Annotated in this window: 212 protein-coding genes and 1 pseudogene (2 of these 213 only partly in view); 116 read left to right on the forward strand and 97 right to left on the reverse strand. The window is 63.1% G+C overall.

Annotated elements, in window-relative coordinates; genetic code table 11:
• The 3 genes in view from BTO02_RS26380 to BTO02_RS26390 are tightly spaced (each overlapping or abutting the next) and all read left to right on the forward strand, a layout consistent with a single transcriptional unit that may run on beyond the window.
• Positions 1–133 carry the 3' end of an amino acid ABC transporter permease gene (locus BTO02_RS26380; protein WP_075160084.1) on the forward strand. It extends 518 nt beyond the left edge of the window, so 133 of the gene's 651 nt are visible here — the last part of the coding sequence; the start codon falls outside the window, past its left edge; the stop codon is at positions 131–133.
• Positions 130–882 carry an amino acid ABC transporter ATP-binding protein gene (locus BTO02_RS26385; protein ID WP_075160085.1) on the forward strand — a complete coding sequence of 251 codons (753 nt, stop codon included), beginning with the start codon at positions 130–132 and terminating at the stop codon, positions 880–882. The genes BTO02_RS26380 and BTO02_RS26385 overlap by 4 nt, the downstream gene beginning before the upstream one ends.
• Positions 879–1,721: an IclR family transcriptional regulator gene (locus BTO02_RS26390; protein WP_232243683.1), complete on the forward strand. Its 843-nt coding sequence runs from the start codon at positions 879–881 to the stop codon at positions 1,719–1,721. The genes BTO02_RS26385 and BTO02_RS26390 overlap by 4 nt, the downstream gene beginning before the upstream one ends.
• Before the next feature lie 89 nt (positions 1,722–1,810).
• Here BTO02_RS26390 and BTO02_RS26395 read toward each other — a convergent pair whose 3' ends face one another.
• Positions 1,811–2,878 (reverse strand): lysylphosphatidylglycerol synthase domain-containing protein, encoded by a 1,068-nt coding sequence (locus BTO02_RS26395; RefSeq protein ID WP_083615524.1) that lies wholly within the window; start codon positions 2,876–2,878, stop codon positions 1,811–1,813.
• A gap of 151 nt (positions 2,879–3,029) precedes the next feature.
• Complete coding sequence (locus BTO02_RS26400; protein ID WP_198039324.1) at positions 3,030–4,034, reverse strand: ferritin-like domain-containing protein; 1,005 nt, start codon at positions 4,032–4,034, stop codon at positions 3,030–3,032.
• A 293-nt stretch (positions 4,035–4,327) separates the two neighbouring features.
• On the opposite strand from BTO02_RS26400, the gene BTO02_RS26405 reads away from it, so the two are divergent.
• From BTO02_RS26405 to BTO02_RS34870, 3 genes are all read left to right on the forward strand, one after another.
• Positions 4,328–5,515 carry an MFS transporter gene (locus BTO02_RS26405; protein ID WP_075160087.1) on the forward strand — a complete coding sequence of 396 codons (1,188 nt, stop codon included), beginning with the start codon at positions 4,328–4,330 and terminating at the stop codon, positions 5,513–5,515.
• Between the two features lie 155 nt (positions 5,516–5,670).
• A complete protein-coding gene (locus tag BTO02_RS26410; RefSeq protein WP_442953508.1) occupies positions 5,671–6,045 on the forward strand; it encodes a DUF427 domain-containing protein in 375 nt (124 codons plus the stop codon).
• Between the two features lie 179 nt (positions 6,046–6,224).
• Positions 6,225–6,392, forward strand: a complete 168-nt coding sequence (locus BTO02_RS34870; protein WP_198039325.1) for a hypothetical protein — start codon at positions 6,225–6,227, stop codon at positions 6,390–6,392.
• 40 nt (positions 6,393–6,432) lie between these two features.
• Here BTO02_RS34870 and BTO02_RS26415 read toward each other — a convergent pair whose 3' ends face one another.
• A complete protein-coding gene (locus tag BTO02_RS26415) occupies positions 6,433–6,696 on the reverse strand; it encodes a hypothetical protein (protein ID WP_075160088.1) in 264 nt (87 codons plus the stop codon).
• A gap of 246 nt (positions 6,697–6,942) precedes the next feature.
• Between BTO02_RS26415 and BTO02_RS26420 the strand changes: the two genes are divergently transcribed.
• Complete coding sequence (locus BTO02_RS26420) at positions 6,943–8,181, forward strand: MFS transporter (RefSeq protein ID WP_075160089.1); 1,239 nt, start codon at positions 6,943–6,945, stop codon at positions 8,179–8,181.
• A 48-nt stretch (positions 8,182–8,229) separates the two neighbouring features.
• On the opposite strand, the gene BTO02_RS26425 is transcribed toward BTO02_RS26420, so the two are convergent.
• The 3 genes from BTO02_RS26425 to BTO02_RS26435 form a co-directional block, all read right to left on the reverse strand.
• Positions 8,230–8,820 carry a TetR/AcrR family transcriptional regulator gene (locus tag BTO02_RS26425; RefSeq protein WP_075160090.1) on the reverse strand — a complete coding sequence of 197 codons (591 nt, stop codon included), beginning with the start codon at positions 8,818–8,820 and terminating at the stop codon, positions 8,230–8,232.
• Between the two features lie 63 nt (positions 8,821–8,883).
• A complete protein-coding gene (locus tag BTO02_RS26430; RefSeq protein ID WP_075160091.1) occupies positions 8,884–9,264 on the reverse strand; it encodes a tautomerase family protein in 381 nt (126 codons plus the stop codon).
• Between the two features lie 104 nt (positions 9,265–9,368).
• A complete protein-coding gene (locus BTO02_RS26435) occupies positions 9,369–10,391 on the reverse strand; it encodes an LLM class flavin-dependent oxidoreductase (RefSeq protein WP_075160092.1) in 1,023 nt (340 codons plus the stop codon).
• A gap of 252 nt (positions 10,392–10,643) precedes the next feature.
• On the opposite strand from BTO02_RS26435, the gene BTO02_RS35250 reads away from it, so the two are divergent.
• Entirely contained in the window at positions 10,644–10,793 is a 150-nt protein-coding gene (locus tag BTO02_RS35250) for a hypothetical protein (protein ID WP_232243684.1), read from the forward strand.
• Positions 10,794–10,805: 12 nt separating this feature from the next.
• Positions 10,806–11,057, forward strand: coding sequence for an ATP-binding protein (locus BTO02_RS35255; RefSeq protein ID WP_075160093.1), 252 nt, complete (start codon positions 10,806–10,808; stop codon positions 11,055–11,057).
• A 64-nt stretch (positions 11,058–11,121) separates the two neighbouring features.
• Here the strand turns inward: BTO02_RS35255 and BTO02_RS26445 are convergent, their stop codons facing one another.
• The 3 genes from BTO02_RS26445 to BTO02_RS26455 all read right to left on the reverse strand — a co-directional run bounded on the left by BTO02_RS26445 (position 11,122) and on the right by BTO02_RS26455 (position 13,723).
• Entirely contained in the window at positions 11,122–11,505 is a 384-nt protein-coding gene (locus BTO02_RS26445) for a DUF4148 domain-containing protein (protein ID WP_075160094.1), read from the reverse strand.
• Between the two features lie 83 nt (positions 11,506–11,588).
• On the reverse strand, positions 11,589–11,924 hold the full coding sequence (locus BTO02_RS26450; protein WP_075160095.1) for a DUF4148 domain-containing protein: 336 nt from the start codon (positions 11,922–11,924) through the stop codon (positions 11,589–11,591).
• Between the two features lie 437 nt (positions 11,925–12,361).
• Positions 12,362–13,723, reverse strand: coding sequence for an NAD(P)/FAD-dependent oxidoreductase (locus BTO02_RS26455; RefSeq protein ID WP_075160096.1), 1,362 nt, complete (start codon positions 13,721–13,723; stop codon positions 12,362–12,364).
• A 252-nt stretch (positions 13,724–13,975) separates the two neighbouring features.
• On the opposite strand from BTO02_RS26455, the gene BTO02_RS26460 reads away from it, so the two are divergent.
• Positions 13,976–14,401 (forward strand): hypothetical protein, encoded by a 426-nt coding sequence (locus tag BTO02_RS26460; protein WP_075160097.1) that lies wholly within the window; start codon positions 13,976–13,978, stop codon positions 14,399–14,401.
• A gap of 119 nt (positions 14,402–14,520) precedes the next feature.
• A complete protein-coding gene (locus BTO02_RS26465; RefSeq protein WP_075160098.1) occupies positions 14,521–15,543 on the forward strand; it encodes a zinc-binding alcohol dehydrogenase family protein in 1,023 nt (340 codons plus the stop codon).
• A 67-nt stretch (positions 15,544–15,610) separates the two neighbouring features.
• On the opposite strand, the gene BTO02_RS26470 is transcribed toward BTO02_RS26465, so the two are convergent.
• Positions 15,611–16,096, reverse strand: coding sequence for a VirK family protein (locus BTO02_RS26470; protein WP_198039326.1), 486 nt, complete (start codon positions 16,094–16,096; stop codon positions 15,611–15,613).
• A gap of 316 nt (positions 16,097–16,412) precedes the next feature.
• Between BTO02_RS26470 and BTO02_RS35450 the strand changes: the two genes are divergently transcribed.
• Complete coding sequence (locus tag BTO02_RS35450) at positions 16,413–16,538, forward strand: hypothetical protein (RefSeq protein WP_269668047.1); 126 nt, start codon at positions 16,413–16,415, stop codon at positions 16,536–16,538.
• A 261-nt stretch (positions 16,539–16,799) separates the two neighbouring features.
• Positions 16,800–17,561, forward strand: coding sequence for a hypothetical protein (locus tag BTO02_RS26475; RefSeq protein ID WP_083615391.1), 762 nt, complete (start codon positions 16,800–16,802; stop codon positions 17,559–17,561).
• 7 nt (positions 17,562–17,568) lie between these two features.
• Here BTO02_RS26475 and BTO02_RS26480 read toward each other — a convergent pair whose 3' ends face one another.
• Positions 17,569–18,483, reverse strand: coding sequence for a LysR family transcriptional regulator (locus tag BTO02_RS26480; protein WP_075160099.1), 915 nt, complete (start codon positions 18,481–18,483; stop codon positions 17,569–17,571).
• Positions 18,484–18,685: 202 nt separating this feature from the next.
• Complete coding sequence (locus tag BTO02_RS26485; protein WP_075160100.1) at positions 18,686–19,846, reverse strand: winged helix-turn-helix domain-containing protein; 1,161 nt, start codon at positions 19,844–19,846, stop codon at positions 18,686–18,688.
• 315 nt (positions 19,847–20,161) lie between these two features.
• Here BTO02_RS26485 and BTO02_RS26490 point away from each other — a divergent pair, with 315 nt between their 5' ends.
• The 6 genes from BTO02_RS26490 (at position 20,162) to BTO02_RS26515 (ending at position 27,340) form a co-directional block, all read left to right on the forward strand.
• A complete protein-coding gene (locus tag BTO02_RS26490) occupies positions 20,162–21,004 on the forward strand; it encodes an FAS1-like dehydratase domain-containing protein (protein ID WP_075160101.1) in 843 nt (280 codons plus the stop codon).
• Between the two features lie 75 nt (positions 21,005–21,079).
• Complete coding sequence (locus BTO02_RS26495; RefSeq protein WP_075160102.1) at positions 21,080–22,243, forward strand: acyl-CoA dehydrogenase family protein; 1,164 nt, start codon at positions 21,080–21,082, stop codon at positions 22,241–22,243.
• A 10-nt stretch (positions 22,244–22,253) separates the two neighbouring features.
• A complete protein-coding gene (locus tag BTO02_RS26500) occupies positions 22,254–23,432 on the forward strand; it encodes a CaiB/BaiF CoA transferase family protein (protein ID WP_075160103.1) in 1,179 nt (392 codons plus the stop codon).
• 69 nt (positions 23,433–23,501) lie between these two features.
• Positions 23,502–24,944 carry an MmgE/PrpD family protein gene (locus tag BTO02_RS26505; protein WP_075160104.1) on the forward strand — a complete coding sequence of 481 codons (1,443 nt, stop codon included), beginning with the start codon at positions 23,502–23,504 and terminating at the stop codon, positions 24,942–24,944.
• On the forward strand, positions 24,941–25,765 hold the full coding sequence (locus BTO02_RS26510) for an HpcH/HpaI aldolase/citrate lyase family protein (protein ID WP_075160105.1): 825 nt from the start codon (positions 24,941–24,943) through the stop codon (positions 25,763–25,765). The genes BTO02_RS26505 and BTO02_RS26510 overlap by 4 nt, the downstream gene beginning before the upstream one ends.
• A 171-nt stretch (positions 25,766–25,936) precedes the next feature.
• The gene (locus BTO02_RS26515) at positions 25,937–27,340 is read left to right on the forward strand and encodes an MFS transporter (protein WP_075160106.1); all 1,404 of its coding nucleotides are present in this window, start codon (positions 25,937–25,939) and stop codon (positions 27,338–27,340) included.
• 106 nt (positions 27,341–27,446) lie between these two features.
• Here BTO02_RS26515 and BTO02_RS26520 read toward each other — a convergent pair whose 3' ends face one another.
• From BTO02_RS26520 to BTO02_RS26535, 4 genes are all read right to left on the reverse strand, one after another.
• Positions 27,447–30,020, reverse strand: a complete 2,574-nt coding sequence (locus tag BTO02_RS26520; RefSeq protein WP_075160107.1) for a hypothetical protein — start codon at positions 30,018–30,020, stop codon at positions 27,447–27,449.
• 303 nt (positions 30,021–30,323) lie between these two features.
• Positions 30,324–31,271, reverse strand: coding sequence for an electron transfer flavoprotein subunit alpha/FixB family protein (locus tag BTO02_RS26525; RefSeq protein WP_075160108.1), 948 nt, complete (start codon positions 31,269–31,271; stop codon positions 30,324–30,326).
• A 21-nt stretch (positions 31,272–31,292) separates the two neighbouring features.
• Positions 31,293–32,042 (reverse strand): electron transfer flavoprotein subunit beta/FixA family protein, encoded by a 750-nt coding sequence (locus BTO02_RS26530; protein WP_075160109.1) that lies wholly within the window; start codon positions 32,040–32,042, stop codon positions 31,293–31,295.
• Positions 32,043–32,156: 114 nt separating this feature from the next.
• Complete coding sequence (locus tag BTO02_RS26535; protein WP_156883992.1) at positions 32,157–32,519, reverse strand: hypothetical protein; 363 nt, start codon at positions 32,517–32,519, stop codon at positions 32,157–32,159.
• 171 nt (positions 32,520–32,690) lie between these two features.
• On the opposite strand from BTO02_RS26535, the gene BTO02_RS26540 reads away from it, so the two are divergent.
• The 4 genes from BTO02_RS26540 (at position 32,691) to glcF (ending at position 37,733) form a co-directional block, all read left to right on the forward strand.
• Positions 32,691–33,581, forward strand: coding sequence for a LysR substrate-binding domain-containing protein (locus BTO02_RS26540; protein ID WP_075160111.1), 891 nt, complete (start codon positions 32,691–32,693; stop codon positions 33,579–33,581).
• A 276-nt stretch (positions 33,582–33,857) separates the two neighbouring features.
• Positions 33,858–35,357 (forward strand): glycolate oxidase subunit GlcD, encoded by a 1,500-nt coding sequence (glcD, locus tag BTO02_RS26545; RefSeq protein ID WP_075160112.1) that lies wholly within the window; start codon positions 33,858–33,860, stop codon positions 35,355–35,357.
• Positions 35,357–36,424, forward strand: a complete 1,068-nt coding sequence (gene glcE / locus BTO02_RS26550) for a glycolate oxidase subunit GlcE (RefSeq protein ID WP_075160113.1) — start codon at positions 35,357–35,359, stop codon at positions 36,422–36,424. Before glcD ends, glcE begins: the two co-directional genes overlap by 1 nt.
• 79 nt (positions 36,425–36,503) lie before the next feature.
• Positions 36,504–37,733 carry a glycolate oxidase subunit GlcF gene (glcF, locus tag BTO02_RS26555; protein WP_075160114.1) on the forward strand — a complete coding sequence of 410 codons (1,230 nt, stop codon included), beginning with the start codon at positions 36,504–36,506 and terminating at the stop codon, positions 37,731–37,733.
• A 54-nt stretch (positions 37,734–37,787) separates the two neighbouring features.
• Here glcF and BTO02_RS26560 read toward each other — a convergent pair whose 3' ends face one another.
• A complete protein-coding gene (locus BTO02_RS26560) occupies positions 37,788–38,522 on the reverse strand; it encodes a FadR/GntR family transcriptional regulator (RefSeq protein WP_075160115.1) in 735 nt (244 codons plus the stop codon).
• A gap of 533 nt (positions 38,523–39,055) precedes the next feature.
• On the opposite strand from BTO02_RS26560, the gene BTO02_RS26565 reads away from it, so the two are divergent.
• Entirely contained in the window at positions 39,056–39,346 is a 291-nt protein-coding gene (locus tag BTO02_RS26565; protein WP_332262279.1) for a DUF4148 domain-containing protein, read from the forward strand.
• A gap of 153 nt (positions 39,347–39,499) precedes the next feature.
• Here the strand turns inward: BTO02_RS26565 and BTO02_RS26570 are convergent, their stop codons facing one another.
• The 4 genes from BTO02_RS26570 to BTO02_RS26585 form a co-directional block, all read right to left on the reverse strand.
• The gene (locus tag BTO02_RS26570; protein ID WP_075160116.1) at positions 39,500–39,895 is read right to left on the reverse strand and encodes a hypothetical protein; all 396 of its coding nucleotides are present in this window, start codon (positions 39,893–39,895) and stop codon (positions 39,500–39,502) included.
• A gap of 226 nt (positions 39,896–40,121) precedes the next feature.
• The gene (locus BTO02_RS26575; RefSeq protein WP_075160117.1) at positions 40,122–41,438 is read right to left on the reverse strand and encodes an MFS transporter; all 1,317 of its coding nucleotides are present in this window, start codon (positions 41,436–41,438) and stop codon (positions 40,122–40,124) included.
• Positions 41,439–41,567: 129 nt separating this feature from the next.
• Positions 41,568–42,554, reverse strand: coding sequence for a D-2-hydroxyacid dehydrogenase family protein (locus BTO02_RS26580; RefSeq protein WP_075160118.1), 987 nt, complete (start codon positions 42,552–42,554; stop codon positions 41,568–41,570).
• Positions 42,555–42,576: 22 nt separating this feature from the next.
• Positions 42,577–42,891, reverse strand: coding sequence for an NIPSNAP family protein (locus tag BTO02_RS26585; RefSeq protein WP_075160119.1), 315 nt, complete (start codon positions 42,889–42,891; stop codon positions 42,577–42,579).
• Positions 42,892–43,002: 111 nt separating this feature from the next.
• Here BTO02_RS26585 and BTO02_RS26590 point away from each other — a divergent pair, with 111 nt between their 5' ends.
• Complete coding sequence (locus BTO02_RS26590) at positions 43,003–44,013, forward strand: LysR family transcriptional regulator (RefSeq protein WP_075160120.1); 1,011 nt, start codon at positions 43,003–43,005, stop codon at positions 44,011–44,013.
• 34 nt (positions 44,014–44,047) lie between these two features.
• Here the strand turns inward: BTO02_RS26590 and BTO02_RS26595 are convergent, their stop codons facing one another.
• A complete protein-coding gene (locus BTO02_RS26595) occupies positions 44,048–44,290 on the reverse strand; it encodes a hypothetical protein (RefSeq protein ID WP_156883993.1) in 243 nt (80 codons plus the stop codon).
• A 274-nt stretch (positions 44,291–44,564) separates the two neighbouring features.
• Here BTO02_RS26595 and BTO02_RS26605 point away from each other — a divergent pair, with 274 nt between their 5' ends.
• The 3 genes from BTO02_RS26605 to BTO02_RS26620 all read left to right on the forward strand — a co-directional run bounded on the left by BTO02_RS26605 (position 44,565) and on the right by BTO02_RS26620 (position 48,257).
• On the forward strand, positions 44,565–45,959 hold the full coding sequence (locus BTO02_RS26605) for an FAD-dependent oxidoreductase (protein ID WP_075160123.1): 1,395 nt from the start codon (positions 44,565–44,567) through the stop codon (positions 45,957–45,959).
• A 102-nt stretch (positions 45,960–46,061) separates the two neighbouring features.
• Complete coding sequence (locus BTO02_RS26610; RefSeq protein ID WP_075160124.1) at positions 46,062–46,472, forward strand: FKBP-type peptidyl-prolyl cis-trans isomerase; 411 nt, start codon at positions 46,062–46,064, stop codon at positions 46,470–46,472.
• A 324-nt stretch (positions 46,473–46,796) separates the two neighbouring features.
• A complete protein-coding gene (locus tag BTO02_RS26620) occupies positions 46,797–48,257 on the forward strand; it encodes a mechanosensitive ion channel family protein (RefSeq protein WP_075160126.1) in 1,461 nt (486 codons plus the stop codon).
• A gap of 27 nt (positions 48,258–48,284) precedes the next feature.
• Here the strand turns inward: BTO02_RS26620 and BTO02_RS26625 are convergent, their stop codons facing one another.
• Together BTO02_RS26625 and BTO02_RS26630 are read right to left on the reverse strand one after the other, a co-directional pair.
• Positions 48,285–50,495 carry a 2Fe-2S iron-sulfur cluster-binding protein gene (locus BTO02_RS26625; RefSeq protein ID WP_075161411.1) on the reverse strand — a complete coding sequence of 737 codons (2,211 nt, stop codon included), beginning with the start codon at positions 50,493–50,495 and terminating at the stop codon, positions 48,285–48,287.
• Between the two features lie 32 nt (positions 50,496–50,527).
• On the reverse strand, positions 50,528–51,145 hold the full coding sequence (locus BTO02_RS26630; protein WP_075160127.1) for a glutathione S-transferase family protein: 618 nt from the start codon (positions 51,143–51,145) through the stop codon (positions 50,528–50,530).
• A 195-nt stretch (positions 51,146–51,340) separates the two neighbouring features.
• Here BTO02_RS26630 and BTO02_RS26635 point away from each other — a divergent pair, with 195 nt between their 5' ends.
• The gene (locus tag BTO02_RS26635) at positions 51,341–52,324 is read left to right on the forward strand and encodes a TlpA family protein disulfide reductase (RefSeq protein ID WP_232243685.1); all 984 of its coding nucleotides are present in this window, start codon (positions 51,341–51,343) and stop codon (positions 52,322–52,324) included.
• Positions 52,321–52,854 carry a DUF302 domain-containing protein gene (locus tag BTO02_RS26640; RefSeq protein WP_232243686.1) on the forward strand — a complete coding sequence of 178 codons (534 nt, stop codon included), beginning with the start codon at positions 52,321–52,323 and terminating at the stop codon, positions 52,852–52,854. The genes BTO02_RS26635 and BTO02_RS26640 overlap by 4 nt, the downstream gene beginning before the upstream one ends.
• A gap of 146 nt (positions 52,855–53,000) precedes the next feature.
• On the opposite strand, the gene BTO02_RS26645 is transcribed toward BTO02_RS26640, so the two are convergent.
• Both BTO02_RS26645 and BTO02_RS26655 read right to left on the reverse strand, forming a co-directional pair.
• Complete coding sequence (locus tag BTO02_RS26645; RefSeq protein ID WP_156883994.1) at positions 53,001–53,972, reverse strand: hypothetical protein; 972 nt, start codon at positions 53,970–53,972, stop codon at positions 53,001–53,003.
• A gap of 187 nt (positions 53,973–54,159) precedes the next feature.
• Positions 54,160–54,879, reverse strand: a complete 720-nt coding sequence (locus BTO02_RS26655; RefSeq protein WP_075160130.1) for a GntR family transcriptional regulator — start codon at positions 54,877–54,879, stop codon at positions 54,160–54,162.
• A 237-nt stretch (positions 54,880–55,116) separates the two neighbouring features.
• Between BTO02_RS26655 and BTO02_RS26660 the strand changes: the two genes are divergently transcribed.
• From BTO02_RS26660 to BTO02_RS26670, 3 genes are read left to right on the forward strand one after another with little or no spacing between them, the layout of a single operon-like run.
• Positions 55,117–56,547 carry an MFS transporter gene (locus tag BTO02_RS26660; protein WP_075160131.1) on the forward strand — a complete coding sequence of 477 codons (1,431 nt, stop codon included), beginning with the start codon at positions 55,117–55,119 and terminating at the stop codon, positions 56,545–56,547.
• Positions 56,544–57,899 (forward strand): MmgE/PrpD family protein, encoded by a 1,356-nt coding sequence (locus BTO02_RS26665; protein ID WP_075160132.1) that lies wholly within the window; start codon positions 56,544–56,546, stop codon positions 57,897–57,899. The genes BTO02_RS26660 and BTO02_RS26665 overlap by 4 nt, the downstream gene beginning before the upstream one ends.
• Positions 57,892–58,629, forward strand: a complete 738-nt coding sequence (locus BTO02_RS26670; protein ID WP_075160133.1) for an MmgE/PrpD family protein — start codon at positions 57,892–57,894, stop codon at positions 58,627–58,629. Before BTO02_RS26665 ends, BTO02_RS26670 begins: the two co-directional genes overlap by 8 nt.
• A 65-nt stretch (positions 58,630–58,694) precedes the next feature.
• Here the strand turns inward: BTO02_RS26670 and BTO02_RS26675 are convergent, their stop codons facing one another.
• The gene (locus tag BTO02_RS26675) at positions 58,695–59,210 is read right to left on the reverse strand and encodes a BspC domain-containing protein (protein WP_075160134.1); all 516 of its coding nucleotides are present in this window, start codon (positions 59,208–59,210) and stop codon (positions 58,695–58,697) included.
• 178 nt (positions 59,211–59,388) lie between these two features.
• Here BTO02_RS26675 and BTO02_RS26680 point away from each other — a divergent pair, with 178 nt between their 5' ends.
• The 7 genes from BTO02_RS26680 (at position 59,389) to BTO02_RS26710 (ending at position 67,181) form a co-directional block, all read left to right on the forward strand.
• On the forward strand, positions 59,389–59,790 hold the full coding sequence (locus BTO02_RS26680) for a hypothetical protein (RefSeq protein WP_075160135.1): 402 nt from the start codon (positions 59,389–59,391) through the stop codon (positions 59,788–59,790).
• A gap of 96 nt (positions 59,791–59,886) precedes the next feature.
• Positions 59,887–61,626, forward strand: a complete 1,740-nt coding sequence (locus BTO02_RS26685) for a peptidoglycan D,D-transpeptidase FtsI family protein (RefSeq protein ID WP_083615393.1) — start codon at positions 59,887–59,889, stop codon at positions 61,624–61,626.
• A 397-nt stretch (positions 61,627–62,023) separates the two neighbouring features.
• Complete coding sequence (locus tag BTO02_RS26690) at positions 62,024–63,061, forward strand: M23 family metallopeptidase (protein ID WP_075160136.1); 1,038 nt, start codon at positions 62,024–62,026, stop codon at positions 63,059–63,061.
• 65 nt (positions 63,062–63,126) lie between these two features.
• The gene (locus tag BTO02_RS26695; RefSeq protein WP_075161415.1) at positions 63,127–63,981 is read left to right on the forward strand and encodes a D-alanyl-D-alanine carboxypeptidase family protein; all 855 of its coding nucleotides are present in this window, start codon (positions 63,127–63,129) and stop codon (positions 63,979–63,981) included.
• 207 nt (positions 63,982–64,188) lie between these two features.
• Entirely contained in the window at positions 64,189–64,725 is a 537-nt protein-coding gene (locus tag BTO02_RS26700) for a cupin domain-containing protein (RefSeq protein ID WP_083615394.1), read from the forward strand.
• 135 nt (positions 64,726–64,860) lie between these two features.
• Positions 64,861–65,904, forward strand: coding sequence for a sulfate ABC transporter substrate-binding protein (locus BTO02_RS26705; protein ID WP_075160137.1), 1,044 nt, complete (start codon positions 64,861–64,863; stop codon positions 65,902–65,904).
• Between the two features lie 311 nt (positions 65,905–66,215).
• Complete coding sequence (locus tag BTO02_RS26710) at positions 66,216–67,181, forward strand: glycosyltransferase family 2 protein (protein WP_075161417.1); 966 nt, start codon at positions 66,216–66,218, stop codon at positions 67,179–67,181.
• A 2-nt stretch (positions 67,182–67,183) separates the two neighbouring features.
• Here BTO02_RS26710 and BTO02_RS26715 read toward each other — a convergent pair whose 3' ends face one another.
• The 4 genes from BTO02_RS26715 to BTO02_RS26730 form a co-directional block, all read right to left on the reverse strand.
• The gene (locus tag BTO02_RS26715) at positions 67,184–67,930 is read right to left on the reverse strand and encodes an amino acid ABC transporter ATP-binding protein (RefSeq protein ID WP_083615526.1); all 747 of its coding nucleotides are present in this window, start codon (positions 67,928–67,930) and stop codon (positions 67,184–67,186) included.
• A 104-nt stretch (positions 67,931–68,034) separates the two neighbouring features.
• On the reverse strand, positions 68,035–68,694 hold the full coding sequence (locus BTO02_RS26720) for an amino acid ABC transporter permease (RefSeq protein ID WP_075160139.1): 660 nt from the start codon (positions 68,692–68,694) through the stop codon (positions 68,035–68,037).
• Positions 68,691–69,335: an amino acid ABC transporter permease gene (locus BTO02_RS26725; protein ID WP_075160140.1), complete on the reverse strand. Its 645-nt coding sequence runs from the start codon at positions 69,333–69,335 to the stop codon at positions 68,691–68,693. Before BTO02_RS26725 ends, BTO02_RS26720 begins: the two co-directional genes overlap by 4 nt.
• Positions 69,336–69,356: 21 nt before the next feature.
• Positions 69,357–70,253 (reverse strand): transporter substrate-binding domain-containing protein, encoded by an 897-nt coding sequence (locus BTO02_RS26730; protein WP_083615527.1) that lies wholly within the window; start codon positions 70,251–70,253, stop codon positions 69,357–69,359.
• Positions 70,254–70,696: 443 nt separating this feature from the next.
• Here BTO02_RS26730 and BTO02_RS26735 point away from each other — a divergent pair, with 443 nt between their 5' ends.
• Positions 70,697–71,254: a MarR family winged helix-turn-helix transcriptional regulator gene (locus BTO02_RS26735; RefSeq protein ID WP_075160141.1), complete on the forward strand. Its 558-nt coding sequence runs from the start codon at positions 70,697–70,699 to the stop codon at positions 71,252–71,254.
• A 6-nt stretch (positions 71,255–71,260) separates the two neighbouring features.
• On the opposite strand, the gene BTO02_RS26740 is transcribed toward BTO02_RS26735, so the two are convergent.
• From BTO02_RS26740 to BTO02_RS26775, 8 genes are all read right to left on the reverse strand, one after another.
• Positions 71,261–72,526 (reverse strand): amidase, encoded by a 1,266-nt coding sequence (locus BTO02_RS26740; protein ID WP_075160142.1) that lies wholly within the window; start codon positions 72,524–72,526, stop codon positions 71,261–71,263.
• Positions 72,523–72,900 (reverse strand): oxalurate catabolism protein HpxZ, encoded by a 378-nt coding sequence (gene hpxZ, locus BTO02_RS26745; RefSeq protein ID WP_075160143.1) that lies wholly within the window; start codon positions 72,898–72,900, stop codon positions 72,523–72,525. Before hpxZ ends, BTO02_RS26740 begins: the two co-directional genes overlap by 4 nt.
• A gap of 89 nt (positions 72,901–72,989) precedes the next feature.
• Positions 72,990–74,264 (reverse strand): oxamate carbamoyltransferase subunit AllG family protein, encoded by a 1,275-nt coding sequence (locus BTO02_RS26750; RefSeq protein WP_075161419.1) that lies wholly within the window; start codon positions 74,262–74,264, stop codon positions 72,990–72,992.
• A 5-nt stretch (positions 74,265–74,269) separates the two neighbouring features.
• Complete coding sequence (locus BTO02_RS26755) at positions 74,270–75,055, reverse strand: SRPBCC family protein (RefSeq protein ID WP_075160144.1); 786 nt, start codon at positions 75,053–75,055, stop codon at positions 74,270–74,272.
• 54 nt (positions 75,056–75,109) lie between these two features.
• The gene (locus tag BTO02_RS26760; protein ID WP_075160145.1) at positions 75,110–75,646 is read right to left on the reverse strand and encodes a (2Fe-2S)-binding protein; all 537 of its coding nucleotides are present in this window, start codon (positions 75,644–75,646) and stop codon (positions 75,110–75,112) included.
• Complete coding sequence (locus tag BTO02_RS26765) at positions 75,643–76,473, reverse strand: FAD binding domain-containing protein (protein WP_075160146.1); 831 nt, start codon at positions 76,471–76,473, stop codon at positions 75,643–75,645. The genes BTO02_RS26760 and BTO02_RS26765 overlap by 4 nt, the downstream gene beginning before the upstream one ends.
• Entirely contained in the window at positions 76,470–78,878 is a 2,409-nt protein-coding gene (locus tag BTO02_RS26770) for a xanthine dehydrogenase family protein molybdopterin-binding subunit (RefSeq protein ID WP_075160147.1), read from the reverse strand. Before BTO02_RS26770 ends, BTO02_RS26765 begins: the two co-directional genes overlap by 4 nt.
• A 62-nt stretch (positions 78,879–78,940) precedes the next feature.
• Positions 78,941–80,203: an amidohydrolase/deacetylase family metallohydrolase gene (locus BTO02_RS26775; protein ID WP_075160148.1), complete on the reverse strand. Its 1,263-nt coding sequence runs from the start codon at positions 80,201–80,203 to the stop codon at positions 78,941–78,943.
• 437 nt (positions 80,204–80,640) lie between these two features.
• Here BTO02_RS26775 and BTO02_RS26780 point away from each other — a divergent pair, with 437 nt between their 5' ends.
• The gene (locus BTO02_RS26780; RefSeq protein WP_075160149.1) at positions 80,641–81,168 is read left to right on the forward strand and encodes a MarR family winged helix-turn-helix transcriptional regulator; all 528 of its coding nucleotides are present in this window, start codon (positions 80,641–80,643) and stop codon (positions 81,166–81,168) included.
• Positions 81,169–81,225: 57 nt separating this feature from the next.
• Here the strand turns inward: BTO02_RS26780 and BTO02_RS26785 are convergent, their stop codons facing one another.
• Together BTO02_RS26785 and BTO02_RS26790 are read right to left on the reverse strand one after the other, a co-directional pair.
• Positions 81,226–81,939: a DUF1989 domain-containing protein gene (locus BTO02_RS26785; RefSeq protein ID WP_075160150.1), complete on the reverse strand. Its 714-nt coding sequence runs from the start codon at positions 81,937–81,939 to the stop codon at positions 81,226–81,228.
• 90 nt (positions 81,940–82,029) lie between these two features.
• On the reverse strand, positions 82,030–83,298 hold the full coding sequence (locus BTO02_RS26790) for a M20 family metallo-hydrolase (protein ID WP_075160151.1): 1,269 nt from the start codon (positions 83,296–83,298) through the stop codon (positions 82,030–82,032).
• Positions 83,299–83,482: 184 nt separating this feature from the next.
• On the opposite strand from BTO02_RS26790, the gene BTO02_RS26795 reads away from it, so the two are divergent.
• On the forward strand, positions 83,483–84,166 hold the full coding sequence (locus BTO02_RS26795) for a cupin domain-containing protein (RefSeq protein WP_232243557.1): 684 nt from the start codon (positions 83,483–83,485) through the stop codon (positions 84,164–84,166).
• 17 nt (positions 84,167–84,183) lie between these two features.
• Here the strand turns inward: BTO02_RS26795 and BTO02_RS26800 are convergent, their stop codons facing one another.
• The 4 genes from BTO02_RS26800 to BTO02_RS26815 all read right to left on the reverse strand — a co-directional run bounded on the left by BTO02_RS26800 (position 84,184) and on the right by BTO02_RS26815 (position 87,564).
• Positions 84,184–85,185, reverse strand: a complete 1,002-nt coding sequence (locus BTO02_RS26800) for a TIGR03571 family LLM class oxidoreductase (protein ID WP_075160152.1) — start codon at positions 85,183–85,185, stop codon at positions 84,184–84,186.
• A gap of 106 nt (positions 85,186–85,291) precedes the next feature.
• Positions 85,292–85,981: an epimerase gene (locus tag BTO02_RS26805; protein WP_075160153.1), complete on the reverse strand. Its 690-nt coding sequence runs from the start codon at positions 85,979–85,981 to the stop codon at positions 85,292–85,294.
• A gap of 75 nt (positions 85,982–86,056) precedes the next feature.
• A complete protein-coding gene (locus BTO02_RS26810; protein WP_075160154.1) occupies positions 86,057–86,938 on the reverse strand; it encodes an SDR family NAD(P)-dependent oxidoreductase in 882 nt (293 codons plus the stop codon).
• A gap of 56 nt (positions 86,939–86,994) precedes the next feature.
• A complete protein-coding gene (locus tag BTO02_RS26815; RefSeq protein ID WP_075160155.1) occupies positions 86,995–87,564 on the reverse strand; it encodes a TetR/AcrR family transcriptional regulator in 570 nt (189 codons plus the stop codon).
• 76 nt (positions 87,565–87,640) lie between these two features.
• Between BTO02_RS26815 and BTO02_RS26820 the strand changes: the two genes are divergently transcribed.
• Positions 87,641–87,973 (forward strand): hypothetical protein, encoded by a 333-nt coding sequence (locus BTO02_RS26820; RefSeq protein WP_075160156.1) that lies wholly within the window; start codon positions 87,641–87,643, stop codon positions 87,971–87,973.
• 143 nt (positions 87,974–88,116) lie between these two features.
• Here the strand turns inward: BTO02_RS26820 and BTO02_RS26825 are convergent, their stop codons facing one another.
• Together BTO02_RS26825 and BTO02_RS26830 are read right to left on the reverse strand one after the other, a co-directional pair.
• Complete coding sequence (locus BTO02_RS26825; RefSeq protein ID WP_075160157.1) at positions 88,117–88,512, reverse strand: response regulator transcription factor; 396 nt, start codon at positions 88,510–88,512, stop codon at positions 88,117–88,119.
• 129 nt (positions 88,513–88,641) lie between these two features.
• Positions 88,642–89,328: a response regulator transcription factor gene (locus BTO02_RS26830; RefSeq protein WP_083615395.1), complete on the reverse strand. Its 687-nt coding sequence runs from the start codon at positions 89,326–89,328 to the stop codon at positions 88,642–88,644.
• A 236-nt stretch (positions 89,329–89,564) separates the two neighbouring features.
• Between BTO02_RS26830 and BTO02_RS26835 the strand changes: the two genes are divergently transcribed.
• The 3 genes from BTO02_RS26835 to BTO02_RS26845 all read left to right on the forward strand — a co-directional run bounded on the left by BTO02_RS26835 (position 89,565) and on the right by BTO02_RS26845 (position 93,685).
• On the forward strand, positions 89,565–91,895 hold the full coding sequence (locus BTO02_RS26835) for a sensor histidine kinase (RefSeq protein ID WP_232243558.1): 2,331 nt from the start codon (positions 89,565–89,567) through the stop codon (positions 91,893–91,895).
• Positions 91,896–92,041: 146 nt separating this feature from the next.
• Positions 92,042–93,013: a helix-turn-helix transcriptional regulator gene (locus BTO02_RS26840; protein WP_075160158.1), complete on the forward strand. Its 972-nt coding sequence runs from the start codon at positions 92,042–92,044 to the stop codon at positions 93,011–93,013.
• 258 nt (positions 93,014–93,271) lie between these two features.
• The gene (locus tag BTO02_RS26845) at positions 93,272–93,685 is read left to right on the forward strand and encodes a DUF3331 domain-containing protein (RefSeq protein WP_075160159.1); all 414 of its coding nucleotides are present in this window, start codon (positions 93,272–93,274) and stop codon (positions 93,683–93,685) included.
• A 92-nt stretch (positions 93,686–93,777) separates the two neighbouring features.
• Here BTO02_RS26845 and BTO02_RS26850 read toward each other — a convergent pair whose 3' ends face one another.
• The 3 genes from BTO02_RS26850 to BTO02_RS26860 form a co-directional block, all read right to left on the reverse strand.
• Entirely contained in the window at positions 93,778–94,227 is a 450-nt protein-coding gene (locus tag BTO02_RS26850; RefSeq protein WP_156883995.1) for a hypothetical protein, read from the reverse strand.
• A gap of 307 nt (positions 94,228–94,534) precedes the next feature.
• Positions 94,535–94,783 (reverse strand): hypothetical protein, encoded by a 249-nt coding sequence (locus BTO02_RS26855; protein WP_075160161.1) that lies wholly within the window; start codon positions 94,781–94,783, stop codon positions 94,535–94,537.
• Positions 94,784–94,998: 215 nt separating this feature from the next.
• On the reverse strand, positions 94,999–95,217 hold the full coding sequence (locus BTO02_RS26860; RefSeq protein WP_075160162.1) for a hypothetical protein: 219 nt from the start codon (positions 95,215–95,217) through the stop codon (positions 94,999–95,001).
• A 454-nt stretch (positions 95,218–95,671) separates the two neighbouring features.
• Between BTO02_RS26860 and BTO02_RS26870 the strand changes: the two genes are divergently transcribed.
• Complete coding sequence (locus BTO02_RS26870) at positions 95,672–96,079, forward strand: hypothetical protein (protein ID WP_075160164.1); 408 nt, start codon at positions 95,672–95,674, stop codon at positions 96,077–96,079.
• Between the two features lie 30 nt (positions 96,080–96,109).
• Here BTO02_RS26870 and BTO02_RS35455 read toward each other — a convergent pair whose 3' ends face one another.
• Complete coding sequence (locus BTO02_RS35455; RefSeq protein WP_075160165.1) at positions 96,110–97,165, reverse strand: cache domain-containing protein; 1,056 nt, start codon at positions 97,163–97,165, stop codon at positions 96,110–96,112.
• A gap of 435 nt (positions 97,166–97,600) precedes the next feature.
• Between BTO02_RS35455 and BTO02_RS26880 the strand changes: the two genes are divergently transcribed.
• Complete coding sequence (locus BTO02_RS26880) at positions 97,601–98,524, forward strand: LysR family transcriptional regulator (RefSeq protein ID WP_075160166.1); 924 nt, start codon at positions 97,601–97,603, stop codon at positions 98,522–98,524.
• A 125-nt stretch (positions 98,525–98,649) separates the two neighbouring features.
• Here BTO02_RS26880 and BTO02_RS26885 read toward each other — a convergent pair whose 3' ends face one another.
• The 4 genes from BTO02_RS26885 to BTO02_RS26900 all read right to left on the reverse strand — a co-directional run bounded on the left by BTO02_RS26885 (position 98,650) and on the right by BTO02_RS26900 (position 102,459).
• Positions 98,650–99,429, reverse strand: a complete 780-nt coding sequence (locus BTO02_RS26885) for a DUF4410 domain-containing protein (RefSeq protein WP_075160167.1) — start codon at positions 99,427–99,429, stop codon at positions 98,650–98,652.
• 242 nt (positions 99,430–99,671) lie between these two features.
• Positions 99,672–99,836: an FmdB family zinc ribbon protein gene (locus tag BTO02_RS26890; RefSeq protein WP_075160168.1), complete on the reverse strand. Its 165-nt coding sequence runs from the start codon at positions 99,834–99,836 to the stop codon at positions 99,672–99,674.
• A gap of 216 nt (positions 99,837–100,052) precedes the next feature.
• On the reverse strand, positions 100,053–101,027 hold the full coding sequence (locus BTO02_RS26895) for an amidohydrolase family protein (protein ID WP_083615396.1): 975 nt from the start codon (positions 101,025–101,027) through the stop codon (positions 100,053–100,055).
• 34 nt (positions 101,028–101,061) lie between these two features.
• Positions 101,062–102,459 (reverse strand): MFS transporter, encoded by a 1,398-nt coding sequence (locus BTO02_RS26900; protein ID WP_083615397.1) that lies wholly within the window; start codon positions 102,457–102,459, stop codon positions 101,062–101,064.
• A 158-nt stretch (positions 102,460–102,617) separates the two neighbouring features.
• On the opposite strand from BTO02_RS26900, the gene BTO02_RS26905 reads away from it, so the two are divergent.
• Positions 102,618–103,511 carry a LysR family transcriptional regulator gene (locus BTO02_RS26905; protein WP_075160169.1) on the forward strand — a complete coding sequence of 298 codons (894 nt, stop codon included), beginning with the start codon at positions 102,618–102,620 and terminating at the stop codon, positions 103,509–103,511.
• Positions 103,512–103,797: 286 nt separating this feature from the next.
• Here the strand turns inward: BTO02_RS26905 and BTO02_RS26910 are convergent, their stop codons facing one another.
• On the reverse strand, positions 103,798–104,373 hold the full coding sequence (locus tag BTO02_RS26910; RefSeq protein WP_075160170.1) for a DUF1349 domain-containing protein: 576 nt from the start codon (positions 104,371–104,373) through the stop codon (positions 103,798–103,800).
• Between the two features lie 198 nt (positions 104,374–104,571).
• Here BTO02_RS26910 and BTO02_RS34875 point away from each other — a divergent pair, with 198 nt between their 5' ends.
• The gene (locus tag BTO02_RS34875; protein WP_198039267.1) at positions 104,572–104,724 is read left to right on the forward strand and encodes a DUF6496 domain-containing protein; all 153 of its coding nucleotides are present in this window, start codon (positions 104,572–104,574) and stop codon (positions 104,722–104,724) included.
• 82 nt (positions 104,725–104,806) lie between these two features.
• On the opposite strand, the gene BTO02_RS26915 is transcribed toward BTO02_RS34875, so the two are convergent.
• A complete protein-coding gene (locus BTO02_RS26915) occupies positions 104,807–105,271 on the reverse strand; it encodes a GFA family protein (RefSeq protein WP_083615398.1) in 465 nt (154 codons plus the stop codon).
• Between the two features lie 335 nt (positions 105,272–105,606).
• On the opposite strand from BTO02_RS26915, the gene BTO02_RS26920 reads away from it, so the two are divergent.
• Together BTO02_RS26920 and phaP are read left to right on the forward strand one after the other, a co-directional pair.
• Positions 105,607–105,807 carry a hypothetical protein gene (locus BTO02_RS26920; RefSeq protein ID WP_075160171.1) on the forward strand — a complete coding sequence of 67 codons (201 nt, stop codon included), beginning with the start codon at positions 105,607–105,609 and terminating at the stop codon, positions 105,805–105,807.
• 57 nt (positions 105,808–105,864) lie between these two features.
• Positions 105,865–106,422, forward strand: a complete 558-nt coding sequence (gene phaP / locus BTO02_RS26925) for a TIGR01841 family phasin (RefSeq protein ID WP_075160172.1) — start codon at positions 105,865–105,867, stop codon at positions 106,420–106,422.
• 165 nt (positions 106,423–106,587) lie between these two features.
• Here phaP and BTO02_RS26930 read toward each other — a convergent pair whose 3' ends face one another.
• From BTO02_RS26930 to BTO02_RS26945, 4 genes are all read right to left on the reverse strand, one after another.
• The gene (locus BTO02_RS26930; RefSeq protein ID WP_075160173.1) at positions 106,588–107,169 is read right to left on the reverse strand and encodes a TetR/AcrR family transcriptional regulator; all 582 of its coding nucleotides are present in this window, start codon (positions 107,167–107,169) and stop codon (positions 106,588–106,590) included.
• Between the two features lie 188 nt (positions 107,170–107,357).
• Positions 107,358–109,070, reverse strand: coding sequence for an ATP-dependent DNA ligase (locus BTO02_RS26935; RefSeq protein WP_075160174.1), 1,713 nt, complete (start codon positions 109,068–109,070; stop codon positions 107,358–107,360).
• The gene (locus BTO02_RS26940) at positions 109,067–110,185 is read right to left on the reverse strand and encodes a ligase-associated DNA damage response exonuclease (RefSeq protein ID WP_075160175.1); all 1,119 of its coding nucleotides are present in this window, start codon (positions 110,183–110,185) and stop codon (positions 109,067–109,069) included. The genes BTO02_RS26935 and BTO02_RS26940 overlap by 4 nt, the downstream gene beginning before the upstream one ends.
• Positions 110,186–110,404: 219 nt before the next feature.
• Positions 110,405–110,809, reverse strand: a complete 405-nt coding sequence (locus tag BTO02_RS26945) for a hypothetical protein (protein ID WP_075160176.1) — start codon at positions 110,807–110,809, stop codon at positions 110,405–110,407.
• Between the two features lie 163 nt (positions 110,810–110,972).
• On the opposite strand from BTO02_RS26945, the gene BTO02_RS26950 reads away from it, so the two are divergent.
• Together BTO02_RS26950 and katE are read left to right on the forward strand one after the other, a co-directional pair.
• Positions 110,973–111,350, forward strand: a complete 378-nt coding sequence (locus BTO02_RS26950) for a DUF3022 domain-containing protein (protein ID WP_075161425.1) — start codon at positions 110,973–110,975, stop codon at positions 111,348–111,350.
• A gap of 193 nt (positions 111,351–111,543) precedes the next feature.
• Entirely contained in the window at positions 111,544–113,661 is a 2,118-nt protein-coding gene (katE, locus tag BTO02_RS26955; RefSeq protein ID WP_075160177.1) for a catalase HPII, read from the forward strand.
• Between the two features lie 60 nt (positions 113,662–113,721).
• On the opposite strand, the gene BTO02_RS26960 is transcribed toward katE, so the two are convergent.
• Complete coding sequence (locus tag BTO02_RS26960) at positions 113,722–114,129, reverse strand: DUF3564 family protein (RefSeq protein ID WP_075160178.1); 408 nt, start codon at positions 114,127–114,129, stop codon at positions 113,722–113,724.
• 478 nt (positions 114,130–114,607) lie between these two features.
• Between BTO02_RS26960 and BTO02_RS26965 the strand changes: the two genes are divergently transcribed.
• The 4 genes from BTO02_RS26965 to BTO02_RS26980 all read left to right on the forward strand — a co-directional run bounded on the left by BTO02_RS26965 (position 114,608) and on the right by BTO02_RS26980 (position 119,220).
• Positions 114,608–116,164: an alkaline phosphatase family protein gene (locus BTO02_RS26965; protein WP_232243560.1), complete on the forward strand. Its 1,557-nt coding sequence runs from the start codon at positions 114,608–114,610 to the stop codon at positions 116,162–116,164.
• Positions 116,165–116,233: 69 nt separating this feature from the next.
• Positions 116,234–117,163, forward strand: a complete 930-nt coding sequence (locus BTO02_RS26970) for an ABC transporter ATP-binding protein (RefSeq protein WP_075160179.1) — start codon at positions 116,234–116,236, stop codon at positions 117,161–117,163.
• Positions 117,160–117,921: an ABC transporter permease gene (locus BTO02_RS26975; protein ID WP_075160180.1), complete on the forward strand. Its 762-nt coding sequence runs from the start codon at positions 117,160–117,162 to the stop codon at positions 117,919–117,921. Before BTO02_RS26970 ends, BTO02_RS26975 begins: the two co-directional genes overlap by 4 nt.
• 81 nt (positions 117,922–118,002) lie before the next feature.
• Positions 118,003–119,220, forward strand: coding sequence for a sensor histidine kinase (locus BTO02_RS26980; RefSeq protein ID WP_075160181.1), 1,218 nt, complete (start codon positions 118,003–118,005; stop codon positions 119,218–119,220).
• A 114-nt stretch (positions 119,221–119,334) separates the two neighbouring features.
• Here the strand turns inward: BTO02_RS26980 and BTO02_RS26985 are convergent, their stop codons facing one another.
• Together BTO02_RS26985 and BTO02_RS26990 are read right to left on the reverse strand one after the other, a co-directional pair.
• Complete coding sequence (locus BTO02_RS26985) at positions 119,335–119,463, reverse strand: MFS transporter small subunit (protein WP_075160182.1); 129 nt, start codon at positions 119,461–119,463, stop codon at positions 119,335–119,337.
• A gap of 10 nt (positions 119,464–119,473) precedes the next feature.
• Positions 119,474–120,877, reverse strand: coding sequence for an L-lactate MFS transporter (locus BTO02_RS26990; RefSeq protein WP_075160183.1), 1,404 nt, complete (start codon positions 120,875–120,877; stop codon positions 119,474–119,476).
• A 540-nt stretch (positions 120,878–121,417) separates the two neighbouring features.
• Between BTO02_RS26990 and BTO02_RS26995 the strand changes: the two genes are divergently transcribed.
• Both BTO02_RS26995 and BTO02_RS27000 read left to right on the forward strand, forming a co-directional pair.
• On the forward strand, positions 121,418–121,642 hold the full coding sequence (locus BTO02_RS26995) for a hypothetical protein (protein WP_075160184.1): 225 nt from the start codon (positions 121,418–121,420) through the stop codon (positions 121,640–121,642).
• The gene (locus tag BTO02_RS27000) at positions 121,620–122,342 is read left to right on the forward strand and encodes a GntR family transcriptional regulator (RefSeq protein WP_075160185.1); all 723 of its coding nucleotides are present in this window, start codon (positions 121,620–121,622) and stop codon (positions 122,340–122,342) included. The genes BTO02_RS26995 and BTO02_RS27000 overlap by 23 nt, the downstream gene beginning before the upstream one ends.
• A 176-nt stretch (positions 122,343–122,518) precedes the next feature.
• Here the strand turns inward: BTO02_RS27000 and sucD are convergent, their stop codons facing one another.
• Both sucD and sucC read right to left on the reverse strand, forming a co-directional pair.
• On the reverse strand, positions 122,519–123,397 hold the full coding sequence (gene sucD, locus BTO02_RS27005) for a succinate--CoA ligase subunit alpha (RefSeq protein ID WP_075160186.1): 879 nt from the start codon (positions 123,395–123,397) through the stop codon (positions 122,519–122,521).
• Between the two features lies 1 nt (position 123,398).
• The gene (gene sucC, locus BTO02_RS27010; protein WP_075160187.1) at positions 123,399–124,658 is read right to left on the reverse strand and encodes an ADP-forming succinate--CoA ligase subunit beta; all 1,260 of its coding nucleotides are present in this window, start codon (positions 124,656–124,658) and stop codon (positions 123,399–123,401) included.
• 457 nt (positions 124,659–125,115) lie between these two features.
• Between sucC and frc the strand changes: the two genes are divergently transcribed.
• From frc to BTO02_RS27030, 4 genes are all read left to right on the forward strand, one after another.
• Complete coding sequence (gene frc / locus BTO02_RS27015; RefSeq protein ID WP_075160188.1) at positions 125,116–126,363, forward strand: formyl-CoA transferase; 1,248 nt, start codon at positions 125,116–125,118, stop codon at positions 126,361–126,363.
• A gap of 147 nt (positions 126,364–126,510) precedes the next feature.
• A complete protein-coding gene (locus BTO02_RS27020) occupies positions 126,511–128,703 on the forward strand; it encodes an acetate--CoA ligase family protein (RefSeq protein ID WP_083615401.1) in 2,193 nt (730 codons plus the stop codon).
• Positions 128,704–128,792: 89 nt separating this feature from the next.
• The gene (locus BTO02_RS27025) at positions 128,793–129,608 is read left to right on the forward strand and encodes a fumarylacetoacetate hydrolase family protein (protein ID WP_075160189.1); all 816 of its coding nucleotides are present in this window, start codon (positions 128,793–128,795) and stop codon (positions 129,606–129,608) included.
• A gap of 110 nt (positions 129,609–129,718) precedes the next feature.
• Entirely contained in the window at positions 129,719–130,426 is a 708-nt protein-coding gene (locus tag BTO02_RS27030) for an NAD(P)(+) transhydrogenase (Re/Si-specific) subunit beta (protein WP_075160190.1), read from the forward strand.
• Positions 130,427–130,512: 86 nt separating this feature from the next.
• On the opposite strand, the gene BTO02_RS27035 is transcribed toward BTO02_RS27030, so the two are convergent.
• Together BTO02_RS27035 and BTO02_RS27040 are read right to left on the reverse strand one after the other, a co-directional pair.
• Positions 130,513–130,815: a hypothetical protein gene (locus tag BTO02_RS27035; RefSeq protein ID WP_075160191.1), complete on the reverse strand. Its 303-nt coding sequence runs from the start codon at positions 130,813–130,815 to the stop codon at positions 130,513–130,515.
• A gap of 99 nt (positions 130,816–130,914) precedes the next feature.
• Positions 130,915–131,859 carry a LysR family transcriptional regulator gene (locus BTO02_RS27040; RefSeq protein WP_075160192.1) on the reverse strand — a complete coding sequence of 315 codons (945 nt, stop codon included), beginning with the start codon at positions 131,857–131,859 and terminating at the stop codon, positions 130,915–130,917.
• Between the two features lie 374 nt (positions 131,860–132,233).
• Here BTO02_RS27040 and oxlT point away from each other — a divergent pair, with 374 nt between their 5' ends.
• The 3 genes from oxlT (at position 132,234) to BTO02_RS27055 (ending at position 136,209) form a co-directional block, all read left to right on the forward strand.
• The gene (gene oxlT / locus BTO02_RS27045) at positions 132,234–133,571 is read left to right on the forward strand and encodes an oxalate/formate MFS antiporter (protein WP_075160193.1); all 1,338 of its coding nucleotides are present in this window, start codon (positions 132,234–132,236) and stop codon (positions 133,569–133,571) included.
• Between the two features lie 102 nt (positions 133,572–133,673).
• Positions 133,674–134,702 carry a LysR family transcriptional regulator gene (locus BTO02_RS27050; RefSeq protein WP_075160194.1) on the forward strand — a complete coding sequence of 343 codons (1,029 nt, stop codon included), beginning with the start codon at positions 133,674–133,676 and terminating at the stop codon, positions 134,700–134,702.
• A 55-nt stretch (positions 134,703–134,757) separates the two neighbouring features.
• Positions 134,758–136,209 carry an aldehyde dehydrogenase family protein gene (locus BTO02_RS27055; RefSeq protein WP_075160195.1) on the forward strand — a complete coding sequence of 484 codons (1,452 nt, stop codon included), beginning with the start codon at positions 134,758–134,760 and terminating at the stop codon, positions 136,207–136,209.
• Positions 136,210–136,332: 123 nt separating this feature from the next.
• On the opposite strand, the gene BTO02_RS27060 is transcribed toward BTO02_RS27055, so the two are convergent.
• Together BTO02_RS27060 and BTO02_RS27065 are read right to left on the reverse strand one after the other, a co-directional pair.
• Positions 136,333–137,310, reverse strand: coding sequence for a 2-dehydropantoate 2-reductase (locus BTO02_RS27060; protein WP_075160196.1), 978 nt, complete (start codon positions 137,308–137,310; stop codon positions 136,333–136,335).
• Positions 137,311–137,545: 235 nt separating this feature from the next.
• Entirely contained in the window at positions 137,546–138,175 is a 630-nt protein-coding gene (locus tag BTO02_RS27065; protein ID WP_075160197.1) for a LysE family translocator, read from the reverse strand.
• Positions 138,176–138,619: 444 nt separating this feature from the next.
• On the opposite strand from BTO02_RS27065, the gene BTO02_RS27070 reads away from it, so the two are divergent.
• From BTO02_RS27070 to BTO02_RS27080, 3 genes are all read left to right on the forward strand, one after another.
• Entirely contained in the window at positions 138,620–139,996 is a 1,377-nt protein-coding gene (locus BTO02_RS27070) for a M23 family metallopeptidase (RefSeq protein WP_083615402.1), read from the forward strand.
• Positions 139,997–140,204: 208 nt separating this feature from the next.
• The gene (locus BTO02_RS27075; RefSeq protein WP_075160198.1) at positions 140,205–140,513 is read left to right on the forward strand and encodes a hypothetical protein; all 309 of its coding nucleotides are present in this window, start codon (positions 140,205–140,207) and stop codon (positions 140,511–140,513) included.
• Positions 140,514–140,664: 151 nt separating this feature from the next.
• Positions 140,665–142,335, forward strand: a complete 1,671-nt coding sequence (locus BTO02_RS27080) for an acyl-CoA synthetase (protein ID WP_075160199.1) — start codon at positions 140,665–140,667, stop codon at positions 142,333–142,335.
• Here the strand turns inward: BTO02_RS27080 and BTO02_RS27085 are convergent.
• Entirely contained in the window at positions 142,310–142,948 is a 639-nt protein-coding gene (locus BTO02_RS27085; RefSeq protein WP_075160200.1) for a LysE family translocator, read from the reverse strand. The two genes, BTO02_RS27080 and BTO02_RS27085, sit on opposite strands and share 26 nt — an antisense overlap.
• Before the next feature lie 538 nt (positions 142,949–143,486).
• On the opposite strand from BTO02_RS27085, the gene BTO02_RS27090 reads away from it, so the two are divergent.
• Together BTO02_RS27090 and BTO02_RS27095 are read left to right on the forward strand one after the other, a co-directional pair.
• A complete protein-coding gene (locus BTO02_RS27090; RefSeq protein WP_075160201.1) occupies positions 143,487–143,741 on the forward strand; it encodes an H-NS family nucleoid-associated regulatory protein in 255 nt (84 codons plus the stop codon).
• A 323-nt stretch (positions 143,742–144,064) separates the two neighbouring features.
• Complete coding sequence (locus BTO02_RS27095; RefSeq protein WP_198039339.1) at positions 144,065–147,088, forward strand: FAD-binding and (Fe-S)-binding domain-containing protein; 3,024 nt, start codon at positions 144,065–144,067, stop codon at positions 147,086–147,088.
• A gap of 27 nt (positions 147,089–147,115) precedes the next feature.
• On the opposite strand, the gene BTO02_RS27100 is transcribed toward BTO02_RS27095, so the two are convergent.
• The gene (locus BTO02_RS27100; RefSeq protein ID WP_075160203.1) at positions 147,116–147,745 is read right to left on the reverse strand and encodes a helix-turn-helix domain-containing protein; all 630 of its coding nucleotides are present in this window, start codon (positions 147,743–147,745) and stop codon (positions 147,116–147,118) included.
• Positions 147,746–148,241: 496 nt separating this feature from the next.
• Positions 148,242–148,991 carry a winged helix-turn-helix transcriptional regulator gene (locus tag BTO02_RS27105; protein WP_075160204.1) on the reverse strand — a complete coding sequence of 250 codons (750 nt, stop codon included), beginning with the start codon at positions 148,989–148,991 and terminating at the stop codon, positions 148,242–148,244.
• Positions 148,992–149,408: 417 nt separating this feature from the next.
• Here BTO02_RS27105 and BTO02_RS27110 point away from each other — a divergent pair, with 417 nt between their 5' ends.
• Positions 149,409–150,857, forward strand: a complete 1,449-nt coding sequence (locus BTO02_RS27110) for a helix-turn-helix transcriptional regulator (protein ID WP_075160205.1) — start codon at positions 149,409–149,411, stop codon at positions 150,855–150,857.
• A gap of 195 nt (positions 150,858–151,052) precedes the next feature.
• Here the strand turns inward: BTO02_RS27110 and BTO02_RS27115 are convergent, their stop codons facing one another.
• The 7 genes from BTO02_RS27115 to BTO02_RS27145 form a co-directional block, all read right to left on the reverse strand.
• The gene (locus BTO02_RS27115; RefSeq protein WP_075160206.1) at positions 151,053–152,012 is read right to left on the reverse strand and encodes an anti-sigma factor; all 960 of its coding nucleotides are present in this window, start codon (positions 152,010–152,012) and stop codon (positions 151,053–151,055) included.
• Positions 152,009–152,557 (reverse strand): RNA polymerase sigma factor, encoded by a 549-nt coding sequence (locus BTO02_RS27120; protein ID WP_075160207.1) that lies wholly within the window; start codon positions 152,555–152,557, stop codon positions 152,009–152,011. The genes BTO02_RS27115 and BTO02_RS27120 overlap by 4 nt, the downstream gene beginning before the upstream one ends.
• Positions 152,558–152,701: 144 nt before the next feature.
• Complete coding sequence (locus tag BTO02_RS27125; protein ID WP_083615403.1) at positions 152,702–153,811, reverse strand: catalase family peroxidase; 1,110 nt, start codon at positions 153,809–153,811, stop codon at positions 152,702–152,704.
• 423 nt (positions 153,812–154,234) lie between these two features.
• Positions 154,235–155,026, reverse strand: a complete 792-nt coding sequence (trpC, locus tag BTO02_RS27130; RefSeq protein WP_075160208.1) for an indole-3-glycerol phosphate synthase TrpC — start codon at positions 155,024–155,026, stop codon at positions 154,235–154,237.
• A 324-nt stretch (positions 155,027–155,350) separates the two neighbouring features.
• Positions 155,351–156,178: a molybdopterin-dependent oxidoreductase gene (locus BTO02_RS27135; protein ID WP_083615404.1), complete on the reverse strand. Its 828-nt coding sequence runs from the start codon at positions 156,176–156,178 to the stop codon at positions 155,351–155,353.
• A complete protein-coding gene (locus BTO02_RS27140; RefSeq protein WP_075161430.1) occupies positions 156,175–156,825 on the reverse strand; it encodes a cytochrome b/b6 domain-containing protein in 651 nt (216 codons plus the stop codon). Before BTO02_RS27140 ends, BTO02_RS27135 begins: the two co-directional genes overlap by 4 nt.
• A 174-nt stretch (positions 156,826–156,999) precedes the next feature.
• Positions 157,000–157,635, reverse strand: a complete 636-nt coding sequence (locus BTO02_RS27145; protein WP_075160209.1) for a hypothetical protein — start codon at positions 157,633–157,635, stop codon at positions 157,000–157,002.
• A gap of 145 nt (positions 157,636–157,780) precedes the next feature.
• On the opposite strand from BTO02_RS27145, the gene BTO02_RS27150 reads away from it, so the two are divergent.
• From BTO02_RS27150 to BTO02_RS27190, 9 genes are all read left to right on the forward strand, one after another.
• Complete coding sequence (locus BTO02_RS27150; protein ID WP_075160210.1) at positions 157,781–158,452, forward strand: heavy metal response regulator transcription factor; 672 nt, start codon at positions 157,781–157,783, stop codon at positions 158,450–158,452.
• The gene (locus BTO02_RS27155; RefSeq protein ID WP_075160211.1) at positions 158,449–159,843 is read left to right on the forward strand and encodes a heavy metal sensor histidine kinase; all 1,395 of its coding nucleotides are present in this window, start codon (positions 158,449–158,451) and stop codon (positions 159,841–159,843) included. Before BTO02_RS27150 ends, BTO02_RS27155 begins: the two co-directional genes overlap by 4 nt.
• Positions 159,844–160,106: 263 nt before the next feature.
• Positions 160,107–161,606, forward strand: coding sequence for an L-piperidine-6-carboxylate dehydrogenase (amaB, locus tag BTO02_RS27160; RefSeq protein WP_075160212.1), 1,500 nt, complete (start codon positions 160,107–160,109; stop codon positions 161,604–161,606).
• 58 nt (positions 161,607–161,664) lie between these two features.
• On the forward strand, positions 161,665–162,837 hold the full coding sequence (locus BTO02_RS27165) for an NAD(P)/FAD-dependent oxidoreductase (RefSeq protein WP_075160213.1): 1,173 nt from the start codon (positions 161,665–161,667) through the stop codon (positions 162,835–162,837).
• Positions 162,838–163,306: 469 nt separating this feature from the next.
• Positions 163,307–165,652 (forward strand): type VI secretion system Vgr family protein, encoded by a 2,346-nt coding sequence (locus BTO02_RS27170; protein WP_075160214.1) that lies wholly within the window; start codon positions 163,307–163,309, stop codon positions 165,650–165,652.
• Positions 165,653–165,688: 36 nt separating this feature from the next.
• Positions 165,689–168,502, forward strand: a complete 2,814-nt coding sequence (locus BTO02_RS27175) for a glycoside hydrolase family 19 protein (protein WP_156883997.1) — start codon at positions 165,689–165,691, stop codon at positions 168,500–168,502.
• Between the two features lies 1 nt (position 168,503).
• Positions 168,504–169,028 carry a hypothetical protein gene (locus BTO02_RS27180; RefSeq protein WP_075160216.1) on the forward strand — a complete coding sequence of 175 codons (525 nt, stop codon included), beginning with the start codon at positions 168,504–168,506 and terminating at the stop codon, positions 169,026–169,028.
• Between the two features lie 57 nt (positions 169,029–169,085).
• Positions 169,086–169,925, forward strand: a complete 840-nt coding sequence (locus BTO02_RS27185) for a hypothetical protein (RefSeq protein ID WP_075160217.1) — start codon at positions 169,086–169,088, stop codon at positions 169,923–169,925.
• 102 nt (positions 169,926–170,027) lie between these two features.
• Positions 170,028–170,318 (forward strand): PAAR domain-containing protein, encoded by a 291-nt coding sequence (locus tag BTO02_RS27190; RefSeq protein ID WP_075160218.1) that lies wholly within the window; start codon positions 170,028–170,030, stop codon positions 170,316–170,318.
• Positions 170,319–170,393: 75 nt separating this feature from the next.
• Here BTO02_RS27190 and BTO02_RS27195 read toward each other — a convergent pair whose 3' ends face one another.
• From BTO02_RS27195 to BTO02_RS27205, 3 genes are all read right to left on the reverse strand, one after another.
• Positions 170,394–170,909 carry a metal-dependent hydrolase gene (locus BTO02_RS27195; RefSeq protein ID WP_075160219.1) on the reverse strand — a complete coding sequence of 172 codons (516 nt, stop codon included), beginning with the start codon at positions 170,907–170,909 and terminating at the stop codon, positions 170,394–170,396.
• A gap of 10 nt (positions 170,910–170,919) precedes the next feature.
• On the reverse strand, positions 170,920–171,255 hold the full coding sequence (locus BTO02_RS27200; RefSeq protein WP_075160220.1) for a sugar ABC transporter ATPase: 336 nt from the start codon (positions 171,253–171,255) through the stop codon (positions 170,920–170,922).
• 211 nt (positions 171,256–171,466) lie between these two features.
• Complete coding sequence (locus BTO02_RS27205) at positions 171,467–172,618, reverse strand: porin (RefSeq protein WP_075160221.1); 1,152 nt, start codon at positions 172,616–172,618, stop codon at positions 171,467–171,469.
• Between the two features lie 224 nt (positions 172,619–172,842).
• Here BTO02_RS27205 and BTO02_RS34490 point away from each other — a divergent pair, with 224 nt between their 5' ends.
• Positions 172,843–173,244, forward strand: a complete 402-nt coding sequence (locus tag BTO02_RS34490; protein WP_156883998.1) for a hypothetical protein — start codon at positions 172,843–172,845, stop codon at positions 173,242–173,244.
• A gap of 159 nt (positions 173,245–173,403) precedes the next feature.
• On the opposite strand, the gene BTO02_RS27210 is transcribed toward BTO02_RS34490, so the two are convergent.
• The gene (locus BTO02_RS27210) at positions 173,404–173,847 is read right to left on the reverse strand and encodes a hypothetical protein (RefSeq protein WP_075161431.1); all 444 of its coding nucleotides are present in this window, start codon (positions 173,845–173,847) and stop codon (positions 173,404–173,406) included.
• A gap of 348 nt (positions 173,848–174,195) precedes the next feature.
• On the opposite strand from BTO02_RS27210, the gene BTO02_RS27215 reads away from it, so the two are divergent.
• From BTO02_RS27215 to ppk2, 15 genes are all read left to right on the forward strand, one after another.
• Entirely contained in the window at positions 174,196–174,819 is a 624-nt protein-coding gene (locus tag BTO02_RS27215; protein WP_083615529.1) for a CDP-alcohol phosphatidyltransferase family protein, read from the forward strand.
• The gene (locus tag BTO02_RS27220) at positions 174,816–175,664 is read left to right on the forward strand and encodes a HalD/BesD family halogenase (RefSeq protein WP_374992361.1); all 849 of its coding nucleotides are present in this window, start codon (positions 174,816–174,818) and stop codon (positions 175,662–175,664) included. The genes BTO02_RS27215 and BTO02_RS27220 overlap by 4 nt, the downstream gene beginning before the upstream one ends.
• Positions 175,661–176,665, forward strand: a complete 1,005-nt coding sequence (locus BTO02_RS27225) for a flippase-like domain-containing protein (RefSeq protein ID WP_075160223.1) — start codon at positions 175,661–175,663, stop codon at positions 176,663–176,665. Before BTO02_RS27220 ends, BTO02_RS27225 begins: the two co-directional genes overlap by 4 nt.
• Before the next feature lie 32 nt (positions 176,666–176,697).
• Entirely contained in the window at positions 176,698–177,462 is a 765-nt protein-coding gene (locus BTO02_RS27230; protein ID WP_075160224.1) for a phosphocholine cytidylyltransferase family protein, read from the forward strand.
• 132 nt (positions 177,463–177,594) lie between these two features.
• Positions 177,595–178,998, forward strand: coding sequence for an MFS transporter (locus BTO02_RS27235; RefSeq protein ID WP_075160225.1), 1,404 nt, complete (start codon positions 177,595–177,597; stop codon positions 178,996–178,998).
• Positions 178,999–179,200: 202 nt separating this feature from the next.
• Positions 179,201–180,598 (forward strand): MocR-like ectoine utilization transcription factor EhuR, encoded by a 1,398-nt coding sequence (gene ehuR / locus BTO02_RS27240; RefSeq protein ID WP_075160226.1) that lies wholly within the window; start codon positions 179,201–179,203, stop codon positions 180,596–180,598.
• A 116-nt stretch (positions 180,599–180,714) separates the two neighbouring features.
• A complete protein-coding gene (eutB, locus tag BTO02_RS27245; RefSeq protein WP_075160227.1) occupies positions 180,715–181,686 on the forward strand; it encodes a hydroxyectoine utilization dehydratase EutB in 972 nt (323 codons plus the stop codon).
• 103 nt (positions 181,687–181,789) lie between these two features.
• Positions 181,790–182,794, forward strand: coding sequence for a cyclodeaminase (locus BTO02_RS27250; protein WP_075160228.1), 1,005 nt, complete (start codon positions 181,790–181,792; stop codon positions 182,792–182,794).
• A 17-nt stretch (positions 182,795–182,811) separates the two neighbouring features.
• On the forward strand, positions 182,812–184,032 hold the full coding sequence (doeA, locus tag BTO02_RS27255) for an ectoine hydrolase DoeA (RefSeq protein ID WP_075161433.1): 1,221 nt from the start codon (positions 182,812–182,814) through the stop codon (positions 184,030–184,032).
• 3 nt (positions 184,033–184,035) lie between these two features.
• A complete protein-coding gene (gene doeB, locus BTO02_RS27260; RefSeq protein WP_075160229.1) occupies positions 184,036–185,136 on the forward strand; it encodes a N(2)-acetyl-L-2,4-diaminobutanoate deacetylase DoeB in 1,101 nt (366 codons plus the stop codon).
• A gap of 42 nt (positions 185,137–185,178) precedes the next feature.
• Positions 185,179–185,670, forward strand: coding sequence for an Lrp/AsnC family transcriptional regulator (locus tag BTO02_RS27265; protein WP_075161434.1), 492 nt, complete (start codon positions 185,179–185,181; stop codon positions 185,668–185,670).
• Positions 185,671–185,834: 164 nt separating this feature from the next.
• Positions 185,835–187,340, forward strand: coding sequence for an NAD-dependent succinate-semialdehyde dehydrogenase (locus BTO02_RS27270; RefSeq protein WP_075160230.1), 1,506 nt, complete (start codon positions 185,835–185,837; stop codon positions 187,338–187,340).
• 73 nt (positions 187,341–187,413) lie between these two features.
• A complete protein-coding gene (locus tag BTO02_RS27275) occupies positions 187,414–188,814 on the forward strand; it encodes an aspartate aminotransferase family protein (RefSeq protein WP_075161435.1) in 1,401 nt (466 codons plus the stop codon).
• 212 nt (positions 188,815–189,026) lie between these two features.
• Complete coding sequence (gene ggt / locus BTO02_RS27280; RefSeq protein WP_075160231.1) at positions 189,027–190,757, forward strand: gamma-glutamyltransferase; 1,731 nt, start codon at positions 189,027–189,029, stop codon at positions 190,755–190,757.
• A 193-nt stretch (positions 190,758–190,950) separates the two neighbouring features.
• Entirely contained in the window at positions 190,951–191,877 is a 927-nt protein-coding gene (gene ppk2, locus BTO02_RS27285) for a polyphosphate kinase 2 (protein ID WP_075160232.1), read from the forward strand.
• Between the two features lie 131 nt (positions 191,878–192,008).
• On the opposite strand, the gene BTO02_RS27290 is transcribed toward ppk2, so the two are convergent.
• The gene (locus tag BTO02_RS27290) at positions 192,009–193,595 is read right to left on the reverse strand and encodes an inorganic phosphate transporter (RefSeq protein ID WP_075160233.1); all 1,587 of its coding nucleotides are present in this window, start codon (positions 193,593–193,595) and stop codon (positions 192,009–192,011) included.
• 74 nt (positions 193,596–193,669) lie between these two features.
• On the opposite strand from BTO02_RS27290, the gene BTO02_RS34495 reads away from it, so the two are divergent.
• Together BTO02_RS34495 and BTO02_RS27295 are read left to right on the forward strand one after the other, a co-directional pair.
• Positions 193,670–193,852 (forward strand): hypothetical protein, encoded by a 183-nt coding sequence (locus BTO02_RS34495; protein ID WP_156883999.1) that lies wholly within the window; start codon positions 193,670–193,672, stop codon positions 193,850–193,852.
• Between the two features lie 92 nt (positions 193,853–193,944).
• Positions 193,945–195,087: a diguanylate cyclase gene (locus tag BTO02_RS27295; protein WP_075160234.1), complete on the forward strand. Its 1,143-nt coding sequence runs from the start codon at positions 193,945–193,947 to the stop codon at positions 195,085–195,087.
• A gap of 36 nt (positions 195,088–195,123) precedes the next feature.
• Here BTO02_RS27295 and BTO02_RS27300 read toward each other — a convergent pair whose 3' ends face one another.
• On the reverse strand, positions 195,124–196,158 hold the full coding sequence (locus BTO02_RS27300; RefSeq protein WP_075160235.1) for a VTT domain-containing protein: 1,035 nt from the start codon (positions 196,156–196,158) through the stop codon (positions 195,124–195,126).
• Between the two features lie 108 nt (positions 196,159–196,266).
• The gene (locus BTO02_RS27305; protein ID WP_075160236.1) at positions 196,267–198,276 is read right to left on the reverse strand and encodes a bifunctional DedA family/phosphatase PAP2 family protein; all 2,010 of its coding nucleotides are present in this window, start codon (positions 198,274–198,276) and stop codon (positions 196,267–196,269) included.
• 172 nt (positions 198,277–198,448) lie between these two features.
• Between BTO02_RS27305 and BTO02_RS34500 the strand changes: the two genes are divergently transcribed.
• Together BTO02_RS34500 and BTO02_RS27310 are read left to right on the forward strand one after the other, a co-directional pair.
• Positions 198,449–198,622, forward strand: a complete 174-nt coding sequence (locus BTO02_RS34500) for a hypothetical protein (protein ID WP_156884000.1) — start codon at positions 198,449–198,451, stop codon at positions 198,620–198,622.
• Between the two features lie 380 nt (positions 198,623–199,002).
• Positions 199,003–199,737: an H-NS histone family protein gene (locus tag BTO02_RS27310; RefSeq protein ID WP_075160237.1), complete on the forward strand. Its 735-nt coding sequence runs from the start codon at positions 199,003–199,005 to the stop codon at positions 199,735–199,737.
• Positions 199,738–199,828: 91 nt separating this feature from the next.
• Here BTO02_RS27310 and BTO02_RS27315 read toward each other — a convergent pair whose 3' ends face one another.
• The 4 genes from BTO02_RS27315 to BTO02_RS27330 all read right to left on the reverse strand — a co-directional run bounded on the left by BTO02_RS27315 (position 199,829) and on the right by BTO02_RS27330 (position 201,684).
• Positions 199,829–200,434: an IMPACT family protein gene (locus tag BTO02_RS27315; RefSeq protein ID WP_075160238.1), complete on the reverse strand. Its 606-nt coding sequence runs from the start codon at positions 200,432–200,434 to the stop codon at positions 199,829–199,831.
• A gap of 201 nt (positions 200,435–200,635) precedes the next feature.
• Positions 200,636–200,869, reverse strand: a complete 234-nt coding sequence (locus BTO02_RS27320) for a hypothetical protein (RefSeq protein WP_075160239.1) — start codon at positions 200,867–200,869, stop codon at positions 200,636–200,638.
• 120 nt (positions 200,870–200,989) lie between these two features.
• Positions 200,990–201,262, reverse strand: a complete 273-nt coding sequence (locus BTO02_RS27325) for a hypothetical protein (protein WP_075160240.1) — start codon at positions 201,260–201,262, stop codon at positions 200,990–200,992.
• 152 nt (positions 201,263–201,414) lie between these two features.
• On the reverse strand, positions 201,415–201,684 hold the full coding sequence (locus BTO02_RS27330) for a hypothetical protein (RefSeq protein ID WP_075160241.1): 270 nt from the start codon (positions 201,682–201,684) through the stop codon (positions 201,415–201,417).
• A 413-nt stretch (positions 201,685–202,097) separates the two neighbouring features.
• Between BTO02_RS27330 and BTO02_RS27335 the strand changes: the two genes are divergently transcribed.
• Positions 202,098–204,344 (forward strand): serine/threonine protein kinase, encoded by a 2,247-nt coding sequence (locus tag BTO02_RS27335; protein ID WP_075160242.1) that lies wholly within the window; start codon positions 202,098–202,100, stop codon positions 204,342–204,344.
• A gap of 16 nt (positions 204,345–204,360) precedes the next feature.
• Here the strand turns inward: BTO02_RS27335 and BTO02_RS27340 are convergent, their stop codons facing one another.
• On the reverse strand, positions 204,361–206,262 hold the full coding sequence (locus BTO02_RS27340) for an SUMF1/EgtB/PvdO family nonheme iron enzyme (protein WP_075160243.1): 1,902 nt from the start codon (positions 206,260–206,262) through the stop codon (positions 204,361–204,363).
• A 182-nt stretch (positions 206,263–206,444) separates the two neighbouring features.
• Between BTO02_RS27340 and BTO02_RS27345 the strand changes: the two genes are divergently transcribed.
• From BTO02_RS27345 to BTO02_RS27390, 9 genes are all read left to right on the forward strand, one after another.
• Entirely contained in the window at positions 206,445–206,894 is a 450-nt protein-coding gene (locus BTO02_RS27345; protein WP_075160244.1) for a DUF4399 domain-containing protein, read from the forward strand.
• A 72-nt stretch (positions 206,895–206,966) separates the two neighbouring features.
• Positions 206,967–207,398, forward strand: a complete 432-nt coding sequence (locus tag BTO02_RS27350) for a DUF4399 domain-containing protein (protein WP_075160245.1) — start codon at positions 206,967–206,969, stop codon at positions 207,396–207,398.
• Positions 207,399–207,672: 274 nt separating this feature from the next.
• Positions 207,673–207,942 (forward strand): hypothetical protein, encoded by a 270-nt coding sequence (locus tag BTO02_RS27355; protein ID WP_075160246.1) that lies wholly within the window; start codon positions 207,673–207,675, stop codon positions 207,940–207,942.
• 380 nt (positions 207,943–208,322) lie between these two features.
• Positions 208,323–209,747 (forward strand): efflux transporter outer membrane subunit, encoded by a 1,425-nt coding sequence (locus tag BTO02_RS27365; protein ID WP_075161436.1) that lies wholly within the window; start codon positions 208,323–208,325, stop codon positions 209,745–209,747.
• A 151-nt stretch (positions 209,748–209,898) separates the two neighbouring features.
• Complete coding sequence (locus BTO02_RS27370) at positions 209,899–212,517, forward strand: FHA domain-containing protein (protein ID WP_075160248.1); 2,619 nt, start codon at positions 209,899–209,901, stop codon at positions 212,515–212,517.
• Complete coding sequence (locus BTO02_RS27375; protein WP_075160249.1) at positions 212,495–213,868, forward strand: HlyD family efflux transporter periplasmic adaptor subunit; 1,374 nt, start codon at positions 212,495–212,497, stop codon at positions 213,866–213,868. Before BTO02_RS27370 ends, BTO02_RS27375 begins: the two co-directional genes overlap by 23 nt.
• Before the next feature lie 76 nt (positions 213,869–213,944).
• Complete coding sequence (locus BTO02_RS27380) at positions 213,945–214,697, forward strand: peptidylprolyl isomerase (RefSeq protein WP_075160250.1); 753 nt, start codon at positions 213,945–213,947, stop codon at positions 214,695–214,697.
• A 57-nt stretch (positions 214,698–214,754) separates the two neighbouring features.
• Positions 214,755–217,814, forward strand: a complete 3,060-nt coding sequence (locus tag BTO02_RS27385; protein WP_075160251.1) for a peptidase domain-containing ABC transporter — start codon at positions 214,755–214,757, stop codon at positions 217,812–217,814.
• A complete protein-coding gene (locus BTO02_RS27390) occupies positions 217,811–219,211 on the forward strand; it encodes a sigma-54 interaction domain-containing protein (RefSeq protein ID WP_075160252.1) in 1,401 nt (466 codons plus the stop codon). The genes BTO02_RS27385 and BTO02_RS27390 overlap by 4 nt, the downstream gene beginning before the upstream one ends.
• A gap of 68 nt (positions 219,212–219,279) precedes the next feature.
• On the opposite strand, the gene BTO02_RS27395 is transcribed toward BTO02_RS27390, so the two are convergent.
• Positions 219,280–220,062, reverse strand: a complete 783-nt coding sequence (locus BTO02_RS27395) for a PP2C family protein-serine/threonine phosphatase (protein ID WP_075160253.1) — start codon at positions 220,060–220,062, stop codon at positions 219,280–219,282.
• Positions 220,063–220,077: 15 nt separating this feature from the next.
• A complete protein-coding gene (locus tag BTO02_RS27400) occupies positions 220,078–220,362 on the reverse strand; it encodes a hypothetical protein (RefSeq protein WP_075160254.1) in 285 nt (94 codons plus the stop codon).
• A gap of 499 nt (positions 220,363–220,861) precedes the next feature.
• Between BTO02_RS27400 and BTO02_RS27405 the strand changes: the two genes are divergently transcribed.
• The 3 genes and pseudogenes from BTO02_RS27405 to BTO02_RS35265 all read left to right on the forward strand — a co-directional run.
• A complete protein-coding gene (locus BTO02_RS27405; protein ID WP_075161437.1) occupies positions 220,862–221,407 on the forward strand; it encodes a lecithin retinol acyltransferase family protein in 546 nt (181 codons plus the stop codon).
• Positions 221,408–221,444: 37 nt separating this feature from the next.
• On the forward strand, positions 221,445–221,705 hold the full coding sequence (locus tag BTO02_RS27410) for a hypothetical protein (RefSeq protein ID WP_075161438.1): 261 nt from the start codon (positions 221,445–221,447) through the stop codon (positions 221,703–221,705).
• Between the two features lie 1,561 nt (positions 221,706–223,266).
• Positions 223,267–223,764: pseudogene (locus BTO02_RS35265) on the forward strand (cytotoxic necrotizing factor Rho-activating domain-containing protein); the annotation flags it as partial.
• A gap of 238 nt (positions 223,765–224,002) precedes the next feature.
• Here BTO02_RS35265 and BTO02_RS27420 read toward each other — a convergent pair.
• From BTO02_RS27420 to BTO02_RS27430, 3 genes are all read right to left on the reverse strand, one after another.
• A complete protein-coding gene (locus BTO02_RS27420) occupies positions 224,003–225,937 on the reverse strand; it encodes a peptidoglycan D,D-transpeptidase FtsI family protein (RefSeq protein ID WP_083615407.1) in 1,935 nt (644 codons plus the stop codon).
• Positions 225,938–226,193: 256 nt separating this feature from the next.
• Positions 226,194–226,940, reverse strand: a complete 747-nt coding sequence (aqpZ, locus tag BTO02_RS27425) for an aquaporin Z (RefSeq protein ID WP_075160256.1) — start codon at positions 226,938–226,940, stop codon at positions 226,194–226,196.
• Positions 226,941–227,182: 242 nt separating this feature from the next.
• Positions 227,183–227,267, reverse strand: the final stretch of a protein-coding gene (locus BTO02_RS27430) for a methyl-accepting chemotaxis protein (RefSeq protein WP_075161439.1). Its footprint extends 1,466 nt past the window's final position; 85 of the gene's 1,551 nt are visible here — the last part of the coding sequence; the start codon falls outside the window, past its right edge — the gene reads right to left on this strand; it ends in the stop codon at positions 227,183–227,185.

The raw sequence follows: 227,267 nt of genomic DNA on the forward strand, positions 1-227,267 counted from the left end.
TCAGGCGATTGTCGACCGCGTCGGCAAGCCGGTCGAGATTTACGGCCTGGTCGCCGTGCTGTATTTCATCGTGTGCTTTCCGCTGTCGCAGTGGGTGCGCCGTCACGATCGGAGAAGGAGCGTGCTGTCATGACCACGAACGCGCAGGGCAAGCCGGTGATCAATCTGTCCGGCGTCAGCAAGTCGTTCGGCGCTACGCAGGTGCTGCGCGATGTGAATCTCGACGTAAAACCCGGTGAGGTTCTCGTGCTGATCGGCGCATCGGGTTCCGGCAAGAGCACGGTACTGCGCATCATGAGCGGGCTTGAAACAGCGGATGCCGGTGAAGTGTGGGTCAACAACGTGCCGTTGCACGATGCGCGGCGCGCCAGGGAAATTCGTGGGCATGTCGGCATGGTGTTTCAGCAGTTCAATCTGTTTCCGCACAAGAGCGCCCTCGGCAACGTCACGCTCGCGCTGATCAAGGCGCGCAAGATGAGTCCTGCCGATGCGCGCAGGCGCGCGATGGAAACGCTCGATCGCGTGGGCCTTGCCGATCGGGCGGAGCATTATCCGAGCCAGTTGTCGGGCGGCCAGCAACAGCGCGTCGCAATCGCGCGCGCGCTGGCGGTCGAACCCGGCATCATGTTCTTCGATGAAGCGACCTCCGCGCTCGATCCCGAACTTGTCGGCGAGGTCACGGAAGTGATGCGCGGCCTCGCGCGCGACGGCATGACGATGGTCGTCGTCACGCATGAAATGGGCTTTGCGCGCAAGACCGCGGACCGCGTCGTATTCATGGACAAAGGCGTGATCGCGGAGCAGGGCGCGCCCGAGCAGATTTTCGTGAACCCGGCCAACGAGCGCACGCGCCAGTTCCTGCACCGGGTGCTCGACCATTGAGCGCGAATCTGAACTCGAAGTCCGGACGCCGCGATGGCGGCGCACGCGCGGCGCCCACATCGTCCGGTGCTGCCGCAAGCGCATCTTCCAGCGAATCGACACGGGCGCGAGGGGTCGATCGCGTCGTTGCGCTGCTCAGGCAGTTGCATGACGCGAGGCGTCCGCTCACGATGCGCGAACTGATCGAATCGACCGGCGCGCCGCGCTCGAGCGTCTACGAACTCGTAACGATTCTGACCGAGGCAGGCTGGCTTGAAACGCGGCCGGACGGCAGCGTGTTTTTCGGCCGCGAGATGCATTACTACGGCGCCGACTATGCCGTGCATAACGATCTGATCAGCCGCGCGCATCAAACCATTCTTTCGCTCGTGAAAGTTCACGACGAGACCGCGCAGCTCTGCATGCTCGAAGGCAACAAGTACACGGTGGTGCTGTCGGAAAACAGCGCACGCCCCTTCAATATCAGTTCCGATATTGGCGTCAGGGTGCCGATTCCGTGGACCGCAACCGGCCGGCTGCTGCTCGCGCATCTGAGCGCCGCGGAAATTCGTGCACTGATTCCGGACGAAGATTTCGTACTCGACAACGGCACGCGCATCGTCTTCGACGACTTTCTGCATGATGTCGAGCGCGCAGCCCAACTGGGCTACTGTTGCACCGAAGGATTGTCGCAGACGTTCCGCTGCTGCATGGCCGCGCCGATTCGCGACCGCATGGGCCATGCGGTGGCCGCGCTCTGCTTCATGACCGGACGCGACACGGACGCGGCCAAGCGTGCCGCCATGCTCGAAGATCTGATTCGCTCGGCTAAAGCGTTGTCGCAAACGTACGCTCGATAAGGCTTGAAGCGAAAGCTGCTGCGAAGGCGCGGGAGTCGTTTCTTCAACGCGGCATTGCAAAAGTCCATGCGCGATCAATGCCAGCCCTGTCAAGATTCAAGGCCGTCTGCATCGGTGCTTGCATCGGCGCCTGCCTTGGCGGCGATTGGAACGGCTTTACCGGCGTGACCGGTGTTTGCGGTTGAACTTAACACTGCGATGCGCGATTCCGCGATTTGCCATGCAAGCATGCCCGGCACGAAGATCACGAGGTCGCGCACCCGTCGCGCACCCGCAAGCGCGAGACAGGTCGCCGGTTCGAGGCCGAGCATGCCGCCGATCAGCAGAAAGCCCCCTTCCTGCACGCCGAGTGCGGCCGGCACGAAGAACGCGGCGCTGGCCGCCACCTGAACCAGCGAATCGATGACGAACGCCTCTGCAAAGCTAACAGGCGTGTCGAAGAAGTAAAGCGCAAGCCAGATCTGAAGCGATGTGCCAATCGCCTGCAGCGGCTGCCAGACAAACAGATAGCGCAAGATGATGGCGCGGCGACGCCAGATGCGCTTGATTGTTTCGTCGATGTCGGCGGATTTGCCGACTAGCTGCGCGAGCTTGCCGCTCGCAATGCGATCGAGCGCGCGCATCATCCGTTCGAACGGACGCGCGTGCTGGATCGCCGCAAATATCGCGAACGCGGGCGCGATCAGCACGATGCCCCACGCGAGGTTGCCGACCGTGCGCAACGCGTCGGAGTGCACATGCGCGAACAGATAGGCGATGCCGGCTGCAGCAAACAGCAGCTGGCTGATCACGGTCAGTTGCATGTCGACGATCAGACTGGCTGCACACGCCGACGCTGGAAAGCCGCTTTTAAGAAGCAGCCGGAACGAGATCAGATCGCCTCCGATTCGCGCCACGGGCAGCAGGCCATTGATCGATTCGCGAATCCAGATCAGACCGAGCAAGGCGCGGTAACGCGGCACCGGTGGATCGAGCATCAGCGTTTGCCATGCGCGTGCGTTCGCGAGCATATGCAGCACATGCGCGAGTGCGGCGACGACAAGGCCGGCCCCCGCCGTGCGCACAAGCGACATCACCGCCTCGGGATCGTCATTCGATACCAGCCATAAAGCAATCAGTAATCCCGCTGCGGCGGCGATGCGGCCAAAGTATCGCATCGCCCGGCCGCCCGGCATCGCGACGCGAAAGCGGCGGCGCAGCGGATCGCGCGACCGCGGCGACGCACGGCCATCGGAATCGAATCGCACCAGGCGGGGTAATCGCATCGTTCGCCTCGTGTAGTGAGATGCGCGCAACCGTTCGCGCGCTTTACGGTTTGCGTTTGCGCATGAAGCGCAATGCAAAGCGCGTGAGTGCCGGCATGGTCCGCGGACGCAGCAGGCGTTCGTCGTAGCCCGAAAAGCGCCGATCGTTTTCTTTCAGGCACAGCAGCATCAGTTCGCGCGCGCCGATGTGCTCCGCCGACATCGATTGTGCACCCGTGACAGTGAAGTTGTTATCGACGCTCTGTTCGTTACCGTCCGCATCGAGCGAGCGCGCAAGACCGATACGTTCCCAGCCGAGAAACACCCAGGCCGCAGCGACTTTCAGCTCGAAGCGAATGCGTTGCCACACATTCAGTTTCGCCCGGTGCCACGCGATCCAGTTCGCGAACAGCAGGATATGTCTGCATTCCTCCTGCATCACGGGTTCGAACGTGTCGATCAGTTCGGGCGGGAAGAAACCGGAGCGCCGCGCCACCTCGAACAGTCCAAATGCGAAGAAGCTGTCGATACATTCGCTGTAGCCCGTGACCAGATACGCCCACTCGGGGTCGCTCGGGTATGCGTACGGTATTTCGCGGGCGAGCTCGATACCGTATGCGCTGACCATGCGCGACAGCACTTCCTTATGGCGGCTTTCTTCCCATGCGTTGAGCGCGAGCGCGGCGCGCACCTCGGCGTCTTCGACGGTACTCGCGTAAGCGGCCATGCGCAGCCGTGCCTTGCCTTCGGTCTGCACGGCGATGTCCCAGATCGGCAGCGACATCAGTCGTTCGAGCGTGGCCGCATCGAGTCGGGGCCAATCGAGTACGGCAGGGCGGTACGGATTGAAGGTCTCGCGAAACATGCGGCACATCTCGCGCTTGTGTGTGTCGCCGCCGGGCACGAGCGGGCCGTCGATTGCGCTTCGCCATTGAACGGACCTGCGCGTCGCGGCCTCGAGTGCCGCCGCGTCGAGCGCGCCGCTCTGGCTCGGTGGACGAAATCCGGGCACCAGTTGCGCCGCATCGAACGGGTCGAGGACCGGATCGTCGAGAAGCTGATGTTCCATGCTCGTGACCCCCTGCGTGAATGGATCGTCCGCAGTCACCCCAATCTTCTATAACCGCCCGTGCGCGCCACATGATTCATGGTAGGACGGGTTTTGCATCCTGCGCCACGAGCGTGCCGCGAGTTCGGCTTGCTTTGTGCACTGTTTGCACTGCCGATTGCGTAATCAGACGAATCGCGGCACATTGCGTAACGTTCTTGCGAACAAAATCATGTTGCGCGACGCCGTCAGCGGTTCGCTATCCGGCATTCGGCCGTCAGCGCACATTCCGACACGTAGAGGGACTTCCGCGAATGAATCGATCGGTTTATTGGGTGATGGCGCTGGCCGCAGGCGTCGTCGTCGCAAACAACTATTACAACCAGCCCCTGCTCGTCGATTTCGCGCACACGTTCAATGTGACCGAGCGCGCGGCCGGTTCCGCGTCGGTCGCCGCACAGACTGGCTATGCGCTTGGCCTGCTGCTCTTCGTTCCGCTTGGCGACATGATGCGGCGCACGACGCTGTTTACGGTCACGCTGCTCGCCGCGGCGCTGGCGCTGGTCGCTACCGCCTTTGCGCCGACGCTCGCATGGCTCGTCGTGGCGAGTTTCATGACGAGCCTGACGAGCGTGACGCCGCAACTGCTGACGCCGCTGGCTGCGCAACTGGCCGGACCACAGCAGCGCGGCAGGGCGGTCGGTACGGTGATGTTCGGTTTGCTGTGCGGCATTCTGCTGTCGCGCACGGTGTCCGGCTTGCTGGCCGAATCGTTCGGCTGGCGCGCCGTATATGGCATCGCCGCGGCGGCGATGGTCGGCGTCGTCGTCATGCTGCTCGCGGTCGTGCCGCGCACCGAGCCGGTTTTCCCGGGCAGTTGGAGAAGCCTGATGGGCTCGCTCTGGACGCTGCTGCGCGAAGCGCCGCTGATCCGCCATACCTCGGCCATCGCCGCGCTGCAATTCGCCGCCTTCAGCGCGTTCTGGACCACGCTCGCGTTTCACCTGCATGCGATCGATGCGCGCTACGGCAGCGCGACGGCTGGTCTGTTCGGCCTTGTCGGCGTGGTCGGGGCGAGTGCGTCGACCGTGTCGGGAAAGTGGACCGATCGCGGCGATGCACGCGGCGTCGTGCTCGCCGGCAGCATGGCGATGGTCATCGCGTATGGCGTGTTCGCGCTGGTCGGCGGGTCGATTACAGGGCTCGTTGCCGGTGTGATCGTGCTCGACTTCGGCGTGCAGATCGGACACGTCGCGAACATGTCGCGCAATATGGGCATCAGCGCAGGTGCGATGAACCGCATCAATACGCTTTATATGACGATTCGTTTTGCGGGCGGCGCACTGGGTACCGCAGTGGGCACGTTCGCCTGGAGTGTCTGGGGCTGGGCCGGTGTCTGCGCGACAGGGCTCGCGTTCTCGTTTGCATCGGTGCTCGTGCAACTGATCGCCGATCGCAGTGCGCGCCCCTTGCTGGCCGGGCGCGACGAAACGAAAGGGTGACCTCGCAAGGCGGTTACCGCGCTGCATATTGCGGGAAGACCTTACACAAACGCAGGTTTTCGGATCGGCATATGATGGCCGCTGGTCGCATCCAGGCCGTATCAGGCCATCGCGTTGTGCTCTGCCATTCGATGAGGTCGCATATGCAGAATACGGTGAAGACGGTGAAAATTCCCGGGCCCGATCATCCGATCACGGTAACGAAAAGCCCGTCGCATATCGTGGTTGTGGTGGCCGGCAAAGTGATTGCCGATACGAGAAACGCACTTGTGCTGCGCGAGGCATCGTATCCGGAAGTGCTCTATATTCCGCGCGAAGATGCGGATATGGCGCAACTCGAGCGCACTTCGCATGCAACCTATTGCCCGTACAAGGGCGAATGCAGTTACTACAGCATTCCAGCCGGCGGCGACCGGTCGCTGAATGCAGTCTGGACATATGAAAATCCTTACGACGCGGTGAGCGCGATCAAAGGTCATCTCGCGTTCTATCCGGACCGTGTCGACGCGATACGGATTCAGCCGGGCTGACTTTCCGGCATTTCACAGAGCGTCCGCTTAAGGTTCTCGAAGGCGCGTGATCGCGTCGTGACGTGCGGCGTTGCCGGTCGGGTATCGAATTTGCTTTCGAAAAGAAAGCTTGGTTGGGCACTTAGGGCAACTGCCTTAAGGCTCAATTTCCGCTTTCCGATACCCGAACGGAGCCTTCGATGACGCTGGTCGTTTATCTCGTGGGATGGCTGATTCTGATTGCCGGCATCGCATGGGCGCTCGTCACCCTGCATGTGTCGCAGCACACCGTCGCGATTGTTGCGGTGATCATGGCAGGCATCGCACTGATTACCGCGGCGAAGAGGATTCGCGGCCGAGACCGCTAGGCGTTGACGACAGGCACCTACCAGTGCTTCATCAAGCGCTTCATTCAGGCTTTGGGGACGGCAGCGCTCTCGTGAACGCTGCCGGCAACCACGGCTGCCAGACGCGCACCATTTCCGTCCAGAACATCAGCGGACCGGCGAATGCAAATAGACCCGGCTGCAGCAGCGATCGTGCGGCTGCGTCGAACGATGGGGTGGCGGTGATGTGAATCGTCACGACCTCGCCGTTTTTTTCGGGCAGGTCGCGTCGGGTCAGTTCCACATCGATCGTCGGAAAGTGCGCGGTCAGCTTCGTGTGATCCATCGGTCAATCTCCATCGAATGTGCGGCCACGTTCATGAAACGTGTCGTATTCGTTGCACTCCTGCCCATCAGTCTAGCGCGATGCGAAGGGCGCCGCCAGCGCGCGGCTGTGGCATGACTCGCGGGAATAACTGCCGGCGCGAAATTGTTCTGTTGTCGATGCGGCTGCATCGAATGCGTCGCTCTTTGTTTGTGCAGCGCATTCCGTCTATTTCGGAAACGTCGACTTCCTATTGAAGATCCGTCCATGACCAACAACATCGACCGGCCCGGGCCGCCTGCCGCAAGCGAGCGCGTATCGCCGGGGCTCGTACTGCTGCTCGCTTTTGCATGCGGCTTGACCGCCGGCAATATCTACTATGCACAGCCTCTCGCCGGATTGATCGGCGCCTCGCTCGACGTCGCAAAGGGCGCGACCGGTTTCATCGTGACGATGACCCAGATCGGCACCGGCGTCGGCATGTTGTTCGTCGTTCCGCTCGGCGATCTGATCGAAAGCCGGCGCCTTGCGCTGACGTTGTTGGGCTTTGCGGCGCTCGGGCTTCTCGGCGCCGCGTTGTCGCAGCATGCTGCACTCTTTCTGATTGCTGCGTGCATGATCGGATTGGGCAGCGTCGCGGTCCACGTGCTTGTGCCCTATGCGGCGCATCTTGCGCCCGAGCGCATACGCGGGCGCGTGGTCGGCAATGTGACGAGCGGGGTGCTGCTCGGCATCATGCTGGCGCGCCCCACGTCAAGCTTCGTTACGCAGGTCTCGTCGTCGTGGCATACCATTTTCTTTCTGTCGGCGGCGCTGATGGCCGCCCTGATGGTGCTGCTTGCGATCGTGCTGCCGCCGCGCGAGCCGCTGTCGAAGCTGCGCTATGTCGAACTGCTGGCGTCGATGTGGCATTTGTTGCTGACGCAACGGGTCGTCAGGCGCCGCTCGTTCTATACTGGTTGTCTCGGGGCGGCGTTCAGCCTTTTCTGGACAACCACGCCGTTGCTGCTCGCGGGGCCTGCGTTCAGGCTTTCGCAAGGCGGTATCGCGTGGTTCGCACTGGTTGGCGTGTCGGGCGCGATTGCCGCGACTGTATCGGGCAGTCTCGCAGATCGTGGCTGGACACGGCCGGCCACCGCGATTGCATTGCTGGCCGTGATCGTCGCCTTGCTGCTTGCGCGTATGGTGCCGCCGGGCGCGCCGCTGTCGCTGACGTGGCTCGTCGTCGCCGGTATCGTGCTCGACTTCGGCGTGTCGTCGAATATGTCGCTTGGGCAGCGCGCGATTTTTTCGTTGGGGCCGCAATTCAGATCGCGGGTCAACGGCATCTATATGACGACGTTTTTTGCAGGCAGTGCGCTCGGTTCTGCGTTGGGCGGCTGGTCGTATGCACAAGGCGGCTGGCCGCTGACGTCGCTCGTCGGCCTCGTTTTTCCGGTGGCGGCGCTAGTCTATTTCGTGACCGATCGTGAACACTTCGTGAAGCGCGAATCGCCGGCCGCATAATTGCGCAACCGCGGGCGCACCGCGGGCGGCCCGCGGGCACACCGCGATTCACACAAGGTTGCCGTGCAGCGCTTCGCGTGCCGACGCGAGAATTTCGTCGGACAGCGGATCGCCGCTGACTGCGCGTGCGAGCGTCAGTGCGCCGATCAGTATCGACAGCCGTGCGATCGCGCGCTGCCGGACCTTTTTCGAGCGGCGCAAACTCGAGAATGAAACCAGCACGTCGATCATCGAGCGCAGACCGCGAAGGTAGACGCTGCGAATCGGCTTGTCGACGCTCTCGCGGCCGACGTCGGCCGCGAGTCCCGCGGCCGCGCACGACAGACCCGGTCGATCGCGCTGTGCAGGGCTCAGATAGTGCTTCGCAAGCGCATCGACAAGCGCCTGTTCGTCGGCATCGGCCCTGATCAACGAACGCCACCGCGAAACCGATTCTTCGAACGCATGCGCGCAGGCGATGGCAGCCAGTTCGTCCTTCGATTCGAAATGGCCATAGAACCCGCCGTGCGTGAGGCCCGCGGCCCCCATGATGTCGGCCACCGACACGCCGTTAAGCCCATGCTCCTTGAACAGACGCGCGGATGCCGCTTCGATGACGGCACGGTTCTTATCGGCTTGTTCGCGGGATACGCGCGGCATGGGGATTTCTCCAGAAAGGGTGCGCAGAGCATAACTGAGACCGTGCGGGCACGTTTGCGACGACTACGTATATTGAGCGAGACCGTTACCGAACGACCAGTTTTCCTTCGCAACTTCGACAAGACTGACAAACAGGTCTTCGCGTCTGAGGCCGATACGCGCATGCAACCCGTCCGCGAGCGCCTTATAGAACGTACGCTTCATGTCGACGTCGCGCCCTGCGTTGAGCGTGATCTGCACGATCACGCATTGCGCGGACCGTTCGATGCCCAGATAGGTCGGGTCGGCCACGAAATCACCCGGCTTGTGTTCGCTGACCACCATGAAGCGGTCGTTGGCCGGCACGTTCAGCGTGGTGGTCATCGCTTTGTAGACTTCTTCGGTAATGGCGCTGCGATATTCCGGAGATTGCCCTTCGGCAAGGTCGATGCGTACGAGCGGCATGATGAATTCCTTGATGTGAGTGGTGTCTTGCGCTCGCAAGACACAGGCTGCGGTTCACATCATAGATTACGAACATAATTTATACAATAAATGTTGAGTGTAATTTATTGAAGTGAGCGCCGGCGCGTGTCGATCTCGTCACGTACCTTGCCGAGAATTTCGAGCGAGCGACGGCGCGCGTCGAGATCGTAGATAAACGAAAGCGCCATGAGCTCATCTGCGCCGGTCTCTTCGATCAGGGCGAGCAGTTTTTGCTCGACTTGCCGAGGGCCGCCGGTGATCGCCGCGCGCAGGGCGGCATCGAGTCGCGGACGCTCGTCGCCGGTTGGCAGCGCGTCGAAATCGGATGTGGGCGGTTGCAGCTGCACGAACGGCGTGCCGCGCATGCGGCGCAGTGAAAGTTGCTGCATCGAAGAAAACAGATACCGCGCCTCTTCGTCGGTTGGCGCAGCGGTTACGACGCCGGCCACGATCACATACGGTTTGTCGAGCACGGCTGACGGCTCGAACGCGGACCGGTATGCGGCAATCGCCGCGTCGCGTGCATCGGCGCCGATATGCGTGGCGAACGCAAGCGGCAGACCCAGTCGCGCGCCTTGCTGCGCGGAATATGGCGACGACGCGAGCACCCAGATCGGCACGTCGAGTCCGGCGCCGGGAACGGCGCGTACCTTGCTTTCCGGCTCGGGCTCGCGAAAGAACGATTGCAGCTCGCGCAGATCGTCGGGAAAGCGTTCGCGTGCTTCCTGAGTCGAGCGCAACACCTTTGCGACCTCGTCGGCGCTGCCCGATGCGCGGCCGACACCGAGGTCGATGCGGCCAGGGTACAGCGATTCGAGCGTGCCGAACTGTTCGGCGATCACAAACGGCGTGTGATTGGGCAGCATGATGCCGCCCGAGCCGACGCGTATCGTCGATGTAAGCCCGGCGATGTGTCCGATCACGACCGAAGTCGCCGCGCTCGCCACCGTTTGAACACCGTGATGCTCGGCCACCCAATAGCGCGCAAAGCCGAGCGTTTCTGCGAGGCGCGCCATATCGACTGTCTGCCGCAACGCGTGGGCCGCCGTCTCGCCTGAGCGGATCGGCGCGAAATCGAGGATCGAGAAGGGGATGGGATTGGGCATCGCGTGTCTCCACAGAGTCGCTTGGGATTGTTTGATCCGAAAGACTGTAGCTGCCATGTCTGGCGGTAGCGTGCGCGTGTGCGAACTGGCCGTGCGGCGAGGCGAATCGAAGAACGGTGGACATCGCTGTAGTGAACAGCCGTCCAGTACGGGGCCGATACATTGGGACACAAATCGGTTCTGTTGCGCCATGCAGCGGCATCCGATGGCGCACGCGCCATGCGAAACTGCGATCGACCAGTGGAGTCCGAAATGACGAGAGCCGCCTACCGCAGCAATTGCAGCCTGATGCTGACCGCGCTCGCCGATGAAACGGAGCCGCACCCTCGCGACCTGCTCGATAACGCGGTCAAGTTTTCTGGCGCGGGGGAGTTGAGAACCGATGTGGCTAACGACAGGTAGGTTTCGATCGGCGTGCTCGATCGCGGACCCGGTATCGCGCACGATCAGCTCGAAGCGGTGGTCCAGCCGTTTTACCGCGGCGACGCATCAGGGCATCGGCGCACCGGCGGCAGCGGACTCGGGCTCGCCGTTGCGAAACAACTCGCACTGGCAATGAATGCGACGCTTGGATTGAATAGCCATGCAGGCGGCGGGCTCGAAGCGCGGCTGGTGCTCGAAAAGCCCTTCCAGAAGCGATTATCCTGTGGCAGGGTCGAGCCGTAAGCCCTGACTGCGATTGCTTCAGTGTGGCCGCGCCATGCGGCTCACACCGAGCGAGCGGCGCCCATCAGCTACCGAAGTAGATATTGCAGAAGCTGGTCGGGCCGACACACGAGTTCATGGCCCCCGAGTGCATCATCGGCTTGCCGGATTGCGACGAACCATAGCTGGGCGTGCCGCCGACAGCGTCATTCGTCGTTTGCGCGGAATCGGCCGCACGTGCCGCATTCGATGCGCCGTTTTGGGCCGCGATCTTTGCTTCGGCAAGCTGAATGTCCTGCGGGTAGGTCGCGTCGGCCGCGGTTTGGGGATTGTAGCCGGCCTGTTCGAGTTGCACGAGTTCGGCGCGCACCTGCGCGCGGGTCAGTCCGTGATCGGTGCTTTGCGCAAAGCTCAGTACAGGAGCGGTAAGGGCAGCAACCGTGACCAGAAGAGTGGCGATCGTTTTCATGATGGTGTCCAGTGTCAAGCGAGTCGTTAAGGCGCGGCGCGGGCGTCGTGCCGCAGGTTCAAGCCGGTGCGAGCGCCATTCGATCAGCTGCCGGCGTAGACATTACAGAAGCTGTTCGGGCCGACGCAGTTCGACGAACCCATCGGCGTCGTGGCAACGCGCTGACCCGACTGGCTCGTGCCCGCGGCGACGCCGCCAACGCTACCGTTGCGTTGCTGCATTTGCGCGACCTGTTGCGCGAAGATCGGGCTCACGTCCGGATACGACGCCTCGGTAACGAAGCGCGAACCGTTGTTCTCGGCCTGGATCAGTTCGGCGCGCACTTCAGCACGCGTCTTTTCGCTCGCCGATGCGCTGTTGACGATGCCGAACGACGTAAGAGCAACGAGGGAAAGGCCGATAAGCGTTTTCGTGTTCATTTGGATATCCTAAATAGAGTGAAAAGAAGTTTCCGGTTCATCTGGGCAAACATTGGTGCTTCGCGTTTTATTCCGGTTATTTCCGTTGCATCCGCCGTGTTTGTCGCTGGATGCTACGAGTTGCAAAACACCGTATCGTCTGAATTTATTCCCGACTGTGTTCGCGAGCTTGACTGCGTGCTACATAGTGACGAACAGGACCAAACCTTTCTTTATTCCAACTTTTTTTCGGGGAAGCGCATTTGAAGCCGGGAAAGGGCGCGCAGAGGGGCGGGAAGCCGGGCAAGAGCCGGGCAAACGCGGGACAGAAGGCGGGGTAAAAGCGGGAGCCGCGCGCGCCAGTTGGCCGATTTGGGCTGGTTTGGCCAACGGGCGCAAGACTGTTTTAAGTCGGGCTGCCAGGGCAGGCCAGGCCCGCCGCCGGGGCGGCCGGCCTATCAGGAAGAAGCCGCCGGGTGCTGCAACAGCGCCCGCACGCGTTGCTGGAGATCGGGCGCATGCAGCAGATGCGCCGGTTTCACCAGATGCCGGACTTCGACCATCAGGCGGTGAACGTCAGGGTCCACCGCTGCAAGCTTCATGACCCCCACCTGATATTCGCTTCGTTGCTGCATGTCGGCCGGCCGTTCGCCTTTTGTTTGCGGATAAGCGAGATCGAGCGCGGTCGTTCCCGACCACGGCACTTTCACGAGTTCTTCCATCTGCTTCAGAAATACCGGTCCGATCGATTCGAGCGAGTCGGAATTGCCCTCTGCCTTGGCGAGCAGGCGATGCAGTATGACGGCCTCCTTTGCGGCAACCGTCATGCCCTGGCCGAACACCGGATTTGTACTGCAGACGGCATCGCCGAGCGGCAGCAAGCCGGCCGGAAAGCCGGCGACATCGGCGAAATGCCGCCAGCGGCTCTGCGCATAGCCGAAGCGCACGATCGGCGCTTCGCGCCGGCCCCGGCGCAAAGCAATGCCGATGGCCTCGGTGGGCAGGCTGTCGGCGAATGCGAGGTAGGCGTTGTCTTCGGTGGGCGGCACGTCGCCGAGACGGCCGGCCAGCACCGCGTCCCATAGACCGTTCTCGCGTTTCACGAGGAAGCCGGCACGGCCCTGTTCCGGCGCCTTGCCGTGCACCCACGCCTGTTTGAAGTCCGGTTCCGCGCCGGCCGGAAACGAGTAGACCGTCGTGCCGTAGGTCAGATCGGCGCTGACCGCGGTTTCCGCGGGTGTGGGACGGCCCGTCGCCTTGAGGAAATCGAGCGTCGGCACGCCGCGGCCGCTTGCATCGATAACGAGTGTCGAGTTCAGTTCGTCGTGTTTGCCTTCGCGCGATTCGAAGCGTACGCCGGCTGCCCGGTTGCTCTCGTCCGCAACGATGCCGATAACGCGGCTCAGTTCGCGCAGCTGGACGTTTTCGCGTTTGCGTAACTGTTCGCGAAGCACCGCTTCGAGCAGCGGCCTCGACAATTGCCAGGTGTAAATGTTCAGTTCGCGGCGCGGCAATTTCGGCGCGCCGGCCAGTTCGAAGTGCGCATCGGCGCCCGCATCCGCCCGTTGCGCGCCAACGGCGACGAGCTGCGTGTGAAACCCCGGAAACAGTTCGGCAAGCGCGGCTGCGCCACCGGACAACAGAACATGAAGATGCCGGGTCTGGGCGGCGCCGGGCCTCGGGCGCGCGTCGGCGGGCAACTCGTCGCGCTCGAGCACGACGACCTGGCCGAAGTGATTGGCCAGCGCGGCGGCGGCGGCGAGGCCGCCGATACCGGCGCCGATCACGACCGCGCGTTGTTCTGCAAAGCGTTTGTTCATGCAGGCTCCGTCATTGAATAGCCGACCGGCGGTACGATGGACCGATCTGCTGAACCAGTAACACCTGGCGCGAGGCGCTTATTCCGTGGCGCGTTTAACGGTATACGGTACGCCATCCTACATATCGGTACCCGCACGTTTGCATGAGCCGGTGAACTGTTGCCGCCGATGACGATCCGATAGCTCGGATAGAATGTTTTCCTTACATCGTGATGGTGATGCCGTTGGGGTCGGGTAGGAGCACGAGCGAAAATGGAAGGTATCTGGAAGTTTCAACTGAGGGTGAGCGTTTCGGCGTCTCTTGCCGCGGCGCTGCGCGGCGACCCTTCGTGCGCGGCGCATGCTGCGCTTCATGATGTGCTGAAGCGGCATGATGCTTCGATGATGTGTCAGTACGACGCATTTGCCGAATATGTCGAGGAAGCGCGGCGTTTCGGACCCGAAAAATATCCGCTCTACGAGTGGACGCGCGACACGATCGAAAATCCGGAAAAGAAAGCGAAATACCTCGAAACCTTTACCGTCTACGTCGGCGACGAAGCGATTTACGACCGGCAGACTGCCGATTCGCTGGAGGCGCAACTATCGGCGCTCGTCGATCGCGAAGCAATCAGAAGCATCGCGCGGTTCGACACGAATCCGGCCAACAATCCCCAACCGCCCTCGGCCGGGCGCTGACCGGCGGCATTTCTCGAGCCGTGCAACAATCCTCACGCGCGTGCCGGGCGCCCGAGCCTGCGCGGCTGGAAGGGCATGCGCGTTCGGCGAAATCCCCCTGAATTCCGGAGAAACAGAAGATGAAAGCTGTCGGTTACTACGACCCCCTCGCGATTACGGATCCGAAAGCGCTGATCGATATCGACTTGCCCGAGCCGAAAGCCGGCGAGCGCGATCTGATCGTCGAGGTACGCGCGGTATCGGTGAATCCGGTCGACACGAAAGTGCGCAAGAGCCGCAAGGCCGAAGGCAACGTGCCGGTCGTGCTTGGCTGGGATGCGGCAGGCGTCGTGCGCAGTGTCGGTTCGAAGGTGACGCTGTTCAAGCCCGGCGATCGCGTCTGGTACGCGGGTACGCTCATGCGGCCGGGCACGAACAGCGAACTGCATGCGGTCGACGAGCGTATTGTCGGGCGCATGCCGGACAGCATCGATTTCGCGGCCGCCGCATCGCTGCCGCTGACCGCGGTTACCGCCTGGGAAATGCTGTTCGACCGGTTGCGCGTGCCGACGCTTGCCGACGCGGGGGCCGGCGGCGCGCTGCTGATTATCGGCGCGGCGGGCGGCGTGGGCTCGATCATGGTTCAGCTCGCGCGCAAGCTCACGGGCCTTACCGTGATCGGCACCGCATCGCGCCCCGAAACGCAGCAGTGGGTGAAGGACCTCGGCGCGCATCACGTGATCGATCATGCGAAGCCGCTTGCCGCCGAGCTGGCCCGCGTCGGCGTGCACGAGGCGAAATACGTCGCGTCGCTCACGCATACGGACCAGCACTTCCCGCAGATCGTCGAGGCGCTTGCCCCGCAAGGCCATTTCGGCCTGATCGACGATCCGGAGATGATCGACGTGCGGCTGCTCAAGCGCAAGAGTGCGTCGCTGCACTGGGAGCTGATGTACACGCGGTCGATCTTCGACACGCCTGACGTGATCCGGCAGCACGAGATTCTGAACAAGGTGGCCGAGATGGTCGATAGCGGCATGCTGAAAACGACCACCGGCGAGCATTTCGGCAAGATCAACGCCGAGAATCTGCGGCGCGCGCATCAACTGCTCGAAAGCCATCGTGCGAAGGGCAAGATCGTGCTCGAAGGCTTCGGACAGTAACGCCTGTCATATTCACTTTCCGCTTCGTTGCATATGCAACGAAGCGGTGTAACCGGTAAGCGCCGGATCAGCGCGTTGCCGTTGCGATGAAGCGGATGCCTTCGTTGATCGTGCAACGATACGAGCCGCGCGAGGTTGCGGTGTCGGCTCCGTTTGCGGCAAACGCGGTATCGATGGTGACGGTGTTGTCCGGCGTCACGTGGTAGCGCACGTATTCGGTCGCCGGATGATTTTTCGGGTCCAGCGTTCGGTGTTCGTCGATAAACGCGATAAATCGTCCGTCCGGAATCAGAAACGAATTGATGCTTACGCCGCCGCGAATCGCGGGGCCGGGCTTGCCGCCTTCGGTCGCCGTGCAGCGGCTCATGTCGAGCCGCACGTTCACGACACTGTGGCCGTCCATCAGCGTCTGCTCGAGCGCCGCGTAGTTGGCGAGCGCGCCGTCGGCGGGGGCGGCGCTGGCGTTCTGGCCGAATGCCGCGGCCAGCGCCACGATCAGCGCAGTACCCGCCATGCGCCGCGCGCCGCGCGCCGCGGATCGATTGTTGTTCAAATTTCGTCGTGCAGCCGTTTGACGACCGTTCATCGTTACGTCCTCGCGAGAGAGTGAAGTGAGTCGAACTGTGGGGTCGAACTGTGCGTTCGACTTCGTTGAACACCCGTACCCGCAGGTTTATTCCTGGCCGACCGCTGCCGCAAAACGCGCAACCATCGCATGAACAGCCTATACGCGAGTATGCGTTGCGTATGCAGATGAACGACTGCGCGAGACTCACCGACAATGGCCGACTTCGCAGAGGATGTCTAAGCTTGGTTCATCGGGCGTGCGGATCGGTCCGTTTATGGGCCCGCCAGGTTCGGGAGCTGTCATGAATGTCTTGCATCATTGGATCTATGTCGGAAGCAACGCGTACGACGAGTACACGTTCGTGCCGTGGCTCAACAAGAATGTCTACCGGCGCACCGTCGCGCTAAGCGAGATCTGCATTCAGTAAAGCGGTGACGGCGGGTTTGCCGGCGCTTGCGCATGGCGCGCAGCGGCACGCGGGGCGGCCGGAGTTCGTCGATTGCGATCGCGGCTGGTGCGGCGTCGCGGCGTCGAGCCGCCTCACCTCGGCTGCAAATGCGCTACGCTTCCAATAGACTGTGCGCTGCGCGCGAGGGGCCTACGGCATACGGGGCCGCGTGTCGCATGGCGAATCAAACGTGCCTGGCGCCTTTTCTGTCATAACTATCCAATCAAAGCGGGGGACGCATTGCAAAGGGTCATCCATTTCCGGCTATCGGCCGGCGTCGCGGTGCTTGCGCTGACGCTGTGTCTGCATGCGAGCGGCGCGGTTGCGCAACAGGCGCCGGACACGTCTGCCATGCCGTTCCATAGCGACGACCCGGCGGCCGTGCGCGCGGCGCTCGCCGACAAGCCGGAAGACGGCGGCAAGCGTACGCTGCGCAGCCGTCTGCATGATCTCGTTGCCGCGCTTCCGCACGGCGCGGCGCATGGCGCGGCCGCGTCGAGCGCCGACCCCGCACAGCGCAGTTTCGTATTCGTCGTGGACGCGCCGCTCGGCATTCTTTACCGGGCGAAGACGCGTGTGCTGACGGTGGACGTACCGCTCGCCGATGACGACCGGCCCGGCTACATTGTGCTGAAGAAAACAGTTACGGGGAAAAGCGGCCGGCGCCTCGTCATCGCGCCCGACGCGAAAGCAAAAGGCTACGTGCAGCACATCGACCGCATCGACCTAGCAACGTCAGCCAGGCGGACCACCGCGCATGGCCGGCTGCGACTTTCGCACACGGCGTTCAAAGCGGCGAACGGCGATTTCGCCGTGGCGATCCGGTGCCACCTCGTGCCGCCGTATATGACCGACGTGCACACGCACCAGGATCCGACCAACGAGGAACCGACCGACATCACGACGCGCATCTCGACCTTGCATGCGGACGTCGATGAAGTGTGGCTGATCGACGTCAGCGACGGCACCGTGCTCACCACGAAGCTGAGTCTGACAAAGTAGAAGGGGACTACCGCACCGCGAGCTTCTCGACGAGAAAGTCGACGAGCGCGCGCACGCGCGACGACAGATGCCGCGCGTGCGGGTACAGCAGGATGAACGGCCGCGAGCGCCCGCCCTTTTCTTTGAGCACTTCGACGAGCCGCCCAGCACGCAAATCGTCTTCGACGACGAACCGGTATGTCTGAAACAGCCCCGCATCGTGGCGCGCGAGTGTCGTGCCGGCCAGCACATCGCCCGATGCGCCGTAACCGCCGTGCGGTACGAGTTCGAGTTCTTCGCCGTTGTCGTTGAAAATCCACGGCACCGGGCGGCCGCTGCTCGGCAGCTCGAACGCGATGCAGTCGTGCCTCTGCAGTTCGTCGATCGATTGCGGCGTGCCCGCGCGTTTCAGATACGCGGGCGAAGCGACGATCACGAGCTCCGCGTCTTCGAGCTTGCGCGCGATCAGGCTCGAATCGACGGGCGCGCGGCCGCGAATCGCGAGGTCGAACGCTTCGTCGGCGAAGTCGATGTTGCGATTGGACAGGTGCGATTCGACCTGCACATCCGGAAAGCGCTCGCGGAACTCGGCGAGGATCGGCAGTACGCGGTAGTGGCCATACGGCGTCGGCATGCTGATGCGCAACAGTCCGCTTGGGGTGGCCTGCTGGCCCGTCACTTCGCGCTCGGCGTCGATGAGCTGACTCAGCGCGGACCGGCACTGTTCGAAGTAGTGACGGCCTGCGTCGGTCAAGCGGATTTGCCGCGTCGTGCGCACGAAGAGCCGCACGCCGAGCCGTTCCTCGAGCCGTGCGATCGAACGGCTGACAGCCGCCGGCGTGACGCTCGCGGCCGTCGCGGCGAGCGTGAAGCTGCCCAGTTCGGCGGCAAGGCAAAAGAGCTCGATACTGCCCAGCAGGAGATCGTCGAATTGTCGTTGCATGAAGAGTGAGCTGTGGGACGAGGACGCTTTGCACACCGGGTAGCCGAGCTTACCACTTGCCCGCCGTCGTGCCGCTGACGGCCGCGAACGCCGCGCCAGTCGTGAATCGCGTGTCGGCCCGATACCGTGCTGCGTCGTCGATATCCTGCGTTGTGCCGATGGCAGCAGATCGAGCCGATGCGTAGACGCGCGGCCCCCCGCCTCACGACTCGAACTGGAATTGCTCGAACCCGTGCAGCCTGCTTTCGATCGCGGCCTTCAGCGGCTGCCGCCTGCGCGTGCCGATCCAGTTCCATTGCTGGATCTGCAGCACGCGGCGCTCGCGGTCGGCTTTCAGGTCGATCGCCGCGACGATCTCGTCGTCGACGAGCACGGGCAGCGCAAAGTAGCCGTACACACGCTTTTCTTTCGGCACATACGCTTCGAAGCGGTGGTCGTAGCCGAATAACAGATTGAGCCGCTTGCGCTGGATGATCAGCGGATCGAACGGCGACAGGATATGCACCCCTTCCACGTGCGCGGGAATTGCGGCCAGCGTTTGCGGCGTCGCCCAATGCTCGAGCTTGCCTGCGCCTTCTATCGCGACCGGCACGAGCAGCCCGTTGCGCACGCGCGAATCGATGGCTGCGCGCACGAGCGGCTTGCGCTTCGCGTTCAGATGACAGACCGAGTCGAGGCTCACGACGCCTTGCGAGCGCAGCGCGCGCTCGAGCAGATAGTCGGTGGTCTCCTTTTCCGTCGCGCGCCTTGGCGGCCGTTCCCAATTGAAATGCCGTTCCATCAGCTCGTAGGTTTTCAGCATGCCCGAGCGCTCGCTGATGGTCAGCCTGCCCGTATAGAACGCGAGTTGCAGCGCGCGTTTCGAGGGTTTGCGGCTGGCCCACGGGTGATCTTTTTCGACCGGGATGTCGTCGTCGATATCGCGGATCGACAACGCGCCGTTTTTGCGGATGCGCGCGATGACCTTGCGCAGGTCGGAGGGCGTGACCGAATCGAACCAGGATTTCGGCGCGATCTGATGCAGCTTCATGTCCGCGAGGTAGTACCTGAGGTCGCGCGTCGGCACATACGAAAGCGCGTGCGTCCAGTATTCGAAAACCGTCTTGTCGACGCTTTGCGCCTGGCGCAGATGCTCGCGCCGATAGGCGGGAATGCGGCTCCACAGGATGTGATGATGGCAGCGCTCGATCACGTTGATCGTATCGATCTGCACATAGCCCAGATGTTCGATTGCCGCGAGCGTGGCGCTTGCGTCGGCGCCGAACGGTTCGGCCGTATCGAGCCGCTGCGCGCGCAGCCAGACGCGCCGGGCCTCGGCTTGCGTGAGCGAGGCGGAGGCGGGCGTGGCGGACGTGCGCGGCATGATCGTTGGTGGGCGATTCGGTTGGATCGATTTAATCGGGTATGCCGATTTTAGGCGAAACACGGCTGGCGCGCGCAAGCTGAACAGGTCGATCGAGCCGCTGCAAGGCGATGTCGATGCGGACGAACTTCGCGATCGTCGCCGCGCCGGGCCGCGTCGATGTCGACCGGATGACGTAATCGCGCGAACCAGCTCGCACCCTTGCCGCCCGTATTAACAAAATCCGAACGCGACCTTAAGAAATAACAACTTTGTAAAGCCGGCCGCGCGGTGCATAGTGGTCGCCAAACCAGCATATTGGCCGGAGACACCTCGATGCCAGAATCGACCCCCTCGTTGGACGCCTGGGTGGGCCGCAGCGAATCCCACGACGACCATGTGTCCGCGTTTCCTGTCACCGCGCTTGCAGCGACGCTCGAGCGCGACGTGGCTTCCGGCACCGTGCCGCCGCTATGGCACTGGTTGTACTTTCTGCCGGTCGCGCCGCTTTCGGACGTCGGCCCCGACGGCCATCCGAAGCGCGGCGGGTTTTTGCCGCCGGTGGCGCTGCCGCGGCGCATGTGGGCCGGCGGGCGCCTGACGTTCCACGCGCCGCTCGAAGTCGGCGGCACGGCGACGCGCACCTCGACGATCGAAAAAGTGCATGAAAAAACCGGCCGCACCGGGCGGCTCGTATTCGTGACCGTTGCGCATCGCATCACGCAGGCGGGGCGCCTTGCGATCGAGGAAGAGCACGACATCGTCTATCGCGATCCGCCGTCGCCGTCCGAAGCCGGCAAGGAACCCGAGCGGGCGCCCGGCGGCGAGCGCTGGAGCCGCGAGATCCGGCCCGACCCGGTCATGCTGTTCCGCTACTCGGCGCTGACGTTCAACGGCCATCGCATTCACTACGACTACCCGTACGTCACGCAGGAAGAGGGGTATCCGGACCTCGTCGTGCATGGTCCGCTGATCGCTACTTTTCTGATCGACCTCGTGCATCGCGAAGCGCCCGGCGCCGTGGTGCGCCGCTTCGAATTCCGCGCGCAGCGTCCGACCTTCGCGAACCGTCCGTTCAAGGTGTGCGGCGTGCCGTCCGCGGACGGCAAGACCGTCGAGCTGTGGGCGAAGGATCACGAAGGCTATCTGACGATGCGCGCGACCGCGCAGCTTGCCTGAGCGCGCGGCCTGTCCGTCCCGCCGTCCCGCCGACCCATCGACGTTCCACGCAAAAACCGATCGACCCGATTCATCATGCAGACCACTCATTCAGATTCTTTCACCGACATCCGCGAAGCGGTCCGCGACCTGTGCGCGCAATTCACGGCCGAATACTTTCGCAAGATCGACGAAGTGCGCGGCTACCCCGAAGCCTTCGTCGACGCGCTGACGAAAGCCGGCTGGCTCGCCGCGCTGATTCCGCAGGAATACGGCGGCTCGGGTCTCGGCCTCACGGAAGCCTCGGTGATCATGGAAGAGATCAACCGCGCGGGCGGCAATTCGGGCGCGTGTCATGGCCAGATGTACAACATGGGCACGCTGCTGCGGCACGGATCGCAGGAACAGAAGGAACGCTATCTGCCGAAGATCGCCAACGGCGAACTGCGGCTGCAATCGATGGGCGTGACCGAACCGACCACCGGCACCGATACGACGAAGATCAAGACGACTGCGGTTCGTCGCGGCGACCGCTACGTGGTGAACGGCCAGAAAGTGTGGATTTCGCGTGTCCAGCATTCGGACCTGATGATCCTGCTCGCGCGCACGACGCCGCTAGCGGATGTGCAGCGCAAATCGGAAGGGATGTCGATCTTTATCGTCGATCTGCGCGAAGCGATCGGTCATGGACTGTCCGTGCAGCCGATCATGAATATGGTCAATCACGAGACCAACGAACTGTTTTTCGACAACCTCGAAATTCCCGCGGAAAACCTGATCGGCGAGGAAGGCAAGGGCTTCAGGTACATCCTCGATGGGCTCAATGCGGAGCGCACGCTGATCGCGGCCGAATGTATCGGCGACGGCTACTGGTTCGTCGACAAGGTTTCGCAGTACGCGAAAGAACGCATCGTGTTCGGCCGGCCGATCGGGCAGAACCAGGGCGTGCAGTTTCCGATCGCGCGTTCGTTCGTCAATGTCGAAGCGGCGAGTCTCATGCGTTTCGAAGCGGCGCGCCGCTTCGACGCAAACGAGCCTTGCGGCGCGCAGGCGAATATGGCGAAGCTGCTTGCCGCCGATGCATCGTGGGAAGCGGCGAACGCATGCCTGCAATTCCACGGCGGATTCGGCTTTGCATCCGAGTACGACGTCGAGCGCAAATTCCGCGAGACGCGCCTGTATCAGGTCGCGCCGATTTCGACGAACCTGATCCTGTCGTACGTGGCCGAGCATATCCTCGGCCTGCCGCGCTCGTTCTAAGGAGCCGATCATGCGACCTCTCGACGGCATCAAGGTGGTGACGCTCGAACATGCGATTGCCGCGCCGTTCTGCACGCGCCAGCTCGCGGATCTCGGCGCGCGCGTGATCAAGGTGGAGCGTCCCGGCGCCGGCGATTTCGCGCGCGGCTACGACGAGCGCGTGAACGGCATGTCTTCTCACTTCGTGTGGACGAACCGCTCGAAGGAAAGCCTCACGCTCGACGTGAAGAATCCGGAGGCGGCAGCGATTCTGGCTGCCTTGCTCGCCGATGCGGACGTGCTCGTGCAAAACCTCGCGCCAGGCGCGGCCGAGCGCCTGGGCCTCGGCTACGACACGTTGTCGGCCGAACATCCGCGGCTCATCGTCTGCAATATCTCGGGGTACGGCGACGATGGCCCGTATCGCGACAAGAAGGCATACGACCTGCTGATCCAGAGCGAAGCGGGCTTTCTGTCGGTGACAGGCTCGCCCGACGCACCCGCGAAAGCGGGCTGCTCGATTGCCGATATCGCGGCGGGCATGTACGCGTACACGAATATCCTGAGCGCGCTGCTGCTGCGCGGCCGTACCGGCAAAGGCTGCCGCATCGACGTGTCGATGCTCGAAAGCATGGTCGAGTGGATGGGTTACCCGATGTATTACGCGTTCGAGGGGCAAACGCCGCCGGCCTTGTCGGGCGCTTCGCACGCGACGATCTATCCGTACGGGCCTTTCGTGGCCGGCGATGGCCGCACGGTGATGATGGGCCTGCAAAACGAGCGCGAATGGCGGCTCTTTTGCGACGACGTGCTCGGCCAGCCGGAACTCGCCACCGACGAGCGCTTTTCGTCGAACTCGAAACGCAGCGCGGCGCGCGATGTGCTGCGCGACATCATCGTGCAGGCGTTTTCGGGCATCAGTGCGGCGCAGGTCATGGAGCGACTCGACAAGGCCGGCATTGCGAACGCGCAGATGAACTCGATGCATGACGTGTGGGCGCATCCGCAATTGAAGGCGCGCGAACGCTGGACCTCGGTGCGCACGTCCGCGGGCGTCGTGCCGGCGCTGCTGCCGCCGGGGCTCGGTGAAAACTTCGCGCCGCGCATGGACGCGGTGCCCGCGCTCGGCGAGCACACCGATGCAATCTTGCGCGAACTCGGTTACGACGCGGCGCGCATCGCCTTGCTGCGCAGCGCGAAAGCGGTTTGATTCTCGCCGGGCGCGTTGCCCGCGAACACTGAACGTCGCACATCAGACACTGGGTACCGGAGACACACCATGACTGCCACTTCGTCCACCGCCGCGGCCAGCGGCCCGGCCAATCAGAGCGAAGCGCTCGCGAGCTTCGCCGCGACGCTCGCATTCGAGCGCATTCCGCGCGACGTGATCGAGCGCACCGTCAATCTTTACGTCGACTGGCTAGGCTCCGCACTGGCCGGCAAGGGCGCGCGACCCGTCGAAAGCATCGCCAAGTTCGCCCGCGCAACCGGGCCGTCGGACGGTCCCGCCGAAGTGCTGATCGACGGCAGCCGCACGTCGCCGTTCTTTGCGGCGATGGTCAACGGCGCGGCCTCGCATTTCGTCGAACAGGACGATGTGCATAACGGCTCCGTGTTTCACCCGGCCGCGGTCGTGTTTCCGGTCGCGCTCGCGCTGGCGCAGCAGCTTGGCGCATCGGGCCGCGAGATGATCACGGCCGCAGTGGCCGGTTACGAGGTTGGCATCCGCATCGGCGAATTTCTCGGCCGCTCGCACTACAAGGTGTTTCATACGACGGGCACGGCGGGCACGGTGGCGGCTGCGGCAACCGCGGGGCGTCTGCTCAAACTGTCGCCCGCTGCGATGCTCGACGCGTTCGGTTCCGCCGGCACGCAGGCCGCGGGCCTGTGGGAATTCCTGCGCGATGCCGCCGATTCGAAGCAGCTGCATACCGCGATGGCCGCCGCGAACGGTCTGATGGCCGCGCAGCTCGCAGCAGACGGCTTCAAAGGCGCGAGGCAGATTCTCGAAGGCGCGAAGGGCATGGCGGCGGGCATGTCGACCGATGCCGATCCGGCAAAGCTCGTCGACCGCCTCGGCGAGCGCTGGGCGACCGTCGAAACGTCGTTCAAGTATCACGCCGCGTGCCGCCATACGCATCCGGCCGCAGACGCGTTGCTCGACGTCGTTGTCAGCAACAGGCTCGAGCCGCAACAGATCGAACGCGTCGTCGCGCATGTGCATCAGGGCGCGATCGATGTGCTCGGCGCGGTCGTCAAGCCGCAGACCGTGCATCAGGCGAAGTTCAATATGGGTACCGTGCTCGCGATCGTCAGCCATTACGGTTATGCGGGCGTCAACGAGTTCGAACAGCACTTTCTGGCGGACCCGGTCGTTGCCTTTCGCGGCAAGGTCGAGATGGTCTACGACGAAGAGGTGGACCGCGCCTATCCGGAACGCTGGATCGGCAAGGTCAGCGTGTATCTGACCGATGGGCGCGTGCTGCACGGGCGCGTCGACGAGCCGAAAGGCGACCCCGGCAATACGCTGTCGCGCGATGAGATTGCGACGAAGCTCAGGCAACTGGTGAAGTTTTCCGGCGCGCTGGCCGAGGCGGATGTCGACACGCTGCTTGACGACGCGTGGCGAATCGTCGACGCAAAGCGCGTCGGGAATCTCGTCGCGCATCGTGTCGCAAGCGGCCGGACCAATCGTGCCAACCCGACGGCGGCCGCAGCATGAGCGCGCCGTGTTCGTATCTGTTCGTGCCGGGCAACCGGCCCGAACGGTTCATCAAGGCGCGCAGTGCCGGCGCCGATGCGGTGATCTTCGATCTCGAAGACGCAGTGCAGCCCGCCGAAAAAGCCCTGGCACGCGACGCGGTAGTGAACGGGCTCGATGCAGCAGCGCCGGCTGACGTACCGCTCTATGTGCGCATCAACGGCGCGCAAACCGAATGGTTCGCCGACGACATCGCGGCGCTCGCCGCGCACCCGGCCGTGGCGGGCCTGATTTTGCCGAAGGCCGAAGACCGCGAGTCGATCGCGGCGATCCGCAAGTGCGCGCATCGGGCGCTGACCGTGTCGCCGATCATCGAATCGGCGCGCGGTTATGCGCGGCTCGATGAAGTGTGCGGCGGCGTCGCGGTCGACCGGCTGATGTTCGGCACGCTCGATTTTCAGCTCGACCTCGGTATGGAAGCGAACGAAGACGAGCTCGTCGGATTCCGCTCGGGCATCGTGCTCGCGTCGCGCGTGGCGGGTCTCGCGGCTCCGGTCGACGGCGTCTCGACTGCCATCGACGATGCAGGGTCGGTCGAAGCCGACGCGCGCCGCGGCCGGCGTCTCGGTTTCGGCGGCAAGCTGTGCATTCACCCGAAGCAGCTTGCCGCGGTGCATCGCGCCTACGCATGGAGCGAAGCCGAGTACGACTGGGCGAAGCGCGTGTTGGGTGCCGTCGAAGCGAGCGGCGGCGCCGCGGTCGCGGTCGATGGCCGGATGGTCGACATGCCCGTCATTCTGAAGGCGCAACGGATCGCGGCCACCCCGCGCCGCGCCGAATAATGCATTCGGTTTTGCTGAACGCGGCCTTTGAAAAAAGCAAATTGCGTGGCTGCGGCTCAGGCGGCAATCTTTCCAGGTAGCGCAAAACGCATCGTCGTTCGCCCGATGCATGCAAGTGCTCGTCGAGAAGCACGGCGAACGATTTCGACCACAACCATAACGGAGACGGATTTGGCTATCGTCAATTCGGGCGCTCGCCTCGATCGCCTGCCCATTACGTCGTTTCACTGGAAGATCCTGTTCCTGATCGGAGCGGGCGCTTTCCTCGACGCTTTCGATATCTACCTCGCGAACGGCGCATTGGCCGCGATGGTGAAGAGTGGGTTTACCGATCTGCACGTCGGCTCGTTCTTTATTTCGGCGACTTTTCTCGGCATGATGATCGGCGCCGGCCTGTCCGGTTATCTCGGCGACCGCTTCGGCCGGCGCTATTCGTATCAGGCGAATCTGGCGATTTTCGGGCTCGCGTCGATTGCGGCTGCGTTTGCGCCGAATATCTACTGGCTTATTTTCCTACGGCTGCTGATGGGCATCGGCCTCGGCGCCGAACTCGTCGTGGCGGCGGGCACGCTCAGCGAATTCGTGCCGCCCGGTACGCGCGGCCGCTGGATTTCGCTGCTCGCGCTGATCACGAACTCGGGACTGCTCGGCGCGACCGCGATCGGCTACTGGGTGATTCCGCATCTCGGCTGGCGCTATATGTTCGCGATCGCGGGCGTCGGCGCGGTGATCGTCTGGGTGCTGCGTCACCGCATGCCCGAATCGCCGCGCTGGCTCGAGACGGTTGGGCGTCTCGATGAAGCGGAGGCGACGGTCGCCGCAATCGAGCGCGAAGTCGCGGCGAAGGTCGGGCAACTGCCGCCGGTCGCGCATGTATTCAATCATGAAGCACCGCGCGCACCGTTTTCGGCGCTGTTCGAGCGCGGCGTGATCGGCCGCACGCTGGTCGCAGCGCTCACGTGCATGGCGATCAATATGTCGCTGTACGGCTTCGTTGCGTGGCTGCCGACCTTCTTCGTGAAGGAAGGCCTGACCATCGTGCAGTCGCTCGGCTTCGTATTGCTGATGTCGTTCGGCGCGCCGGCCGGTGCGGTGGTCGGCTACTTTATCGCGGACCGTCTCGGGCGGCGTAACGGGCTCGTGCTGTTTTCCGTGCTGACGGTCGTGCTCGGCTACGTGTATGTGCAGATGCGCGACCCGGCGGCGATTTCGGTGGTCGGCTTCGCGCTCGTGACGGCGATCTATACGGTCTGCACGCTGGGGCTTTTCGGTTATATCCCGGAACTGTTCCCGACCACGCACCGGCTGCGCGGCACCGGCGTGGCGGGAACATGCGGGCGCGCTGCGTCGATGAGCACGCCGTATGTCGCGATCGTGCTGTACACGCATTTCGGCGTGACCGGTGTGGTGTCGATGGTGAGCGCGGTGCTCGTGCTCATGAGCGTCGCGATTCTCGTGCTGCGTGTCGAAACGAGCCAGCAGACGCTCGAAGCAATCGCGCCGGAGATCGTGCCGAACGAGGGCGCGACAGGAAGTCGTATCGATGCGGTGGTCAATCGCTCGACGCAGGCCTAGCGCGGCCCGTCCTTCAAGGGCGCAATCCTCAGCGGCAAGCTCGAGGCGCACTCCAAAGCCGATCGGCATCGGGAACGGAGTGCGCGACGTGGACCCGCGGTGCAACTCAATAAGCGCCGACAGTTTTGCGCTTGTATTTGCGGCGCGGCGTGCTCCATTCGGCACCGTCGCTGTCGCTGCCGAATCGGACTGGATCATTCATGTACGCGTTCAGCTTGTCGCGCGTCCATGATTCAGGATTACCGACCGTCGAGATGATTCCCGTGGTCGAGCCGCCGCCGAGCAATACCGCGAAGATGCCGCGCAGCGGAAAATCGGTGTACGCCGGAAGGCTGATGTCGAAAGGCTCGGAACGAATGAACATATCTTCCGCCGTCGCACCCATTTCCGCCTGAAAGGCCGACGGAAACTGCAGCGCGAGGATGGTCGGATGCACGTTGCGGTAGTCCGAGCCGATTTCCGGATCGCCCATCAGGCAGCTGCCGCCGGTGCCCCAATGCTGGCTGTCGAAATCGGCTGCAACGGCGTCGTTCGTATTCGGCGTGCGGCTCGCGGGAATCTGCCACGGCATCACCGGCAGTTTGAGTGCGCGGCTGATTCCTTTGCAGAAATCGAAGTAGCGGCTCCATTCGCGAGGGCCGTAGCAATAGCCGTTCACGTAAGCACGCTGTGTGAAATCGTCGGCTTCGTAGCGGTCGATAGCGAGGAAATGCGGCTTCCAGTCGCCGCTGTAGACGCCAAGGTTATCGACATAAGTCGCGGTTTGCTGTGCATAGGCAAGCGGATCGCTTTCGTCGTAGATCCATTCGGACCTGCCGACGCCCCACAGGTTGATCTGCCAGCCGAACACGATGTTCGGCGCGACCGTGTACACGAGCCAGTTCACGGCGGCGATATAGCCTTTGATGTCTTCCGTTATGCCCGATGGAATCGTCGCGCCGACCGACCAGTGATCGAGCGCGGTCTGCAACGGCGCGCGCACGGGCATGTTGTATTCCGGTTCGAACCCGCCTTGCTGGCACGCGCCCAGAAAATCGGGGTTGACGATAAAGCCCGCCGGCACCGGATGCGTGCTGTCGATCGTCAGGTTTGCCGTATTCAGGGAAAGAATCAGATTCGCGAAGCTGTGCGCATGTTGGTCGGCGTTGGCAAGCATGCCCGAGGTGTTGCCGAGCGACAGATTGCACGTATACGAAATCATGACCGGCAGCACGGGTTGACCGCCCAGCTGCGTTTCGACGGCACGCGCGAGCTTGATCGTCGTGCTTGTTGCCGTGTCTTCGGTGAGATAGGTGTTAGCGTCGCCGGCGCCGTCGTTGCCGGCATACTTGAAGACGGAGCACGCGCGTGCGCTCGCGAAATCGGCCTGATTGGACTGCGTGAGGTCCGCACAACCGCCGAACGACAGATAGGATGGAAACCCCGGGACGAGCAGATTGGCCGATGCTTCGATCGACACTTCGAGCGTCGCCGGGCTCGCGCCGCCGACGGCCAGCTGCGGTGGTGTCTCGACTGCATAGACGATGCTGCCGGACAGAAAATCCGCCGACGAAGCAGTATAGGTATCGGGTTTCACGGGTACGCTGAATCGCGTGAGCTGCGTTTCGACGGCGACGGTCTGCGTATAGCTCATGCCGGCGCCGGACAGCCGCAACGTGATTTGCTCGGGCAAGGTCGCATCGGCGGTCACATCGATCGATACGACGACGAATTCGCTTGTGTCGACGGGCGTTCGCTGGATCAGCGAATCGCTTATCTGCACTATCTGCAACTGGTTTGCGAGCACGACTTCGACGTCGGTGAAGCTGTAGCGGACGTTGTTCAACGACACATCGTCGATTGTCACGCGTGCGGTGCCGGAAGGCGGAAGCAGGCGCACCTGCGTGGTCGAACTGGTTCGGCTCGAAAATGCGGCAAGCGTTTTCCCGCTGGTGGCCTCGACGACGGTGACGTTCAACGTTTCAGTCTCGAGGCCGCTTATTGCGCCGATGGCGATATCGAGCGCGCCCGAGCGTTGCAGCTCACCGAACGACACACGCACGGGCACGGTTGCGTTCGCACCGATCGACATCTGGTCCGGCGAAACCACCAGCGGTGCAATCACGGTCTGATCCGCGGTGGCGACATTGTCTGCCTGAATCGTGTAGTCGCCTTGCTCGAGCGTCTGGTCGACCGTGCCGCCGTACTGCAGTGTGGTGGACGTGGTCGCGCTGCCGCGCTTGAACTGGATAACCGGCGCGACAACGGCAAGGGCCGGGTCCGGTGCCGCCGCGCACGAGATCGACGCGCTGCCGTTTATGTCCGGCGACTGGTCTGCTGCAATGACGAACGAATCGAGCCAGGCATCGGTGTTCTGCGTCAGATCGCCGTTCACGCCGATATTGATCTGGTCGCCGGCGTTCATCAGATGCGGCTCGTCGAAATCGAGTTTCAGCGCGATGGAGAACAGGTTCGCATCGAGCTGTGTCGATTCGGCGTTGACGGTCGTGGCAACCCATGAACCCGCAAAGCTTGGATAAACATCGGTGTCGCCGATTGCAGCCGGCGAGCTGAACGACATCGACAGATACTGGTTGACCTGCACCGGGCTTCCATCTTCATAGCGAAGATTGGACACGACCATCTGACCGTACCACTGCCCAGCACCCTGGGCGACGACTACATCGCATTCGATTTTCATAATGCCTCCAGGAACATCGTGTGATTGCGTACCTGCACCTGTAGGGCATCGATCCCATCGATCCGATATGGATGCCTAAATATCTAGATAACGGTCAATTCTCAATGCGTCCGGGTTCAGGTACGAACGATTATAGAAAGCAAAATGAAAAAAATCGCAGGGCAGTTCGGGAGACGTTCAGAAAGTGTTAACGCGTTGTCGTGGCAATGGCGAACTCGCGCGTGACAAGCCAAGGCGACGCAGAAATGCCCCGACGATCAGGGCGAGTGCCCGACCTCCGAGGCGTGCGTGCGGTGGTTCGGATTAGCCGAGCGCGCCGACCAGTTCGGGCACCGCGTTGAACAGATCGGCTTCGAGCGCGTAATCGGCGACGCTGAAGATCGGCGCTTCGGGATCCTTGTTGATCGCGACGATCACCTTCGAGTCCTTCATGCCCGCGAGGTGCTGGATCGCACCGGAAATGCCGACGGCCACGTACAGCTGCGGCGCGACGATCTTGCCGGTCTGGCCGACCTGATAGTCGTTCGGCACGTAGCCCGCGTCCACCGCGGCGCGCGAGGCGCCCATCGCCGCGCCGAGCCTGTCCGCCAGCGGTTCGAGCACCTTCGTGTAGTTCTCGCCGCTGCCGAGGCCGCGCCCGCCCGACACGATGATCGTCGCGCTCGTCAGTTCCGGGCGATCGAGCTTCGTCACTTCGCGGTTCACGAACTGCGAGATGCCGCGACCGGCAGCGGCCCCGATCGTTTCGATCGGCGCGTTGCCGCCTTCGGCCGCCACCGGGTCGAAGCCCGTCGCGCGCACGGTGATGACCTTGACCGGGTCCTCCGACTGCACGATCGCGATCGCGTTGCCCGCATAGATCGGCCGCTCGAACGTGTCGGGGCTGTCCACCGCCGTGATGTCGCTGATCTGCGCCACGTCGAGCTTCGCCGCGATGCGCGGCGCGATGTTCTTGCCGTAGGCGGTGGCGGGCGCAACGATGTGCGTGTAATTCCCTGCCGCACCCTGCACGAGCGCAAGCACCGTCGCCTCGACGTTTTCCGCGAGGCCTTCGGCCAGTTGCGGCGCGTCGGCCAGCAGAACCTTCGCGACGCCCGCGACTTTCGATGCGGCTTGTGCCGCGCCCTGTGCGTCGTGGCCTGCCACCAGCAGGTGAATGTCGCCGCCGATCTTCTGTGCCGCGGCTACGGTGTTCAGCGTCGCCGCCTTCAGCGACGCATTGTCATGTTCAGCAATTACCAGAGTCGTCATCTCGTGTGTCTCCGCGCGCCCTTACAGCACCTTCGCTTCGTTCTTCAGCCTCTCGACCAGCGTCTTCACGTCCGGCACCTTCACGCCGGCGCTGCGTGCGGCCGGCTCGGTCACCTTCAGCGTCTTCAGGCGCGGCCTGACGTCGACCCCGAGGTCCTCGGGCCTGAGCGTTTCGAGCGGCTTCTTCTTCGCCTTCATGATGTTGGGCAGCGTCACGTAGCGCGGCTCGTTCAGGCGCAGATCGGTGGTGACCACGGCGGGCAGCGTCAGCGTCAGCGTTTCCGCGCCGCCGTCGACTTCACGCGCGACCGTCGCGCGGCCGTCGGCAATGGTCACCTTCGAGGCGAACGTCGCCTGCGGCAGGTCCGCGAGCGCGGCGAGCATCTGGCCGGTCTGGTTCGAATCGTCGTCGATGGCCTGCTTGCCGAGGATCACGAGTGCGGGCTTTTCCCTGTCGAGGAGCGCCTTGAGCAGCTTCGCCACGGCGAGCGGCTGCAGCTCCCCGGACGACTCGATCAGGATCGCGCGGTCCGCGCCGATCGCGAGCGCCGTGCGCAGCGTTTCCTGGCACTGGGCGACGCCCGCCGACACCGCGATCACCTCGGTCGCGACGCCCGCTTCCTTCAGGCGTACCGCTTCTTCCACGGCGATCTCGTCGAACGGATTCATCGACATCTTCACGTTCGCAATGTCCACGCCCGTGTGGTCCGATTTCACGCGCACCTTCACGTTGTAATCGACCACCCTTTTGACTGGCACCAGAATTTTCAAGCTTGGGCTCCTCCGATCAGGTTCAATCATTCGGACTGTGACAGAACCCGGGTGCGAGAGGAATTGCCAATTGCTGAAGGGGGGCTTAGGCGTGGACTAACCGGGTCGCGCGTATTACGTCTCGGAAGGCGTCAGTTTTCCGTCTTTAAGGACACTTACCTCGACGCTGCCGTCCGGTTTGCGGTGGCTGAGCGTTTGGATCACGCCGGTATCGTCATCGAAAGTGGACATGCCGATCTGTTTTCCATCGGGACCGAACATCTGGCTTTGCAACACTCTGTGATCCGGGGAAATGACGGCCTTCGCCGTGTTGCCATCCGGCAGCCCGGTGAACGTAACGAGCGTGTTGTAGCCGTCAGGTTGCTGGCCCGGCGCCGGCGGCATCAGGTTCGAGCTCGGCTTGTAAAAGGGTATTTGCTCCGTCGTGACCGAAGGGCCGTTATTGTTTGTTTGGGTTGTCGGGCCACTGATTGGCATGCTGAATCCTATTGAGAGATTAGTAAGGCGCGGTTGCGCAATGACATGTCCGGTTGCGGACGTTTCCAGTGTCGACCGTACGGCGTAACCGAAGGTAGTGGCCGCTCATGGTGCGTCTTGCGTCGCGCATATCGCGTTACCATCGAAGCTTTCCTTTGCGCATCGATCGCCATGCACTTCGACTTCGTTGACCTGAGCCTCATGACCGCGCTTGCCGACACGAAGAATCTCGCCCGCGCCGCGAGCCGTTGTCATCTGTCCGCGCCGGCCGCGAGCAACCGTGTCAAGAATCTCGAAGAAGGGCTCGGCTTTCGTCTGCTCTATCGCACGAGCCAGGGCATGACGCTCACGCCCGCGGGCGAAACCTTCGTGCGTCATGCGCGCCTCGTGCTCGAAGAAACCGAACGCCTCGCCGCCGACATGCAGGATTACGGCGAAGGCATCAAGGGACATGTGCGCGTGTGGGCGAATACGACGGCGATCAGCGAATTCTTGCCCGCTGTGTTGAGCCGCTTTCTTCGCGAACACCAGGACGTGAACATCGAACTGCGCGAAGTGCTGAGCGGCGAAATCGTCAAAGGGCTCACGGAAGGCGCGACCGATATCGGCATCGTTGCGGGCAACGTCGATACGGGGCACCTCGAAATGCTGCCGTATCGCGACGATCGTCTCGTGCTCGTCACCGCGCCCGATCATCCGCTTGGCCAACGCAGCGCGGTCGACTTCGCGGAAACGCTCGATGAAGACTATATCGGCCTGCCGACGTCGAGCGCGATTCACTCGTTCATCAATATCGCCGCCGATGCGCTCGGGCGGCGCATCAAGCTGCGCATCCAGGTCGGCAATTTCGAGGCCGCCTGCCGGATGATCGAGGCAGGCGTCGGCATCGGCATCGTGCCCGGTTCGGTCGCGGCGCGGCATGCGAAGACGATGACTATCCGGATCGTGAACCTGAATGACGCATGGTCCGAACGCAAACTGAAAATCTGTGTGCGCAGCGTCAAGGATTTGCCGCAGTTTTCGCGCGAACTGATCGATATGCTGACCGCGGAAGCCGATTAATCTCCCACGCCCGCGACACGCTCCGGTCAATCCGGCCGTGGCGCGCCCAGCATGGCGCGATGCCCCGACGTTTCCGAAACCCCGATTGGCGCGTGATTTCGGGCACGGGACGACGGAATTTTTGCCGAAGCTGTACGGTTAACGCGTGCGAAGCGGGCGCCGGCGAATTTCACGCGATGCCAGGGTTTCTACTGGTTTCCGGGTGGCTGACACGCCCCTAGCATTGACAGCTGGTCGGGTGGTCGACCAGTTGACCAGCCAGCCGAAGGAGACGCAATGAGTTACCTTTACGACGAGAAGCTCGATGGAGCGCTCGCGTCGCACGACCGCGAAACGGTCGTGGCGGAACTGCAGCACCTGCTGCCGGACCTGCAATTGCTGCATTCGCGCGAGGAAGTGCGTCCGTTCGAATGCGACGGCCTGTCGGCATACCGCACGTCGCCGCTGCTCGTAGCGCTTCCCGAACGCGTCGAGCAGGTTCAGGCGCTGCTCAAATATGCGCACGCGCGCCGCATTCCGGTCGTGGCGCGCGGCGCGGGCACGGGTCTTTCGGGTGGCGCGATGCCGCTTGAAAAGGGCATCCTGCTCGTCATGGCGCGCTTCAACAAGATTGTCGAGATCGACGCGAACGCCGGCCTGGCCCGCGTGCAGCCCGGCGTGCGCAACCTTGCGATTTCCCATGCCGCGGCGCCTTACGGTCTTTACTACGCGCCGGACCCATCGTCGCAGATCGCCTGTTCGATCGGCGGCAATGTCGCGGAAAACGCGGGCGGCGTGCATTGTCTGAAATACGGGCTCACCGTGCACAACATCCTGCGCGTCGACATGATCACGATCGACGGCGAGCGCTTGACGCTCGGCTCCGAAGCGCTCGATAGCCCGGGTTTCGATCTGCTCGCATTGTTTACGGGCTCGGAAGGCATGCTCGGGGTCGTGACCGAAGTTACCGTGAAGCTATTGACGAAGCCGCAAAGCGCGAAGGTCCTGCTCGCCAGCTTCGACGACGTCGAAAAAGCAGGTGGCGCGGTGGCGAAGATCATCGGCGCGGGCGTGATTCCGGGCGGCCTCGAGATGATGGACAATCTCTCGATTCGCGCGGCCGAAGACTTTATCAAGGCCGGTTATCCGGTCGAGGCCGAAGCGATCCTGCTGTGCGAACTCGACGGCGCGGAGTCCGACGTCGACGAAGACATCGCCTGCGTCGACGCGATTCTGCGCGAATCAGGCGCGACCGACGTGCGGCTCGCGCAGAACGAAGGCGAGCGCCAGCGCTTCTGGGCGGGCCGCAAGAACGCATTTCCCGCGGTCGGACGCATTTCCCCCGATTACTACTGCATGGACGGCACGATTCCGCGCCGCGAGTTGCCGCGTGTGCTCAAAGGCATCGCGGACCTGTCCACGGAATACGGCTTGCGCGTCGCTAACGTGTTTCATGCGGGCGACGGCAACATGCACCCGCTGATCCTGTTCGACGCAAACGTGCCCGGCGAAATGGACCGCGCCGAAGCGCTCGGCGGCCGCATTCTCGAACTGTGCGTCGAAGTGGGCGGCAGCATTACCGGCGAGCATGGCGTGGGCCGCGAAAAGATCAACCAGATGTGCTCGCAGTTCAGCAGCGACGAATTGACCGTGTTTCATGCGGTAAAAGCCGCGTTCGACGAAACAGGCCTGCTGAACCCCGGCAAGAATATCCCGACGCTGCATCGCTGCGCCGAGTTCGGCGCGATGCACGTGCATCACGGCGCATTGCCCTTTCCTGAACTGGAGCGTTTCTGATGCACCGCGATCTTCAACCCGCCGACGGCAGCATCGAACTGATCGACCAGGTGCGCTCGGCGGCCGCGCGGCGCGTGCCGCTGCGTATTCGCGGCGGCGATACGAAGGCGTCGCTGGGCCGGCCCGTCGAAGGCGAAGCGCTCGATATGCGTAGCCATCGCGGCATCGTCAGCTACGACCCGACCGATCTCGTGATTACCGTGCGCGCCGGCACGCCGGTCGCGCAACTGAATGCGGTGCTCGACGAGGCGGGCCAGATGCTGCCGTGCGAGCCGCCCGAATTCGGCGGCGAGGCGACCGTCGGCGGCGCCGTCGCGAGCGGGTTGTCGGGGCCGCGGCGTCCGTGGGTCGGCGCGGTGCGCGATTTCGTGCTCGGCTGCCGGCTCATTACGAGCGAAGGCAAGTATGTGCGTTTCGGCGGCGAAGTCATGAAGAACGTGGCCGGCTACGATCTGTCGCGTCTGATGGCCGGCAGTTTCGGTTGCCTCGGCGTGATTGCCGAAGTGTCGCTGAAAGTGCTGCCGAAACCGCGCGCCGAGCATTGCCTGCGCGTCGACATGAGCGCGGCCGATGCGCTCGACAAGATCGTCGAGTGGCGTCGAACCGGTTTACCGGTTACCGGCGCGTGTCATCTCGGCGATGCGCTTTATCTGCGGCTCGAGGGCGGCACGGCCTCGGTGCAGTCGGCCGCGCAGCGCATCGGCGGCGCCGCGATCGATGCTTCGTTCTGGGCCGATCTGCGCGAACAGCGGCTGCCGTTTTTCGCAGGTCCCGAATGTTTGTGGCGCCTTTCCGTGCCGAATCACATCGGCGTCGAGGCGCTGCCCGGCGAGGCGGCGCTCGACTGGGGCGGCGCGCAGCGCTGGCTCAAGAGCAATGCGCCCGCTTCGAGCATCCGGCGTATCGCCGAATCGGCGGGCGGACACGCAACGTGCTTTACACCCGCTGCGGGCGTCGAGCCATTTCAGCCGCTGCCGGCCGCGCTGCTGCGTTTTCACCGGCAACTGAAGCAGAAGCTCGATCCGCACGGTATTTTCAATCCGGGGCGAATGTACGCCGAGCTGTAAGTCCGCATTCGCGCGCCCGAACAGGCGCGCCCGAATTCATGAGACGAGCCCGCGCAAGGGCAGCCATTCAAGGGACCGCATGCAGACGAACCTTTCCGATCGCGCGCGCAGTTTGCCGCGCGCCGATGAAGCCGATGAAATCCTGCGCTCGTGCGTGCATTGCGGCTTCTGCAATGCCACGTGCCCGACGTATCAGATTCTCGGCAACGAGCTCGACGGGCCGCGCGGACGCATTTATCTGATCAAGCAATTGCTCGAAGGCGAGGCGGCGACAGAAAAAACGCAGGAACATCTCGACCGATGCCTGACGTGCCGCAATTGCGAAACGACGTGTCCATCGGGCGTGCGCTATCACTCGCTGCTCGATATCGGTCGCGCGGAACTCGAAAGCCGCATCGAGCGGCCGCTGCGTGAGCGCGCGCTGCGCGCCGGGCTGCGCCATGTGATTCCACGCCCCGGCGTGTTCAATACGCTGCTGAAGGCGGGCCGCGCGGTGCGGCCCATGTTGCCGAAAGCGCTTGGCGACAAGATTCCGACGCAACGGATTGCCGCGAAGGCGCGCCCGTCGCGACGTCATGCGCGTCAGATGCTGATGCTCGAGGGTTGCGTGCAGCCGTCGCTGTCGCCGAACACGAATGCGGCAGCAGCGCGCGTGCTCGACAAGCTCGGCATCGGCATCGAAAACGCGCCCCGAGCCGGCTGCTGCGGTGCGACCGACTACCACCTGAACGCGCAGCAGGCGGGCCTCGACCGTGCGCGCCGCAATATCGACGCATGGTGGCCGGCTATCGAAGCGGGCCGTGTCGAAGCGATCATTCAGACCGCGAGCGGTTGCGGCGCCTTCGTCAAGGAGTACGGACATCTGCTGCGCGACGATCCGCGCTATGCGCAAAAGGCACGGCGTGTGAGCGAGCTGACGCGCGACCTCGTCGAAGTGCTGTCGGCGGAGAATCTCGACGCGTTGCGTATCGCCGAAGCCGAACGCCGCGTGGCGTTCCATTGCCCGTGCACGCTGCAGCATGCCCAGAAACTGGGCGGCGCGGTGGAGGGCGTGCTGCAGCGGCTCGGCTTCGAATTGTCGGCGGTGCCCGACGGGCATCTATGCTGCGGCTCGGCCGGCACGTACTCGTTTACGCAGCCCGAGCTGTCGAAGCAGTTGCGCGACAACAAACTCGATGCGCTCGAGAGCGGCAAGCCGGATCTGATCGCAACGGCGAATATCGGCTGCCAGGCGCATCTTTCGGGCGCAGGACGAACGCCGGTGAGGCACTGGATCGAGATCGTCGAGGACGCGCTCGCGCACGCATGAGCGTGTGCGGCCGCGGGGCCGTCGCGAATCCTGCGAGGGTCGCGACGGTGACGCCTAGCGCGAAGCGTTTTCGCGGATGAATTCGAGGTGCGTGCCGAGCGCGCTGCGCGCGGCGCCCGGATCGTGCTTGCGGATCGCTTCGTAGATCGTGCGGTGCTGCTGCACGAGATAGAAGAGGTCGGCGTTACGTTTTTTAAACGTCGCGTACGTTTCTTCGATCGACTTCTGCACGAGATTGTGGATGCCGTGCATCACGTGCACGAGCACAATGTTGTGCGTGGCGTCCGCAATCCGCAAATGGAACGCGGCATCGAGTTGCGGCAGCGTGGCTCCGCCGTCCGCGACGTCGTACGGGTGATCTTTGCTGAATGCGGTTTCGAGTTCGGCAAGTGCTTCCTTGATGTTCTGGATGTCCGTCTTCGTTGCGCGTACCGCCGCAAGTTCGACCGCCACCGCCTCGAGTCCTTCGCGCATTTCCAGAATATCGCCGGCCGCCTTGCGATGGCGCGCCATCAGATGCGCGAGCGGATCTGCGATCAGCGGCGCGGTGGAGTTCGCGACCACATAGCCGCCGCCCGTCTTCGACTGGATCAGCTTGCTGCCTTCCAGCCGCAGCAGCGCTTCGCGCAGCGACGGGCGCGAGACATTGAGCTTCTGTGCCAGATCCCGCTCGGACGGCAGCGTTTCGCCGGCCCGCAGCGTTCCGTCGACGATCAACTGCTCGAGCTGGTCGCAGACCGCGTCGGAGAGCCGGAATCGCGGTGGCGGAACGATAGGGGTGTAGGACATCGGAGCCTTGAATTGATGGACTGTACGCCTGGGCCTGCGCCTGATTCTGTGCCTGATTCTGCGCTTGAATCCGAGCTTGAATCCGCACCTCTGCCCGTGAAAACGCGACGGTTTTTCAACGGGCAACTGTAGCCAGTAACAGGAGTCCGGTCAATTGCGGCTGATACGCGGGGGAGTGGTGGTTAGCGACGTGAGGCACCGCCGCGTCGCACCGGCAAGGCGCGCCGACGGATCGGTCACGCTATCGCCTCGTGAACCGCTTTCACCGTTGCCGAAAGACGTATCGCCTTTTTTCGCATCGAACGCGGTCGATGCCGTCATAGTTAAACAGTGGTGTCAAGAATAGGCAGTTGGGGGCGCCGTATGACCAAGGGCTCGTCCGCATCGATTACTGCGTTGTGCGTAAACATAGTCTGTCCGTATTTACCCTTAAACGCCGAGCCTGTGATGACTAGACTTTAGCCAACGACGAAATGCGAGTTCGCATCCGATCGTCGAAGGTCACTATCTGATTCATTGAGAGGCTATTCATCATGAAGATCCGACATGCTCTAGTTGCGTCCCTCGTTGCTTCGGTGCTCGCGGTACCGGCTGCCGCGGCATTCGCCCAGCAGCACTCGACCATCACGCGTGCGCAAGTGCGTGCCGAACTGGCCCAGTTGCGCGCTGCCGGCTATCAGGGCGATACAGAAACTTCATATCCGGCTGAGATCCAGTCTGCGGAGGCACGTGTTGCCGCGAAACAGGCCCAGGCGGCAGCGTCCGGCTATGGTCCGGGCACCGCGGGAACGTCGGCAGCGGGCGCGGGCGCTACGTCGAAATAACGGGCACCGCGGTGTTCGCGGTACGTGAAGGCGGGTTGCCAGGGCGCGACCGGGCGAAGCGCAGGGCGTTCGAAGTGGAGTGGGACAACGAGAGGTTGGGGGCGCGTGCCGCGTGATTCAATGTTGTTTGCGCCGGCGCGCGCCACTCGATCCTCACAGCGCCGCATCGACGAGCAACGACGCCTTCAATTGACGTATGCGCTGATCGACAAAATAGCCGCCGCCCTCGACATAGCGTAAATAGCTGCGCCCGCATACCGTGCACTCCGACACCGTGCAGCGGTTGTACGGGAAATAGCGCGGTGCGATCGGCGCATCGGCGGACCAGTAACGGGTGCCGTGCGGATGATATTCGGCGAAGGTCGCGTCGTCCTGGTGTTGTTCCGCGAGCGTGCCCGCTTCGCGCAATTGCGCTTCGGGCATCGACAGCGGCAGCGTTTGCCAGCCGTCGGTCGGCGTCGCGTGGCACGCGCATGCGATCGTCACGGCTTCCGAGCGCGAGGCGAGTTCGCTCAGTGCGGCGAAGTCGAGAAGGGGCGGTGTGGTCATCGGGTGGTGAATGGCGGGCGGAACAGGCTCATGCGGAGGCCAGGCGGGCAGGGCAGCCGCGCGGCGCATGAAAGAGCCGCAAGCATCGCACATTTGAACTTCATTTGCGCGCGCCGCGTGCGCACTCGAAGTGCCACGCGGCGCGCATTTCCAGCATGAGTTTCATGCAGCGAGGGTTAATGCAGTGAGATCAATGCAGTGATTTCAACGCAGTCACACCAGATGCTTACTGCAACGCGCTCGATTCCGACAGCGCTTCGCTTTCCTGCACCGTCGCGCGCTCGGGCAGCAGGAATGCGATCAGCGCGGCAAGGAACGCGGCCACGGCAAGCGCGATCAGCGCTGCGCCGAAGTTCCCCGTGAAGTCCTTGATGATGCCGACGAGCCACGGCCCGAGCAACCCGCCGAACTGGCCGATCGTGTTGATCAGCGCAATGCCGATCGCCACGGCGGCGCCCGTGAGGAATTCGCCGGTAAGTGTCCAGAACACCGCGAGGCATCCCCAGATGCCGGCCGCGGCGATGCACAGCAGAATCAGACCGATCAGCGGTTGCGACACGAATGCGCAGGCAAGCAGCGCGAGGCCGCCGATCGCCATGCAGATCACGATATGCATGCGGCGCTCGCCGACGCGATCCGAATGACGCGCGACCAGATACATCGACACGGCCGCGCAGCAGAACGGCAGCGCGCTCAGGAAGCCGACCTGCAGATCGGTCGACGTACCCATGTTCTTGACGATCTGCGGCAGCCACAGCAGCACGCCATAAAACGCGGTCAGGAAGCAGACGAACAGCAGCGACAGGCTCCATACCCGCCCCATGACCGCGATTTTCATGAACGGCAGGCTGGCGGTTTTCGTGAGTTTCGATGCTTCGGTCTCGAGTTCGTTGACGAGCCACGCACGTTGATCGTCGCGCAGCCACGTTGCGCGTTGCGGACGGTCGGTGAGCCAGAACAGCACGAAAAAGCCGAGAATGACCGCCGGCACCGCTTCGAGCAGCAGCATCCAGCGCCATCCGGAGTAGCCGTGCACGCCGTCGAGCGCATGCATCAGCAGACCGGACAGCGGCGAGCCGATGGCCGACGCGACGGCCGTGGCCATGATCACGCCGGCGTTTGCACGCGAGCGGTAGCGCACCGGGAACCAGTAGGCGAGGTACGCGACGACGCCCGGAATAAAGCCCGCTTCGGCGACGCCGAGCAGAAAGCGCAGCACATAGAACGACGTTTGCGAATGGACGAATGCGAGGCCCGCGGAAACGAGTCCCCACGTCACCATGATTCGCGAAATCCACATGCGCGCGCCGAAGCGATGCAACGCGATATTGCTCGGTACTTCGAACAGTGCGTAGCCGATAAAGAAGATGCCGGCGCCAAGGCCGAACACGGATGCGCTGAAGCCGAGCTCATGGTTCATGCGCAGCGCGGCGAAGCCGACGTTGACGCGGTCCATGTAGTTGATGATGAGCAGCACGAACAGCAACGGCACGAGGCGTCGGTAGACGCGGCTGATCGTCGATGCTTCCAAAGAGTGGTCCAAGGTCTGTCTCCTAAGCGGCGCGAACGGCCTTCTCACGACCGCGCAATTTTGGGTTTCTACAACATCCGGCTTTCAACTGCCGTACGCCGCGCGCAACCCGCACCGGCGAAACGCACGGCCAGCGTGGGCTCAACGGGCCGGGGCGCCCTCGACCGCCTGCGGATTGAGCACATTGATCGGCTTGCCCTCGCGCCATGCGAGCAGCTGATCGATTGCGATGCCGAAGTAGTGCTCGTACGTGTCTTTTTCGACGTAACCGATATGCGGCGTGGCAAGCACGTTGTCGAGCTTGATCAGCGGATGGGCAGCGCCATAGATCGGCTCGTGTTCATAGACGTCCACTGCGGCAAAACCGGGCCGGCCTGCCTTCAGTGCCGTTTCGAGCGCGCCCGGCGCAACCACTTCGCTGCGGCTCGTATTCACGAAGAGCGCGGTGGGCTTCATCGCGGACAGATCCTGCAGCGTGATCGAGCCGCGCGTGGCCGGCAGCAGACGCAGATGGCAGCACACCACATCCGCCTGCGCGAAAAACTTCTGCCGGTCGCTTTCGCTTTCGATGCCGTCGGCCAGTGCGGCCGCGCGCGAGGTTTCGTGATCGTCGAGCGCGACGACGCGCATGCCGAACGCGCGCCCGTAACCGCCGACCACGCTGCCGATCTTGCCGTAGCCGGCGATGCCGAGCGTGCGGCCTTTGAGCCCGATGCCGAGATGACCTTGCCAGAGGCCCGACTTCAGCCGGTTCGCTTCGACATGCACCTTGCGCATCGATGCCATGACGAGCGCCCACGTCAGTTCGGCTGCGGCCGTCGTCGCCGAGCCTTCCGCCGAGACGGGAATGCCGCGCGCCGTGCAGGCGGCGAGATCGACGTGATTCGCGGCGCGGCCCGTCTGGCTGATGAACTTCAGCTTCGGCAGGCGCGCGAGCAGCTCGGCCGTTACCGGCGTGCGCTCGCGAATCAGCAGCAGTGCGTCGGCATCGGCGAAACGTTTCGCCTGCTCATCGATGGATTCGAGCGTGTCGTTATGGATCTCGACGTCGAACTGCGCGGCCAGCTTCGCATAGCAGTCGAGCGTGCGCACGCAATCCTGATAGTCGTCTGAAATGATCACTTTCATGGGTGGTCTCCGTGCGGGTCTTTCAGATCTTCGACCAGGGGGCCGACATCACGAGCTGATTTTCCTGACGCTCGATATAGCCCTGGGCGGTCATCTTTTTGTATTCGGCCCAGTCCGGGTCCGCTTCCATCGCGGCGCGGCGCCGCTGACGGTCTTCAAAACTTTCGTAGCCCCACAGGTGTACGACCTGGTTCAGCGTGCCCACTTCGGAAATGAAATAGCCGAGCGGGTCGCCCACATGCCGGCGTTGTACCGGCAAGCCGTACTTTTCGTACAGCGCCAGATAGGCCTTCAACTGGCCCGGCACGATCGTGTAGCGGCGCAAATCCACCAACATCCGTGTGTCTCCTTCAATCGATCATTGCTTCATTGAGTCATGCGGCGAGTCTAGTGGCGCTCGATGGAGTAATACAATCGATAAAATTCGCTTGATTCACGAGCAAAATCGATGAATGACAAATCGCTGAATAAAACTTCCAAACGCCTTTCGATTCGCCATATCCGCGCATTCGTTGCGGTCGCGCTGCATCGGAGCCTGACGCGCGCGGCGGAGTCGCTGTTCGTCACGCAGTCGGCGCTGAGCCTGACGATCCAGCATCTTGAGGACGACCTTGGCGTCGCGCTGTTCGACCGCTCGACGCGCCGGCTCGATCTGACGCAGGCGGGCCGCGAGTTTTTGCCTTCGGCAGAAAGGTTGTTGCAGGATTTCGATTCGTCGGTCCGCACGATGCGCGCGCTCGGCAAACGCGAGCGCGGCAAGGTGGGCGTGGCGGCGGTGCCGTCGGTGATGGCGCTGCTGCTGCCGGAGGCGGTCGCGGCTTATATCGATGCGTACCCGAATATCGACATCTATCTGCGCGAAGACAATTCGGAAACGGTGCAGCAGCGCATTATCAACGGCGACGTCGACTTCGGCATTTGCAGCCCGTGGGAGCACGACCCCGAACTCGTGTTCGAACCGCTTTTCGAAGACAGTTTCGGCGTGGTGTTCGCCCCCCATCACGCGCTTGCCGAAAGCGACGGCGAACTGTCGTGGCACGACATCGACGGTTACCGCATCATCGGCTTCAGTCCCGATCTCGGCATGCAGTATCAGTTGAGCCGCACAGCGGGCCTGAGCGTGGAGGTGCGCGAGCCGCGCTATCGCGTATCGAATACGTCGACGATCGAAACGCTCGTGGCACGCGGAGTCGGGGTATCGATCATGTCGGCGCTGGCGGCGCAACGCGCGCCGCTCGACACGCTAAAGCTGCGCCTTCTGTCGCAGCCGGTGCTGACACGCACGGTCGGCGTGTTGCGCAGGCAGGGCAAATCGCTGTCGCCCGCCGCGGCGACGATGCTGCAGTTCGTGCGCGCAGCGGTGCCGCAACTGGCGCGTTTTCCGGGCGTGCGCGTCGACCCGGCGCTGCTGGGCGATGCATCGGCGGCCGGACCCGAGGTTGCGCCGCGCAAAGCCTAGCGGCGCCGGCCCACGGCAGCGCGCCGCCGACCGGTCAGTCGGCGGCCTTTGCGGCGGCGATATTCATCGCGATATGGCGCAATTCGTCGCGGTGTGTTTTCCATGCGCGTTGGGCATCGCGTTCCTTGCGCGCGCGGCGCGAAGCGATGGCTTTTTCACACGAGCGTTGTGCAATGCGCGCGTCGATGCGGTCGATCGCGATCGCCAGCGCGGTCGACAGCACGCCGGCCATGACGCCCAGCCCAACGAATAACGATAACGAGGGAGCAAAGCTCATTTTCTACTCCTGAATGCGAAGCTGATTCGTCTGATTCATCCGTCTCGCGTGTCCCTTGTCGCGTCGAGCCGGATACTGAAGAGCGTAGTGCCGCTGAATGAGCGCACAGTGATGACCCGCCATCCGGAATCCGGAAATGCGCAAGAACCCGCAAAGTGCGATCTCGCTAAACGTGGCGCGTTTTGTACAGAACCCGCGCTGACGGACCGCGACAATGACCTGCCCGTTTTGAATTCGCACGGGCCTTTTCATGAAGTCACGACGGAGAAGAGGAATGTCCAAACTGGAACAGGTCGACACGCTCATCCTCGGAAGCGGTCAGGGCGGCAAGCTGCTCGCGTGGCACCTCGGCAATGCGGGCCAGCGCGTCGCGGTGGTCGAGCGTCAATGGGTCGGCGGTTCGTGTCCGGCGGTCGCATGTCTGCCGAGCAAGAACGAAATCTGGAGTGCACGCGTCGCGCATGTCGCGCAGCATGCGGCCGAATTCGGCACGGTCACGGGCGCCGTGAAGACCGATCTCGCGAAGGTCCGGCAGCGCAAGCGCGAGATGATCGCGCGCGAAGACGCGGCGCATCTGGCGTTCTATCAATCGAGCGGGGCGGAACTGATCATGGGCCGCGGCCAGTTTGTCTCGCCAAAGACCATCGAAGTGACGCTCAACGAAGGCGGCACGCGCACGCTAAGCGGCACTCAGGTCGTGATCAACGTCGGCTCGCATGCGGCGATACCCGACATCGCCGGCCTCGCCGATGCGCAACCGCTTACGCATATCGAGGCGCTCGAACTCGATCAGTTACCCGAACATCTGATCGTGCTCGGCGGCGGCTATATCGGTATCGAAATGGCCCAGGCATTGCGGCGTTTCGGCAGCCGCGTAACGATCGTCGATCACAACCCGCATCTGATGCATCGCGAAGACGCCGATATCGCCGAGGAAGTGCAGAATATTCTGCGCGGCGAAGGCATCGAGCTGCTGCTCGATGCGCAGACCACGAAGGTGGCCGGGAAGTCGGGCAAGGACGTGCGTGTGACGGCGCGTGTGGGCGGCAGCGAAAGAACCGTCGAAGGCAGCCATCTGCTCGTTGCGACCGGGCGCATTCCGAACACGGCCGGTATCGGACTCGACCGGCTCGGCGTCGAACTCGACGAGCGCGGCTATATTCGCGTCAACGAGCGCCTGCAGACCAGTGCGCCGGACGTATGGGCGATCGGCGAATGCGCGGGCAGCCCGCACTTCACGCATGTCTCGGTCGACGACTTCCGCATCGTGCGCGACAACATGGCGGGCGGCACGCGCAGCACGCAGGACCGGCTCGTGCCGTACTGCATGTTCACCGATCCGCCGCTCGCGCATGTCGGCCTCAACGAACGCGAAGCCGCGCGCCGCGAGGTGCCGGTGCGCGTCGGCAAGCTGCCGATGGCGCACGTGCTGCGCGGCGAAGCGACCGATGAAAAGCTTGGCTTCATGAAGGTGCTGGTCGGCGACGACGATCGCATCGTCGGCTTCACGATGCTCGGTGCGGAAGCCGGCGAAGTGATGGCCGCGATGCAGACGGCGATGCTCGCGGGCCTGCCGTATCCGAAGCTGCGCGATGCGGTCATCGCACACCTCACCTATGCTGAAGGGCTCGGACGGTTACTCGGCAACGTGCCGGCGCGTGCGGGCTGAGCGTTCATCAACGCTTCACCGCGCGCGTGCAAGCTCCGCGTGATTCAAACCGGCCGGATCCGATTCGCTACAATAGCGCCGGCCATTCACGAGGAGAATCTGATGAAATTTGCATTGTGCGCGCTGACCGCCGCCGTTTTCGCCACCGCTGCCGGCAGCGCATGCGCGGCCCAGGGCTCGACCGAGAAGCTGCCGTCCGGCGTGACGGTCGAACATCTGACGCCGGGCAACGGTCCGCAGCCGACTGCCGCCGACGTCGTGCGCGTCAACTACCGCGGCACGCTGACCAACGGCACCGAGTTCGACAGCTCCGCGAAACACGGCGGCCCGGCCGAGTTTCCGCTGTCGCGCGTGATTCCGTGCTGGACGCAAGGCGTCGCGACGATGAAAGTCGGCGAGAAAGCGAAGCTCACGTGTCCGGCCGCAACCGCATATGGTTCGCGCGGCGTCGGCGTGATTCCGCCGAACAGCGACCTGATCTTCGAAGTCGAGCTGGTCGGCATCGTCAAGTAAGCCGGGCCGCGCTCGAGCGCGCTCATCTGTTCCGGTATTGCCGCAGTCGAATCCCACAGGCCGCATAAGCGTTGTGCAAGCAACGCTCATGCGGCCTTCATGCATCGGTCATCGACATCTCCGTCTGTGCGCGCCTGAATCCCCGTGAGCGCGCAGGCCGCGCGTGTTCCGTCCTGCGCAACACGGCGTGCGACGGGGCATACATCGAAAAACTCGTCTCGCGTGTTACTGTGAGCAGTCGCGCATCCGCGCGGCAGCTTGCCGCCGCGGCGATCATCGGGTGGGCTGCGGCCGGCGTCGTCGCACTCATCGCATGGAGGCGCCTTGGACCATCCTTTGATCATCGGCTATGCGATCCTTGCGGTCGATCTCGCGGTATGGCGATTCCGTCTGCCGGCGCACGAAGTCGCGCGGCTCGTCGTCCGGCTGCTGCTGTTCGCGGCGCTCAGCTATGTGCTCTTTGCGTCGGGCTTGAGCCCGTTTACTCAAGCGCCCGGCTTCGGCTCGATGTCGGAGCATGTGCTGGGGCAGGTGCTCGAAATCATCTGGTGGTTGATGGGCGCGCGCCTGCTCGGCCAGGCGCTCGACACGCTGCTGTTGCCGCGCGCGTGGCGCCGCCAGCGGCTCTTTCAGGACGTGTTCGGCGCACTCGTGTTTCTCGCGGCGATCGTCGCGTCGCTCGGCTTCGTGCTCGAGCTGCCGATACGCGGGCTCGTCGCGACCTCGGGCGCGCTGGCCATCGTGCTCGGTCTTGCGATCCAAAGCACCTTGAGCGACGTGTTCGCGGGCATCGTGCTCAATACGACCGAGCCGTATCAGATCGGCGACTGGGTGTCGGTCGACGATGTCGAAGGCCGCGTCGTCGAAATGAACTGGCGCGCCACGCATCTGCTGACCTCGCAGGGCAACGTCGTGATCGTCCCGAATGCGGTGGCCGCAAAAACGAAGATCACGAATAACAGCCGGCCCGGTGCGCTGCACGGCGTGAAGGTGAGCCTCGAAATTTCGCCGCAGGAGCGGCCCGCGACGGTGATCGGCGCGCTCGAACGGGCCGTGAGAAGCGTCACGTCGCTGATGTCGGACCCGGCGCCGTATGTGGCGGCCAAGCACAGCACCGTCAATTCGGTGCTCTACGAAGTGACCGGCTTCGTCGACGACATGGGCAAGAAGACGTCGGTCACCAACGAGCTACTCGATCTGTGCTACCGGCATCTCGCTTCCGCGGGGGTCGATTTGCGGCCGCTCAGCGTGCCGGCCGCGCCGGCGATGATCGACGATCCGCGCGAAGCGCTGCTGCGGCGTGTCGAACTGTTTTCGACCTTGAGCCGCGATGAATTGCACGATCTCGCGCCGCTTTTGACGCGCAAGGAATACGAAGCCGACGACGTTCTTTTGACCAGGGAAGTCGTGCCCGAGTGTCTGACGATCGTCGAATCGGGCATTCTGAGCGTGACGCTCGACGATGCGAACGGCGGCAAGATCGAAGTGTCGCGGCTTGGACCCGGCGACACGATGGGCGAACAGGGGCTGCTTGCGGGCATGCCGGTACGCGTCGAAGTATCCGCGTTGAGCCGCGTGGTCGTCTACCGGTTGAAGAAGGACGACCTGACGCCGCTGCTCAAGCGCAATCCCGATGTCGCGAGAGAAATGTGCGAACTGCTCGCGCGCCGGCAGGACAAGCTAAGCCGCATTTCATCGTCCGTGGCGCCCGCCGCGCATACGGAGCAAGGCGTGCTTCAGTGGCTGCTCGACGGCATGCGCAAGCTGCACGATCTGACGTTCTGAACCCACGCTGAGCCTGGGCGTGCCGCGTTACAGGTCGAGCACGAGCGGCGCATCGGCGGCAGCCTCCGTGCGCGCCGGCACCGCACAGCAAATCAGCGCTTTGGTTTCGCCGGCCGGGAATTCGGGCACGCTCGCATAAGCGACTGCGCCCTCGAGAATCGCGGTGCGGCACGTTCCGCAGCTACCGCCGCGGCAACTGAATTCCGGCGACAATCCTTGCGCTTCGGCCAATTCCAGCAGCGAACCGCTGGCCGGGCTCCATGTTGCCTGCTTGCCGGACTTCGCGAACACGACGCGCGTCGGTTCGGTCGCAGCCGCATGCCCGGCGACGGGTGGCGTCGTCGCGGCCGCGGCCTTTCCGTCATGCGTGCGCTCGAGCCCCGACGGTCCGAACGCTTCCGCATGAATCCGCTCGTCGGCGATATTGAGCTTGCGCAAGCCGTCGTACAGCGATTGCATGAACCCGGCCGGTCCGCACAGATAGAAATCGTAGTCGTCGAGCGGCAGCGTTGCGCGCAGCAGATCGAGGTCGATGCGCCCTCTGTGATCGAAGTCCTTGCCGCGGCGGCCGTCTTGCGGATCCGACACGACGCGAACCACCTGCACCGCGCCGCCGGACACGCTCGCGAGATAGTCGATTTCGCCGGTGAACGCGCGCTCGTGCAGCGTGCGCGCGGACTGGAACAGCCACGTGGGCCGCATGCGCCGCGTGCGCAGGCCTTCGTAGACGATATGGCGCAGCATCGCGACCATCGGTGTGATGCCGACACCGGCCGCGAGCAGCACGGCAGGGCGCTCTTCATGCGCATCGATCGTGAAGCGGCCCGCGGGCGCGCGCGCCTCGATCACGCTGCCCACGCGCAGCGTATCGTGCAGATGGCGCGAGACCACGCCTTCGCGTTTGACGCTGAGCCGATAGCCGCCGTCGGCCGGCCCCGATGAAATCGTGTATGTCCTGCGCACCGTCTTCGCTGTGCCCGCTGCATCTCGCGCATCCGATTGATCGGGCAGCGCGACGCGAATCGGCAGATATTGCCCGGCCTGATGCGGAATCACGCCGGCGCCGTCGACCGGTTCGAGATGAAACGACCGGATCGTCGTGCTTTCGTCGACGATTTGCGCGACCTTGAACGGCCGCCATGCATCGGCCAGCGCAGCCGCTTGCAGACGATGTTCGGCTTCGGTCCAATTGCCGGTCATCAGCGAGTTCAGCGACCAGCCGTCTTCGTTGAATACCCAGCGCAGCGGCAGCGCGCGCGGACGGTAAACCACGCGGCGCGGCTTCACGCGCCACAGCCGTTCGGCGCCCTGAAACGCGGCGATTTCCGCAGAATCGACGTCGACCGATGCGTCGCCCGTAATCTGCAGCAGGTCGCCGGTCGCGAAGTCGACGAACACGAGGCCCGCACGGCCGTTCGCGAGGATATTGCCGAGCGTCGCGAAAAACAGATTGCCCGCGAAGTCGGGAATGGTCAGCACGCCGTCCGCGCCGATGCGCACGAAGCCCGTGTTGCCGCCGCGATGCGACACGTCGACCTCGCGGCGCAAAACGGCAGCGGCGTGCCTGGCCTCGCTGTCCGGGATACTGCCCGCGATGCCGCGCCCGCTGCCGTCCGCATGGTGGTCCACATCGGCGCCGCCGCGGTCCGCATACGATGCAACAAAAAACGTATCGGCAGCTGCAATGATCTCGCGCGCGCGTTCGGTCAGTTCGTTGCCGATGACCGGCTCGGCGTCGGACGCCACCGCCGGCTCGCGCGTGAACGCGAAGTTGCGGATCTGGATGTACTGCGGGCAATTGCCGAAACTTTGCGCGACATCGACCGCGAAGCCGGCCGCACTCGACTCGCGCACGATGCCGTTCATCCGGTTGCGCCGGCGCGTATGCAGTTCGATGCCGAGCAGCGCCACGGCGGCGCCTTCGTGCACGCCGGCGGCGGCCGGGTCGCGCGGCTCCGGCATCGCGTCGACGCGCAGCCGGTGCGAATCGGGCGAATGCGCGAAGCCCGGCTTGCCCGCGACCAACGTGGCCCATACGTCGCCGTCGCGGTCCACGGAGCCGAGCGCGACGAACGGCAATTGAGCGAAAAACGCGCGATGCTGGTCAGGCATATGGTCGCGCACCACGCGCCGCCCGAGATCCTTCATCCGGTCGGCAACGCCGGCTTGCCGCTGCAGCGCGACTTCGCCCGCATGCCAGGTCGATCCGGGCTCATCGAGCAAAACGGGTGCGGACATGTCCATCATTACGCTCCTTCGCGGTTGCTTTCTTACTGCGTGGCCCTGAGTCCGGCCGGCGATTCCTTGAACGCGACGAAGCCAGGCAACGCCTGGATGCGCGCGAGCCATGCGAGCACCTGCGGGTAACCGGACAGATCGACGTTGCCTTCGGGCGCGCCGAAGACGTAGCTGTACAGCGCGATGTCGGCGATCGTCGGCGTCGCGCCGGTGATGAATGCGCGATCCGTCAGCGTCTCGTCGATCAGGCCCAGAACGCGGTGTGCGCGCGCAATCACTTCGTCGGCGTTGAAGGCGCGGCCGAATACCGTGATCAGACGCGCGGCGCACGGTCCGTAAGCAATCTCGCCCGCCGCCACCGACAGCCACCGTTGCACAGCGGCTTCGCCGGCCGGCGTCTGCGGCAGCCACTCGGTCTTGCCGAATTTGCGCACCGCGTAGATGAGAATCGCGTTCGAATCTGCAATCACCGTGTCCCCATCGATCAGCACGGGAATCTGTCCGAACGGGTTCAGCTTCAGGAATTCCGGCGATTTATGTTCGGCTTGCGCCAGATTCACTTCGGTCAGGTCATGCGGAATACCGAGCAGCGACAGACCCAGATGGGCGCGGTGCGAATGTCCGGACAATGGGTGGTAATACAGTTTCATGGGCGGTCTCGTGTCTGATGGAGGGTCCGGACAATCCGGATCGCTCGTATGCAGTGTAGGAACGGGGCGCGCAATTCTGAATACGCGGCGGGCCCAAAGCATTTTTCTCGTTACGAGAAGAATGCACGGGAAGCCTGTCGGGCGGGCGTGAGCGGCTTATCGCGGCCGGTTGCGGCCTATCACGGCCGATCACGGATGATCGCGGCAGGCCGCTGCCGCGCGTCTGAGCCGCGCGAGCATATCGATGATCCGTTCGGGCATGCCGCGGCGGGTCGCGCGCGGCTACACTCCAGGCGGGCTTGTTTATTCCTCGACGAGGCGTGGTTATCGATGAATCTCGGATTTGTTTCACTGCCGGCAGGGCCGTTGATCCTGTTTGCGAGCGTGCTCGCTGCACTGGCGGCCGGCCGATTTGCGACAAGACGCACAACGGGCGACGACGAGGGCGCCTCGGCCAGGATCGACCAGTCGATCTTCAACACGCTGATTGTCGGGCTCGTCGTGGCGCGGCTCGTGTTCGTCGGACGCTATCTGCCCGGCTATGAAGGCAGCATCGGCAAGATGCTCGATTTCCGCGATCTCGGTTTCGACCTGCTTGCAGGCGCCGCTGCCGGCGTATGCGTGCTCGCGTGGATCATGCTTCGCCGCCGCGCGTTGCGCAGGCCGCTGCTGATCGCGGTGGCGGCCGGTGTCGCGACCTGGAGCGCGGCGAGCGCGGCCGCTCAATTCGCGCAGGCGCCGCAAAGCGTGCCGCAGGTTTCGCTCGTCGACAGCGCCGGCCAGTTGCAGCCGCTCGCGCGCAACGACGGCAAACCGCTCGTCGTCAATCTGTGGGCGACGTGGTGCCCGCCGTGCCGCGCCGAGATGCCGGTGCTCGCGCGGGCGCAAGCCGATCACGCGCGCATCGACGTCGTGTTCGTGAATCAGGGCGAAGCGAAGGCGACGGTCGACGACTATCTCGACTCGCAAGGCATTCGTATCGCGAACTCGATGCTCGATCCGAACCTTGCGGTCGCGCGCGCGGTCGAAGCGGCCGGTTTTCCGACCACGCTCTTCTACGATGCGCGCGGCCGGCTGCTTGCGCGGCATCTCGGGCCGTTTTCGCGTGCGACGTTCGAAGCCGCGCTCGAACGGTTTTATCCTGCCGTGCCGGCCCAAAAGCAGGAGGCCGCGCGATGAACGGCTGCGGTGCGCCCGCGGTCGACGCGTGGCGGCACCGCGCAAGCCAGAAAGTGCGGCGGGTTGCGCTTGCCGCATCGGCCATGTTTTTCATCTACTCGTTGGAGCCTGTCATGACTGCCCGAGCCGACACACCCGATGCGAGTCCCGCATCGCTCGTCACGCTGCAAAGTCGATACGATTTCGCGACCACGGTCGCGCGTCTGCGCGACACGCTTGCGGCGCGCAGGCTCACGCTGTTCGCCGATATCGACCAGAGCGAAGCGGCTGCCGGCGTCGGCATGCCGTTGCGTCCCACGCGGCTCCTGCTGTTCGGCAATCCGAAAGCCGGCACGCCGGTGATGGCCGCGCACCCGCATGCGGCGCTCGAGTTGCCGCTCAGGGCCGTGGTGTGGGAAGACGCCGATCGGCATGTCCATATCGACTATCAGGATGTGACGAAGACGCTCGCCGCGTACGGCGTCGACGCGGCGCTGCTTGCGCCGCTGCAGCCGGTGCCGGCGTTGCTGCGCGCGGTGGCGGGGCAGTAGCGCATCGCGTGCGGCCCTGAACCGTCTGGCGGCGCGGGCGCCTGTGGCCTGTTGCGCGATCCGGGTTTCTGCGAACGCCGGGCGGGCCACTGACACGCCAGTGGCCCGATGATCGGTTCGCTGCGGCTGCTCTTCGCGCGGCATCGCTATCCGAAGTCGTTCAATTGCGACGTGAGTTCGTCGATGCGCCGATCGGCCCGCGCGATCGACTCGCGGATGTGATCGAGGTCCGCACTCGTTCCCGCGATACGCGAGCGCAAGGTGTCGATGTGCGTGTCGGCGTCGTCGATCAATCGCTGCAGCGATTGCATCGATGCGCGTCTTCGTTCGATCTGAAGCCTTGCCTGTTCCAACGCGGTCTGATACGAGGGATCGGCATTGCCACGCCCGATCTGTCGTGCGAAAAAATCGGACATGCCCTGCTGCAAGTCGATATCGTCGCGTAGCGATTGCTGATCGGCGCGCATCTGCTGCCGAAACGTTTCGTATCTGCCGGTCAGGTCGTACGTATCGCGAATGTTCTGCCGTGCGTCGAGGCGCCGGACTAGCAGATCGTCGAGTGTCGCTCGCGTCTCACGAAGATCGTTGTCTATCTGCGCGCGCGTGAGGAGCGGGCGTCCGGCCGGCAGGCCGACGTCGCGATGGACTTGCCATTCGCCCGCCCGGTCAGGCCGGATCGGGATGCCGGGTTTGGTTGGGTCCTGTGGCTGAACCACGCGCCACGTTCCGTTTGCCGGGTCGTTACGGATCGCGTAGTAGTGTTTTCCGACCGCTACATACTGTTGCCTCGACTCGTCCATCAGCACGTGGGCGTTCCGTGGATCGAATGTCAGGTTGCCGCGCGGCGCGCCGATGTATGCATCGGGCAGCGTGCCGCTGCGCGTGCCGGCGGTAGCCATCGGTGCAGCGGCCTGCCGTCCGGCGCCACGAAAGCTAGCCGCACGTTGCGGCCCGCTCGCAGCGGTCCCGGCATCGCGTGACCCATGTTCGGCTTGTGCCTCGTGACCACGCTCGACGCCTGGCGTGTCGATTCGACGCAGCGGCGCGGGAATTTCCGCCGAGCCTGTCCTGCCTGGCTCGACATGCACCTGACCATGCAACGGGGGAAGGACGATCATCGCGAGCGCTCCTGGAAAAGGCGCGCAAGCCCGTCGCGCGCCGTCGCAGGGCCGCGGCCGGCGCAATCGGTCGATCGCTGCGCGTTAGCGTGATTTACTCAGAGATTGGCGCGGCGATGTGGTGCTATGAGCGAGTGGGCGCACGATGCACGTGGCGCAACCGGGCGCGCCTGCGTATGCAACGCATTCAGAATTTCTCCGGTTCCTTTTCCCACGCGAGCTCGATCGCATGCAGCGCGCCGAGCACGATCGAGCGGTTGAGCGCCGCCGCGAGCGTGCCGTCGCGTTCCTCGTACGCCTCGCACAGCCGCTGATGATCGGCGCACGAGCGCTGCAAACGGCCCGGCAACGACGTGCTCAGATGGCGCAGCCGGTTCGTGCGCATCTTCAGCGTGTCGAGCACTTCCCTGAAAATGTTGTTGCGGCAGACGCGCAGTTCTTCGTCTCGAAATGCGACATTCGCCCAGAAATAGCCATCCACGTCGTCGCGCGCCGCAACGTCGGCGAGACGCTTGTGGGCGCGCCACAGTGCGGCGATGTCGTCGTCGGTAGCGTGTTCGACGATTGCGTAGGATACCTGTTCATACAGCACCGCGCGCAGCTGATAGATCTCGCGTACGTCCTTGATATCGAGTGTCGACACGCGCGGCCGGCGCCGCGGCGACCAGTCGACGAGCCCTTCGCGACTCAGCACGAAAAGCGCCTCGCGCACCGGGGTGCGGCTCACGCTGAAGCGCCTTGCGAGGTCCACCGAATTGAGGTCGTCGCCGGGCCTCAGGCGTCCTTCGATAATGCCGCGCGCGACCCAGTCGACGATTTCGGCCACGCGTGGCGAATCGGCTTCCTCAAGCGGCGTCGTACCCGTGGCGAGGCCCGCCGCCACGTTCCTGTCCCCATCCCTGACCATTGTCTGTTTCCTCGCTCGACTGGCGCCGATGCATTGCATGGGGCCAGATTCTAACAAACCAGCAACGGCCGCAGACACGCTTCCCGAGCGCTTGTCTCGACCGTTACGCACGTAAAGTGTGGACACTTCGCTAATGGATCGCTTGAGTTTACTAGAAAGTCGCCGCATAATGCATTTAAGTGTCGACACTAAAGTTTCTAAAAGCACACACTTCCCATTGGAAGACAGGAGACGTCGATGTATATGGATAAGGAGCTCGCCACCGCCGGGTACGGTCACGCGAGCGTTTCGGCGCGCCTCGACCGGCTGCCGCCCACGCGCTATTTCAGAGGGCTCGTGGCGCGCATCGCGGTCGGCGGCTGGTTCGAGTTCTACGAACTCTTCATGGCGGCGTATGTGTCGCTCGGCCTGATTCGCAGCGGCCTGTACCGGGCGACGACGGCCAGTCTGTTCGACGTCAACGGCTTTGCGAGTTTTCTCGGTTCGTTCTTTGCCGGCATGTTTCTGGGCACCGTCGCGCTTGGCGGGATCACGGACCGCTACGGACGGCGCGCGGTTTTTACGGCGGCGATGGTCATCTACTCGATCGCGACTTTCATTGCGGCCTTCCAGACTTCGCCGGAACTGCTCGACGTATGGCGTTTCGTCGCGGGCGCGGGCATCGGCGTGCAACTGCTGACGGTCGATACCTACATCTCGGAGCTCACGCCGTACAAGACGCGCGGCCGTTACATGGCGTTCAGCATTCTCGTGATTCTTACGTCGGTGCCGGTCGTCGCGGTGCTCGCGTATGCGCTCGTGCCGCGTACCGTGCTCGGCCTCGAGGGCTGGCGCTGGGTCATGATCATCGGTTCGGCCGGCGCGATCGCGATCTGGTTCGTGCGGCGCGGCCTGCCGGAGTCGCCGCGCTGGCTCGAAAGCAAGGGCCGCACTGAGGAAGCAGGCGCGATCGTCGATGCGATCGAAGCCCGCGTGGTCGCCGAAACGGGCCGGCCGCTCGCCGCGCCTAAGGCCGATGCCGCAAGGGCGGACGCGCGCGCCCCTGCATCGGACACGGACAAGGGGGCGTGGGCCGAGATGTGGAAGGGCCGCTATCTGCCGCGCACGATCATGCTGTCGCTGTTCAACTTCTGCCAGACCTTCGGCGTGTACGGCTTCGGCTCCTGGGTGCCGGTGCTGCTGTTTTCGAAGGGCATCACGATCACGCACTCGCTGCTCTACACGATGGTGATCGCGTTTGCGACGCCGCTCGGTGCGATCGGCGCAATGATTTTTGCGGAACGGCTCGAGCGCAAATGGCAGCTGGTGGGCTGCGCGTTCGTCGTGGCGGTGGCCGGCGTGCTGTTCGGCCAGGCGCGCGAGCCCGCGTTGATCCTGATCTGTGGCAGCGCGGTGACGGTCGCGAATAACTGGCTGATCGGCATTTTCCACACGTACCAGGCCGAGCTGTATCCGACCCGCATCCGCGCCCGCGCGGTCGGCTTCGTGTTCAGCTGGAGCCGGGTCAGTTCGATTTTCGTGGGGTTCTGGGTGGCGGCCTTGCTCAAGCAGTCGGGCGTGACCGCCGTGTTCGTGCTGATTTCGTCAGCCATGTTAGTGATCGTCGTGATGGTCGGCGTGCTCGGCCCGAAGACCAACGGCGTTCGTCTCGAGGAGTTGTCTCAATGAGTTTTGCCGCCGCCGCATTCGCGCAGGGCCTTTACGCGCTCGCGCAGCGTCCGCTGCGCGCCGACGTCCAACGGGAGGCCCGGCGTTCGTTCATCAATGTGGTCGGAACGTCGATCGGCGCGTCGCGTCATCCGGGCGTCGATGCGATTCTCGGGGCCGCGCGCGACTTGCGCGTGGCCGCGCTCGCGCCGGTGCCGGGCCGCACCGAACGCGTCGATGTGCATTTCTCGGCGCTGGCGACCGGCTTTGCCGGCCATCTCGACGATTTCGACGACACGCATCTCGCGACCGTGATTCACCCGGCCGCGTCGGTGCTCGCGGTGCTGACCGCGCTCGCGCCCGAAACGAAGCCGACCGGCGCCGCGGCGCTAAGCGCATTCGCGCTCGGCTGCGAGGCGCAACTGCGCGTCGGCGTATCGATCTCGCCGGAGCATTACGACCGCGGCTGGCACATCACGGGTACCTGCGGCGTGATCGGTTGCGCGTTCACGGCGGGCCTGCTGCTCGGCCTCGACGAAGCGCAACTCGCGGACGCGGTCGGCATCGCCGCCTCGATGTTCGTCGGCCATCGCGAGGCGTTCGGCACGATGACGAAGCCCTATCACCCGGGCAAGGCAGCGTCGAACGGTATCGCGGCTGCGCGTCTCGCGAAGACGGGACAACGCGCGCAGGCCGATATCTTCGAAGCGCAAGGCGGCTATTCGCATTCGATGTCGACCAAAGTCGATTTCGATCTGATGATCGGTGCATTCGGCGAGCGCTGGGAACTGCTGTTCAATACGTACAAGCCGTATCCGTGCGGCATCGTCGCGCATCCGGCGATCGATGGCGGTCTCGCGCTGTCGGAAAAGATTTCGAACCCGGCCGACATCGAGGCGATCGCGCTGCGTTGCCATCCGCTCGTACCGGAGCTGATGGGCAACCCGCAGCCGAAGGACGGCTTGCAGGCGCGCTTCAGTGCCATTCACGGCGTGGCTGCCGCGTTGTGCGACAAGGTGGTCGGCATCGCGCAGTACGAAGATGCGCGCGTTGTGCAGGACGACGTCAGGTCCGTGCGTGCAAAAACGACGCTAGCGCCCGATGCGTCGGTGAACCGCGACGAAGTGTTCATCGAAGCGCGCCTGAAGAATGGCACGAGCGTCAAACATCACGTCGAGCATGCGCGCGGTAGTCTCGCGCGCCCGCTCACCGACGACGAACTGCTGAACAAGGTTCGTCTGCTGGTCGATCCGCTGCTTGGCAACGGCACTGCGCAGAAGCTCGCGGCGCTTGTCGATGGTCTTGCCGACGCGGCGAACCTCGATGGACTTTTCGCGCTTTGCACCACGACGAAGGAATCGAATCATGCATAACCCTGCTGCTCACTCCGCCGTATCCGACGCGCTGGTCCGGTTCGCGTCGGGCCCGCTCACCGAACGCGGCGCGCGCGCCGTCGCTGCCGCGGCGCGTGCCGTCGGGCATGCGCGTTCGAAGGTCGCGTCGCTGAACCAGGCGGGCCGGCAGACCGCCGCGCTGCTGCAATCGCAGGGCAGCGGACCGAACGACACGCGCGTGCAATCGTGGGCGCTCGGTGCGACGCTCGCGAACGAGGCGTCCGCGACCGAGGCGACGCCGGTGCTGGCCGCCGTCGTCGCCATCGGCGAACTGATGTCGGCTGATGCCGACGATCTCGCGGCCGCCGCCGCGGTCGGCATCGAAGCCGCGCTGCGCATCCGCCATGCGGTGGACAGCGACGAGTTTCGCGCGCGCTGGAACGTTGCATCGGCGCTCGGCGTGCTCGGCGCCGTGCTCGCGGTCGCGCGCATCCTGAAACTCGACGAAACGCGCACGCGCAACGCGCTCGGGATCGCGGCGACGCAAGCGGCGGGACTTGCCCATAACGCGGGGCTGCCGCTCGCGGGGCTCGAGGTCGGCAAGGCGGCCGCCGATGCGATCGAGGCCGCGCTGATGGCGAAGCATGGCTTCACGAGCGCGCCCGCTTCGATCGACGGCCGGCGCGGTTTCGCCGCGCTGATGGCGTACCGGTTCGATGCGGCGGCGATCACCGAGGGTCTCGGCGACGAGTGGCTGTCGGCTCAGTGAGTCGTGCATGGCCCATGCGTGAGCCGTACTTGCGCTGCGCATGAGCTGTGCTCGCCGCCGCGCGATCAGCGCGCTGAGAAGGGCTCCAGCGTGACGGACACGACATGCGAATGCCAGAAGCCGCACCTGGCGATCGCCGGCACCCACGCGTTGCGCTTGCGGGTTCTCGCCGAGCCGTGAATCGTCACGGTCGAATCGACCTGCGATGGGCGCGGCTCGGCGGTACCGGGCTGCGAAGCGCTTTGTGGCACGCTCTGCGGGATGCTCTGCGCGAGGTCTTGTGCGGTGCTTTGCGCGGGGATTTGTGCAGCGCTTTGCGTGGCGGAAGCCTGCGTGCTGGCGTCCACGTCGCGAATCTTCGCCTTCAGCAGACGCACGTCGGGTGCGAGAAACGTGTCGTAGCGTGTTGCAGTGCGGATCCAGCGGTCGATTTCCGCGATGCAATTGATGACCGCCGGGCGGACGTTGATGTGGGTGAGATAGGCGTAGTCCTCGGGAATCGCATCCTGGGCATGCGAGGACGCGGCCTGGAGAATCAGCAGAGCGCCGGTAAGGGCGATGGGAACGACAAATCCTTTCATGACGGGTAAGAGAGGCGAGTGAGACGGTTGAATCCATGAATACCGCGCAGCCGCGACGACTGGACGGTGTCGCGCTGTGCGTAGCGGTTGTGTGTCGATTTGTATGGCGGTTTGTCGCGCATTGGACGATGTGGCCAGCTAATATGGTGAAAGTTCCGCTGCCGCCGCGCATTATGCAATGAGAAGCCGCCTTCCATTTTTCAATCTGCTCGCCGCACTGGGCCTTGTCATGTTGGTTGCGACGGCCTGTTCGAACAAGGACAGCGTATTTTCGAGGCCGCCTGCGTGGACCGTGCGTTCGCATGCGACGGTCGCGGCGGTCGCCGACTGTATCGCGGCGAAGTGGCAAGCCAGCGCGCGCCATCTGCATCGTGTGCGCCGCGACAAGGTCGTCATGCTGCAGGCGCAATCGTTCTTTAGCGGCGTGCGGATCGGAGTGAGGCTCAGGCCCGGTTCGGGTGCGACGCTCGTTCAATTCTTCGAGCGGCGTGTCGCAGACCCGCTTTACGCGGCGATGGTGCGCGCCTGCACGCTGCCCGCCGCAACGATCGCGCCGGCCAGCGTTAAGCGAAGCCGGTAGCCTTTGCGCGGCACGCGGCCTGCCGCGTTTAGCTTGGGCGCTCGATGCGCGTTTGATACCCTATCCCGTCTTCCACCATCGTTCAGCCTTGCAGCCATGCCGGATTCCTGGAAGCGACGCCCTGTTGCGCGCACCGCTCGAGTAGGGCATGCCTACCCGAAGGGGCGCTCTGCCATCGTAGCGGCCGCATTCGCTGCGGCGTTTGTCGCGCTCCTGCTGCGAGCGTTCTGGGTCCAGTGTGTCGACTATGGTTTCTACCAGTGGCAGGGCAACTTGCGGCAGATGCGCGATTTGCAGATTCATGCGGTGCGCGGGCGGTTGCTCGACCGCGACGGCCACCCGCTCGCATTGAGTCTGCCGACGCGCACGCTCTGGATCGATTCGAGCGACGTCGCCGAGGTGCCGGCCGGCAAGATCCCGGCGGTCGCGTCGATGCTGGGGCTCGACGCCGCACACGTGCGTGCGCTGTTCGACGCGCGTCGCCCGTTTGCGTATCTCAAACGCCAGGTGCCCGACGCGGTCGCGCAACGCGCGATGCGTCTCGATGTGCCGGGGCTCTATATGGCGCGCGACTATCGCCGCTTCTATCCGGAAGGCGGCATTGCGGCCCATGTGACGGGCTTCGCCGGCGTCGACGGTATCGGGCAGGAAGGCATGGAGCGTGTCGATAACCGGCTTTTGACGGGCGTCGACGGCAATCGGCGCGTGGTGCGCGACGCGCGAGGGCGCGTCATCGAGACGGTCTCGCTCGTCAAGGCGAAGGCGGGCCGCGATGTGCGGCTGTCGATCGATCAGGCGATCCAGTACGAAGCCTTCAAAGCAGTCAAGGAGGCGGTGCAGGGCAGCGGCGCGCGCGCGGGCTCGGCGGTCGTGCTCGATGCGCACACCGGTGAAATTCTCGCGCTCGCCAACTGGCCGACCTACGATCCGAACCGCCGTTCGGCACGCCGCGGCGACGGGCTGCGCGACCGCGCGGTGACCGATGTGTTCGAGCCCGGTTCGGTCCTGAAGCCATTTACGATCGCGCTCGCGCTGCAGCACGGTGTGGTCGGGCCGCGGTCGATCGTGCCGACGGACGGCGGGCGCTTGCGCCTCGACGGCGCCGTGATTCACGACGATAAAAACTTCGGCACGCTCACTGTCTCGCAGGTCATCCAGAAATCGAGCAACGTGGGCACGACGAAGATCGCGCTGCTGCTGTCGCCGCGCGACATGTGGACCAATTTTCGCGCGGTCGGGCTCGGACGCGCGCCGGTTGCGGGGTTGCCCGGCGCGGCGGCGGGCACCCTGCGGCCTTACGCACACTGGCGGCGCATCGAACAGGCCACGATGTCGTACGGGTATGGGTTGTCGGCCTCGTTGCTGCAGCTCGCGCAGGCCTACACCGCCTTCGCCAACGACGGCGTGTTCGTGCCCGCATCGATACGTCCGGCGGGCCCCGCGCCCGTGCACGGGCGGCGCATCTACCGCGCAAGCGTCGCGCGCGACGTGAGGGCGATGCTTGCGACCGTGGTCTCCGCGGACGGCACGGCGCCCGAGGCGTCCGTGCCAGGCTACACGGCGGCGGGGAAAACGGGCACCGCGTATCGCTGGACACGGCACGGCTACGACCATAGCGCGTACCGTGCGTCGTTCGTCGGCATGGTGCCTGCCGACGCGCCGCGCGTCGTTATCGCGGTCTCGATCGACCGGCCGCGGCGCGGCTCGCACTTCGGCGGCGCGGTCTCCGGCCCCGTGTTCTCGGCTATCGCGGCGCGGACGATGCGCATTCTGAACGTGATGCCCGACGATCCCGGCGATCACTTCGTCTCGGCGGCGAGCGCTCCGGCGACATAAGCGCTGCGCGGCATCGATCGCGTTGCCCGACACGCGCGCATGCAATTGGGGACAGTAGTATTGCGCTGGATTTTAAGCCTCGTTTAAGTTTCACTTAAGATTCGCACCTTACGGTTTGGCTTCCCCGACCTCATGGCCCAGCCAGCCTCTCCATGCCGTCGAAACCATTCAGTCGATTCGCCGCGCACGTTATTCACGCGTGCGTGCAGCGCGAATAGGGCAGCGCGATCGCCGCTACACGCCGATACGCACCTGCCGCACAAGCAGGTTCGTCAATTCCGCTTCCTGTTTTTCCGCCTTCTTTTCCATGCCTTTTCCCGTAGTGGCAGCGCTTTCGACGCGCGCCAGCAAGGTTTTATTTGTTTGTGCGATCACTTCGGCCTGTGCAGCGTGGCTGATGACCGAACCGTTTTCCGTGTCTCATACGCGGCCGCTCGCCGGGAGCGACGAGGCGGACGCGTTGCCGGCCCAGCCGATGAGCCGCGACGCCGATGCGTCGCGCGCGGCGCGAACGGCCGCTGCGTCGAGCGAGGCGGCCGTTGCGGCTGCGGCCGACACTGCATCGAGCGCGGCGCCGGCCGCGAACAGTGCAAATGGCGCAAGTGGTGCAAGTGGTGCAATAGGCGCCACCGCCGCGCCGCCGCCGATGACGGTTCGCACCGTACCCTTGCAAACGAGCTTCGACGACGCGATGCAACTGCTCGGCGTCGACGCGCGCACGGCATCGCTGCTCGAGCGTTCGTATTCTGGCGTGATCGATTTTCGCCGCGATCTGCGGCACGGCGATACGGTTAGCGTGGTGCTTGCGCCGTCTGCGGCGGGCGGGTCCAAAGAAGCCGCGAAGGGCGAGCCGCTCGCGGTGCGTGTGCAGCGCGGCGATGCTTCGCACGATCTGTTCCTGCACCGCAACCTGCAGGGCAAGCCGTTTTACTACACGAAGAGCGGCACGAGCGCGACGCCGTCGTTTGCGCGCTTTCCGGTGGCGTACACGCGCGTGTCGTCGGGCTTCGCGCTGCGGCGCCTCGACCCGGTGACGCACCGCTGGCAGAGCCACGACGGCGTCGATCTCGCGGCCCCGACGGGTACGCCCGTGCACGCGACGGCGCGCGGCACCGTCTCGTTTATCGGCCATGAGCGCGGCTACGGCCGCATCGTCGTGCTCGATAACGTGCCGCCGTATCAAACCGCGTTTGCGCACCTGTCGCGTTTCGCGAAGGGCTTGCATCGCGGCAGCCGCGTGCATCGCGGACAGGTGATCGGCTATGTCGGCTCGAGCGGATGGGCCACGGGGCCGCATCTGCATTTCGAGGTGCGGGTCGACGACGTGCCGCGCGACCCGCTCACGGTCGCCTTGCCCGGCAACGGCTCGGGGCTGCATGGCGACGAGCGCAAGCGTTTCGCCGCGCAGGCGCAGCGCCTGTCCGCGCTGCTATGAGGGGCGGCGCGCTACGTTCTGTTCCGGCTGTCCCGCCGTGGCTGCCTGTGCTGCGCGCGCCGCACATGCGGCAGCTTCTCACGGCCGTCGTGATCCTCGCGTGCCTCGTTCCCGCGCTCGCACTCGCGAAGCGCGCGGCGCCGCGGCCGGCCGTGCTGGCCCGCGCGGCGATGGTCGTCGATCTCGCGAGCGGCAGGACGCTCTACGCGAAACATGCCGACGAACGGTTGCCGATCGCGTCGCTGACCAAGCTGCTGACCGCGATGGTCGTGCTCGATTCGAAGCGCTCGCTGCTGCGTCCGGCGCGCATCACGCACGACGACGTCGACCGTCTGAAATGGTCGCGCTCGCGTCTGCCCGTGGGCTCGCTGCTGTTGCGCAAGACCATGCTGCATATCGCGCTGATGTCGTCGGAGAACCGTGCGGCGTTTGCGTTGAGCCGCGACTATGCGGGCGGGCGCGGCGGCTTCGTGCGGGCGATGAACCGCACGGCGCGGCGGCTGCATATGTCGCGCAGCCATTTCGTGGATCCGACCGGGCTCTCGCCGCGCAATGTCTCGACGGCGCGCGATCTCACGCGGCTTGCGCGCGCCGCGTATCGCTACGCGAAGATCCGCAAGTACTCGACATCGAAGGGGCAGCTTGTGCTCGGCGGCGCAGGCCCGCTCATGTATCACAACACCGACCCGCTCGTGCGCCGCGCATCGTGGCATGTCGGCCTGCAGAAGACCGGCTTTACGAACGAGGCCGGCCATTGCCTCGTCATCGTCACGCGGGTGCGCGGACGCGCGATGCTGATCGTGCTGCTCGGCGACCCGACCCCGACCGCGCACTTCCAGGATGCAATCGATCTGCGGCGCTGGCTGCTCGGCAGACCGTGGACGCACGCAACGCACAGAATGACGCGCAAACGCCGCTAGGCCGTGGCGGCAACATAGCAACACCTCGTTTCCCGTTTCTCCCCAACGGGCGGCTCCAATGAAGGGAATGAACGATCCGTGCCGCGCGTTCTATTGATTGCGCGGTTTCGGTAACGTCGGTTCGCTCGAATTCGTCCGGGACCGATGCCGATGTCATGTCGATGCTGACCGGACCGCCTTATCAGCCTTCGAGGAGCAAACGAGATCATGCAAGCCTGTACCGCGGCCCGTGCCCGCCTGTCTTCCGATTTAAACCGTTTCGACAATTTCGATATCGATCATTCACCGGCGCGCCATCCGGCGAGGCGTCGCCGCGTGTTCGCGCGCGGCACGCTCGCCGCGCTTGGCATCGGCATCGGCATCGCATTCGCGGGCACGGCTTTCGCACAACAGCCCGCTTCGGGCATCAAGGTCGAAACCCTGCTCAAGACCGAAAAATCGTGGGACGGCACGCGCTACAAGGCATATCCGTCCGGGCAGCCGCAATTGTCGGTGCTGAAGATCGAGATTCCCGCGCATTCGGTGCTGCCGTGGCACACGCATCCGATGCCGAACGCGGGCTATGTGGTGTCCGGCGAGATCACCGTTGAAAAAGAGGACGGCGAGAAACAGACGGTCAAAGCCGGGCAGGTCTTGCCCGAAACGGTGGGCAGCGTCCATCGCGGTGTAACCGGTGATAGCCCCGTTACGCTGATCGTGTTCTATGCAGGCGCCGACGGGATGCCGCTTTCCCAGCATCCGTGAAGCGGTTTCGCGAATAATAGCGGGTCCGACGGTTCCGTATCGATTGCACTCGATCGCAGATCGGTGGCTATTGCGCGGCCCGCCGGCGAGACTTTGTCTGTTACTCGTCTATAAGCGACCCTCACCGGAGAAGAAATGACTGGCAAGACGGCTCAAGCACGACCGCTCGCCGCTGCGCGCTTCGCGCTCGCGGCGGCTGCGGCACTGGCGCTGTGGCAAGCGGCACCGCGCGCAGCGCATGCGGATACGACGCTGCTCAATGTGTCGTACGACGTGGCGCGCGAACTGTACAAGGACATCGACCCGGCCTTCACCGCCGAATACAAACAGAAGACGGGCGAGACCGTCGACGTGCGCCAGTCGCACGGTGCCTCGAGCGCGCAGGCGTTGTCGGTGCTGCAGGGCCTGCCGGCCGACGTCGTGACGATGAACCAGCAGAACGATATCGATCTGCTCGCGCAGCAGGGGCATTTGCTGCCCGAGAACTGGCGTACGCGCCTGCCGCACGACAGCGCACCGTATACGACGACGATGGTGTTCCTCGTGCGCAAGGGCAATCCAAAACACATTCAGGATTGGGACGATCTGGCAAAGCCGGGCATGCAGGTTGTGATTCCGAATCCGAAGACGGCCGGCAACGGACGCTACACGTACCTGGCCGCGTGGGGATACAAGAAGCTGCACGGCGCAACCGATGCGCAGGCGCTCGACTTCGAGAAAGCGATCTTCCGCAATGTGCCCGTGCTCGATACCGGCGGACGCGGCGCGACGACAACCTTCACGCAGCGCGGCATCGGCGATGTGCTCGTGACCTTCGAAAACGAGGTGGCGCTGATCGATAGCGGCGTGGGCGGCGGCGGTTTCGATGTCGTCTATCCGTCGATGAGCATTCTGGCGGCGCCGCCCGTTGCCGTGGTCGACAAGGTGGTCGACAAGCGCGGCACGCGCAAGGAAGCGCAGGCGTTCGTCGACTTCCTGTATTCGCCTGCCGCGCAGGAAATCATGGCGAAGCATCACTTGCGGCCGACCGACGCGTCGGTGCTCGCGAAGCATGCAAACGAGTTCAAGCCGATCAAAACTTTCACGGTCGAGCAGGTATTCGGCAACTGGCAGAACGCGCAGAAGGTGCATTTTGCCGATGGCGGCACGTTCGATCGGATCATCGTCGACCGGAAGTAGCTGCCGATCGACTCATCGCCCGCCTCCGTCTCCTTCCGTCTCCTTCAGTCTTCTTCTGCCCCTTCGTTGCGCGGGCCCACCGCTTGCGCAGCGACTCCACATCGATTTCGCCTCGACCTGACGCGCGTGCGGAACTAATCCGGCGCGCCTTCAATCACCTACTACTTTCAGACCTTGAACGACTGACGCCCTTCCGGACATAAGCGATTCATGGTGCATGACTTTCGTCCGCCCCGCCGGATCCTCGCATCAGATTGTTCGACCGTGAAGTGTCGGGCACGAGTGCGTTCCATCAGGAGAGTCACTTCGTCATGACAACGGAAACCAAAGTCTCGATTTGCTTGCCGACGTTTCAGCGTCCCGATCTGATCGTCCAGTGTCTCGATTCGTGTCTTGCGCAGACGCACCCGAATATCGAAGTGCTGATCGGCGACGATTCGAAAGACGACCGCACCAGACAGCTGATCGAAACGCGCTACGCTGGCGAGCCGCGCATCCGTTACAGGAAACACGAGCCATCGCTGAAACAGCCGCGCAATATCGCAAGCCTGTTCGCACGCGCAACCGGCGACAAGATCGTGCTGATTCACGACGACGACTATCTCGCGCACGACTGCATCGACCGTCTGCTGCGCGCATGGGCGCTGAGCCCCGCGATCGAGGTCGCGTTCGGCGATCAGTACGAGGTGGACGAGGCCGGCAAGATCGACATCGAAGGCAGCGCACGGCTCAATGTCGCGTATTTCCGCACGGCCGGCGCGCAAGGCCTGCAACCACTGCCGGGGCGCACCGGCGTGATCCAGATGCTGCCGAACAACGGCTGGATGGCGAACGCCGATCTCGTCAAGCGCATCAGCTACAAGGAGCGCTACGGTCTGGGCTGCGAATATGTGTTCGGCACGCAGCTATGCCTCGCGGCGCGCGGCGTGTACTACCTCAAGGAGTATGTGTCGTACTGCCGGAAGACGAATGTGTCGATCACGACCACGACGCGTGCTTCGATGGGCGCGGCGACCATGCATGCCTACGATTTTCTCGTGCACCTGGCGTTGCCGCCGCCGCTCGAGCCCGCGCGCCGTGTCGCGTTGCGGCGCATGGTGCCGATCGTCGTGTCGATCTACTCGAAGAACGGCGCACCCATGCGCGCGTTGCGCGTCGCGCTCACGCATCTGTATGCCTACCGCTACGGCTTCGACCGGCGGCTGTATTTCCACCTCGCGAGGATTGCCGTCGCGTCGCTGAAGCCGGGCCACGGCGTGCCGCAGCGCGCCGATTGAAGTCAGCCCTTGTTGAAGCGCGCAAGGAACTGCTGCGCGCGCGGCGACTTCGGCGCACCGAAAAACGCCTCGGGCGGCGCGCTCTCGACAACCTGGCCGCCGTCCATAAACACGACGCGTGTCGCGACCTGGCGCGCGAACTCCATCTCGTGCGTGACGATGATCATCGTCGCGCCTTCGGCGGCAAGCGATTTCATGACCGCGAGCACCTCGCCGACGAGCTCCGGGTCGAGCGCGCTAGTCGGCTCGTCGAAGAGCAGCACGTCGGGTTTCATCGCCAGCGCGCGTGCGATGCCGACGCGCTGCTTCTGGCCGCCCGACAGCCGTGACGGAAACTGATCGCGCTTGTCGGCGAGGCCCACGCGCGCGAGCAGCGCTTCGGCCTCGGCGCGCACGCTTGCACGGTCGCGCTTCAACACGTGCAGCGGCGCTTCCATCACGTTCTCGAGCACGGTCAGATGCGGCCATAGCGCAAAGTGCTGAAATACCATGCCGATTTTCGCGCGCATCTGGGCGAGGTCCGCATCGCTCATCTTGATGCGCGTGTTGTCGCGCACGCCCATGCGCTTGCCGGAAATATGCACGCTGCCCGCATCGGGCGTCTCGAGCCAGTTGATGCAGCGAAGCAGCGTGGATTTGCCGCAGCCGGACGGCCCGAGCAGGCAGATCGTTTCGCCTTGCGCGACATGCAGCGACACGTCGCGCAAGACGTGATTGCTGCCGAACGACTTCGAGATGCCGCTTAGCATCACGACCGGGCGTGCGCCGTCTTGCGCGGCGAGCGCGGCGTCGTGCAGGGTTTGGGCGGCGGGTTGCGTGAGCGGGGCGGCAGCCCACGAAGCGGTAGGGGAATTCACGCGCGGCGTTCCTCGGCAAGTTTGTTCAATGCACCGGTGCCGGCCTCGATCGCGAGGCAAACGCACCAGTAAAGCAGCACGGCCGTGACGAAGGCCGCGAACGGAATGAAGTAGGTCGACTGGATACCGGTCATTTCGTGCGTGAGCTCGTTGACGGCGATCACAGTCAGAAACGCGCTGTCTTTCACGATCTGGATGATCTGATTGCCGATCATCGGCATCGCGCGCAGGAAGATCGGCGGCAGGATGATCCGGCGCAGCAGCGTGAAACCTGAAAAGCCGTAAGCCGTGCCCGATTCGATCAGCGTAACGGGCAATTCACGCCACGCGCCGCGCAGCAGTTCGGCCATATACGCGGTGTTGTAGAGAATCAGCGCGATCGCGCCGGCCCACCAGTTCGACAGGCTGATGCCGAGCGTCGGCAGCCCGAAATAAATCAGATACACGAACAGCAGGAACGGCGCGCAGCGCATCGCATCGACGTAGGCCGTTGCCGCGCGCGCAATCGCCTTGCGCCTGGACATCAGCAGCGGTGTGAGCAGCGCACCGAGCACGAGCGACGCGAACGCCGACGAGACGAGCAGAATCACGGTATTGAGGAGGCCGGACAGCACGTCGGCGCGCTGCGCCCAGATCGTCGCGAAGTCGTGGATCATGCGGCTTCCCCTTGCCGCACGCGCGACTCGATGGTTCGCTGCACGCGCAGCAGCGCGTAGACGATCACGCTGTACAGCACGAGCGCGAACACGAACGGCGGCAGCGGCTCGTACGTATTCGAGCCGACGCGCAGCGCCGCGCGCGTGATTTCGACGATGCCGATTACGGCGACGGCCGGCGTCGATTTGATCTGCAGCGTCATTTCGTTGACGAGGCCCGGCAGGCTCGCGCGCCAGACCTGCGGCAGCACGATGCGGCGCATGCGGGTGAGCCGCGGCATCGCGAACGACAGTGCCGCGTCGTACTGATCGCGCGGAAACTCGATCAGCGCGCTGCGCCACACTTCGCAATTGAACGCGGACGTGCTGATGGTCAGCGCGACGATGGCCGCGGGCACCGGATCGAGCGACAAGCCGAACTGCGGCAGCGCGAAGAAAATCAGCAGCGTCAGCGTGACGGTCGGGCACGAGCGGACGATACTCACGTACGAATACACCGCGCGGTCGAGCACCGGCACGCGTGCCCAGCGGATCAACGCGAGCGCGAGGCCGAGCGGCACGCCGAGCACGATGCTCGCGAGCGACAGCGAGATCGTCGAGAGCGCGCCGCGCGTGATGCTCCAATAGTCGAATGCGGTCATCAGGCGGGCTCGTCTACGCAATCAGTTGATCGACTGCGGCATCGATTCGAAGCTCGCGCCGAACCACTTCTTCTGCATCGCGTACATCTCGCCGCTCTTGCGCAGGTCGAACAGAACGGCATTGATCATCTGAAGCGCGGCGGTATTGCCTTTCTTCACGGCCCACGCGATATAGACGGGCTGGCCGATCGCCTGGCCGAGCGCAAAATTGTCGGGACGCGTCTTGATCAGCGAGTTCAGGTTGATCTGCGTATTCGCGACCGCATCGAGCCGGCCGACGCCGAGATCCTGATACGCCTCCGGATACGACTGGTATTCGACGATCTGTTTGATGCCCTGGCCGCCATGCTTCTTTTTGAGGCCTTCGTCGTAGGCCTTCAGATCGGCGAGCATCGCACTGCCGGTCTGCACGCCGACCACCTTGCCGACGAGGTCGTCGCCCGACTTGATGCTGGAACCCTTCTTCGTCGCGAAGTACGTCGTCGATTCGACGAGCGGCGTCGTGAAGTCGAACGTGTTCTTGCGCTCGGGGGTGACGAGCACCGCGGTGACCGCCATGTCGTACTTGCCCGTCGTCACGCCGGGCAGGATGCCGGGCCACGGCATGATCTGCTGCCGCACTTCGACCGGCAGCTTCTTTTTCACGAGCGCGAGCATCTCGTTGTCGTAGCCGGTCGGTTTGCCGTCGTCGACGAATTCGAACGGCTTGAAGTCGTCTTCGGTGGCGACGGTCAGATAGCCGCGTGCCTTGATGTCGTCGGCGCCCGCCGCGTGGGCATGTGTCGCGAAGCCGAAGCCGAGACTCGAGGCGGCGAGCGCCGCGAACAGCGTCAGGACGACGGCGCGCCGGGCAGATGCGTGCGGTCGCGTGGCGAGGGCGGTAACGGCGGTGATGCTGGACTTGAAGCGGGACGGCATGTCATTCCCCTTTGCGGTTTGGATGCGGCGGTCGATGAGTCGTCGCTGCGAAACAGCGATATTTGTTTGCACACTTACGAGTTCGAACGCGTCGATGCAAATGACATGCCAGTGATGAGGTTTGCCGCGCCTGCGCGGCGTGTATGTGCGATGCGCACTGCGGCGGCCACTGCGCAGAGGGAGCGACGCACCAAAGCATCGCGGTAATGCACGTCGGGCAGCGTGTTTTGCACTGGTTTGGACCGGAGAAGCGAAGCGCGCTCGATGATTGGGGGCATAGGCCCGAACGCAAAATGGAACCATGACGAACCTCGCAAACGCAACGCGATGTACCGCCACCCGAACCCTTTCTTCCTGATACGATGTGTACTGACTAAATAGCGAATCAGAGGAGATCGGATGATGACTGAGGCGACCCATGACGGCATGGATGGCGGCGCGCCATGACCGTTCGCGCCCGCACCAAACGGACTGCCGCTCAAGCAGCGCCTGCCGCGCCCGCGCGCGCGGACGACGCCGATCCGTCCGAGTGGCGGCACACCGCGCTCGATGCGCGGCCCGGCTTTCTGATCCGCCGTCTGCATCAGATTCACGTCGCGCTGTTTATCGAGGAGTGCGCCCCGGAAGGGATCACGCCGGTGCAATACAGCATTCTGACGGCGCTCGATCAGATGGGGCCGTCGGAGCAGATTGCCTTGTCGAACGCGGTCGGACTCGATCGCGCGAATACGGCCGATGTGATTGCGCGGCTTGCCGAGCGGCGCTTTATCCAGCGGCGCGGTTCGCGCACGGACAAGCGCAAGAAGGTCGCGGAGCTGACCGACGTGGGGCGCGCATTGCTGGCGCGGCTCGAAACCGGCGTCGAGCGTGCGCATGAACGCACGCTGGCTGCGCTGCCGGCCAGCGATCGCAAGCAGTTTATGGAATATCTCGTGCGGCTCGTCGAAACGAACAACGAACTGAGCCGCACGCCGATCAGGCGCGAGCGTACACGCGAGTAGGCGAAGCTAGGCCTCCGGCTGCGCGCTCGCCAGCGCGTCGTGCACCGCTTGCGCGACCGCGAGCACGCCTTCGTCGTCGCCGCGCGCGCCGATCACCGAGAGCCCAAGCGGCGCGCCGTCGAACGACGTCCACGGCAGATTGACCTGCGGCAAACCGCCGAGCCCGGCGATGCATAGCATCTGCTGCGAGCGCACGCGCACTTCGTCGACTTCCGCGCCTGACGTGCCGATCAGCGGCGCGATCCACGGCAATGTCGGCATCACGATATAGGTATCGGGTTCCTCGAAGACGCGCGCGAGCGAGCGGATCGCATCGACGCGCACGCGCTGCGCGTCGTGCACCTGCGCGGGGTTGATCGTGACCGCAGCCTGCATGCGCTGGCGGATATCGGCGCCGAAGCTGTCGGGATGCCGCATCGCCCATGCGCCATGCTGTTGTGCGATCTCGGCCGCCTGCAGCACACGGAAGCCTTGCGCCCAGGTTTCGGGTTTGAGGCTCGCGGACGACAGCAGGCTCATTTCGAAGCGTTCCGACAAGACGTCGAATGCCGTGGCGAAGGCGGTCCGGACGCGCACGTGCAGCAGTGTGACGATGTCGTCGGGCAGGCACAGCATGACGCGTTCGGGCAAGGTTCGCGCGCGGGTCCGCGCGAGCACGTTGAAGACATCGGCGAGCAATCGGCCATCGCGCGTGAACCAGCCGACCGTATCGAAGCTGTGCGCGAGCGTGAAGCATCCGTTGCCGGCGATGCGGCCGTGCGTCGGCCGGATGCCCCAGATGCCGCAATAGCTTGCGGGCAGACGGATCGATCCGCCGCAGTCGGTGCCGAGGCCGATGTCCGCGTAGCCGGCCGCGACCGCGACGGCCGAGCCCGATGACGATCCGCCCGGTATGCGTGCCGGACTCGCAGGATTGCGCGGCGTGCCGTAATGGACATTGATGCCGGCAAGGCTGTACGTGAGTTCGTCGGTGACGGTCTTGCCGACCCATTGCGTGCCTTCTTCGAGCAGCATGCGCACGGCAAGCGCGGTGGAAGTGGCGACGGGCTGCGCGGCGGCCCACGTCGGGTTGCCGCAGCCCGCCCGCAGCCCTTCGATGTCGAACACGTCTTTGACCGCGAGACGCTTGCCCGCCAGAGCGGCTGCCGCCGATGCGCGCCGTGCCGCGAGATGCGCGGCCAGCTCTACGGCAATCGGCGTGGGCAACGCGTTGAAGCCATCGCGGACGAAGGCGCCATTGAGGCCCGGTTCGAGCAGTGTGTTCTCGTTCATCTGTCCATCCAGCTTACATGCGCGGCGACGACGCGCCATTCCTGATCGATCTTCACCCAGGTTTGCGACTGGCGTCCGATACGCGCTTCGCCTTCGCGTGTGAACGCGATGTTCGCGACCGCGTAATCGTGTCCGAATGTCGTGATCGAACGATCGACGACGGTTCGCATGAGGTTAGCGCCGGGCCGTCGCGCGCGAAAGGCGCGAATCTCGTCATATCCGTGCAAATTTTCGGTCGCCCCATAGCGCAGCGTATGCGGGCTGTTCCAGAACAACGTGTCGAGCATCTCGACATCGTTGGTGGTGAGCGCGGTTTCATACGCGTCGAATGCGGCGCTGACGGCGGCGTAGGTGGCAGGATCGTTGATCAGCATAGGGAAAAACGCGAAAGTGCGAGGCGAGTAATGCGGGCGTCCAGTGTTGCAGAAAAAGAGCGAGCGTGCATGCGGTTCGCGACGCGGCGTCAGCGTGCCTGCAGCGCAGCCTCGAACAGTGCGACGGGCGCTGCATAGACGCCGCGGCCGATGAGACCCGTGTGTCCGTCGGCGCCGATCATCGCGATGGCGGCGAGCGGTTCGATGCCGCGCCGCACGACGGCGGCGGCATCGAGTGCGCAATGCAATCTGCCATCGAATGCGGGATGCTGACCGGCGAGCAGAGCGGGTTGCGCATCGCGCCAGCCGGCGGGCAGCCACGCGGCGAATGCGCTCGCGGGTTCGGGCGCCAGCGCGAACGCGTGCGCGCCGAAGCCGGCTGCGTCGATCACGCCGCTGTCGCCGGTCAGCGGCGCGACGGGCAGGTGCGCGGCGACGCTGTCGAGGCGCGGCCCGGCAGGCGCCGCAGCCGCATGCGTGGTCCATACCGATGGCGTGCCCGCGAGCCGCACGCCGACTTCGCGGCCGTTGCCGGCCAGCGCGACGACGAGGGTCGATGCGGCGCTGTCGTTGTCATCGTCATCGGCGTGGTTCGCTGCGGCCGACATCATCAGATGACACGCGGCCATCCACAGCGTCAGAAAGAACAGCGGCGTATCGGCGAGCATTGCAGCGACAGACGGCTCGTCGACGAACGGCAATAGTTGCGCGCGCAGCGCGGCGGTTGCCGATGTCGTGCGTGCATGCAAATCGTCTCCGTCGGCAAGTCCGGCCGCCGCGAGCGGAAACAGGTCGATCGGGCCGATGCGCGCGAGCGCCGCGGCAAGATGGCTCGCAAGCACCGTGTCGCGCCATGCCAGCCGCGCAAGCACTTGCGGATTGCGGCTGCCGAAACGGATCTGCGCGCCCGCACCGCTGCCCAGCAGCGACCAGGCGCGGCGCGGTGCGGCCGATAGATGGGCGGCGTTCGATGCGCTCGCGTCCGCCACTTCGACGAGCGTCGACGACGGCGACACCACGGCGGCAAGCGGCGTCACGACGCCGAATGATTGCGCGCTGACCAGCTTGACCTGGCCGCTTGCGATCATCTGTTCGGCTTGCGCTTCGGTCGTCGCCCATTTTTCGTAGAGGCAGCACAGCACCGCTGACGACAGTACCGGTGGCGCAGGATTGCACGGGTCCGCATAAGGCGGCCCCGCGTGCAGCAGCGTGAAGTCGGGCAGGCCGACCGCGTCGCGGGCGCGCGCGACGGTGTGCCAATGCGGCCGCACCGCGTACAGGCGAGCAAGGGCACGCTGCGTTGCGTCGGCGTGGGACTCCGCGCGCGCGTCTGTCCCGGCACTGCGGGGCGCATCGTGGTTCATCGCATTCATCGCGAACCCACGCCGGGGCGCAGCCAGCCGCGTATGCGCGACCACAGCATTTTCCAGAACAGATTGCCCAGATCGAGCGGCGCATTGGCCGGCGGCGTTGCGGAAGGCGTCACTGCGGAAGGAGCCGCTGCGCGATTCGAAGAGGCCGATGGGTTCGCCGCCGTGGTGCTCGCGTGCGGCGCATCCGCGATTTGCGCGATGTGACTTTCGGCGCGTGTCCGAACTGCGTCGGGCGTCGGTTCGGCGTCGGCTGTTTCCAACGTGTCGGCCACCGGCGCAATCGCATCCGGCGCGGTGTTTTGCGTCTCGCTTTGCGCGCCGGCGTGATGTTGCTGCGCGTCGAGCTTCGCTTTCAGATTCTGTGCAAATGCGTCCGTCAGGCGCGTCGCGAGTTCCTTCACGATGCCGCCGCGCGAAAACTGCGCAAGCGTGCCGGCAATCGTGTAATCGACCTTGACGTCCACGCGCGTTTGCTCGGGCGAAATTGCATGCAGTGCAAACGCGGCCACGCCTTTCACGCGCGACGCGCTCTTGCGATCGACGCCGCCGCCGCTGACGCTGCCGCGCCGTTCGTTTTCGTCGAGTGTCATCTCGCCGTCGCCCGCGAAGCTCGCGACGATCGGGCCGAGCTTGACGGTCATCGCGAGCTTGAGCGCGCCATTGTCGGGCGGCGCGCTCAGCGTCGCACCGGGCAGACACGCGACGATGCCGGGCGTGTCATGAAACGAGGTCCACACGTCGTCGAGCGGATAGGCGACGGTAAAGCTTTGTTCGATTTCCATTGAGTCTCGCGAGCGGCAAAGATTAGAAGGCGGCGGATACGCTTGCGCAGCAGGTCAAACCGCGCTGGCCGCGGCCGCGGTCGACGCCCGGGAGGCGGGCGCGGCGGCGGCCGCGCGCCGCGCATCGAGCACGCGGCGGATCGCGCGGACGATACCGACATAGCCGGTGCAGCGGCACAGATTGCCCGCGAGTTCGTAGCGCACGCGCGCATCGTCGGCGTCGGGCAGACGGGTCACGATGTCGCGCGCGGTCACGAGCATGCCCGGCGTGCAATAGCCGCATTGCAGCGCGTGCTCGGCGGAAAACGCGGCGCGCAACTCGTTCATCAACGCGTCGTTGTCGAAGCCTTCGATCGTGCGCACCTGCGCGCCCGCGCACGCAATGGCCGGCGTGATGCACGAGCGCGCCGGCGCGCCGTCGATCTGCACCGTGCAGGCGCCGCAGACGCCCTGTTCGCAGCCGATGTTCGTGCCGGTCAGCAGTTGCGTTTCACGCAGGAAGTCGGCGAGATTCGTGCGCGGTTCGACGAAGGCGGCGACCGGCGTGTGGTTGACGGTCAGTTGCAGCGGTTTTTTCAGCGCGTCGGTCATTGCGGGTTCCTGCCATCAGTGCGGAGCGTCGCGGCCGCGCGTTCGAGGGCGACGCGATGCACCTGGTATTCATAGCTGCCCGGTTCGAGGCCTGCGTCGAGCAGATGCGGTTCGAGCGTGGCCGGTTGCGGCGCATCGATCAATGCGCGCGCGTCGGCGATCAGATGCGGCGGGCCGTCGAGTGCGCCGATCACCGCGCGGCAGATGCCTGCCGCGCTATCGTCGATAAACAGCGCGATCGCTTCGGCGAACTCGCCGGGTTTGCGGTTGAACTTGTAATAGCTCCAGCGCGCGCCGGTGGTCAGCTTGCGGATGCGTACGCCGGTCAGCAGCTCGTCGGGTTCGAGCGCGGTCGTGAAGGCGCCGGCCATCCAGTCTGCGCTTTTGACGATGCGTTCGCCTTGCGGGCCTGCCACGAGAAAGTCCGCATCGAGCCCGCACATCACGTTGATCCAGTCCGCTGCCGGGTCCGCATGCGCGAGACTCCCGCCGAGCGTGCCGCGATTGCGCACGGCGCGGTAGGCGATGCCGCGCGCGACGTAGGCCATCAGACCTTGCGTGTAGTCGTCGACCATGCGGTCTTCGATCTGCGCGTGCGTGATGCCCGCGCCCAGCACGCCGAATGCGCCTTCATCGCGGCACGCGCGCAACGCGGCGATGCCGCGCACGTCGACGAGCAGTTCCGGTTGCGCGAAACGCAGGTTCATCATCGGGCCGAGCGACTGGCTGCCGGCAACGAACTTGCCGATGCCGTCGCTCGCGGCGACGAGGCGCACCGCATCGTCGCAGTCCTGCGGCTTTTCGTAGTCGAATGCAGCGGCTTTCATGCGGGTACTCCTTTAGCGGCATCGCTGCGCGCGGCGCTCGCTTGCGCGAGCGCTTCGAGCACGGCGCGCGGCGAGACTGGCAGACGCGTCACTTCGGCGCCAAGCGGCCGCAATGCATCGTTGACCGCATTCGCGATCGCGGCGGTCGAGCCGATCGCGCCCGATTCGCCGATGCCTTTCTGGCCGAACTCGGTGTAGGGAGCCGGCGTTTCCATATGCTCGATGCGGATCGGCGGCACTTCGGTTGCGCCGGGCAGCAGATAGTCGGCAAGCGTCGAGGCGAGCGGCTGGCCGTCTTCGCTATACGGCATCGCTTCGTAGAGCGCGGTGCCGATGCCTTGCGCGGCGCCGCCATACACCTGGCCGTCGACGACCATCGGATTGATCAGCACACCGCCGTCTTCGACGATCACGTAGTCGAGAATCTCCGTGAGTCCGAGCGCGGTATCGACGGCAACGACGACCGCGTGGCATGCATAGCTGAAGGTGCCCGTGTCTCGCTTCGCCTGATACGTGGTCGCGACTTCGAGTCCGCGTGGGTCGACATCGGGCGGCAGCAGCTGCGGTTTCAGGTACCACGTGTGCGCGATCTGCTCGAGCGTGCACGATGCACCGTCGGCGCCGAGCACGGCGCCCGGTTGCCAGCTCGCGTTTTCGACGGGCGTTTTCAGCAGCCACGCGCCGATTTTCAGCAGCCGTTGCTTGAGTTCCTTCGCGGCCTGTCCGACCGCGCCGCCGGCCATCACGATCGAGCGCGAGCCCCAGGTGCCGGTCGAGTAGGGCGTGACGCCCGTATCGCCGAGCACGACACGGATTCGATCGGTATCGATGCCGAGCACGTCGTGGGCGATCTGCGCGAGCGTCGTCTCCATGCTCTGGCCATGCGAGTGCACGCCCGCGCGTATTTCGAGCACGCCGTCGGGCGTCAGGCGCAGCACCGCGGGCTCGCGCCCCGGCACCATCGGAATGCCCCAGCCGTGATAAACGGAGGTGCCGTGCGCGCCCTGTTCGCAGAACACCGCGATGCCCAAGCCGATCCGGCGTCCATCCGCCTCGCCGCGCTGCTGTCGCGCGCGCACCGCGGGCAGGTCGATCGCGGCGACCGCGCGGCGCACCGCTTCAGGATAGTCGCCGCTGTCGAAATGCTTGTTCGTGATGTTGTCGAACGGCATTTCATGTGGTTCGACCAGATTGCGCAGCCGGACTTCGTGCGGCTCGAGACCGGCCGCCACCGCAATCGCGTCCATCATCGTTTCGATCGCATAGCAGACGCCCGTGCGCGCCACGCCGCGATACGGCAGGATCGGCGGCTTGTTGGTCGCGACCGACCACGTGCGGCAGCGATAGCGGTCCATCTTGTACGGGCCGGGCAGAATGCTGCCGACTTGCGCCGCTTCGAGGCACGCCGAAAAGGGATACGACGAATACGCACCCGAATCGACGGTTGCTTCGCATTCGACTGCAATCAGACGTCCGTCACGCTGCGCATACGCGGTGATGTCGTAGTCGTGCTCGCGGCAATTCGCGTTTGCGGTCAATTGCTCGCGGCGGTCTTCGAGCCAGCGGACCGGCCGCTCGAGCTGCATCGCGAGCCACCCGCAGCACACCTCTTCGGGCAGCAGAATGCCCTTGTAGCCGAAGCCGCCGCCCACGTCGGGCGCGATGACGCGCACCTGGCCTTCGTCGAGACCGAGACACTGCGCGAGACCCGTGCGCGTGATATGCGGCATCTGCGCCGACGTGTGCACGATCAATTGCGCAAGCCGCTTGTCCCAGTGCGCGACGACGCCGCGGCCCTCCATCGGCGCCATGCTCTGGCGCGACGTTCGCAGCTTGCGTTGTACGCGGATCGGGGCGGTACGGCGGATGTCGTCGAGATCGGTTTCGACTTTCGCGTCGACGAAGGTTTCGAGGAATACGTTGTCGCCCCAATGCTCGTGCACGAGCGCGGAGCCTTCGCTGCGCGCGTCGAGCATATCGACGACCGCGGGCAGCTCTTCGAAGTCGACAAACACCTGCGCGGCGATATCCTCGGCTTCGGCGCGTGTGGCGGCCACGCACATCGCGATCATTTCGCCAACCTGACGAACCTTGCCTCGCGCGAGAACAGGCTGTTCGGACGACTTGAAGCCCGGCAGCCCCGAGTTCGCGACGATCGGCTGCACGCCTTCGAGATCGGCGTGGGTATACACCGTATGCTCCTGGCCCACGGGCTTTTCGATGCCGACGATATGACCGTGTGCGATCGGACTGCGCACGAACGCGACGTCGAGCATGCCGACCATGCGGATGTTGCCGACGTATTCGCCGCGCCCGTGCATGAAGCGCGCGTCTTCCTTGCGCTCGAGCGACGCGCCGATGCCTTGCGGGCGGTCCGACGGTTGCCTGACGGGTCGTTTGATCATCTTGGAGTATTCCTCGCGGCGTGAAGGGGAGATCGAAAGCCGGTGTTGCGCCGTGCTTGCGCTTACGCGGCCCGCGCGAGCGGCAGGCTCGGCGAGTTCGCGTCGTAGCGCACGCCGTCGCGCACGCACAGCACGGGTGTCAGCATGCGGTCGGTGACGACCTGCGTGCCCTCGTTGTCTTCGAGCACCCAGCGGCCGCGGCGGTCTTCGAGCACGCTGATGTCGGCCACGCCGCCCGGCTTCAACGTGCCGAGCTCGCCTTCCATGCCGATCATGCGCGCCGCGTTCGACGTGACCATCCGCACGACCTGTTCGAGCGGCAATCCGAGCGCGAGCATGCTCGTCATCGCGCTGACGAGACTGAATTGCGTGCGGCCGAGGAACGAGTGTTCTTCGTCAGGGTGGCTATCGGGGGTGCCTGCCGGCGCCGGCAGGTGCGTGTTGTAGCCGTGCATATCGGCGCCGAGCGTGTCGGGCACGACGCCCGCATCGAGCACGATGCGCGCCGTTTTGAAACTGAAGTGCGAGCCGTGGCCGACGTCGATTTTCAGACCGCGCGCAATCGCTTCGGGCACGAGCGGATGCAGCTTGCCGTTTTCCTCGACGAAGCCGCCCGGGTGGCGGCTGAACGGGTGCGCGAGGATATCGCCGGGCTTCAGCGTTTCGACGACCTGATTGAAGATCGAATCGGGATTGACGGGCAAGCCGCCGCTTTCCGGTTTGGGCCACAGCTGACCGAAATGGATATAAACGGGCAGTCGCGCGTCGCGGCCGATCTGCGACGCGATCTTCATGACATCGAGGCCCCAACGCGCGAAGCCGCCGATTTCGGCATGCGCCTTCACGCCTTTCACGAGGTCGGTATTCGCGCGTGCGGCTTTCACGGTCGCCGATGCGTCGAGACATTCGGGGCGATAAAGTTCGGGGTAGTAGTGTCCCTCGAGGCCGCCGACGATATAGGCGGAGATAAACGCGAGCACGCGCGTTTTCGACGGTTCGGCGATAAAGCTGCGAAACCCCGGAATCGTGATGCAGCTGGGGCCGCCCTGGTCGACGAGCGTCGTGACGCCGGAGCGTACGCCGCACATGTCGGGGTTCAGCCCGAAGCGGCCGGTCACGTACTGATAGACGTGCGCATGCGTGTCGATGAGGCCCGGCAGCACGAGCCGGTCCTTGCAGTCGATGATTTCGGCAATCGGCGCGGTCGCGGCAAGGTCGGGGCCGATCGCGGCAATGCGCTCGCCTTCGACGAGGATGTCGAGCGTCGCGTCGAGACCGGCTGCGGGATCGATCACTCGGCCGCCTTTCAGTAGAACCTGGGTCATAGCGGATATCGGGCTGGTTGGCTGTGGGAAATGCGTGGTGTACCGCAAATACCATGCCGGTTTTCAATGCGGGCGGGCAAAGCGCGTGAGGAGGCGCGACCTCATGCGGCGCGTGAGGGTCCGCACGGCATTTGCATGGACAGGCGGCGGCGCACGTGCGTGCCCGCCGTCGACGCCTTGGTGGTGCGGCCGCGCACCGGATCAAGGCGTCGCGCATGGTTATGGTGAATTGTGTGGTGTACCTCGATTATTTATTCGCGCGCGCCGATTCGCTAGAATGCAGCGCATCCGGTGTTGCGGCGTGCGCGCGAGCGAGCGCATTTGCCGGCCGCTTAGTGAGCCTCTTAGTCAGCCTCTTAGTCAGCCTCTTAGTCAGCCTCTTAGTCAGCCCCTTAGTCAGCCTGTTTGCCAGCTTGTTTGCCCAGGACCAAAGACCCATGTCGACTACGATCAACGATGAAACCGCCGCAAGTTCGGTTAGCGAAGCGTTGCGCGCATGGCAGGCGCGTTCGCCGCTGTTCAGCCGGCCCGGCTTCCTGATTCGCCGCATGCATCAGATTCACGGTTTTCTGTTTGCCGAGGAAACGGCGGAATTCGATGTCACGCCCGTGCAGTACAGCCTGCTGACGGCGCTCGACGCGCTCGGCGAGATCGATCAGAACTCGCTAGCGATTGAAATCGGCCTCGAGCGTTCGAGCGTGGCCGAGGTGATGCCGCGTCTCGAAGGGCGTGGGCTGATCGAGCGGCGTCAGGCCGACTACGACCGGCGTGTGAAGCTCGTCAAGCTGACGCGGCAGGGCAAGCGCCTCGTCGCGAAGATGGCGCCCGCGGTGCAGCGTGCGCACGACCGCACGATCGAGCATCTGCCGCCCGACGAGCGCGATCTGTTCATGCTGCAACTGATCCGGCTCGTCGAGGCGAACAACGAGAACAGCGTGGTGCCGTTCCGCTTGCCGCAGGATTGATCGCGAAAGCGACTGCGTGGCTCACCGGCCACGCAGTCACGCGGCTGCATGCCGAGACTATGCAAGCACCGTGAATTCCACTTCCACCGGATGCAGCGCGTTGATCGGCACGATGTCTTGCGGGCATGCGGAAAATACGAACACGCAATCCATCGCGGCCTTGATGTCGACGTAGTCGCCGGCCTTCGATACAGGGGGCAGCCACTCGATCGAATAGTCGGGCTTCACCGGAATGTTCATCCACAGGTTGAACGGCTGCGGCACTTCGCGTGCACGCAGGCCGATTGCCTTGAGCGCGAGCCGCATGTTGTCCGCGCAATTGTCGTGATAGCCGGTTACGCCCAGGTTCCGGTAGCGGTACAGGTCGCAGGCGGCGATCAGCGTGTCGTGCACGCCCGGCGACGTGTCGGCGATCAGTTCGGCGATCGGGCGGCGCTGGTTCGTCACGAGCGGGTCGCCTGCTTGCGGAATCACCTTGTCGATAAAGGCGCGCGTATGCTCGAACGACAGAAACTCGTTCAGATGCGCGGCGTTGAAAATCCATGTATCGCAGACCTGCGTGCCGTGCGTGTTTGTCACGCGTATCGTTTGGCCCGCTTTCACGCGCACGGCGCGGCCGCAGCGCGCCGGAACCGTGTAGGTGCGGCCGGGCTCGGGCGTGCCGTCGGCGGAAATCGGCTCGTGCAAGGTCGCGTTTTCGCCGAGTGCGCTGCCGTTGTCGTCGTGCGTGTGCGCGTGGCTTTCGGTGGCGGCGAGGGTGGCTGTGGTCATTACTGGTTCCTTTTGTACGGGTGGTGTCGGGTTCCGGAAGGCCCGCGTCGAGCTTCGGGGTCGGGTCGTCACGGTGTTCCGGGTCTTCAGTCAGGGCGCTTCGTTGCAAAGCTCGACGAGGCAGTGCGCGAGGGCACGCGTGCCGAGCACGAGATGTTCGTCGGCGGTGGCTTCGAGCGGGTTATGGCTGATGCCGGCGCGGCTCGGCACGAAGATCATCGCGGTTGCGCAGTGCTTCGCGAGATGCAGCGCGTCATGAAACGCGCCGGAGACGATCGGTTGCGAGCGCACGCCCAATGCATCGCAGGCCGCCCGCACACGCGCGATGGCGGAGTCGGCGAAATGCACGGGCGCGTGCTCGAATAGCGGTTCGAGATGCACGTCGGCGCCGTGTTGCGCCATGCAATCGGCGAGCGCCGCGTCGAAGCGTGCGAGCACCGCAGGCTCGGGATGCCGGAAGTCGACGGTGAAGGTGACTGCCGACGGAATCGTATTGATCGAGTTCGGTTCGATGTGCCAGCTGCCGAACGTGATGCGTGCCGCTTCTCCGCCGAGTTCGAGCGCGAACGCTTCGATTGCGCCGCGCACGCGCACCGCGAGCGTCATCGCGTCGCGGCGCACCTGCATCGGCGTCGTGCCCGCGTGCGCGGCCGCGCCGCTGCAACGGACCGAATGCCAGCGCACGCCTTGAATACCGGTCACGACGCCAAGCGGCGTGGCGGCCAGTTCGAGCAATGGTCCCTGTTCGATATGCAGTTCGATAAAGGCATGGACGGGAGCCAGGGTACGCGTTGCGAGCGCGGGAAATTCGCTGCGATGCGCATCGAGCGTCGCGCCGAACGTGACGCCGGCCGCATCGCTGACCTTCCGGTAACCGTCGAGCCGCGACGGGTCGACGAACGTGCTCGAGCCCATCGCGCCAGGCTGAAAGCGCGAGCCTTCCTCGTTGGTCCAGATTGCGACTTCGAGCGGACGGCGCGTGCGGATTTTCGCATCGGCAAGCGCGGCGAGGCATTCGAATCCGGCCAGCACGCCGTACGCGCCGTCGAGCCGGCCGCCGGTCGGCTGCGTGTCGATATGGCTGCCGGTCATGACCGGCGGCAGGTCTTCATCGCCGGCGCGGCGGAAAAAGAGATTCGCGCACGCGTCGGTCGAGACCGTGCAGCCAAGCGCCTCTGCGCGTTCGATAAGGCCGCGCCGTGCGCTGAATTCGAGTGCCGACAGCGCGGGGCGATCGACGCCGCCGTCGCCGCGCGCGCCGATCGTTGCGAGCGCATCGATTGCGTCGATCAGGCGGGTGGCGTCGACATGCTGGGCTGCGCGTAGTGCGCCTGTCGTGTCGTGGGAGAGTGGGGTCATGTCGTTTGCGTGTCCGTGCGCCGCAGGCGCGTCGCCTGGCTGATGCGATGCCAGTTCGAGAATAGTGAAAGCGTGCGATCGTTGTGTACGACGCGCACGAGGCGATGCTTTAAGCATGATGTATGCCGGAATGCGTGCCCGCGTCAGCGACGGCCCCGTTATTTTTCGTCTAAGCTGAACCGCGATGTCGAATATTGCCGATCCGACCATCATGGAGAGCGTCGAAATGACGAACACGAAGCGCCGGCGTGTCAGCGCCGCTATCGCCGCCGGCGGGATCACGGGCGGCTTGCTGCCGGCCGCGTTGAGTCACGCGGCGAGCGGCGCATCGGCGGGCGGATCCTCGTCGACGCACCCCGTGCAGCCTGAAACCCTGAGCTTCGAGCCCAACGGCTGGATTCCGAATAACCAGCGCTTGCCGGTACTCGTCTATCGCGCGGCCGTGCCGATTTCGGGCAGCGACCCTGCTGCATCGTTCGAGCAGGCGTTCGCGCGTAACGGCTGGCCGCCGCAATGGCGCAATGGCATTTACAGCTTCCACCATTTTCATCCGTCGACGCACGAGGTGCTCGGTTTCGCGGGCGGCAGCGCGCGGCTCGTGCTCGGCGGACCCGAGCCGATCGGGCGCGAGGTGCGGGTGAATGCCGGCGACGTCGTGGTGCTGCCGGCCGGCACCGGTCATTGCAAGCTCGAGGCAAGCGCGGATTTTCTGGTGGTCGGCGCGTATCCGCCCGATGAGGATATCGGTATCAGCCGTGTCGGTTTATCCGCGGCGCAGCTACAGGCGATGCGGCAGGTGGTGTTTCCGCAATCGGACCCGTTGACGGGGCGCGACGGGCCGTTGGCGAAGCTGTGGCGGACTGCTTGAGGCAAATACCTGGCGCGTCAGCCTTCCGTATGAAATTCGGGCAGCACGTACTGCGCGAGTTCTTCGATCACTTCGCGCGGCGCTCGCGGCGACGACGGCAGATTCAGCGAAACATGATGCGTGCCATGCTCGCGCATCGCGCGCAGTAACGCGGCGAGCGCATGCCGCCCGGCGCGATAACCAAGCGCGAGCGGCGTCGCGGGCTCGTCGGCAGCGTCGCTGAGTTCGAGCCGCAGCGCTGCGCCGAATGCGCGGAATTGGCCTGGCGCCGATCGTTCGACGGCGGCGCGCCACATGCTGTGCCGCGCCTGCTGCGCGTCGGGCTCGCGATGGTAGGTCATCCAGCCGATCGAATGACGCGCGATCCAGTCGACGCTTTGCCCGCCCGACCCGACCGCAAGCAGCGGCACAGGCTGCGGCGCTTGCGGCAGTAGCGTGAAGGCGGGCGCGCCATCGGGCGCTGCGTCGGGAATCACGCGCGCGGCCGGCCCGACCGCGGCTGCTACCGTTTCCCAATGCCGCCGATACAGTTCGCGGCGCGCGTCGCCGTTTGCGCCGAATGCCGCATATTCAGGCGGCCGGTCGCCGGAGCCGAGGCCCAGAATAAAGCGGCCGCGCGACAGGTTCTGCACCGAGATCGCGCCTTTCGCGATATGCAGCGGATGGCGTAGTGTCAGCACGATCGCGCCGCTGACGAGCGCGATGCGTGCCGTGTTCGATGCGAGCGCACCGAGCAGAACCCACGGGTCCAGATGTCCGACCGGGTCCGGATAGTCGGCGCTGTTAAGCGGTACGTCGCGGACCCACAAGGCGCGATACCCGAGCGCGTCCGCGCGTTGCGCGAGTGCGATCTGTTCGTTGAAGTCCGCGACGATCTGCCCGGCCGGCAGCAGCGGCAACGTCAAGCCGATCGACAGATGGCCCGCGCGAAATACGCGCCGTTCAACCGGTTCGTTCGACGCGCTGTTTGCGCGGGTGTCGGCAAGGCGGTCGGCGGGGCCGTCAGCGTGAGCAGGCATCGGATGCTTTCGATCGGGGCAGGGCGGGACAGACGTGCTCGATGTGCATCGATGTTATCACCGCGCCTCGTTGCGCGAAGAAGACACGTTGCCGCCGGCCGCCCCGCTAGGCGACCACTGCCCCGATTTTATGCCGGCTCAGCTCGCGAATATCGCGTGTTTCGAGCACCGGTTGCGCCGCGCCCTCGCGCGCAAGCGTGAGCATCGCGAGACCGATGTCCTGCGTCGACAGCACGAGGCTCGGCAGTAGCATGCGCAACGGTGTGAGCAGCGGCGCGAGCAACGCATAGAGCGCGCGATAAATGCGTGTCTTCGAGCGAGTCCCGTGCAAAGGCTGAATGACGCCGGGGCGCATCAGATAGACGGCCTTGAACGGCAATCGCTGCAGTGCATTTTCAGTGCGGCCCTTGACGCGCGCCCACATCGTGCGGCCTTGCTCGGTGCTGTCGGTGCTCGCGCCCGAGACGAACACGAAGGTCATGCGTGGATTCAGGCGCGCGAGCGTTCGTGCGGCGGCCATCGTGAAGTCGTGCGTGATGCGCGTATAGTCCGCTTCGCTCATTCCCAGCGACGATGTGCCAAGACAAAAGAAGCACGCATCGAAGCCGCACAGCGATCCCTCGATCGAACGGAAGTCGGTGAAGTCGCGATGGACGAGATCGTAGAGCCGCGGATCGAGCTGGCCGGTCGGCGTGCGGCCGACGGTCTGCACATATTGCACGTCGGGTGCGCGCAGGCATTCGCGCAACACGCCCTGGCCGACCATGCCGGTCGCACCGAATATCAGGATTCTCATGGCGGGCCTCCTTCGGCCTCGTGACACGACAGTTCAATAGCGGTGGAACAAAAGCGGTCGAACCGTGGAAAGCATTTACGCGAGCGCCGGCAACGCCGGTTCCGGGCCGCTCGTCGCAAAGTCCGTCGATGCGCTGACTTCGCGCCAGCGCATTGCATATTCCGCGCGGGTGTTTTCGGCTGCGCCGCAGTAGTGCAGCGCATCGCTGCCTAACAGCAGATGCGGCGGCAAATGATCGTGATACGCAAGCCGCAGGATCAGCTGCGCGACTTTCGCCGGGTCGCTCGCCTCGTTGCCGACATGATCGCGCAGCAGCTCGAGCAGCCTGCCTACCGACGGTTCGTATTCGGCAAATAGCGGAGGAATCGCACGGCCTGCCTCGTGGCTCCACTCGGTTTTCATGCCGCCGGGTTCGAGCGCGGTGACATGCACGTTAAACGGCGCGAGCTCCTGACTGATCACCTCCGTGAAACCGCCGACTGCCCACTTCGCCGCCTGATACGCGGAAAGGCCCGCCGCGCTCGTGCGTCCGCCTACCGACGAGATCTGGAAAATGTGGCCTGCGCGTTGCCGCCGCAGCACCGGCAACGCCGCGCGCGTCACGTTGACGACGCCGTAGAAGTTCGTGTCGATCTGCGCGCGAAAGTCCGCGGCCGGCGTTTGTTCGAATGGCGCGATATGACCGAAGCCCGCGTTATTGACGAGCACGTCGAGACGTCCGAACGCGTCGAGTGCGGTCTGCACCGCTTGCGCGGCGGCTAACGCATCGGTGACGTCGAGCGCCGCCGCGCGCATCTGTGTTCCGTAGCGGTCGGCCAGATCGGCGAGCGTGCGGGGATCGCGTGCGGTCGCCACGACGTATTCGCCCGCTGCGAGGGCGGTTTGCGCGATTGCGCGGCCAAGGCCGCGCGCGCTTCCGGTGATCAGCCAGACCTTGGGCCGGGTTTCAGTAGACATCGTGGTTTCAACCTCCTTATGAATGTGTACTCACTCAATTAAAGTGGTAAAAAAATTCACCTCGAAATCGCATTCCAGAACGCCTCAAAGCCGGCGTTGCGATAGCGCTCGGCATGAGCGGGGTCGCGGGTCATGAATTCCATGGTGGTTTCCGCAAGGGCGCTCATGATGGCCGAGATAAAGGCGGGCGGGTGATCGCGCAGCACGCCCTTCGCAATGCTTTCCTGTACGAGCAGATTGACGTCGGCGAAGGCCTGCATGCCGGCCGTCTTCGCCTGTTCCGAAACGCGCTCGGACACCGACAGCTGCGCGAGGGAGCGCCGCTTCGCCGGGTTCGCAACGCCCCATTCGACGAAGCGTTGCCACACATGACGCGCGCGCGCTTGCAGGCTGCCCGCCTTCGGATATTGCGCCATCATGACCTCGCGCATTTCGGCCTTCAGTTCGAGGTAGATCTGGTTGAGCAGATCGTCTTTCGTATCGAAGTACGTAAACAGTGTGCCTTCCGCGACACCCGCGAGCTTTGCGATGCGCGACGTCGGCGCGCCGAGCCCTTGCTCCGCGATGACTTCGATCGCGGCGGCAAGAATGGCATTGCGTTTGTCTTCGCTTCTCGGTCGGGCCATGCAGAAACGTGGCGGCTAATAAATGAGTGTGGGCTCAATATTAACGTGATGAACGTGCGCGCCGCAAGTGCTTTCGATGAATCTCGACGACGGCTCGCGTCGATCACGAATTTGCCTGGCCGGCATGATCGGCTCGATCGTCGCGCTGCTGTTATTCGTCGCGGCCATCGCGATGTCGTGGTTCGGCGATGCGTTCATGCGCGGCCTGTCCGTCGTGCCGATGGTAATTGCGCTGGCGGGTGTGGCGTGCATCGCGGTCATGATGCTGCTCGTGACGATGGGGCCGGTCTGGCAGGGCGCTGCAGTCGGCATGCTGGTGCTCGCAGCGCTTGGCCTGACGTTCGAGCATTTCGATTTGCAGCAGTCGATTGTGTATCTCGCGGCGTTGAAGCCATCGCGTTGGGCATAGCGTGTTGCGACGGCGCAGACCTGTGCAGCAACCACAGATGACGAGGCGCCGCTTGCCCCGGCGCGAAGGCGATGTGTCTATACCAATGTATAGTGCGGCCGCGCCGTGCGACGCGCGTTGCACCTCGCTCGAGGCCTATCGATCTAATGGCCGCTGCAGCCTCGACGATTGATCGCGCGGTCGATGCACGCGAGAATCGTTTCGCCGTCGACAGGTTTCGTCAGAAAGCAGGTAGCGCCATTCGCTTCGGCGACGCTGCGCAGTTCATGATCGGGAAATGCGGTGATGAACACCATCGGAATCGGCAAGTGCCGCTCGCGCAGCGCGGTCTGCAAGTCGATGCCGCTCATGCCGGGCATCTGCATGTCGGAGATCACACATGCTGTGTTGTCTATGCATCCGGACGACAGAAACGCTTCCACAGATATGAAAGTGCGACTTTGCACGCCGAACGAGCGAAGGAGATTGGCGGTGGCGAGGCGAACAGATTCGTCGTCGTCGATAATCGACACCACCTGAGAGGGAAGCAAACTCGGCATTGCGAACCTGGATTACAAGAAAATACCGTTGCTGTCGCAACGAGCCATCACAGGTTACCGGACGCGCCTCGCTTCACAACTATATATAGGTATAAGTGCGGGGCGGTGCATGCCGTGCGACGCTTCGCATCAAGCCTGCTCTTCGCGGATTTTCAAGATCACTGCCTGATGGAGCAGGTCCGCGAGCGTGCGCGCGCCCATCTTCTTCATCGCCTGGCCGCGGTGAACTTTCACGGTGATTTCGCTCAAGCCCAGTTCGCCCGCGATCTGCTTGTTGAGCAGGCCCTTTGCGACCATCGTCATGACCTGCTGTTCGCGTGCCGACAGCGACTGGAAGCGCTGCTTGAGTTCGGTCAGCGATTTGCGCGACTCGCGCCGCGCGCGGTCGTTGCTGATCGCGCGCGTGACTGCATCGAGCAGGTCCTGGTCGCGAAAGGGTTTGGTGAGGAAGTCGACGGCGCCCGCTTTCATCGCCTGCACGGTCATCGGGATATCGCCATAGCCCGTCATGAAGATGATCGGCAACTCGACGCCCGCGCGGGCCAGGTCGTTCTGGACGGTGAGCCCGCTGTCCGCTTTGAGCCGCACGTCGAGCACGATGCATGCGGGCGCATCGGGCCAGTTCGCGGTGAGCAGGCTGTGTGCGGACGCGAATGCTTCGACGTGCATGCCGACCGAGCGAAGCAGGTTCGCGAGCGCGCCGCGAAACGAATCGTCGTCGTCGACGACGAAGACGACCGGGTCCGGATCGATCGGCGTGCTGTTGCCGTCGCGGGATGCGGCGGCCTTCTCGGATGCATGTGGAAGTTGGGCCATAATCGAATTCGCGTTTGTATTTGCGTGCACGCGGCGCCGTTGGCCGCTATTTGGGTTACGGGTGCCGCGTACACGTTGAAGGTGCGCGACGCCCGTGTGCGGTTCGGCCCGCGCGTCGCAGGAAGGAAACCGGCGCGGCGAAATCAGGCTGCGGCAATATCTTCGCATGTCTGATCGTCGCGCGCATCCAGCAATCGAACGTCGTGCGCCGATGAAATTCTGGAGACGCATAAAAAATGTCCGATCTATTCCGCGCCGGTTCCGACCGCCGCACCGCGGCCCGGCCGGGCGGCGCCGGCGTGGCGGCGCAGACGCAACGTCGGATGCCCGGGGGCACGCGCCTGCGTTGCCAGCAGCCCGAACCTGATTCACCGCGCAAAATCCGCGCGCGCATCGCCATCGCGGCGGCGATCGCTGCCGCGATCTTCACGCTCGACGCGCTGACGCCGCTCGACATCGCCATCGCGGTGCTCTATGTCGTCGTCGTGCTGATCGTCGCGCCGATCTGTTCGCGGCGCTCGATGATCGCCGTGTGTTCCGCGCTGATGTCGATGACCGTGATCGCGTTCGTGATGTCGCACGGCGGCGCCTATGGGGGAGCGCCGGTCGGGCGTTTTATCGTGAGCCTCGCGGCAATCGGCATCACCGGGTTTCTGACGCTGAAGAACATCGCCGCCACCGACGTATTGCGCGAGCAGGTGACGCTGCTCGATCTGACGAGCGATGCGCTCATTGTCTACGACATGAAACGCAGCATCTGCTTCTGGAACCGCGGGGCGCATGCGCTCTATGGCGTGTCGGCCGACGAGGCGATCGGCCGCGCGCCGCATGAAGTGGTGCGCACCGCGTTTCCGCGGCCGCTGGCCGTCATGTTCGCCGAACTGTTGCGCACGAATCGCTGGGAGGGCGAGCTCGCGCAAACGTGCCGCGACGGCCGCGAGCTGATCGTCGCAAGCCGCTGGACGCTGCAGCGCGACGCGCAGGGCCAGCCGCTCGCGGTGCTCGTCACGAACAACGACATCACGCAGCGCAAGCGCATGGAGATCGAGATCGGGCGGCAGCAGCAGGAGATTCGCGCGGCGATCGACGCGATTCCGGCGATGGTGTGGGTGTCGTCGGCGGACGGGCACCCGGTGTTCGTCAACGAGCGCTGGTCGGAATTCGGCGTGCCGCTCGAGCGGATCGGCGACAGCTGGCATACGCTCGTGCATCCCGACGATCTGCCGCAGATGCAGCACGACTGGCAGCACGCGCTCGCGACCGGCACGTCGCTCGAAAACGAGTCTCGCGTGCGGCGCGGCGACGGCACGTGGCGCTGGTCGCTGCTGCGCGCGACGCCGCTCATCGACGACGCAGGCCGCATCGTGCGCTGGTACGGCGTGACGACCGATATCGAAGAGCACAAGCGCGCGGCCGAGGCGCTTGCGCGCAGCGAGTCGTTCCTCGCCGAAGCCGAGACGCTGAGCCAGACCGGCAGTATCGGTTTTTCGGTGCCGCACTTCGGGATGTTCTGGTCGAAGCAGGCGTACCGTATTTTCGGCTATCCGGACGAGGCCGAGCCGTCGCTGCAGGCGATGCTCGCGCGCGTGCATCCCGACGATCACGCGCGCGTATCGTCGCTGATGAAAACGGCGGCCGCCGATCGTAACGACCTCGACGCCGAGTTTCGCTTATCGATGCCTGACGACGATGTCAAACGCGTGCATCTGGTCGCGCATGTGGTCGCGCGCGTGGGCCGAGAAGGCGATGAGCAGAACGAATATCGCGGCGCATTGATGGATGTGACCGAAGCGCGCAACGTGCAGGACGCGCTGCATCGCTCGCTCGCGGAGCTTGCGCACGTGACGCGCGTGACGACGCTCGGCGAGCTGTCCGCGTCGATCGCGCACGAAGTGAGTCAGCCGATCGCCGCGATCATGACGAACGGCGATGCGGGCATGCGTTGGCTCGAGCGCGACGAACCGGAACTGAACGAGGTGCGCGAAGCGCTGAGCAACATGCTGCGCGATGCGCGGCGCGCGGGCGGCATCGTGCAGCGCATTCGCGCGCTGGCAAAGAAGAGCGCGCCGAATCGCGTGCCGTTCGACCTCAATGCGCTGCTCGAGGAGTCGGCGGTACTCGTGCAACGCGAGATCGGCGTGCATGCGATCGACCTGCGTTTGCAGCTTGCGCAGGGCGCGCTGACGATTGTCGGCGACCGCGTGCAATTGCAGCAGGTCGTCATCAATCTGATGATGAACGCGATCCAGGCCATGGCATCGACCGTGGACCGGCCGCGGCGTCTCGCCGTGTGCTCGTCCTGCACGCAGGAAAACCAGGTGCGGGTCGATGTCGAGGACAGCGGACCCGGCATCGCCGAGGCGGATTTGCAGCGGCTTTTTCAGCCGTTCTTTACGACGCGCGCCGAAGGCATGGGCATGGGCCTGTCGATCTGCCGCTCGATTGTCGAGTCGCACGGCGGCAAAATTCGTGCTTACGCGCAACCGGGGCTCGGCGCGACGATGAGTTTCGTGCTCCCGAATTGTTCTTCTCTGCTTTCAGTTGCGGTGGATGGTACCAAAGTATAGGTCGATGACACCTATACACCGATGCAGGGAACCTTTGTACGATGGAGCGCCACGCTTTTCTCCACTACCTTTGAAGCCATACGGCGGCGAGGCGATCTGCTTCCCGTTTCGGCATTCGATCGTTGAAGATACGAGGAGCGTGGACCATGGAAGCATCGTCTTTGGCCGCCGGCGGGTCGCTGGCGGATTCGCTGAAATCCTGCATACATAACGAAGACGCGTGGCGCTTGCCGGCGACGGCCGACGCGTCGTCCGCGGTGTCCGCTCACCTGGCCTTGTCGCGCTGGGCCGTAGCGGGCATCGGCGCGGGTTTGCCGGCACAGGAGCTATCGGCAACGACGCCGGCGGACAGCTATACGGTCGGCGTGAATCTGCGTTCGACCGACATCACGTTCCTGCATGACGGCCGTCTCACGTTCGAGGGACGCGTGATGCCCGGCATGTTCCAGGTCACCTCTCCCGGTCATTCGGCGCGCGCGGTGTTTCATACGGCGTGCGACGTGCTGCATCTGTATGTGCCGCAGGCGGTACTCGATGCGTGCCACCGCGAAGTGTCGGGCAAGGAGTCGGCCATGAGCGTGCTGATCGACGATCCGGCCGTGTCCCACGATCCGTGCATCGAACGGCTCGGCCAGGCGCTGCTGCTTGCCGACGAAGCGTTCACGTCGTTCGGCCAGATGTACGTCGACAGCATCAACCTCGCGCTCGTGAGCCGTCTGCTCGAACTGCGCTTGCGCACGCCCGCGGGTGGCCAGCCAGGCCAGCCGAAGATGCGCAGGTCCGCCTTGCCGAAATGGCGCCTGAAGCGCGCGGTCGAGTATATCGACGCGCATCTTGCCGAGGCGATCGGTCTCGAAGACGTCGCGAATGCGGCCGGCCTCACGCGCATGCACTTTGCCGCGCAGTTCCGTGCCGCGACCGGTCTGCGTCCGCATGAGTATCTGCTGCGGCGGCGCATCGAATGCGCCCAGCAACTGCTCGCCGACGAAGAGTATTCGTTGCTCGATGCCGCTCAGCTCGCGGGCTTTCGCTCGCAGGCCCACTTCACGACCGTGTTCAAGCGCATGGTCGGCTCGACGCCTAAGCGCTGGAGGGACACGCACCATGCCAGAGCGTGACCTGTTGCGCTGGCTGCGCCGCGCTCGCTGCGGCGCGCTCGGCCCTTCGGCGCATACCGCCCGCGCGGCGCGTGCGGCTGCTCATCGTCGGGAATCCTGTCTTGTGCGTTTGCTCGACGAGAGAGGGCGTGCTCGATGCCGCCGCGGTCCGCATGGCCGCCGGCGCCCGGACGTCGGCCGCGTTGTGGCCGGGCGTCGCTGTGATGACATGTGACAAGGCAATGCCGCGTCGCCGCTGCAGATGCCAGGAGCCTGAAAATGTCAGACGTTGCCCGTTGTGATCCGTGGTCCCAAACTTTGACCCTGCTGTCGTCGCTGTCGCAAGGCGCGAGCGGTTTGCCGCGCGCGCGGCGCGTCAGATGCGGTCCGCTGCGCCTGTCGGCGGATGCGCCGTGCACGGGCACGGCGCGGCTCGTCGAGCGGGTCGGTGAGCGGCTGCTCACGGTCAGCTGGAGCGATCCCACCTCGTGCTGCTATCCCGATCAGCCGTGGGTCGTGGCGATTGCGCGGCGCGATGGCGTGTGCGCGCTGAGCGGCCAGCCGATTTCATATGGCGACCCGATCTTCCGCCCACGCGCAGCGAAACTGATGCCGACCAATTCGCAGGCGATGATGCTGGCGAGCGCGGTGAACGAGGTCATGCCCGCGCCGCCGTCGGGGTGCTGGCTTTGAGAAGAAGAGGTTTGCTCCGGATCGCTTCGCGCTCCGGCGGCATCGAGGCCTGAACGGGTTGTCTGGTGTGCGGCCTTGCTTCGATTCGGGCCTCAGGTCCAGTGCTTGAAGTCTTCGTAGCGAATCTTGCGCACGACGCCGGGCGTGCGCTCGCGCGCATCGCGGCCCGTAGCGCGCACCGCCGATGCGTCTTTCGATTCCCAGATTCCCTGATGGCGCGGCTCGCCTTGCATCGAGCCTGACGGTTGGCTGTGTGGTGCTCGCAGCGGCCGCAGCGGTGCAGCGTCACGCGCGGAATCGCTGTGCGACGGATTGCGTGCGAGTTCTCGCGCCCGGCTTTCGCGGCGCACCGGCGCCATCTGATCGTCGTCCACTTTCACCTGTTCGACCGCGAGCGTTTCCAACGGCGTCTGCGCTTGCGCGCCGACCTTGCCGAACGCATCGACAAAACCGGCCGGCATGCCGATATAGACGCCGGCCATGACGCACGCCGCGCTAAAAAACATCGCGCGGCGAAACAGGGCGAGTCGGCGTGTGTCCATGATCCTTCTCCAGTCCTTCTCGAGCAGCACAGCACTAAGGCTTTGGAACAGATGCAGTAAGGCGCTGGAAGCGGGGCATCAGATGGGGCGTGCGCTTCTTGAAAAGCCTCTTGAGCGGGTGAGGCGACGTGCGCTTTGCGGCGTCGTATGCAGTATCGGTTGTGCGTCGTTTTGCGTCTTTTGGCGCTGCACGCTTGCTTTGAGATTCGCACCGGTCGGTGTCCGTAGCGTGTCGCCCGCTTCCGGTTTGCGTTCCGTGTCGGTCAGGCATGCGTGACGAGCTTGAACCTGATCGCAAGTCTTCTGCTTAAGCCGCAAGCGCATCGACGCAGAGCGACGGTCGTGCGTCGTGCGGCGGAAACACGCGCCAGCAGCCGTCCTGATGACGAAAGAAGAACATGCCGCGGCTGCCCGATGGTGCGATGGCTTCGATATAAACGAAGCGCGCGCGCTGCGCCGGCATGCGGCCCGAACGCACGACCCGCACGCTCAGCACGGTAGCCGGCGCGAGCCATTTATCGACGAGCCTATGCAGACATGCTTCGCCGCTTTTCATGACAGTCTCCTTCCTTCAATCGCGCGCCGCAAAATGTCGATGAGCGTCAACGACGCCTCGCGCGCTTGCCGCATCGAATTTCCTTGCGGCAATGACTGAAGAGTAGGGCGGCACATCCAAGATAACAGTTAATGTTTTTCATGGATACCATAGGCCTTCGGCTATGAGCGCGGACTTGTCCGGTGCGGGTACACGAGTCCGACCAGCAAAGCGGCTTACGAAACCGTGTCTTCGGCTGGCGTGCAATCTTTCACGTCACGGCTGCCGGGCGGCGCCGGCAGGTCTTCGCAGCGTACGCGCTGCTCGATGATCGCCCGGGCGAAATTGACGAGCGACGACACGGACCCGTGCACGCTGTGGTACTCGGCGTTGCCGATGCGTGCGTCCAGCACGACGAGCATGCCGGACTGCTGGGCCAGTTTGAGGATATCCATGTAGGTCTCCGGGTTTGTTGCACATGCACACGCAAGAAGCGGGCCGAACGAAGCGATGTGCTCATGGTGAAACGCATGGCTCGAGGTTCGTTGCGCAAACGAAGTCCGCGTTTCGCAAATGCCCGCCATCGCCGGTCGGCGTGGGCGACGGCTGCGCTGTGCTGCTTCGCGCGTGCGCCATGTGTGCTCCCCTCGAGCTTGTGCCGGCCCTTACGCTCGACAAGATGCGCAAATAGCAATGCTGTCGTGCGATTTGTGAAGTTGCGTGACGCGTAAAAAATCGCCGGGGGCATTCTCGTCCTACTGTGATATGCACGGGATCCGCAGCGCGGCTCCCGGCGGCACGCACCGCGACGCTCGTCAAGAAACTGTCTTGTCGGCGGAATAAAACACTGCAACGAGGCGGTAAACAGGCGGCGAGCGAAGTGCGCGCAACCATCCGGAGGGGCTGTCCATGTTCGTGTTGTCGAATCCCGAAGATCGTCGCGGTTTGACCGTGCTGCGCGCCGCGCTTGGCGCCGTGCTCGGCTGGTCGCTAATCGAAACGCCGTTCGAACTCGCGGCGTGTGTGTCGGGCGCGCAGAGCGCCGCGCTCGTGTTTTCGAAGGTGCTGCTTGTGATCCTGATCACATGTGCCTGCAGCCGCGCATCGTTTGCGCCGTTCGCAAGGCTCATCGCGCTATTCGTATGCGGAGCGAGCGTGCTGGCCATCGTGCCCGCGTTGCCGAGCGAGTTCCGCTATGACCGCATCGGCTTCGCGCTGTCCACCGTCGAGTGCGCGTTGAAGGCGCTGGCCATTGCAGTGCTCGTCTCGCACGACGCCGGTGCGCGGCTGTGGAACGAGTGGCAGCGGTCGTCCTGATCTGCGGTGCCGATTTGCGTCCTGATATGGTCAGGCCGCCCTATTCGTCTGTTGTTCGATCACGCCATACCATCCCATGCCGCGATACGTTTCATAGCCCGGCGTCAGTGCGTACCCGACGAGCGACCCGTTCGTGCTCCGATAATTACCGGTGTTTTCGCGGTTAGGCGGCAGATCGAAGCGCGCCGTATCGCGATCCGCTTCCTTCGAATCGGCAATCACGCGGCCGCTCGCGTCGACGATCATGCAGCGCGTGCGCGTGCGTTCTTCATCGGTAAGACGCACGCTGCCGACGACCGCGGACGCCTGCTTCGCCCAGTCGAAGAACACCGCCAGCGCGCCGACGATGCGGCCGTCGGCCGTGCCGTGTTCGCGGACCGCGGTCGCATAAGTTGCGACCTGCGCGCTTTGCAGGTGAACGAGCGTGTCGACGTTGGCGGTTGCGTATTCGTCGCCGGAGCGCGTGCGCAGCGCGGCGGCGAACCATTCGTGCTGCGCCGCGTTGACCGTGCCCGCGACCGGAAACTGGGCGGGACGCCCGTTCGCTACGACACGTCCTTGCAGATCGAGCACCCAGATGTCGAGATAGACCGTATAGCTGTCGAGAATCACCGACAGCCGCTTCGACGCATAGGCGGCCGCTTCGTCGGAGCCGCTCATCAGGCAATCGACGATGGCCGCGTCGGTGGCCCACCAGCGCACGTCGCACGAGCGTTCGTAGAGATTGCGGTCGATCACGTCGATCATGTTGAGCGCGAGGTCGGTCAGGCGCTGACCTTGCTGGCGCTCGAGTTCCGTCACCATGCGTTCGGAGAGGCCGTTCAGTTCCTTGCCGAGTTCGCCGGTCAGCTGGCCGATGCGTCCCGACACGTTTTTCACCTGGTTCGCGACCACTGCAAAGCCGCGACCCGCTTCGCCCGCGCGCGCCGCTTCGATCAGCGCGTTGATCGCGAGATAGGTGGCCTCGCGGTTGATCAGATCGATATCCGAAATCTTGTCTCGTGAAATTTTGCGAACTTCGCGCGTGAGTTCGGCGATCGCCGAACCTTGTGACGGGTCACGACGCTTCTCCAGCAGGGTGGACATAGTGGGAATCCGGTTGCGGAATGTTGAGCGCTTGGTTACCGCTTGGTTACGTCGATTATTTAATTCGCGTTTACGGCAAACCGTACTGAATACTTAAGCTTCCCTGAATAAATTTCGCTTTAGAACATTCGTCGATATTTGGACTGCACCGGGCTTGTGCGAAAAGTGTTGATTCAGGCTTTTTCGGTGCGCCGATGGGCCGAAATGGGGCGCGCCGCGTCGGCGCGCTGTGGCGCTTGTGCCGCTCGCAGCGATCCCGCTCTGATGCGCCTGCCCGTGCGGTTCATGAGTTTTTTGTCATGCTGGCGTAAGATCTTGCGTGATAAGAGATGAAACCGCTTCCATTCAGGTCGGGTGGGGAGCGAGTTTTTGTCGAAGCGTCCGGCTTTTCCGGATCAATACGCGTATGGCGCGCAACAACGATAGGGCAGATAAATGGACCGCTTGGAGGCAATGGAGATATTCACGCGTGTAGTCGAAGCAAACAGTTTTTCGAAGGTGTCGGAATCGCTCGAATTGCCGCGGGCCAAGGTCAGCCGAACCATTCAGGCGCTCGAGGAGCATGTCGGCGTGCGACTGTTGAACCGCTCGACGCGCCAGGTGAACGTGACGGAAGACGGGGCGCTCTTCTACGATCGCTGCGTGCGCATTCTCGCCGATGTCGCCGATGCGGAATCGTCGCTGTCGAACAAGCGCGAAACGCCGGCCGGCACGATTCGCGTCGATACGTCGGGCACGCTGGCACGTGCGCTACTGCTGCCAGCGCTCGACGATTTTTACAGCAAGTTTCCGCAAATCGACGTGCGGCTTGGGCTCGCCGACCGCAACATCGATCTGATCCAGGACGGCGCCGACTGCGTGATCCGGATGGGCCGGCTCGAGGAATCGAGCCTCGTCGCGCGCCGGATCGGCAATGCGCGCATCGTCACCTGCGCGGCACCCGCGTATCTCGAGAAATACGGCACGCCGAAAACGCTCGACGATCTGAACGAGCACCGTGCGGTCAACTATGTGTCGGCGCGCAGCGGCAAGACCTTCCCGTTCGAGTACGAAGTGGGCGGCGAGACTGTCAAGGTGCAGATGAAGGGCGTGCTTGCGGTCAACGACGGCAGTGTCTATATCGGTGCCGCCGCGCTCGGGCACGGCATCATCCAGCCGTCGCGCTTCATGGTGGCCGAGCTGATCGACAAAGGTGCGTTGACGGAAATTCTCGGCGATTTCGCTAGCCCATCGACGCCGCTGTCGATCGTCTATCCGCATCGCCGCAATCTGAGTTCGCGGCTGCGGGCGTTTACCGGCTGGGTCAGCGAACTGGCGCAGCAGCACCCCGATCTGAACGGCAACGCCGGGCACGAGTGACGCCGACTCGCGCGGCGGGCATGAGAGGCGGGACCGGAAAGCAGAGGGCGGCGCACGCATCGCGCGGGTCGCTCCCCGGGTCGCTCCCGATTCGCGTCATGTCGCGCCGCTGACCCGACACGGTGTTAGCGGACCGTGCTGTCCGGCAACCAGCCTTCGCTGACGCCGATGTCGGCGATCTGTTTCGCGATCTTGTCCCCGAGGCGCTTCGCATCCTGGCCAACGGTGTCATGCTTCGTTTCCGACACCGCGTGCAGGCCGCCACCGACCGCCACCGACGTAGCAATATGTCCCGCCACCGCGCCGACGCCGGCTGTTTCGGCAACGCCCGGCGCCTTGCCGCTATCGGCATTCGCATCGAAGCTCTGCACCAGCGTCGGCATGCCGCCGGCCGGCTTGTACAGCACCTGCACGGTCGTGCCGACATCGCTTTGGCCGGCGCCCAGGCCGATTACCGTGCGGCGGCGGCGATTGCCGGCATCGATCTTCTCGAAGCTGCCCTGCACGAGCAGCACGTTCTGATCGGCGGGCGGCGGCGCGTCGGTGCGTACCGCGTGTAGACCCATCGCCTGCAGCTTGCGGACAATTTCGTCGGCGACCTGCTGCTGCACCTGAACCGCGTCGGCGGCCTGCTGCGGTTCATCGGAGCTGCCGGACAGGCGCGACATCAGCTTGTGCGCGAGGCCGCCGCTATCGAGCTTCACCTCGTCAGCGCTGCTGACGAACGGATAGACATAGATGTCGTCGGGCCGCACCTGCGTTTGCGGCAAGGCCGGATTCGGGTTTGCGTTCGCGACGTTGCTGATGCCGCTTGCGCAACCGGTCAACAGGATGGCGCTGAACAGCAGGGCGGACGAAGCGTGACGAGCGGTTTTCTTGCCGATGGATGCGAGTGTCGTGAACATGATGGGCTGACCTGTGAGTGATGCGTAAAAGTGCGCTGAAGGGTTTGAACGTATCGTCCGATGGTTGCGGCGATGTCACCTGTTGCGTGACTTGCCTGATCGGATCTGCACTTACGCTTTCACAAGGCCGGCACGCGCAAGCGAGTATGGTCGACCCGCTGCGCTACCGCTATCGATCAATTATGTCGAGCTATGTCAGTGCGCGACGAGCGGTGCTGCACACGGCGCGCGGCGAGTGCGACCTAGCTCTTGCGCGAGGTCTTCGCGACGAATGGTGTAGGCAGATGCTGAACCTTTTCGCTGCCGCATTTGGGGCAGGCCGGATGGGCGGTCGGGTGCTCGCTGATGTGCTCGGCGTGCTCGAATTTTTCGCCGCACTGTTCGCAGCGGTACTCGTAGGTCGGCATGGCAAACCTCCTGCAGAAACGGGCGAGAGAGGCAGAGGCGAGGGCGGTGGAGAGGTGCATGCAAGCGCGCGGCGGCTTTGGCAGGCGTGGCAACGCGCGTTGCGCGGGTCGCTCGCCGAGCGTCGGCCGCGCAAACTTATTCTAGTGCCTGGTGGCGGAGGTGCGGGGGAACCTATGGTGAGAACCTGGCGATATCGCAGCGATAACGCGGCCTGCTCATCCCGCGTACGCGTCGAACCGATAAAGCGTTTGTGGCGAACGTGTGAGGATCGTCTCGCGCTGCGCGGCGTCCGGCACCCAGACGTCGAGCGCCATACGCGTTGTGTCGTAGTCGACGTGCTGCCGATGCTCGGTGTGCGGCCAGTCGCTGCCCCACACGAGTCGCTCGGGTGTGAACGCCTCGAGCAGCGGCGCGGCGAGTCGCGCGCCGAGGCCGGTGCCGTCGGCATCGCGCATGTTGCCGGCGCTCGCGCCTGCGAATTCGACACTGCCGGATCTCATGCTTCGGTAAGCACCCGAAAGTTTGACCCAGACGCGCCCCGTCGACGCCACTGACAGCAGATAACGGAAACCCGGATCGTCAATGCCGAGGTCGGGCGACGGCCGCCCGAAATGATCGACGACGACCGTGCAGCGATGCGCGAGCAGCGCGCCGACAAGCGCCGGCAGGTCAGCCGCTTCGCGATGCACTTCGACATGCCAGCCAAGCGCGTTGACGTGTGCAAGCAGGTTGCGCCATGCGGGCTGCGACAGGTCCGGAAGCGGCAGGCCGATCAGGTTCAGCCGGATGCCGGCGACGCCGGCTTGCGCGAGCGCGTCGAGTTCAGCGTCCCCGGCCGAAGGCGCGACGACCGCTACGCCGCGCAGGCGGTGCGGGTAGCGCCGCATGACGTCCACGAAGAAGCGGTTGTCGGTGCCGAGGAAGCTCGGTTGCACGAGCACGGCATGCGAGAGGCCATAGGGCGCCAGATAGCTCGCATACGTTTCGATCGTTGCGTCGTATTCGGGCGCATGCCGGCGTTGCGCGGCAAGCGGCAGGCCGCGCACGAATACGTGCGCGTGCGTATCCACCGCGACAAGCGGCGGGCGTGTCGCGCCAAGCCAGCCGGGAGGGGCGCCGGCCGGCGCCGGCGTGCCGGAGCGCGCGGCGTGCAGCAGGGAGGACGGGCATTCGATCGCTTTGCTGTTCATGGAAGTCTTTGACAACGGTGTCGCGCCATCGCGGTTACGCGCGATGTGCCTCGGCGGCTTTCTTGTGCGCCTTTTGCGTCATGCGCATTTGCGTCGTGCGTGCTTCGTGTGCCCTCTGCGTCTCGCGCGACGCGTTTGCTACGTGCGCTGTATCGGATCGTTGATGCTGGGCGTCCGGGTGGCGTGGAGAAGCGGGTTCGGCGATCTTTCGGCCCTTCGTTTCGGGCAGCAGCAGCGCGGCGATGACGACGAGTCCGTACGCCGCGCCCGCATCGATACCGAGCGCGGCGCCGATCGGCATCGAATTGCCCATATGGCCGACGAGCACTGGAAAGGCCGCCGACACGATGCGGCCGAAGTTGTAGCAGAAACCGACGCCAGTGCCGCGCACGCCTTGCGGATAGAGTTCGTTGAAAAGCGCGCCGAGGGTGGCCGGAATGCCGGCCGAAAAGAGGCCGAGCGGGAAGCTCAGTGCGAGCATGGCGGTGTCGCCGATCGGCAGGAAGACGTAGAGGTTGACGGTGATGGCGCAGCAAAGCGCGAACAGGATCAGATTCAGGCGCCGGCCGATGCGATCCTGCAGCCATGCGCTCACGAAGCACCCGCAAATAAATGCGACGATCACGACCGTGAGGTAGCCGCCCGTGCCGAGCACCGACAGGTGCCGCTCCGTTTTCAGATACGTCGGCAGCCAGGTGGTGATTGCGTGGTAGCCGCCATGCGCGCCGAGGCCGATCATGCCGCCGACGATGGTCGTGCGGATCACCGAACGATCGAAGATGCCGAGCACCGGCAGCCTGGAGTCCGGTGTGGGCGCCTTGTCGTGCGCCGGACCCGTCGCGTCGCGCGGTGGCTCGGGCACGTTGCGTCGCGCGTAGAGCACGAGCACTGCGGGAATGGCGCCGAGCGCGAACAGCACGCGCCACGCCCATTCGGGCGGGACCGATGAGAAGACGATCGCGTAGAGCAGCACCGCGCCGGCCCAGCCGAAGCCCCACGCGCTTTGCACGATGCCGAGCGCTTTGCCGCGATGCTTCGCCCGTATCGTTTCGCTGAGCAGCACCGAGCCCGCGGTCCATTCGCCGCCGAAACCGAGCCCTTGCAGGGACTTCAGCATGAGTAGCTGCTCGTAGTTCTGCGCGCACGCGGACAGCAGCGTGAACAGCGAAAACCACAATACCGTGATCTGCAGCGCGCGCACGCGGCCGAAGCGGTCCGACAGCACGCCGGCAAAAAGGCCGCCCAACGCGCCGGCGACCAGCGTCGCGCCGCCGATCAGGCCAGCCTGACCCTTGCCGATTCCCCAGGTCGTGATCAACGCGGGAATCACGAGGCTGAACGCCTGGGTATCGACCGCATCCAATGCCCAGCCGCCGAAGCATGTCCATAAGGTGCGCTTTTCCGTTGGCGAGATTTCCCGATACCAATTCATCGCGTCTCCAGGCGGCGCCGCAGCACGTTGCGGCCGGGCATCGCATTGTTCGAAGCGTGACGGACGCGCTGCGTAGCGAGCCGCCCATGTCCCGCATTCTAGGGACTCGTTGGATATCGTTGTATTATGAAAACGATCAATATTCATATTGCGGCGATATGGAAACGCGCAGTCTCAAGTACTTTCTTGCGATCGCAGACGCGGGTAGCGTGACGCGTGCCGCCGATAGGCTTGGCGTGGCGCAGCCTGCGTTGAGCCAGGCGCTCACGCGCATGGAAAAAGAGTGGGGCGTGAAGCTTTTCGAGCGTAGCCGGCGCGGTGCGGCGTTGACTCCCGCGGGACTCGCGATCATCGACGACATCCGGCTCTCGGTCGCGCGCATCGACGCCGCTTCGTTGCGTGCGCATGCAATCGGCGCGGACCGCGCGGGGCGGCTGACCATCGGCTTTGCATCGGCCGCGCTGTTCGATGTGCTGCCGCGCGCGATTGCGGCGTTGCGCGTAGCCGTGCCCGGCGTCGAACTCGTATTGCGCGAGATGAGTAACGCGGAGCAGGTCAACGCGCTCGAGAAGGGCGAGATCGACCTCGGGCTTTTGCATACGCCAGTGGCCGTCAGCGGCAGGATGAAGGAGAAGCTGATCGCGCGTGAACGGCTGCTCGCGGTGCTGCCCGATTCGTTTCCGCGTAACGACGACGCGCCTTTGTTGTTGCGCGATCTCGCGCAACATGGGCTCGTGTGGTTTCCTCACGATCAGTTGCCGGTCATTCGCGCGGGCATTCTGAGCGCATTTCGCCAGGCCGGTTGCGAGATTGAGATCGTGCAAAACGCGAACCGGTCGCTGACCGTGCTCGCGTGCGTGGCCGCGGGCTGCGGCGTGTCGTTGCTGCCCAGGTCGGTGCGTACGCTGCAATTCAGCGGCGTGCGCTTATGCGAGATTGCCGATGGCGATGCGTTACCGCGCTTCGAACTAAGCGCGATCTGGCCGGCGCGCGCGCGACCGACACTCGCTGACCGCTTCGCGGAGCTGATCAGGCCTGATGACCCGGAGTAGCGGGCGTGGGCATGTGGGCGTTGGATTGCTCATTTTTGTCACGCCTGCCGCTCACCATGCCGAGAGGAATTCACCAAGCACAGTTAGATAAAGCTCTGCTTCCTCGAGGTTCGGATAGTGGCCGGAACGCTTCATTTCGATGAATTCGGAATGATTGATGCGGTCTGCGCAATCGCGCCCGTCCCTGCACCGGGTTCAGCACGTCGTGCTTGCAAGACATCACGAGCGTATGCGCCTTGATGTCGGACAGCAGCGCGCGCAGATAGCGCGATGCCGGCCAGTCGAGCTACGTCAGGTCGTGAAGCGCCTTGTCCGACGGCGCGCCGACGCTGAACGAATCGAACTCGACGACCAGTCCGCCTCGCTCGGGTGTACAGCACATCGGTCCGACGAAGTAGCTGTTCGCACGCGGGAACGGCGCGAGGCGCAGCAGTGGCCAGTGCACGCCGTCGACCGAGTACTGCAAGCGTAAAACGCGCTCGGCGACGCTCGCGCGCAGCCAGAAGCCTCGTGCGCCGTCGATGCGCGTCGCGATCGCCCAGTCGGACTGGCCGACCGTTAGCACGCTGCTGAGCACCAATGCGCCATCGTTGAATTCGACACCGGCCTTGACCCATTGCGTTGCGTCGATACGCACCATCAGGCCCGCCTGATCGTAGAGCGTTTCGAATCGTCCTTGTATGTGAACCTGCGCGGTGAAATCCCCGGCGGTATGCGTCCCGTAGCAATGCCCGGTGTCGCGCGTAAAGCCATAGTGGGTTTCGCGCCAGAAGTCCGTGGCGCGGTCCGTTTCGACTTGCAGGCGCTCGTTTTCCAGCGACCATCTCGCGGGTTCATTCAGCCATTCGCATTGTTCGAACACGTTTTGTCTCCTCGGGGGGGCGTGGCGCGGGGCGGGGGCAGTTGCCAGCATAAAGCAGGCGCCGGCGCTCGCGCGCGGCTCTGGGGCGCGCCGTGCGTGGGAATGGCGGTTGCTCGATGCGCAATGCGTCGGCAGTGTGCCGTGCGTGCATCGAGCGATGCCATTGAGTCAGCCATTTTGCGTAACAGGGAGAGCATCATGCCGCTGAAGAAAGGAACGTCGAGGGAAACCGTCAGCGAGAACATCAAGACGGAAAAGAAGCAGGGTAAATCGCAAAAGCAGTCCGTGGCGATTGCGCTGAACGAGGCGCGCAAGTCGGGCGCGAAAATTCCAAAGAAGAGTGGCAAGTGAGGTCTGGTGCCGCCGAGGCACTGCCGTTTGAACCACGCTTGTAACGCTTGGAGTGGTTTTAGTGGCAGTGCCCGGCGCTACGTCAGTCGCGGTCCTGTTCAAACTCGGTACGCACGCCGTGCGGCAGCCACGGCTCGCGATGACAGCACCAAAGTTCATACGTCGGTTCGAAAATGCCGGTGCGATCGAACGCGCCAAGCGGCATATCGATTTCGGACCTGTCCGTATATTCCATGAACGCCACCGAGCCGCATACCGGGCAGAAATGGCGGCGCCCCAATTCCGAACTTTGCCAGGCTTGGGTCAGCCCCGACCACTCGACATCGTCGTTCTCGTATATCGCGTAGGAGCCGAATGCCGAGCCATGAACGCGTCGGCAAGTCATGCAATGGCACATACCGACCCGTTTGGGCTCGCCTCGCGCCCGAAAGCGCAGCGCGCCGCACGCGCAGCCGCCTTCATAGACCGCGATCGGCGGCGTTGTTTCTGGTAGCGATTCCACTTCGCTCTCCCTGTTTCTGTAGAACGTCGAAGAATCAGCAAACATCGGACCGTAAGGATTCCATCTGATTTTAAAGCGAAGGCGCATAGGCTCATGTCTTTTTCATGACGGCATTGTTTAATGAAAACGTTAGCCCGCGGCATGAATTGCCGGATCGATGTGCAGATCAATGCAAGAGTTTCCGGCGCGACGATTTAGCGCAAAAAAGATGCATCAAGAGGGAGGCATACCGATTGAAATAACAGAATCGCCGCATTAGGATGGGGTCCCTGGTGACGACCGTCCGGTTCGACACCATTCCGATGAAGTATCGTCAGATTTAAATGGTTACTGGCGCAGCCGGTTCAGTTTTGCGGCTCAGCCGACGATAGGAGACTCGCATGCTAAGCCCACATGAGTTTGCAACGCTCATGCTCGTCAAGCACGCCGAACAATCGATTGATTTCGACAGGGCCGATCTTCACACACTCGTCGAACGCAAGCTCGTCGAACTCGATAGCGGCGCCTGTGAAACAGGGTTGCTGCCGCGCGTGACCGACCGCGGTCATGCATTACTCGCGCGCTTTCACGCGCTTCGTTAATCCGGCGTGGCGATGCCGCGCGCGGAAGAGCGGTGTCGCACTAATGAGGGATACCAGATGACTTACGTTTCTCCTGAGCAATTAGCGAATGCGCAGAAGACGAATGTCGACGCGATGTACAGGTTCGCGTTCGAGGCGCTCAGCAGCTTCGAAAAGCTCGTGACGCTGAACATGAAAACAATGAAGGCTTCGCTCGACGTGAATGCGGCGCGCTGGCAAAGCGCGTTATCGGGCAAGGGGGCACAGGCATTTTTCGAAACGCCGGAAGGGGTTGAGCCGCTTGTTGAACGCATCGCCGCCTACAACCGGCAGGTGTTCGATATCCTGATGAATGCGCAAGCCGCACTGACCGAGCAGGCGGGCGCTCAATACGAACGTGAGACGCGCAAGGTGCAATCGGGCATCGACGAAGCGGCAAAGAGCGCGCCGGTCGGGTCCGAAGCGGCCGTGGCCGCGCTGAACTCGATGATCCATGCAACCAACTCGTGGTACGACAGCTTGTTTAAAACCACGCGCCAGGCAGTCGAAACGGCGGAGTCGAATATGAACGTGGTGGCAGGGGCGGCGAAGCGCGCGCAATCTGGTGCGCCTCAGGCGGCGGCCGGCAGGAAGTAGAACGGTGTAGTAACCCGGGCGCGATCCCCGCGTCCAGGCGCTTTTCGGGCCCGCCGTTTGGCGGGCCATTTTTTACGCGGTTTCGGGCCGCACGCTTCAGAGCTCAGGCGTCAAGCATTCGCGCGGGCCTCGCATGCATTGCCCACGCCGCGCGCCTCAGTGCCGTCAACGGCGCGGCACGAGCGCATCGACGAGTGCCGATGCCGTTTGACGCAAGCGCTTCGGGTCTTCGTAGACGCGTTCCATGACCGCGATGCCGCGCGTCATCGTGACGAGGAGCGTGGCCGCCTGCTGCGGCGGGACCGCGAGTTGCGCGCGCGCTTCCTTCGTGTTCAGCACTTCGAGCAAGGTGGTTTCGAGATCGTCGAGCATGGTTTGCACTGCTTCACGCAAACGGGGCGAATCGGGGTCGATCTCGACGGCCGTTTTGGTGGACAGGCAACCGCGCGTGGGCGTGCCCTGCGACATCGAACGGATCGCAAACGTGAAAAACGAGACGAGCGCGTCGTGCAGGTCGGGCTTGTCGAGGGCCTTGCGCGCGTCCGCGAGAAAACGGCCCGTATAGCGCTCGAATACGCGAACGAAGATTTCTTCCTTGTCGCCGTACGCGTTGTACAGCGAGCCGCGCTGCACACCGGTGGCTTCGGCGAGATCCAGCATCGACGTTGCGCGGAAACCCTTGCGCCAGAAGACCTCGAGCGCGTCGGAAAACGCGGCGTCTTCATCGAACTGTCGGACTCCTGCCATGGCTTTCCTCTTTTGACGAACGGGTAGAAGTTTATTTTGACATTGTTGGCGAAAATGCGCAAAGCTCATTTCGCAATCAATGTGCGCGCTTTTGCTTCGTGCATAAACGTTAATTCAATGAACTGCGCAGTCGACCAGCCTTGTCGGCTTTAGTTGACTCCGTCAAGTTAACGGTTGCGCGTCGCTCGTTACGCTGTCGGGTCGATGAAGCCTTTGAGCATCGCTAACGTGTCCGCATCGTCGATATGCTTATCCGAACGCCTGCGTAGCATGCGCGGAAATCTCACGGCGACGCCCGATTTATGGCGCGTGCTTGCCTGGATGCCTTCGAAGCCGATTTCGAAGACGAGCGTCGGCGTGACGCTGCGCACCGGTCCAAATTTCTCGACCGTGGTTTTGCGCACGATTGCGTCGACCTCGCGCATTTCTTCGTCGGTCAGGCCCGAGTACGCTTTGGCAAACGGAACCAACGTACGTATGCCATTCGCTTCGTCCCACACTGCGAACGTGAAATCCGTATACAGACTCGCGCGGCGGCCGTGTCCGCGTTGCGCATAGACGAGCACGGCATCGATCGTATAAGGATCGATTTTCCATTTCCACCATGTGCCCGCAGCCTTCGTGCGGCCCACGCCGTAAAGCGATTGCCGCTCCTTGAGCATCAAACCTTCAACGCCGCGCGCGCGGCTCTGTTCGCGCAACTCTGCCATTGCGGACCAGCTGTCGGCATCGACGAGCGGCGAGACGCGCAGCAGATCGCGTGCGAGCGTGTCGGTACGCGAATCGGCCAATGCATCGAGCCTCGCGCGCCGTGCGGCGAGCGGCGTCATGCGCAGATCGGTGCCGTGCGCTTCGAGCAGGTCGTAGGCAAGAAACGCGGCGGGCGAGTCGGCGAGCACCTTCTTTGTCAGCGATTTGCGTGTGATGCGCGGCTGCAGGCGCGCGAACGGCAGCGGCGCTTGCGCGCCCGGCTGCCACGCGAGTATTTCGCCGTCGATCACGTGCCCGTCCGGTAGCGCCTCGCCAAGCGCGACCACTTCGGGAAAGCGCTCGGTGATCAGATCCTCGCCGCGCGACCAGATCCATACGCGGCCGTCGCGTTTGACGATCTGGGCGCGTATGCCGTCCCACTTCCATTCGACGAGCCAGTTCGCGGGGTTGCCGAGCGTTTCGGGCGCGGCCTGTAATGGATGAGCGAGAAAGAACGGGTAGGGCAGCGCGCGCTCGGCTTCGTGCGCAGTTTCGGAGGCCGCCGCGCCGGCGCTACCCCGCAGGTCCGCACGCTGCGCGTCGGGCGGCGAAGACGATGCAGCCGGTGCGATCAGGCGCAGGTAGCGCGCCGCGTCGGGCGGCTGCCGCGCGTCGGTCCAGCCGACCATTCGTTGCGCGATCAACTTGTGGTCGACACCGGCCACGTCGGCGAGCGCGCGCACGACGAGCTGCCGCGCGACGCCGACGCGAAATCCGCCGCCAATCAGCTTCGTCAGCAGGAAGCGGCCGCTCCAGTCGAGCTCGTCCCAATACTCGACGAGCCGGGTACGCAACCTCTCGGGCGATGTGCCGCGCAGTGTCAGCACGCGTTCCTCGACCCATTGTGTGAGCCCGAGCTCCGATGCGCGAGCGGCGGGCGGCAGCACATGCGCAATGGTTTCGGCGAGATCGCCGACGGCCTGGTACGACTCGTCGAAGAGCCATGCGGGCAAGCCCGCGCGTTCGCGTGCGATCTCGGTCAGTAGACGTGTCGGCACCGTCTGCCGCGGCTTGCCGCCGGCGAGGAAATACGACGCCCATGCGGCATCTTCCGGCGGCGCTGCCGAAAAATAGGTTGTGAGCGCATCGAGTTTGTCGCGGGTCGATGTGGTCGCGTCGAGCGCCGCATAGAGCGCGGCAAAGCGCTTCATCGCGTGGCTGCCTCCGGGTCGTCGATTGCGCCCGCCTGCTGATCTTTTGCGTCTGCCGGCACGGTGGCCATAGCGGGAGCGTCGTCGTCGTTTGCGCCTTGCGCGTCGGCTTCGACGTTATCGCCGCCGTATTCGGTGGCGAATGCGCCGGCATCGAGGCCTTGTTCGCGCAGCCACCGGACCATCGGTTCGACCTGGCCATGCGTGACGATTACGCGCGTCGCGCCGGTTGCGGCGATCGCGGTCTGCAGCGAGGGCCAGTCGGCGTGGTCCGACAGTACGAAGCCGCGGTCGACACCGCGCCGCCGCCGCGTGCCGCGCAGACGCATCCAGCCCGATGCAAATGCGTCGCTATAGTCGCAGAAGCGGCGCAGCCATGCGCTGCCTTGCGCCGACGGTGGTGCGACGATCAACGCTTCGCCGAAGACGGCCTTGTCCTTGGCCGGAATCTGCGCGGCGTTGCGCGTGCCGGGCAGTGCGACGCCAGCTTCGCGGTACGCGCGGTTCAGCGGCTCGACCGCGCCGTGACAGAAGATCGGGCCGATCGCCGCGTCGACGCTCGCGAGAATGCGCTGCGCCTTGCCGAAGCTATAGCAGAACACGATCGACGCGCGCCGTTGCGCAGCGTTGTGCCGCCACCATGCGTCGATGTCCGCGAAGACAGCCGCTGGCGGATCCCACCGGTAGATCGGCAAGCCGAACGTCGATTCGGTGATGAACGTATTGCAGCGCACGGGTTCGAACGGCGCGCAGGTCGGGTCGGGGTCGAGCTTGTAGTCGCCCGATGCGACCCACACCTCGCCGCGCGCTTCGACGCGTACTTGCGCGGAGCCGAGCACGTGGCCGGCGGGATGCAGCGATACGTCGACGCCGTTAATCGCGATGTGCTCGCCATATTCGAGCGCCTGCAGGCTGATGCCCGGCAGACGTGACTGCAATACACCGGCGCCGGCCGTCGTGGCGAGGTAACGGCGATGGCCAACGCGTGCATGATCGGAATGTGCATGGGTGATGACGGCACGCTCGACCGGTTGCCATGGATCGATGTAGAAGTCGCCCGCGGCGCAGTAGAGGCCTTCGGGGCGTGCGACGATCAGGTCATCGGGTTTCGCCAATCGTCCTCTCCGTGGTGCGTGTGGTGCATGCTCTGCCGCGCGCGTGGAATGCGTGGACGCTTAAGTGTAACCGCGGCGAATTGTCCAGATGTCAGTGGTTGACAGTGCTGACGAACTCTCCGTTTGGTTCGTCGGCACCGCAATGCACAGACGACAATCGGCGCGCCGGCCCGAAGGCGACGCGCCACCTGTTACACAGTTATAGCTTGCTATTGCACGCTATTGCCCATTGCGCATGGTGTCGCCCGTCGTGCCCGGCCGCTGCATGCCGTTGCCAGGCGCCATGCCGTTGCCCGGGGCCATGCCGCGGTTCGCCGGCGCGGGCGTTGCACCGGTGCCCGTGCCTACGCCGCCGCCAGTGCCGGTTGTGCCCGGGGTGCCGTAGCCGCCATCAGGCGATGTGCCCCGGCTCATGCCGCGATTCGGCACGGTGCCCGGTGTAGCGACGCCGCCTGCACCGCCGGTCGTGCCGCCGCCTGCGCCGACCCCGGCGCCGTTACCTGCCGATCCGCCGCCTGCCGATCCGCCGCCTGCGCCGCCGCCCGCGCCTCCCTGAGCAAACGCGCCACCGGAAAGTGCCATTACGAGTGCTGATGCAAGAAGCTTTTTCATAGTGCTGTTCATCGTCGGTCCTCCGAGAGGGGTTCATGGATACGAGCGGATGCCGCTCGTCTCGTCTTTTGTCATGCAAGCGGTGTGCCGCGTGATGAATGCAATGCCGCGCGGCGGGAACGGGTGTTGCGCGCGCTGCACAGTGCTGCCAGGCATTGGCAATGGAGGAATCGCCATGAAGCAATCGATCGATATGCAACAGCGTCTGACCGAAATCGAACATGCGCTATCGCGCCGTTTCGCTTCGCCGTCGACGTCGGTTACACATCTGGCTGATTCGGCTGGACGGATGACGATCCAGGTGTCATGGGTCGAGTCGGCGGCGGACATGAATATTCTCGATGCGCGCTGTGCGCTTAGCGTTGTGCTCGCCTCGCGCACGATGAGCCGCTATGCGTCGATGAGCACGGCGGACCGCGTACGCGTGCGGGAGCGCCTGTGCGACGTCGCGCGTGAAAAGGCGCGCGATGCACGACGCACGGCGCCGGCTGCAGCGTGCAATGCGACGCTCGATGTCAGCGAGCCGATGCTCGACGAAGCGGCACGGGCCTAGTGGCCTGTCGCAAACGCGGCGGCGTCGAGAGATCGCGCGGCGTGCGCGGCCTGTCGCCGGCGCCGCGAGGGTAGCGGGCTTTTCGGGAACAGCGGTTGCAGTGCGACAGACGGATGCGCGATTGACGGGCCTCATGGCCCCGTTGCGCACACGAACGCGACCTGCGTCCCGACGATGAGAAAAGGAGCATCGAATGGCAAGCAAACCAATGGCAAGCAAACCTCGCAACGCTCAACCCGGTTCCTCGCCGGCAGATCCCAAATCGCAGGCGCTCGAAGCGTCGCGCGCACGTCCTGAAAACGAGGCACTGCGCACGAATCAGGGCGTGAAAATCGCAGATAACCAGAACACATTGCGCGCGGGCGCGCGCGGCCCCTCGTTGCTCGAAGATTTCATCATGCGTGAAAAAATCACGCACTTCGACCATGAGCGCATTCCGGAGCGCATCGTCCACGCCCGCGGTTCCGCGGCGCATGGCGTGTTTCAGGTCTACGAGCCGATGACCGAATTCACGAAGGCGGCTTTCCTGCAGGACCCGGCGGTGCAGACACCCGTTTATGTGCGCTTTTCGACGGTACAGGGACCACGTGGGTCCGCCGATACGGTGCGCGATGTGCGCGGCTTCGCGGTGAAGTTCTACACGAGCGAGGGCAACTACGATCTGGTCGGCAACAATATGCCGGTATTCTTTATTCAGGACGCGATCAAGTTTCCCGATTTCGTGCATGCAGTGAAGCCCGAGGCGCCGAATGAAATGCCGACCGGTGCCTCGGCGCACGATACGTTCTGGGATTTCGTCTCTCTCGTCCCCGAATCGACGCACATGGTGCTATGGACGATGTCGGACCGCGCGATTCCGCGTAGCCTGCGCACGATGGAAGGTTTTGGCGTTCACACGTTCCGCTTCGTCAACGCCGAGGGCAGGTCGCGCTTCGTGAAGTTTCATTGGCGTCCGGTGCTCGGGTCGTATTCGCTGTTGTGGGACGAGGCGCAGAAGATCGCCGGCAAGGATCCGGATTTCCACCGGCGCGACCTTTGGGAAGCCATCGAACGCGGCGATTTCCCCGAATTCGAACTCGGCGTGCAACTGATCGAAGAGAAAGACGAGCACACGCTCGGTTTCGATCTGCTCGATCCGACCAAGCTGATTCCCGAGGAGATCGTGCCGGTCAGGATCGTCGGCAAGATGACGTTGAATCGCAATCCGGACAATTTCTTCGCTGAGACCGAGCAGGTCGCATTTCACCCCGGGCATGTCGTGCCGGGTATCGACTTCTCGAACGATCCGCTATTGCAAGGGCGCTTGTTCTCGTACACCGACACGCAGATCAGCCGGCTCGGCGGCGCGAACTTCCACGAGCTTCCGATCAACCGGCCGCTGTCGCCGAACGTGAACAATCAGCGCGACGGCATGCACCGGCAAACAATCAATGTCGGCCAGGCATCGTACGAGCCGAATTCATTGAACGACGCATGGCCGAAGGAAACCGATCCGGCGTCGCGCGACGGCGGCTTCGAGAGTTATCCGGAGACCGTGGACGGGACGAAGATTCGCGTGCGCAGCGAGTCGTTTGCCGATCATTTTTCGCAAGCGGCGTTGTTTTATCAAAGCATGAGCGACGTCGAGAAAGAGCATATCGCCGCCGCTTATCAATTCGAACTCGGCAAGGTGACAAGGCCTGAGATTCGCGCGCGCGTCGTCAATGAAATCCTCGCCAATTACGATCTCGATCTTGCGAACAAGGTAGCCGAGGGGCTCGGGCTTCCTGCGCCTAAAAACGGTGCTAAAGCGGTGGGCCAGCAGCGGCCGTCGCCGGCGTTGAGCCTGCTCAATCGCGCCAAGCCCGGTATCAAGACGCGCAAGATCGCCCTGCTCGCGGCGCCGGGCGCCGACGAGACTTTGCTTCAGACCGTGCGGAAGAAGCTCGAAGACGAAGGCGCGGCGCCGCTGCTGATTGCGCCCACGCTTGCACCGGTTGCAGGCGCCAACCCCGATGCGACGATCGCGGGGATGCCGTCGATCATGTTCGACGCGGTGATCGTATGCGGCGGCGAGGCCAGTGCGAAGACGCTCGCGCAATCGGGCGATGCGCGGCACTTCGTACTCGAGGCGTTCAAGCATCTGAAGGCGATCGGGGCGCTTGGCGCGGGCCGCGATGTGTTGAAGGCCGCGCATCTGCCCGATCAGGCAGAGGGTGTCGCGACCGGCGGCGACGGCGATGTCGACGCGGTGTTGAAGAAGTTTATCGAAGCCGCCGGTCAACACCGCGTCTGGGCGCGGCGTGCGATGGCGGAGTCGGTGCCGGCCTAAAGCCGTTCGGCAATTCGGCCATGAGCGCGAGGCGCGCGGGGCTACGTCCCGCGCGCCACTTCAGCGGCCGCGCGGACGGCCCGGTCCGGCTACATGCGTGGCGGGCTGCTTGCTCGCTGGCGGCAGGTGGGCCGCGGTGGGTGGTCGTTCGACCGCACGCAGCCGCCAGTATCCGTCGACCGGACCGCGCCGTACGCCCGAAGACGTCCAGCGCGCGCCTCCTTGCGCGGATGCGACATTGCCGCGACGGTCCACCCGCATGCCGTACAGCGTGACGAACGGTTCGTCGCAGCCGTGTTCGCACAGCGTGAGCACGCCGTCGATGTCGCGCATTTCGCCCGCCGCGGGCAACTCGATGCCGCGGCGCGCGTCGAGTGCCCAGCCGCGGTTCTCCGTATCGAGCCACAACACCGCGTAGTCGTGGCCCGCCGTCGGGTCGGGCGTATTGATCAGAATCGACAGACGCATAAGGCCTCCGCATGAAATAAACCGGTGGTTCGGCGGCGACGTCCGTCCTGCTTGACACCGTTGCGTATATGTCGCGCCCGCGTGCTTTTTAAGCGCGATTTCAAGGCATTTTCAAATCAGAAGCGCCAGCAAAACTTAGGTCCTCGATTTCAAGGCTAGTTCCACGACCTCGCATGTCAAGCAAAGGACGCTCTAATGTGAGCGCGCAACAGCTGTGTACGCGGCGCGCAGCAAGCACTCTGCGACTGCGCGCGGCAATTGCGCGCAGCGCTCGGCAAATGGCGCCAGGTGCATTGCGCGGGACGAACTTCGGGTCGAACGTCGTTATTTACGGGTATCGGCACGCGTGCCTTTCGCAACGAGACCGAATCTGTCCGGTTCGCATGACCGGGCATGTCGAATGCTGTGTCTGCACATTCTCGACGCTGTGCGTAGTGCCCGCGCTTCGCACGCGACCATCGCTAAATAAAAGGACCTTATGATGAGCGTGCCACCATTCGGCAAGCAGATTGCAGCTGCGCAAGCCTGCGGCGAACCCGATCTCGTACGCAGGCAGATCGTCGCGGCGATCGTCGGTTCGTTCGCGCTATCGGCATGCGGCGGCGGGGGTGGCGCAGGCAGCGATTCCGGCTCGGGTACGGCGCCGCCAAACCAGGCGATCGGCCAGATTCCGCCGGACCGCGCGAACTTGCCGCGCCCGGCGCTGCCTGCGCCGGGTTCGTCGGGTATCGACCATATCGTGCTCGTGACGATGGAGAACCGCTCGTTCGATCATCTGCTCGGGTGGGTGCCGAATGCGGAAGGTTTGCCCGCGGGCCGGCAATTCACGGACGCGTTCGGCGAGGTGCATGCGCCGTTTGCATTGTCGGCCAACCCAGCCTACGGTTTTCAGGGCTGCTCGTTCGCGGACCCCGATCATGCGTATGATGCGGGCCGGGTCCACCTTGCCAACGGCGCGATGAACGGCTTCCTGCTCACGCCCGATACGAACCAGACGCGCGGCGACCTGCTGCCGATCGGCTTCTTCCAGCAGGCGGACCTCGATTTCTATCGGAACGCGGTGCCGCTCTATACGGTTTGCGACTACTACATGAGCGGCATTCTCGCGGACACGTTTCCGAATCGCGTGTATCTGCATAGTGGCGAAACGGACCGCCTCAGCGATACGCTCGATACGTCGCAGCTACCGACGATCTGGGACCGGCTCGACGCGAAGGGCATCACATCGGCCTACTATTTTCACGACGTGCCGTTCACCGCGCTATACGGCGCGCGTTATGTGGGCCGCTCGAAGCTCTTCAGCGATTTTCTGTCCGATGCGGCCGCCGGTTCCCTGCCGTCGTTCTGCATGGTCGACCCGAGTTTCGGCGGCGAAGCGCAGGGCATCTCGAACGACGACCATCCGCACGCGGACGTGCGCAATGGCCAGGTGCTGCTCGGGCAAATCTACGAGGCGTTGCGCTCGAGTCCGACGTGGAGTTCGACGCTCATGATCGTGGTCTACGACGAGTGGGGCGGGTTCATGGAGCACGTCGCGTCGCCGCTCAAGCCCGTATCCGCGGCGGAGCAGGCGCTCGGCAACGACGGACGCCTGGGCTTGCGTGTGCCGTGCATGCTGCTCGGTCCGCGCGTGAGCGCGAATCAGGTTGCGCGCTATCCGTTCGATCCGAGCTCGATTCATCAATTGCTCCAGTGGCGTTTCGGTCTTGACCCGCTCGGCGTGCGCGCGAGCGATCCGACCACGTTCAACCTTGCGTACGCGCTCGATCTGACCCATCCGCCGCGCACCGATGCGCCGCCAGTCGCCGTTGCGCAGGGGCCGTTCGGCGCGGCGTGTCCGCTCGTGCCCGCGGGTGGCAGCGGCATCGGCTCGATCGACAATGCGCAGCAGACCGGCGTGCCGGCGTCGGGTACGGCTGCATCCGGTACGGCGGCATCGGGTACGACGGCTTCGGGCGAACTCCAGCGGAGCGTGCCGGGCGGCCGCTTTTCCGATTTGCGTGCGAAGGCGACGGCGCTTGGCTTTCCGCAATAGCGCGCGCGGCGAGGAATCTTCGATGACGGGCTTGCACATAGCAGGGCCATATCTGCTATCGTCGCGGGCATGCCGCCAATCATATCGATATCCAATCTATCCAAGACCTACGCATCCGGCTTCCACGCGCTCAAAGGAATCAACCTGTCGATCGGGCGCGGGGAAATCTTCGCGTTGCTCGGGCCGAACGGTGCGGGCAAGACGACGCTGATCAGCATCGTCTGCGGGATCGTCAGGGCATCCGCCGGGTCCGTCGTCGTCGACGGGCATGATATCCAGCACGATTACCGCGCCGCGCGCGAGCTGATCGGCCTCGTGCCGCAGGAGCTCACGACCGATGCGTTCGAAACCGTGTGGGCCACCGTTTCGTTTAGCCGCGGCCTGTTCGGCAAGCCGAAAAACCCCGCATACATCGAAAAGGTGCTGCGCGACCTCTCGTTGTGGGAGAAGCGCGATAACCGCATCATGACGCTGTCGGGCGGCATGAAGCGCCGCGTGCTGATCGCGAAGGCGTTGTCGCACGAGCCGCGCGTGCTGTTCCTCGACGAGCCGACCGCGGGCGTCGACGTCGAGTTGCGGCGCGACATGTGGCGCCTCGTGCGTTCGCTGACCACGAGCGGTGTGACGGTGGTGCTGACCACGCACTACATCGAGGAAGCGGAGGAGATGGCCGATCGCATCGGCGTCATCAACGCTGGCGAAATCGTGATCGTGGAAGAGAAGCGGGAACTGATCCGCAAGCTCGGCAAGAAGCAGTTGCGATTGCATCTCGAAGCGCCGCTTGGCGTGGTCCCCGCGGCGCTGGCCGACTATGGGCTCGAAATCGCCAACGGCGGCGCCGAACTCGTCTATACCTACGACTCGGAGCGCGAGCGCGCTGGCATCGCCGCGCTGCTCAACGACCTGAACCATGCGGGCATCCGCTTCAAGGACCTGCAGACGTCGCAAAGCTCGCTCGAAGATATCTTCGTGAGCCTCGTGCGAGGGCAATCATCATGAACCTGCATGCGATCCGCGCGATTTACCGCTTCGAAATGGCGCGCACCGGGCGCACGCTGATGCAAAGCATCGTCGCACCCGTCATTTCCACCTCGCTTTACTTCGTCGTGTTCGGTGCGGCGATCGGCTCGCGTATTCGAGAAGTCGAGGGCGTCAGCTACGGCTCGTTCATCGTGCCGGGGCTCATCATGCTGTCGCTGTTGTCGCAGAGCATTTCGAATGCGTCGTTCGGCATCTATTTTCCGCGCTTCACGGGTACCATTTACGAGCTGCTTTCGGCACCCGTGTCGTATCTCGAGATCGTGATCAGCTATGTCGGTGCGGCCGCAACGAAGTCGATCATTCTCGGGCTCATCATTCTCGCGACGGCGGGACTGTTCGTACCGCTGCAGATTCAGCATCCGCTGTGGATGGTGCTGTTTCTCGTGCTGACTTCGGTCACGTTCAGTCTGCTCGGTTTCATCATAGGCATCTGGGCCGACAACTTCGAGAAGCTGCAGATCGTTCCGCTCCTCATCATCACGCCGCTGACTTTCCTCGGCGGCAGCTTCTATTCGGTCGCGATGCTGCCGCCGGGCTGGCGCATCGTGGCGCTGTTCAACCCGATCGTGTATCTGATCAGCGGCTTCCGGTGGAGCTTTTATGGGCTTGCCGACGTGAGCGTCGCGATCAGCCTCGGCATGACGGCCCTTTTTCTCGCGGTGTTTCTCGTGGTCATCGCGTGGATCTTTAAAACGGGCTATCGCCTCAAGTCGTAGTAGGATGGACATTCGTCGCGGGCCTGCTGCGCTGGTTGCAGGCCTGTCCGCCTTCGCCATGCTCCGTCGCGAGGTGCCTCCATGGCTCTCAAACCGTCACGACCGCTGCGTCTGTTCGCGGAACATCTTCGCGAACGGCGCGTCAGTCTGACCGAGCGATGGATGAGGGCCGTGTTCAACGATGCGGATCTGTCGGAGTCGGACCGCCTTACGTACGAACAGCTGGCCGATCACGTTCCTTCCATTCTCGAAGAACTCTGCAGCGCCTTCGAAGATCAGGATCTCGACCAGGTCGAGCCGTCGATCGAACAGGACGCGAAACTGCATGGCAGGCTGCGCTGGAAGCAGGGCTATCGCATCGACGAACTCGTGCGCGAACTCGATTTGCTGCGGCAGGTGTTGTTCGGTGCGATCTTCAACTACGCGGAACAGTATCCGGCGTTTTCGCGGCGTCACGAGGAACGCGCGCGGCATTTCATCGACGAGGCGATCAGTTTCGTGACGCTCACGTCGATCCGCGAGGTCATGACCGAGCGCGACCGCAAGATCGACGAATACACGGGCCGGCTCGAACGCGCGAATCATGAACTGCTGCTCAAGCAGAAGCTCGTCGGCGAATTGTATGAATCGCGGATGCAGCTCACGCGCAGCGTCGTGCACGATCTGCGCAACTTTCTCAATGTGTTTTCGATGGCGTTGCAGATGATTGCGCGCGCGCCGGCAAAGACCGATGCGGCGCTCGCGCTCGCTAACCGGCAGGTCGGCGACATGAAGACGCTCGTCGACGAACTCGTCGAATATTCGATCGTGCTCGGCGATACGAATCCATTCGCCACCGAGGCCATCGATCTGCGCGCGCTGTTCGACGAACTGGTGGCCTCGTGCGGCCCCACGGTGGAAGCGAAAGGCTTGCGCCTCGTGCAACGGTTCGATCGCGAACTGGGGACGATCGTGTCGAACCGGCTCAAGCTCAAGCAGATCGCACTCAATCTGTTGTCCAACGCGGCCAAGTACACGAAGGCGGGTGAGGTCGAACTCGATATGCACGCGTGCGGCGAGATGCAGTGGTGCCTGCGGGTGTCGGACACCGGCGTCGGGATCGGTGCGGCCGATCAGGAGCGCGTCTTCAAGGAATTCGAGCGCGCAACGCACGAGGATGTGCCGGGCGTCGGGCTCGGGCTCGCGATCGTGCGCGAACTGTGCCGCACGCTGCATGGAGATCTGCGATTTGCGTCGCACGAAGGCGAGGGGACGACGTTCGAGATTATTTTTCCGCTGCGGCTCGATACGGACGGGTGATGCGCTTCATGCTGCGGTGCGGATGCGGTTGATACGCAAAGTGGAATTCAAACGAGAAAGGCCGGGTATTTCACCCGGCCTTTCTTTATTCGTTCAAGCGAAGCGGTCGTGCGCTCAGCCGAACAGCTTGACTGCCTGCAGTAGCGTGTTGGTCACGCCCCATGCGAGCGGAATCAGCACATACAGCCAGAAGATAATGAGCAGGCCCTTGTTGGACGGATGCTCCTGAGTCGTGGTGTTCATAAGGTCCTCTTTATTTCTCGGCGGCCAGTTGGGCTTCGGTCATATGGTGCTTGTCGTCGACGCGTTTCACGAGCAGGTTGCAGATGAAGCCGACCACGAGCAGCACGGCCATCAGGTGCACGGTCAGCGTGTACGCATCGGCTTTCGCGACGCCGTGTGCGACTTCGTACGCACGAATGTAGTTCACGAGCACCGGGCCCGCCACGCCTGCCGCGGCCCATGCGGTCAGCAGACGGCCGTGGATGCCGCCGACGAAAGCGGTGCCGAACATGTCGGCAAGATACGCCGGCACGGTCGAGAAGCCGCCGCCGTACATCGACAGGATCACGCAGTACGACAGCACGAAGAGCGCGATATTGCCCGAATCCGCGAAGGTCGGCACGAAGTAGTACAGCACCGCGCCGAGCACGAAGAAGATGAAGTACGTGTTCTTGCGGCCGACCCAGTCCGACGCCGACGCCCAGATGAAGCGGCCGCCCATGTTGAACAGCGACAGCAGGCCGACGAAGCCGGCTGCGGCCGCGGCCGTCACCGTGCTCTTGAAGCTCTCCTGAATCATCACCGACGCCTGGCCGAGAATGCCGATGCCGGCCGTCACGTTCAGGAACAGCACGAGCCAGATCAGGTAGAACTGGGGCGTCTTGAGCGCCTGGTCGATATGCACGTGGTTGCGCGTGATCATCTTCGTCGTCGTGGTCGCGGGCGGCGTCCAGCCGGCCGGCTTCCAGTCCGCCGGCGGCACGCGGATCGCGAGCGAGCCGATCGTCATCGAGATGAAGTATGCGATGCCGAGCACGACGAACGTTTCGGCGACGCCGATGCTCGTGGCGCTCTTGAAGTGATTCATCAGCGCCACCGACAACGGCGCGGCAATCATCGCGCCGCCGCCGAAGCCCATGATCGCCATGCCGGTCGCCATGCCGCGGCGGTCCGGGAACCAGCGGATCAGCGTCGAGACCGGCGAGACGTAGCCAAGACCGAGGCCGATGCCGCCGATCACGCCGTAGCCGAGATACAGCAACCAGATCTGGTGCGTCCACACGCCGACTGCGGAAACGAGGAAGCCGCCGCCGAAGCAGCATGCGGCAGTAAACATCGTGCGGCGCGGGCCGACGTGCTCGAGCCACTTGCCGGCGAATGCGGCCGACAGGCCGAGAAACACGATCGCGAGCGAGAAGATCCAGCCCAGCGTGGTCAGCGTCCAGTCGTCCGGTGCGGACTGCGTAATGCCGATCACCTTCGTCAGCGGTCCGTTGAACACGGAGAATGCGTAGGCCTGACCGATACACAGGTGCACGGCGAGGGCGGCCGGCGGCACCATCCAGCGCGAGAAGCCTGGGCGGGCGACAGTTGCCTGCTTAGAAAAGAACGAAGGCGCGCCGGATTTATCGCCGGGCTTTGTAATACTGCTCATGTGGTCGGTCTCCGATGGGGTGCGTCTTGCTCGTTATCGGTCGTCGGCTGTTTAACTTGAGGGTTTTTGACGCGACGGCCTGTTATCGGACCAAAAAGCGGACCCAAAAAACTCATGAATAGCATATGCAGGTAGATTGCATATGACGGCGCGCCGCACAAACGCCGTCGTGCCGATTTGCGAGACAATATTGTGTGCGGTCGCGGTTGGCAATATGAAGTCAGGAAACATATTACTGATGCGCCGCGATCATGATGCGATGCGGAATTTCAAGGCTGCGTAAGGCGATTGTTGGTGTGCCTGGATGCGTGCCGAATGGGTGATGTCGCTATTTTGCAGTGCAGCGAAACATCGAACATGGCACGTATGATCAATGTGTTTTACCTAATCTGGCGTGCACGGCGGGCGCTCGCATGTTAGGTTTTTCACCGAGTTCAAAAAGCAACAACCCTTGATATACTACATACAAAGTTATTGACGTATGTCGCAGCGCAGCATATGATTGAGTCATTCTGAACACTCAATCGTATGGAGCTTGAAATGGATTTCGTATCTCTGGCGCTGCTTGCCGTTGGTTTCGTGGGTCTCGGCGCTGCCGCGACCGTTTTGCTGACTAATATGGTTCCGCTGCATGTTGCATCGCTCGCCGCGAAGCACGGTCGGTACGCTGGCCTCGCGGGCGCTCATGGCGACGCGATCGTGCAGGCACCGGTCCGTGCATCCGTTAAGAAAGAGGCGATGAATGTCGTCGGAACTTCAAACTGAAAACGTAGTGGCCTCGCCGTTGACGCTGGCGCTGCAACCTATCAATGCGAGCGCCAGCTTGCGCGACCAGGCCTATGCGATGTTGCGCCAGGCGATTGCCGACGCGGACATCTATCAGTCGAAGGACGAAATACGGCTCGACGAGCGTTTGCTTAGCGAAACGCTCGGCGTGAGCCGCACGCCGGTGCGTGAAGCGATGACGCTGCTCGAGCAGGAAGGCTTTCTGCGCATGGTGCCGCGGCGCGGTATCTATATTGTGCGCAAGAGCAAGCGCGAAATCGTCGAGATGATCCAGATGTGGGCGGCGCTCGAGAGCATGGCCGCGCGCCTCGCCACGTTGCATGCCACCGACGAGGAAATCGCGCGGCTGCGCCATATGTTCGACAGCTTCCGCGACACGACGCCGGCCGAGCATATCGCCGAATATTCGGACGCGAATATCGCGTTTCATCAGGCGATCGTCGAGTTGTCGAAGTCGCAGATGATTCTCGAGACGATCAAGAATGTCTTTATTCATGTGCGCGCGATTCGCCGGCTGACGATCTCGCAGAGCGACCGCGCGTCGCGCTCGATCGTCGATCATCTGCGCATTATCGAGGCGCTCGAACAGCGCGATACCGAACTCGCCGAGCGGCTCGTGCGGCAGCATTCGCTCGATCTTGCGGACTTCATCGAGGCGAATTGCGATTTTCTTGATTGAGCGATTGATCGTCGCGAGAGTGCGTCGCGCTGCTGCGTGGAAGGAAGAAGGAAAGCCAGCGGGTGGATCGCCCGCTGGCTTTTTTGCATCTGCGAACCCGCTTGTTTCGTTATATTCGTGAAAGGCGTATCTATTCGTGCGCCCTTGTTGTCTACCTGCTCGCTAGTGCTCGCCGGTCAAAGCCCACGCAGCGCCTGCACCATCGTTTCACCAAGCGCCGCCGGCGATTGCGAGACGTGAATCCCCGCTGAGCGCATCGCGTCGATTTTCGCGCTGGCCGTTCCCTTGCCGCCCGAGATGATCGCGCCCGCGTGACCCATGCGGCGGCCCGGCGGCGCACTGGTGCCGGCGATAAAGCCGACCACCGGCTTTTTCGTGCGCGCCTCCTTGAGAAACTGCGCGGCGTCTTCTTCGGCGGAGCCGCCGATCTCGCCGATCATGATGATGCCGTGCGTATCGTCGTCGGCGAGAAACATCTCGAGGCAGTCGATGAAATTCGTCCCGTTCACCGGATCGCCGCCGATGCCGATGCAGGTGGTTTGTCCAAGGCCCGCGGCCGTGGTTTGCGCCACCGCTTCATAGGTCAGCGTGCCCGAACGCGATACGACGCCGATCTTCCCCGGCCGGTGAATATGGCCGGGCATGATGCCGATCTTGCATTGCCCCGGCGTGATCACGCCGGGGCAGTTGGGCCCGATCAGGCGCGTGTCCGAGCCGGCGAGCGCGCGCTTGACGCGCACCATGTCGACGACGGGAATGCCTTCGGTAATGCAGACGACGAGCGGCACGTGCGCGTCGACGGCTTCGAGAATCGCATCGGCGGCGACGGGCGGCGGCACATAAATAACCGATGCGTTCGCACCCGTCGCATCGACGGCATCGGCGACGGTATCGAACACCGGCAGCCCGAGATGCATCGAGCCGCCTTTGCCCGGCGTCACGCCGCCGACCATTTGCGTGCCGTACGCGAGTGCCTGTTCGGAATGGAAGCTGCCTTGCGACCCGGTGAAGCCCTGGCAGATCACTTTGGTATTGTGGTCGATCAGAACGGCCATGTCAGTGTGCTCCCGAGTGTTGAACGGCGGCGGTTTGCTTCGGCGCCTGCGGTTGTGCGTTGTCGTTCGCTTTCTGGCGAATCGAGGAGACGACCTTGTCGGCCGCATCGGCAAGATGGTCGGCGGACAAGATCGGCAAACCGGAGTCGCGCAGAATCTGCTTGCCGGGTTCGACGTTCGTGCCTTCGAGGCGTACCACGAGCGGCACGCGCAGATCGATCTCGCGCGCGGCGCTGACGACGCCTTCCGCGATGACGTCGCAGCGCATGATGCCGCCGAAGATATTGACGAGGATCGCTTCGACTTTCGGATCGCGCAGAATCAGCCGGAATGCGGTCGCCACCCGTTCCTTCGTCGCGCCGCCGCCGACGTCGAGAAAGTTCGCCGGCTCGCCGCCGTAGAGCTTGATGATGTCCATCGTCGCCATGGCGAGGCCGGCGCCGTTGACCATGCAACCAATGTTGCCGTCGAGCGTCACGTAGTTGAGCCCGTGTTTTGCAGCTTCGAGTTCGGCCGGATCTTCTTCGGCCTCGTCGCGCAGCGCTTCGATCGACGGATGCCGGAACAGCGCGTTGTCGTCGAAGTTGATCTTCGCATCGAGCGCTACGACGTCGCCCCACGCGGTCACGACGAGCGGATTGATCTCGACGATCGACGCGTCGAGTTCGACGAACGCGCGGTACGCATTCAGAATGAACTGCGTCGCCGACTTGACCTGACTGCCGGCGAGGCCGAGACCGAACGCGATCTTTCGCGCGTGGAACGGCTGCAGGCCAGTGGCCGGATCGACCGCAACTTTCAGGATCTTTTCGGGCGTGCGCGCTGCGACCTCCTCGATTTCCATGCCGCCTTCGGTCGATGCCATCACGGTGATGCGCGATGTTGCGCGATCGATGAGCATGCCGAGATACAGCTCGCGCTCGATCGCGCAGCCTTCCTCGATATAGACGCGCTTCACCTCGCGGCCGGCCGGACCCGTCTGCTTTGTCACGAGCACCGACGACAGCATCTGCGCCGCGTTCTGCGCGACCTCGTCGACTGTCCTGACGACGCGCACGCCGCCCGCGCCATTGGGATCGTTCGCAAAGCGGCCCGCACCGCGGCCGCCCGCATGAATTTGCGATTTGACGACCCACAGCGCGCCGCCGAGTTCGCGTGCCGCCGCGGCCGCTTCTTGCGGCGTGAACGCGACGCGGCCGTTCGGCACGGCGACGCCGTAGCCTCTCAGCAGTTCCTTCGCCTGATATTCGTGAATGTTCACAGACTCCTCCTCACTGGATGTATTTCGGGATCGGGGCAGTGGGGGAAAGACTTCTCTTGACGGGCTGTGAAATATGGTATGTGATATATCAGAACGGTTCAAGGGACTAGGGTGGTCGGTATTTTCCCTCGGTTGCGCGTCCAGCGCGCCGGAAAACCGAGCGCAAAACCTTGCCAGTAAAGGACTTGACGCAATTCAAGCTTGCGCGCCGCAGCATCAAAATACGCTTGATGCATTGTGATATATCACATACCGTATTGATCGGGGCATGCGAGATGCGCGTCGTGTACGAGGCCTGGCAAGACCGGCTACGTCCGCGGTAACCGCCAGATAACGCATAGGAGACAACTTATGTCCGCTAGAGTTTTATCCCCCAGTACCGGCATCGGAGGCCGGCATCGCGCACTGCCCGTTTCATCCGACCATGAACAGGTGAAGCAAGGGAAGGAGACAAATCATGGCTAAGGCACTCGACGGTGTGCGCATTCTCGATTTCACGCATGTGCAATCCGGACCGACCTGCACGCAGCTGCTCGCATGGTTCGGCGCCGATGTGATCAAGGTGGAGAGGGCCGGTACCGGCGACGTGACGCGCGAGCAGCTGCGCGACATCCCGGACGCGGACAGCCTTTACTTCACGATGCTCAATCACAACAAGCGGTCGGTAACGATCGACACGAAGAACCCGGAAGGCAAGAAGGTTCTCGAAACGCTGATCAAGACCTGCGACGTGCTCGTCGAAAATTTCGCTCCGGGCGCGCTCGATCGCATGGGCTTCACATGGGAGCGCATCCAGGAACTCAATCCGCAGATGATCGTCGCGTCGGTGAAGGGCTTTGGTCCCGGGCCGTACGAGGACTGCAAGGTCTACGAGAATGTCGCGCAATGCGCGGGCGGCGCGGCATCGACGACCGGTTTCGACGATGGTCCGCCGGTCGTGACCGGTGCGCAGATCGGCGATAGCGGCACCGGCCTGCATCTCGCACTTGGCATCGTGACCGCGCTGTTCCAGCGGACAAAGACGAATCGCGGCCAGAAGGTGCTCGCCGCGATGCAGGACGGCGTGCTGAACCTGTGCCGCGTGAAGCTGCGCGACCAGCAGCGTCTCGCGCGCACCGGCGTCATGAAGGAATACCCACAGTATCCGAACGGCACCTTCGGCGAGGCCGTGCCGCGTGCCGGCAATGCGTCCGGCGGCGGCCAGCCGGGGTGGATCCTCAAGTGCAAGGGCTGGGAAGCGGACCCGAACGCTTATATCTACTTCATCACGCAGGCGCCTGTGTGGGCGAAGATCTGCAACGTGATCGGCAAGGAAGAGTGGGCGACCGATCCCGACTATGCGACGCCGGCCGCGCGTCTGCCGCACCTCAAGGAAATCTTCGCCGAGATCGAACGCTGGACGATGACGAAGACGAAGTTCGAGGCGATGGATATCCTCAACAAGTACGACATTCCGTGTGGTCCGATTCTGTCGATGAAGGAGATCGCCGAAGACGAATCGCTGCGCAAGACAGGCACGATCGTCGAAGTCGATCATCCGGTGCGCGGCAAGTATCTGACCGTCGGCAATCCTATCAAGCTGTCCGATAGCCCCACGGATGTCACGCGCTCCCCGTTGCTGGGCGAGCACACCGACGAAGTGATGACCGAGCTCGGCTATTCGGCGCAACAGATCGCGGCGTTGCGTACCGCGGGTGCGATCTGAGCCGCAGTGGTCCGATTGGACGAAGTTCGATAGCGGAAGCCGACAGGCGCGCGTGTTCACGTGTCGCCTGTCGGCGCTTCAGTTGGTGTTTTAACCGGCAATTGGCAGGCCGGGCGGCTTCATAACCAGAATCGGAGACATGACGATATGGCACACGAAGACTCCCCCTCGCTGCGGGAACGCGGCGGCGCTCACTCGTCCGACAAGGCGGTTGCGCCGAACAAGGCCGTCGTGCAGCACATCCTCGATAACGTAAAAGAGGAAGGCCGAAATTCGCTGACGGCGCCGGAAGGCAAGCTTGTATGTGACGCGTACGGCATTGCCGTGCCGAAAGAAGGGTTGGCGACCGACGCGCACGAGGCCGCGCAGATCGCGGCGCAAATGGGTTTCCCGGTGGTGCTGAAGATCGTGTCGCCCGAAATCCTGCACAAGACGGAAGCGGGCGGCGTGCTGGTCGGCCTCAAGAGCGAAGCCGAAGTCGAGCGTGGCTTCGCGACGATCATGGACAACGCGAAGCGCTATAACGCGAGCGCGAACCTGCACGGCGTGCAAGTGCAGCAGATGGTAGGCGGCGGGCAGGAAGTGATTGTCGGCGCGGTAAGCGACCCGTCGTTCGGCAAGCTCGTTGCGTTCGGCCTCGGCGGCGTGCTCGTCGAAGTCCTCAAGGACATCACGTTTCGTCTCGCTCCCGCGACGCGCGACGACGCGCGTTCGATGCTCGACAGCATCGCCGCGGCGGAGATTCTGAAGGGCGTGCGCGGCGGCGATGCGGTCGACCGCGAAGCGCTTGCGGCACTGATCGAAAACGTCTCGCGCCTCGTTTCCGACTTTCCGCAGATCTCCGAGCTCGACCTGAATCCGGTTTTCGCGAGCAAGGACGGCGCGATCGCGGCGGACGTGCGCATCGTGCTGGATTTCGCGCCGCCGGCGCCGCGTTACCGGCCGAGCCAGCAGGACATCGTGCGGCAGATGAACCGCATCATGCGGCCCGACCGCATTGCGGTGATCGGAGCGTCGGCCGAAGACGGCAAGATCGGCAACTCCGTGATGAAGAACCTCATCAACGGCGGTTATCAGGGCGAGATTCTGCCGATTCATCCGAAGTCCGAAGAGATTCTCGGACGTAAGGCTTACAGAAGCGTGCTCGACGTACCGGGTGATATCGACGTCGCGGTGTTTGCGATCCCGGCGAAATTCGTCGCGGCCGCGCTGACCGAAGTCGGCAAAAAGAAGATTCCGGGCGCGGTGCTGATCCCGTCGGGCTTCGCCGAAACGGGCAATGTGGAAGGTCAGGAAGAGATCGTGCGTATCGCGCGCGAGTACGACATTCGCCTCATGGGCCCGAACATCTACGGCTTCTACTACACGCCGAAGAACCTCTGCGCGACCTTCTGCACGCCGTACGACGTGCAGGGCAAGGCTGCGCTCTCGTCGCAATCGGGCGGCATCGGCATGGCGATCATCGGGTTCTCGCGCTCCGCAAGAATGGGCGTGTCCGCGATCGTCGGTCTCGGCAACAAATCGGATATCGACGAAGACGACCTGCTGACGTTCTTCGAACAGGACGACCATACCGAAATCATCGCGCAGCACTGCGAAGACCTGAAAGACGGACGTGCATTCGCGGAAGCGGCGGCACGCGTGTCGAAGAAAAAGCCGGTGGTCGTGCTGAAGGCGGGTCGCACGAGCATGGGCGCACGTGCGGCAAGTTCGCACACGGGCGCACTCGCGGGCAACGACCGCATCTACGAGGATGTGTTCAGGCAGTGCGGCGTGATCCGCGCGCGATCGCTGCGCGATCTGCTCGAGTTTGCGCGCGGCATTCCGAAGCTGCCGACGCCGCAGGGCGAGAACGTCGTGATCATCACCGGCGCGGGCGGCTCGGGCGTGCTGCTGTCGGACGCTTGCGTCGACAACGGTCTTTCGTTGATGACGATGCCTGCCGATCTCGACGCGGCATTCCGGAAATTCATTCCGCCGTTCGGCGCCGCGGGCAATCCGGTCGACATCACGGGCGGCGAGCCGCCGACCACGTACGCAAACACGATACGTCTCGGTCTCGAGGATCCGCGCATTCACTCGATCATCCTCGGCTACTGGCACACGATCATCACGCCGCCGATGGTGTTCGCGAAGCTCGTGATCGAAGTGAAGGAGGAAATGAAAGCGAAGGGCATCGAGAAGCCAATCGTCGCGTCGCTAGCAGGCGACGTGCAGGTCGAGGAAGCGGCCGAATATCTGTACGAGCACGGCGTACCGGCTTATGCGTATTCGACTGAAATTCCGGTAGCGGTGCTCGGTGCGAAGTACAAGTGGGCGCGCGGCGCAGGGAAAATCTGACGCGGGCCGGATCGTTGTGTGTGCAACAAGCGGTGGCGTGGCTCTCTCACAATCATCAGGAGCCGCGTCGCTTGCGCAACGGAGTAAGCATGGAAACCTGGATGCGTTTTGTGTCGAGTGACGGTCGTATTGTGTTCGGCAAGGTGGACGGCGCGGATCTGCATGAGCACCTGAGCCTCGAACATCCGGTGCCGACCGGTGCGGTGCTGCCGGTGCGCGCGCTCAAACCTTTGGCGCCATGCGCGCCGCGAAAAGTGATCGCGCTGTGGAACAATTTCCATGCACTGGCTGCGAAGCTCGAAAAGCCGGTGCCCGCGCATCCGCTCTTTCTGATCAAACCCGCTGAATCGGTGATCGGTGCCGAGGAGCCGATTCTGCGGCCCGCGCACTATGCGGGGAAGATCGCCTACGAAGGCGAACTGGGCATCGTGATCGGCAAGCGCTGCCGCAATGCGAGCGTCGAAGAAGCGGGCGCCTCGATTTTCGGCTACACGATCGTCAACGACGTGACGGCCGCGGAACTGCTGAACGAGAATCCGCATTTCCCTCAATGGTGCAGAGCGAAAGGCTTCGATACTTTCTGTTGTATCGGCCCCGCGATCGCAACGGATTTCGACTGGCGCTCGGCAAGTGTCGTGACGACACTCGAGGGTGTCGAACGTCAGAACTATCCGCTCTCCGATATGGTGTTCACGCCGGCAGAGCAGGTCAGCATGATTTCCCAGGATATGACGCTGGAGCCCGGCGACGTCATCGCCTGCGGCACGTCGCTTGGCGTCGGCTCGATCAAGGATGGCGCATCGGTGTCGGTCACGATCGCCGGGATCGGCACCTTGACGAACCGGCTCGCGGCAGCGGGCGATAAGGTGCGGCAAGCTGCAACTGCCGCCGCCGGCGCGGTTTGATACGGCATGGAAAGAAGATCGGTAATACGGATCGTGGAGACAACATGCCGAATGGAATGGCCGATTCCGGTCAGCGAGATATCAGTGAAGTGAGCGGCAGGCGGCAATCGATGGTTGCACTTGCAACAATCGGCTGCTGCATCGTGGGCCTTGCGTCGCTCGCCGGTGGCTTTGCGCGATATTTTTCGTCGGCGGCGATATGGACGGCGAGGGATAGCGGCGAACGCATCGGTCTTTACATCGCCGTGTTTGCCGGCGCGTTACTGCTGTCCGCGTCGGCGATCGCATTCTTCAGACTACGCAATACGATGCGCGACGCAGTGCACGCGCATATCAGCGCATGTCCGGGCTGTGCGGTGGTCGATTTTGTCGCATTGTTGTTGTGCGTCTGGCTCGGCTATGGCTTCGTGACGGAAGCATCGCCGGCCATCGGGTTTGCGGTTCTGCTGGCCGCGGGCGGTCTCGCAGCCGCATTGGGCGTGCATCTCGCGATGACGGTCGATGATCGCTATGGTTTGCTCCATGCAGCAGCGCATGGCCGCCGGCAGCACACCGCGCAGGCGGCGCGCACGCGGTGCGGCTCAGCGCGGTGGCGCGAGGCGCTGTTTCGCGTCGAATGGCGTGCCGATGTCATGGACGCACAGGCTGCTGACGATTTCACACAGCGCTGGACGTTGACGGTTGCATCGAAGCGCCGCGGCGGCGGTATGAACATTGGCAGCCCGTCGCGCGTTCGTGTACGACGTCACTGCGGGCAGCGCGTGCGCAGCCACATGCACGCCAACACACACGCCCGTAACCGGAGCCTCGCGCGATGAAGCGATGTCCGCGCGGATCTGATCGGCATGAACGGGCGCTCGCGATAGCGCACCGGTTAGCCAATGCTCGCGCGGTGCCGGCCGCATTATTCGGCGGCTGCTTCGCGGTAAAACTCAGACTTCTTCTGGAAAATCAGCTGAGCGAGAAAGTCGGCGTCGTACGCCTTCAGCAGATGCGCATGGAACCGCTCGATATAGGCGGTGATACGCGCGATTTCGCTGTTGAATTCCTGCTTCAAGACGTCGAGCGTTTCGCTGTCCCAGCGAAAACGCAGACCGAGGTCGCTGAAAGCGCTGTTGTACGCGCACAGGCTGGGATCTTCGGGGCTGTTCGCGGCGACGCGAGCAGCGGGCGAAGCGGTGAGCGTGGCAACCGAAGTGTGATTCATGGCGGGACTCCTGAGCTGGCGAGTGATAAGACTCGCCTCAAGCATAGAAGCCCTGATGGATTTGCAATAGTTAAAGTTTTATTTGGATTCCATATGGAATCACTTATGGGTGATCAGCCGCGTGACGCGCGTGATCTCTTCTATATGATTAGCGCCTTCTTCCATCAGGAACTGTTTGAACGCGACCGCGACGGGCGGCAGGCGCTTGTTCTTCCGGTGGACGACGTACCAGTTCAGCATTACGGGAAAACCCTCGACATCGAGCACCGTGAGATGGCCGACCTGCAATTCGAGGCTGATCGTGTGCGCGGAGAGGAAGGCGATGCCCATGCCGGCGATCACGGCCTGTTTGATCGTCTCGGTGCTCTTGATCTCCATGGCGATCTTCAGGTTCGTCAGGCGTCCCGCGAAGCCTTCCTCCATCGAATTCCAGGTGTCCGAGCCGCGCTCGCGCACAACGAACGCTTCCTCGGCGAGCTGCGCCATCCTGATGTGACGTTTGCCCGCCAGCGGGTGGTTCGGCGGCGCGACGATCACATACGGGTGCGGCGCGAACGCTTCGTTGATGGCATCCATTTCGTGCGGCGGGCGAACCATCACCGCAAGGTCCGTCTGGTTCGTCGCCAGTTGATGCAGCAGTTCCTCGCGGTTATGCACCGCAAGGTTCAACTCGACGCCCGTGTAGCGGCGCGTGAATTCGGCGAGCAACCGCGGAAAGAAATAGTCGCCCGCACTGATCACAGCGACGTTCAGCTTGCCGCCCGAGACGCCCTTAAGCTGACTCATCGCTTCGTCGACTTCGTGGAACTGCTGGATGATCGTCCGGCTGTAGTGAAGCATCTCGTTGCCGGCTGTCGTCAGATAGATCTTTTTGCCGAGTTGTTCGAAGAGCGGCAGGCCCGCGTGCTCTTCGAGCTGCCTGACCTGGGTGGACACTGCGGGTTGCGTCAGATGAAGTTCTTCCGCGGCGCGGGAAAAACTCAGATGCCGGGCGACAGTCTCGAACACCTTCAACTGGCGGAGTGTCGCGTTTCTCATCGTCATGGCCGATGTATAAGCTGGAATGAATCGACATGGTAACAAGATTTAATTATCCGTAATTCAGCAATGACCCTAGCATCAACCTAAATGGCGGCGTCTGCCTGTGTACATTGGGTTTACAGCTTGCTTGATGCGCGGGTTAACGCTTAGGCCCAGAATGAGGGCGTCGAAGCTGAAACAGAGCTTGCCTGAATGTTTGGGTCGCTGATTTTTTTGGACCGACGGAATGACGCCTGGCGTCTGACCGTTTGCGTATAGCAGTGAACCGGCAGTTGCCGTTTTTAGACCCGGCGTAACGATCGGGGTAGAACTACAAAGTGGCATGCATGTAATCCGGCAATCCGGCCGGTTGCAGAAAACATATCGGAGACAAAGCAATGGAAGACATCTCTCGGCAGGCTCCGGCCCCCGCGTTCTGGCGGAACCGCTGGTGCCAACTCTTCGTCGGCATCTTGTGCATGGCGCTGGTCGCCAATCTGCAATACGCGTGGACGCTATTCGTCGCACCGATGAACGCGCGTCATCACTGGGGCCAGGCTTCAATCCAGCTTGCGTTCTCCATCTTCATCCTGACTGAAACGTGGCTCGTTCCACTGGAGGGTTATCTCGTCGACCGGTTCGGTCCGCGTCCCGTCGTCGCGGTTGGGGCGCTTTGCGCAGGACTCGCCTGGGTAATGAATTCGTTTGCGACCACGCTTCCCGAGTTGTATGCGGCAGCGGTCATCGCGGGTATCGGTGCGGGCGGCGTTTATGGCACTTGCGTCGGCAATGCGCTAAAGCTGTTCCCGGATCGTCGCGGTCTCGCAGCGGGTTTGACCGCAGCGGGCTTCGGCGCGGGTGCGGCCGTGACGGTCATTCCGATTGCGAACATGATCACGGCGCAGGGCTACGAGCACACGTTCCTGTTCTTCGGCATCTTGCAGGGCGTGGTGATTTTCATCCTCTCGATGCTGTTGAGGAAGCCTGAAGCGCACAAGGGGCCGGCGATCAAGCGCAAGTTCGCGGTGTCAAAGACCGACTACACGCCTGGCCAGATGATCAAGGCGCCGGTGTTCTGGGTCATCTACGTGTGCTTCGTCGCGGTTGCGGCGGGCGGCCTGATGGCGACAGCGCAAATCGGTCCGATCGCGAAGGACTTCGGTCTAGCCAAGCTTCCGATGACGTTGTTCGGCGCAACGTTGCCGCTGCTCACGATGACGCTGTCGATCGACAATATCTGCAACGGCTTCACGCGTCCGCTGTGCGGCTTCATTTCGGACAAGATCGGACGCGAAAACACGATGTTCGCGATTTTCATCGGCGAAGGTCTCGCGCTTCTCGGGCTGATGGAATACGGCACGAATCCGTATGCGTTCATGACGTTCGCCGCATTGATCTTCCTGTTCTGGGGCGAAATCTTCTCGATCTTCCCGGCCATTTGCGCGGACACGTTTGGCAGTAAATTCGCCGCATCCAACGCGGGCACGCTGTACACCGCGAAGGGCACCGCATCGCTGCTCGTGCCGGTCGCATCGGTGCTTGCGGCGACGGGCGGCTGGAATCTCGTGTTCATCGTGTCGGCGGTGATCACGATCGCGGCCGGCGTCTCGGCGAAGTTCGTGCTTGCGCCGATGCGTGCACGCTGGATCGAGGCGAGCGACCCGCTCGTGAGCGACGCCACCAAAAGTGGTGGCCCGTCACGACTGAGCACGTGGCCCGAGCAAACGGGCGAGTAATGACGTAAATGAGGACGCAAATGAGCCGGCCTGCAATCGAGCCGTAACTCGCGGCAATCACAGGTCGGCCATTTCGCCTCACAGGAGCCAAGCGGCGTACACATGAACGTTTCATTGCAGCAACTGAAGGTGTTCGTCGCTGTCGCGCGCCAGCGCAGCTTTACGCGCGCCGCGCGCGAGTTCGATCTGACGCAGTCGGCGGTAAGCCGCTGCGTCCGCGAACTCGAGGAAGCAATCTCGTTGCGACTGTTCGATCGGACCACGCGCCAGGTCGAACTGACGCTGGCCGGCGCGAGCCTTGCGCGGCGCATCGGGCAACTGCTCGACGAAATCGATCTGACATTGCGCGAGGAGCGCGCGGCACACCACGGCCATACGGGCGTCGTCACCGTCGCGAGCAACCCTGTGCTGTCGTCGAGCTGGATACCTGAATGCATTGCCCGTTGCGCGACCGTCTTTCCCGGACTTGTCGTCGATGTCAAAGATGAGCCGCAAGACGCCGTGCTCGCTAGTGTCGATCAAGGCGATGTCGATTTCGGCGTCGTCTCGGACTTCGACGTGCACAGCAACGATACCTTGCTGGCCCACCCTCTATTTTCCACCCCTCTTTGCGCGGTTCTGCCCGACACGCACGCGCTGGCCCGCGGCACGACGCTGATGTGGAGTGCGCTCGGCGACGCGTCGCTGATCACGCTCAATGGCGACGCCGGCAGCCGTGGCGCGGTCGAGCGCGGGATCGGTGCGCACCGTGTGCACGTGCGGCGCATGCAGGAATGCGGGCACGTCGCGGCGGTGATGCGCATGATCGAACTGGGGCTCGGAATCGGCGTGCTGCCGGTTGGCGCACACTGGCCGGCGCCCGCCGCGCGGCTCGTGGCGCGTCCCTTGCTGCCCGAAGTATCGTTCACGACGATGCTCGTGCGGCACCGCAACCGGACCTTGCGGCCCAATGCCGAAGCCGTGTGGTCGCTCTTCTGCGACCGCGGTCGCGCACCGGGCCGCACATCCGGTACGGCGCGCGCCGACGGACATGTGTCGTCCGAGCCTGCAACGGCCGCGCCTGCGCCCGTTGCATCTGCGCCGGCCGCATCCGCTGGCGCAGCGCCGCTGCGTACGTCCAGACAAGCCTGAAAAAAAAGTCGACGCTTCGGTAGGCCCGGGATCTGTCTTTGCAAGGAGTACAACCATGGGCACTGAATCCGACCTTCGGCAGCACGATCTGCTAATCAATGGAGAGCGCGTGCCGCCCACGAGCGGCGAATACTCGGTCGATGTCGACCCCGCCACTGAACAGCCGATTGCGCGCGTCGCGCGAGGCAACGCCGCGGATGTCGACGCTGCGGTGCGCGCGGCACGCGCGGCGCTTCCCGTCTGGAACGGCATGCGTGCGGGCGAGCGCGCGCGCATTCTCACGCGCTTTGCCGATCTGCTGCGCGAGAATCAGCACGAAATCGCCGAACTCGAAAGCCTCGACGGCGGAAAGCCGATTTCCGGGGTATTGCGCCAGGATATTCCGGCTGCGATCGATACGCTCGCGTACTACGCGGGCTGGTGCGACAAGATTCACGGCGAAGTCGTGCCGGTCCGGCCCGACGCGCTCACTTATACAGTGCGCGAGCCCGTCGGCGTTGTCGCCGCGATCGTGCCGTGGAATTTCCCGCTGATGATCGGCATGTGGAAAATCGCGCCGGCGCTCGCGTGCGGCTGCACGCTGATCGTGAAGCCCGCGGAAATCACCCCTCTATCGGCGCTTCGCGTGGCTGCGCTCGCGCTCGAAGCGGGCGTGCCACCGGGCGCATTCAACGTCGTGACGGGCAAGGGCAGTGTAGTCGGCGATGCACTCGTCGCGCATCCGGGCGTCGATAAGGTGACGTTCACCGGTTCGCCGTCGGTCGGTCGAGGCATTCTGCAGGGCGCGGCGAGCAACTTCAAACGCGTCACGCTGGAACTCGGCGGCAAGTCGGCGAACGTGATCTTTCCCGATGCGAATCTCGACAACGCCGTGCGTGCGGCAGCATCGGGCGTGTTTTTCAATACGGGGCAGGTGTGCTCGGCAGGCTCGCGCATTCTTGCGCATCGAGATGTCTACGATGGTGTCGTCGAGCGCCTCTGCGTGCGTGCGCAGTCGATCAAGGTAGGTGACCCGGCGCAGCGCGAAACGGGCATGGGACCGCTGATTTCCGATGCGCAGATGAAAACGGTGCTTGGTTATATCGAAGTTGGCAAGAACGAAGGCGCGTCGCTCGTGACAGGCGGCACGCGAATCGGCGAGCGTGGTTATTTCGTCGAACCGACTGTTTTTGCAAACGTCGAGCATGAGATGCGTATCTCGCAGGAGGAGATCTTCGGACCCGTTGCAAGCGTGATCAGATTCGACGACGAGGCCGACGCGATCCGGATTGCCAACGGCACGCCATATAGTCTCGCGGCAGGCGTATGGAGCGCCGATATCGGCCGCGTGCATCGCGTTGCGCATGCACTCCGGGCGGGCACCGTCTGGATCAATACGTACGGCTATACCGATGTGCGTTTGCCATGGGGAGGGGCGGGCGACTCGGGCTTCGGCCGCGAACACGGGGACGTCGCAATCGAAAACTTCACGGAGCCGAAGTCGATCTGGCTCGCAATCGATCATTGACATCAGTGATCAGAACAGGCCGTATGACTGAATGCCCGATGGCGCGCAAATAGAACGAGCATCGAACGCAGGGCTGCGTTCGATTCCCGCCGGTCAATCATGACCTTGGACGTTCTCGTGCTGTTACTCGCCGCTCAACGCCATTCTTTCGCGCATCTTGACGAGCGCGAGCACCACGTCGATAGTCGGCGTCGGCTCGCCGACCAGGCGGCCCATTTCCTGCACGACAGTGAGAAGCGGATCGATCTCCATTGGCCGGCGATGCTCGAGGTCGACGAGCGTCGACGTCTTGTGCGCACCAACCGAACCCGCACCGTCGATGCGCCGTTCGATGTCGACGCGGAAGTGCACGCCGAGCGGCTCGGCAATGCGCTGAGCTTCAGCCATCATCGTGCGGCACACGTTGCGCGTGCCTGGATCGCCCGCGAGCAGATCGAGCGTCGCGTGCGTTAGCGCGCTAATCGGGTTGAAGCACAGATTGCCCCACAGCTTGAGCCAGATTTCATCGCGGATTTTGTCGCGAATCGGCGCATCGAAGCCGGCCGCCTGCATCATTTCATGAAGCGCCTGAATACGCGGCGTGCGCTCGCCGCTCGGTTCGCCGATCGGAAACTTCTTGCCGTATACGTGTTTGATCACACCCGGTTCGATGATTTCCGCTGCCGGATACAGCACGCAGCCGATCGCGCGTTCCGGTCCAAGCTTGTTCCATTGCGTGCCGTCCGGGTCGATGCTCGACAGCCGCGTGCCTGCGAACTTGCCGCCATGCTGATAGAAGTACCAGTACGGAATGCCGTTCACGCCGGTGATGACGGCGGTGTGCTTGCCGAGCAGCGGCTGCATCGCATCGACGACGCCCGGAACCGAGTGCGCCTTCAGCGTGATGAGCACGTAATCCTGTACGCCGAGTTCGCTCGGGTCGGACGTGCAACGAACACGCGCGGACACTTCCTCGCCGTCCATCAATACGCGTACGCCGTGCTCGCGCATTGCAGCGAGGTGCGGACCGCGCGCAACGAAACTGACATCCGCACCGGCGCGCGCGAGTTGCACGCCCATCAACGCTCCAATCGCCCCTGCTCCAAAAACACAGATCTTCATGATGTTCGCCCTAATGACATTGAAAACCCGCTTGCCTCCTGTGCCGGCTTAATAGTTCTTGCCGATGCCGGCATCTTTCGGTGCGTGCTGCGAGCGCAAAGCGCGTCGAGCGTCACGCATCCGTAACAGGCGATATAGTGAGCATAGGGGCCTGCATCGATTGAGGACAGTTAAAGTTTATCGCCAAATGCATTAGTAATTACTTATGCGTGCCGACGACCTGCGGCCGAGGACATCAGCTTTGCGCGCGCCGCACCAGCAGAAAGCTCACACCGATTGCGCCGAGGAACATCCCGCAGCAGCGATTGAACCAGCGCCGCACGCCGGCGCGCGTGAGCCATTTGCCGAGGTACATGCCTGCTCCCGCATAGAGCGCGATAGCGAGCCATTCGAGAACGAGAAAGCTTGCGCCGAGCACGGCGAATTGCTGCAGCATCGGCTTCGCGATGTCGACGAATTGAGGGAGAAACGCTGTAAACACGAGAATGGCCTTCGGATTTCCCGCAGCGACCAGGCATTCCTGACGCGCGATGCGAAGGAGCGACGCATCTTCGTGTTCGCGTTGCGCATCGAGCGGCACCGCATCGCTTCGCCACAATTGAATGGCGAGCCAGATCAGATACGCGGCGCCGGCGAGTTTGATTGCGAGGAAGAACACTTCCGACGCGTGCAGTACGACTGCGAGACCCGTTGCGGCGAGCACCAGCATCAAGGCGAATGCGACGAGGCGACCCGTGCCTGCGACGAACGCGGTCGTGAATCCATGGCGTGCCGCAACGTTGATCGACAACAGATTGTTCGGTCCTGGAGCCATGTTGATTGCAAAGCATGCGGGCAGGAAAAAGAGCCAGGCGGTGAAGGACATGATGATCGTATGTTGTCGAACGAAATTAAGGGCTGGAAAACGACACCCCCAAGCTTCGCGCTTCTAGCGTCATGCGCACGTGTCGTTTCAGCAGTGAAGGGCTTTCATTGTAGCGGCAGCGTCTTCGCGTTTTAGTGCGTCGGCGTATGTTCCGATGATTGACACGTGTGTGCGTTCATACAAAAACTCAGGAAATGTCCTATTCACGTAATGCGCATTCGCCACTAGACTGTTGCCTTCTTTGCCGGGCTGCGTGGCGCGATGAGGTGAACTTTCATGTGTTCGTCGTAAAGATCGGTTCAATCCGTTCACTTCATTCGTAGTACGTCACGCCGATGCCGTGCGTTAATCGCACTGCCGCTCACGCCCGCAGCCTTTCTGTTTCGACTGCGAGATATCCACGTGACGGTACGCCTACGTTCTTCTCTCGCGCACGGTCAGCGTATGTCTCCCAAGGCTTCGCTTCCAGCGCGTCTCCAACACAATCCGCTGTTCACCGCCGCTGCACGCGCGGCATTTCTGATCGGCATTGCAGCCAGTTGCGGGCTTCCCGCGGCTTCCGGCGCGCCGACACTCGTCGCCGCCCACATGGCCTTGCACACGCCGTTCAGCGGTACCACGAATGTACCGTCGCGCGCGACGCAAGCCGATCAATTGGCGCAGACGGCGAACGAGCCGCAGCGCGAAGCGAACGTCGCGACCGATGCATCCGATCTGCGCGATGCCATCGGATCGCTGTGGGCGACCCGTGGCGATAAGCCGGCATCATCCGAGACGACGTTGCGCTACGGCGCGCCGATCCTTGCGTCGATGTGCGGCTCGGCGCCCGCGCTGTGCGTACCCGACGAATACCTCGACGCGGTACGCAACTGGCCGGTCGACGGCAACGCCGATAGCGAAGCGGGCGGCGACGCGTCACGCTTCCCGCTTGCCAGTGCATCGTCATGGGCGCCCTCCGAGGCGCGCGACGAATCGCGCTTCGTCACGCGCTCGGGACCGATCGAGCACGATTTACACGACGCGCTGACTCAAGCCGGTTTGCCGGCCGATATCGTCGCGCAGCTCGATCATCTGTTCGCGGGCCGGCTCGACGCGGCTTTCGCCACGATGCCCGGCGACGGGTTTCGCATCATCTACGAGCGTGCCGATCTGTCGGATGCGGTCACGCGTCATCCGCGCCTTACTGCTGCGGAAGTCCGGCTCGGCGATCGCACCTACACAGCGCTCTGGTTCGTCGCGCCCGGCAGCACGCATGGCGAGTACTATGCGTTCGACGGCAGTCTGCTGCCTGGTGAGCCGTTCGCGATGCCGGTCGATTACGATCGGATCAGTTCGCCGTTCGGCGTGCGCATGCATCCAGTGTTCGGCGAGGAACGCTTTCACACCGGCGTCGACCTGACTGCTCGTTCCGGGGCGCCAGTGCTCGCGGCCGCGGCCGGCACGGTCGAATTCGTCGGCGTGCGCAGCGGCTACGGCCGTCACATCGTGATCGATCATGGCGACGGCTATACGACCTGCTACGCGCATCTGTCCTCGTTCGCGCGCGGTTTGCGCAAGGGCATGAAGATCTCGCAAGGCGAGCGCATCGGCGCGGTCGGCCGCACCGGCGTCGCAACCGGCCCGCACCTCCATTACGAAGTGCGAATCAACGACGAGCCAGTCGACCCGCTCAAGTTGACTGAACGCGACTTCACGGCACCGCTTACCCCCGCGCAGCGCTTCGCGCTGACGCAGGCCGCGGGAGCTGCGCAGGAGCAATTGACCGCGATGTCCGAAAGCAGCACGCGCCTCGCTTCGACCCGGCCTGCGCCGCTTTTCTAAGTGCAATGCGATGCGCGCCGCGATTCGCCTGCGGTCACGCGGACAGCGGGCGTGTTTGACACGCCGCCGGCCGCTTTGCGCGGCAGGACTATCCGTCATCCTTAGAATTTCGCGCGCCGGGCACGGTCTACGCCGTGCTGCACAGAGGAGTGTTCGTTCTCGAACGTAGAAGTGCTACGATGCCCTGACGACGATGATGGAGGTGGAAATGGCTACCTATGCTATCGATGCCGTACGCATTAACCCGAGTACGGACCGCGTCACCCACGTTCGCTGGGCACTCGTCAACCCAAAAACGAACGAGTGGTTGTCGCCGCAAGAGATCGTCGAGGTATCGGACGTCGTCCATGCGATTCATGCAGGCAATGCGGTCTGGTCGCTATTTACGCTAGGCGGAATGAAACTGCTCGGGCCGAAAATCAAAACCGTTGCCCACACCGATGGCCTCGACGGCATCGACACCGATATTCCCGACGGCCACGTCGAGAAATTCATGGACGACCTGCCACGGGTCTGACTCTTCGACCGTTATCTCTATTGCGGTGCGCCATGCAGCGATTGCAAGACGTGCGGCGCTCCACCGTCGTTTGAAAGAAGCTCGCGTTGCGTCGCACAGCCCGATTTGGACCGTGTCGGTGCGACGGTGCGGACGTTCGAGGAGAGACGCGATGACGCACATGTTCGACGAAGGCCTTGGCCGCTGCGAAGCGAACTACGTGCCGCTCACGCCGATCGATTTCATTGCGCGCGCCGCCGAGATTTACGGCGATCGCCCAGCCATCGTATACGCCGACGTGCGGCGCAACTGGCGCGAAACGCACGAGCGCGCATGCCGCCTCGCAAGCGCGCTGCAACGCGCGAACATCGGCCGCGGCGACACGGTGGCAGTGCTGCTGCCGAATATCCCCGCGATGATCGAAGCGCATTTCGGCGTGCCGATGGCCGGCGCCGTGCTTAATACCATCAATACGCGGCTCGATATCGCATCGATTCTTTTCATGCTGCGCCATGGCGAGGCGAAGTTGCTGATCGTCGATAACGAATTCGCCGAACTCACTCAGCGCGCCGCGCTCGAATTGCCGTCGCTGCGCATCGTCAGTGTCAGCGATACGCTGCCTGCCGATGCACTCGCGTTTTCGCGTGCGACCGATTACGAAGCATTCCTGCTCGACGGCGACCCGCGCTTCGTCTGGACGCCGCCCGCCGACGAATGGGACGCGATCGCGCTGAACTACACGTCGGGAACGACGGGCGATCCGAAGGGCGTCGTCTATCACCACCGCGGCGCATATCTGAACGCGCTCAGCAATATTCTCGAATGGGACATGCCGAAGCATGCCGTGTATTTGTGGACACTGCCGCTTTTCCACTGCAATGGCTGGTGTTTTCCGTGGACAATCGCGGCGCGCGCAGGTGTCAACGTCTGCCTGCGCAAGTTCGACGCGAAGACGGTGTTCGACCTGATTCGTCGCGAGCGCGTGACGCACTATTGCGGCGCGCCGATCGTGCAGAGCGCGCTCGCAAATGCACCTGCCGAATGGCGCCAGGGGATCACGCATCAGGTGTCGACGATGGTGGCAGGCGCACCGCCATCTCCCGCGGTCATTGCGCGAATGAAGGAAATCGGCTTCGATCTCACGCACGTCTACGGCTTGACCGAGGTGTATGGGCCCGCGTCTGTCTGCGCGAAGCAGCAGGGCTGGGACGCACTATGCGACGATGACCGCGCACGCATGAACGCGCGCCAGGGCGTGCGATATCACCTGCAGGCGGCCGCGGCCGTGCTCGATCCGCAAACGCTCGAACCGGTGCCGTGCGACGGCGCAACGCATGGCGAGGTCATGTTTCGCGGCAATATCTGTATGAAGGGCTATTTGAAAAACCAGCACGCGACCGCGGAGGCATTCCGCGGCGGCTGGTTTCACACCGGCGATATCGGCGTGCTGATGCCGGACGGCTACTTCCGCATTACCGACCGCAGCAAGGACATCATCATCTCGGGCGGCGAGAATATCTCGAGCATCGAAGTGGAAGACGCGCTGTACCGGCACCCGGCGGTGTCGGTGGCGGCGGTGGTCGCGATGCCCGATGCGAAGTGGGGCGAAGTGCCGTGTGCGTTTATCGAGCTCAAAGAGGGTGCGCGCGCCACAGCCGATGAGATGATCGCGCACTGCCGGATGCTGCTTGCGGGCTACAAGGTGCCTAAAGCCGTGTTTTTCGGTGAATTGCCGAAAACGTCTACCGGCAAGATCCAGAAGTTCGAACTGCGTGCACGCGTAAAATCGGCACACGCAATCGATGTTTCAAATCCCGTCACAGTCCCGCGCGGTGCGCGGTAAAAATCAGCCGCAGGCCGAGCGCCGCAATCGCCGTCGCGGCGAGGCGATCGATGCCCTTCTTCGCTTTCGCGTAAAGCTCGCGCGCGTGGCGGCTCGAAAAGAACACGGCAACGAGCGTGTACCAGCCGGCTTCGATCGCAAACACTGCAGGGGGCAGCACGGCATACGACCATGCCGGCGGGTGTTGCGGCAGCAGCGCGGCAAAGATACTGCCATAGAAAATCGCAGTTTTCGGATTGCTCAGTTGCGTAGAGAGACCGACCCAGAACGAGCGCCGCGTATCGCCGCGCGCGTCGGTCTTCATGCCGTCGAACGTGAGCGGCGCGGCCGCGCCGCGCCATATCTTCGACGCGATATAAATCAGATAAAGGCCGCCAGCGATTTTTAAGCTCACATATAGCCATTCGACCGCGGCCAATACCGTGTAAAGACCCAAAAGCGCGATGCCGCTAAAGAACACGCCGCCAATGCCCATCCCTAGTGCGGTAGCAAGGCCGTCGCGTCGCGACAGACCGATAGCGTTGCGTGCAACCACGAGAAAGCTGGGGCCGGGACTCATGGCGCCGATCAGCAGTGCGCCGAGGATCGCGGCGATGGCGGCTTGAGCGGTCATAAAATGTCCTCCGTGAGATGGTTTTGCTAAATCGCAATGCAGGCGCGATGACGCGACGAACAGGCTTGCACGATAGCATGTCCTCGACGGGCCGCCGCCGCAGCGCTGTGCAAAAGAATATTTTTTGCTCGGGTCAATAAAGAATTTATACCGGCGGAAAAACCGGCGCGCTGTCCGCAAACATCGAGCCGGCGCGGTTCTTGCCGTTGCACTGCACGATTGTCCGTCACCTGGCGCTGCGTAAAATCAGTGTAGAATCGCAGGCAAATCAGAGAAGCGACCCGCGACGCACTGGGTTCCATCAGCGAACGCTCGCCACGGCCATGCCGCATATGATTCACGCACACCACTCATCTGACGCGCAAGGTAAATCGCGGGCGGGCATTCGCCGTCAATCAGGCTTGTTGGGTATGGCCGGTATTCCTGTATCGTCAGGGCCGCTTGCCTCGTCCGTCTGGTTCGTCTAAAGGCTTCGCTGAAATGGCGAAGCCTTTGTGTTTTATAACGCGCGCAAATCGAGCCGCGATATCGATACTTTATGAAAGAACGAGAGGAACATCGATTGTTCGACGCCGACGGTGAGGCGCGCGACCGGCTGATCGTGTGGATCAGACGCCGCATGGAAGAGTACGGTATTTCAATCGAAGCGTTGGCCGCAGCGCTAACCGAAGATGCGGCGACTCCGAAATACCGCGACGCTTACGGCAACACATGGGACGGCAAGGGCGAACGCCCGGACTGGCTCACGCGCGCGATCAACGCGGGGCAGGATATCGAGCATTTTCGTTGTTAGGCGGCTCGACGAAAAAAGCCCGCGAAAAAAAGCCCGCTTATGCGGGCTGAAAAAACTGCTAGGAGTTTCGTTGCGAGATGACTCGCAGGCCGGACTTTACCGCCGCAATGTGAAAGCTGCGTGACTCTTCCGCTGCTTGCAATGGGGCGGACCGGACCCTGCATGTGACGCATTTGACAGGGCGCCTGTGAATGTTACGGTGCGCATGAGGTGGGTGGGGCGCCGATCGCGGAGGTCGGCGCGAGCGAACGCGCTGAGCGTTGGAGCTCCGTTGCCGGCGTGTCCGCATAAGCGAGGACAGTGTGAATTCAAGCGAAGACCAGCTGATCGACGAAACTCCACGCGCGGCGCGCGCGCAACCGGCGAAGCCGTTTAGCGGCAGCGCCGCCCTGCTGCAGCGGCTCGAAGCCGATCTGCGCGGGCGCGTGCGAGGCGAAGTGCGCTTCGATCAGGGTTCGAAGGCGCTTTACGCAGCCGATGCGTCGAATTACCGGCAGGTGCCGATTGCCGTCGTCGTGCCGCAAGATATTGACGATCTGATCGCGACGATCGCCGCCTGCGAGCGCAACGACGTGCCGGTTCTGCCGCGCGGCGGCGGCACATCGCAGAGCGGGCAGTGCGTCAACGTCGCGGTCATTGCGGATGCGAGCAAATTCGTCAACCGCATCGTGTCGGTCGATCCGGCGGCACGCACGGCGATCGTCGAACCGGGCGTGGTCTGCGATTCGTTGCGCGACGCAGCCGAGCAACATGGCCTGACATTCGCGCCGGACCCGGCGACTCATAGCCGCTGCACGCTCGGCGGCATGATCGGCAACAATTCGTGCGGCGCGCACTCGGTCATGGCCGGCAAGACGGTCGAAAACATCGAAGCGCTCGAAGTGCTGACCTACGATGGCGCGCGTTTCTGGGTTGGCCCCACGTCCGAAGACGAACTCGCGCGCATCATTGCCGCGGGCGGTCGTCAGGGCGAGATCTATGCGGCGCTCAAAGCGCTGCGCGACCGGTACGCTGCGCAGATTCGCGCGAAATTCCCGCAAATAAAGCGCCGTGTCTCGGGCTTCAACCTCGATCAATTGTTGCCGGAGAACGGCTTTAACGTCGCGCGCGCACTCGTAGGAACCGAAGGCACGTGCGCTGTCACGCTGCAAGCGAAGGTGCGCCTCGTGCATAGTCCGGCGCAGCGCGTGATGCTGGTGGTCGGCTTCGACAATATTTACGTCGCGGCCGACGCCGTGCCGCATTTCATGCGCTTCAAGCCAATCGCGATCGAAGGACTCGATCGTGTGATGATTCGCGGCTTGCAGGCGCGCGGCCTGAAGGCCGAGGAAATTGCGTTGCTGCCGCCGGGCGACGCGTGGGTCGTGCTCGAATTCGGCGCCGATACGCAGGAGGCCGCCGTGCACGCCGCACAGGAAGCGGCGCGTTATTTCGAAGCAGGGCAGGCCGGTCCCAATGTGTCGACGAAGCTGGTCGAGGCGCGCGCGCTGCAAAACAAGGTGTGGTCGATTCGCGAGACGGGTGCCTCGGCGGTCGCATTGACGATCGAGCCCGGCAGTCCCGATCCGGTGGTCGGCTGGGAGGACGCCGCTGTCGACCCGATGCGGCTCGGCGATTATCTGCGCGCATTTCAGGCGTTGGTCGACCGTTACGGCTACGAGACGTCGCTATATGGCCACTTCGGCGACGGCTGCGTGCATGCGCGCATCACATTCGACTTGCGCACGCACGAGAGCATCGGCCACTGGCGCGAATTTCTGCGCGAGGCGGCGCATCTGGTCGTCGAGTTCGGCGGCTCGCTGTCGGGCGAGCACGGAGACGGTCAGGCGAAGGCCGAGTTCCTGCCCGTGATGTATGGCGACGAACTGATGCAGGCGATGGAGCAGTTCAAGGCGATCTGGGATCCTCAGCACCGGATGAACCCGGGCAAGGTCGTGCATCCCTACCGCGCCGATGAGAACCTGCGCATGGGTCCGACGTACAAGCCCGTCACGATACAAACGAAGCTCACGTTCGCGAGCCGCGAGGGCGATGGCTTCCGGCGTGCCGTCGAGCGCTGCATCGGCATGGGCAAATGCCGCTCGCTCGAAGGCGGCACGATGTGTCCGAGCTATCGCGCATCGCGCGAGGAAGCGTATTCGACGCGCGGCCGCGCACATCTGTTCTGGGAGATGCTGCAAGGCGAGACGATCAAAGGCGGCTGGCAAAGCGAAGAGATCAAGGAGGCGCTCGACACCTGCCTTGCGTGCAAGGGCTGTAAATCCGATTGCCCGACACATACCGATATGGCGTCGTATAAGGCCGAGTTCTTCTCGCATTACTACGAGAAGCATCGCCGTCCGCGGCAAGCATGGTTTATGGGGCGCATCGGCGAATGGGCGCCGTTTGCCGCGCGCGTCGCGCCGCTCGCGAATCTGATGACGTCGGCGCCGCTGATCGGCCCGATCGGCAAATGGGTCGCGGGCGTGGCACAGGCGCGCCGGTTGCCCGCATTCGCGCGACGCACGTACCGGCAGATCGCAGCGCAACAGCAGCAGAAGACGACCTCGAACGCAGCCGGCCATACAGGCAGCGCGCTCGACGCGCGCGGTGCATCGGCAAATAAGGTCATTCTGTGGGTCGATACGTTCAACGACCATTTCACGCCCGAGATCGCCTCGGCGGCAGCCGATGTGCTGACGCGTCTCGGTTTCGAGGTCGTTCTGCCGAAGAAGCGCCTGTGTTGCGGCCGGCCGCTGTACGACTTTGGCCTGCTCGATCGCGCGCGCGAACTGCTCGTGAACGTGCTCGACGATCTCGCCGACGACATTGCCGCCGGCGTACCGCTCGTCGGGCTCGAGCCCGGCTGCCTGTCGGTTTTCAAGGACGAATTGCTCAAACAGCTGCCCGACAGTGACGCAGCGCGGCGCCTGTCCGCGCAGACTTTCCTGTTCTCCGATTTCGTCGCGCGACAGCCGTTCGAGTGGCCGAAACTCGATGCGCAAGTCATCGTGCACGGTCATTGCCATCAGAAGACGCTGTTCGGCATGCAAGGCGACACGGCGCTACTCGAGCGCCTTGGCGTGCAGTGGAAGTTGCTCGATACCGGTTGCTGTGGCATGGCGGGTTCGTTCGGTTTCAACGAAGCGCACTACGCAATGTCGGAGAAGATCGGCGAAGACAAGCTGTTCCCTGCCGTACGCGCGGCTTCGCAACAGACGATCGTCTTGACCAACGGCTTTAGCTGCCGCGAGCAGATCGAACATGGGACAGGCCGGCATGCGCTGCATATCGCGCAACTTGCGCAGCGGGCGCTCGCGCAAGGTTCGGCGCAAGCGAGTCGCGCGACGGCGGCGACCGCGGTCTAGAGCAGTTGTGCGGAAACAGCCGGCCGGCTACTTTTTCCTGGCCGGTTCGGCGTTCGGCTGCACGAATTCGGCGCCCGTCGCCACCCACAGCACGTCGGCGTCCTCTTCGCTCGTCGACACCGCCGCGTGACCGGTACGGCTATCGAAATAGATGCTGTCGCCAGCATTCAGATGCGTCGGTGCGTACAACTCCGAGTACAGGCACACGCTGCCGCTGATCACATAGAGAAACTCTTCGCCTTCGTGGCGGCCCCAATCGTCGAACGCATCGAGCGTGTGCGCGGAAATGCGGATGCGAAACGGCAGCATCGCCTTGTGGGCGAGATCCGTCGCCAGCAATTCCATCTGATAGCCGCGGTACGCGTGACGCTGCCCCCCATTCTTGCGCGTGACTGCACGGCGGCCGCCTGCGCCTGATTTCTGCGTCGCGCCGAACAGGTCGGTCAGATCGATTTTGAGGCCGAGCACGATCTTTTGCAGCACGTCGAAGGTCGGCGACATCAGCCCGTTTTCCACTTTCGACAATGTGGAGCGCGACACGCCGCACAGGCGGCTCGCGTTTTCCAGCGTCAGATCGAGCGCGACCCGCGCGGCGCGCACGCGCCGGCCGAGGTCAGACGTCGCGGACTCGGCGGGTTTGGCGGAAGCGGTATCCATGTGCGTGGCGTGTGTGGGAGACGGTTGGCGGCGCACGATAGAGAGAGGTCGCCGTACGACTGCCGCATTGATCGGCTCAGGCGAGCGGCTCAGTCCATCGGCTCAGTACCGGTGCAATCGATCCGTCGTTGTTTCCGATAATAACATCCGAATTGCGAGCGGCTGGCGCGCGTGCCTCGAACCACGAATACAGGGGTTGCCAGCGAGCGCGCCGTGTTTCCCATCGGAAAACAGCGGACGCGCCGCTACATCGCGCAGATCATTCACACAACTGTCACACATGACGCGCGATGCGATTGCCGCCTTGCCGCGCTCTCAACAGGCAGCGAGGCCGACTATTCCGCCGAACGGCATTAATTGACTGCGGAGGTTCGTGTCGCCGCGCGCTCCTTCGCTACTGTGCTCGTTCAACCTGCCCAATAGGCTAAAAATGCACCTATGCGAGTTTGGTGCCGGAACCTGGCGGGACACGCCACCAAACTTGCATGGGGTGCAATCAGAACGGATGGGCGACGACGGCTTCGCTGATTCTCGCAGACGCGACCGTGGCGGGCCGCGTTTTGACGAGGTCGAACACGTAGCCGATCGAATAGACGGTTTTGAGCTGGAGATTACTGTGCTCACCGAGCGACAGTTTGCTGCGGAGCTTGTAGATATGCTGCTCGATCGAACGGCTCGCGATGATCGCCTCCTTGCCCCAGACCGCGCGCGCAATCTGTTCGCGCGTGAGGAGCGTGCCGGCGTTCGCGAACAGCAGCCATGCGAGCGTCAGTTCGCGCGCGGTCAGCTTGATGTGCTGGCCGTTGATGCTGATCGCACTCGTCGAACGGTCGATCGTGTATTCGCCGAGCGAAATGCGGCTGTCGGAATGCGTGCCGCCGCCGTTCTTCGCGATCGTGCGGCGCGCACGCGCCAGCACTTCCTTTGCGCTCGGCGTGCCGACCGCTATCTCGTCGACGCCGGCGTCGAGCGCCTCGATGATGCTGTCCGTGTCCCACGACTGGCCGATCATCATCACCGGCAGGTCGCGGCGGAAGTGGCAGGCGCGCCACGACAGCACGCCCCGGCCGGCGGCGACGCTTCGGCCCGCGTCGAACAGCACGAGCGCCGCATCGTGACGTTCGAGAAAACGGATCAACGGAAGCTCGCTCGTAAAGCGGATGCAGCGGTAGTTGCCGTCCTCTTCGAATGCCTTGTCGATCTCGCGAAACAAGTGGTCGTTTTGTGTGTAAAAGGCAATCTGCATGATTTCTCCGTAACGATCACCGCGCTTCGCAATGAAGCGCAATCCACCCCGGCGGGTCAGGTCCATGGTCGTTGGCTACGAACGGTCGTCGCGTCGTGCTCTGTCCAACACAACACGCGATAGAGGGGGCGTATTCCCACTTTGCATCCGAAAGCTGCACATCTGATCGCGCGAAGTGTTGCCTCACACGCAAAGCCGAAAGTTATTCGGCAAGCGTACGGAAAATGAAAGAAAGTGCCGGGAAGCGAACCTTCGAGGGTCGTCAATCCTCAACAATGCTCAAGTTCATGTAACGTGCGGGATTATTGAGAATCCCGGCCGACGATTTGGCTACATTGGGTTCCGTTGCGGTGTTCGGGTTTGCCCGGGCACCCGGACGTTTGACACGTCCGCACAGAATCGCCAACGGAGCCCGCCATGCTTGCCACCTTCTACTTCCCCTACGTCTCGATGTTGACGTCGACATCGATCCCTCCCGCATTGACCGAGCTCATTTCCGAGGGCCGGATACAGGCCGCCGCCGCCCAGGCGTCGCGCCACGTCGACACCTGCGATCCCGATCTGCTTCCCGGCCTGCTGCAATTGCACGGCGATCTACAGATGGCGGTCGGCATGGATGTCGATGCCGAGGAGTCGTACCGGGAAGCGCAGAAGCTGATGCGCGCGTCGAAGGAACAGGTGCGATTCGCGTCTTGCCGCAACGCCGGCTGGCAGGCGCTGTTCCGCTGCCGCTACGGCACGGCGATGTCGTGCTTCATGCGCCTCGTCGACCAGCCGGGCAGCGAACTGGCGCTGCGCCTCGAAGGCTACTTCGGCATGTTCGGCGTGCTGTTCGGCCTTGGCCGTCTACGGGATGCGGACGGCGTACTCGACGCGCTCGACGATCTGATCGACGATTCGAGCACGACGCTCAAAAACGCACGCGGCTGGCGCGAACTGCTGACGGCCGTGCGTTTCGACGTCGCCACGCAAAGCGAGCTGCGCTCGCATCCGGAGTTGAGCGACCACGTATACTGGCAATCGGGCCTTGCCGGCGAGGGTGCGCCGCGCATCGCGCCGATGCAGGGTACGACGCCGCGCGTGAGCACATACACGGTGCAGATGCCGCTCCTGCGCGCACGCACCGATTACCTCAAGCAGCTGATGCAGCTCGCGAACGGCCAGCGCGACGTCGGCCATGTGCTCGGCGCACATGCGGACTGGGCGGGTAAGCAAGGTATCGCGAGCTACCAGGGCGCGGTGCGCATCGAGATCGTGCTCGCGAGCCTCGCCGGCGGCGCGCCCGCGCTGGCCGAATCGATCCTCACGCTGCTCAATGCGGAAGTGCGGATGCCGCAAAGCCATCGACAGCTCGAGTATCTGTACTGCTTCGCGAAGCTGCGCCATCAGCAGGAGCGCAACGCGGAATCGCTGCGCGTCTACACGCGCTATGCGCTGACGGCGATGCGCTGCATTCGTGACGAAGCGGGCGCGCTCGCGCGTTACGCGCAGCGCACGGTGCGTGTGCCGGAGCAACTCGACGATATCGGCGCGCGGCTGCCTGCGCGTTATCGCCGCGCGTACCGGTATCTGGTCGATAATCTCGATCGCAAGGATCTGTCGATTCGCGAGATCGCCGGTGAAATTGGTGTGACCGAGCGCGCGTTGCAAAGCGCGTTCAAGAGCAGCCTCGGTTCGACGCCGAGCGAGATCGTGCGCCGCCTGCGCATGGAACGCATCCGCGCCGAATTGCAGACATCCGAAGGTGCACACGAAAACGGCATTCTCGCCACGGCGAACAAGTGGGGCGTCAGCAACCGCTCGACGCTCGTGAACAGCTATCGCCGCGAGTTCAACGAAGCGCCTTCCGATACGCTGAATCGCTAGGCCAGGCAGCGGCATTTCGCTTTAAACGGTGTTCCCATTGGTGATGACGCATGCGCGTCATCGCCTTCTTTTTTTGTGCTCGCGCACGCCGCGATTGACGAAACGGATGGTGTGAGCCGACCTGGTCGCTTAGCCGAAAGCGGGAAGGCTCGAGCGGCTAAGCGTTTCTGGTCTCGCTGATCTGGAAAGAGCGGGCTAACCTAGCGTGCGGTGCTCCGCCGAAGCCGAATTGGCCTTGCCGAACAGTTGATCGACGCCTTGCCCGGAGATCTGCTTGCCGATCGCCATCAGATCAAGGCCCTTGTTCTCCCCGCCGACAAGGGCGTAGTGCAACTCGTCCTGCCGCCACGTGACGACGTTCATATCGGACACGGTCGCCTGCGCGACTGCCACGTCCGGCCGCATGTCTTTCATCACACACAATGCAACCGGCGGGCCTTCCGGAGGCAAATACTCGATCTGCACGAGCGGCTTGCCCTGAAAACGCAGACGCGTGACGCGCTTGAACGTGAGACCGGCAGAGCTCAGGTCGGGCACGCGCAACGATAGTTTGTCGTCTTGACGGATCTGCGCGACCGTTTGCGCGGACGTCTCGGTGTCGACGGGGCCGAACGCAACGGTTTCACGCGAATAAAGCTTCTGATAATCGACTACTGCCCGAATCCACGTCGAAGGTCCATTCGATGCGGTGGTCAACGCGCTCTGTGCAGGGTTGAGGCCCGGTGCGAGACGCAATACCCCGCCGAAACAGAACGCGCCTGCCACGAACGCCACCGCGAGCCACGCAGGCGCGACGCGCATTCGCGAACGCACGGGCGCAGACGGCGGCATTTTCGCGTCATGTTCAATGTGCGCGTCGTTCGCGCTGCGGTCCGACGACACAGGTTCGGATGCAGACGACGACGCAGATGCAGCGCTGGCCGGCGCCGTATGAGCGCGCGCCAGAGCTTCGATTTTTTTCGTCAGGCTTTCGGGGACCGGAGGCAGCTTCTGGTCGGCGAACGCATCGTTATACGGCAGACGCGATGCTGAAAACAGCGCTACACGCTCGGCCGCTTCGGGAGAAGCCGCGATCTCCTTTTCGATTTCCTGACGTTCGATAGGCGATAGGTCACCGTCGACATACGCCATGAGTAGCATGTCGTCCAGTTTCATGACACTTCGCCCTTGCTCTTAACCGCATTCTTCATTTTCTGGCCTTCCCGCACGCCGAAGTGCGCACCTATGGCCTGGCGTGCCCGCGACAAACGGCTCATGACCGTTCCGACTGGCACCTCGAGGACTTCTGCAGCCTCGCTATAGCTCAGGCCTTCCACCGCAACCAAAAGCATAACGACGCGTTGTGCTTCCGGCAAGCGTGAGACCGCATCGATGATCTGTCCGTTCATCACTTGAACTTCAGGCGAACGTGCAGCCGGGTCGGCAACGGTTTCGAGCAATGCGTCGTCCCATTGCATGCTGGAGCGGCTGCGCACGCTGCGTGCGCGCAACTCGTTGATCCATGTCGAATGCACAATAGAAAACATCCAGCTAAGCGGCGCCGTGCCGGGCCTTAACTGATGAGCACGCTCGAGAGCGCGCACGCACGCGCGCTGAACAAGATCCTCCGCATCGTGCTGATCACCGGTGATGCGCAGCGCGAACGCCCACAGGCGCGGCAGCATGCCCGGCAGGAGGCTGGGTAAGTCTGCGTCGGTCATCGACGGAGTTCCTCGTTTGTCCCTTGTAGTAATCGAAACGCGTCGTCCAAGGCGACGCTTGGTGCGGCCGTAGATGGGAACACACGGCAACATACGAGTTTAACTTCTCGTAATAAAGTCTGCTGAGCATTGCTTGTTCTAACGCTAACGTTTGCTTGAGTAACGAACTTCTTCCGACATGCGCCGGTAAAACGACTCCATATACGTGGCCGAGCGCGCAGCGAGCAGCGGGTCCGCGGACGGCTCGATACCGGCCGGCAAAACCAGCGGATCGAAATCGACGTTGCGGCAAGGCCCATCGATTTGCGCCTCCGCGTGGTCGATAACCAGTGTGCCCGCATCGATGCGCTCGCGATCAGGCGTTTGCGGCCAGACCCTCGTCGCATCGTTGATCGCATCGCCCGGCTGCGCGACCGCGAGCATCAGATGCCAGCGCAACGGACCGCGACCCAGCGTGTTGACGAGCCGATGCGCGAGAAAATCCGGATCGCGGCGTTGCGTCGCATCGACGGGCTGGTACGCAGCGTCGGGCACCATGCTCCAGCGCACGTATCGCGAAGTGCCGTCCGCTTTAACGAAGCGGAATGCGCTGACGCTGTAGTACGTTGCGTTGTCGAAGCCTGACGAAGCGGGATGTGCTCTGTTCCATTCACGAAATGCGCGCGCGTCCGGATGCTGTGCCTCGAACGCGGCGATGCGGGCGGGATCCGGCTTCCCGGTTGCTTTGTCCACGCGATGCGCCGCGAGTTCCGCTACGAACTCGTCCGGCGTCCTCACGGAAAAAATCGGCGCCGAGTTCATCGCAGTGCGCCACTCCTGTGCGTCCGGAACCGCGAAACGCAGTGCGAGGCTGCGTAGGCGCGATTCTCCGTCGGCTACGGTCGGATTCGTGCCCGGTACCGAAAAGCGTCCGACGACGGGAATCACGCCAGGCGCGAACACGTGTGCGCGAGAAAGCGCGGTGCCCGCACCGTTGCTTTCGAATCGGCCAGTGACGCAAATACCTTTAGCGTGATTACGGCGGAAACCCGGGTGCGGGCCCGTTACGGATTCGAATGTATTGACGATGCGCGTGGCCGAAAGCGGCGCGCGATGAATGGGCCAACCGACCCAGCCCGCGGAGAACGCATAAGCGAACGAAATCCCGCCGATCGCGACGACGATGATCGCGTAACGCAGCAGAAGCGATGGAGAAGCCCACCCTGCCTGCGACGCGTGCAACACTTTATTCAGGTACTCGAACGTTTTCGCCATCGATAATTTCCAGCCTGGCTCGGCCTTTGGTTCGTCGGGGCGATGGCCCGATGCGTTGCATCGGGCGAGGACCCGCCAGGACCTTTCGACGCTAACCCGCGCTTATGAAGCAGCGAGCGTCGTTCAGCGCGCAATCAGGCGGATGAGTATAGCCGAGCGCCGCCCTCCATGCAGCGTTTCGGGCGCATTTCAATTAGGGCTCGGATTAAAGACGGCGAATGCGATGGAGGGCGAACGAATGAGGCTGTTAAAGATGCTCAAGCGCTTTCGGGCTTTACGCCCCGCACATTCATTTCTGTCGGCTTGTTTAGTGCCAAATGGTCATTTGTTTAGTTCCGCGCGCCGGAGAGCGACGTCCGGCAGCGCTTTTCGTCTTGATTGTTTCGAAAATTGAATTAGCGATTCTTTATCGACGCGATTAACTTACGCATTAAAGAATAGCCGCGCGAGTTCGGCGCCCGGATCCTGCGCGCGCATGAACGCTTCGCCGACGAGGAACGTGTCGACGCCCGCATCGCGCATCCTCTCGACATCGGCGGGGCGCAAAATGCCTGACTCGGTGACGACGATCCGGTCTTCCGGAATGTCGCGCAGCATGCCTAGCGTGGTGTCGAGCGTGACCTCGAAAGTGCGCAGATTGCGGTTATTGATGCCCACCAGAGGCGTTTTTAGCGTCAATGCAACGTCCAGTTCTTCGCGCGAATGGACCTCGACAAGCACAGCCATCTTCAGCGAATGCGCAAGCGCTTCGAACTCGCGCATTTGCGCGGGTTCGAGTGCCGCGGCGATCAGCAGAATGCAGTCGGCGCCCATCGCGCGCGCTTCGTGGAACTGATAGGGGTCGACCATGAAGTCTTTGCGCAGCACGGGCAAGTTGCAGGCGTTGCGCGCGGCGGTCAGATCCGCCGGGGAGCCTTGAAAGAAGTTGCGGTCGGTCAGCACCGACATGCAGGCCGCACCGTGCCGCTGATACGACGCGGAGATCTGCGCGGGTTCGAATGGGTCGCGAATCAGTCCTTTGGACGGGCTTGCCTTTTTTGCTTCCGCGATGACTGCGGGCAGGCCGCTCGCATGCTTTGCGCGCAGCGCGCCGACGAAGTCGCGCACGGGTTGCACTTGTGCTTCGCGCTGCAATACCTCGATTGGCTTCGCTTGCCGGTTCGCGGCGATCTCTTCGCGCTTGACGGAAACGATTCTGGTCAGAACATCGGACATGGTGATCTCGCTGGGCTTCAAGGTAAGAAATAAAACGGTTCGTTCGCGCCGACACGCCGTGCACGAATGGAAGCCAATGCCGGGAGGGAAAGACATGGAGTGATCGGGCAAATCGTAAGCGCAATTCGATTTGCTTGCCATGAATCGGGATTGACTTGAGCCGTACATCCTTGACAGGCGTGTCGCCTATCTGAACAGCCGTACGCGCCCGATATTCCAGCGAAATGCAGTGATGCAAAGCACGCCGATTTGCGGCATGCGGCTCAATCGCGCCCGCGAAACGGGCGAATGGCGCGATTCAGTCCCGCATGCGTGCGGCGGATGTCACGAACCGCTGTACCAGTTGTAGCCCTGATCTTCCCAATAACCGCCCGGATATTCGTTGGTCACGAAGATCGCCGCGATATGTTTCGGGTTCTTGAAACCGAGCTTGGTCGGCACACGCAGTTTGAGTGGGTAGCCGTATTTCGGCGGCAGCGGTTCGCTGCCGAAGTCGAGCGTGAGCTGGGTCTGCGGATGCAGCGCGGTCGCCATGTCGAGACTCGTGTAATAGTGGTCCGCGCATTTGAAGCCGACATAGCGCGCGCTCGTATCGGCGCCGATGCGCTGCAGGAACGTACGAAACGGCACGCCGCGCCATTCGCCGATCGCGCTCCATCCCTCGATGCAAATGTGCCGCGTAATCTGCGAGGTTTGCGGCAGTTTGCGCAGACGCGCGAGATTCCAGTCGCTTTTATCGGCGACGAGGCCCGACACTTCGAGTGCATAGTCGGAACCGTCGATATCGGGCACGTTGTACTCGGGGTAAAACGCGTTGAACGGAAACGGCGTGGTGATCTGGCTCGCGGAATAGGTTGGCGCAAGCCGGTTCGGGTTGAACAGCCACGCCTGCACGCGATCGTTCCAGCGCGACATGGCCCATAAGACCTTGTCGACGGAATCGCCGTCCTGCATATTGCAGCCCGACAGCATGGCGAGCGCGCCGAGCGACAGCGACGAGCGCAGGAAAAGGCGCCGTTCGACGCGTTCGATTTGCGGCTTGTGATCGGCGAGTACGATGCGCTCGCGCAGCGGCTGCGCGCGGGAATCGCGGGCGGCGCCGGCGTCTGTCGCACTCACGTTTTGGTCGATGGGTTTGCGCGAAGAATTCATGCGTCGGTGCCTCCATGAACGACGCGTCGCGCGCGGCCGGTGATCATCGACGGCAGCGTGCGCGGAACAAGCAGGACAAGTGCGAGATGCACGACCACGAAGCCGACCACGCCGGCCATCGCGGCAAAATGCACGCGCCGCGCGAAGTCGTAGCCGCCGAAGAAGCCGGCGAGCCAGTAGAACTGCACCGGCTTCCAGATCGAGAGCCCCGACGCGACGAGCAGCACGCCCAGCAGCAGCACGACGATATACAGCAGCCGCTGTACTGCGTTGTAGACGCCCGTTTCGTGGGGCAGACGGAAGGTCGCCGCGCGCACGAAATCGCGCAGCACGTCGCGCGGATGAACGGGCAGGAAATGCTTGCGGAAATGCCGCGTCGCAAGGCCATGCATCAGATAGACGATGCCGTTCGCCACGAGCAGCCACATCGCGGCGAAATGCCATGCGATCGAGCCGCCGAGCCAGCCGCCGACGGTCGCCCATACGGGAAATCTGAACGGAAAGAGCGGCGACGCGTTGTAGATTGCCCAGCCGCTCATCACCATGCAGACCATCGCAAATGCGTTGACCCAATGCGTGATGCGCACGACGAGCGTGTGCACGACGACGCGTTGCGTACGCGTGCCCTTAGGTGCTTGTTCTGCCATCGAATGTGTGTCCCGCTTGAATCGCTTGAATCGATCGATCGCCGGCCGACATTCGGCCGATGAAACGGCGAAGCCGGCGGCCATCCCCGAAGCGAGCGGGTCAGGCGGCCGGCGTGATCGCGGCGCGCGCGTTTCTCCTGTCTGGCGAGATTGCGTTGCCGCTCGCGGCGTTGCTTACATCGGCGGCGTGACGCCGTTCTTACCCGCCGAAATGAAATTCGCCGTCAACGAACCGTCAGCTTCCTTGTGCGCAAACAGCACGACCTTCGCACCCGGCACGAGCAGCGACTTGTCACCCGGTTCGAGGTCGACGATAGGCACGTCTTCCGGCACGAAAATCTTCTTCTCGCCGCCCTTGTAGCTGACGGTAATCGTGCGGCCGTTGCTGACCTTGACGTTGCCGACCGTGCCGTTCGTCATCGAGCTGTTCTGGCCGAGATCCCACGGACGATGACCGTCGCCGGTGCCGCGCATGCTTTCCGGGAACACATGCACTTCGAGCGCCTTCAGCGTGCCGTTTGCCTGCGGGATCGCAGCGGTGCCGATGTAGCTGTTTGGCTTGATCTCGTTGATCTTCGCGAGCGTGACCGCACGGATCGGCGTGTCTTGCGGGACCTTTACGTCGAGGTCCTTACCGTCGCGCGTGTGCACTTTGAGCGCGTCGCCTGCAAACGACGTAATCGTGCCGCGCACGCCGGTCGGTTGTTGCGCGCTCTGCGCATAGGCAGCCGGGCCTGCGGCGAGAAACGCGCCGGCCGCGAGCGCCGGTGCGACGATATTGCGCATGAAACCGCCTGGAACAAGCTTCATCTGTTGCCTTACCGGTTGTTGAGAATTCGTGCAGCGTAATAGCCTCAGTGGCTCCTGAAAGTGACCGATGTATGACAAAAACGTCATGAACGAGAAGTGAGCGCGGCATAGAATCCCGGGAGGCAAATTGATGACAACAGGCGATATGGGCATTCTCGTGATCGAAGACGATCCGAAGACCGGCGACTATCTGAAGAAGGGGTTGCGCGAAAGCGGCTATGCGGTCGATCTCGCGCGAACCGGTACCGATGGCCTGCATATGGCGCTCGAACATTCCTACGACCTCGTCGTGCTCGATGTGATGCTGCCTGGCGTCGACGGTTGGGAAATCATGCGGTCGCTGCGTGCAAAGCGCGATGTGCCGGTGATTTTCCTCACGGCGCGCGATCATGTAAGCGACCGCATCCGCGGACTCGAGCTCGGTGCGGACGATTACCTCGTCAAGCCGTTCTCGTTCACCGAACTCGTGTTGCGCATCCGCACCCTGCTGCGCCGCGGGGTGATGCGCGAAAGCGACGTGTTTCAGGTGGCCGACCTGAAGCTCGACGTGCTGCGCAGGAAGGCGACTCGCGAAGGCGTCGAGATTCCGCTGACGAACAAGGAGTTCATGCTGTTGCATCTGCTCGTGCGCCGGCAGGGCGAGGCGCTATCGCGCACGCAGATCGCTTCGGAGGTGTGGGACATGAACTTCGACAGCGATACGAATGTGGTCGACGTGGCGGTCAAGCGGCTGCGTGCGAAGATCGACCATCCGTTCGAAAAGAAACTGATTCATACGGTGCGCAGCATCGGCTACACGCTCGACGACGGTTCATGAAACTCTGGACGAGGCGTTCGCTGATCTTCCGCACGACGGTGCTGTTCGCGCTGATCGCGTGCTCGGTGACGGCCGCGCTCGGCGCGTATTTCTATCATTCGCAGCGCATTGCGCTCGAACATCGCGCCGATATTGCGCTGATGAGCCGGGCCGAGCATTTCAGCCGGCTCGCACGGCAGATGTACACCGTCAACGAACTGAAAGCGCGGCCGCTACTGTTCGAATCGATGCTCGGCGCGGAGCAGGACGTGCTGATTTTTCGCCGCCCCGGCGAGCCGCCGTTTATCGACGTCAATCCCGATCATCTGCCGGTGCCCGATCTCGGCGACTCGCGCGCGCATCAGCCGCGCCTTGCCGGCATCAGCGAAACATCGCTGCCCAACGGCGTGCGCGTGCACTGGACCTACGCAACCACGCTCGCCCGCGAGGACGGCGAGCCGGTTACCGTCATTGCCGGCCATCCGCTGACGAGCGAGACGCACATTCTGGCCGAGTATCGCGACCGGATCGTTCTCGCGACGCTCGCCGGCGCACTCGCGGCGATACTGCTCGCGCACGGCGTATTGCGGCGCGGCTTTCGCCCGGTGCGCGAAATCGCGATGCGTGCCGCGCAGATCAACCCGACGAGCCTCTCGGTGCGCCTCGACAGCCGTCAGGCGCCAGCCGAATTGCGATTGCTCACCGACGCGTTCAACGCGATGCTCGATCGCCTTGCCGAAGGCTATCAACGGCTGTCGCAATTTTCGGCCGACCTCGCGCATGAAATCCGCACGCCGGTCAATGTGCTGATCGGCCAGACGCAAGTGACGCTCGCGCAAACGCGCGACGTCGACGAGTATCAGCAGACGCTCGAATCGAATCTCGAAGAGCTGAACCGGCTTAGCCATCTAGCGGAAAACATGCTGTTTCTCGCGCGTGCCGATCATGCGGCGCTTGCCATTGCGCGCGAACCGGTCGCGCTTGCCGACGAACTCAACAAGATCGCCGAATACTTCGAAGGCATCGCCGACGAGCGCGGCATACGCTTTAACGTCGATGCGCGCGGTGCACTGTTTGCCGACCCGATGCTGTGCCGGCGAGCAATCAACAATCTCGTCGTCAATGCGGTGCGCTACGGCGCGAACGATACGGTCGTCCGCCTGAAAGGCGACGAGGACGAACGAGGCTCGACGATCGTCGTCGAAAACGACGGGCAGATTCCGGCCGATCTGATGGGTCGCCTGTTCGACCGCTTCTATCGCGCCGATGCGGCGCGCAGCAGGTTTACCGAATCGAGCGGATTGGGGCTTGCGATCGTGAAGGCCATTATGAATCTGCATGGCGGCAGTGCGTCGGTGTCCTGCCCGGCGCCGAGCATCGTACGTTTCGAATTGCACTTCCCGCGCGCGTAGCGGCGGAAAATTCCCGCGAATCCAATTCCGCCGGCGCGGCATAATTTCTTATAGGAAACAAATGTGCCGCGGTCTTGCTGGATGGAGTGCCGCGTGGGTTCCGCGCTCCACGGTCACTCGGGAAAACCCTTCCTTTCGTGTATTTAAGGCGCGTTTGGCCGATCAGCCTGCGATGCTGTCATTCACCTTGTCGCCATAAAGCCCGGCATGTATAGTCTTTGGACCGTCTTTTGTTTCGTATTGGAAATTCAAAAGGAGCCAAGATGAACGCCTCGACCATCCTCGCCGAACTCGGCATTGCCGACGCGGTGCAAGCGGGCGACATCGCCGTGCATTCGCCGATCACCGGCGAACTGATCGGCCGCGCGCCGAACCGCTCGGCCGCGCAAGTCGATGCGGCCCTCGCCGCTGCGAAACAGGCGTTCGCCGTGTGGCGCAACGTGCCCGCACCGCGGCGCGGCGAACTCGTGCGCCTGCTCGGCAACCGGCTGCGCGAAAAGAAACAGGCGCTGGGCAGCCTCGTGTCGCTCGAAACCGGCAAGATCCTGCAGGAAGGACTCGGCGAAGTGCAGGAGATGATCGACATCTGCGATTTCGCGGTCGGTTTGTCGCGGCAACTGTACGGCCTCACGATCGCGTCCGAGCGGCCCGGTCACCGCATGGCCGAGACGTGGCATCCGCTTGGCACCTGCGTCGTGATTTCGGCGTTCAATTTTCCGGTGGCCGTGTGGTCATGGAACGCGGCGCTTGCGCTCGTGTGCGGCAATGCGGTGGTGTGGAAGCCTTCGGAAAAGACGCCGCTTACGGCAATCGCGGTCGATCACATCCTGAACGACGCATTGCGCGAATTCGGCGATGCGCCGGCCGGGCTCACGGCGGTCGTCACGGGTGGACGCGAGGTGGGCGCGAAACTCGTCGCCGATCCGCGCGCATCGATCGTCAGCGCGACCGGCAGTACGGAAATGGGCCGCACGGTCGGCGCGGAAGTCGCAAAGCGTTTCGGCCGCTCGCTGCTCGAGCTCGGCGGCAACAATGCCGGCATCGTCACACCGAGCGCGGACCGCGAACTCGCGCTGCGGGCGATCCTGTTTTCGGCGGTCGGCACGGCGGGGCAACGCTGCACGTCGCTGCGGCGGCTGTTCGTGCACGAAAGCGTCTATGAAAAGACCGTCGAAAGCCTCAAGCAACTTTATGCGAAGGTGCCGATCGGCAATCCGCTCGAAAGGGGCACGTTGATGGGCCCGCTGATCGACAAGCCTTCGTTCGAGCGGATGCAGGCCGCGCTGGAACAGGCGCGTGCCGAAGGCGGCAAGGTGACGGGCGGCGAGCGCGTCGAAGTCGAAGGACATGAAGGCGGCTACTACGTGCGTCCGGCGATCGTCGAAATGCCGTCGCAGACGGCAGTCGTGCTCAAGGAGACGTTCGCGCCGATTCTCTATGTGATGCGCTACAAGGAATTCGATGCGGCCGTCGACGCGAATAACGCGGCCGCGCATGGGCTTTCTTCGTGTGTGTTCACCACCGATCTGCGCGAGGCGGAACGCTTCCTGTCCGCGTCGGGCAGCGATTGCGGCATCGCGAACGTCAACATCGGGCCAAGCGGCGCGGAAATCGGCGGCGCGTTCGGCGGCGAAAAGGAAACGGGCGGCGGGCGCGAATCGGGCTCCGATGCGTGGAAAGCGTATATGCGCCGCGCGACGAACACCGTCAACTATTCGTCCGCGCTGCCGCTCGCGCAAGGCATCGATTTCAATCTCGGTTGATGGGCGAAGCGCCGTCGCGCTTATCTTTGTCATTGCTGTCACTGTTGGAGCAGCACGCGTGAGTGAGAAAGTCGTCATCGTCGGCGGGGGCGTGATCGGCAGTTCGATCGCGTATTTTCTGCGCGTGTCCAATCCTACCGTCCACGTGACCGTGATCGAGCGCGATCCGAGCTATGCGCGCTCGTCCTCGGCATTGTCGGCCGCATCGATCCGGCAGCAGTTTTCGACGCCGCTGTCGGTGCAGATGTCGCTATTCGGTATCGAATTTCTGCGCTCGATTGGCGAACGGCTCGCGATCGACGGCATCCAGCCGTCGATCGATCTGCATGAAGGCGGTTACCTGTTCCTGGCGACGCCGGCCGGCGTCGCCACGCTGCGCGACAATCATGCGCTGCAAACGAGGCTTGGCGCGGATATCCGTTTTCTCGAGCAACACGCGCTCGCGCAGCGCTTTCCGTGGCTCAATACCGAAGACCTCGCGGCTGGCGCGTTAGGCGAAAGCGGCGAAGGCTGGTTCGACGGCTACGGGCTCGTGCAGGCGCTGCGCAAGAAGGCGCAGGCGCTGGGCGCGCGCTACGTTGCCGACGACGTGACCGCACTGATTCGCGACGGCCGGCGCGTGACGCAAGTGACGACCGCGAGCGGCGCCGTGTATCCGTGCGATACGGTAGTCAATGCGGCCGGCGCGTGGTCGCGCCGCGTCGCCACGATGCTCGACCTCGAATTGCCCGTGTATGCGCGTCGCCGCAGCATCTTCAACGTCAGTTCACCGGCGCGGCTCGAACGGTGCCCGTTGCTGATCGACCCGAGCGGCGTGTATTTCCGGCCCGAAGGGCAAACCTATATTTGCGGCACGTCTCCAGACGCCGACAACGACCCCGACGATCTGCCGCTCGATCAGGTCGACCATGAGCTCTTCGACGATCTGATCTGGCCGACGCTCGCGCATCGCGTGCCGCAGTTCGAGGCGTTGCGGGTGCTGCATGCGTGGTCAGGCTATTACGAATACAACGTATTCGATCAGAACGCGATCATCGGTCTTCATCCCGACGTCGACAATTGCATCTTCGCGAACGGCTTCAGCGGACATGGCTTGCAGCAAGGTCCGGCGACGGGCCGCGGCGTCAGCGAGCTGATCCTGCACGGACGGTACACGACGCTCGATCTGTCGATGCTCGGCTTTAACCGCGTGCTCGCGAATCGTCCGTTCATCGAGAAGAACGTTGTCTGAACGACGAACGCCGTGCTTCGCCATGAACGGCTAACTTGCACGGTTTGCGGCGCGCACGCCGAACATCAATTGCGTCAAGGAGTTGCGCGAGTCTTGCGCAGGATGTCCACGGCTTTTTCCACACGAACTGTGGATAACATAAGCGCCAGCACAGACCCCGACGTCGAGGTCGTTGGCTTATTGCGAGCACGGCGACGAATCTCCGATGCATCAAACACTTGCGTAAGTCATGCGCAGGTTATGCACACGCTTATCAAGCGAATCTGTTGATAACCTCAACCTCTCTCGCAACCGCTACTTAACTTCTCTGAAGCTCGACACGCAGATTGCGCGTCTTTATCAGACGTTCTTAAGACGGTTGTCAAATTGTGTGCGCATCGATCAACACACATCGAACGGACCGTATCATCCGCTTCAACCAATCAGGCGATATTTAGCTTGAAACTGACGTTGAAGGGGAGAGAAACTCGTGTATCTACCGCCGGCCACGCCGGACGCGTCGTCGCGTCCAGACGCTCACCAGTACTACCGCCTCGATATACCGCAATCGCGCAGTTGCGCGCAGGCCGATGTGTTTTCGTTCGAGGGTCAGCGCGCGATCGGCGAGCCGACGCGATATGTGATCCGCTTCACGCATCCGCGGCACGATCTCGCGCGCAGCGAATATCTGAACAAGCCGGCGACCTTCATCATCCAGCCGCCGCAGCAGCAGTGGAGCGATCCCGAGCCGGAGCGGCGGGTCTTCGGTGTGACGACCGGATTTGCATTGTTGAACAGCAATCGCGACGAGTCCAGTTATGAAGTGGTGCTGGAGTCGCGCATGGCGCTGTTGCGCAATAACCCGAAGAGCCGTTTCTTCGTCGACAGGAGCGATCCCGAAATCATCGCGCAGGTTCTGCGCGAAAACGGCTTCGACAAGCTACTCGCGGATTTCGAACTGACGCTGTATCGCACCTACCGCAAGCGCGAGTTCGTCATGCAGTGGGGCGAGGACGACCTCGCCTTTATCACGCGGCTGTGCCGCCGCTCGGGGCTCTGGTACGTCTGCGACGAAGGCCGGCGTTGCGAGAAAGTGCGCTTTTGCGACGACCTCACGCACTACCGCCGCGACCCGAATCTCAACGTGGCGTGGCAGCCGTTCAGCGGCATGCAGAGCAATGGCGTCGAATCGGTCGACTCGCTCGAGATACGCGCGACGACCATCGCGACGCGTTACACGGTGCGCACGTTCAGCGCCGAAAGCCCGCTGGACAAGCCGGTTGAAGCCAGCTACGAGATACGCGACGACCCCACCACATCGGGCGAAGCGTATATCTGGGGTTCGCCGTACCTGAGCGCCGGCGAGGCCAGCGACGAAGCGCGGCTGCGCGGCGAAGCATCACGCGCCGCGCAGATCGAGTATCGCGGTACGTGCGACATGCTCGATCTCGCGCCAGGCAGCGTGTTGAAGCTATCGAACCGTGAACTGCCCGACGCGAAACACGGCTTGCTCGCCGTGCGCGTGACGTGCGGCGCCTCGCGCGGCAAAGGCTATCGCGTCGGTTTCACCGCGATTCCGTCAGACCGGTTTTACCGTCTGCCGCTGCTTGAAGAAACGTGGCCCAGGGTGCAGGGGCCGGTGACAGGCCGCATCGCATCGACGGGCGGCTACAAGGACCCGTACATCGACGAACAGGGGCGCTATATCGTCGACCTCCATCTCGACCGCGACCCTCGCACGCCGGGCCTGAACAGTTGCCCGATGCGGCTCGCGAAACCGTTCGCGGGCGCCGGGCGCACGGGCTTTCACTTCGGGCTGGTCGAGGGGACCGTCGTGACCGTCGCGTTCATGTGGGGCAATCCCGATCTGCCATACATCAGCCAGGTGCTGCACACGGCCCAGCACATGGACCCGATCGTCGCCGGCCGGCCTTGGGACGCGCGCGACACGCTCCGAACGCGTGCGAACAACACGCTCGAATTCGACAACTTCGAGGGCGAGGAGCACATCAAGGTTGCGACCGAGCATGGGAAGTCGCAGCTCAATCTCGGGCATACGGCCGATCGCGACGGAAACGTGCGCGGGGCAGGGTTCGAGCTGCGCACAGATCTGAAGGGCAATGTGCGCGGCGGAGAAGGCTTGCATCTGTCGGCCGACAAGCAGGCCGATGCGCTCGGCGAGCAGGCCGACACGAAGCACATGGTTTCCCGCTTCGAGTTGACCCAGGCCCAGGCGCAGGCGCTCGCCGACATCGCCGCAGAGGCGAAAGCCGAGATCGCGGACATCAAGGCACAAAACCACTGGCTCAAGAACGAGCTCGATAGCCTGAAGCAGGCGGTGATCGCGATATCCGCGCCGCACGGCATCGGCATGGCAACCGATGGGCCCGTGATGGTATCGGCACGCCGCGATGTGAGCGTGGCGACATCGTCCGCATTCAATGTCAGTGCGATCCAAAAGATTGCGATCGCAGCGGGCGAGGCCTTGTCGCTGTTCTCGCAGAACTTCGGCATCGGGCTGATCGCCGCGCGCGGCAAGGTGCGGATACAGGCGCAAACCGACGAACTCGAGCTCGCGTCACAGCGGGACATGCATATTCGCAGCACCGAAGGGCGCGTGCTGATCGAGGCGGAAAAGGAAATCCTGATCCGTTGCGGCCGTTCGTATTACCAGATCACGCCTCACGGCATCACGCATGCGACGCCGGGCGATTACGTCGAGCGCGCGCATTCGTGGAGCAGGGTCGATCCGGATGGGGCGGTGACTCGCGCTTCGTTGCCGCATGCAAATGGGCTGTCCGACCTCGATGGCCACGGCTCGAAATTTTCCGGTTGATCGCTTTATCGCAACGCCGCTTTTCGCATCGTCGACATGACTACTTCATTGAAATCGAGTCCACACGGACATACGCCCTCTCATCCGCATGCTTCTGCCGCGCAGACGGCAAAATCCGCGAAACCGGCGAAACCGGTCAGGCAGCCCGCGCTCAAGTGGTGCTATCCGTTTCCATGCAAGCGCGGCGGCGAAGAGACCGATCCGCAGACGTTCTATCAGGCGCTCGGCATGATGAACGACGGATACTTTCCGCTCGCCGTGAATGGCTTTCCGCATGGGGGCGTGCATTTCGGAGCAGGGTCGGCGGCCAGCGTCGACCAGTCGGGCGGCGTGCGTCTGATCGCAGACGGGGAGATCGTTGCCTACAGGCTGGACCACGCCTATGCGCATCTTCAGTTCACGAAGGGTTCATGCTGGGCGCTTTATTCGACGGGCTTCGTGCTCACGCGTCATCGCATGACCCTGCCGCGTGCGCCGGGTACCACCGCGCCTCGGCCTGCCGATGAGACGCTGACGTTTTTCAGTCTGGCCTTGCATATGGCGGATTGGAGCACCTATGACGCAGACGCGAAGCTCGCGCGCCCTGGCTGGTGGCTCGGCGTGGATACGTATCGTGTGACGGGCAAGGAACGTGACGAGCACAGTGGTGCGGCCGGAGCCTTCTGCTTCACGGAGCCGCAGACTGCAACGACGCATGCGCAGTTCACCGCAGGCATCAGAACGGCTTTCTTGCCCGAGAACAGCGAAATAAAGGTGGGTGAACGGCGCGGTGAATGGGCGCGTGTCAAAGCCGTTACCTCAGGCAATGCAATTGCGTTGCGTATTAACGGCCCGCGCGAGCAACACGGCAGCAGTGGTCAGAATGGCCAGCACGCCGCCGGTTTTGACTATGGCTGGATCAATCTGCATGCGCAACAACCGTTGCGTGAGCCCGATGGCGTCGATCGTGTGGTGATTCCGCCGCAGCCAATTGCAGTGAAGGCCGGCACGCTGCTGGGACAGATTGGCCAGTTCCTCGACTACGAACACTCGACGCCGTTGCCGCCGAAAACCGTTCGGCCACTCGTGCATATGGAAGTATTTGCGGGCGACGAGTTTGCTGCTTTTCTTGCCAGAAGCCGGGCGCGCGCGGCGCAATTGCCTGCGAGCGATCGCACGATTCTGATGATCGAGCCGGGTGCGAAGCTCGTGGTGCCGGCGGAGCCGGACATCGTGGTGCAACAGGATGGCGAACCGATGGAGAAGCTGATGGCGACGGCCGACAGTCCCGCGAGCGGGACGTGGATGAAGGTGCAGCCTTTGTGGCGTGACCCGTCCACCACGTTTGTCGTCCCGTACGGGAAGCCAATCTGGATCGCGCGCAGCAACAAAGACAAGCTCGATTCGCCGAAGGGCCTGCGCGCATGGAGACGGTTTCCGCTGCAGGTGAAGTCTCTTGCCGGACCCACGATCGACGACTCGCTGATCCTGCCGCGCGCGTACCTCGATGGCCTCGCGGACGATAGCCGTGTCGTCGACGATCAGGGCGTGCACTGGTGGGCGCTGCACGTGCCTGCGGGAAACGGTGGACGGACGTGGCGATGGGTTTGCGAAAAGGACCATCCCGGTACGAGATGGGAGAGCCCGTGGGCTTGGCCCGGATTCGAGATTGTCGATGCGACCGATATCAAGCTCACCGATGCGTTCCGGCGCAATCTTGTCGTGACCGATTCCGCGCAGGCGCGCGAGAAGGCTGAGTACGCCTCGTCGAAGGAGGCGGTCAACGCGAGCGCACTGCTGCGTCGCGTCGGACAGGTCGTCGCGCGCGTGCCTGCGCTGGATGGCAGTAAGCCGGATCTCGACACCGATGGCCGCGCAAAGGTGACAGCCGCGAAAATTCAGAGGGCAATGTTTCAGCGCGAGCTGGCGAGTCAGCTTGCGCATGTCGTTCTGCGCTATGAAAACGAGTGGGGTGGGAATGTCGAGCGCTGGCAGGCGCTAACACCGTTAATGCGCAATTCCCAGGAAAACTGGGAGTGCGAACTGCAGCGGGTCAGAAAGCTGCAATTGTGGGATGAGGTACGCGGTAAGGTCGAGGGTTTTCCGGATAGTCCAGTCGTTCAGCATATTCATCCGATTGCGCTGGTGGGGAATTTTCGCTGTAAATCGGTCGTTACAGTAGAGATGCTGAGGCAGATATGGCCCAGGCCGGCTGTCTCCGATGAGCGACTTTCTGGAATTGCGGCGGAAATCAATGCTAATTCTGAACGATATAAGTTAAATACGGAGCTGCGGCTAAGTCATTTTTTTGCTCAAATCATGCAGGAAGCTGGGCCATCTTGCACCTTGGAGGAAGATTTGCGCTATTACAGGCCGGACACGCTAAAGGCGCAGTTCAGGTATTTCAAGGAGAATCCAGCCGAGGCGGAGGCCTATGGGTCTCACTCGCCAGTTGCGGGGAACGCCGAAGCTATTGCCAATCGAGCGTATGCCGGAAAAAACGGTAATGGCGGAGTTTCAAGTGGCGATGGGTGGAAGTATCGCGGTAGAGGCCTGAAACAGACCACCGGTCGTTTCAATTACAAAGCCTTTGCGAAAGCCTATTCGCAGTACTGGCCTGGTGATGCTCCGGATTTTGAAAAGGATCCCGATCTCCTTTCCAGCGTAACTTATGGGACCCGCTCCGGAATCTACTATTGGATCTCACATCGATTGTTCGAAATTGCCGATCAGACGACATATTCGAACATGAATGAAAGGGTTGATGGAATCACGGCTCTAATAAATAAAAAAACGGACAGCTATGATCAGCGGCGCGATAATTTTAAATGGATTATGCGAAATGGAGTGTTTCGAGATGTGCAGATATAAAATGACACATATAATAAAAATGTGTGCCGCAACGCTCGCATTAATCTCAATTTCACTCAATGCGCAAGTGCTGTCGCCCTTCGTGCAGGACGATCACAAAAAAATGGGCATTGGGTTATTTTCACCAGCTGATGCTATCGAGATCAATCATATTGACTCGGATCCGGAAATTGTGAGCGTTGATTTCATTGGGGCGAATGGCAAGCGGGTTGCCGTTGCCGAGTTCAGCCAGACGGGGAGTGCAATGCCTGATGTGGCCAGTGTCTTTAAAGGTAAGTTCAAGGAACAGCCACTTCTCGTATTGATTGTAAAGTGGTATTTCTATCTTCCGGGCGTTGATACGGACGCAGACTACTATGAGATTCATGTCTTCAATGTATCGGAACATGGAACTCGCTTTTCGCGAAATGACTTCCTATCCCGTGTTTTTGGCTCTGGTTTTGATGGAAGGCATGAAGGAGAGTATTCCAGTTTCAAATATAAAGATGCTGGATCTGTCAGGAAGAGATTGCATGAACTTGAATAATGGGACTTGTGCACGGCGTCCGCGGGGAGTGTTTCTTTATAGACTGGAAGGTGCAAAATGAGCCGTGTGTTGCTTGTTATCATATTTATGGCATTCGGTAATCCGGTGTTCGCCTGTGGAAAATTTTCGGATGACATCGTAGAAAAACTGATGAAAAACGTACGCGCTGCGATGGTTCGTGCTAACGATATATCGATGACGAACATCGGAAGCACCCCCTATATTTGCAAAGCGTGGGAGGCGTACCCGGGGCTGGATATCATAGTCATTCCTTACACGAGCTATGTGACGGGCGGGTCATATCCCAAGCATTCCGGATTTATTGTTTCAGTGGTCGACGAGGAAAAAAATATTTTGATCGGTTCTGTTGATGAGTCAGATCTATTCGATGCGGAGGTGCTCGAATTGTCTGGAGTGGAAATCGACGCGACGGATTACCAGATCGACGATTCCGCACATGCATTCGGCGTGCGATATTCACGCAAAAATACGTCGGAATCGCAACCATTTCATGAAGAATGGATAAGGCTCTATGTATTTCGCGGAATTCAGTTGAAGATGATTGCGGGCCCTATTTTGATGTCTCTGTACGAACAAAGCGGCAATGGCAAGTGTGAATTTACTGGGAAGGAGGTGAAAACGTCAGTGGCGTGGGACAAGTCTGGGGCCGGCGGAAAGGGAGAATTCGTCGTCAACGTCGATTCCAGATATTTCAACTCGGACACGGAAAGTTGCAACAGAACGACCAGCGAATGGACAAGGGATCGATACGACATGGAATTTGACGGGGAAACCTTCGTTGTTCCGCGTCCGCTACAGGATCCACTAAAAAACCTGAACCCTGATTGGATCGGAAGGCGCCCGGTGCCGGGACGCCCCTCGTTTTCGATCGAATAGGTCAGGGAACACAGATAGTCGAACCATTGGCCGTTGCTTTGAGTGCCACCTGACCGGGACCTGGTACCTTGCGACCCGGCGGATAACAACTGCGAGAACAACATGACCCTGCGCCACGACATCTGCGACGGCGACACCACCACAGCCGGCGGCCGCGTATCGGCCACTTCTGAACGCGACATGCTGCAGAACCGCGCCGTCGCTTACGAAGGCGACCCGGTCCACTGCCCGGCATGCAATAGCACAGGTCGCATCGTGTGCGCCGGAGATGGCGCGCGAGATCAAGGTCCGGACGGCCGGAAGTCCGCGCTTAGCGGCGACTGGTGCGTATGCAATTGCGCCGGGCATCCGCGTTTGATCGCCTCGCAAGATCGCTCCGGGCCTCGCGCATAAGGGACGTAAAAAGCGCACACGCGAGGCGCAGCGCTAAAGCGTTGGCACAGCGAATTGCGGCTCAGGGGGAACACGTCAACCTGTTCCCATCGCCTTCAGCCAATGCAGGTTATGCCACCGATGCGCCGACAAACGCGTCACGACAAACCACGCGCCCGCCCAAGCGGCCGCCACCACCAGCGCATCACATCGTCCGCTATTCCACCAGTTCAGCGAATGACGCGCAGCGATCCACGGCACGCCGAGCGGGTTCGGCCAATCGGCGAGCAGATGCATGATGCCGCCGCACGCAAACCCGAACAGCGCCGCCGCGGCCGGATAATGTCCAAGCCAATGATAAGCAGCGGCGAGCAGCGCGATCCACGCGACACCCCAATGCGTCGCCGTACGATGCGTGATCCACAGTCTGCGCGTGCGCGACCACCACGCCACTTCGAGCCAATCGGGCGCAGTGCCGCCGGTTACGCCTGCGCCAAACGCAATCGCGATCCACACGTGATACGGGCCGCCGGCACCCGAATGAGCGACGATTGCCGCAGCAATCGCGCCAGCGGCCCATCCGGTCGCATGATGCGCAGCATTCGAAGCCATCCCGCTGCGGCTACGTCGTGCACCGCGCGATCGCGAAGCGCAGTTCCTCTTCAGGCGGATCGTCCGACGTGCCCCGTACGACCTTCACCACCGAGCCGCCGCGCGACGGCGTCAGCGTAATGAAGTAGGACCCGTGCGACGATGACCCCACCGTGAGTTCGGTCGAACCGTTGTTGTTCGACGTATGCACGCGCGACAGACGCCTGTCGAGGCAACGCGCAATATCCGATGTCTGGCGAGCGGACGATACATAGACCATCGTGCCGGATGCCGCGCTCTCGGGCCCGCGCGACGAACCGCAGGCCGCCACGAACACGAGCGGCGCGAGGAGAAGGAGTTTTTTCATCGTTGGGTCGTTTGAATGTCTGTGCCGATGCGATTGTCACACGCGTCAAAGCGCGACGAAAAGACGGTTTACATTCAGTAACCGGTCTGAGGCATTCACAAAAAAACGCGCGCGTCGTGAAGACGCGCGCGTTCATCGATGCAGGGCAGGGTATCGCTGCCTTATTTCAAACAGCCTTCAGGCCGCCATCGCACGGCCCGGCATCAACTGCTTAGAAGCGGTGACGCAGACCCACGGCAGCCGCGACCTGGTTGCCCGTCGACGACGGCTCGAGCGTGTTGATCGTCGCAACGTTAGCACCGAAATTGCCGAGCTCGCCCGATGCGTGCGAGTACACGCCTTCGAGATACACGTCCGTGCGCTTGCTCAGCGAGTAGTCGGTCGTCAGCGACACCGTGTGCCACTTCGGATCGCCGTTGTTCGCCGTGCCCGTCACCTTGCCGTCCGTGAACGTGTACGCGGCCGCGAGGCTCAACGCCGGCGTCAGTGCATAACGGCCGTTGACTTCGTAGTTGTCGAGGTGCAGGTTCATGCCTGCCACGCCCGGCAGCACGAAGCCGCCCGACGAGAGGCCTTGCACGCCGTCGAGTTGCGTATGCGTGTAGACGAAGTTCGCGGTGGCCGGGCCGTACGTATAGCCGATACCTGCGCCATACGTGCGCTGCTGGTTCGATGCGATGTTCGCGTTGCCGTTCTGCACCGAAACCGCACCACTCACGTTCGAGCCTGCGTTGTTCAGTTGCAGGTACGACGCAGCGATGTTCAACGGACCGTTGTTATACGATGCGCCCGCACTCCATGCGCGGTTCTGCGAGAACTGGCCCGCCTGGTTCGAGAAGCCATACAGGCCGCCGAACGTCAGACCGGAGTAGTTCGCGCTCGTGTACTTCACCGAGTTCTGAACCGAGAACGAGTTGTCGAGGTTGTCGTTATCGAACGGGTGCGCCGCGAGGTTGTTGCCGTAGCCGCCGCCCGCTGCCGACAGCGGTGCGAGGAAGTCGACCATCGAGTCATACTGGCGACCGAGCGTAACCGTACCGTACTGGTTGCTCTGCAAACCGACGAACGCCTGACGGTTGAACAGGTTGTTGCTCTGCGAGAACTGGCCGTTGTTCAGGTTGAAGCCGCTTTCCAACGTGAAGATCGCATGCAGACCGCCGCCGAGATCTTCGTTGCCCTTCAGGCCAAAGTACGTGTTCGACACGCTGCCGCTGGATTGCTGCCAGTTGCTATGGCCACCCTGGTTGTTCGAGTAGACGAGACCAGCATCCAGCGTACCGTACAGCGTCACGCTACTTTGCGCATATACAGCCGGCGCGACGAATGCGCCGATGATGCTCGCAACGAAAAGGCTTTTTTTCATGGTTTGTAAACTCCGAGACAGTGCGTAGAGAATCGCGTTGATACTGTGCATACCGCCGATCGCGCGGCCGCCAGACGATCCGAAGCGAAGTTTATTCTGATTATTCCAGGCCCTAACTGCGTATCGCGCAACAATCAGTTCCGAAAATCGGAATAGCGCGATTAATCGTCGTAAGTGCGTTTAGATAAAGGGAAAATCGGGTGCGGCACCGACGATTGACATGCGTGTCAATCCCAAGGCTGTTGTTCGGGCGCGACGTGTCGTGCTTTCGCGAAAGAGAAGGAAAAGTTCGAAAATCGGAAAGCGGGCAATTTATTCGTGTGGTTTTTGGCAAAGAACTTTTCCACGATATGCAGTCGCCGCTGCAGCTGCATGCGCATACAATTGAGTTGCCCCTTGACCAAGGGTGGTCTTTTTTATCTGTACTTTCTTTCGCGGCCTTCGGGCCGCGTTTTTTTACCGATTTATTTCGATTATTGCGCTATTCGAATTTATTCAGCTTTCGAACGATTGTAGGCGAAATAAACGATCGGTATTTGAAAAGTGCAATAACAGTCAATCGACAGCATCGTTGCTCGTCTTCAGGCATCGCAGCCTTGAGCGGATCGGCGGAATTGCGCAGTTGAGCCATATCGGCTGACGCAGCCGCTATACGCGCAGGGACGGCACTCACCACGCAGGATGCGGGCGAAAGGGTTCTGCGAAGTTGTGGACAACCTGCACGGCACATGCATGCAGTGCCGTGCTGCGCGAAGCAAAGCGTCTCTTACCGTTTGCGAAGAGCCTTATTTGCGTTTGCAGAAGATCGCCGTGATGTGCGGTCCGACATGATGCACGATCGCGTTGCTGCCCGCCTCGGTAACCGCCGCCTGCACCTTCTCGGTGTTGCCGAACACCACCGCGCCGTAAGCGGACTTCGCAAGTGGTTCGCCCTTGCCGCGCTTGAAAAGCGGGTCGTCGTGTTCGTAACCGACCACCGCGAACACAGTGAATCCGAATGCCGTGAGCCGCTCGCCGCGCACCGGCTGGAACGCATTGATCGAATTGCTTTCGACGCGCATCGGCTTCGGGTCGATCAGTTGCTGATCTGCAAGACTACCGATGAACTCGTGCGCCGATTCGCCGCAAGCGAGCGCTGCATCGAGTTCGGCCGCGCGTGAAACGAGCGGTGTCGTGACGACAACGACGGCAATGAGCGCCGCGAAAAAGACAATGAAGGTGCGTTTCATATTCTTGGTCGAATGCACGCCGTGCTCGTCGGTCCTCAGGTCCAGTCGCGCTGCGCGACCGCGGCGCAATACCCAACGCCATTCGAGGCACCCGACAATTTCACAACAACCCGGCAACAAAGGCGGCACTTTAGCCGGCTTTGTCAATTCCTGCTTGCGACGCTGGGCAAGCGATCCAGCCAAACCAACAGTTTCACGACAAATGCGGGCATGAAAGTTCATTCCCGTATATATTGCCGGGTTATGACATCGAAAGAACCCCTATCAGCGGCGCCTGAGGTCACTAAAGGCACTAAAAGCGCTCCGCCGCCCAGAATGTGGGACGCCAAATTGGCGCGGCGGCTGATCATGCCGCTCGTCGATACCCGTGTCACACCGAATCACCTCACCACCGTCCGGCTGCTGATCGGCCTTGCGGGCGCGCTTTGCCTCGCGCGTGGCGGGTACGGTTGGACCAACCTCGGTGCGTTCTTCATCATCCTGTCCAATTTCGTCGATCACACCGACGGCGAACTGGCGCGCGTGAGCGGCAAATCGAGCCGCATCGGTCATTTTTACGATCTCGCTTCGGATGCACTTGTCACCGTGCTGCTGTTCGGCGGCATCGGCTATGGCGTGCAGGCGGCGAACGTGCAGAGCTGGATCGGCATCTCCGTGCCGCCGTTCCTGCTTGGCTGCGTTGCAGGCGTGGCGGTCGCGCTGATCTTTTTCCTGCGCATGCGCATCGAGGAAATGGAAGGCAAGGCCGGCACGAAGCAGGCATCGGTCGGCGGCTTCGAAACCGAAGACGTGCTGTACCTGTTGCCGCTCGTGACGCTGTTTGGCGGTGTCACGCCGTTTCTGATCGCCGCTTCGATTGGCGCACCGCTCTTTGCCGCGTGGGTCGTGATCGACCACCGGCGCGTCATGCGTCGCAGTCGTCCGTTGATGGAAGCCAAGCAGGAAGCCAGTCAGATGTGGGTTAGCCGATGAGCACGTCAGCCGAACGACCGTACGTCGTTATGCAAGCTTCTTCTCTCGCTGCCGGCTCGCCGCCGGCAGCGGCCGTTCCGGACCCTGACCGATCGGTCGCGGGTCGCGTGCGCGCGTTCGACAATCCACAGTTGCGCAAGCAGTTCGCCGACCAGGGCTCGTTCCTGTATCTCGACGAGTTCCTCGCGCCCGAAGTGACCGCGCAACTCATTGCGAGCGCGCGCGAGCTGCTTGGCGAAGTCAACCGCAATTATCTGCCTGGCCACAAGCAGGGTGGCAGCGTCAGCCGTCATACGATCGACCGGCTTGCGCCGTTCATCGCCGAGTTGTATCGCTCGAAGGAGCTGATCGGCTGGCTCGAGCAGCTGACCGGCGACAAACTGCTCGTCTCGCCCGACGACGATCCGCATGCCTACGCGCTGTATTACTACACGCGTGCCGGCGACCATATCGGCTGGCATTACGACACGTCCTACTACGACGGCCGCCGCTATACGCTGCTGCTCGGCGTCATCGACGAATCGTCGTGCCGGCTCGACTACGAACTGCACACGAAAAATCCCGACGTGGCGGACGTGCCAGGTTCGGTGAAGATTCCGCCTGGCGGCCTCGTGTTCTTCGATGGCGACACGCTGCGCCATCGCATTACGGCGGCCAAAGACAACGAAATGCGCGTCTCGCTGACCTTCGAATACGTGACCGATCCGAACATGCGCCCGTGGCGCCGCGTGATTTCGAACTTCAAGGACGCGATTGCGTATTTCGGTTTCCGCCAGGTATTCCGCCAGCTTGCCGGTGTTGGCAATAAGGGCGGCAATAAGGGCAATAACGGAGGGCGCGCGTGAGTCGGGCCGCCCTTATCCTGCTGACGATCGGCGGCGCGTTGTTCGTCGCGCTGCTCGCGTGGCAGGGCTTCGGCTCCGTCGCATCGACGCTGCTCACGGCAGGCTGGGGTCTCGCGCTCGTCGCGGCGCTGCATCTGCTGCCGCTCGTGCTCGATGCAGGTGCGATTTCCGTGCTGTTCGACAAGCGCCGCGACCGGGTAACCGGGCGCGATGCGGTGTTCGCGCGCTGGATCGGCGAATCGGTGAACAGCCTGTTGCCGGCCGGCCAGATCGGCGGCCCCGTGATGATGGTCCGCCAGCTCGCGCAGCGCGGCATGCCGATGCGCGATGCCGCCGCCGCGATCACCGTCAGCACGACCTTGCAGGCCATCGGCCAACTTGTTTTCGCGATGCTCGGCCTGTTGCTGTTCGGCGCATTTGCGTCGCATGGCGCATTCCATAACCTCGAGACGGCCGCGACGATCGCGACTGCGGTGCTCGGCGCGATGGTGGTCGGCTTCTATCTGGCGCAGCGGCGCGGTCTGTTCGGGCGGGCGCTGCGCGCGATGTCGAAGGTTTTCGGCAAGCGCGACTGGTCGTCGCTGACGATGCGCGCCGACGCCGTCGATGCGGCGGTGCAGGCCTTGTACAGCGAGCGCCGCCGTGTCGTCGCGAGCTTCGTGCTGAGCCTTGCCGGCTGGGTGATCGGCACGGCGGAAGTGTGGCTCGCGCTGCGCTTTCTCGGCCACCCCGTCGATTGGGTCGACGCGCTGCTGCTCGAAAGCATCGGTCAGGCGATTCGCGGCGCCGCTTTTGCCATTCCGGGCTCGCTCGGCGTGCAGGAAGGCGGCTATCTGCTGCTCGCACCGCTCGTCGGCTTGCCGCCCGAGGCGGCACTCGCGTTGTCGCTGTCCAAGCGCGCACGCGAGTTGCTGCTCGGTCTGCCGGGACTGCTCTATCTGCATTTCAGCGAAAGAAGCTGGCAACGGCGGCGTACCACGCGCATGCCGGCCACCGATTGATTCACCCGAAACCGAAAACAGAAGGACCGCGAATGCGCGCCATCATTCTTGCCGCGGGCCTCGGCCTGCGTCTTCAGCAACAGCCCGGCGAACAATATCCGAAATGCCTGCTGCACTTTGACGGCATGACGTTGCTCGAGCGTCATCTGCAAATGCTCGACGCGGCAGGCGTGCATGACGTCGTGCTCGCGCTCGGCTTTCAGCCCGAATCGGTGGAAGCGGAACTGAAGCGGATCGGCTGGCATCGGCCCATCGAAATCATGCTGAATCCGCGCTACGACCTCGGCAGCGTGCTGACCGTGCATACGGTCGCCGATGCGTTGACGCGCGGCGGCGACGTGCTGCTGATGGATGCGGACGTGCTGTACGACGAGCGCATTCTGGCGCCGCTCGTGGCGGGGCAACAGGCGAACCGTCTGCTGATCGACCGCGACTTCGAAACCGGCGACGAGCCGGTTAAGCTGTGTCTGAAAGACGGCGTGCCGGTCGAGTTGCGCAAGCAGGTCGCGGCAAACCTCGCGTACGACACGATTGGCGAATCGATCGGTTTTTTCCGTCTGCGCGAAGAGGCGGCGAAGCGTTTTGCGCAGATCGTCGCGGGCTATATCGATAGCGGCCGCGCAAATCTGCCGCACGAAGAAGCGGTGCGCGACCTGATGCTCGAACGCAGCCATGTATTCGAAACGGCCGACGTGACCGGTGCGCCGTGGATCGAAATCGACTTCCCGAACGACGTCGAGCGTGCGGCCGCCGAGATCCTGCCGTTGCTTCAGCCGTTGGTCGGCGCGTCGCGCTAACCCGCCTGTGCGGAGTTCGCTTCACGTCAAGTCGCGCCGCCATCCCGACATCGTTTCCGCGCGGTATCGTAACCGTTAAATGGTGGCGATACCGCGGTTGCAATATCGCGGCTTCCTTTTCCAAGCCCTTGCATGCCTCTTGCATTAGGCGCCTTTATCGTTCCTTTGATCGTCGCCTGCGCGATGTTCATGGAGAACGTGGACTCGACAGTCATCGTCACGTCGCTGCCGGTGATTGCGCGCGACTTCGGCAGTAACCCGATCACGCTGAAACTGGCGGTCACGAGCTACGTGATCGGGCTTGGCGTCTTCATCCCGATCTGCGGCTGGGTGGCCGACCGTTTCGGCTCGCGCACGGTGTTTCGTACGGCGATCGGCATCTTTGTCGCCGGTTCGCTGATGTGCGCGGCTTCGACGTCGCTCGCCACACTGGTTGCCGCGCGTTTCGTGCAAGGTGTAGGCGGCGCGCTGATGGTGCCGGTGGGGCGCATCATCATCTTCCGCTCGATGCCGAAGTCGGAGTTCATCCGCGCGGTCAACTATCTGACGGTGCCCGCACTGCTCGGACCGGTCGTCGGGCCGCCGATCGGCGGCTTCATTACGACGTATTTGCACTGGCGGCTTATTTTCTTCGTCAACGTGCCGATCGGTATTCTGGGCATCTGGCTCACGAACCGGCATATCCAGAACCTGCGCGAAGCGCATCCCGGGCGGCTCGACTGGTTCGGCTTCCTGCTCTCGGCGAGCGGCGCGGCGTTGCTGATGCTCGGGCTCTCGCTGATCGGCACCGCGCTTGTGTCGGACATGGCAACGTTCGCGATGTGCGCGCTCGGCGCCGCGCTGCTGTTCGTCTACTGGTTCTACGCGAGCCGCGTCGAATCGCCGGTGCTCGATCTGAAGCTGCTGCGCATTCCGTCTTTTCATGCGAGCGTGGTGGGCGGTTCGCTATTTCGCATCGGCCTCGGCGCGGTGCCGTTCCTGTTGCCGCTCGCGCTGCAGGAAGGGCTCGGCATGACCGCATTCAAGTCCGGCTCGATTACCTGCGCGTCGGCGTTCGGCGCCATCTTCATGAAGACGATCGCGTTACGCGTGCTTGCACGCTTCGGCTTTCGAACCGTGCTGATCTATAACGCGGCATTCGCGGGCTGCGCGATCGCCGTCTATGGTCTGTTCTTTCCGGGCACGCCGCATTGGCTGATCTGGTGCGTCGTGCTCGTCGGCGGCATCTTTCCGTCGCTGCAGTTTACCTCGCTGAACTCGCTTGCGTATGCGGATATTCCGAGCCGAGACGTCGGCCGCGCAACCGGTGTGTCGAGCGTGATCCAGCAACTGTCGCTCGGTCTCGGCGTAACGATCGCCGGCATCGTGCTGCAGATTTCGCATGTGCTGCAGGGGCACAAAACAATCGTGTGGTCCGACTTCTGGCCGGCCTTCCTCGTGGTCGGTCTCTTCTCGTGCGCGTCGATTCCCGTGACCGCGCGTCTTCCTCAGGGCAGCGGCGACGAACTCGCGCGCGGCAAACGCGGCAGCGTCTAACGTCGCCTGGTTGTGCTCGCGCCGCCCCTCTATTGACGTGATGTTGCCGACGCGCGCGACCGTACCATGGCACGCCGTATGCGCGCGATCGGCACCAAACACAGCTTATGAAGCCAAATTTTTCGCCTGAATTGCTCTAGGACAATTATTTCCCGGCGCTATTTCGTCGCACTATGCATAGGGGAAGAGCGAGGAGAACGAGTTGATCGAGCAATGGCGGGAGGCCGTGCTGGCTGTGCACGGCGTTGAATCGAAGTACAAGCGGCTGGTGAAGGCGATTGCCGGCGACATCGAAAGCGAGGAGTTGTCGGCGGGGACGCGCCTGCCGCCGCAGCGCGACGTTGCGTCGGAGCTGTCGATCAGCGTGCAAACGGTCACCAATGCGTACAAGGAACTCGAACGGCAAGGGCTGATTCGCTGCGAAGTCGGGCGCGGCAGTTTCGTCGCCGAGCGTGTCACCGAAGCGATGTCGACGTATATGCTCGACACGGCGGAACGTTCGGTGGTCGATTTTTCGATTGCGCGGATCATTCACACGCCCGAACACGATGCGATGTGGCGCAAGGTCTGCGCCGCGCTGGCCGCCACCGAAGACCAGCCGTGGATTCGCGCGTTCCGGCCGATCGCGGGCTTCGAACGGCACCGTCAGGCGGGCATCGACTGGCTCGCGACGCTCGGTATGCCCGCATCGATCGATACGTTGCTCGTCACAAACGGTGCGGCGCATGGCATCTTTCTCGCGCTTGCATCGCTCGTGGGCCCCGGCGATACCGTGCTGGCCGAAAGCCTCACCGATCATGGCGTGATCGGTTCGGCCAACGTGCTCGGCTTTACGCTCAAAGGGCTCGAAATCGACGAGTACGGCATTCATCCCGAGCACTTCGAAGAGATGTGCGACAGCGAGCGCATTACCGCGCTCGTCTGCACGCCGACGCTGAACAATCCAACCGTCGCGATGATGCCCGAATCGCGGCGCCGCGCGATTGCGCGTATCGCCGAGCGCTACGGTGTCTATGTGATCGAGGACGGCGTCTACGGTCCGTTGCCCGCGAAGCCGATTCCGCCGATTTCGAGCCTGATTCCCGATCTGTCGTTCTACTGCACGAGCGTGACGAAATCGGTGCTCGCGGGTCTGCGCGTCGGCTATATGACGACGCCGCGCCGCCTTGCGTTGCGCGTCGAAAGCGTGTTGCGCGTGAGCAGCTGGATGGCGACGTCGCCGATGGCCGAAGTCGCGACGCGCTGGATCAACGACGGTACCGCCGCGCGTCTCGTGCAGATCCAGCGCGAGCGGCTCGAAGCGCGTCAGGCCGCACTGCAGCAGGTGCTCGGCGAATACGTGCTTGGTGCGCATCCGCATGCGCTATCCGCGTGGTTGCGTGTGCCGGACCACTGGCAGGCCGACCGCCTCGTGCGCGAATTGCGCAATCGCGAGATTGCCGTGACGTCGCCGGATCCGTTCCTCGTACGCGGCGCGGACCGGCCGAACGCGGTGCGTTTGTGCGTGGGTGCGGAGGTTGGGGAAGACACCTATCGCGATGCATTGCAAACCATGCGCGACGTGTTCGAGCAATATCCGCAAGTGCACGATTTCGGCTGATCAAGGCACGGTGTCCGGTGCCGTACCGCGGCATGCACAGCCGAAATGTACCAGGACAATGGAAATCATTTTGTGCAACATTAGACTGGGCCTCATTCAATGAAGTATCGAAGCCCATGTCTGTTCTCACGCTTGCCGATGTCTACCGCGCGCGCCGTCGTATCGAAGGGCGCGTTTGCCGTACGCCGCTGATCGAATCGGCGTCGCTGTCGGCGCTTGCGCGCACACCGGTTTATCTGAAACTCGAAACCGTTCAACCGACCGGCAGCTTCAAGCTGCGCGGCGCGACGAATGCACTTGCGCGTCTTGCGGAGCAGGGTTGCAAGCGTGTCGTGACCGCATCGACCGGCAACCATGGTCGCGCAGTCGCATATGCGGCCCGGTCGCTTGGCATCGAGACGACCGTGTGCATGTCGTCGCTCGTGCCGGACAACAAGGTCGAAGCGGTGCGCGCGCTCGGCGCTCGCGCACATATCGTCGGCAGGAGTCAGGACGATGCGCAAGCGGAAGCATTGCGCATGACGCGCGAAGAAGGCTTTGCGTATGTGCCGCCGTTCGATCACCTCGACGTGATCGCCGGCCAGGCCACGCTTGGCCTCGAGATTGTCGAAGCGCTGCCCGATGTCGCGAATATCGTCGTGCCGTTGTCGGGCGGCGGCCTGTTCGCGGGTGTTGCGTTTGCCGCGAAGCAGATCAGTCCGGCTGTGCGCCTCACGGGCGTGTCGATGGCGCGCGGCGCCGCGATGCATGCGAGCCTCGCAGCAGGCGAGCCCGTACAGGTCGAAGAACTCGAAACGCTTGCCGATTCGCTCGGCGGCGGTATCGGTCTCGAGAATCGCTATACGTTTTCGCTGACGCGCGATCTGATCGACGACCTGCTGTTGCTTGACGAAGCATCGATTGCGCGCGGCGTGGTGCATGCGTACCGCCAGGAGCGGCTCGTTGTCGAAGGTGCGGCGGCGGTCGGCATGGCCGCTTTGCTCGACGGTGCGTTGCGCGGCGATTCGCTGCAGAGCGGTCCGCTCGTGCTGATCGTGACCGGCGCGAATATCGATATCGAGCAGCACCGCCGGGTGGTTGCAGGGTAATCGCCGGTAAGCGCCCGAGGTAATCGCCGAAGTTATCGCCGAAGTAATCGACAACGCACTGGGCAATGACGCCTGCCCGCCGCGACCCGAAACGGACCATCACATGACAGCCATCACTCTGCTAAGCGAAGCCCGGCTTCGCGAACTCGTGCCGCTCGATCTGGCCGCGATCGACCAAGTGGAAGCCGCGTTCGCTTCGCTTGCGACCGAAGCGGTCGCCATGCCGCCGATCCTGCGGCTCGATCTGCCCGAACACAACGGCGAAGTCGACGTAAAGACCGCGTATCTGCCGCGCTTCGACAGCTTCGCGATCAAGGTGAGCCCAGGCTTTTTCGACAACCCGAAACTCGGCTTGCCGAGTCTCAATGGCCTGATGCTCGTCCTGTCGGCGAAAACCGGTTTGACCGAAGCGGTGCTGCTCGACAACGGCTATCTGACTGCGGTGCGCACCGCGGCGGCGGGCGCGGTTGCCGCACGCTGGCTCGCGAAGCGCGCCACGCCGCACGTCGCGGTGCTTGGCGCGGGCGAGCAGGCACGCCTGCAGTTGCAGGCGTTATCGCTCGTGCGGCCGTTCGAGCGGGTAAGCGTTTGGGCGCGTCGGCGCGACAGCGCCGAGCGCTTCGCAAGCGACATCGCGGCGCGGTTGAACGTCGCATGCGAAGTCGCGCGCGACCCGCATCATGCGGTGGCCGAAGCGGACATCGCCATCACGACGACGCCGAGTACCGAGCCGCTGATTCAGGCAGCCGACCTGCATGCCGGATTGCATATCACCGCGATGGGCTCCGACGCCGAGCACAAGAACGAGATCGCGCCCGCGGCACTCGCAGCGGTGCGCTATATCTGCGACCGCGCGTCGCAAACACGCGTGCTCGGCGAATTGCATCACGCGCTCGAGGCGGGTGCGGTCGATGCGCGCGCAACGTTCGCCGAGCTGGGACAGGTCATTGCGGGCACGGCGCGAGGCCGCACGAGCGACGACGAAATCACGCTGTGCGATCTGACCGGAACGGGCGCGCAGGACACCGCGATTGCGGCGCTCGCGCTCGCGCGTGCACGCGAAGCCGGCGCGGGAACCCTTTTTCGCAACGAAACAACGCGCGCATGACGCGCCGGGAGGAGACGATGTCGGAATCGATGCAACAGAAACGGCAGGCCGCGGAGCCTGTCGTACGGCTATCGTTCGAACGGGCCGAATACGACGTGCGAATCGCGAAGACGCGCCGCGCGATGCAGATGGCGGGCATCGAGCTGCTAATCGTCAGCGACCCGACCAACATGGCGTGGCTTACCGGCTACGACGGCTGGTCGTTCTACGTGCATCAGTGCGTGCTGCTCGCGCTCGAAGGCGAGCCCGTCTGGTTCGGCCGCGGTCAGGACGCAAACGGCGCGTTGCGCACGGTCTTCATGCGGCGCGAGAATATCGTCGGTTATCCCGATCATTATGTGCAGTCGACCGAGCGCCATCCGATGGACTACCTCGCGCGCGAAGTCATCGGCGCGCGTGGCTGGCAGGCAAAGCGTATCGGCGTCGAAATGGATAACTACTATTTCAGCGCCGCCGCGTACGGTTCGCTCGTGCAGAACCTGCCGAACGCGAAATGGCACGACGCAACAGGGCTCGTGAACTGGCAGCGCGCCGTGAAGTCGCCGCGTGAGATCGAATACATGCGTGTGGCTGCACGCATCGTCGAGAAGATGCATGCGCATATCGTCGAGAAGATCGAGCCGGGCATGCGCAAGAGCGATCTCGTCGCGGAGATCTATTCGACCGGCATCCGCGGCGTGGCAGGCCACGGCGGCGACTATCCGGCCATCGTGCCGCTGCTGCCGACGGGCGCCGACGCGGCCGCGCCGCATCTGACGTGGGACGACACGCCGTTTGCGAAAGACGCCGGCACGTTCTTCGAAATCGCAGGCTGCTTCAGGCGCTATCACTGCCCGCAGTCGCGCACCGTGTATCTGGGCAAGCCGCCGCGGCATTTCATCGAAGGCGAGCGTGCGGTCGTCGAAGGCATCGAGGCCGGGCTCGCCGTGGCGAAGCCGGGCAATACGTGCGAAGACATCGCCCACGCGTTCTTCGCGGTGCTGCGCAAGGCCGGCATCGAAAAGAACAGCCGCTGCGGCTACCCGATCGGCGCGAGCTATCCGCCGGACTGGGGCGAGCGCACGATGAGCCTGCGTCCCGGGGACAAGACGGTCCTCGAACCGGGCATGACGTTCCACTTCATGCCGGGGCTGTGGCTCGACGACTGGGGGCTCGAAATCACGGAAAGCATCCTGATTACCGATAGCGGCGTCGAGACGTTCTGCAATACGCCGCGCAAGCTGTTCGTGAAGGAGTAGCAGATGAGGGCATCGCCGATTCAGGCCACGATCGATTTCAATGCCGAGGGCGAACAGCACGGCTTCCTGAAGCTGCCGTATTCGCACGATGCGTCCGCATGGGGCGCGGTGATGATTCCGATCACGGTGATCCGCCGCGGCGAAGGGCCGACCGTGCTGCTGACGGGCGGCAATCACGGCGACGAATACGAAGGTCCGATCGCGCTTGCGAAACTCGCATCGACGCTCAAGGCGAGCGACGTAGCCGGCCGCGTGATCATCGTGCCGTACATGAACTACCCGGCGTTTCGCGCGGGTACGCGCACGTCGCCCATCGACCGCGGCAATCTGAACCGCAGTTTTCCGGGCAAGCCCGACGGTACGGTTACCGAGAAGATCGCCGATTATTTCCAGCGCTATCTTCTGCCGCTTGCCGACTATGTGCTCGACATACACGCGGGCGGCCGCACGCTCGATTTCGTACCGTTCGCCGCGATCCATGTGCTCGAAGATGCGGCGCAGCAGGCACGCTGCGAAGCGGCCATGAACGCGTTCGGCGCGCCTTATTCGATGCGGATGCTCGAACTCGACAGCATCGGTTTGTTCGACAGCGCTGTCGAAGAAGCCGGCAAGGTGTTCGTGTCGACCGAACTGGGCGGCGGCGGCACGGCCACGGTGGAAAGCGTCGCGGTTGCGGTGCGCGGCGTGTATGGGTTTCTCGCGCATGCGGGCGTGCTCGCGTGGAACGCGCAGTACGCGCAGAAGTACGTTCCGCAAGCAACCGGTGCGGGTAACGCGGCCGCGCGCACGACGACGCTGCTCGATATGCCCGACGGCACCTGTTACACGACGAGCGAGCACGACGGCTTGCTCGAACTGTGCAAGGACCTTGGCGAGATGGTGGAAGCGGGCGAAGTCGTCGCGCGTATTTACGATGCAACGCGCACCGGCGTGCCGCCTGTCGAATACCGCGCGCGCCGCGGCGGATTGCTGGCCGCCCGGCATTTTCCGGGGCTCGTGCATATCGGCGACACGGTGGCGGTGGTTGCCGACGTGGTCGAACGCGGCATTCCGGTTGCTCAAGAAGCAGGGCGGGCGGCCGCAACGGCATCGAGGCCGCGTTGAGCGGCTGCAATGCACGCAACCGCCATGCCGCACGCGTACAACATGAAACTCGACCGCTACGATCTCGCCATTTTGCGCATCCTCGCGCGCGACGGACGCATCACGAAGTCCCGTCTCGCCGAAGAGGTGAATCTGTCGATTTCGCCGGCGTGGGAGCGCGTGCGCCGGCTCGAAGAAGGCGGCCTGATACGTGGCTATCGGGCCGACGTCGACTGGGCGCGTGCGTTCAAGGGCAGCCGCATCATTGTCGAAGTCACGCTGGCGCGGCATACGGCGCAGGATATGCGCCGTTTCGAAGAGCGCATTGCTGCAGCGTCCGAAGTGGTGCAATGCCATGCGACGGGCGGTGGCGTCGACTATGTGCTGCATGTGATGTCGCGCGACATCGACCACTATCAGCGCTTTATCGATTCGCTGCTGACGGACGAACTCGGCATCGAGCGTTATTTCACCTATATCGTGACGAAGGTAGTGAAGAACACGCCGGGGAATTTGCCCGATTGGGCCGATCATGTCGCGTCGGACGACACATAGCGACGCACTGCGCAAAACGTGCCGCGCAAAAAGCGCACCCGAAAAAACCGCAATTCGGACGCGCAATACAGAAAAAGCAGCAACGCACAGGCGCCCGAACCGAAAAAATCGTGCCCCCACCGCACCTAAAGTAATGGGAGACATCGAACACGGAGGAGGTCGTCATGCTGCTGGGTCATCCCGTTCTATTCAAATCGCTGTGCTACGTCGATGGACGCTGGGTACATAGCGACAGCGCGTCCACCGTGGCGGTGCAAAACCCCGCGGACCAGGAAGTCATCGGCCATGTGCCGATGCTCGAAGCGCCGCAGATCACGCAAGCCGTCGACGCCGCGCAGCGCGCATTCGAAAGCTGGCGTTACGTGCCGGTTGCGAAGCGCGTGGCGCTGCTGCTGCGCTGGCATGAACTCGTGATGCGTCATCAGACCGATCTCGCCGGTATTCTCTCGATCGAGCAGGGCAAGCCGCTTGCCGAATCGCGCGGCGAAATCGCTTATGGCGCGAGCTTTATCGAGTGGTTCGCGCACGAAGGCAAGCGCCTGAACGGCCGGACGATTCCGACGCATATCGATGGCGCGCATCTGGGCACGATGCTCGAGCCGGTCGGCGTCGCCGCACTGATTACGCCGTGGAATTTCCCGCATGCGATGATCACGCGCAAGGCCGCTGCGGCGCTCGCGGCGGGCTGTACGGTCGTCGTCAAGCCCGCGCACGAGACGCCGTTCTCGGCGCTTGCGCTGGCGCAACTCGCCGAGGAAGCGGGATTTCCACCCGGCGTCTTCAACGTCGTGCTCGGCGAGCCGCAAATGGCGATGGAAACGCTCGTGCGCGATCCGCGCGTGCGCACGGTCAGCTTCACGGGTTCGACGCGCGTCGGCGGCCTTGTCATGCAGGCGGCCGCGCAATCGGGCATCAAGAAGACGTCGCTCGAGCTCGGCGGCAACGCACCGTTTATCGTCACCGAAGACGCGAATCTCGAGCAGGCGGTGCGCGTCGCCGTTGCGGCGAAGTTTCAGACGTCGGGCCAGGATTGCTGCGCGGCCAATCGCATTCTCGTCGCCCGGCCGCTGTATGAAACATTCGTCGAGCAATACAGCGAAGCCGTGCGTGCGCTGCGCGTGGGTGCCGCATTCGATGCGGACGTCGACGTCGGCCCGCTCATGCATCAGGCCGCATTCGACGCGACGGTATCCCGCGTCGACGACGCGCGCGCGAAGGGCGCACGCATCACGGCAGGCGGCACGCCGCATGCGCGCGGTGGTTGGTTCTTCGAACCGACCGTGATCGCGGATGCGACGCCTGGCATGCGCGCTTACGACGAAGAAAACTTCGCGCCGATCTCGGCCGTATCGGCGTTCGATACGCTTAACGAAGCGATCGAACGCGCGAACGATACGGAATACGGGCTCGCCGCGTATCTGTGTGCGACCGATCTGAATACGGTATTCCAGGTGATTCGCCGCCTCGACTTCGCGATGGTGTCGGTCAACGGTGCGAAATTCACCGGCGCACCGATTCCGTTCGGCGGCATGAAGGCATCGGGGCTCGGTCGCGAAGGCGGACTCGAAGGCTTCGAGCCGTTCGTCGAGACGCGCTACTTCTGTCTGGGGCAACTGGGCCTGCCCGTCGCTCAGGCGCCGCGCGGCGCACAGCATGCCTTCGCCGGCTGACACACGCGTCGAACCGCATTCGCAAACAACGTCGCTATATCAAACGCAACTGCACATTCAGGAAGGAGCACCCATGAATCAATCACTCGACCATCTGTTCGCCGCGGACCGCGCGCACTTCATGCACCCGTCGACCCATGCGCACGATCACGCGAGCGGCGCGCTGCCGGGCCGCATCGTGACCGGCGCGAAGGGCGTTCGCATCGAAGACCACCAGGGCAAGTCGTATATCGACGCATTCGCCGGCCTTTACTGCGTGAATATCGGTTACGGCCGCACCGAAGTCGCCGACGCGATCTATGAACAGGCGAAGAAGCTCGCGTATTACCACACGTATGTCGGACACTCGACCGATACGATCATCGAGCTGTCGTCGCGCATCATCGACTGGTCCCCTGCGGGCATGAAGAAGGTTTACTACGGCATGTCGGGTTCCGACGCCAACGAAACGCAGATCAAGATTGTCTGGTACTACAACAACGTCAAGGGGCGGCCGAACAAGAAGAAGATTATTTCGCGCCAGCGCGGCTATCACGGCTCGGGCATCGTCACGGGCTCGCTGACCGGACTGCCGAGCTTCCACCAGTTCTTCGACCTGCCGCTCGAGCGCGTGAAGCACACCGTTTGTCCGCACTGGTACCGTCAGGCACCGGCCGGCATGGACGAAGCGCAGTTCGTCAACTATTGCGTCGACGAGCTCGAAAAGCTGATTGCGAAAGAAGGCGCCGATACGATCGCCGCCTTCATCGGCGAGCCCGTGATGGGCACGGGCGGCATCCTGCCGCCGCCGGCCGGTTATTGGCCCGCTATCCAGAAGGTGTTGAAGAAGCACGACATCCTGCTGATCTCCGACGAAGTGGTGTGCGGCTTCGGCCGGCTCGGCTCGAAGATGGGTGCGCAGCACTACGGCATCGAGCCGGACCTGATCACGGTCGCCAAGGGCCTGACGAGCGCCTATGCGCCGCTCTCCGGTGTGATCGTCAGCGAGCGCGTATGGGACGTGATCGACGGCGCGTCACAGGAGAACGGACCGATGGGACACGGCTGGACGTATTCGGGGCACCCGGTCTGCGCGGCCGCGGCACTTGCGAACCTCGATATTCTCGAACGCGAAAACATCACGGAACAGGCAGCGCAAACAGGCGCCTATCTGCTCGAACAGATGCATGCGGCATTCGATTCGCATCCGCTGGTCGGCGAAGTGCGCGGCGCAGGCATGCTTGCCGCACTCGAATTCATGGCCGACAGGGAGGGACGCCGGCCATTCGATCCCGCGTTGAAGGTCGGTCCGCGCGTGTCGGCCGCCGCGTTCCAGCGCGGTCTGATTGCGCGTGCCATGCCGCATGGCGACATTCTCGGCTTTGCGCCGCCGCTCGTCGCGACGCGTGCGGACGTCGATGAGATCGTGCGTCTCACGAAGGCAGCGGTCGATGAAGTGGCGGAACAGGTGCTCGATTCGAAGGCCGCTGCTTAGGGTCATTGCTTAGGGTTGTTGCCTCAGACTAGCGCTTCAGGTTGCCGCTCGGGCCGCTATGCACGCGGTTGCCGATGGTCAAACCGCACCGCCGCATGCGCGATAAACGCATGCGGTGGGGTTCGCAGCGGCGCGTTGGCATGTTATAAGCCCATGACAGACTTTCTCGCGAGCTTTTGAGTATCGGTCATTTGTGTCATGGAGGACAGCCGGTGAAGGCCAACAACAAAGCGAAACTCTCGATTGCGAGCCTGGCGTTTGCCGGGCTCGTATCCATTTCGGCGGGCTTTCTCGATGCGACGCCGGTCTACGCAAAGGGGCCTGCAAAGCAGCCGGTCGTGCTTTCCGCATCGGCGATCGCGGTTGCGGACAAATACAGCGCCGACGCCGCGCAACAGATCTTCAAGGAAGGCGGCAATGCGGTCGATGCCGCGGTCGCTATCGCATTCACGCTCGCCGTCACGTATCCCGAAGCCGGCAATATCGGCGGCGGCGGCTTTATGACGCTCTATGTGAACGGCAAGCCATACTTCATCGACTATCGGGAACGTGCGCCGCTGGCCGCGACGCGAACGATGTATCTCGACGATCAGGGCAACGAGATCAAAGGGAAAAGCCTCGTCGGTTATTACGCAGTCGGTGTGCCCGGCACGGTGGCCGGCATGTGGGAAGCGCAACATCGCTTCGGTCGCCTGACATGGAAGCAGGTGCTCGCGCCAGCCATCAAATACGCGCGCGATGGCTTTGTGGTCGACGAGCTGTTGATGCAGCGGCGCGACGCCGCCGCGAAGGAATTCGAAGGCAAGACCAACTTCGATACGTATTTCGGCGGCATGAAAGCCGGCGAGACGTTCAGGCAGCCCGATCTTGCAGCGGTGCTCACGCGCATTGCGAACAACGGTGTCAAGGAGTTCTACGACGGCAAGACTGCCGATCTGATCGCCGCGTCGATGCGCGGACATGGGCTGATCACGAAGCGCGACCTGCACGACTATCGCGCCGTGTGGCGCCAGCCGATCGAGGCGAAGTGGAATGGCTACGAAGTCATCACTGCGCCGCCGCCGAGTTCCGGAGGGGTTGGACTCGTGCAACTGCTCAAGATGAAGGCGGACCTCAAGCAGGATTTCAACGGCGTCGACCTCGATTCGGCGCAGTATATCCATTTGCTCGCGGAGATCGAAAAGCGCGTATTCGCCGATCGCGCGCAGTACCTCGGCGACCCGGATTTCTACAAGGTGCCCGTTGCGCAACTGACCGACGATGCCTATCTCGCGAAGCGCGCGGCCGAAGTGAACCCGAATACGCCTTCGGATACGAAAAGCGTGGTGCCGGGACTCGGCACGTCGATGCCTGAAAAGGCGGAGACGACGCACTTCTCGGTCGTCGACAAGTGGGGCAACGCGGTATCGAACACCTATACGATCAATGGCTATTTCGGTTCGGGTGTCGTCGTGCAGGGTGCGGGCATCGTGCTCAACGACGAGATGGACGACTTCGCAGCGAAGCCGGGGGTGCCGAACATGTTCGGCGTGGTCGGCAGCGACGCGAATTCGATCGAGCCGAAGAAGCGCCCGCTTTCATCGATGACGCCGACCATTCTCACGAAGGACGGCAAGGTCGCGCTCGTCATCGGCACGCCTGGCGGCTCGCGAATCTTCACGACGATTTTCCAGGTGATCAGCAATGTGTACGATTTCAACATGCCGTTGAAAGACGCCGTGGCAGCACCGCGCTTCCACCATCAGTTGCTGCCGCCTAACGCAATTTTCTGGGAACCGTATGCGCCGGTCGACGGCGAGCTTGCAAAGCAGATCGAAGCGAAGGGCTACGTGCTGAAAGCGCAGAGCTTCAACGGCGACGTTCAGGCAATCGGTATCAACGGCGATACGCCGGTGCCGGTGTCGGATCCGCGTGGGCGCGGCGTGGCGCGCACGTTCCGGTAGGCGACCTTGCGCGCGCATGATATTCCTTGACCTGGATGGGCATCAACTGAGCTTCGCGAAACGGCTGCGCTAAACTTCACGGACGCACCTTCGATTACATCGCACTGTCAGGTAACAAAGTTGACATTTGGCGCTTCGATAATCGATCTTTCGCGCTGCCATTAAAGTGCAGCGCGCAACGTGGAGAAACGCGATGAACGAGTTCGACCGGGAGAACGACCCGACGACGCTGGCCGCACGGCAGAAGCGTTTCGAAGAAGACCTCATCGATGCGTACGACGAGGAACTGGAGATGGAAGTCGACGACCGCATCCTCGACGGTGACGCAGCGGTATCGGACGAAGCACGTGCGCTGCGCAAGCTCTATTTCCGGGAACTGTTCCGGTTGCAGGGTGAACTGGTCAAGCTGCAGGACTGGATCGTAGAGACCGGCCATCGCCTCGTCGTGATCTTCGAAGGCCGCGACGCGGCCGGCAAGGGCGGGGCGATCAAGCGCATCACGCAGCGCCTGAACCCGCGCGTGTGCCGCGTCGCCGCGCTGCCGGCGCCGAACAACCGCGAACGCACGCAGTGGTATTTCCAGCGCTATGTGAGCCACCTGCCGGCCGGCGGCGAGATGGTGCTGTTCGATCGAAGCTGGTACAACCGCGCGGGCGTCGAGCGCGTGATGGGCTTTTGCAACGACGCGGAGTACGAAGAATTTTTCCGCTCAGTGCCGGAGTTCGAAAAAATGCTCGTGCGCAGCGGCATCCAGATTCTCAAGTACTGGTTTTCGATTACCGACGAAGAACAGGAAATCCGCTTTCAGGCGCGGATCCAGGATCCGCTCAAGCAGTGGAAGCTCAGCCCGATGGACCTCGAAAGCCGCCGCCGCTGGGAAGCCTATACGCAGGCTAAAGAAGTGATGCTGCAGCGCTCGCATATTGCCGAAGCGCCATGGTGGGTCGTGCAGGCCGTCGACAAGAAGCGCGCGCGCCTGAACTGCATTCATCATCTGCTGAGCCAGGTGCCGTATAAGGAAGTCGAGCACTCGTCCATCACGTTGCCCGAGCGCGTCCATCATCCCGACTATATCCGGCAGCCGGTGGCGACCGAGATGATCGTGCCCGAGTTGTACTGATGCGGTATTGCGTGGCGTGAAGAAAAACGCGGCAGAGTGTGCGACTCCGCCGCGTTTTTTTGTGACCGCGGTGTTGCGGCGCGAAGGCGATTATGGCGGCATTGGATCGAGCAAACCGCCGCGTATGGGTATCAGAACAGGTCGCGGAATAGCCAGTAGAGGCCCGCTGCCAGCGCAATGGACGCAGGCAGCGTCAGCACCCATGCGAGGACCAGGCTGCGCACGGTGCCCCACTGCAGGCCCGAGCCGTTTGCGGCCATCGTGCCGGCTACGCCGGACGACAGCACGTGCGTCGTCGACACCGGCAGGCCGTATGCGTCGGCGGCGCCGATCGTCAGCATCGCAATGACTTCGGCCGACGCGCCTTGCCCATAAGTGAGGTGCTGCTTGCCGATCTTTTCGCCGACTGTGACAACGATGCGCTTCCAGCCGACCATCGTGCCCATCCCCAGCGCGATCGCCACGGCAACTTTCACCCACGTCGGAATGAACTTCGTCGCGCCGTCGATCTGCTTCTTGAAGTTGTCGATCGCCTTCGCGTCGTTTTCCGAGAAAGCGGGCGACTTCGCCTTTTCCATCAGGCGGATTGCTTCGGACGCGATATACATGTCGTTACGCACGTTGTTGACCTTGTCCTGCGGCACGGCGGACAGCGAGCCCGATTGGCCGACCTGCTGGCCGATGCGCCCGGCCAGTTGCTGCAACGCCGGCAGCGTGGTGGCCTGCATCCGGTGCGTCTGCACGTAGTGCTCGACGTCGCCGCGCGGTGCAACCGAGGGCGGTGCGCCGTTCGTGTAGTTGCCCAACGCAGTGGCTGCCTGCTGCGCCACCGCAAGAAAGGTTTGCGTTTGCGCGGGCGTGACCGCCTTGTTCAGCGCATACGCGGTCGGCACGGTGCCGATCAGAATCAGCATGATGAGGCCCATGCCTTTCTGACCGTCGTTCGAGCCGTGCGCGAACGACACGCCGGTGCACGTGAGAATCAGCAGCGAACGGATCCAGAACGGCGGGGGCTCGTTGCCGGCCGGTTCCTGATATAGCGCCGGTACGTGGACGATCGCCTTCAACACGAGCAGCAGCAAGCCCGACAGCAGGAAACCCACGACCGGCGAAAACAGCAGCGACTTGCCGACGCCAAGCGCCTGGTTCCAGTCGACGCCGCTCGTGCCCGATGCGCCATGCAACAACTGATTCATCAGGCCCACGCCGATGATCGAGCCGACGAGCGTGTGTGAACTCGACGAGGGCAAGCCCAGATACCACGTGCCGAGATTCCAGATGATCGCGGCGATCAGCAGCGCGAACACCATTGCGAAGCCGGCGCTGCTGCCGACCTGCAGGATCAGCTCGACCGGCAGCAACTGCAGGATGCCGAACGCGACGGCTCCGGTGGAAGTCAGGACACCGAGGAAGTTCCATGCGCCAGACCAGACCACCGCGATATTGGGCGACAGCGAATGCGTATAGATAACGGTCGCCACCGCATTCGCGGTGTCGTGAAAACCATTGACGAACTCGAAGCCGAGCGCGATGAGCAGTGCGATGCCAAGCAGCAGATAAGGCAGGAACGAAGATTGCCGGACGGCCTGTAGATCGTCGATCAGGTGAGTCCCGCAATAAACCGCGCCCGCGATCGCGACGATGAAAAAGACGATGAGGCTCGCACTGCGGCCTTTTCCGGTTGCTGAACCCGCTTGCGGGACGGAGAGTTCCGGCATGGCGTGCGCCTCCCAGGGTGGTCGCGTGAACCATCGATGCTGAGTGGCAAGTGTGTCGGCAGGATGACAGACGAATGGCTGATTTACCGCGTAAAAATCTGATGATTGAACGCTTTAAAGCGCGGCTTAAGTCAGGCATCGGCCGGGGTTCGGGTTATTGCGATTTACGGACTGTGGCGCCAATAAACCGGGAGTGGAAAAACCTTCGCATCGTGCAGCGCCGGATCAATAAACTGGTAGAATTTTTACCGTATTAAGCGCGTTATGTTTTCCGGCTTTGTGGTGCTGCATGCCGTGTGTGCATTTATTGATGGTTCATTGAATCCGCTGTTCTTTGCGCAGGTGCCAGATGGCGTCAGAAACGGTTCGAGCGACGGGCAAGGCGGCGGATCAGGCAGCGGACGCCATGGCCGGCAAGGGCACACGGTTTGTCGAACGCACTTATCGATTGCGCATTATCGGGCTCGGCCTCGGATTTGTTTGCGTCGGTTCGGTACTTCTCGGTCAGCAGCGCGGCTTTGCAATATGGAGCCTTGCTGTATTTCACGGCATTATCTGGCCGCATGTCGCGCGCCGCGCGGCGCTTGCGTGTGTTGTCCCGTATCGCGGCGAGCGGCTCAACCTGATGATCGACTCGGTTTTCGGCGGCTTCTGGATTGTTGCAATGCAATTCAATGTGCTGCCGAGCGTCGTGATTCTCGTCATGCTCAGCATGGACAATATCGCCGCCGGCGGTCTGCGTTTCTTTGCGCGCGGCCTCGTTGCGCACGCGGCCGGCGTGGTGATCGGTGTGGCCGTGCTCGGTCTCGCATTTACGCCGATGTCGACCATGGCGACCATCGTCGCCAGTTTGCCGTTGCTGATCGTCTACCCGCTCTCGCTCGGCTGGGCGATGTACCGGATGTCGCAGAAGCTTGCCGCGCGCACGCGCGAGTTCGAGCATCTGAGCCGTACCGACGGCCTTACCCGGCTCTGGAACCGTCGGCATTGGGAAGGTCAACTCGCGCTCGAGTTCGAGCGCTGCCGCGCGAACGGCTACGCATCGTGCCTGTTGCTGATCGATCTCGATCATTTCAAGAACGTCAACGATACGCGGGGCCACCCGGCCGGCGACGCGGTGCTCGTCGCGTTCGCGGCCGTGCTGCGCAGCCATTTCCGCGCGGGCGACAGCATCGGCCGCTACGGCGGCGAGGAATTCGGCGTGGTGCTGCCCGGCGCCACCTTGCGCGAGACCCAGTCGATCGCAAGGGACTTGCTGCTGCGCGTGCGCGAGCAGGCACGCGAGCCCGATGCATCATGTCCGTGCACGATCAGCGCCGGCATTGCGCAGTTGACGCCCGACATGCCCGACTATCACACGTGGCTGCTCGAAGCGGACCGCAGTCTCTATCAGGCGAAAGCGCAAGGGCGCGACCGTATCGTCGTTACCGGTGCGGCGGCGCCCGCTTCGGCTGTGGGCTTCGTCCATACCAGGGCCGGCGCCAGGCCGTGATGCCGGCTCCAGCTTTAAAGCGCTGACGTTGCAAGGCTAGGCGATGCCGCGCAGCGTAATCTGACACGTCGGTCCGTCTTCGAACGACACGTCATCGGGCGCCTCGCGACGCCGCCCGCGCTCGGGCGGTACCGGCTCGACCGCATAGCCGCGCCGCTCCCACGCATCGAGTCCGCCCTTTACCGCGCGCACGCGCTTGAAGCCCTTGTCGCGCATCTGCCGCGATAACGTGCGCGCCGTCTCGTGGTCGGGGCACACGCAATACACAACCGTATTGCGTTCGACTTCGTCCACTTCCCCGAGCGAATTCGCTTCGACTGCCCTCACGCGCGGCAGCCGATAGGGCTCATGTTGCCGTACCGGTTCGGGACGCGCATCGAGAATGACAGGCGGCAGGGCCGGGCGCAGCATCGCTTCGACGTGTTCCGGCGAGACCTGCGCGAGCGCGAGCGGCGGCTGGAGACGCCAGCGCAGAACGAGCCGATACAGCAGATAGAGCAGCGCGAGCACGACGAGCACGTCGATCGCGGTCCAGCCGTGCCTGCGCACTTCGACGATGAACATGCGCAAATGCCGTTCGAAAAGCGCGCCGCCGAGCAGCCAGAAGGTAGCCCACGCGGTGACGCCGAGCGCATCCCATGCGAAAAAGATCAGCGGGCGCACGCGGGTGGTGCCCATCAGCGGCGGCGTGATGATCGCGAGGCCCGGCACGAACTTCGATGCCGCGACGATGCCGGGTCCGAAGCGGACGAACAGAGCGCGTGCCTTTCGAACACGCTTTTCGACGGTAACCGATAAACGCGCGAGACCGTGGATGAGCCGGCGACCGAGTACGCGTCCCGCCGTGAACCAGACGCCGTCGCCGATCATCGCGCCGAGCACCGCGGCCGCGAGCACATGCCAGAACGATAGCCGATGGTCGACGATTGCGACGCCGGCGAACAGCAGCAGCGGCACCGCGGGAATCGGTACGCCGAGGCGCGCGATCAGCACATTGAGGAATACCAGCGCGCTGCCCCATGTCGCGACTGCCGCAGCCGGAAACTCGATCACGGGAATGTCTCCTTGCATGGCGCCGCGGGTTCAAGCAGACGTCGAGCTATGAGCGGGCGGCGGCCGCTCCGGTCCCAGGCATTGTTGCATGGATGAACGCCGCGCGCAGCATGGGGTCGGCTACCCTCAATGAGCAATCAACGTGACCGGCATGCCCTTGCAGCCGATGCCGCGCGACGTTTCGAACGCCTGCCAGTCCGATTGACCGTGCCCGGAAATCATTGGATCGATTTGCCGGTCGGTGCGCAATACATTGAATGGCCACGACGGACGCAGTAACCGCTCGTGCACGAGCGAGCCGAGCCAGATCGGCGTTGCCGCGGCGCCTGGCTTGCGTTGCACTGCGTAACCGGTTCGCCAGAAGCGCAGCACGTCGCGCTCGTCGCGGCGCTCGCGCTGGCGCGCGAAGATCAGTGAGGACGGTTCCCCGTCGTTGAGCTTGGGCAGCACGGGCAGATCCATCGCGGGCACATTCGGCGAGATCAGCGAAAAGAGGCTGTGCGCGGAGACGCGCGTACCGGGCACCCAGCCGCGGCTGCCCAGTTGCGCTTCGATCTGACTGGCATCGGCGGTCCATTGCACCGTGATCGGCTCGCGGCGCTCACCCTTCAGATCGGACCGGTAACACGGGAAAGTCTTCCACAGGGAATCGGTCCATTGCGCTTCGCTCACGACAATCGGCGGGCGCGGCACCATCGGCGGCAGCGCGAGCGAGTCGGGGCGGAAGCGGTATTGCAGCACCACGCTCATGCAAATGACGGCGAGCACGACAAGGGGCATCCAGGGGCGCATCGGCGTGGCGTGAGGATTGCGCCAGACCGCGGTCAATGCGACGATCGCCACCCAGACCGCCGCGAACGCCGCACCGCCGATCGCGTCCGAGAACGCGTAGCGCCCCGAGTACAGTCCTGCAAATGCAATTGCAACGAGGATCACGGTCCCGACCGTCGTCACGACGATCGCGCTGAATATGCCAACCCGGCGCGTGAGGATAAAGCCAAGGAAGCCATAGACGATCACGCTCGCCGCGACGTGATTGCTCGGGAACGCGTACGCGTAGTCGCTGCCGCTCCACGGCGGCGCGCGATGCACGATCAGCTGGATGCCGATGATGAGTATCTGCGAAAACGCGACCGCGATAATCCAGTAGACGACGGTACGCCAGCGGCGCTCGGCAACCATCCACAGCACGCCGGTTGCGATCAGCGCCGTGAGGGTCGGCACCGTGCCGAGCGCGGTGAACCGCGTGAGCACATCGGCGAACCATGGCGAGTGGATCGCGCGCATGAAGCGATAGACCGATGCGTCCATCTGCACGAGGGGGTTGCCGCGCACGACATCCTCCAGCACGCCAAAGAAAATGCCCGCGCCGAGCAGGACGATGAACGAGATCGCGACGACCAGCACGACGCTGTGCTGCTGCGACGGATCGACAATGCGAAGCACGAAGCGGCCGGCGGCGCGCCTGCGATGCAGGCGCGCCCATAACACGACCCTGCGTTGCGAGGTGACCGACCAGGCGCGCGCATGCGAAAGAATGAAGCGTGCGGCGATGAAGATCAGCCACACGGCGCCGACGACGATGGCAAGTGCGGCCACGAGCCGGAACGACACGTCGCCGGCCAGTTGGATCGACGCGCCGAACACGACGCCTGGCAGGATGTGCGCGGGTGCCCATAGCACCGCGGACAGCACGTTCATCGCATAGAAGCGGCTGGGCGGCATCTGCAGCATGCCCGCCACGACCGGCACGACCGCGCGCAACGGCCCGACGAAACGGGCGAACAGAACGGCCTTCGCGCCGTGCTTTTCGAAGTACTGATGGCCTCGCTCGAGCAGCCTTGGATGGGTGCGAAACGGCCAGACTGCAGCGATTCTGTCGCGGTAGCGATGGCCGAACCAGTAGCTGATGCCGTCGCCGGCGATGGCGCCGACCACGGCGATGGCGAGCAGCCAGCCGAGATTGAGCGTGCCGGTGCCGACCAGCGCGCCGGCCACGAACAGCGCGGTACTGCCCGGCACGAAGGTACCGATGAAGGCGACGGCTTCGAGAAATGCGGCGAGAAAGACGACGGCCAACGTCCATCCAGTGTGCCCCGCTAGCAGGTGCAATAACTGGACGTACGCATGCTCCATATGAATCTCCCGATGTATCGAGCTCAACGCGTGTGTGAATGGGACGGTCAGTGCGGAGATGACCGATTGCGACAAAACAGTGCTTCCCGGCCTCGTGCGCGCTGCATGAAGTCGACAGTCTAAGGGTAATGGACGGGTTCGCGCAGCGGCGCTCGCCAATGACGCGATCGACATGCAGCGCAAACGTGAAGTACGTGCGCTGCGGAAACCCGCAGGTTATTCAAAACGTAAGCATGGCGCGCAGGATTTGTTAGAGCCCGCAAAACGGTCGATGCCGAAGGGTAATACCCGATCATTGCAAAAGAACGCATCTGCCGATGCCATCGAACGCATGGCCTATCAATAGACCTTATTGGACGATCGTCCATACAGACTCCGATTCAATGCCGGGAATTTCCGGTTCTTATCGGTTGAATATCCGAAATCCGGTTCACGGCCAGGTCGCTGTTGCGTTTTTTCGTTGGGTCTGCTGTCGTGTCTTGTGCGTAGCCGCTAGTCTGCAGTTCTGTTAAAGACCGCTAACGGCGTGTCGGCGCATGTTGGCTGTGAGCAAGAAATTAGACGGGAAGTCTTGCTTGCGCATTATTCGATTAGCCTTAATTTGCTTTTTTGCGACGTTTGCTAAGGCTCAATTTGTTGTTATTACCTTACTTTACGTTCAAAAGATAGCACTTCAACCTATATCCATGGCATAGTCCGTTTATGTCGTTCAACCAGGAGAGGAGTATGGCCACATTGGAGCAGATCCAGACGCGCTTGAAGAAACTGCAAGCGCAGGCCGATGCGATCATCGCAAAGCGGGCGCAAGGCGCGCTTGACCAGATTCGCGAGCTGATGATCAAGCATGGGCTGACCACGCGCGATATCGAAGCGCGTGCGAAGGCAAGACGGGAACGCGCGCGTCTCGGTCTTGCAAACGGCAAGACGAAGAGCGCGGGCGCGACGAAAGGCAAGCTGCCGCCCAAGTACCGCGACCCGAAAACGGGTGCGACATGGAGCGGGCATGCCCGGCCGCCGGCATGGATCAAGAACGTGAAAGATCGGAGCAGGTTCTTGATCGATGGCGGCAGCGCGGTTGCCGGCGTGAGTGTCAAACCTGCTGCAAAGCCGGCGGCGAAGAAGGCTGCGGCTAAAAAGGCAACGGCGAAAAAGGCCGCGGCTAAGAAGAGCATAGGCAGAAAGTCGGCTGCCGCTAAGAAGACCGCGGCCAGGAAAACCGCTGTCGGAACAGTTGCAGCAAAGAAGACCGCCGGTCGCAAAGGCGCGGCTAAAAAGGTTGCATCGGGCCGCACAGCCGCCGGCAAGACGGCGAGAAAGACAACCGGCAAGATGGCGAGAAAGGCGCCTGTGCGCAAAACCGGGCAAGGCACGGCGCGAAAGGTCACGGCGCGAAAGGTCACGGCGAATACCGCGCCGGTCGCTGCGCCTGCGGCGGCGAATGGCGCACTTGCACTAAGCTGAACCAGGCATCGTTTGATCGGTCGGGCGGTACGCGCGGCGAACTTCGCCGTCGCGTTGCCGCCCGTTTCGCTTTAGCGACCGGAAGCGGGCATTAGCGTTCCTGACCGGCGTCGGAAGGAAAGGCTGCACGGCCCTGCGTGAGGTCGCGCAATGCGTCGCGCGCACCATCGAGCGCCGTGACGGGCATGCGAATCGCAAGACATACGTCCATTTCATACGTGCTGTTTTCAAGCGTGTAGTTCTGCTGCTCGAGCCAGCGCCGCACACGCGCTTCATCCGCGTAGCCGATTTCTACCTTAAGCGCTGCAAGTGCAATCCGTTCGACGCGCGGTGCGTCCTGCAGGGCGCTTGCAATCGCATCGGTATAGGCGCGCACGAGTCCGCCCGCACCAAGTTTGACACCGCCATAGTAACGGACGACTGCCGCCAGCACGCCATCGAGATCGTGGTGGCGCAGCACTTCGAGAATCGGCCGGCCCGCTGTGCCCGATGGCTCGCCGTCGTCGGACATGCCCGACTGGCCACCCGCTAGCAAGGCCCAGCACACGTGAGTTGCCGCCGGATGCGCTTCACGCAGGCGGCGTAACTCGTCCATTGCGGCGTCACGGTCCGCGACCGGAATCGCGTATCCGATAAAGCGGCTTTTGCGGATTTCGAGTTCCGCGCTCAACGCGTTAGGCAGGGTAAAGATTGGCAAGGTGGGTCGGCAATGCGGTTGTTCGTGTGGTTGTTCGCGCTGTTGTTCGTATCGGAACGCTGCATTGTGCGCCATTCCGGTAAGGGTGTCCTGTCGACCTGTCCAACAGCGCTGGGTGCGTGGCCGTGCGGGCACGCGATGTCTTCGACAAATATGTCAAGAATACATGCCTGATGCACGGCGTTGCAGCGAGTGCTGCGGTCACTTTCCTAACAGACTTTGCGCCGGAATTCGCTCGTCGGTATTTTGCCGTGTGGACGAAAAGCCGAGCGGAAAATCGACGACGCGCGCAATCGCGCGGGAAGCGGCGGGCTGGGTGTCGCCGGTAGCGCCGAAAAAGCGCGTGCCGACGCGCGCACCGCCGACGATTGCGGTCATCGCCTGGCGGTCGAGTTCGACACTCGCGGAAAGGTCTTTGATAACGAGTTTGGCCATGGCTGTTCCCGAGGCTTGATCACAAGCAAACAGTATAGGAAAAGGCGCGCGCTTCCGGTATCCTGGAGCGCGCGCTAGCGCACGGTGCGGAGGTCCCCGTTCCTCCGCTGCAGCGCGAGATCACACGGCGGCATTCGTGCTGGCCCAAAGCTTGGGGCTGACGTTCAGATTCGGCGGCACGAAGCCAGCGCCGATCACACCGATGTTGTTCAGTGCTTCGACGTTGACGAACTGCATCTGCGTGATGTTCTGGTTGACGCCGATGTTGACATTGGCCACTGGGCCAAGGCCGGCGAGCCACGAGTTGCCGGGCGCGCCGCCGGAGACGGCGGACATCTCGCCGTGCTCGAGCGTCCGGATACCGGACAGATCGCGAATGATGATGGACGACATGATATTTCTCCACGGAGATCGGAAAGCAGGAAACGGACAAACAAGCAGACAAACAAGCGCGCAAAAACAGCGACAGCAGCAAACAGGCCGGACTGCGGCTACCGGGAGCGCCGCGGCCCGCGCGCTCCCGGTCCCCCGTGCATGATCCGCAATCAGTAGACGTTGACGTTGTTCGTGCCCGTCATCGTGGGCGTGATCGTCGTGTCGAATTTCTTGGCGAACGCGTTGCCGTTGTTGCTGATGTTGCTTACGTCCTGCGACTGGTTTACAAGTTGCTGCGCATTGACCGTCTTGCTGTTATCGAACTTGAGCGACAGGTCCGGATAGTGTGGAAAGGCAATATAGCCGCCGCGCACAGCTTGCATTGCCTTGCTGTCGAGTTGTTCGGCCATGGCGAGGTCTTTGATGGTCAGCGATTTCATGAAGGTTCTCCTAACAATGAATAGAGGGGTCTTGCGGTTCGTTTGAGCATCTTGTCTGCTCGGGCGTCACTAACGCACAGGCTGTGCCAGGCGATGCGACGAGCGCTGCAAATGCGCTGCAAAAGCGAACTGTCCGTTGATGGATAAGGGCTTGCGTCTGCGCGCACAGAACCGGCGCCTGCCAGGACACGATGCGCTGCGCGCCGGCGCAGGCGCTCGAAGCATGCCGATGACGGGTTAAGGCCAACTGAATGCCCGAAGCTGTTGGCCGATTCGCAACACATGGCTTAGCCGCATACGCGGCCATTTCCCTTTGCGAAAGAGAATCGTGCGGGCTACTATCGAATGAGCGCATGTAATTGATTACGAAAGGATCCGTTCCATTCCACCGAGCGCTGCATTGCTTCGCACCCATGGCCAACCTTGCGCATCTGATCCGGGATTACCAGAGCGGCGCGCTTACGCACGATGCGTTCGTCGCTGAGCTCGACAGCACGTTGACGATCGACGGCTTGGGTCCCGCGCGGCTTTTCGACGTCCTTCGCGAAGCGCACGCACGGATGCCGTTGCCGGCGGATCTCTATGCGGAGGTCCACCGCAGAATCGTGCAGTTGCCGGTATCGAATCTCGCGGCGGCCGGCGGCGAGGAAACGCGTGTGCAAACCGCAGCGGGCCATGGCGATACGCGCGGCGGCGCGGCGGCGGGCGTGTCGCCCGTGCAGCCGGTGCCACCGCCGTCTTCGTCGCCGTCGGGAACGATCGGCGCGACGCTCGCGCGTGGCGCTCCGTCCGGTGAAGTCAAAGGCACGGGCGACACGCTCAACAACCGTTTCGTGCTTGAAGAGTGCCTCGGCATCGGCGGCATGGGCACCGTTTACAGAGCGCTCGACCTGCGGAAGCTCGAAGCCTCGGACCGCAAGCCGTACGTCGCGATCAAGGTGCTCAATCTGCAGTTTCGCGGCAACCCGAAGTCGCTGATCGCACTGCAGCGTGAAGCGCGCAAAGCGCAGGTGCTCGCGCACCGGAACATCGTCACCGTCTACGACTTCGATCGCGATGGCGCAATCGTCTATCTGACGATGGAGTACCTGTCGGGCAAACCGCTCAGCCAGATATTGCGTACGCCCGATTTCAACGGCATGCCTGTGGGCGCGGCCTTGCCGATCGTGCGCGGTATGTCGGCCGCGCTTGCCTATGCGCACGAGCGCGGCTTCGTGCATTGCGATTTCAAGCCCGCAAACGTGTTTTTGACCGAACACGGCGAAGTGAAGGTGATCGACTTCGGCATCGCGCGCGTGTTTCAGCGAAGCGAGGAAGAAAGCGACGCTACCGTGTTCGACCCCGGCAGCCTCGGCGCGTTGACGCCCGCGTACGCCAGCCCGGAAATGCTCGAGCATCTGGAGCCCGATCCGCGCGACGATATCTATGCGCTCGGCTGCATCACGTATGAATTGCTCACGGGCCGTCATCCGTTCGATCGCCTGTCCGCGACCCAGGCGCGCGCCGCGCATCGGCAGCCGCAGCGTCCCGAGCAACTGGGCACGCGGCAATGGCGCGCCTTGCGCGCGGCGCTTTCGTTCGATCGGGCAACGCGCATGCCAACGGTCGCGCGCTTTGTCGAAGCGTTTTGCAGCGACGAGGCGCGCGCGGGGAACGTCAAGGCGAGGCCGCTGCCAGGCGCGTTGGAAAAGGCGAACGGTGCGTCCGGCGCATTGTCCGGCTGGCCGATGAAGGCCGGTATAGCGACGCTTCTTGCGCTGATTGCGGCGGGCGTCGGTGTTTATCGCTATCGCGCGCCGCCGACCGAACAGGATTCCGGGCAGCAACTGTCGTCGGCTTCGGAAACGACGGCCGCGGGTACCCCGGAGGCGCCGGTTCAGACGGGCTCGATCGGCGCATCGCAAGCGGCGGCACGAACGCAAGCGCAAACGCCAGATGAAGGCGAAACACCGGCGCGAACGGCGAACATCACGCCCGCGCCACCGCCGACGCTCGCGGTGGTTTCGCCCTTGCTCGCAAAGCTGCCGTGCTCCGCGCTCGCCGCATCGATCAGCGGTCGCGCGGTGCAACTGCGCGGCTTCGTCGCGCAACCCGACGGCATCGACACGCTGAAGACCACGGTCGGCACCGTGCCGGGCGTCGACGCGTTGAACCTCGACGTGCGGCCGCTTGGCGCAGACAAATGCGAAGTGCTCGACGCATACGCGCCTTATTGGGCTCGCAACTGGAATGCAGGCCATGTCGCGACGTTGCACACGCGTGCATCGGGTGGGCAGCTTACCGAAGGCGACCCGCTGGTGGTCGATGTGTCGACGCCGGGCTACGACTCATACGTGAACGTTGATTACTACGTGCTTGACGGGACTGTCGTGCATATGGTGCCGGGCCCGCGCGCCAAGGACAATCAGGCGCCGCCGCATTACAAGGCAACGATCGGCGCGGGCGGCGACTGGATCGTGTCGAAGCCGTTCGGCACGGAACTCGTCGTGCTTCTGATCACGCCGGCGCCTCTTTTCGACAGCTTGCGGCCGGAAAGCGAAGCGCGTGCCGATTATCTGAGGCTGCTCGACACAAGGCTCAAACAGATGGCTGAAAAATATGGGCAGGGAAAGATCGTCGCGGACATCGCACCGATCACGAGCAGGGCGCGTGGGCGCTGAGTAGCCGCCAGCGCGCTTATTTCAGGTCTTTCGCGACGCGAAAGCCGTCTTGCGATTGACGCACGCTCTGGCTGTACTTGAAGCGCGTCGACGTGAGCATGTAATCGCTACCTTCGCGCCATGAGCCGCCGCGGATCACACGCATGTTGCAGCCCGGCGCGTCCCACGCGCGGCCGTCGTTCGGTGCGTTCTGGTACGAGTTGTGCCAACAGTCGCCGACCCATTCCCATACGCTGCCGTTCATATCGTGCAATCCATAAGGATTCGCCGCGAACGACCCGACGCTTTCGGGGCCCTCCTTATGCCATGGATCGCCGCAGTCCTTGCAGTTCGCGTGGCCCTTGCGCATCTGGTCGCCCCACCAGTATTTCGACGTCGTGCCCGCGCGGTCCGCGTATTCCCATTCGGCTTCGGTCGGCAGGCGGTAAGGCTTGCCCGTCGTTTTGGCGAGCCATTTGACGTAGAGCTGGGCGTCGTCCCAGCTTAGATCGCGTGCCGGAGCGTTCTTCAGCGAATTGTTCTCGGCTGCGAGGCGCGGGCATGCACTCGCATCCGCGCATGCATTCCATTGCTCGACCGTCACTTCGTATTTGCCGATTGCGAACGGCGCCGCGATGGTCACGCGATGCGGCGGCTTTTCGGATGGATCGTCGGAGTTGCTGCCCATCGTGAACGAACCGGCGGGCAGCGAGACCATCACCGGACAGGTTGCGCAGTCCTTGCTTTCACCGCTTGCGGCGGTGCTTGTTTTTGCAGCCGGTTGGGTGGGCGAGCGAGCAGGTGCGGGCACAGGCGCAGGCGATGCAGCGGCGGGGCGTTGTGGTTGCGGTGCGGGGGCAGCCGGAGCCGCCGGCGTGGCCGCTTGAGGGGCTGGCGAGGTCGGCGCCGTCTGCGGCTTTTGCGCACCGGCCGCGGCTTTGAGACGCTCGATGCGCGCACGCGCAAGTGTCGCGAAACGTCCGTTTGGATAGGCCTTCAGATACGCTTCGTAGTCGCTCGCGTAGTTGCTGTCCTTGATCGAGTCCCAGAACGTCAGTTCGTATTGTTCGTTGCTGTCCTTTGGCAGGATGCCGCGGCCTGGCATCGGCACGGTTGCCTCGTATGCGGTCGTGGCGAGCGCGAGACGTCGCGACGCATCGAGATTCCGCACGCCGTCGCTTGCAGGGCCCAACGCTTCACGCATCGATGACGACGTCCACGGCCTTTGTTGCCCTTGCGTAAGCAACGCGACCTCGTCTGCCGCATGCCGAAGCATCGCGAACATCGTATCGATGTTGCCGCTTCGCGCGACTGGCGGCGCTTTTTCCATCTGATGCAGCCATGCGTCGGTCAGCAAGCCGTGTTGCGCACCGTCCAGCGCCATTGCTCCGGGCGCCGCTGCATACGCAACGAATGTCCGCGCGGGCAGTATCGGCAGAGCGGCATCGACGGGAGAAGGGCGCGCAAACGGCTGCACGAGGCAGGCGTCGAGCACGACCACATTGCGCTGCTGCGGTCGCGCGACGGACATGACGCGCAATACCGTCGCGACATCGATGCCATCGCGTACCAGAGCAGCGGGCTTGCGCGCGTCGACGCCCGCGGGAAGCAGCAAAGTGGCATGCGCGGTTTGAATGCCGTGTCCGGCGAAGTAGAAGAGACCGACACCACCTGCTTGCAGCCGCCTGGCGAATTCGTCAATCGCCTCATTCATTTTCTGCGGCGTTGCATCGGCCACGCTAACCACCTCGAAACCTAGCGACTGCAAAGCCGCACTCACGGCCCCGGCATCGCGCCGGGCGTTAGCGAGCGGGTTAGCCGGATAGTTGCTATTGCCGATCACCAGCGCGACTTTGCGTTCGGCAAATGCGGCATCGTCGCTGGCGGCGTGCGCGCTGCCGAGCCCGATCATGCACACCAGCAGGAGTGTTCGCCACATATTCAAATCCTGTCCGCTATGAACCGTTTATGGGTATGGGACAACTCGCCGGCCTTCATCAAAAAGATAGCACGCAGTGCGAACGTCAGAACGTTAACGAGTGGTGCGTATCTTTTTGGCAAGTTCCGTCCTAAGCTGAATCAGAATCGCAAAGCCGTGAACTTCCATCGGGAGAATGCGCCATGCGAAGAACAAAAACACGTGTGCTGGCCGCGCTGTCGATTGCGTCGGCGGCATGCATCGCGCTCGGTTCGTCGAGTGTGCACTCCGCACAGCAGACGCCGTCGCCGCCCGGCGCGCAGGAATACATCATCTGGCCGTACGACGGCGCGGTCATTCAGGGCGGCAAACTCTGGGTTCGCATGGGGCTGCGCAACATGGGCGTGTGTCCAAAAGGCGTCAATGTTCCCAACACCGGGCACCATCATCTGCTGATCGATACCGATCTGCCGCCGCTCGACCAGGAAATTCCATCCGACCGCCAGCATCTGCATTTCGGCGCGGGCGAGACCGATGCGCGCATCGAATTGCCGCCGGGCAAGCACACGCTGCAACTGCTGCTGGGCGATCAGAACCACGTGCCGCATGTGCCGCCCGTGTACTCGAAGAAAATCACGATCATCGTCAAGTAAGGGTCTCCTGGGGCGTGAGCGTCCCGAGGTTCAGGAGCCCGCGCGAACGATGCTCGACGGAGAGCGCCAGTCATGTACAAGATCCTTGCTGCTGCGGCGTTTGCCGCGTTGATGTGCGGGTTCGTAGCCAATGCGTCGGGCGGCACGACGCCGGCGCCGCGCGATGCGATCGTGTATATCGGCTATCCGAACGACGGTCAGGTCGTGCCGGCGAACAAGCCGTTTCGCGTGTGGTTCGGACTGCGCTATATGGGTGTTGCTCCCAAGGGCGTCAAATATCCGAACACGGGGCATCACCATCTGCTGATCGATTGCGATCTGCCGCCGATGGACCAGGAGATTCCATCGGATCGTCAGCATCTGCATTTCGGCGCCGGCGAAACCGAGACGACCATCGAGTTGCCGCCCGGTAAGCACACGCTGCAATTGCTGATGGGCGACGACAGGCACGTGCCGACCGATCCGCCGATCTATTCGAAGAAAATCACGGTAATCGCCAAATGAGGCAGCGCGTGCGCCAGGTGTGGCCCGCGAGGCAACACCGAGCCGCGCGATGTTGGTCCACACCCATCTATTCGAAACGGCAACGGGCGCGGTGCAGCCTGCCATTCGGGCGGTGCATCGAGTAAAACGCCCTGTATTTACAGGCCACTGCAGCCTTGAAGCAACAGCGTGCTCATCACTGGCACAGCCTATGCGTTAGTAAGCCGCGAGCAGACAAGAAATGCTCGAACCTGAAAACGCAAACCTCTGCGTCCACCTTCTTAGGAGAACCGTGATGAAATCGCTGATGATCAAAGACCTGCACGTTACCGAGCAACTCGACAGCAAGGCGATGAAGGCCGTGCGTGGCGGCTATATGGCTTACCCGTACTTCCCGAGCCTGTCGTTCAAATTCGACGACAGCAAGCACGTAAGCGCTCAGCAACTCATCGACCAGTCGCAATCGGTCAACAACGTGAGCGGCAACGGCAACGCGTTCGCGAAGAACTTCAACACGACGATCACGCCGACGATGATCGCGACGAACAACGTCAACGTCTATTAAGCGGCCTGACGGCTCCGCGGAGGCTGGACCGGGCCTTCCGCGGGCCGCATCGCAGTGCGCATCGACGAGACGAAGCGCGCTCGATCGTTCGCCGTAAGCGGTCGCGCATCAAAAAGCAGATACGCAGAATCGTCCTTTCCATACGGGCCGCACGACGCACTGCGTTTGGCGCACGCCTTCCAGTACACCTCGATTCACGCGGATATCGATAGAGATGCCGCGCGGGACGTGCTTTACTTGAATCGCGCGCCTTGCTGTGGCATCGCCGGGATCGATCGGAGAATACCGTGTTCGTGTCGCCTCGTTCATTGGTTCGCCGCTTGCCGGATCTGGCAGTCCGCAACCCCATCGCGCGGCGGATCTGCAATCGCTGCACCGTCGTGCGTTTCACCACCGTTGTCGGCGTCGCCATCGAGGCGCTGCTCGCCTGTGCGTTGCTCGGCGGCTGCATCGATGCACACGTGCCCGACTACAAGCGCCCGGATACGCCGGCCAAAGCATCGTGGACTGACCGCACCAGCACGTCCATTTCCGCGTCCGGCACGATCGAGCCGGACTGGTGGAAAACCTTTCAGGATCCGTACCTGAACGCTTTGATTGCGAAGTCCATCGACGGCAACTTCGACATCAGGATTCTCGCCGCTCGCATCAATGTGGCGGGCGCCCAGATTGCCGAAGCCCAGTCCGGCGCGTTGCCGACGATGGATCTCGGCGCCGGCGCGAATTTCGAAAAAACGACTGGCGTGCCGTTTTCAAGGCAATACAACCTTGCGACCCAGGTGAACTGGGACATCGATATCTGGGGCAAGGTCGAAAAAGGCGTGCAGGCGCAAAAGGCCGAGTTTCGCGCGAGCGAAGCCGATTGGCGCGCGGGATACCTGGAACTGGTGTCGAACGTGTCGACCACGTATTTCCAGATCCTGCAGTTCGACGATCAGATCGAGCAACAGCAGAAGATGATCGACGCCAACCGGCAGATCCTGACGATCTTCGAGGGCATGAGCGCGAGCGGTCTGATACCGAAGACGCAGGTGCTGCGCGAGCAGGCCGAGATCAACCGTCTGACGAAGGACTTGCTCGACTTGCGCCGTTCGCGCGATCTTGCGAACAACGCGCTGTGCACGCTGATCGGCGTGCCGGCCGGCGAATACAGGGTGCCGGCCGGACACTTGCAGCAGCGCGTGCAGTTGCCGCCGGTGCCGGCCGGCTTGCCGTCGCAACTGCTGGCAAGACGCCCCGACATCGTCGCGTCCGAATTGCGCGTGCTCGAGTCGTACGACCTCGTCGGCGAAGCCCGGCTCGCGCAACTGCCGACCGTGAGTCTCACCGCGCATGGCGGCACCGCAAGCCTCGCTTTGTCGGATTTGCTGAAATCGTTCACGTTCGGCGTCATGCCGAGCATCAACATTCCGATTCTCGACCCTGGCGTGCGTGCACATGTGAAGACGACCGAAGCGCAGGCCACGGTGGCCGAGCAGGAGTACCGGCGCACCGTGATGGGTGCATTCGAGGAAGTCGAGAGCGCGCTCGTCAATCTGAATGCGCACAAGGCGCAACGCGTGGAGTTGCTGCAGCAGGTCGAGCGGCTGCGCATCGTCGCGGACCAGGTCAGTGCGCAATTGAAAGAGGGCGTGATTTCTCAACTTGACGTGTTCGAGACGGACCGGTCCTACCTCGAAGCGCAGCTCGAACTGTTGTTGAACCATCAGCAGATTCTGTCGGACACGGTGTTGCTTTACAAGGCGCTTGGCGGAGGTTGGCCGCCGGTCGATATCCAGATGCAGGTGAACGACGTTAAGAATTGACTACCGTCATGCGTGACTTAAAATCGCTGTGTGCCCGCCGCCCCCCGCTTTGGGCCGCTCGCGCGCTCTTCCGCGCGCTTTCTGAATGCATTCCTCTGACGCTTCGATTCGACAGAAGCAGCAGCGGGTATACGCTTAGTGATCCAGAAAGATGAACCCCGGCGAAGCTCCGATTGCTGAGATGCGGGCGACCTTGAACCAGGAGTTCGATGTCGTGCTCGTGCCGGTTTCGGACCCGGCGCTCGGCGTGATCCGGATTAGCGAGAGCCTTTTCGCCATCGGCCGCAGCGAAGCACCGTTCGCCGACTATCCGCACGAGTGCGTGGCTCGCCTGTCGCGGCGCCATGCTCGTATCTTCTCCGAACATGGCGCCGTGTATGTTGCCGATCTCGACAGCAAGAACGGCACGTCGGTCAACGGCATCAGCGTGCGCGAGTCGCCAAGCCGCGTGCGCGCCGGCGACGAGTTGTGTTTCGGCGGCGAGCTTGCCTATCGCGTCGGCATCGAGCCGCGCGCGTTCGATGCGGCGGCGGCGCTGGCGGCGCAGCAGGTGAGCGTGACGCTGGTCCCGACGCGGGACGATCTGCGTCTCGAGCCGATCGACGTGCAGGCGTTCCCGTTTCTCGTCAGCAAAACCGATCCGTTGTTTGCGCGCTATAAAGACCGGTTTCCGCATCAGGTCAACTATATTTCGCGGCGCCATGCACATCTGTTTTTGCGCGGAAGCGAACCGTACGTCGAGGATCTCGGCAGCACGAACGGCACGTTCGTCGGAGGAAAGCGGCTCGACGAATCGGCGCTCGCGCTGCGGGACGGCGATGTGCTCGGCTTCGGTAGCGACCATTTCGTCTATCGCGTGAAGGTGCATAAGGCGCCCGGTATCGAGCCGACCATTACGCATCTGGTGGCGCGCAATGCTTCGCACGATGCGGCGGCAGAACGCGCTGGGCCGCATGTGGAACCGCCCGCCGTTCGCGCGGTGCCGCCGCCTGCACCTGCAATGGAGCCGGCAGTCGACATGGACAAGACGACGTTTGTCGGCGCGGCGCATTCGTTTCTCGACATCTTCTATGTCGATCGCGCCGTGCAACGCGAGGACGAGGTCAACGAGGCTGCACGTCCCGCAGCGACCGGTCATGCCGCTCACGAGTCGCGTTCGCGCGGTCCGCGCAACCTGTTTAGCGCACTCGCGGCCGAGTACGCACGCACGTTCGCAGGCGGCGACCGCACGACCTTACGGCGCATCGGAATCGGATCGCTTGCAGTGATGGTGCTGATCGCGGCGATGGCGACCGTGCTTTACATGAGGGGCGCGTCGCAGCGCGAGCTCAAGCAACTGCTCGCGAGCGGCGACGACGAACAGGCACTCGTCGTTGCCAATGCTTATCTCGCGCACCATCCCACGGACGATGCGGTCCAGACACTGGCCAGCGTCGCGCTGATGAAAGCGCGCGTGCCCGGCTGGCTCGACGCGCTGCGCGCGGGCCAGTTCGACCGTGCGGCGGCGCTGATCGGCGGCATGAAGGCGTCGAGTGCGGGCAATACCGACACGGCCCCGTTGATCGACGAGTTGCAATGGGTCGGCGATCTCGAGCGTTTTGCGTCGCGGCACACAACCGCAGCCGCGGCAGGCGACGCGCAGTCGGGCGGCGACGCGCCTATCCAGATCTATGGCGACGAGGCGCGCATCAATCGCTTGCTCCAGCACTGGGACGACGATCCTAAAAGCCATCAGCGCACGCTCGATCGGATCGCTTCGTACGTGCCGCAGTTCGCCGACCCGTATGCGCTCGCGTTGAGCCATCTGCGCAAACTGCAAAGCGACGACTCGGTCTATGTGACAGCGATCGATCGGCTCAACACGACGATCGGCACCGAGCTCGTGCGCGATAAACCCGATGCGCTCACCGCCGTGTTCGACGACTACGCGCAGCGCTATCCGCGGCTGGCAGGTCTCGACGGTCTGCGCGCCGACCTGCGTCAATACATCGACTTGCTCAATGCGCTGCTGGCCAGACGGTTGACGCCGCTGCTCGCGCAGATGAAGCAGATGCGATTCGTTACGCCGCCGTTTCAGGCGCAATACCGCCAGCTGGCCGCTTCGCGCTTGCCGCCGCCCGATGTGATTCGTCAGCATGACGACGCGATTGCCGCGTGGCAGCACGGCGATACGCAACAGGCGCTCGATACCTTGCAACAGATTGCAGGCGGCGCATGGTCCAAAGAGATCGCAGCCGAACACGCGCGTAAAAAGACCTTGGCCGATCAATTCGCGGGTTTGCAAAGCCATCGCGGCGGCAAAGATTATCAGCAGCGTCTGCTGTCGTTTTACGCCGGGCTCGATTCCGCCGAAGACATATGGTTCGCGCGTGCCATCGCGCCGGACGTCGCGTCGCTGCGCGACAACGCGCTGGCGCAGGCGCATGCCCAGCTCGAACGCGCGCAGAACCTGTGGCGTCAGTACCGCGCGAACGGCTCGATCGGCGGCACGCAGCGCCTCGAATCGGGCGTTTCCGACCGGTTCCGTAGCCAGGCGCGTCTGCTCACCGACGCACAGGCTGCCGCGCAGCAGGGAATGGGTGTGTATACGCAGCTCAAGGCGGAACATCCTTCACAGTGGGATCAGCTGGTCGAAGACATCGACGCGGAAAGCGCGCTGCAACGCCGCTCGCTCGAGGAACTGCGCATGGTGCTCGAGCCCGGCTTGCTGAAAGCGAAGCTCGCATTGATCGGAGGAGGCGAAGGCCGTGAAGCGCGATCCTCACCCTAAACCGCTGCACGAGGCGCTCGAGGACCACAGCGTCGAAGGCATTGCGATTCTGACGGCCGAGCCGGTGCGCATCGCGCAAGCGCTCGTGCTAGCGATGGTCGCGCTCGTGGCGGCCGGTTTGCTGTGGTCGTTTATCGGCCGCGCCGATGTGATCGTTACCGCGCAAGGAACGTTATCGCCCGAGTCCGACGTGCGGCGCATTTATGCGCCGATCGACGGAGAGCTCGCGGACCTCTATATCGCCGAAGGGCAACCGGTATCGAAAGGCGATGTGCTCGCGCGGCTCAACGCGCGCGGCGCGATCGAAGCGGCGACCAACGCGCTGCAGGCGCAGCTCAAACTCGACGACGCGGAGCGCGAATGGAAGCAGTTCCCCGAAAAGAAGCAACTGATGGAGCGTAAAGCCGCGGCGCTCAAGGACCAGCTGGAAGTGGAGGAGCGGCTGCACGAAAATCGCATTTCCGAAGGCACGACGAAGCTCGCCGAAGGGCAAAAGGCCGCGCTCGACGAGGCGCGCAGCAACCTCGACAATGCGCGCAATCTTCGCGACGCGACGCGTAGCGAGTTCGACAAATACGCGCGGCTTTTTGCGCAACCGGGCGGTGGCGGTGTGGCGGAACTGCAGGTGGCCCAGAAGCGCAACGCTTATCTGGAAGCAGAGAACGCTTACCGTGTCGCGCAATCGAAGTTGACCGAGCTCGATTTCAAGTTGAGCCACGAGTTCGCCGAAGCAAACGCCCAGCTCGAAACGAGCGGTCAGCAGACCACGAGCCTCAAGCTGCAATACGACGCGGCCGTGCGCGAGATTACGAGCACCGAAGACAAGTTGCGTCTGCAACTGCAAACCGCGCGTCTCGTATCGGATGCCGCCGCGCGTATTCGTTTCGAGAATATCGACAAGGACAATTTCCTGCTGATTCTCGCACCGGTGTCGGGCGTGATCACCGATGTCACGTCGACGCAGACGGGCGACAAGATCCAGGCGAATGCGCCGCTTGGCGGCATTGCCCCTAAAGATGCACGCCCTGTGCTGAAGATCGAAATCGCCGAGCGGGACCGCGCATTCCTGCATGAGGGCATGGCGGTCAAGATGAAGTTCAATGCATTCCCTTACCAGCGCTACGGCATCGTCAAAGGCACGCTCGCTTATATTTCACCGGCGACGAAGCCTTCGGGACCCGACAGACAGCCCGTCTACGAAGGCCGCGTCACGCTCGACAAAGATTATTACCAGGTCGCGGAAAACCGCTACCCATTGCGTTACGGCATGACCGCGAGTGCGGAGATCGTCGTGCGCGAACGCAGACTGATCGACCTCGGACTCGACCCGTTCCGGCAACTGGCCGGATAACAGAACGCAAGCGCCTCTCCCCGACCGTTGCATGGCAGGCACCTCGAGGAAGCGCACGACTACAGGAGCGAACAAGATGACCGCGATTGTAAGAATCGATGATGAAGTGGTCGACGATGCCGAGTTCATCCGTTTGCTGAAACTGACGGGCCAGTTCGAAAGCCTGATCGAGCAGCTCGTGCGCGACAAGCTCACCGTGCATGCCGCGAAAAAGCACGGCATTACCGTCAGCGACGAGGACATCCAGCAGCGTGCGGATCAGTTTCGCCGCGTGCGCGGCCTGCATCGCGCCGCCGATACGAACCAGTACCTCGACGCGATGGACGTGTCGCTCGATCAGTTCGAATCGTTCATCACGGACGGCCTGTATCAGGAAAAGATGCTCGAGCGCATCGCGGACAATCGGGCGATCGAAGAGTACTTCTCGCTGAATTCGCCGAAGTTCGATGCGATCGAGGTCAGCCATATCGTGCTCGATAGCGAAGGCAAGGCGAAGGAGATGATTTCGTATCTGCACGACGACCCGGACGGCTTCGCCGATATGGCCCGCGAGCATTCGATCGCCGATACGGGGGCGGCGGGCGGCGTGATCGGCAAGGTGCTGCGCGGGTCGCTGAAGCCCGATATCGAAGCGAAGATCTTCAATGCCGCGGTCGGCGATCTGCTTGGGCCGTTTGCATCGTCGGACCGTTCGTGCTTCGAAATCTTCGCGGTAACCGCAAAGTACCCGGCAACGCTCGACGACGACGTGACATCGGAAATCAAACGTCTGTTGCGCGAAGAGTGGCTGATGGCGCGCGCACAGGAACACATTATCGAGGCGCGCTGACGGCGACAGAACAACGGTTTTCCTCGCACGCCATGAATCCGTCGAGACGCCACTGATATGGACGCTCCTCCGCAAACGTCGCCATCCACCGCCGATTTTCTTGCGTCGGTTGAAATTCTGTCGCCGTTTTCGCGCGACGAGATCGAGCGTCTCGCCGCGCAGGCGCAGTCGCGCTTCTATACGTTCGGCGAAACGGTATGCAATGCCGGCGATCCGGCGGATGGACTGTTCGTCATCAAGTCGGGTTCGGTGCGCATTTTCACCGAAGAGCACGGCAAGGAGATCAGCATGGGCGTGCGCAAGCAGGGCGAGATCTTCGGCGAGATCGCGATGCTGCGTGCGTATATCCACGAGTCGTCGGTACGTGCATCCGCTAAAACAGAATTGCTGTTTATCCCGCACGCGGCGATCGAGCCCGTGATCGTCGCGAATCAGGCGGCGCATGCCTTCGTCGCAAGCTATGTGGCGATCAATTCGGCGGGCGGCTTTGTTGCGCAACTGTTCGATCTGCGCGGCAAGCTGAACAAGACGGAACTCGAAGAGTATGTGCGCAGTGTCGGCGTCAAACGCGTCAGCGCGGGCAAGGAGATCCTGAAGCAGGATGCGCGCGACGACCGGCGCCTTTATGTCGTGCGTCAGGGCGAGGTCAAGATCGTGCGCAACGAAGACGGGCACGATTACACGATCGCCACGTTGCGCGACGGCGAGATTTTCGGTGAAAAGGCCTGTTTGATGCGCCAGGAGCAGATGGCGTCCGCAGTGGCGAGCGCCGATACGCGACTGCTGGTGATTCCCGAGCGCACCGTGCATTTCATCCTCGAGCGCAATCCGAAACTGCGCGAGGCGCTCGACGAGCGCATCCGCTATGCGGACCGCGAACTCGAGCGCCAGAAGCGGCTCGAGCAGCGGCGCAAGCGTCCGCTGACGCTCGATCTGCATACGAAGCCCGAATTCGGCGAGCGCGTGATCAGGCGTTTTCCGCTCGTCGAGCAGGCAGAGGAGATGGATTGCGGCGCTGCGTGCCTCGCGATGGTCTGCAAGCACTACGGCATTCCGATGACGCTCGGCAAATTGCGCGAACTTGCGAATGTGACGACGCAGGGCGCGACGCTCGATAGTCTCGCACGCGCGGGCGAAGCACTCGGCTTCACGACGCACGGCGTGCAGTGCACCTTCGATTCGCTGCGCGGCTTCGAGTTGCCCTTCATCGTTCACTGGGAGGGCTACCACTACGTGGTGGTGTATGGCGTATCGCACGACACCGTCTGGCTCGCGGACCCGGCGCTCGGCTTCAGAAAGCTCGCCGTCGAAGATTTCGAACGCGGCTGGAGCGGTACGTGTCTGCTCTTCACGCCTGGTGCGAATCTCATTCAGCTAGCGGCATCGCGTTCGCCATGGCTGCGTTTTATCGGTTACCTGACGCCGTACCGCAAGATACTTGCATACCTGTTTCTGGCGACTTTCGTGATTCAGGTGCTCGGCGTGATTCCGCCGCTCATTATCCAGAACATCCTCGATGGCGTGATCGTCCATCAGAACGTCGGGCTGCTGCATCTGCTGATTATCGGCCTCGTCATTTCGAACGTGTTTTCGCAACTGATGTCGACGATACGCGCGTATCTGTCGAACTTCATGGCGCGCAATATGGACTTCGCGATGATGTCGCAGTTCTTCAAGCACACCTTGTCCCTGCCGTTTTCGTTCTTTGCGAAGCGCAAGACCGGCGACATTTTCGCGCGCTTCCAGGAGAACCAGACAATACGCGCGTTCCTCACGGAATCGACGGTGACCACTGCGTTGAACCTGCTGATGGTGTTCATCTATTTCGCGATCATGTTCTTCTACAACGTCAAGATGACGCTGACACTGATCGCATTCGTCATTCCGATCATTGCATTGACGGTGATCGCAACCCCGAAAATCAAGGCCTATGCACGTGAAGTGTTCGCCGCGTCGACCGATTCGAAGGCGTTTCTGATGGAGGCGTTGTCCGGCGTCGAGACGGTCAAGGGCATGGGTATCGAGCGGCCCGTGCGGCTGCGCTGGGAAAAGAAGTATGCGAAGGCGCTCGAAGTGCAGTACCGCGCGCATGCGTTCAACATCATGGTCGGCTTCGGCAGCCAGTTGCTCAATGCGGCGACGACGATCGCGATTCTCTGGGTCGGCGCAAACCTCGTGCTTGCGCGTGAGATGACGATCGGGCAACTGATCGCATTCAATGCGTTCATGGGCAGCGTGCTGAGCCCGCTGATGGGCCTCGTCGGCTTGTGGAGCATGCTCAACGACGCGGGCGTGGCCATGGAGCGCCTCGGCGACGTGCTCGATATCGAGCCGGAGCAGAAGCCGCAGGATCTTCAGTCGCGCGTGATGCTGCCCGATCTGCAGGGCGAAATCAGCCTCAACGGCGTCTATTTCCGTTATGGCGAAAGCGACGCGCCGTATGTGCTCGAAAACATCAGCTTCGATATCAAGCCCGGCGAACTCGTGGCGATCGTCGGGCGCAGCGGCTCGGGCAAGACGACGCTCGCAAAGCTGCTGGTCGGCTTCTATGCGCCGACCGAGGGCAAGATGACCGTCGACGGCTACGACCTCAATGCGATCGACAAGGGCTATTACCGCGCGCAAATCGGCTATGTGATGCAGACCAACCTGCTGTTTTCGGGGACGATCGCGGAAAACATCGCGAGCGGCGACGATACGCCCGACCGGCGGCGCATCGAAGAAGTCGCGAAGATGGCCGACGCGCATGCGTTTATCGCGAGGATGCCGCTCGGCTACGAACAGGTGGTCGGCGAGCGCGGCATCGGGCTTTCGGGTGGACAGATCCAGCGGCTCTGCATTGCGCGGGCGCTTTATCACGACCCGCGTCTGCTCGTATTCGACGAAGCGACGTCGGCGCTCGATACGCAATCGGAGAGCAATATTCTCGGCAATATGCATGACATCCTCAAAGGGCGCACTGCGGTGATCATTGCGCACCGGTTGAGCACGATCATGCGGGCGGACAAGATTCTCGTGCTGTATGAGGGCGCAATTGTCGAGCAGGGGCGGCACGAGGAGCTCGTGAACCGGAAGGGCATGTACTACCAGCTCGTCCAGAAACAGTTGAGTGCATGATGAAAATACTCGACCAGCCGGAAGACAGCAGCCCCGCCATATCGTATGCGGGGCTCATCGAGAAGATCGAAATTCTGCGTTCGACGCTGCGCTGGTCTTCGAGGCTCGAGCGCGCGGACATCGAAAAGCTGTTGCGCCAGGCGAGCGCGCTGCGCGACGAGGCGATGCAGCTATCGCACAAGGAGCGCTTCGTGCAGGCCGCGACGGCGGAGCCGGAACACGCGGCCGCGGCCGAACAGGCGCGCACGCGCGGCGCGCGGCGCGAAGCGCTGGTGGCGCGCAGTTTTATTTTCGAAGGCACCTTCGGCGACAATCCGAAGTTGCTCGAAGCGCTGGAAATTGCCGAGAAAGCCGCGCCGACCGACTTGCCCGTGCTGATCGACGGCGAAAGCGGAACCGGCAAGGAACTCATGGCGAAGGTGATCCACGCAAACGGCAGCCGTGCGGACAAGCCGTTCATTTCGGTCAACTGCGGGGCGATTCCGGACAATCTGCTCGAGTCGGAACTGTTTGGCCATCGCAAGGGCGCGTTTACCGGGGCATCGAACGATCGCAAGGGCAAATTCGAAAGCGCACATACGGGGACCATTTTTCTCGACGAGATCGGCGAGCTGCCGCTGCCGGGCCAGGTGAAACTGCTTCGGGTACTCGAGGCTCACGAGATCCAGCGCGTGGGTTCCGACGAACCGATCGCGGTCGACACGCGCATCGTCGCAGCGACGAATCGCAACTTGCGCAAGCTCAGCGAACAGGGCACGTTTCGCGAAGACCTGTTCTACCGGCTCAGTGTGATTCACGTGACGTTGCCGCCGCTGCGCGAGCGGCGCGACGAAATTCCGCTGCTGTTCTCGTACTTCGGCGACGAAGCAGCGGGCGCGCTCAAGCGCCGGCCAATCAGAATGACGCCGCGTTTGCGCGATTTCCTGCTGACTTACGCGTACCCAGGCAATATCCGCGAATTGCGCAACATTCTGTATCGCGTGTCGTGCCTTGCCGGCGACATCGCCGATATCGAACACTTGCCCGTCGATGTGCGGCCTGCCGCGAATTCGCCGTCGGCCGTCGCCGCATCGGCGGGACTCGAGATCGGGGCGGCGATCAACGGTGGGGGAGCCGAATCCGGCATATCGAATTTGCTGTCGCTGAGCGACGCCAAGCGCGCGGCCAGTGACGAAGCGGAGAAAGCGTTCCTGCAGCGCGGCCTGCGCGAAGTCGGCGGCACGGTGGCGGAACTGGCGCGGCGCGTCGATATGAACCGCTCGCATCTGCAGATGCTGTTGAAGAAACACGGGCTGCATTCGAAGGATTTTCGTCATCTGCATCCTCAGCCTCAACGCGGCGCGGTGCAGAAGAACCCCGCAGACGATGCGGATGAGAGCGAGGCGGATATGCGCTAGGCGAGCGCGGCGCACGGCGCGCATGCAGTATGCGCACGCGGGATGCGCCTGCAACGCGGCGTGCCGGATCAGCTCGTCGGATTCAACAGCGTCTTATCCGCGGCAAGCGGATCTTCGGCCAGCACGACGATCGCGGTGATGTTGTCTCGCCCGCCCCGCGCGAGCGCCATGTCGACGAGTTCATCGGTGATGCGGCGGCAATCGAATGGCGACGTGGCGACGAGCGCGGCGAGAATCTCTGCGTCGGTCAGCTCGTTCGACAGGCCGTCGCTGCACAGCAGGAAGACGTCGCCATCGGCCACTTCAATCGTGTCTTCATCGAGCACGAGCTGATCGGTCGCGCCGATCGCACGCGTAATGATGTGATGTGCCGGATGATGGCGTGCTTCCTCGTCGGTCAGCTGGCCCGATGCGCGCAATGCCTCGACGTGGCTGTGGTCGCGCGTCAATTGCCGCAACTGGCCGTTGCGGCATAGATAGATGCGGCTGTCGCCGGCCCACAAATACCCGCAAAAGCGATCGCAGGCGAGCAGCACGACGACGGTGCTGCCGATCCGTTGCACCTGCCGGCGCGCGGCTTCGTCGCGCAACTGCTGATTCGCGCTAAGCAATTGCACGCGTGCTTGCGCGAGATTTCCGGTCATCCGGTTCGCTGCGTCAGGCAGTTGCCTGAGGCCTTCGATCACGAGACGGCTCGCGACGTCGCCGACCGCATGGCCGCCCATGCCGTCCGCGACAGCCCAGCGCCCGCGCGCCGGCTCGTCAAGGCAGGCATCCTCGTTGATGTCGCGCACGCGCCCGGCTTCCGAGCGCGCCGACGACATCCAGCGGAAGTGGCTCGCGCACATCACGATTCCGGCAGTGGGTCAGGCGGTGTTCCGGCTGAGCGCGTCGGGCGCGACGCTGATGTTCGAATTCGGCGCGCTGTTGCGCACGTCGACGGTCTGAAACTGATTGATCATCTGGTCCGCGTAGAAATTGTTCTGCACTTCGTACAAGTTGACGACCGGGCCCATGCTCGGCGAACTGCGCACATACGGCTGAATCCAGCCGAATACCCATGGCGCACCGCCGCCGCCGCGAATCGCGGTCATTGCCTTGCGATCGAGCGCGAGATTATGCGAGAGGTCGTGAATAGCAATCGAGGCCATGATCGGTTCTCCGGAAGGAGCCGGCGCTGTGCGGCTGCGGTGTTCAATGGATAGCTGCGGCAGATACTTGCAAAGCGTATGCCAGTATGAATGCGTTCCGGCTACGGCGTGCCAAGCCGTTGATCGCGCGGCGTTCTTCGCATCGCGATGCCGATCGTCGCGCGCGGCTTCGACTGCTTGCGTTTTGCGGCGGCCAACATAGCCGGGCGCGAAACGTTGGGACACCCAACACATTGAACGGCGATCTGCCGTTAAACAAGGCCAGTGAGCGTTACCGTGCGCCTCGCGACGCGAATCGTGGCGCGTAGGCGAACTGATCGCCGTCTGCCAACATCGGCGTGTGAATAGTGTTGGAATGCGGCCCACAGAAGGACATGCCGATCCGTTTTGATTTTGCAGTTTCCTCGGCAGATCAAGCACTTGCGTACGCTGGTCCGGATGATGCAAAAACGCTCGCAACAGTGTTGGACTTCCACAGCGAAACGAGCGAGCCATGAACATCTCCTGCCAGTCAGCGAGCATCCTCGAACCGGAGCCTGTCGCTTCCCTGCGTGGCGCAGCGGCTTGCGTGGTGAACGATGTCACGGTTTATGGCTTCGACGACGAACCTGCGCTCGGCGCCCACCTCGTCACGCAACGCCGCGGCTACGCGCATCACGGCATCTATGTCGGCGGCGGCAAGATCGTCCACTACGCGGGCTATGCGGGTTCGGCGCATCGCGGCCCGGTCGCGGAAGTGACGCTCGAGCAGTTTGCGGCGGGCCATGCGATTGCCGTGCTGCCGCATCCGCTGCCGAAGTTTGCCGGTGCGGAAACGGTACGCCGCGCGCGCTCGCGCCTCGGCGAAAACAGCTACCGGCTGCTGACCAACAACTGCGAACACTTCTGCGCCTGGTGCGTGTTCGGCGAAAGCCGCAGCGAGCAGGTCCACGCGTGCCTCACACGCCCGCATGCAGCGCTGCGCGCACTGCTGTGCCTCGTGAGCGCATACGTATCTCAGGGATTCAGGAGCAGGGGCGGTCAGATCGCCGCCCGTGCTGCATAAGGCAAGCCGCATCGAACTCGGGATCGAGGAGACCATCATGAACACGACCGGTAAGACATTGCGCTGGGCTGTCGACAAGTGGCTCGCGCCGACGGCTGCGGCGCCTGCGCGCATCACGCGTTGCTCGCGCACGGCGGGGGCCGGGCTTGGTTGCGTACGTGTCGAAGCGTCGAGGCCCGATGGCTTGCTGTCGTTCTTCTTCTTTCGTCATGGCGACGGCTCGTGGAATGTCTTTCCGCCGGCGCAAAAGCGGCCGGCGATGAATGCGTCGCGAGCCGTGCCATCCGCTGCTCATTGAGCTGATTAATGTACGTCTCGCGTTTTAAGCCAGGTTTAATTTTTCGCTGTGAATATGGGGCCATCCCCTGTTGAGCCGCCGAAGTCCAGGCGGCTTTTTTTTCGCCCGCGCAGCGCAGTGTTTCGGGGCACGAGCGATTCCATTCCTGTACTGCAGTAGCACTGCACATCGCCGGGCGAGGCACCGTATCGTCTGCAAGAAACTGGCGCGATTTGTTGCGCAATTTGCAGAGGAACCCGTCATGCGGATACAGGTTAAGGATCAGGATAGCGCCTTCGATACGACGCAGCCCGCGCGACCCGGCTCAGGCTCGGCGCGGGCCGCAGCGGAGGTGACGGAATCGGGCGGCGCGGACCGGCGCGCCTTGCGGGCTTATCCGAACGCCGTGCAGATGGCGCCGCGGTTTCTGCTGCTCGAGCAGCATGCGCTCGCAATACAGCAAAGAATGGAGGGCGGCGCCCAGTTGTCGATCGGCGACGGCGAGGTTCTTAAACTGTATGACGAGTTGCGCGAACGCCTCGCTTTTTTGCGCCCGGGACCGCCGGTGGCCAATGCGCGCGTCGCGGGTCCGCAACCACGGCTGCCGCGGCCGGACCCGCCAGCCACGCCGGCACAGCCCGCCGGCGCAACCGCGAAAGGTAGCGAACCGCCGAAGGCGGAGTACGTAGGCGGGCTTGCGATCAAATCCGACTATTCGCTGAAGGAGGTTCTCGGGACCACGGTCAATGCGTTGAAGGCGCCGTTTGCCTCGTTTATTTCGAGTGCAAAGGATCTCGTGAAGAAAGCGGTGCAAGGCGAAGCGTTGACCGCCGAAGAGGAGGAAGAGGTCTATCGTTATGCGGGGATCGTCGATGCTGCCGCTTCGATAACGAAGAAGGGTAATCTCAGCCAGCTCGCTGGCTCGGTGCTCGAGTCGCTGAACGGATTGATCGACGGACAGACCATCGGCGAGGAAAGACTCGCTTCCGACTTGACCGCTGCATACAAGGTCGTCGACCCGAAGGTCGCGGTCAACCCAGGCTCCCGGCCTTCAACGGGGGCCAATGCGGCAAATCCGGCACGTTTGCCACGATTGCCCGACGCACCAGGCAACCGGACGCCAGGGCAGGATCGCATCCACCCGTTCGATTTCCCGCGATTCAGAGTCACGTTTCCGGTACCGGGCCCCGAGTCTTCCGCGCCGCGTATCGTTCACAAGATCTTCAATCCGCCGACGCGGTTGCCGTCCGGGCAGATCGGCTATCCGCTGAGTCCGACCCGTCCTCCGCGTCTGCCCGATCGCACATCGAGCGAACCGGCTGCGGGACCGGGCCGTGAGTCCACGGAACAAACGGGCAGCGCCCGCTCGCGCGTTCCGTCGGTCGCGGATGCCGCGCAAGCGGGTCCCAGCACGGTACCGCCGCCCAAGCCGCCGCGTAGGGGCAGCAGCGATCTGAAGCGGATCGCGGGCAAGGGGCCCGTGAATCTCGAGGTTCCCCCCAACGAATTTCAGGAGCGGATGCGCGTCGACGATTTCCGCACCCGGTTCTACTTCTATCGCAATGACAGGGACGTCAACGACATGGACGGCGCGCGTCCGCTGCGCAAAACCGACTACGACGAGCGGCGCGATGTGCTGCTCGTCGGTTCCGGAGAGCATGTGACGTCCTACGTGGCCAATTCGAAATTCAGCGCGGGCAAGCACTGGGGCGGTGGCCCCGCTACCTATCTGCAGGGCGCGGAAGTCATCGAACTGGGCAATGGGCGGCAAGGCGTGGGTGCGATACGACTGCCGTTCGACAATCTCCGGCGCGGTTCGACGGTCATCGTCAGCGGAGGAGCAATGAACGGTTGCTCGATGCTGTTCGCGTCGGACCAGCATTCGCTGTACGCGTATCACGCCGGTGCCGCGGAGTCGAGTCAGGACTGGCTGACGTCGCAACAAGGCGCGAAGAGCATCGTCGATGCGCATGTGAAGATAGGGCCGTCGACGCATCCGGAATACAAGTGGCGCGGAGACAATACCGACCTCGTCACGGTGGGGCGCCAGTATCCGTTTTCGGCGTTGATCTACAGCGGCCGCTCGATGGACAGCACGGAGGCGCTGGCCGCCGCGGGCGCGGCGCTCGGTGCGGTGGGCGGCGCGGCCGATACTTCGGCGAATGCCTACCTCAATGTCCAGCGTCATGAGTATGGGCCCCGACAGGGGCTGCGCTGGCACATGATGACATTCAACTATCACGAGCACGACCCGCATCTGCGTACGATCGGCACGGCAGAGGCCGTGATCTCGAAGGATCTGAAGGGCGCCGTCACGGTTAGCGTGCTCGCCGAGAAAGGCACGCTGGACCGAGGCTCGTCGATCGGTGAACGAGGCGGGCCCATTTCATACCGGTACAAGACGACCGACAGCGATTCGGCAACTTACTACGTACCCGCGCCGCCGGGCGACGAGACGCGCCAGACGCGGCCGAAGAGTTGACCGCCTGGATGTCGGGCGGCACGCCGAGCAACTGCAGCGTACCGCCGGCCACCGCCGAGAATACGGGCCCGGCAACCGTGCCGCCGTAAAACGCACGGCCGGCCGGGTCGTCGATCATCACGGCGACAATGACGCGCGGGTCGCTCATCGGCGCCATGCCGACGAAAAGCGCGCGATAGCGGTTTGCCGCGTAGCTCGCGCCGATCTGCTTGCGCGCCGTGCCGGTCTTGCCGCCGACGCGATAGCCTTCGATCGATGCGGCCTGGCCCGTGCCGCCGGGGCCGGTCGCCATTTCGAGCATGTCGCGAATCGCCGCGGCCGTGGCGGGTGTCGTTACGCGCCGCGCGTGCGAAACGGCCTCGCTGGCGCCGGGCTTGCCGGCGTCCGGCATCGCGGCGCGCACCGTTGCAGCGGGCGGCGTTTCGTGCAGCAGATACGCGGGCCGCAGCGTGCCGTCCCCCGCATACACCGTGTACACCTGCGCAAGCTGCAGCAGCGAGGCGGACAGGCCATAGCCGTAGGCCATTGTCGCCTGTTCGATCGGCCGCCAGCGCTCGTAAGGCCTTACCTTGCCGGAGGCGACACCGGGGAACGTCAGCTGCGGCGCGTGGCCGAGCCCGTATTGCTGATACGTGGTCCAGATCGTTTCGGCCGGAAGATTCAGTGCGAGCTTCGCAAGCGCGATATTGCTCGACTTCTGCAATGCTTCGGCGACCGTCATGCGCCCGTGATTGGAGGTGTCGTGAATCACGTTCGGGCCGATCTTCCAGAAGCCAGGCGCGGTGTCGACCAGCGTGCGCGGACTGACCTTGCCCTGATCGAGCGATAACGCGACCACCACGGGTTTGATCGTCGAACCCGGTTCGAATGTGTCGACGACTGCGCGATTGCGCAGTTGCCGGCCGGTCAGGCGCGCGCGGTCGTTCGGATCGAAGCTCGGGAAGTTGGCCAGCGCGAGAATCTCGCCGTTGCGCGCATCGAGCACGACGACGCTGCCCGCTTCGGCGCGATGCTTCGCGATCGCGGCCTTCAGTTGCGCATAGGCGAGCTGCTGGATCCGGCGGTCGATCGTGAGTTGAACCGTCGCGCCGTTGCGCGCGGGCTGCAGCGGCCGGGTTTCGTAGACGACGCGGCCAAGGCGGTCGCGAATCACATCGCGGCGGCCCGGCACGCCGCTCAGCGCATCGTTCGCGGCCAGTTCGACGCCTTCCTGGCCGTTGTCTTCGATATCGGTGAAGCCGACCACGTGCGCGGCCGATTCGCCTTCCGGATAGAAACGCTTCGTATCGGCGATCTGCGTGATGCCGGTCAGGCCGAGCTTGCGGATTTTTTCCGCGGTGTCGGCGTCGACCTGGCGCTTGAGCAGCACGAACGACTTGTCGCCGGACACCCGGCGGCGTAGTTCCGCGAGCGGTTGTTCGATCAGTGCGGCGAGCGGCGCCAGCGAATCGGCATCGATCAGTTTGGGCGATGCCCAGATTTCATAGGTGGCGAGACTGACTGCGAGCAGCGCGCCGTGGCGATCGACGATGCGTCCGCGCGTGGCGTCGAGTTCGATGGTCCGTTGATAGCGCTTCTGCCCCTGTTCGAGATAGAAGTCGCGATTGACGACCTGCACCCAGTACGCGCGCCCGATGAGCGACGCGAACGCGGTGAAGGCAATAAACACGATGAGCTTCGAGCGCCACGCCGGCAGGCGCGCGGCGAGCATCGGATGTTTCGCGTGACTCGCATAGGCGGCTCTCGGTTGTGCTTTCTTTTTCAGGACCATGGTTGCGGACGTGAGTGAGCACGCGAAGGACACGCGGGGCGGCGTGCGACGAACGTGCAACGCAACCGTTGCGGGTGCGGCGGTTGCGCGGCGCCGCACCGATTGTAATTAAAACGTAATGTGAATGCGAGCGCGGCGCGGCGGGCGTTGCGGGAATACCAATCCGCTCGACCCGACGCGCCGCGCGATGCGTCTGCGTGTGCGTGTGCGTGCGCTTATGCGTTAGCGTGTGCGTCCGCTCGATGCGATGTGCCGCTTACGCCGTCGCGCCCGATGCGCGCACTTCGCAGCGCTTCGTGCTGCCCGCCACGATCGGATACGCAATGCCCGAGACGATCGCCCCGACAATCGGCGCGACCCAGAACAGCCACAACTGGTCGACGGCGGCGCCGCCGGCGAAAAGCGCCGGACCCGTCGAGCGAGCCGGATTGACCGACGTGTTCGTCACCGGAATCGAGACCAGGTGAATCAGCGTCAGGCACAGGCCGATCGCGATCGGCGCGAAGCCGGCCGGCGCGCGTTGATCCGTTGCGCCGAGAATCACGAACAGGAAGAAGCCCGTCATCACCGCTTCGCAGATGAACGCGGCGGCCATCGTGTAATGGCCGGGCGAGCGCTCGCCGTAGCCGTTGCTGGCGAAGCCGCTGGCCACGAGGTCGAAGCCGGGCTTGCCGGAGGCGATCAGCGACAGCACGAGGGCGCCGAGAATCGCGCCCGCGAGTTGCGCGACGATATACGGCACGACGTCGCGCATCGGAAAGCGGCCCGCGGTCGCGAGCCCGATGCTGACGGCGGGATTCAGATGGCAACCCGACACGTGGCCGATGGCGTATGCCATCGTCAGCACGGTCAGGCCGAAGGCGAGCGACACGCCGACGAAGCCGATGCCGAGCCCGTGTTCGGGACCTGCGAAGCTCGCCGCGAGGACGGCGCTGCCGCAGCCGCCGAGAACGAGCCAGAAAGTGCCGAACAGTTCGGCGACGAGACGTTTGGACAAGGACATGAAGGGTGCTCCCTCGGAAGTTTCGAAAAGCGGGAGCAGGCGAAACCGAAGCCGCACGAAGCAGGGCGGCCGGTCCGCTCCCGAGCGCGGAGTTTAGTCATGCTCGGGAAAATCGACTGTCAAGATTTGTGAAGGGCAGACGGAGCGGGCGCGCGAGTGTAAAAGAAGATTGCGCGCCTGCATTTTTGTGGCGCGCGGCCGCTTTTTATGGCGCTTTTTTATGCCGCTTTTTATGCCGCTTTCTATGCTCCTACGGGCAGCGTGAAAGCGGAGATCGCGTCGCGCAGCCCGCTCACCTGGTCTTTCAGCGAATGCGCGGCGGCCGCC

It is taken from the genome of Paraburkholderia sp. SOS3 (assembly GCF_001922345.1).
GTDB lineage: Bacteria > Pseudomonadota > Gammaproteobacteria > Burkholderiales > Burkholderiaceae > Paraburkholderia.

Excerpts from the sequence above, each read along its gene's own strand:
- BTO02_RS26385 (WP_075160085.1), top strand. The coding sequence starts at position 130 with ATGACCACGAACGCGCAGGGCAAGCCGGTGATCAATCTGTCCGGCGTC.
- BTO02_RS26395 (WP_083615524.1), bottom strand. The coding sequence starts at position 2,878 with ATGCGATACTTTGGCCGCATCGCCGCCGCAGCGGGATTACTGATTGCT.
- BTO02_RS26400 (WP_198039324.1), bottom strand. The coding sequence starts at position 4,034 with ATGGAACATCAGCTTCTCGACGATCCGGTCCTCGACCCGTTCGATGCG.
- BTO02_RS26405 (WP_075160087.1), top strand. The coding sequence starts at position 4,328 with ATGAATCGATCGGTTTATTGGGTGATGGCGCTGGCCGCAGGCGTCGTC.
- BTO02_RS34870 (WP_198039325.1), top strand. The coding sequence starts at position 6,225 with ATGACGCTGGTCGTTTATCTCGTGGGATGGCTGATTCTGATTGCCGGC.
- BTO02_RS26415 (WP_075160088.1), bottom strand. The coding sequence starts at position 6,696 with ATGGATCACACGAAGCTGACCGCGCACTTTCCGACGATCGATGTGGAA.
- BTO02_RS26420 (WP_075160089.1), top strand. The coding sequence starts at position 6,943 with ATGACCAACAACATCGACCGGCCCGGGCCGCCTGCCGCAAGCGAGCGC.
- BTO02_RS26425 (WP_075160090.1), bottom strand. The coding sequence starts at position 8,820 with ATGCCGCGCGTATCCCGCGAACAAGCCGATAAGAACCGTGCCGTCATC.
- BTO02_RS26430 (WP_075160091.1), bottom strand. The coding sequence starts at position 9,264 with ATGCCGCTCGTACGCATCGACCTTGCCGAAGGGCAATCTCCGGAATAT.
- BTO02_RS26435 (WP_075160092.1), bottom strand. The coding sequence starts at position 10,391 with ATGCCCAATCCCATCCCCTTCTCGATCCTCGATTTCGCGCCGATCCGC.
- BTO02_RS35250 (WP_232243684.1), top strand. The coding sequence starts at position 10,644 with ATGACGAGAGCCGCCTACCGCAGCAATTGCAGCCTGATGCTGACCGCG.
- BTO02_RS26445 (WP_075160094.1), bottom strand. The coding sequence starts at position 11,505 with ATGAAAACGATCGCCACTCTTCTGGTCACGGTTGCTGCCCTTACCGCT.
- BTO02_RS26450 (WP_075160095.1), bottom strand. The coding sequence starts at position 11,924 with ATGAACACGAAAACGCTTATCGGCCTTTCCCTCGTTGCTCTTACGTCG.
- BTO02_RS26455 (WP_075160096.1), bottom strand. The coding sequence starts at position 13,723 with ATGAACAAACGCTTTGCAGAACAACGCGCGGTCGTGATCGGCGCCGGT.
- BTO02_RS26460 (WP_075160097.1), top strand. The coding sequence starts at position 13,976 with ATGGAAGGTATCTGGAAGTTTCAACTGAGGGTGAGCGTTTCGGCGTCT.
- BTO02_RS26465 (WP_075160098.1), top strand. The coding sequence starts at position 14,521 with ATGAAAGCTGTCGGTTACTACGACCCCCTCGCGATTACGGATCCGAAA.
- BTO02_RS35450 (WP_269668047.1), top strand. The coding sequence starts at position 16,413 with ATGAATGTCTTGCATCATTGGATCTATGTCGGAAGCAACGCGTACGAC.
- BTO02_RS26480 (WP_075160099.1), bottom strand. The coding sequence starts at position 18,483 with ATGCAACGACAATTCGACGATCTCCTGCTGGGCAGTATCGAGCTCTTT.
- BTO02_RS26485 (WP_075160100.1), bottom strand. The coding sequence starts at position 19,846 with ATGCCGCGCACGTCCGCCACGCCCGCCTCCGCCTCGCTCACGCAAGCC.
- BTO02_RS26490 (WP_075160101.1), top strand. The coding sequence starts at position 20,162 with ATGCCAGAATCGACCCCCTCGTTGGACGCCTGGGTGGGCCGCAGCGAA.
- BTO02_RS26495 (WP_075160102.1), top strand. The coding sequence starts at position 21,080 with ATGCAGACCACTCATTCAGATTCTTTCACCGACATCCGCGAAGCGGTC.
- BTO02_RS26500 (WP_075160103.1), top strand. The coding sequence starts at position 22,254 with ATGCGACCTCTCGACGGCATCAAGGTGGTGACGCTCGAACATGCGATT.
- BTO02_RS26505 (WP_075160104.1), top strand. The coding sequence starts at position 23,502 with ATGACTGCCACTTCGTCCACCGCCGCGGCCAGCGGCCCGGCCAATCAG.
- BTO02_RS26510 (WP_075160105.1), top strand. The coding sequence starts at position 24,941 with ATGAGCGCGCCGTGTTCGTATCTGTTCGTGCCGGGCAACCGGCCCGAA.
- BTO02_RS26520 (WP_075160107.1), bottom strand. The coding sequence starts at position 30,020 with ATGAAAATCGAATGCGATGTAGTCGTCGCCCAGGGTGCTGGGCAGTGG.
- BTO02_RS26525 (WP_075160108.1), bottom strand. The coding sequence starts at position 31,271 with ATGACGACTCTGGTAATTGCTGAACATGACAATGCGTCGCTGAAGGCG.
- BTO02_RS26535 (WP_156883992.1), bottom strand. The coding sequence starts at position 32,519 with ATGCCAATCAGTGGCCCGACAACCCAAACAAACAATAACGGCCCTTCG.
- BTO02_RS26540 (WP_075160111.1), top strand. The coding sequence starts at position 32,691 with ATGCACTTCGACTTCGTTGACCTGAGCCTCATGACCGCGCTTGCCGAC.
- glcD (WP_075160112.1), top strand. The coding sequence starts at position 33,858 with ATGAGTTACCTTTACGACGAGAAGCTCGATGGAGCGCTCGCGTCGCAC.
- glcE (WP_075160113.1), top strand. The coding sequence starts at position 35,357 with ATGCACCGCGATCTTCAACCCGCCGACGGCAGCATCGAACTGATCGAC.
- glcF (WP_075160114.1), top strand. The coding sequence starts at position 36,504 with ATGCAGACGAACCTTTCCGATCGCGCGCGCAGTTTGCCGCGCGCCGAT.
- BTO02_RS26560 (WP_075160115.1), bottom strand. The coding sequence starts at position 38,522 with ATGTCCTACACCCCTATCGTTCCGCCACCGCGATTCCGGCTCTCCGAC.
- BTO02_RS26565 (WP_332262279.1), top strand. The coding sequence starts at position 39,056 with ATGAAGATCCGACATGCTCTAGTTGCGTCCCTCGTTGCTTCGGTGCTC.
- BTO02_RS26570 (WP_075160116.1), bottom strand. The coding sequence starts at position 39,895 with ATGACCACACCGCCCCTTCTCGACTTCGCCGCACTGAGCGAACTCGCC.
- BTO02_RS26580 (WP_075160118.1), bottom strand. The coding sequence starts at position 42,554 with ATGAAAGTGATCATTTCAGACGACTATCAGGATTGCGTGCGCACGCTC.
- BTO02_RS26585 (WP_075160119.1), bottom strand. The coding sequence starts at position 42,891 with ATGTTGGTGGATTTGCGCCGCTACACGATCGTGCCGGGCCAGTTGAAG.
- BTO02_RS26590 (WP_075160120.1), top strand. The coding sequence starts at position 43,003 with ATGAATGACAAATCGCTGAATAAAACTTCCAAACGCCTTTCGATTCGC.
- BTO02_RS26595 (WP_156883993.1), bottom strand. The coding sequence starts at position 44,290 with ATGAGCTTTGCTCCCTCGTTATCGTTATTCGTTGGGCTGGGCGTCATG.
- BTO02_RS26605 (WP_075160123.1), top strand. The coding sequence starts at position 44,565 with ATGTCCAAACTGGAACAGGTCGACACGCTCATCCTCGGAAGCGGTCAG.
- BTO02_RS26610 (WP_075160124.1), top strand. The coding sequence starts at position 46,062 with ATGAAATTTGCATTGTGCGCGCTGACCGCCGCCGTTTTCGCCACCGCT.
- BTO02_RS26625 (WP_075161411.1), bottom strand. The coding sequence starts at position 50,495 with ATGTCCGCACCCGTTTTGCTCGATGAGCCCGGATCGACCTGGCATGCG.
- BTO02_RS26630 (WP_075160127.1), bottom strand. The coding sequence starts at position 51,145 with ATGAAACTGTATTACCACCCATTGTCCGGACATTCGCACCGCGCCCAT.
- BTO02_RS26635 (WP_232243685.1), top strand. The coding sequence starts at position 51,341 with ATGATCGCGGCAGGCCGCTGCCGCGCGTCTGAGCCGCGCGAGCATATC.
- BTO02_RS26640 (WP_232243686.1), top strand. The coding sequence starts at position 52,321 with ATGAACGGCTGCGGTGCGCCCGCGGTCGACGCGTGGCGGCACCGCGCA.
- BTO02_RS26645 (WP_156883994.1), bottom strand. The coding sequence starts at position 53,972 with ATGATCGTCCTTCCCCCGTTGCATGGTCAGGTGCATGTCGAGCCAGGC.
- BTO02_RS26655 (WP_075160130.1), bottom strand. The coding sequence starts at position 54,879 with ATGGTCAGGGATGGGGACAGGAACGTGGCGGCGGGCCTCGCCACGGGT.
- BTO02_RS26660 (WP_075160131.1), top strand. The coding sequence starts at position 55,117 with ATGTATATGGATAAGGAGCTCGCCACCGCCGGGTACGGTCACGCGAGC.
- BTO02_RS26665 (WP_075160132.1), top strand. The coding sequence starts at position 56,544 with ATGAGTTTTGCCGCCGCCGCATTCGCGCAGGGCCTTTACGCGCTCGCG.
- BTO02_RS26670 (WP_075160133.1), top strand. The coding sequence starts at position 57,892 with ATGCATAACCCTGCTGCTCACTCCGCCGTATCCGACGCGCTGGTCCGG.
- BTO02_RS26675 (WP_075160134.1), bottom strand. The coding sequence starts at position 59,210 with ATGAAAGGATTTGTCGTTCCCATCGCCCTTACCGGCGCTCTGCTGATT.
- BTO02_RS26680 (WP_075160135.1), top strand. The coding sequence starts at position 59,389 with ATGAGAAGCCGCCTTCCATTTTTCAATCTGCTCGCCGCACTGGGCCTT.
- BTO02_RS26685 (WP_083615393.1), top strand. The coding sequence starts at position 59,887 with ATGCCGGATTCCTGGAAGCGACGCCCTGTTGCGCGCACCGCTCGAGTA.
- BTO02_RS26690 (WP_075160136.1), top strand. The coding sequence starts at position 62,024 with ATGACCGAACCGTTTTCCGTGTCTCATACGCGGCCGCTCGCCGGGAGC.
- BTO02_RS26695 (WP_075161415.1), top strand. The coding sequence starts at position 63,127 with ATGCGGCAGCTTCTCACGGCCGTCGTGATCCTCGCGTGCCTCGTTCCC.
- BTO02_RS26700 (WP_083615394.1), top strand. The coding sequence starts at position 64,189 with ATGCAAGCCTGTACCGCGGCCCGTGCCCGCCTGTCTTCCGATTTAAAC.
- BTO02_RS26705 (WP_075160137.1), top strand. The coding sequence starts at position 64,861 with ATGACTGGCAAGACGGCTCAAGCACGACCGCTCGCCGCTGCGCGCTTC.
- BTO02_RS26710 (WP_075161417.1), top strand. The coding sequence starts at position 66,216 with ATGACAACGGAAACCAAAGTCTCGATTTGCTTGCCGACGTTTCAGCGT.
- BTO02_RS26715 (WP_083615526.1), bottom strand. The coding sequence starts at position 67,930 with ATGCTAAGCGGCATCTCGAAGTCGTTCGGCAGCAATCACGTCTTGCGC.
- BTO02_RS26720 (WP_075160139.1), bottom strand. The coding sequence starts at position 68,694 with ATGATCCACGACTTCGCGACGATCTGGGCGCAGCGCGCCGACGTGCTG.
- BTO02_RS26725 (WP_075160140.1), bottom strand. The coding sequence starts at position 69,335 with ATGACCGCATTCGACTATTGGAGCATCACGCGCGGCGCGCTCTCGACG.
- BTO02_RS26730 (WP_083615527.1), bottom strand. The coding sequence starts at position 70,253 with ATGCCGTCCCGCTTCAAGTCCAGCATCACCGCCGTTACCGCCCTCGCC.
- BTO02_RS26735 (WP_075160141.1), top strand. The coding sequence starts at position 70,697 with ATGACCGTTCGCGCCCGCACCAAACGGACTGCCGCTCAAGCAGCGCCT.
- BTO02_RS26740 (WP_075160142.1), bottom strand. The coding sequence starts at position 72,526 with ATGAACGAGAACACACTGCTCGAACCGGGCCTCAATGGCGCCTTCGTC.
- hpxZ (WP_075160143.1), bottom strand. The coding sequence starts at position 72,900 with ATGCTGATCAACGATCCTGCCACCTACGCCGCCGTCAGCGCCGCATTC.
- BTO02_RS26750 (WP_075161419.1), bottom strand. The coding sequence starts at position 74,264 with ATGAACCACGATGCGCCCCGCAGTGCCGGGACAGACGCGCGCGCGGAG.
- BTO02_RS26755 (WP_075160144.1), bottom strand. The coding sequence starts at position 75,055 with ATGGAAATCGAACAAAGCTTTACCGTCGCCTATCCGCTCGACGACGTG.
- BTO02_RS26760 (WP_075160145.1), bottom strand. The coding sequence starts at position 75,646 with ATGACCGACGCGCTGAAAAAACCGCTGCAACTGACCGTCAACCACACG.
- BTO02_RS26765 (WP_075160146.1), bottom strand. The coding sequence starts at position 76,473 with ATGAAAGCCGCTGCATTCGACTACGAAAAGCCGCAGGACTGCGACGAT.
- BTO02_RS26770 (WP_075160147.1), bottom strand. The coding sequence starts at position 78,878 with ATGATCAAACGACCCGTCAGGCAACCGTCGGACCGCCCGCAAGGCATC.
- BTO02_RS26775 (WP_075160148.1), bottom strand. The coding sequence starts at position 80,203 with ATGACCCAGGTTCTACTGAAAGGCGGCCGAGTGATCGATCCCGCAGCC.
- BTO02_RS26780 (WP_075160149.1), top strand. The coding sequence starts at position 80,641 with ATGTCGACTACGATCAACGATGAAACCGCCGCAAGTTCGGTTAGCGAA.
- BTO02_RS26785 (WP_075160150.1), bottom strand. The coding sequence starts at position 81,939 with ATGACCACAGCCACCCTCGCCGCCACCGAAAGCCACGCGCACACGCAC.
- BTO02_RS26790 (WP_075160151.1), bottom strand. The coding sequence starts at position 83,298 with ATGACCCCACTCTCCCACGACACGACAGGCGCACTACGCGCAGCCCAG.
- BTO02_RS26795 (WP_232243557.1), top strand. The coding sequence starts at position 83,483 with ATGTCGAATATTGCCGATCCGACCATCATGGAGAGCGTCGAAATGACG.
- BTO02_RS26800 (WP_075160152.1), bottom strand. The coding sequence starts at position 85,185 with ATGCCTGCTCACGCTGACGGCCCCGCCGACCGCCTTGCCGACACCCGC.
- BTO02_RS26805 (WP_075160153.1), bottom strand. The coding sequence starts at position 85,981 with ATGAGAATCCTGATATTCGGTGCGACCGGCATGGTCGGCCAGGGCGTG.
- BTO02_RS26810 (WP_075160154.1), bottom strand. The coding sequence starts at position 86,938 with ATGTCTACTGAAACCCGGCCCAAGGTCTGGCTGATCACCGGAAGCGCG.
- BTO02_RS26815 (WP_075160155.1), bottom strand. The coding sequence starts at position 87,564 with ATGGCCCGACCGAGAAGCGAAGACAAACGCAATGCCATTCTTGCCGCC.
- BTO02_RS26820 (WP_075160156.1), top strand. The coding sequence starts at position 87,641 with ATGAATCTCGACGACGGCTCGCGTCGATCACGAATTTGCCTGGCCGGC.
- BTO02_RS26825 (WP_075160157.1), bottom strand. The coding sequence starts at position 88,512 with ATGCCGAGTTTGCTTCCCTCTCAGGTGGTGTCGATTATCGACGACGAC.
- BTO02_RS26830 (WP_083615395.1), bottom strand. The coding sequence starts at position 89,328 with ATGGCCCAACTTCCACATGCATCCGAGAAGGCCGCCGCATCCCGCGAC.
- BTO02_RS26835 (WP_232243558.1), top strand. The coding sequence starts at position 89,565 with ATGTCCGATCTATTCCGCGCCGGTTCCGACCGCCGCACCGCGGCCCGG.
- BTO02_RS26840 (WP_075160158.1), top strand. The coding sequence starts at position 92,042 with ATGGAAGCATCGTCTTTGGCCGCCGGCGGGTCGCTGGCGGATTCGCTG.
- BTO02_RS26845 (WP_075160159.1), top strand. The coding sequence starts at position 93,272 with ATGTCAGACGTTGCCCGTTGTGATCCGTGGTCCCAAACTTTGACCCTG.
- BTO02_RS26850 (WP_156883995.1), bottom strand. The coding sequence starts at position 94,227 with ATGGACACACGCCGACTCGCCCTGTTTCGCCGCGCGATGTTTTTTAGC.
- BTO02_RS26855 (WP_075160161.1), bottom strand. The coding sequence starts at position 94,783 with ATGAAAAGCGGCGAAGCATGTCTGCATAGGCTCGTCGATAAATGGCTC.
- BTO02_RS26860 (WP_075160162.1), bottom strand. The coding sequence starts at position 95,217 with ATGGATATCCTCAAACTGGCCCAGCAGTCCGGCATGCTCGTCGTGCTG.
- BTO02_RS26870 (WP_075160164.1), top strand. The coding sequence starts at position 95,672 with ATGTTCGTGTTGTCGAATCCCGAAGATCGTCGCGGTTTGACCGTGCTG.
- BTO02_RS35455 (WP_075160165.1), bottom strand. The coding sequence starts at position 97,165 with ATGTCCACCCTGCTGGAGAAGCGTCGTGACCCGTCACAAGGTTCGGCG.
- BTO02_RS26880 (WP_075160166.1), top strand. The coding sequence starts at position 97,601 with ATGGACCGCTTGGAGGCAATGGAGATATTCACGCGTGTAGTCGAAGCA.
- BTO02_RS26885 (WP_075160167.1), bottom strand. The coding sequence starts at position 99,429 with ATGTTCACGACACTCGCATCCATCGGCAAGAAAACCGCTCGTCACGCT.
- BTO02_RS26890 (WP_075160168.1), bottom strand. The coding sequence starts at position 99,836 with ATGCCGACCTACGAGTACCGCTGCGAACAGTGCGGCGAAAAATTCGAG.
- BTO02_RS26895 (WP_083615396.1), bottom strand. The coding sequence starts at position 101,027 with ATGAACAGCAAAGCGATCGAATGCCCGTCCTCCCTGCTGCACGCCGCG.
- BTO02_RS26900 (WP_083615397.1), bottom strand. The coding sequence starts at position 102,459 with ATGAATTGGTATCGGGAAATCTCGCCAACGGAAAAGCGCACCTTATGG.
- BTO02_RS26905 (WP_075160169.1), top strand. The coding sequence starts at position 102,618 with ATGGAAACGCGCAGTCTCAAGTACTTTCTTGCGATCGCAGACGCGGGT.
- BTO02_RS34875 (WP_198039267.1), top strand. The coding sequence starts at position 104,572 with ATGCCGCTGAAGAAAGGAACGTCGAGGGAAACCGTCAGCGAGAACATC.
- BTO02_RS26915 (WP_083615398.1), bottom strand. The coding sequence starts at position 105,271 with ATGTTTGCTGATTCTTCGACGTTCTACAGAAACAGGGAGAGCGAAGTG.
- BTO02_RS26920 (WP_075160171.1), top strand. The coding sequence starts at position 105,607 with ATGCTAAGCCCACATGAGTTTGCAACGCTCATGCTCGTCAAGCACGCC.
- phaP (WP_075160172.1), top strand. The coding sequence starts at position 105,865 with ATGACTTACGTTTCTCCTGAGCAATTAGCGAATGCGCAGAAGACGAAT.
- BTO02_RS26930 (WP_075160173.1), bottom strand. The coding sequence starts at position 107,169 with ATGGCAGGAGTCCGACAGTTCGATGAAGACGCCGCGTTTTCCGACGCG.
- BTO02_RS26935 (WP_075160174.1), bottom strand. The coding sequence starts at position 109,070 with ATGAAGCGCTTTGCCGCGCTCTATGCGGCGCTCGACGCGACCACATCG.
- BTO02_RS26945 (WP_075160176.1), bottom strand. The coding sequence starts at position 110,809 with ATGAACAGCACTATGAAAAAGCTTCTTGCATCAGCACTCGTAATGGCA.
- BTO02_RS26950 (WP_075161425.1), top strand. The coding sequence starts at position 110,973 with ATGAAGCAATCGATCGATATGCAACAGCGTCTGACCGAAATCGAACAT.
- katE (WP_075160177.1), top strand. The coding sequence starts at position 111,544 with ATGGCAAGCAAACCAATGGCAAGCAAACCTCGCAACGCTCAACCCGGT.
- BTO02_RS26960 (WP_075160178.1), bottom strand. The coding sequence starts at position 114,129 with ATGCGTCTGTCGATTCTGATCAATACGCCCGACCCGACGGCGGGCCAC.
- BTO02_RS26965 (WP_232243560.1), top strand. The coding sequence starts at position 114,608 with ATGATGAGCGTGCCACCATTCGGCAAGCAGATTGCAGCTGCGCAAGCC.
- BTO02_RS26970 (WP_075160179.1), top strand. The coding sequence starts at position 116,234 with ATGCCGCCAATCATATCGATATCCAATCTATCCAAGACCTACGCATCC.
- BTO02_RS26975 (WP_075160180.1), top strand. The coding sequence starts at position 117,160 with ATGAACCTGCATGCGATCCGCGCGATTTACCGCTTCGAAATGGCGCGC.
- BTO02_RS26980 (WP_075160181.1), top strand. The coding sequence starts at position 118,003 with ATGGCTCTCAAACCGTCACGACCGCTGCGTCTGTTCGCGGAACATCTT.
- BTO02_RS26985 (WP_075160182.1), bottom strand. The coding sequence starts at position 119,463 with ATGAACACCACGACTCAGGAGCATCCGTCCAACAAGGGCCTGCTCATT.
- BTO02_RS26990 (WP_075160183.1), bottom strand. The coding sequence starts at position 120,877 with ATGAGCAGTATTACAAAGCCCGGCGATAAATCCGGCGCGCCTTCGTTC.
- BTO02_RS26995 (WP_075160184.1), top strand. The coding sequence starts at position 121,418 with ATGGATTTCGTATCTCTGGCGCTGCTTGCCGTTGGTTTCGTGGGTCTC.
- BTO02_RS27000 (WP_075160185.1), top strand. The coding sequence starts at position 121,620 with ATGTCGTCGGAACTTCAAACTGAAAACGTAGTGGCCTCGCCGTTGACG.
- sucD (WP_075160186.1), bottom strand. The coding sequence starts at position 123,397 with ATGGCCGTTCTGATCGACCACAATACCAAAGTGATCTGCCAGGGCTTC.
- frc (WP_075160188.1), top strand. The coding sequence starts at position 125,116 with ATGGCTAAGGCACTCGACGGTGTGCGCATTCTCGATTTCACGCATGTG.
- BTO02_RS27020 (WP_083615401.1), top strand. The coding sequence starts at position 126,511 with ATGGCACACGAAGACTCCCCCTCGCTGCGGGAACGCGGCGGCGCTCAC.
- BTO02_RS27025 (WP_075160189.1), top strand. The coding sequence starts at position 128,793 with ATGGAAACCTGGATGCGTTTTGTGTCGAGTGACGGTCGTATTGTGTTC.
- BTO02_RS27030 (WP_075160190.1), top strand. The coding sequence starts at position 129,719 with ATGGTTGCACTTGCAACAATCGGCTGCTGCATCGTGGGCCTTGCGTCG.
- BTO02_RS27035 (WP_075160191.1), bottom strand. The coding sequence starts at position 130,815 with ATGAATCACACTTCGGTTGCCACGCTCACCGCTTCGCCCGCTGCTCGC.
- BTO02_RS27040 (WP_075160192.1), bottom strand. The coding sequence starts at position 131,859 with ATGACGATGAGAAACGCGACACTCCGCCAGTTGAAGGTGTTCGAGACT.
- oxlT (WP_075160193.1), top strand. The coding sequence starts at position 132,234 with ATGGAAGACATCTCTCGGCAGGCTCCGGCCCCCGCGTTCTGGCGGAAC.
- BTO02_RS27050 (WP_075160194.1), top strand. The coding sequence starts at position 133,674 with ATGAACGTTTCATTGCAGCAACTGAAGGTGTTCGTCGCTGTCGCGCGC.
- BTO02_RS27055 (WP_075160195.1), top strand. The coding sequence starts at position 134,758 with ATGGGCACTGAATCCGACCTTCGGCAGCACGATCTGCTAATCAATGGA.
- BTO02_RS27060 (WP_075160196.1), bottom strand. The coding sequence starts at position 137,310 with ATGAAGATCTGTGTTTTTGGAGCAGGGGCGATTGGAGCGTTGATGGGC.
- BTO02_RS27065 (WP_075160197.1), bottom strand. The coding sequence starts at position 138,175 with ATGTCCTTCACCGCCTGGCTCTTTTTCCTGCCCGCATGCTTTGCAATC.
- BTO02_RS27070 (WP_083615402.1), top strand. The coding sequence starts at position 138,620 with ATGTCTCCCAAGGCTTCGCTTCCAGCGCGTCTCCAACACAATCCGCTG.
- BTO02_RS27075 (WP_075160198.1), top strand. The coding sequence starts at position 140,205 with ATGGCTACCTATGCTATCGATGCCGTACGCATTAACCCGAGTACGGAC.
- BTO02_RS27080 (WP_075160199.1), top strand. The coding sequence starts at position 140,665 with ATGACGCACATGTTCGACGAAGGCCTTGGCCGCTGCGAAGCGAACTAC.
- BTO02_RS27085 (WP_075160200.1), bottom strand. The coding sequence starts at position 142,948 with ATGACCGCTCAAGCCGCCATCGCCGCGATCCTCGGCGCACTGCTGATC.
- BTO02_RS27090 (WP_075160201.1), top strand. The coding sequence starts at position 143,487 with ATGAAAGAACGAGAGGAACATCGATTGTTCGACGCCGACGGTGAGGCG.
- BTO02_RS27100 (WP_075160203.1), bottom strand. The coding sequence starts at position 147,745 with ATGGATACCGCTTCCGCCAAACCCGCCGAGTCCGCGACGTCTGACCTC.
- BTO02_RS27105 (WP_075160204.1), bottom strand. The coding sequence starts at position 148,991 with ATGCAGATTGCCTTTTACACACAAAACGACCACTTGTTTCGCGAGATC.
- BTO02_RS27110 (WP_075160205.1), top strand. The coding sequence starts at position 149,409 with ATGCTTGCCACCTTCTACTTCCCCTACGTCTCGATGTTGACGTCGACA.
- BTO02_RS27115 (WP_075160206.1), bottom strand. The coding sequence starts at position 152,012 with ATGAAACTGGACGACATGCTACTCATGGCGTATGTCGACGGTGACCTA.
- BTO02_RS27120 (WP_075160207.1), bottom strand. The coding sequence starts at position 152,557 with ATGACCGACGCAGACTTACCCAGCCTCCTGCCGGGCATGCTGCCGCGC.
- BTO02_RS27125 (WP_083615403.1), bottom strand. The coding sequence starts at position 153,811 with ATGGCGAAAACGTTCGAGTACCTGAATAAAGTGTTGCACGCGTCGCAG.
- trpC (WP_075160208.1), bottom strand. The coding sequence starts at position 155,026 with ATGTCCGATGTTCTGACCAGAATCGTTTCCGTCAAGCGCGAAGAGATC.
- BTO02_RS27135 (WP_083615404.1), bottom strand. The coding sequence starts at position 156,178 with ATGAATTCTTCGCGCAAACCCATCGACCAAAACGTGAGTGCGACAGAC.
- BTO02_RS27140 (WP_075161430.1), bottom strand. The coding sequence starts at position 156,825 with ATGGCAGAACAAGCACCTAAGGGCACGCGTACGCAACGCGTCGTCGTG.
- BTO02_RS27145 (WP_075160209.1), bottom strand. The coding sequence starts at position 157,635 with ATGAAGCTTGTTCCAGGCGGTTTCATGCGCAATATCGTCGCACCGGCG.
- BTO02_RS27150 (WP_075160210.1), top strand. The coding sequence starts at position 157,781 with ATGGGCATTCTCGTGATCGAAGACGATCCGAAGACCGGCGACTATCTG.
- BTO02_RS27155 (WP_075160211.1), top strand. The coding sequence starts at position 158,449 with ATGAAACTCTGGACGAGGCGTTCGCTGATCTTCCGCACGACGGTGCTG.
- amaB (WP_075160212.1), top strand. The coding sequence starts at position 160,107 with ATGAACGCCTCGACCATCCTCGCCGAACTCGGCATTGCCGACGCGGTG.
- BTO02_RS27175 (WP_156883997.1), top strand. The coding sequence starts at position 165,689 with ATGACTACTTCATTGAAATCGAGTCCACACGGACATACGCCCTCTCAT.
- BTO02_RS27180 (WP_075160216.1), top strand. The coding sequence starts at position 168,504 with ATGACACATATAATAAAAATGTGTGCCGCAACGCTCGCATTAATCTCA.
- BTO02_RS27185 (WP_075160217.1), top strand. The coding sequence starts at position 169,086 with ATGAGCCGTGTGTTGCTTGTTATCATATTTATGGCATTCGGTAATCCG.
- BTO02_RS27190 (WP_075160218.1), top strand. The coding sequence starts at position 170,028 with ATGACCCTGCGCCACGACATCTGCGACGGCGACACCACCACAGCCGGC.
- BTO02_RS27195 (WP_075160219.1), bottom strand. The coding sequence starts at position 170,909 with ATGGCTTCGAATGCTGCGCATCATGCGACCGGATGGGCCGCTGGCGCG.
- BTO02_RS27200 (WP_075160220.1), bottom strand. The coding sequence starts at position 171,255 with ATGAAAAAACTCCTTCTCCTCGCGCCGCTCGTGTTCGTGGCGGCCTGC.
- BTO02_RS27205 (WP_075160221.1), bottom strand. The coding sequence starts at position 172,618 with ATGAAAAAAAGCCTTTTCGTTGCGAGCATCATCGGCGCATTCGTCGCG.
- BTO02_RS27210 (WP_075161431.1), bottom strand. The coding sequence starts at position 173,847 with ATGAAACGCACCTTCATTGTCTTTTTCGCGGCGCTCATTGCCGTCGTT.
- BTO02_RS27215 (WP_083615529.1), top strand. The coding sequence starts at position 174,196 with ATGCCGCTCGTCGATACCCGTGTCACACCGAATCACCTCACCACCGTC.
- BTO02_RS27220 (WP_374992361.1), top strand. The coding sequence starts at position 174,816 with ATGAGCACGTCAGCCGAACGACCGTACGTCGTTATGCAAGCTTCTTCT.
- BTO02_RS27230 (WP_075160224.1), top strand. The coding sequence starts at position 176,698 with ATGCGCGCCATCATTCTTGCCGCGGGCCTCGGCCTGCGTCTTCAGCAA.
- BTO02_RS27235 (WP_075160225.1), top strand. The coding sequence starts at position 177,595 with ATGCCTCTTGCATTAGGCGCCTTTATCGTTCCTTTGATCGTCGCCTGC.
- eutB (WP_075160227.1), top strand. The coding sequence starts at position 180,715 with ATGTCTGTTCTCACGCTTGCCGATGTCTACCGCGCGCGCCGTCGTATC.
- BTO02_RS27250 (WP_075160228.1), top strand. The coding sequence starts at position 181,790 with ATGACAGCCATCACTCTGCTAAGCGAAGCCCGGCTTCGCGAACTCGTG.
- doeA (WP_075161433.1), top strand. The coding sequence starts at position 182,812 with ATGTCGGAATCGATGCAACAGAAACGGCAGGCCGCGGAGCCTGTCGTA.
- doeB (WP_075160229.1), top strand. The coding sequence starts at position 184,036 with ATGAGGGCATCGCCGATTCAGGCCACGATCGATTTCAATGCCGAGGGC.
- BTO02_RS27265 (WP_075161434.1), top strand. The coding sequence starts at position 185,179 with ATGAAACTCGACCGCTACGATCTCGCCATTTTGCGCATCCTCGCGCGC.
- BTO02_RS27270 (WP_075160230.1), top strand. The coding sequence starts at position 185,835 with ATGCTGCTGGGTCATCCCGTTCTATTCAAATCGCTGTGCTACGTCGAT.
- BTO02_RS27275 (WP_075161435.1), top strand. The coding sequence starts at position 187,414 with ATGAATCAATCACTCGACCATCTGTTCGCCGCGGACCGCGCGCACTTC.
- ppk2 (WP_075160232.1), top strand. The coding sequence starts at position 190,951 with ATGAACGAGTTCGACCGGGAGAACGACCCGACGACGCTGGCCGCACGG.
- BTO02_RS27290 (WP_075160233.1), bottom strand. The coding sequence starts at position 193,595 with ATGCCGGAACTCTCCGTCCCGCAAGCGGGTTCAGCAACCGGAAAAGGC.
- BTO02_RS34495 (WP_156883999.1), top strand. The coding sequence starts at position 193,670 with ATGGCTGATTTACCGCGTAAAAATCTGATGATTGAACGCTTTAAAGCG.
- BTO02_RS27295 (WP_075160234.1), top strand. The coding sequence starts at position 193,945 with ATGGCGTCAGAAACGGTTCGAGCGACGGGCAAGGCGGCGGATCAGGCA.
- BTO02_RS27300 (WP_075160235.1), bottom strand. The coding sequence starts at position 196,158 with ATGCAAGGAGACATTCCCGTGATCGAGTTTCCGGCTGCGGCAGTCGCG.
- BTO02_RS27305 (WP_075160236.1), bottom strand. The coding sequence starts at position 198,276 with ATGGAGCATGCGTACGTCCAGTTATTGCACCTGCTAGCGGGGCACACT.
- BTO02_RS34500 (WP_156884000.1), top strand. The coding sequence starts at position 198,449 with ATGCAGCGCAAACGTGAAGTACGTGCGCTGCGGAAACCCGCAGGTTAT.
- BTO02_RS27310 (WP_075160237.1), top strand. The coding sequence starts at position 199,003 with ATGGCCACATTGGAGCAGATCCAGACGCGCTTGAAGAAACTGCAAGCG.
- BTO02_RS27320 (WP_075160239.1), bottom strand. The coding sequence starts at position 200,869 with ATGGCCAAACTCGTTATCAAAGACCTTTCCGCGAGTGTCGAACTCGAC.
- BTO02_RS27325 (WP_075160240.1), bottom strand. The coding sequence starts at position 201,262 with ATGTCGTCCATCATCATTCGCGATCTGTCCGGTATCCGGACGCTCGAG.
- BTO02_RS27330 (WP_075160241.1), bottom strand. The coding sequence starts at position 201,684 with ATGAAATCGCTGACCATCAAAGACCTCGCCATGGCCGAACAACTCGAC.
- BTO02_RS27335 (WP_075160242.1), top strand. The coding sequence starts at position 202,098 with ATGGCCAACCTTGCGCATCTGATCCGGGATTACCAGAGCGGCGCGCTT.
- BTO02_RS27340 (WP_075160243.1), bottom strand. The coding sequence starts at position 206,262 with ATGTGGCGAACACTCCTGCTGGTGTGCATGATCGGGCTCGGCAGCGCG.
- BTO02_RS27345 (WP_075160244.1), top strand. The coding sequence starts at position 206,445 with ATGCGAAGAACAAAAACACGTGTGCTGGCCGCGCTGTCGATTGCGTCG.
- BTO02_RS27350 (WP_075160245.1), top strand. The coding sequence starts at position 206,967 with ATGTACAAGATCCTTGCTGCTGCGGCGTTTGCCGCGTTGATGTGCGGG.
- BTO02_RS27355 (WP_075160246.1), top strand. The coding sequence starts at position 207,673 with ATGAAATCGCTGATGATCAAAGACCTGCACGTTACCGAGCAACTCGAC.
- BTO02_RS27370 (WP_075160248.1), top strand. The coding sequence starts at position 209,899 with ATGAACCCCGGCGAAGCTCCGATTGCTGAGATGCGGGCGACCTTGAAC.
- BTO02_RS27380 (WP_075160250.1), top strand. The coding sequence starts at position 213,945 with ATGACCGCGATTGTAAGAATCGATGATGAAGTGGTCGACGATGCCGAG.
- BTO02_RS27385 (WP_075160251.1), top strand. The coding sequence starts at position 214,755 with ATGGACGCTCCTCCGCAAACGTCGCCATCCACCGCCGATTTTCTTGCG.
- BTO02_RS27390 (WP_075160252.1), top strand. The coding sequence starts at position 217,811 with ATGATGAAAATACTCGACCAGCCGGAAGACAGCAGCCCCGCCATATCG.
- BTO02_RS27400 (WP_075160254.1), bottom strand. The coding sequence starts at position 220,362 with ATGGCCTCGATTGCTATTCACGACCTCTCGCATAATCTCGCGCTCGAT.
- BTO02_RS27410 (WP_075161438.1), top strand. The coding sequence starts at position 221,445 with ATGAACACGACCGGTAAGACATTGCGCTGGGCTGTCGACAAGTGGCTC.
- BTO02_RS27420 (WP_083615407.1), bottom strand. The coding sequence starts at position 225,937 with ATGGTCCTGAAAAAGAAAGCACAACCGAGAGCCGCCTATGCGAGTCAC.
- aqpZ (WP_075160256.1), bottom strand. The coding sequence starts at position 226,940 with ATGTCCTTGTCCAAACGTCTCGTCGCCGAACTGTTCGGCACTTTCTGG.